The organism is Pseudomonas sp. Z4-7 (assembly GCF_051131965.1).
Taxonomy (GTDB): domain Bacteria; phylum Pseudomonadota; class Gammaproteobacteria; order Pseudomonadales; family Pseudomonadaceae; genus Aquipseudomonas.
On sequence record NZ_CP071642.1, the window covers coordinates 3,054,621 to 3,285,306 of the forward strand.

Annotated in this window: 190 protein-coding genes and 1 pseudogene (2 of these 191 only partly in view); 99 read left to right on the plus strand and 92 right to left on the minus strand. The window is 61.9% G+C overall.

Features of this window, described 5'->3' with window-relative positions; all coding sequences use genetic code 11:
- Both J3P91_RS13865 and J3P91_RS13870 read right to left on the minus strand, forming a co-directional pair.
- Positions 1-432 carry the 5' portion of an SDR family NAD(P)-dependent oxidoreductase gene (locus tag J3P91_RS13865; protein WP_434604928.1) on the minus strand. The gene continues 363 nt to the left of window position 1, outside the view, so only the first 432 of its 795 coding nucleotides appear in the window; its start codon is at positions 430-432; the stop codon falls past the left edge of the window.
- Between the two features lie 62 nt (positions 433-494).
- Positions 495-1,385 carry a LysR family transcriptional regulator gene (locus J3P91_RS13870; protein WP_024777250.1) on the minus strand — a complete coding sequence of 297 codons (891 nt, stop codon included), beginning with the start codon at positions 1,383-1,385 and terminating at the stop codon, positions 495-497.
- Positions 1,386-1,553: 168 nt separating this feature from the next.
- Here J3P91_RS13870 and J3P91_RS13875 point away from each other — a divergent pair, with 168 nt between their 5' ends.
- From J3P91_RS13875 to J3P91_RS13890, 4 genes are all read left to right on the plus strand, one after another.
- A complete protein-coding gene (locus J3P91_RS13875; RefSeq protein ID WP_434604930.1) occupies positions 1,554-2,636 on the plus strand; it encodes a 4-oxalomesaconate tautomerase in 1,083 nt (360 codons plus the stop codon).
- Between the two features lie 55 nt (positions 2,637-2,691).
- Entirely contained in the window at positions 2,692-3,996 is a 1,305-nt protein-coding gene (locus tag J3P91_RS13880; RefSeq protein ID WP_305494673.1) for a CitMHS family transporter, read from the plus strand.
- Positions 3,997-4,086: 90 nt separating this feature from the next.
- Positions 4,087-5,340, plus strand: a complete 1,254-nt coding sequence (locus tag J3P91_RS13885; protein WP_434604932.1) for an OprD family porin — start codon at positions 4,087-4,089, stop codon at positions 5,338-5,340.
- 148 nt (positions 5,341-5,488) lie between these two features.
- Positions 5,489-6,181 (plus strand): type 1 glutamine amidotransferase domain-containing protein, encoded by a 693-nt coding sequence (locus tag J3P91_RS13890; RefSeq protein WP_434604934.1) that lies wholly within the window; start codon positions 5,489-5,491, stop codon positions 6,179-6,181.
- A gap of 223 nt (positions 6,182-6,404) precedes the next feature.
- Here J3P91_RS13890 and J3P91_RS13895 read toward each other — a convergent pair whose 3' ends face one another.
- Entirely contained in the window at positions 6,405-7,865 is a 1,461-nt protein-coding gene (locus J3P91_RS13895; RefSeq protein ID WP_434604936.1) for an aldehyde dehydrogenase family protein, read from the minus strand.
- A 318-nt stretch (positions 7,866-8,183) separates the two neighbouring features.
- Here J3P91_RS13895 and J3P91_RS13900 point away from each other — a divergent pair, with 318 nt between their 5' ends.
- From J3P91_RS13900 to J3P91_RS13945, 10 genes are all read left to right on the plus strand, one after another.
- Complete coding sequence (locus J3P91_RS13900; RefSeq protein WP_434604938.1) at positions 8,184-9,509, plus strand: NAD(P)/FAD-dependent oxidoreductase; 1,326 nt, start codon at positions 8,184-8,186, stop codon at positions 9,507-9,509.
- 356 nt (positions 9,510-9,865) lie between these two features.
- Positions 9,866-10,534, plus strand: a complete 669-nt coding sequence (locus J3P91_RS13905; RefSeq protein WP_305494668.1) for a haloacid dehalogenase type II — start codon at positions 9,866-9,868, stop codon at positions 10,532-10,534.
- Between the two features lie 36 nt (positions 10,535-10,570).
- Positions 10,571-11,845, plus strand: a complete 1,275-nt coding sequence (locus J3P91_RS13910) for an NAD(P)/FAD-dependent oxidoreductase (protein ID WP_434604940.1) — start codon at positions 10,571-10,573, stop codon at positions 11,843-11,845.
- 83 nt (positions 11,846-11,928) lie between these two features.
- Positions 11,929-13,575 (plus strand): ABC transporter substrate-binding protein, encoded by a 1,647-nt coding sequence (locus J3P91_RS13915; protein WP_434604942.1) that lies wholly within the window; start codon positions 11,929-11,931, stop codon positions 13,573-13,575.
- A gap of 39 nt (positions 13,576-13,614) precedes the next feature.
- The gene (locus J3P91_RS13920) at positions 13,615-14,571 is read left to right on the plus strand and encodes an ABC transporter permease (protein WP_434605134.1); all 957 of its coding nucleotides are present in this window, start codon (positions 13,615-13,617) and stop codon (positions 14,569-14,571) included.
- A complete protein-coding gene (locus tag J3P91_RS13925) occupies positions 14,568-15,443 on the plus strand; it encodes an ABC transporter permease (RefSeq protein WP_434568485.1) in 876 nt (291 codons plus the stop codon). Before J3P91_RS13920 ends, J3P91_RS13925 begins: the two co-directional genes overlap by 4 nt.
- 1 nt (position 15,444) lies before the next feature.
- Entirely contained in the window at positions 15,445-17,286 is a 1,842-nt protein-coding gene (locus J3P91_RS13930; RefSeq protein ID WP_434604944.1) for an ABC transporter ATP-binding protein, read from the plus strand.
- Positions 17,283-18,440, plus strand: coding sequence for an acetylornithine deacetylase (gene argE / locus J3P91_RS13935; RefSeq protein WP_434604945.1), 1,158 nt, complete (start codon positions 17,283-17,285; stop codon positions 18,438-18,440). The genes J3P91_RS13930 and argE overlap by 4 nt, the downstream gene beginning before the upstream one ends.
- A gap of 130 nt (positions 18,441-18,570) precedes the next feature.
- Positions 18,571-20,028: an NAD-dependent succinate-semialdehyde dehydrogenase gene (locus tag J3P91_RS13940; RefSeq protein ID WP_434604947.1), complete on the plus strand. Its 1,458-nt coding sequence runs from the start codon at positions 18,571-18,573 to the stop codon at positions 20,026-20,028.
- A gap of 33 nt (positions 20,029-20,061) precedes the next feature.
- Positions 20,062-21,141 carry a tartrate dehydrogenase gene (locus J3P91_RS13945; RefSeq protein ID WP_434604948.1) on the plus strand — a complete coding sequence of 360 codons (1,080 nt, stop codon included), beginning with the start codon at positions 20,062-20,064 and terminating at the stop codon, positions 21,139-21,141.
- Positions 21,142-21,625: 484 nt separating this feature from the next.
- Here J3P91_RS13945 and J3P91_RS13950 read toward each other — a convergent pair whose 3' ends face one another.
- The 3 genes from J3P91_RS13950 to J3P91_RS13960 all read right to left on the minus strand — a co-directional run bounded on the left by J3P91_RS13950 (position 21,626) and on the right by J3P91_RS13960 (position 24,392).
- A complete protein-coding gene (locus J3P91_RS13950) occupies positions 21,626-22,333 on the minus strand; it encodes a cupin domain-containing protein (RefSeq protein ID WP_434604950.1) in 708 nt (235 codons plus the stop codon).
- 49 nt (positions 22,334-22,382) lie between these two features.
- Positions 22,383-23,240 carry a GNAT family N-acetyltransferase gene (locus J3P91_RS13955; RefSeq protein WP_434604951.1) on the minus strand — a complete coding sequence of 286 codons (858 nt, stop codon included), beginning with the start codon at positions 23,238-23,240 and terminating at the stop codon, positions 22,383-22,385.
- 225 nt (positions 23,241-23,465) lie between these two features.
- Entirely contained in the window at positions 23,466-24,392 is a 927-nt protein-coding gene (locus J3P91_RS13960; protein ID WP_434600724.1) for a 2-hydroxyacid dehydrogenase, read from the minus strand.
- Between the two features lie 286 nt (positions 24,393-24,678).
- Here J3P91_RS13960 and gabT point away from each other — a divergent pair, with 286 nt between their 5' ends.
- From gabT to J3P91_RS13975, 3 genes are all read left to right on the plus strand, one after another.
- The gene (gabT, locus tag J3P91_RS13965) at positions 24,679-25,971 is read left to right on the plus strand and encodes a 4-aminobutyrate--2-oxoglutarate transaminase (RefSeq protein ID WP_434600725.1); all 1,293 of its coding nucleotides are present in this window, start codon (positions 24,679-24,681) and stop codon (positions 25,969-25,971) included.
- 87 nt (positions 25,972-26,058) lie between these two features.
- The gene (locus J3P91_RS13970) at positions 26,059-26,715 is read left to right on the plus strand and encodes an HAD family hydrolase (RefSeq protein ID WP_434568476.1); all 657 of its coding nucleotides are present in this window, start codon (positions 26,059-26,061) and stop codon (positions 26,713-26,715) included.
- A 46-nt stretch (positions 26,716-26,761) separates the two neighbouring features.
- Positions 26,762-27,250 (plus strand): Lrp/AsnC family transcriptional regulator, encoded by a 489-nt coding sequence (locus J3P91_RS13975; protein ID WP_008146530.1) that lies wholly within the window; start codon positions 26,762-26,764, stop codon positions 27,248-27,250.
- 122 nt (positions 27,251-27,372) lie between these two features.
- Here the strand turns inward: J3P91_RS13975 and J3P91_RS13980 are convergent, their stop codons facing one another.
- Complete coding sequence (locus J3P91_RS13980) at positions 27,373-28,128, minus strand: SDR family NAD(P)-dependent oxidoreductase (protein ID WP_434600726.1); 756 nt, start codon at positions 28,126-28,128, stop codon at positions 27,373-27,375.
- Positions 28,129-28,330: 202 nt separating this feature from the next.
- Between J3P91_RS13980 and J3P91_RS13985 the strand changes: the two genes are divergently transcribed.
- Positions 28,331-29,245, plus strand: a complete 915-nt coding sequence (locus J3P91_RS13985) for a LysR family transcriptional regulator (RefSeq protein ID WP_434600727.1) — start codon at positions 28,331-28,333, stop codon at positions 29,243-29,245.
- A 48-nt stretch (positions 29,246-29,293) separates the two neighbouring features.
- Entirely contained in the window at positions 29,294-29,725 is a 432-nt protein-coding gene (locus J3P91_RS13990; protein ID WP_434600728.1) for a DUF1810 domain-containing protein, read from the plus strand.
- A gap of 38 nt (positions 29,726-29,763) precedes the next feature.
- On the opposite strand, the gene J3P91_RS13995 is transcribed toward J3P91_RS13990, so the two are convergent.
- The 7 genes from J3P91_RS13995 to J3P91_RS14025 all read right to left on the minus strand — a co-directional run bounded on the left by J3P91_RS13995 (position 29,764) and on the right by J3P91_RS14025 (position 36,806).
- Positions 29,764-30,987 (minus strand): MFS transporter, encoded by a 1,224-nt coding sequence (locus tag J3P91_RS13995; RefSeq protein ID WP_434600729.1) that lies wholly within the window; start codon positions 30,985-30,987, stop codon positions 29,764-29,766.
- A 48-nt stretch (positions 30,988-31,035) separates the two neighbouring features.
- Positions 31,036-31,422 (minus strand): ectoine synthase, encoded by a 387-nt coding sequence (locus J3P91_RS14000; protein WP_305501143.1) that lies wholly within the window; start codon positions 31,420-31,422, stop codon positions 31,036-31,038.
- A gap of 34 nt (positions 31,423-31,456) precedes the next feature.
- Positions 31,457-32,638 (minus strand): hypothetical protein, encoded by a 1,182-nt coding sequence (locus tag J3P91_RS14005; protein WP_434600730.1) that lies wholly within the window; start codon positions 32,636-32,638, stop codon positions 31,457-31,459.
- Positions 32,631-33,659 (minus strand): class I SAM-dependent methyltransferase, encoded by a 1,029-nt coding sequence (locus J3P91_RS14010; RefSeq protein ID WP_434600731.1) that lies wholly within the window; start codon positions 33,657-33,659, stop codon positions 32,631-32,633. The genes J3P91_RS14005 and J3P91_RS14010 overlap by 8 nt, the downstream gene beginning before the upstream one ends.
- Before the next feature lie 16 nt (positions 33,660-33,675).
- The gene (locus tag J3P91_RS14015) at positions 33,676-35,217 is read right to left on the minus strand and encodes a class I adenylate-forming enzyme family protein (protein WP_434600732.1); all 1,542 of its coding nucleotides are present in this window, start codon (positions 35,215-35,217) and stop codon (positions 33,676-33,678) included.
- 35 nt (positions 35,218-35,252) lie between these two features.
- Positions 35,253-35,933 carry a class I SAM-dependent methyltransferase gene (locus tag J3P91_RS14020; RefSeq protein WP_434600733.1) on the minus strand — a complete coding sequence of 227 codons (681 nt, stop codon included), beginning with the start codon at positions 35,931-35,933 and terminating at the stop codon, positions 35,253-35,255.
- Between the two features lie 336 nt (positions 35,934-36,269).
- Positions 36,270-36,806, minus strand: coding sequence for a TetR/AcrR family transcriptional regulator (locus tag J3P91_RS14025; RefSeq protein ID WP_434600734.1), 537 nt, complete (start codon positions 36,804-36,806; stop codon positions 36,270-36,272).
- A gap of 189 nt (positions 36,807-36,995) precedes the next feature.
- On the opposite strand from J3P91_RS14025, the gene J3P91_RS14030 reads away from it, so the two are divergent.
- Positions 36,996-38,000 carry an NAD(P)-dependent oxidoreductase gene (locus tag J3P91_RS14030; protein ID WP_434600735.1) on the plus strand — a complete coding sequence of 335 codons (1,005 nt, stop codon included), beginning with the start codon at positions 36,996-36,998 and terminating at the stop codon, positions 37,998-38,000.
- Positions 38,001-38,034: 34 nt separating this feature from the next.
- Here J3P91_RS14030 and J3P91_RS14035 read toward each other — a convergent pair whose 3' ends face one another.
- The 8 genes from J3P91_RS14035 to J3P91_RS14070 all read right to left on the minus strand — a co-directional run bounded on the left by J3P91_RS14035 (position 38,035) and on the right by J3P91_RS14070 (position 46,980).
- Complete coding sequence (locus tag J3P91_RS14035; protein ID WP_434605137.1) at positions 38,035-39,282, minus strand: TIGR02270 family protein; 1,248 nt, start codon at positions 39,280-39,282, stop codon at positions 38,035-38,037.
- A gap of 33 nt (positions 39,283-39,315) precedes the next feature.
- The gene (locus J3P91_RS14040) at positions 39,316-40,239 is read right to left on the minus strand and encodes a hypothetical protein (protein WP_434600736.1); all 924 of its coding nucleotides are present in this window, start codon (positions 40,237-40,239) and stop codon (positions 39,316-39,318) included.
- Positions 40,240-40,262: 23 nt separating this feature from the next.
- Positions 40,263-41,453 (minus strand): PAAR-like domain-containing protein, encoded by a 1,191-nt coding sequence (locus J3P91_RS14045; protein ID WP_434600737.1) that lies wholly within the window; start codon positions 41,451-41,453, stop codon positions 40,263-40,265.
- A complete protein-coding gene (locus J3P91_RS14050) occupies positions 41,453-42,490 on the minus strand; it encodes a hypothetical protein (RefSeq protein ID WP_434600738.1) in 1,038 nt (345 codons plus the stop codon). Before J3P91_RS14050 ends, J3P91_RS14045 begins: the two co-directional genes overlap by 1 nt.
- On the minus strand, positions 42,490-43,602 hold the full coding sequence (locus J3P91_RS14055) for a DUF2169 family type VI secretion system accessory protein (protein ID WP_434600739.1): 1,113 nt from the start codon (positions 43,600-43,602) through the stop codon (positions 42,490-42,492). The genes J3P91_RS14050 and J3P91_RS14055 overlap by 1 nt, the downstream gene beginning before the upstream one ends.
- Before the next feature lie 15 nt (positions 43,603-43,617).
- On the minus strand, positions 43,618-44,076 hold the full coding sequence (locus J3P91_RS14060; protein WP_305501128.1) for a DUF6484 domain-containing protein: 459 nt from the start codon (positions 44,074-44,076) through the stop codon (positions 43,618-43,620).
- Between the two features lie 17 nt (positions 44,077-44,093).
- Positions 44,094-46,271, minus strand: coding sequence for a type VI secretion system Vgr family protein (locus J3P91_RS14065; protein WP_434600740.1), 2,178 nt, complete (start codon positions 46,269-46,271; stop codon positions 44,094-44,096).
- Between the two features lie 367 nt (positions 46,272-46,638).
- Positions 46,639-46,980: a hypothetical protein gene (locus tag J3P91_RS14070; protein ID WP_434600741.1), complete on the minus strand. Its 342-nt coding sequence runs from the start codon at positions 46,978-46,980 to the stop codon at positions 46,639-46,641.
- A gap of 204 nt (positions 46,981-47,184) precedes the next feature.
- Here J3P91_RS14070 and J3P91_RS14075 point away from each other — a divergent pair, with 204 nt between their 5' ends.
- The 3 genes from J3P91_RS14075 to J3P91_RS14085 are packed head-to-tail and all read left to right on the plus strand — an operon-like array spanning position 47,185 to position 49,338.
- Positions 47,185-47,817, plus strand: coding sequence for a TonB C-terminal domain-containing protein (locus J3P91_RS14075; RefSeq protein ID WP_434600742.1), 633 nt, complete (start codon positions 47,185-47,187; stop codon positions 47,815-47,817).
- The gene (locus J3P91_RS14080; protein ID WP_434600743.1) at positions 47,814-48,359 is read left to right on the plus strand and encodes a sigma-70 family RNA polymerase sigma factor; all 546 of its coding nucleotides are present in this window, start codon (positions 47,814-47,816) and stop codon (positions 48,357-48,359) included. Before J3P91_RS14075 ends, J3P91_RS14080 begins: the two co-directional genes overlap by 4 nt.
- A 37-nt stretch (positions 48,360-48,396) precedes the next feature.
- Positions 48,397-49,338 (plus strand): FecR family protein, encoded by a 942-nt coding sequence (locus tag J3P91_RS14085; RefSeq protein ID WP_434605139.1) that lies wholly within the window; start codon positions 48,397-48,399, stop codon positions 49,336-49,338.
- A 504-nt stretch (positions 49,339-49,842) separates the two neighbouring features.
- Here J3P91_RS14085 and J3P91_RS14090 read toward each other — a convergent pair.
- Both J3P91_RS14090 and gspH read right to left on the minus strand, forming a co-directional pair.
- A complete protein-coding gene (locus J3P91_RS14090; protein WP_305501119.1) occupies positions 49,843-50,454 on the minus strand; it encodes a type II secretion system protein GspJ in 612 nt (203 codons plus the stop codon).
- Positions 50,451-50,900 carry a type II secretion system minor pseudopilin GspH gene (gene gspH / locus J3P91_RS14095; protein ID WP_434600744.1) on the minus strand — a complete coding sequence of 150 codons (450 nt, stop codon included), beginning with the start codon at positions 50,898-50,900 and terminating at the stop codon, positions 50,451-50,453. The genes J3P91_RS14090 and gspH overlap by 4 nt, the downstream gene beginning before the upstream one ends.
- 120 nt (positions 50,901-51,020) lie before the next feature.
- On the opposite strand from gspH, the gene J3P91_RS14100 reads away from it, so the two are divergent.
- Positions 51,021-51,452, plus strand: a complete 432-nt coding sequence (locus J3P91_RS14100; RefSeq protein ID WP_434600745.1) for a type II secretion system protein N — start codon at positions 51,021-51,023, stop codon at positions 51,450-51,452.
- Between the two features lie 151 nt (positions 51,453-51,603).
- Here the strand turns inward: J3P91_RS14100 and gspI are convergent, their stop codons facing one another.
- Complete coding sequence (gspI, locus tag J3P91_RS14105) at positions 51,604-51,978, minus strand: type II secretion system minor pseudopilin GspI (protein ID WP_434600746.1); 375 nt, start codon at positions 51,976-51,978, stop codon at positions 51,604-51,606.
- A 147-nt stretch (positions 51,979-52,125) separates the two neighbouring features.
- On the opposite strand from gspI, the gene gspG reads away from it, so the two are divergent.
- The 21 genes from gspG to J3P91_RS14210 all read left to right on the plus strand — a co-directional run bounded on the left by gspG (position 52,126) and on the right by J3P91_RS14210 (position 88,469).
- The gene (gspG, locus tag J3P91_RS14110) at positions 52,126-52,575 is read left to right on the plus strand and encodes a type II secretion system major pseudopilin GspG (RefSeq protein WP_434600747.1); all 450 of its coding nucleotides are present in this window, start codon (positions 52,126-52,128) and stop codon (positions 52,573-52,575) included.
- Positions 52,576-52,583: 8 nt separating this feature from the next.
- Positions 52,584-53,567 carry a type II secretion system minor pseudopilin GspK gene (gene gspK / locus J3P91_RS14115; protein ID WP_434600748.1) on the plus strand — a complete coding sequence of 328 codons (984 nt, stop codon included), beginning with the start codon at positions 52,584-52,586 and terminating at the stop codon, positions 53,565-53,567.
- Entirely contained in the window at positions 53,564-54,745 is a 1,182-nt protein-coding gene (gene gspL / locus J3P91_RS14120; protein ID WP_434600749.1) for a type II secretion system protein GspL, read from the plus strand. Before gspK ends, gspL begins: the two co-directional genes overlap by 4 nt.
- Positions 54,738-55,283 carry a type II secretion system protein GspM gene (gene gspM, locus J3P91_RS14125; RefSeq protein WP_434600750.1) on the plus strand — a complete coding sequence of 182 codons (546 nt, stop codon included), beginning with the start codon at positions 54,738-54,740 and terminating at the stop codon, positions 55,281-55,283. Before gspL ends, gspM begins: the two co-directional genes overlap by 8 nt.
- Entirely contained in the window at positions 55,280-57,634 is a 2,355-nt protein-coding gene (gene gspD, locus J3P91_RS14130; RefSeq protein ID WP_434600751.1) for a type II secretion system secretin GspD, read from the plus strand. The genes gspM and gspD overlap by 4 nt, the downstream gene beginning before the upstream one ends.
- Positions 57,635-57,905: 271 nt before the next feature.
- Positions 57,906-59,324, plus strand: a complete 1,419-nt coding sequence (gspE, locus tag J3P91_RS14135; RefSeq protein ID WP_434600752.1) for a type II secretion system ATPase GspE — start codon at positions 57,906-57,908, stop codon at positions 59,322-59,324.
- Positions 59,324-60,535, plus strand: coding sequence for a type II secretion system inner membrane protein GspF (gspF, locus tag J3P91_RS14140; protein ID WP_434600753.1), 1,212 nt, complete (start codon positions 59,324-59,326; stop codon positions 60,533-60,535). Before gspE ends, gspF begins: the two co-directional genes overlap by 1 nt.
- Before the next feature lie 373 nt (positions 60,536-60,908).
- Positions 60,909-62,096 (plus strand): substrate-binding domain-containing protein, encoded by a 1,188-nt coding sequence (locus J3P91_RS14145; protein ID WP_434600754.1) that lies wholly within the window; start codon positions 60,909-60,911, stop codon positions 62,094-62,096.
- 153 nt (positions 62,097-62,249) lie between these two features.
- On the plus strand, positions 62,250-63,419 hold the full coding sequence (locus tag J3P91_RS14150; protein ID WP_434600755.1) for a substrate-binding domain-containing protein: 1,170 nt from the start codon (positions 62,250-62,252) through the stop codon (positions 63,417-63,419).
- A gap of 214 nt (positions 63,420-63,633) precedes the next feature.
- A complete protein-coding gene (locus tag J3P91_RS14155; protein ID WP_434600756.1) occupies positions 63,634-76,065 on the plus strand; it encodes a filamentous haemagglutinin family protein in 12,432 nt (4,143 codons plus the stop codon).
- 356 nt (positions 76,066-76,421) lie between these two features.
- Positions 76,422-77,024 carry a transposase gene (locus tag J3P91_RS14160; RefSeq protein ID WP_370871120.1) on the plus strand — a complete coding sequence of 201 codons (603 nt, stop codon included), beginning with the start codon at positions 76,422-76,424 and terminating at the stop codon, positions 77,022-77,024.
- 26 nt (positions 77,025-77,050) lie between these two features.
- Positions 77,051-78,655, plus strand: a complete 1,605-nt coding sequence (locus J3P91_RS14165; protein WP_434600757.1) for a ShlB/FhaC/HecB family hemolysin secretion/activation protein — start codon at positions 77,051-77,053, stop codon at positions 78,653-78,655.
- A gap of 17 nt (positions 78,656-78,672) precedes the next feature.
- On the plus strand, positions 78,673-80,472 hold the full coding sequence (locus J3P91_RS14170; RefSeq protein WP_434600758.1) for a DUF2341 domain-containing protein: 1,800 nt from the start codon (positions 78,673-78,675) through the stop codon (positions 80,470-80,472).
- 11 nt (positions 80,473-80,483) lie between these two features.
- The gene (locus J3P91_RS14175; protein WP_434568441.1) at positions 80,484-80,909 is read left to right on the plus strand and encodes an ExbD/TolR family protein; all 426 of its coding nucleotides are present in this window, start codon (positions 80,484-80,486) and stop codon (positions 80,907-80,909) included.
- A gap of 2 nt (positions 80,910-80,911) precedes the next feature.
- A complete protein-coding gene (locus J3P91_RS14180) occupies positions 80,912-81,616 on the plus strand; it encodes a TonB family protein (RefSeq protein WP_434600759.1) in 705 nt (234 codons plus the stop codon).
- Positions 81,617-81,656: 40 nt separating this feature from the next.
- Entirely contained in the window at positions 81,657-83,348 is a 1,692-nt protein-coding gene (locus J3P91_RS14185; RefSeq protein WP_434600760.1) for a putative porin, read from the plus strand.
- 15 nt (positions 83,349-83,363) lie between these two features.
- A complete protein-coding gene (locus tag J3P91_RS14190) occupies positions 83,364-84,020 on the plus strand; it encodes a DNA repair protein (RefSeq protein WP_434600761.1) in 657 nt (218 codons plus the stop codon).
- A 20-nt stretch (positions 84,021-84,040) separates the two neighbouring features.
- Complete coding sequence (locus tag J3P91_RS14195; protein ID WP_434568437.1) at positions 84,041-84,520, plus strand: YbjN domain-containing protein; 480 nt, start codon at positions 84,041-84,043, stop codon at positions 84,518-84,520.
- Complete coding sequence (locus tag J3P91_RS14200; protein ID WP_434600762.1) at positions 84,517-85,461, plus strand: peptidylprolyl isomerase; 945 nt, start codon at positions 84,517-84,519, stop codon at positions 85,459-85,461. The genes J3P91_RS14195 and J3P91_RS14200 overlap by 4 nt, the downstream gene beginning before the upstream one ends.
- Positions 85,462-85,541: 80 nt before the next feature.
- A complete protein-coding gene (locus tag J3P91_RS14205) occupies positions 85,542-86,522 on the plus strand; it encodes a LysR substrate-binding domain-containing protein (RefSeq protein ID WP_434600763.1) in 981 nt (326 codons plus the stop codon).
- Between the two features lie 246 nt (positions 86,523-86,768).
- Positions 86,769-88,469 carry a diguanylate cyclase gene (locus J3P91_RS14210; RefSeq protein WP_434600764.1) on the plus strand — a complete coding sequence of 567 codons (1,701 nt, stop codon included), beginning with the start codon at positions 86,769-86,771 and terminating at the stop codon, positions 88,467-88,469.
- Between the two features lie 28 nt (positions 88,470-88,497).
- On the opposite strand, the gene J3P91_RS14215 is transcribed toward J3P91_RS14210, so the two are convergent.
- The gene (locus J3P91_RS14215) at positions 88,498-90,057 is read right to left on the minus strand and encodes a GMC family oxidoreductase (RefSeq protein ID WP_434600765.1); all 1,560 of its coding nucleotides are present in this window, start codon (positions 90,055-90,057) and stop codon (positions 88,498-88,500) included.
- A 57-nt stretch (positions 90,058-90,114) separates the two neighbouring features.
- Positions 90,115-90,876: an alpha/beta hydrolase gene (locus J3P91_RS14220; RefSeq protein WP_434600766.1), complete on the minus strand. Its 762-nt coding sequence runs from the start codon at positions 90,874-90,876 to the stop codon at positions 90,115-90,117.
- A 111-nt stretch (positions 90,877-90,987) separates the two neighbouring features.
- On the opposite strand from J3P91_RS14220, the gene J3P91_RS14225 reads away from it, so the two are divergent.
- Positions 90,988-92,421: an HD domain-containing phosphohydrolase gene (locus J3P91_RS14225; RefSeq protein WP_434600767.1), complete on the plus strand. Its 1,434-nt coding sequence runs from the start codon at positions 90,988-90,990 to the stop codon at positions 92,419-92,421.
- Positions 92,422-92,434: 13 nt separating this feature from the next.
- Here the strand turns inward: J3P91_RS14225 and J3P91_RS14230 are convergent, their stop codons facing one another.
- The gene (locus J3P91_RS14230; protein WP_434600768.1) at positions 92,435-93,193 is read right to left on the minus strand and encodes a hypothetical protein; all 759 of its coding nucleotides are present in this window, start codon (positions 93,191-93,193) and stop codon (positions 92,435-92,437) included.
- Positions 93,194-93,502: 309 nt separating this feature from the next.
- Positions 93,503-94,420, minus strand: coding sequence for a polyphosphate kinase 2 (gene ppk2 / locus J3P91_RS14235; RefSeq protein WP_434600769.1), 918 nt, complete (start codon positions 94,418-94,420; stop codon positions 93,503-93,505).
- Positions 94,421-94,608: 188 nt separating this feature from the next.
- On the opposite strand from ppk2, the gene pstS reads away from it, so the two are divergent.
- The 6 genes from pstS (at position 94,609) to J3P91_RS14265 (ending at position 99,842) form a co-directional block, all read left to right on the plus strand.
- Positions 94,609-95,640 carry a phosphate ABC transporter substrate-binding protein PstS gene (gene pstS, locus J3P91_RS14240; protein WP_434600770.1) on the plus strand — a complete coding sequence of 344 codons (1,032 nt, stop codon included), beginning with the start codon at positions 94,609-94,611 and terminating at the stop codon, positions 95,638-95,640.
- A gap of 74 nt (positions 95,641-95,714) precedes the next feature.
- Positions 95,715-96,680 (plus strand): phosphate ABC transporter permease subunit PstC, encoded by a 966-nt coding sequence (gene pstC, locus J3P91_RS14245; RefSeq protein ID WP_305501066.1) that lies wholly within the window; start codon positions 95,715-95,717, stop codon positions 96,678-96,680.
- Positions 96,680-97,591: a phosphate ABC transporter permease PstA gene (gene pstA, locus J3P91_RS14250; protein ID WP_434600771.1), complete on the plus strand. Its 912-nt coding sequence runs from the start codon at positions 96,680-96,682 to the stop codon at positions 97,589-97,591. Before pstC ends, pstA begins: the two co-directional genes overlap by 1 nt.
- A 75-nt stretch (positions 97,592-97,666) precedes the next feature.
- Positions 97,667-98,428, plus strand: a complete 762-nt coding sequence (gene pstB / locus J3P91_RS14255) for a phosphate ABC transporter ATP-binding protein PstB (protein ID WP_025214260.1) — start codon at positions 97,667-97,669, stop codon at positions 98,426-98,428.
- A 95-nt stretch (positions 98,429-98,523) separates the two neighbouring features.
- Positions 98,524-99,222 (plus strand): hypothetical protein, encoded by a 699-nt coding sequence (locus J3P91_RS14260; protein ID WP_305501063.1) that lies wholly within the window; start codon positions 98,524-98,526, stop codon positions 99,220-99,222.
- A complete protein-coding gene (locus J3P91_RS14265) occupies positions 99,222-99,842 on the plus strand; it encodes a hypothetical protein (protein WP_434568427.1) in 621 nt (206 codons plus the stop codon). The genes J3P91_RS14260 and J3P91_RS14265 overlap by 1 nt, the downstream gene beginning before the upstream one ends.
- Before the next feature lie 51 nt (positions 99,843-99,893).
- On the opposite strand, the gene J3P91_RS14270 is transcribed toward J3P91_RS14265, so the two are convergent.
- Positions 99,894-100,904 carry a zinc-dependent alcohol dehydrogenase family protein gene (locus J3P91_RS14270; RefSeq protein WP_434600772.1) on the minus strand — a complete coding sequence of 337 codons (1,011 nt, stop codon included), beginning with the start codon at positions 100,902-100,904 and terminating at the stop codon, positions 99,894-99,896.
- Between the two features lie 150 nt (positions 100,905-101,054).
- Here J3P91_RS14270 and J3P91_RS14275 point away from each other — a divergent pair, with 150 nt between their 5' ends.
- Positions 101,055-101,969, plus strand: a complete 915-nt coding sequence (locus J3P91_RS14275) for a LysR substrate-binding domain-containing protein (protein ID WP_434600773.1) — start codon at positions 101,055-101,057, stop codon at positions 101,967-101,969.
- 42 nt (positions 101,970-102,011) lie between these two features.
- Here the strand turns inward: J3P91_RS14275 and J3P91_RS14280 are convergent, their stop codons facing one another.
- Positions 102,012-102,746, minus strand: coding sequence for an NADPH-dependent F420 reductase (locus J3P91_RS14280; RefSeq protein ID WP_434600774.1), 735 nt, complete (start codon positions 102,744-102,746; stop codon positions 102,012-102,014).
- A gap of 37 nt (positions 102,747-102,783) precedes the next feature.
- Entirely contained in the window at positions 102,784-103,542 is a 759-nt protein-coding gene (locus tag J3P91_RS14285) for an SDR family oxidoreductase (protein ID WP_434600775.1), read from the minus strand.
- Positions 103,543-103,642: 100 nt separating this feature from the next.
- On the opposite strand from J3P91_RS14285, the gene J3P91_RS14290 reads away from it, so the two are divergent.
- Complete coding sequence (locus tag J3P91_RS14290) at positions 103,643-104,233, plus strand: TetR/AcrR family transcriptional regulator (protein ID WP_434568424.1); 591 nt, start codon at positions 103,643-103,645, stop codon at positions 104,231-104,233.
- A gap of 135 nt (positions 104,234-104,368) precedes the next feature.
- Here the strand turns inward: J3P91_RS14290 and J3P91_RS14295 are convergent, their stop codons facing one another.
- From J3P91_RS14295 to J3P91_RS14305, 3 genes are all read right to left on the minus strand, one after another.
- Positions 104,369-105,529 carry an alkene reductase gene (locus J3P91_RS14295; RefSeq protein ID WP_434600776.1) on the minus strand — a complete coding sequence of 387 codons (1,161 nt, stop codon included), beginning with the start codon at positions 105,527-105,529 and terminating at the stop codon, positions 104,369-104,371.
- 73 nt (positions 105,530-105,602) lie between these two features.
- Positions 105,603-106,286 carry a type 1 glutamine amidotransferase domain-containing protein gene (locus J3P91_RS14300; protein WP_434600777.1) on the minus strand — a complete coding sequence of 228 codons (684 nt, stop codon included), beginning with the start codon at positions 106,284-106,286 and terminating at the stop codon, positions 105,603-105,605.
- 269 nt (positions 106,287-106,555) lie between these two features.
- On the minus strand, positions 106,556-107,158 hold the full coding sequence (locus tag J3P91_RS14305) for a TetR/AcrR family transcriptional regulator (protein ID WP_434600778.1): 603 nt from the start codon (positions 107,156-107,158) through the stop codon (positions 106,556-106,558).
- A 46-nt stretch (positions 107,159-107,204) separates the two neighbouring features.
- Between J3P91_RS14305 and J3P91_RS14310 the strand changes: the two are divergent.
- A pseudogene (locus J3P91_RS14310) lies at positions 107,205-107,456 on the plus strand (MFS transporter); the annotation flags it as partial.
- 66 nt (positions 107,457-107,522) lie between these two features.
- Here the strand turns inward: J3P91_RS14310 and J3P91_RS14315 are convergent.
- Both J3P91_RS14315 and feaR read right to left on the minus strand, forming a co-directional pair.
- Positions 107,523-108,335: a molybdenum cofactor biosynthesis F family protein gene (locus J3P91_RS14315; RefSeq protein ID WP_434600779.1), complete on the minus strand. Its 813-nt coding sequence runs from the start codon at positions 108,333-108,335 to the stop codon at positions 107,523-107,525.
- Between the two features lie 123 nt (positions 108,336-108,458).
- Complete coding sequence (gene feaR, locus J3P91_RS14320) at positions 108,459-109,424, minus strand: transcriptional regulator FeaR (RefSeq protein ID WP_434600780.1); 966 nt, start codon at positions 109,422-109,424, stop codon at positions 108,459-108,461.
- Between the two features lie 225 nt (positions 109,425-109,649).
- Between feaR and J3P91_RS14325 the strand changes: the two genes are divergently transcribed.
- From J3P91_RS14325 to J3P91_RS14335, 3 genes are all read left to right on the plus strand, one after another.
- Entirely contained in the window at positions 109,650-111,089 is a 1,440-nt protein-coding gene (locus tag J3P91_RS14325) for an APC family permease (RefSeq protein WP_434600781.1), read from the plus strand.
- Positions 111,090-111,132: 43 nt separating this feature from the next.
- On the plus strand, positions 111,133-112,434 hold the full coding sequence (locus tag J3P91_RS14330) for an NAD(P)/FAD-dependent oxidoreductase (RefSeq protein ID WP_434600782.1): 1,302 nt from the start codon (positions 111,133-111,135) through the stop codon (positions 112,432-112,434).
- Positions 112,435-112,511: 77 nt separating this feature from the next.
- Positions 112,512-113,828 carry a hypothetical protein gene (locus J3P91_RS14335; RefSeq protein WP_434600783.1) on the plus strand — a complete coding sequence of 439 codons (1,317 nt, stop codon included), beginning with the start codon at positions 112,512-112,514 and terminating at the stop codon, positions 113,826-113,828.
- Positions 113,829-113,849: 21 nt separating this feature from the next.
- Here the strand turns inward: J3P91_RS14335 and J3P91_RS14340 are convergent, their stop codons facing one another.
- Positions 113,850-115,022: a zinc-dependent alcohol dehydrogenase gene (locus tag J3P91_RS14340; protein WP_434600784.1), complete on the minus strand. Its 1,173-nt coding sequence runs from the start codon at positions 115,020-115,022 to the stop codon at positions 113,850-113,852.
- Positions 115,023-115,329: 307 nt separating this feature from the next.
- On the opposite strand from J3P91_RS14340, the gene J3P91_RS14345 reads away from it, so the two are divergent.
- Together J3P91_RS14345 and J3P91_RS14350 are read left to right on the plus strand one after the other, a co-directional pair.
- Positions 115,330-117,336 (plus strand): M10 family metallopeptidase C-terminal domain-containing protein, encoded by a 2,007-nt coding sequence (locus tag J3P91_RS14345; RefSeq protein WP_434600785.1) that lies wholly within the window; start codon positions 115,330-115,332, stop codon positions 117,334-117,336.
- A 248-nt stretch (positions 117,337-117,584) separates the two neighbouring features.
- Positions 117,585-119,438, plus strand: coding sequence for an ABC transporter ATP-binding protein (locus tag J3P91_RS14350; RefSeq protein WP_434600786.1), 1,854 nt, complete (start codon positions 117,585-117,587; stop codon positions 119,436-119,438).
- Positions 119,439-119,475: 37 nt separating this feature from the next.
- On the opposite strand, the gene J3P91_RS14355 is transcribed toward J3P91_RS14350, so the two are convergent.
- From J3P91_RS14355 to argH, 7 genes are all read right to left on the minus strand, one after another.
- The gene (locus J3P91_RS14355; protein ID WP_434605141.1) at positions 119,476-120,648 is read right to left on the minus strand and encodes an MFS transporter; all 1,173 of its coding nucleotides are present in this window, start codon (positions 120,646-120,648) and stop codon (positions 119,476-119,478) included.
- Between the two features lie 16 nt (positions 120,649-120,664).
- Entirely contained in the window at positions 120,665-121,558 is an 894-nt protein-coding gene (locus J3P91_RS14360; protein ID WP_434600787.1) for a polysaccharide deacetylase family protein, read from the minus strand.
- A complete protein-coding gene (locus J3P91_RS14365; RefSeq protein WP_434600788.1) occupies positions 121,551-122,399 on the minus strand; it encodes a polysaccharide deacetylase family protein in 849 nt (282 codons plus the stop codon). The genes J3P91_RS14360 and J3P91_RS14365 overlap by 8 nt, the downstream gene beginning before the upstream one ends.
- A gap of 151 nt (positions 122,400-122,550) precedes the next feature.
- Positions 122,551-123,375, minus strand: a complete 825-nt coding sequence (locus J3P91_RS14370; protein ID WP_434600789.1) for an ABC transporter substrate-binding protein — start codon at positions 123,373-123,375, stop codon at positions 122,551-122,553.
- A 39-nt stretch (positions 123,376-123,414) separates the two neighbouring features.
- Complete coding sequence (locus J3P91_RS14375; protein WP_434600790.1) at positions 123,415-124,179, minus strand: amino acid ABC transporter ATP-binding protein; 765 nt, start codon at positions 124,177-124,179, stop codon at positions 123,415-123,417.
- 10 nt (positions 124,180-124,189) lie between these two features.
- Positions 124,190-125,068, minus strand: a complete 879-nt coding sequence (locus J3P91_RS14380) for an amino acid ABC transporter permease (RefSeq protein ID WP_434568408.1) — start codon at positions 125,066-125,068, stop codon at positions 124,190-124,192.
- A 147-nt stretch (positions 125,069-125,215) separates the two neighbouring features.
- Entirely contained in the window at positions 125,216-126,643 is a 1,428-nt protein-coding gene (gene argH / locus J3P91_RS14385) for an argininosuccinate lyase (RefSeq protein ID WP_434600791.1), read from the minus strand.
- Positions 126,644-126,936: 293 nt separating this feature from the next.
- Here argH and J3P91_RS14390 point away from each other — a divergent pair, with 293 nt between their 5' ends.
- Positions 126,937-127,902: a LysR family transcriptional regulator gene (locus tag J3P91_RS14390; protein ID WP_434600792.1), complete on the plus strand. Its 966-nt coding sequence runs from the start codon at positions 126,937-126,939 to the stop codon at positions 127,900-127,902.
- A gap of 5 nt (positions 127,903-127,907) precedes the next feature.
- Here J3P91_RS14390 and J3P91_RS14395 read toward each other — a convergent pair whose 3' ends face one another.
- Complete coding sequence (locus tag J3P91_RS14395; protein ID WP_434600793.1) at positions 127,908-129,158, minus strand: MFS transporter; 1,251 nt, start codon at positions 129,156-129,158, stop codon at positions 127,908-127,910.
- A 486-nt stretch (positions 129,159-129,644) separates the two neighbouring features.
- On the opposite strand from J3P91_RS14395, the gene J3P91_RS14400 reads away from it, so the two are divergent.
- Positions 129,645-130,448 carry a hypothetical protein gene (locus J3P91_RS14400; RefSeq protein WP_434568404.1) on the plus strand — a complete coding sequence of 268 codons (804 nt, stop codon included), beginning with the start codon at positions 129,645-129,647 and terminating at the stop codon, positions 130,446-130,448.
- A 265-nt stretch (positions 130,449-130,713) separates the two neighbouring features.
- Here the strand turns inward: J3P91_RS14400 and J3P91_RS14405 are convergent, their stop codons facing one another.
- From J3P91_RS14405 to J3P91_RS14415, 3 genes are all read right to left on the minus strand, one after another.
- A complete protein-coding gene (locus J3P91_RS14405; RefSeq protein WP_434600794.1) occupies positions 130,714-130,950 on the minus strand; it encodes a hypothetical protein in 237 nt (78 codons plus the stop codon).
- Between the two features lie 388 nt (positions 130,951-131,338).
- Complete coding sequence (locus J3P91_RS14410; protein WP_434600795.1) at positions 131,339-136,795, minus strand: WGR domain-containing protein; 5,457 nt, start codon at positions 136,793-136,795, stop codon at positions 131,339-131,341.
- Positions 136,783-137,985 (minus strand): M48 family metalloprotease, encoded by a 1,203-nt coding sequence (locus tag J3P91_RS14415; protein ID WP_434600796.1) that lies wholly within the window; start codon positions 137,983-137,985, stop codon positions 136,783-136,785. Before J3P91_RS14415 ends, J3P91_RS14410 begins: the two co-directional genes overlap by 13 nt.
- Before the next feature lie 273 nt (positions 137,986-138,258).
- On the opposite strand from J3P91_RS14415, the gene J3P91_RS14420 reads away from it, so the two are divergent.
- Complete coding sequence (locus tag J3P91_RS14420; protein WP_434600797.1) at positions 138,259-139,377, plus strand: serine/threonine protein kinase; 1,119 nt, start codon at positions 138,259-138,261, stop codon at positions 139,375-139,377.
- Positions 139,378-139,979: 602 nt separating this feature from the next.
- Entirely contained in the window at positions 139,980-140,309 is a 330-nt protein-coding gene (locus J3P91_RS14425; RefSeq protein WP_434600798.1) for a hypothetical protein, read from the plus strand.
- Between the two features lie 216 nt (positions 140,310-140,525).
- Here the strand turns inward: J3P91_RS14425 and J3P91_RS14430 are convergent, their stop codons facing one another.
- Positions 140,526-141,122: a TetR/AcrR family transcriptional regulator gene (locus J3P91_RS14430; protein WP_434600799.1), complete on the minus strand. Its 597-nt coding sequence runs from the start codon at positions 141,120-141,122 to the stop codon at positions 140,526-140,528.
- A 444-nt stretch (positions 141,123-141,566) separates the two neighbouring features.
- Here J3P91_RS14430 and J3P91_RS14435 point away from each other — a divergent pair, with 444 nt between their 5' ends.
- The 8 genes from J3P91_RS14435 to J3P91_RS14470 all read left to right on the plus strand — a co-directional run bounded on the left by J3P91_RS14435 (position 141,567) and on the right by J3P91_RS14470 (position 152,271).
- Positions 141,567-142,583 (plus strand): SDR family oxidoreductase, encoded by a 1,017-nt coding sequence (locus tag J3P91_RS14435; RefSeq protein WP_434600800.1) that lies wholly within the window; start codon positions 141,567-141,569, stop codon positions 142,581-142,583.
- A 67-nt stretch (positions 142,584-142,650) separates the two neighbouring features.
- A complete protein-coding gene (locus J3P91_RS14440) occupies positions 142,651-144,156 on the plus strand; it encodes a class I adenylate-forming enzyme family protein (RefSeq protein WP_434600801.1) in 1,506 nt (501 codons plus the stop codon).
- Positions 144,146-144,757 carry an HAD-IB family hydrolase gene (locus tag J3P91_RS14445; RefSeq protein ID WP_434600802.1) on the plus strand — a complete coding sequence of 204 codons (612 nt, stop codon included), beginning with the start codon at positions 144,146-144,148 and terminating at the stop codon, positions 144,755-144,757. The genes J3P91_RS14440 and J3P91_RS14445 overlap by 11 nt, the downstream gene beginning before the upstream one ends.
- A 3-nt stretch (positions 144,758-144,760) precedes the next feature.
- Positions 144,761-146,542 carry an FAD-dependent monooxygenase gene (locus J3P91_RS14450; RefSeq protein WP_434600803.1) on the plus strand — a complete coding sequence of 594 codons (1,782 nt, stop codon included), beginning with the start codon at positions 144,761-144,763 and terminating at the stop codon, positions 146,540-146,542.
- Between the two features lie 86 nt (positions 146,543-146,628).
- Entirely contained in the window at positions 146,629-147,462 is an 834-nt protein-coding gene (locus J3P91_RS14455) for an acyl carrier protein (RefSeq protein WP_434600804.1), read from the plus strand.
- Between the two features lie 87 nt (positions 147,463-147,549).
- Positions 147,550-150,963: a beta-ketoacyl synthase N-terminal-like domain-containing protein gene (locus tag J3P91_RS14460; protein ID WP_434600805.1), complete on the plus strand. Its 3,414-nt coding sequence runs from the start codon at positions 147,550-147,552 to the stop codon at positions 150,961-150,963.
- A gap of 59 nt (positions 150,964-151,022) precedes the next feature.
- Positions 151,023-151,499, plus strand: a complete 477-nt coding sequence (locus J3P91_RS14465) for an SRPBCC family protein (RefSeq protein WP_434600806.1) — start codon at positions 151,023-151,025, stop codon at positions 151,497-151,499.
- A gap of 73 nt (positions 151,500-151,572) precedes the next feature.
- Positions 151,573-152,271 carry an outer membrane protein gene (locus tag J3P91_RS14470; RefSeq protein WP_434600807.1) on the plus strand — a complete coding sequence of 233 codons (699 nt, stop codon included), beginning with the start codon at positions 151,573-151,575 and terminating at the stop codon, positions 152,269-152,271.
- A gap of 52 nt (positions 152,272-152,323) precedes the next feature.
- Here the strand turns inward: J3P91_RS14470 and J3P91_RS14475 are convergent, their stop codons facing one another.
- The 6 genes from J3P91_RS14475 to J3P91_RS14500 form a co-directional block, all read right to left on the minus strand.
- Positions 152,324-153,481, minus strand: coding sequence for a TIGR03364 family FAD-dependent oxidoreductase (locus J3P91_RS14475; protein ID WP_434600808.1), 1,158 nt, complete (start codon positions 153,479-153,481; stop codon positions 152,324-152,326).
- A 76-nt stretch (positions 153,482-153,557) separates the two neighbouring features.
- Complete coding sequence (locus J3P91_RS14480) at positions 153,558-154,577, minus strand: putative 2-aminoethylphosphonate ABC transporter substrate-binding protein (RefSeq protein ID WP_434568383.1); 1,020 nt, start codon at positions 154,575-154,577, stop codon at positions 153,558-153,560.
- Positions 154,578-154,608: 31 nt separating this feature from the next.
- The gene (gene phnX, locus J3P91_RS14485; RefSeq protein ID WP_434600809.1) at positions 154,609-155,436 is read right to left on the minus strand and encodes a phosphonoacetaldehyde hydrolase; all 828 of its coding nucleotides are present in this window, start codon (positions 155,434-155,436) and stop codon (positions 154,609-154,611) included.
- Between the two features lie 19 nt (positions 155,437-155,455).
- On the minus strand, positions 155,456-157,159 hold the full coding sequence (locus J3P91_RS14490) for a putative 2-aminoethylphosphonate ABC transporter permease subunit (RefSeq protein ID WP_434605143.1): 1,704 nt from the start codon (positions 157,157-157,159) through the stop codon (positions 155,456-155,458).
- A 13-nt stretch (positions 157,160-157,172) separates the two neighbouring features.
- Positions 157,173-158,225, minus strand: a complete 1,053-nt coding sequence (locus tag J3P91_RS14495; RefSeq protein ID WP_434600810.1) for a putative 2-aminoethylphosphonate ABC transporter ATP-binding protein — start codon at positions 158,223-158,225, stop codon at positions 157,173-157,175.
- A gap of 119 nt (positions 158,226-158,344) precedes the next feature.
- The gene (locus J3P91_RS14500; RefSeq protein WP_434600811.1) at positions 158,345-159,208 is read right to left on the minus strand and encodes a LysR substrate-binding domain-containing protein; all 864 of its coding nucleotides are present in this window, start codon (positions 159,206-159,208) and stop codon (positions 158,345-158,347) included.
- A gap of 403 nt (positions 159,209-159,611) precedes the next feature.
- Between J3P91_RS14500 and J3P91_RS14505 the strand changes: the two genes are divergently transcribed.
- Genes J3P91_RS14505 through phnE form a run of 4 tightly spaced genes read left to right on the plus strand, consistent with a single transcriptional unit; the run spans position 159,612 to position 162,842 of the window.
- Entirely contained in the window at positions 159,612-160,463 is an 852-nt protein-coding gene (locus J3P91_RS14505) for a putative selenate ABC transporter substrate-binding protein (RefSeq protein WP_434568378.1), read from the plus strand.
- Positions 160,460-161,257 carry a phosphonate ABC transporter ATP-binding protein gene (locus J3P91_RS14510; protein ID WP_434600812.1) on the plus strand — a complete coding sequence of 266 codons (798 nt, stop codon included), beginning with the start codon at positions 160,460-160,462 and terminating at the stop codon, positions 161,255-161,257. Before J3P91_RS14505 ends, J3P91_RS14510 begins: the two co-directional genes overlap by 4 nt.
- The gene (locus J3P91_RS14515; RefSeq protein WP_434568376.1) at positions 161,251-162,078 is read left to right on the plus strand and encodes a PhnE/PtxC family ABC transporter permease; all 828 of its coding nucleotides are present in this window, start codon (positions 161,251-161,253) and stop codon (positions 162,076-162,078) included. Before J3P91_RS14510 ends, J3P91_RS14515 begins: the two co-directional genes overlap by 7 nt.
- Positions 162,075-162,842 carry a phosphonate ABC transporter, permease protein PhnE gene (gene phnE / locus J3P91_RS14520; protein WP_434568375.1) on the plus strand — a complete coding sequence of 256 codons (768 nt, stop codon included), beginning with the start codon at positions 162,075-162,077 and terminating at the stop codon, positions 162,840-162,842. Before J3P91_RS14515 ends, phnE begins: the two co-directional genes overlap by 4 nt.
- Positions 162,843-162,860: 18 nt before the next feature.
- On the opposite strand, the gene J3P91_RS14525 is transcribed toward phnE, so the two are convergent.
- On the minus strand, positions 162,861-164,102 hold the full coding sequence (locus tag J3P91_RS14525) for an OprD family porin (protein WP_434600813.1): 1,242 nt from the start codon (positions 164,100-164,102) through the stop codon (positions 162,861-162,863).
- Between the two features lie 480 nt (positions 164,103-164,582).
- Between J3P91_RS14525 and J3P91_RS14530 the strand changes: the two genes are divergently transcribed.
- From J3P91_RS14530 to J3P91_RS14560, 7 genes are all read left to right on the plus strand, one after another.
- Positions 164,583-165,386, plus strand: coding sequence for a putative hydro-lyase (locus tag J3P91_RS14530; protein WP_434600814.1), 804 nt, complete (start codon positions 164,583-164,585; stop codon positions 165,384-165,386).
- A gap of 24 nt (positions 165,387-165,410) precedes the next feature.
- Complete coding sequence (locus J3P91_RS14535) at positions 165,411-165,959, plus strand: hypothetical protein (RefSeq protein ID WP_434600815.1); 549 nt, start codon at positions 165,411-165,413, stop codon at positions 165,957-165,959.
- 59 nt (positions 165,960-166,018) lie between these two features.
- The gene (locus J3P91_RS14540) at positions 166,019-166,960 is read left to right on the plus strand and encodes a LysR family transcriptional regulator (protein WP_434600816.1); all 942 of its coding nucleotides are present in this window, start codon (positions 166,019-166,021) and stop codon (positions 166,958-166,960) included.
- An 87-nt stretch (positions 166,961-167,047) separates the two neighbouring features.
- Positions 167,048-168,424, plus strand: coding sequence for a UDP-glucose dehydrogenase family protein (locus J3P91_RS14545; protein WP_434600817.1), 1,377 nt, complete (start codon positions 167,048-167,050; stop codon positions 168,422-168,424).
- Between the two features lie 174 nt (positions 168,425-168,598).
- A complete protein-coding gene (locus J3P91_RS14550; RefSeq protein ID WP_434600818.1) occupies positions 168,599-169,306 on the plus strand; it encodes an HPP family protein in 708 nt (235 codons plus the stop codon).
- Positions 169,307-169,440: 134 nt separating this feature from the next.
- Complete coding sequence (locus tag J3P91_RS14555) at positions 169,441-170,547, plus strand: enoyl-CoA hydratase/isomerase family protein (protein WP_434600819.1); 1,107 nt, start codon at positions 169,441-169,443, stop codon at positions 170,545-170,547.
- Positions 170,548-170,549: 2 nt separating this feature from the next.
- Positions 170,550-171,701, plus strand: a complete 1,152-nt coding sequence (locus tag J3P91_RS14560; protein ID WP_434600820.1) for an acyl-CoA dehydrogenase family protein — start codon at positions 170,550-170,552, stop codon at positions 171,699-171,701.
- 499 nt (positions 171,702-172,200) lie between these two features.
- Here the strand turns inward: J3P91_RS14560 and J3P91_RS14565 are convergent, their stop codons facing one another.
- From J3P91_RS14565 to pssA, 7 genes are all read right to left on the minus strand, one after another.
- The gene (locus J3P91_RS14565; protein WP_434600821.1) at positions 172,201-172,974 is read right to left on the minus strand and encodes an enoyl-CoA hydratase; all 774 of its coding nucleotides are present in this window, start codon (positions 172,972-172,974) and stop codon (positions 172,201-172,203) included.
- Positions 172,975-172,987: 13 nt separating this feature from the next.
- A complete protein-coding gene (locus J3P91_RS14570) occupies positions 172,988-174,115 on the minus strand; it encodes an acyl-CoA dehydrogenase (protein WP_434600822.1) in 1,128 nt (375 codons plus the stop codon).
- Between the two features lie 9 nt (positions 174,116-174,124).
- A complete protein-coding gene (locus J3P91_RS14575) occupies positions 174,125-175,312 on the minus strand; it encodes an acetyl-CoA C-acyltransferase (RefSeq protein ID WP_434568364.1) in 1,188 nt (395 codons plus the stop codon).
- 11 nt (positions 175,313-175,323) lie between these two features.
- Positions 175,324-176,085 carry an SDR family NAD(P)-dependent oxidoreductase gene (locus J3P91_RS14580; protein WP_434605145.1) on the minus strand — a complete coding sequence of 254 codons (762 nt, stop codon included), beginning with the start codon at positions 176,083-176,085 and terminating at the stop codon, positions 175,324-175,326.
- 16 nt (positions 176,086-176,101) lie between these two features.
- Positions 176,102-177,766, minus strand: coding sequence for an AMP-binding protein (locus J3P91_RS14585; protein ID WP_434600823.1), 1,665 nt, complete (start codon positions 177,764-177,766; stop codon positions 176,102-176,104).
- A gap of 250 nt (positions 177,767-178,016) precedes the next feature.
- The gene (locus J3P91_RS14590) at positions 178,017-179,033 is read right to left on the minus strand and encodes an AraC family transcriptional regulator (protein WP_434600824.1); all 1,017 of its coding nucleotides are present in this window, start codon (positions 179,031-179,033) and stop codon (positions 178,017-178,019) included.
- Positions 179,034-179,044: 11 nt separating this feature from the next.
- The gene (gene pssA, locus J3P91_RS14595; RefSeq protein ID WP_434568360.1) at positions 179,045-180,388 is read right to left on the minus strand and encodes a CDP-diacylglycerol--serine O-phosphatidyltransferase; all 1,344 of its coding nucleotides are present in this window, start codon (positions 180,386-180,388) and stop codon (positions 179,045-179,047) included.
- Between the two features lie 124 nt (positions 180,389-180,512).
- Between pssA and J3P91_RS14600 the strand changes: the two genes are divergently transcribed.
- Positions 180,513-181,079 (plus strand): TetR/AcrR family transcriptional regulator, encoded by a 567-nt coding sequence (locus J3P91_RS14600; protein ID WP_434568359.1) that lies wholly within the window; start codon positions 180,513-180,515, stop codon positions 181,077-181,079.
- Between the two features lie 92 nt (positions 181,080-181,171).
- Positions 181,172-181,651: a DUF1348 family protein gene (locus tag J3P91_RS14605; RefSeq protein WP_434600825.1), complete on the plus strand. Its 480-nt coding sequence runs from the start codon at positions 181,172-181,174 to the stop codon at positions 181,649-181,651.
- 115 nt (positions 181,652-181,766) lie between these two features.
- Here the strand turns inward: J3P91_RS14605 and J3P91_RS14610 are convergent, their stop codons facing one another.
- A complete protein-coding gene (locus tag J3P91_RS14610; RefSeq protein ID WP_434600826.1) occupies positions 181,767-182,837 on the minus strand; it encodes a M42 family metallopeptidase in 1,071 nt (356 codons plus the stop codon).
- Between the two features lie 248 nt (positions 182,838-183,085).
- Between J3P91_RS14610 and J3P91_RS14615 the strand changes: the two genes are divergently transcribed.
- Positions 183,086-183,487: a hypothetical protein gene (locus J3P91_RS14615; protein ID WP_434600827.1), complete on the plus strand. Its 402-nt coding sequence runs from the start codon at positions 183,086-183,088 to the stop codon at positions 183,485-183,487.
- A 218-nt stretch (positions 183,488-183,705) separates the two neighbouring features.
- Here the strand turns inward: J3P91_RS14615 and J3P91_RS14620 are convergent, their stop codons facing one another.
- The 4 genes from J3P91_RS14620 to J3P91_RS14635 form a co-directional block, all read right to left on the minus strand.
- Positions 183,706-186,129, minus strand: coding sequence for a TonB-dependent siderophore receptor (locus tag J3P91_RS14620; RefSeq protein WP_434600828.1), 2,424 nt, complete (start codon positions 186,127-186,129; stop codon positions 183,706-183,708).
- Positions 186,130-186,196: 67 nt separating this feature from the next.
- Positions 186,197-187,138 carry a FecR domain-containing protein gene (locus J3P91_RS14625; RefSeq protein ID WP_434600829.1) on the minus strand — a complete coding sequence of 314 codons (942 nt, stop codon included), beginning with the start codon at positions 187,136-187,138 and terminating at the stop codon, positions 186,197-186,199.
- Positions 187,138-187,647, minus strand: a complete 510-nt coding sequence (locus J3P91_RS14630; protein WP_305500951.1) for a sigma-70 family RNA polymerase sigma factor — start codon at positions 187,645-187,647, stop codon at positions 187,138-187,140. Before J3P91_RS14630 ends, J3P91_RS14625 begins: the two co-directional genes overlap by 1 nt.
- A 150-nt stretch (positions 187,648-187,797) precedes the next feature.
- Positions 187,798-188,319, minus strand: a complete 522-nt coding sequence (locus J3P91_RS14635; protein WP_434600830.1) for an SgcJ/EcaC family oxidoreductase — start codon at positions 188,317-188,319, stop codon at positions 187,798-187,800.
- 175 nt (positions 188,320-188,494) lie between these two features.
- Here J3P91_RS14635 and J3P91_RS14640 point away from each other — a divergent pair, with 175 nt between their 5' ends.
- Genes J3P91_RS14640 through J3P91_RS14655 form a run of 4 tightly spaced genes read left to right on the plus strand, consistent with a single transcriptional unit; the run spans position 188,495 to position 193,132 of the window.
- Complete coding sequence (locus J3P91_RS14640; protein WP_434600831.1) at positions 188,495-189,679, plus strand: sensor histidine kinase; 1,185 nt, start codon at positions 188,495-188,497, stop codon at positions 189,677-189,679.
- Entirely contained in the window at positions 189,676-190,344 is a 669-nt protein-coding gene (locus J3P91_RS14645) for a response regulator (protein ID WP_434600832.1), read from the plus strand. Before J3P91_RS14640 ends, J3P91_RS14645 begins: the two co-directional genes overlap by 4 nt.
- Entirely contained in the window at positions 190,341-192,653 is a 2,313-nt protein-coding gene (locus J3P91_RS14650) for an ATP-binding protein (RefSeq protein WP_434600833.1), read from the plus strand. The genes J3P91_RS14645 and J3P91_RS14650 overlap by 4 nt, the downstream gene beginning before the upstream one ends.
- A complete protein-coding gene (locus J3P91_RS14655) occupies positions 192,650-193,132 on the plus strand; it encodes a response regulator (protein WP_434600834.1) in 483 nt (160 codons plus the stop codon). Before J3P91_RS14650 ends, J3P91_RS14655 begins: the two co-directional genes overlap by 4 nt.
- Before the next feature lie 150 nt (positions 193,133-193,282).
- Here J3P91_RS14655 and J3P91_RS14660 read toward each other — a convergent pair whose 3' ends face one another.
- From J3P91_RS14660 to nirB, 3 genes are all read right to left on the minus strand, one after another.
- Complete coding sequence (locus J3P91_RS14660) at positions 193,283-193,723, minus strand: CBS domain-containing protein (protein ID WP_434600835.1); 441 nt, start codon at positions 193,721-193,723, stop codon at positions 193,283-193,285.
- Between the two features lie 191 nt (positions 193,724-193,914).
- Positions 193,915-194,286, minus strand: a complete 372-nt coding sequence (nirD, locus tag J3P91_RS14665) for a nitrite reductase small subunit NirD (RefSeq protein WP_434600836.1) — start codon at positions 194,284-194,286, stop codon at positions 193,915-193,917.
- The gene (nirB, locus tag J3P91_RS14670) at positions 194,286-196,847 is read right to left on the minus strand and encodes a nitrite reductase large subunit NirB (protein ID WP_434600837.1); all 2,562 of its coding nucleotides are present in this window, start codon (positions 196,845-196,847) and stop codon (positions 194,286-194,288) included. The genes nirD and nirB overlap by 1 nt, the downstream gene beginning before the upstream one ends.
- Positions 196,848-197,412: 565 nt before the next feature.
- Here nirB and J3P91_RS14675 point away from each other — a divergent pair.
- A complete protein-coding gene (locus J3P91_RS14675; RefSeq protein ID WP_434600838.1) occupies positions 197,413-198,396 on the plus strand; it encodes an SDR family oxidoreductase in 984 nt (327 codons plus the stop codon).
- Here J3P91_RS14675 and J3P91_RS14680 read toward each other — a convergent pair.
- From J3P91_RS14680 to J3P91_RS14690, 3 genes are all read right to left on the minus strand, one after another.
- Positions 198,385-199,992 (minus strand): alpha-amylase family protein, encoded by a 1,608-nt coding sequence (locus J3P91_RS14680; protein ID WP_434600839.1) that lies wholly within the window; start codon positions 199,990-199,992, stop codon positions 198,385-198,387. The genes J3P91_RS14675 and J3P91_RS14680 overlap by 12 nt on opposite strands.
- A 23-nt stretch (positions 199,993-200,015) precedes the next feature.
- Complete coding sequence (locus tag J3P91_RS14685) at positions 200,016-201,542, minus strand: alpha-amylase family glycosyl hydrolase (protein WP_434600840.1); 1,527 nt, start codon at positions 201,540-201,542, stop codon at positions 200,016-200,018.
- A 494-nt stretch (positions 201,543-202,036) separates the two neighbouring features.
- Positions 202,037-202,666, minus strand: coding sequence for a TetR/AcrR family transcriptional regulator (locus J3P91_RS14690; RefSeq protein ID WP_434600841.1), 630 nt, complete (start codon positions 202,664-202,666; stop codon positions 202,037-202,039).
- An 86-nt stretch (positions 202,667-202,752) separates the two neighbouring features.
- On the opposite strand from J3P91_RS14690, the gene J3P91_RS14695 reads away from it, so the two are divergent.
- Complete coding sequence (locus tag J3P91_RS14695; RefSeq protein WP_434600842.1) at positions 202,753-203,385, plus strand: NAD(P)H-dependent oxidoreductase; 633 nt, start codon at positions 202,753-202,755, stop codon at positions 203,383-203,385.
- Here J3P91_RS14695 and J3P91_RS14700 read toward each other — a convergent pair whose 3' ends face one another.
- Positions 203,386-204,948, minus strand: coding sequence for a L,D-transpeptidase family protein (locus J3P91_RS14700; RefSeq protein ID WP_434600843.1), 1,563 nt, complete (start codon positions 204,946-204,948; stop codon positions 203,386-203,388).
- A 162-nt stretch (positions 204,949-205,110) separates the two neighbouring features.
- Here J3P91_RS14700 and J3P91_RS14705 point away from each other — a divergent pair, with 162 nt between their 5' ends.
- Together J3P91_RS14705 and J3P91_RS14710 are read left to right on the plus strand one after the other, a co-directional pair.
- A complete protein-coding gene (locus J3P91_RS14705) occupies positions 205,111-205,791 on the plus strand; it encodes a murein L,D-transpeptidase catalytic domain family protein (protein ID WP_434605147.1) in 681 nt (226 codons plus the stop codon).
- A gap of 135 nt (positions 205,792-205,926) precedes the next feature.
- A complete protein-coding gene (locus J3P91_RS14710) occupies positions 205,927-206,886 on the plus strand; it encodes a class I SAM-dependent methyltransferase (protein WP_434600844.1) in 960 nt (319 codons plus the stop codon).
- A gap of 6 nt (positions 206,887-206,892) precedes the next feature.
- Here the strand turns inward: J3P91_RS14710 and J3P91_RS14715 are convergent, their stop codons facing one another.
- The 8 genes from J3P91_RS14715 to J3P91_RS14750 form a co-directional block, all read right to left on the minus strand.
- Positions 206,893-207,495 (minus strand): LysE family translocator, encoded by a 603-nt coding sequence (locus J3P91_RS14715; RefSeq protein ID WP_181288800.1) that lies wholly within the window; start codon positions 207,493-207,495, stop codon positions 206,893-206,895.
- Positions 207,496-207,548: 53 nt separating this feature from the next.
- Positions 207,549-208,385: an AraC family transcriptional regulator gene (locus J3P91_RS14720; RefSeq protein ID WP_434600845.1), complete on the minus strand. Its 837-nt coding sequence runs from the start codon at positions 208,383-208,385 to the stop codon at positions 207,549-207,551.
- A 320-nt stretch (positions 208,386-208,705) separates the two neighbouring features.
- Positions 208,706-209,131, minus strand: a complete 426-nt coding sequence (locus J3P91_RS14725; RefSeq protein ID WP_434600846.1) for a GlcG/HbpS family heme-binding protein — start codon at positions 209,129-209,131, stop codon at positions 208,706-208,708.
- Between the two features lie 67 nt (positions 209,132-209,198).
- Entirely contained in the window at positions 209,199-209,981 is a 783-nt protein-coding gene (locus J3P91_RS14730) for an ABC transporter substrate-binding protein (RefSeq protein ID WP_434600847.1), read from the minus strand.
- A 141-nt stretch (positions 209,982-210,122) separates the two neighbouring features.
- Positions 210,123-210,473: a RidA family protein gene (locus tag J3P91_RS14735; RefSeq protein WP_434600848.1), complete on the minus strand. Its 351-nt coding sequence runs from the start codon at positions 210,471-210,473 to the stop codon at positions 210,123-210,125.
- Positions 210,470-211,843 carry an FAD-dependent oxidoreductase gene (locus J3P91_RS14740; RefSeq protein WP_434600849.1) on the minus strand — a complete coding sequence of 458 codons (1,374 nt, stop codon included), beginning with the start codon at positions 211,841-211,843 and terminating at the stop codon, positions 210,470-210,472. The genes J3P91_RS14735 and J3P91_RS14740 overlap by 4 nt, the downstream gene beginning before the upstream one ends.
- The gene (locus J3P91_RS14745; protein ID WP_434600850.1) at positions 211,836-212,165 is read right to left on the minus strand and encodes a (2Fe-2S)-binding protein; all 330 of its coding nucleotides are present in this window, start codon (positions 212,163-212,165) and stop codon (positions 211,836-211,838) included. The genes J3P91_RS14740 and J3P91_RS14745 overlap by 8 nt, the downstream gene beginning before the upstream one ends.
- A complete protein-coding gene (locus J3P91_RS14750; RefSeq protein WP_434600851.1) occupies positions 212,155-213,279 on the minus strand; it encodes an NAD(P)/FAD-dependent oxidoreductase in 1,125 nt (374 codons plus the stop codon). Before J3P91_RS14750 ends, J3P91_RS14745 begins: the two co-directional genes overlap by 11 nt.
- A gap of 156 nt (positions 213,280-213,435) precedes the next feature.
- Here J3P91_RS14750 and J3P91_RS14755 point away from each other — a divergent pair, with 156 nt between their 5' ends.
- The 3 genes from J3P91_RS14755 (at position 213,436) to J3P91_RS14765 (ending at position 216,501) form a co-directional block, all read left to right on the plus strand.
- The gene (locus J3P91_RS14755; RefSeq protein WP_434568327.1) at positions 213,436-214,341 is read left to right on the plus strand and encodes a LysR substrate-binding domain-containing protein; all 906 of its coding nucleotides are present in this window, start codon (positions 213,436-213,438) and stop codon (positions 214,339-214,341) included.
- 127 nt (positions 214,342-214,468) lie between these two features.
- Positions 214,469-215,554: a Rieske 2Fe-2S domain-containing protein gene (locus tag J3P91_RS14760; RefSeq protein ID WP_434600852.1), complete on the plus strand. Its 1,086-nt coding sequence runs from the start codon at positions 214,469-214,471 to the stop codon at positions 215,552-215,554.
- Positions 215,551-216,501: a PDR/VanB family oxidoreductase gene (locus J3P91_RS14765; RefSeq protein ID WP_434600853.1), complete on the plus strand. Its 951-nt coding sequence runs from the start codon at positions 215,551-215,553 to the stop codon at positions 216,499-216,501. The genes J3P91_RS14760 and J3P91_RS14765 overlap by 4 nt, the downstream gene beginning before the upstream one ends.
- Before the next feature lie 139 nt (positions 216,502-216,640).
- Here J3P91_RS14765 and J3P91_RS14770 read toward each other — a convergent pair whose 3' ends face one another.
- The 4 genes from J3P91_RS14770 to J3P91_RS14785 form a co-directional block, all read right to left on the minus strand.
- Positions 216,641-217,354, minus strand: a complete 714-nt coding sequence (locus tag J3P91_RS14770) for a GntR family transcriptional regulator (RefSeq protein ID WP_434568324.1) — start codon at positions 217,352-217,354, stop codon at positions 216,641-216,643.
- Between the two features lie 148 nt (positions 217,355-217,502).
- Entirely contained in the window at positions 217,503-219,380 is a 1,878-nt protein-coding gene (locus J3P91_RS14775; RefSeq protein WP_434600854.1) for a feruloyl-CoA synthase, read from the minus strand.
- 144 nt (positions 219,381-219,524) lie between these two features.
- On the minus strand, positions 219,525-220,973 hold the full coding sequence (locus tag J3P91_RS14780; protein ID WP_434600855.1) for an aldehyde dehydrogenase: 1,449 nt from the start codon (positions 220,971-220,973) through the stop codon (positions 219,525-219,527).
- Positions 220,974-221,078: 105 nt separating this feature from the next.
- Positions 221,079-221,909, minus strand: coding sequence for a p-hydroxycinnamoyl CoA hydratase/lyase (locus J3P91_RS14785; protein WP_305500902.1), 831 nt, complete (start codon positions 221,907-221,909; stop codon positions 221,079-221,081).
- 214 nt (positions 221,910-222,123) lie between these two features.
- Between J3P91_RS14785 and J3P91_RS14790 the strand changes: the two genes are divergently transcribed.
- Complete coding sequence (locus J3P91_RS14790) at positions 222,124-222,612, plus strand: MarR family winged helix-turn-helix transcriptional regulator (protein WP_434574059.1); 489 nt, start codon at positions 222,124-222,126, stop codon at positions 222,610-222,612.
- 177 nt (positions 222,613-222,789) lie between these two features.
- On the opposite strand, the gene J3P91_RS14795 is transcribed toward J3P91_RS14790, so the two are convergent.
- Positions 222,790-224,097, minus strand: a complete 1,308-nt coding sequence (locus tag J3P91_RS14795; protein WP_434600856.1) for an OprD family porin — start codon at positions 224,095-224,097, stop codon at positions 222,790-222,792.
- Positions 224,098-224,407: 310 nt separating this feature from the next.
- Between J3P91_RS14795 and mhpT the strand changes: the two genes are divergently transcribed.
- Positions 224,408-225,634: a 3-(3-hydroxy-phenyl)propionate transporter MhpT gene (gene mhpT, locus J3P91_RS14800; RefSeq protein WP_434574056.1), complete on the plus strand. Its 1,227-nt coding sequence runs from the start codon at positions 224,408-224,410 to the stop codon at positions 225,632-225,634.
- A gap of 165 nt (positions 225,635-225,799) precedes the next feature.
- Here the strand turns inward: mhpT and J3P91_RS14805 are convergent, their stop codons facing one another.
- From J3P91_RS14805 to J3P91_RS14815, 3 genes are all read right to left on the minus strand, one after another.
- Positions 225,800-228,220, minus strand: a complete 2,421-nt coding sequence (locus tag J3P91_RS14805; protein WP_434600857.1) for an efflux RND transporter permease subunit — start codon at positions 228,218-228,220, stop codon at positions 225,800-225,802.
- A 51-nt stretch (positions 228,221-228,271) separates the two neighbouring features.
- Positions 228,272-229,375: a WD40/YVTN/BNR-like repeat-containing protein gene (locus J3P91_RS14810; RefSeq protein WP_434600858.1), complete on the minus strand. Its 1,104-nt coding sequence runs from the start codon at positions 229,373-229,375 to the stop codon at positions 228,272-228,274.
- A gap of 66 nt (positions 229,376-229,441) precedes the next feature.
- Positions 229,442-230,686, minus strand: partial view of a DUF1329 domain-containing protein gene (locus tag J3P91_RS14815; RefSeq protein WP_434600859.1) — the 3' portion only. Its footprint extends 117 nt past the window's final position; only the last 1,245 of its 1,362 coding nucleotides appear in the window; its start codon lies beyond the right edge, outside the window — the gene reads right to left on this strand; its stop codon occupies positions 229,442-229,444.

Consider the following 230,686-nt stretch of genomic DNA (forward strand, 5'->3'; position numbering starts at 1 on the left):
CCCGTAATTGCGCGACTGCATGCCGGGCAGGACGGCGCGGGTCAGCAGGAAAGCCGTGGTCACATTTCGCGCCAGCGACAGGTTCCACAGCGCCAGGTCCATGGTTGCCACCTCGGAGAAAGCCTCCGGGCTGCCTTGCATGGCCATGCCGGCGTTGTTCACCAGGATGTCGATCCGGCCCCAGACGGACTCCGCCCACGACCCAAACTCGCGTACCTGTTTTTCATCGGTGAGGTCGAGGGGCCGTCCCGCGACTTCAAACCCTTCGGCGCGCAGTTCCTCGATGCGCGCTTCGATGCGCGCGCTGCTGGCGGTAACGATCAGCCTGGCGCCGACGGCACCGAGCCTGCGGGCGATCGCCATGCCGATGCCCGTCTCGCTGCCAACACCACTGACGAGCGCCACAGGGTTAAGTCCGATTGCGTTTGGCATGGCAGTCTTCCAAGAGTGGTGGTCGGTCAGTATGGCATCGATTTACCGGCGCAAAGAGCGCTCTACTGCGGCCACTGCTCCAGCAGGATCGAGACGAACTTCTCCGCGGCAGGCGATAGCGAAGCGCCTCGTCGATAAACCAGGCCCAGGGATCGGTTCACCACGGGTTCAATCAGCGGCACGCTGACCAGCGTCGGATGGTCCCCGGCAGGCATTGCCAGGCTGGGCATCGCCGACACCCCGAGGCCGGCCTCGACCAGGCCCAGTGACGTGGAGAGATGTTGCACTTCATAGAACCACTGCGGACGCCAGCTCAGGCCAGACAGCGCGTGATCGAGCAGCATGCGGTTGCCACTGAGGCGCCCGACCCCGATCAACCGATAGTCGCTGAGTTCCGACCAGGTCACGGCGCTGCGTCCAGCCAGTTCATGGTCGCGCCGACAGGCCAATACAAAGGGTTCGTTGACCAGCGGCACGAATTCGATGTCCGGGTGCTGGCCGCTCATCATGTTGATGCCGAAATCGGCTTCGCCGCGCAGTACCGCCTCCAGTCCTTCGTTGGCGCTGAGGTCCAGCAGGCGGATGCGAATTTTCGGGTAGCGCTCGTTGTAGAGCCGGATTACCGAGGGCAGGAAGTAGAACGCCGCCGTCGGGATGCAGGCCAGGGTCACCCGGCCGATCTGCCGTTCCGCCAACTCGCGGATGTTGAGGATCGAGTCGTCGAAATCATCCAGCAGGCGTCGCGCCTTGGGCAGGAAATCCCGCCCGACGCTGGTCAGGCTGACCTTGCGCGTGGTGCGATCAAGCAGGGCCGTTCCCAGGCCTTCCTCAAGTTTTTTCATGCGCCGGCTCAGGGCTGGCTGGGACAGGTGCAGCGCATCGGCAGCCTCATGAAAACTCCCCAATTCGGCGATTTTCACGAAAGATCGAATGTCCTGCAGTTCATATTCCATGTTTTATCTCGCTGGGAAGGGGCTGTGGACACGCCCCGGATCGTAGAATAATTCTTTTGTGAAACGCAATAATGGCTCCAATCTTTGCATTGGAATCACTTTTTAAACCCTGCCACTCTTGTGTCCAGAACATCAATTATCCAGATTGATCAACAAGAGTTAGTGGTCATGCAACGAATTCCTTGTGTACTCATGCGTGGCGGCACGTCCAAAGGTCCGGTTTTTCTCGCCTGGGATTTGCCTGCGGTGATCGCCGAACGAGACGAGTTGCTGCTCAACCTGATGGGTTCCGGTCACGAGCTGGAAATCGATGGCATCGGCGGTGGCAGCCCGCAAACCAGCAAAGTGGCGATCGTCAGTCCTTCACTGCATCCGGAGGCCGATGTGGATTACCTGTTTGTGCAGGTCATGGTGTCCCAGCGGCGGGTCGATACCGCACCCAACTGCGGCAACATGCTCTGCGCCGTCGGCCCGTTCGCCATCGAGCAGGGCCTGGTCAAGGCGACAGGCGAGCTGACCCGGGTGCGTATCCGCAACCTCAACACCGGCACCTTCGTCAACGCCGAGGTGCAGACTCCGCAAGGCAAGGTCAGCTATGAGGGCGACACCGCCATCGATGGCGTGCCCGGCACGGCGGCGCCAGTGCAACTGACCTTCCTTGACGCCGCGGGCAGCAAGACCGGCAAACTTTTCCCGACCGGGAAAGCCCTTGACCTGATCGACGGCGTCCCGGTGACTTGTATCGACATGGCCATGCCGATGCTGATCATCGAGGCCAGCCAACTGGGCAAGTGTGGCGACGAGAGCCCGGCCGAACTGGACGCCGACAAGGCCTTCCTGCAACGCCTGGAGTCGTTGCGACTGAAAGCCGGGCTCGCGATGGGCCTGGGCGACGTCAGCGACAAGGTCATTCCCAAGCCGGTGCTGGTTTCCGCGGCCAAGAGCGGCGGGACGATTCAAGTGCGCTATTTCATGCCGCACAACTGCCACCGCGCGCTGGCGATTACCGGCTCGATCGGCCTGGCGACGGCGTGCGTGACCGACGGCAGCGTCGCCGCCAACCTGCTTGGCGGCGCCAGCGAGCCGCGCTTGCAGCGGGTTCGCATCGAGCACCCCAGCGGCGGCATCGACGTGGTGTTGTCCTACACCGGCGAAAAGGGTGAGACCATCCGTGCGTCGGTGGTCCGCACCGCCCGCCGGCTCTTCTCGGGTTTCGTCTACGCCACGGTTTCCCAGCGCCTGGCCGGATAGTCCAGGCCGTTTTGTCATTGCATCAGCGACTCAATAACAACAAGAGATCTGACATATGCTCGCTTTACTTGGCTTGGCCATGGTGGTGGTCTTTACCTTCCTGATAATGACCAAACGGCTGTCGCCGATCGTCGCCCTGACAATCGTGCCGATCGTCTTCGCAATACTGGGCGGGTTTGGCGGAACCACCGGCAAGATGATGCTGGACGGCCTGAAGATGGTCGCGCCGTCGGCGGCGCTGCTGCTGTTCGCGATCCTGTTTTTCGGCCTGATGATCGACGCCGGGCTGTTCGACCCGCTGATCCGCAAGATTCTCAAGCGCGTCAATGGCGACCCGATGAAGATCGCCGTGGGCACCGCACTGTTGTCATTGCTGGTCGCGCTGGACGGTGACGGCACGACGACCTACATGATCACCTGCGCCGCGATGCTGCCGCTGTACAAGCGCATCGGCATGAATCCGATGATCCTGGCGACCGTCTCGATGCTGTCGCTGAGCATTATGAGCGGCATGACGCCCTGGGGTGGGCCGGCGACCCGCGCCATCGCGGCGTTGGGCCTGGATGCCGGCGAGTATTTCGTGCCGCTGCTGCCGACCATGATCGGCGGTGCCGCCTGGGTGGTGTTCACCGCCTACCTGCTGGGCCGCGCCGAGCGCAAGCGCATTGGCAATATCCAGCTGCAAAGCGGTGGCGGCGACTGCTACATCAAGGCGATCCTTGAAGACACGCCGCACAAGCGTCCGAAGCTGGCCTACGTCAACCTGCTGCTGGTGATTGCGGTGATGGTCGCGCTGGTGATGGGGCTGATGCATTCGGCGATCCTGTTCCTGATCGGTTTTGTTCTGGCGCTGGTGATCAACTATCCGCAACTGGATATCCAGAAGGAGCGCATCCTCGCTCATTCGGGCAACGCCATGACCGTGGTCTTGCTGGTGTTCGCGGCGGGCATTTTTGCCGGGATCTTCTCCGGGACCAAAATGGTCGATGCCCTGGCGCAGACCCTGGTCGACTGGATCCCGCCATCCTGGGGCCATCTGTTCCCGCTGGTGGTGGCGATTACCAGCATGCCGCTGACCTTCGTGCTGTCCAACGATGCCTACTACTTCGGTGTGGTGCCGATCCTCGCCAACGCCGCTGCCGCCTACGGCATTCATCCGGTGGAAATCGCCCGGGCGTCGATTCTCGGCCAGCCGGTGCACCTGATGAGTCCGCTAGTGGCCTCGACCCTGTTGCTGGTGGGCATGGTTGACCGCGACCTCGGCGACTTCCAGAAAGCCACCCTCAAATGGGCGGTGCTCACCTCCCTGGTGATTACCGCGTTGGCCCTGCTGACCGGGGCGCTGACGCTGTTCTCCTGAGTCACCCGACAACCTTGTTGCTTGCCTGACGCTCCCCACACGGGGAGTGCGCTGGCCTGCGCGCGAAATAACAACAATGAGAAATCCGACATGAGCAATTACCTGACCCGCGCGGCCTGGTTTCCGATCCTCGGCCTGTTGCCGCTGTCCATGGCCAGCGCCGAAGGGTTCATCGACGACAGCAAGTTGAAGTTGCAACTGCGCAACGTCTACTTCAACGAAAACTTTCGCGACGAATATGGCATGAGCGCGCGGGCCGCCAGGACCGCCAAGAGCGAGCGCACCGAATGGGCCCAGGGTTTCCTGTTGGATTACCAGTCAGGTTATACCCCGGGTACCGTCGGTTTCGGCGTCGATGCCCTGGGCCTGCTGGGGGGCAAGCTTGATTCCGGGCGCGGGCGCAGCGGCACGGGCCTGCTACCGGTGCATGACGACGGGCGCGCCGCCGACGAGTTTGCCAGCGCCGGCATGACCGCCAAGGCCCGGGTGGCCAAGACCACCCTCAAGCACGGCACCCTGTTGCCGAAGAACCCGGTGCTGATCTACAACGACGCGCGCCTGTTACCGCAGACCTACCAGGGGACCCAGATCAACAGCAGCGACATCGACAATCTCAGCCTGACTGGCGGGCATCTGCAGCGTTTCAAACTGCGCGATTCAAGCGACAGCATGCCGATCGTGCCCGACGGTTATGGTGGCGATCAGTCAGGCGACTTCAGCTACGCGGGCGCCGACTACAAGTTGGGCAAGACCCTGCGCCTGAGCTACTTCTATGGCGAGCTGGAGAACTTCTATCGACAGAGCTTCGCTGGCATCCAGCACGACCTGCCGCTTGGCCCCGGGGTTCTCACCAGCGATTTGCGCTATTTCAACAGCGCCGATTCCGGCTCGGCCTATGGCGGGAACATCGATAACGACATGCTCAGCGGGATGCTGTCCTATGCCGTCGTCGGCCACACCTTCAGCGCCGGCTACCAGAAACTCAGCGGGGAAGGGGGTTTGCCTTATATCAGCGGGGCGACGGTCTATTCCTTCAGCAATGCCGGGATCGGCAAATTCATCGAGGAAGACGAGAAGACCTGGATGCTCGGTTACGGCTACGACTTCGCGCGCCTTGGCATTCCCGGCCTGACGTTTTCCAGTCGTTATCTCAGCGGTGACGATGGCAAGTCCAACAGCGCGGTGAAGGAATGGGAGCGTGATGCAGAAGTGGCCTATGTCGTGCAGCAGGGCTCTTTCAAAGGGCTGGGTGTGAAACTGCGCAACTATGTCTATCGCTCGGATTTTGCGAGGGGCCGTGACAGTAATCGTCTTTACCTGACCTACGATGTTGCGCTTTGGTAGTGGCTTGGCCTGCGCCGAGGGCGGAAATGGGGCATGACGAAATCATGGCGTTCCCTACACCCACTTGAACGTCTCCCTCAACGCAGCCTCTGACACTAATACGGGGCGCACGCACGTCGCCCATTCACCGCGCGGAGGATAGGTTCACATGAAGATTCTAATGGTCCTTACATCTCACGATCAGTTGGGCGACACCGGCAAGAAAACCGGCTTCTGGCTGGAAGAATTTGCCGCTCCCTATTATGTGTTCGTCGATGCCAAGGCCACGGTCACGCTTGCGTCGCCGAAGGGCGGGCAACCACCGCTGGACCCCAAGAGCGATGAAGAGGACGCCCAGACTGATGCAACCCGTCGCTTCGGCGCCGACACCCAGGCCCAAGCGGCGTTGGCCAACACCGTGCCGCTGGGCGAGGTCGACCCCTATGACTTCGATGGGGTGTTTTATCCCGGCGGTCATGGCCCCCTTTGGGATCTCGCCGAGGACACCGACTCCAAGACCCTCATCGAAGCGTTTTACGCAGCGAATAAACCCATCGCGGCCGTCTGCCACGCGCCCGGAGTATTCAAGAACGTCAACGCCCCGGACGGCCAGCCCGTGGTCAAGGGGAAAAAAGTCACCGGTTTCACCAATTCCGAGGAAGAGGCGGTGGGGCTGACCCAAGTGGTCCCGTTCCTGGTCGAGGACATGCTCAAGGCCAAGGGCGGCGAGTATTCCAAAGGGGCGGACTGGGGCAGCCATGTGGTCGAGGACGGGCATCTGGTCACCGGGCAGAATCCCGCCTCATCCGAAGCGGCCGCCAAGGCGTTGCTCAAGCGGTTGGAGGCGGAACAGGCGGGTTGACGGCCGCCTGTGAGGCAATCGACAAACCCGTGGCGAGGGAGCTTGCTCCCGCTCGGCTGCGCAGCAGTCGTGAATCGGTGGTCAAGGTGATTCCGATATTCCGCATTCGGCAGGTTTTGGGGCCGCTTCGCGACCCAGCGGGAGCAAGCTCCCTCGCCACGGGGCCTGCTGTTCTTGAATTCAACCGTCGTACTGAATCATTCGGGGCGACGGCATAGGGCAATCAGCCGAACCCGATGATCGCCTTGGTTTCCAGGTATTCCTCAAGCCCGAAGACGCCGTACTCACGCCCATTTCCCGATCGCTTGTAACCACCGAAGGGCGCCATGGGATTCCAGGCGGGGTAATTCAGGAGCACTTGCCCGGCGCGGATTCGAGAAGCCACCGCGCGCGCCAGGTCAAGGTCTTGTGACTGGACGTGGGCGCCCAGCCCGTAGACCGTATCGTTCGCAATGGCCACCGCCTCGTCGATCGTTTCATAGGCAATGATGCACAGCACCGGCCCGAAGATTTCCTCCTGAGCGATGCGCATGGCGTTATTGACTTCGGAGAAAACCGTCGGGCGGGTGTAGTAACCCTTTTCAAAACCGGGCACGCGTCCGGGGCCGCCGCAAAGCAGCTTTGCGCCTTCGTGCAGGCCGTTCTCGATCATCGCCTGCACGCGATTGAACTGGGCTTGATTGGCAATCGGGCCGAGTACCGTTTCCGGCGATTGCGGATCACCAACGATGATCGCGTTGGCGGTTGCGGCCGCCAGCGCTTCGACTTCAGCCAGTCGGTCCTTCGGAACGATCATGCGGGTCGGGGCGCTGCAGGATTGTCCGACGTTGCGCAGCGCCGCCAGCACGCCGGCCGGGACGGCTTTGGCAAAGTCCGCATCGGGAAGCAATATGTTCGGCGATTTGCCGCCCAGTTCCTGGCCGACCCGCTTCGCCGTCGGGGCGGCCGCCTGTGCCACCAGCGTGCCCGCGCGGTTTGAGCCGGTGATCGAAATCATGTCGATATCAACGTGTGCGGCCATCGCCGCGCCGACTACATGGCCGCTGCCGTTCACCAGGTTGAAGACCCCCGGTGGCAGGCCCGCGTCATGCACCACCTGTGCAAACAGCAGGGCGCTCAGCGGTGACAGCTCACTGGGCTTGAGCACCACCGTGCATCCGGCCGCCAGTGCCGGGGCGACTTTTGCTGTGATCTGGTAAAGCGGCCAGTTCCAGGGCGTGATCAAGCCGCAGACGCCTATGGGTTCGCGTCGGATTGCGGTCGTGCCCTCGAGCGTCTGGAAATGATAGGTGGACAGCAGATCGCGCGCGACCCGAACGTGTTCGGCCGCCAGGGGCACCTGCATTGCCCGTGCGGCAGCGATGGCCGAGCCCATTTCCAGGGAGATCGCCTGGGCAAACGCTTCTTTTCGCTCAAGGATAAGCTCATGGATCTTGTCCAGCAGCAGCGCGCGCGACGCCGTGGAGGTGGCAGACCAACCGGCAAACGCGGCGCGCGCCGCCGCTACCGCACGATCGATATCCTCGGCAGAGCCGCTGGCGATCTGGGCGACCACTTCTTCGGTCGCCGGGTTGACCACCGCCAGGCTGGCCGGGCTGGCCGGCGCAGACCAACCGCCATTGATATAAAGCCGCTGAGCCGTTTGCGGATCAACACTGTAGCGATTCGAAGATTGAATAGTCATCCAAGGCGTTCCTTTAGAGCGGCATGTCGAGTCTGCTCAATAAGCTAACAAAGCGGCCCGGGCAAAATATGCCGTTGTTCAAGTGCCCAAAGGAGAATCTGCCGTATCTGCCAGGCTAACTTCCCATTAACCATGGCCTGCCAGGCTCTGACGTTTCGGACCGCAACGACCGGGTTCGGAGCGTCCCGCAAAGTCTGCTGAACAGGTCGCGCAAAACGGTGCTTTGTACCAGGCGGCCTATACTTTTAGCCGTTTATGCACGGTTTCATGGTGTTGTAATAACGCCACCGCTCACCGCCCTTCAATGGACATCCCAAAATGCCTGCACCGTTAACTTCCGTAGAGACGAATTCTGAACTGCCGACGCACGCTGACGTTGTGGTGATCGGCGGCGGCATTATCGGAACCTTCACGGCCTATTACCTGGCCAAGCGCGGCATGAAGGTCGCGCTGGTGGAGAAGGGGCGCGTGGGGGCGGAGCAATCGAGTCGAAACTGGGGTTGGTGCCGTCAGCAGAATCGGGACGCTCGTGAGCTGCCGCTGTCGACCAAGAGCCTGGAGCTGTGGGAACAGTTCGCCGCGGAGACCGGCGAGGATACCGGATTCAGAAGGTGTGGCTTGCTCTATCTGAGCAACAACGAGAAAGAACTGGCGGGTTGGGCAAAGTGGGGTGAGTTTGCCCGTACCGTCAATGTCACAACGCACATGCTGACGGCGGAACAGGCGGCAGAACATGGCCGGGTGACTGGCAAGTCCTGGAAAGGCGGGGTCTTCTCGCCGACCGACGGTACGGCGGACCCGTCCCGTGCCGCCCCGGCGGTTGCGCGGGCAATCATCAAGCTGGGCGGCACGGTGCATCAGGGCTGCGCCGCGCGTGGGATCGAGACCGAAGGCGGCCGGCTATCCGCGGTCGTTACCGAAAAGGGCACCATTCGCACCAGGCTCGCGGTGCTGGCCGGTGGCGCATGGGCGTCCTCGTTCTGCCGTCAGTACGGCATCCGGTTTCCCCAGGCGTCCATTCGCCAGACGATACTGTCGGTCTCCAAGGGCGCCGAAGAGATACCGGACGCACTCCACACGGATGAGGTCTCCATGACCCGTCGCTCTGATGGCGGTTTCACGCTGGCCATCAGTGGCAGAGGGCGCGTTGACCCGACCCCGCAGCTGTTGCGGTTCGCTCCGCAGTTCCTGCCGATGTTCCAGCGGCGCTGGCGCAAGCTGGCGCCCGGTGGTCTGCAAGGCTTCCAGTCGGGGCATGAAGGCCTGGGCCGCTGGCGGTTGGACCAGCCAACCCCGATGGAGCGGATGCGCATCCTCGATCCTGCAGCCGATGCATCGGTTGTCGAGCTGACTTACAAGCGTGCGGTCGACCTGATCCCGATGCTGAAAAACTCGTCAGTCACCGCTGCCTGGGCAGGTTATGTGGACAGCACGCCTGATGGCGTCCCGGGCATCGGCGAGATAGCGAGCCTGCCTGGCCTGGTGCTGGCGGCGGGGTTCAGTGGCCATGGCTTCGGCATTGGCCCTGGCGCGGGCCACTTGATCGCCGACATTGTCAGCGACATGCCTCCCCTGGTTGACCCGCGTCCTTATCACCCGGATCGATTCCAGTCTTCAGCCTGGGGCAAAGTCGCGGAGTTCTGAGGCCAGTACAAATCTCACCGGCAACACAAGCAACGGGCGCATCCTCAGGGAATGCGCCCGTTCTCGTTGGCGGGGTGGATTCTGCCGCTGGCGGCGGTTCGACTGGTTTTTTGCGCACCATAAATGGCCGCGAACACCCTGAAAAAGGTGCAGATGCCCGGGCTTGGCGCATCCCGCACAGTCTGCTGAGCGGGCCCCGAAAAACGGTGGTTTGTGCCAAGCGGCCTATACTTTTAACCGTTTATGCGCGGTCTCATGATGCTGTAATAAAACCGTGATGCAGCGTTGCAGCCAGGCTTCAAGAACGAGCAACCGCTTGCCCCTCATGACCTCAACCATCACTCAGGACCGCACTCATGAGCTTCCTTCGCCCCAAGTTCATTACCTTTGACTGCTATGGCACGTTGACCAACTTTCAGATGGGGACCATGACGCGCGAGCTGTTCGCCGATCGGGTCCCAGCCGAGCAGATGGATCAGTTCGTCAAGGATTTCTCGGCCTACCGGCTGGACCAGGTGATGGGCGACTGGCGGCCCTATGATGAAATTCTCAAGACTGCCCTGGCCCGGGTCTGCAAGCGTTGGGGTGTCGAATACAAAGGCGAAGGCCAGCTCTATTACGATGCCGTACCGACCTGGGGCCCACATGCCGACGTACCGGCAGGCCTGTCGAAAATCGCCGACAAGATTCCCCTGGTGATTTTCTCCAATGCGATGGACGAGCAGATCATGTCCAACGTCGACAAGCTCGGCGCACCTTTTCATAAAGTCTTCACGGCTCAACAGGCCCAAGCCTACAAGCCACGTCTGGCGGCCTTCGAGTACATGCTCGATAACCTCGGCTGCGGGCCGGAGGATGTCCTGCATGTGTCTTCGAGCTTCCGCTACGACCTGATGTCGGCCCACGACATGAAGATCAAGCACAAAGCCTTCGTGGCCCGGGGTCATGAGCAACCGGCGAACGCGGCCTTTGGTTACCACCAGATCCCGGATATCGGCGGGTTGGCCGGTCTGGTCGGTCTCTGAGTCTCATTGCACGCTTCAAGGCATAAGGGGTTAGACATGGGCAGTGAGTCTTATTGGCTCGATACCGCACCGGCATTTACCGGTGCCCAGCTCGGTGCGTTACCCGGGCAGGTCGATGTGGCTATCGTCGGTGGCGGTTTCACTGGCCTGGCCGCCGCCCGGTCCCTGGCCTTGAAGGGCGCCAATGTGGTGGTGCTGGAAGGCGGGCGGGTCATTGGCGAGGCTTCGGGGCGCAATGGCGGCCAGTGCAACACCGGCGTCGCCCAGGACTACGCGTCATTGAGTGCCAGCCTCGGCGCCGACAAGGCGCGCGCCTATTACCAGGCCTATGAGAGCGCGGTGCAGAGTGTCGTCTCGCTGGTGGAGCAAGAGCAGATTGCCTGCGACTTCAAGCGCAATGGCAAGCTCAAACTGGCGGCCAAGCCGCTGCACTACGAAGGGTTGGCACGCACTTGCGAATTGATCCGGCGCGAGGTCGATGCCGAGGTCGAGTTGCTGTCTGCGCAAGAAACCCGGGCTGAAGTGAACTCGGCCCAGTTCCATGGCGGCTTGCTGCAGCGTAACGGCGTGCAGATGCATGTCGGACGCTTCGGAGTAGGGTTGGCCGAAGCCGCCGCCCGTCACGGCGCGCTGATTTTCCAAGGCGTATCCGTAACCGACTGGAAAACCAGCGCCGGTGGCTATCGGGTCAATACCACCAAGGGTTCGCTACAGGCCACGCAGATCCTGCTGGCCACCGGCACCTGCCAGCAGGGTGGGTTGGGTTGGTATCGGCGGCGAATCGTGCCGGTGGGCAGTTTTGTGATCGCCACCGAGGTGTTGCCGCAGGCCTTGATCGACAGTTTGCTGCCGGCACACCGCTCCTATGTCACCAGCCGGATGATCGGCAACTACTTTCGGATCACGCCGGACAACCGCTTGCTGTTTGGCGGGCGGGCGCGGTTCGCCATGTCCGACAGTGTGTCCGATGCCAAGAGCGGCAAAGTCCTGCACGCGGCGATGGTGCAGATGTTTCCGCAGCTGGCCCACGTCAAGGTCGAGTATTGCTGGGGCGGATTGGTGGACATGACCTCCGATCGGCTGCCCCGGGCCGGCCAGCACGGCGGCGTCTATCACTCCATGGGCTACAGCGGCCATGGCGTGCAGATGTCGGTGCACATGGGCCAGGTCATGGCCGACGTCATGGCCGGCAAGGTCGAGGCCAACCCTTGGCGCGAACTCGACTGGCCGGCGATCCCCGGACATTTTGGCAAGCCCTGGTTCCTGCCGCTGGTAGGTGCGTATTACCGCCTTCAAGACTATTTGCACTGAGTGGCGAGGGACGCTTCAGGTTTCATCACATTGCGTATAGCGCGAGCAATCGAGCCTTATCATTTGCGAAAGGTAGAACCGACATGACTGACAAAAAAAACAGTATCGATACCCAGCTGATAACAGGTACGGAAAGTCTGCGCGTTTTCGAAGGGCTCAATCGCGGCCTGTCACGCCGCAATGCATTGCAGATGCTCGGGTTGGCCGGGGTGGCCGTGGCGGGCGCCGGCAGCCTGTTCGGCGCCGCCGGCAAGCTGTTCGCCGATGAGGAGGCCGCCAGCCCAGGCAAAGGCAAGCCTGGCGGGCGGATCCGCGTCGCCGGCTCGACCAGTTCCACCGCCGACACCCTGGACCCGGCCAAAGGTTCGTCGTCCACCGACTACGTACGCCATTACATGTTCTACAACGGGCTGACGCGCTTTGACAGCCACATGGTGCCGCAACTGGAACTGGCCGAGCGTATCGAGACCACGGACGCCACGCTCTGGGTGATCAGCCTGCGCAAGGAAGTGACCTTCCATAACGGCAAGGCATTGACCGCCGCCGACGTGGTGTTTTCGCTGTTGCGGCACAAGGACCCGATCACCGGCTCCAAGGTCCTGCCGCTGGCGTCGCAGTTCGCCGACGTCAAAGCCGTTGGCACCCATGAAGTGCAGATTCAGTTGAGCGGCCCCAACGCTGAACTGCCGTCGGTCCTTGCCGTCTCGCACATGTTGATCGTGCCGGAAGGCACCAGCGATTTCAGCCAGGGCATCGGTACCGGTCCGTTCAAGGTCAAGGAGTTCAAGCCCGGGGTGCGCTCCGTCGGCGTGCGCAACAGCAATTACTGGAAGCCCGGCCTGCCGTACCTGGACGAGATCGAATTCATCGGCATTGCCGACGAATCGTCACGGATCAACGCCCTGCTGTCAGGAGACGTGCACATCGTCAACGAGGTCAACCCGCGTTCGACGGCCCGCATCAAGGACAGCGCCCGGCATCGGGTCATCGACTCGCCGTCGGGCAACTACACTGACCTGATCATCCGTCAGGACCAGATGCCCGGCAAAAGCCCGGAGTTCACCCAGGCGATGAAGTTGCTGCTGGACCGGGAACAGATCAAGTCGGCGATCTTCCGTGGCTATGCGCGGGTCGGCAACGACCATCCGATCGCGCCCGGGGCACGCTTCTTCAACGCCGATTTGCCGCAACGGGCCTACGATCCCGAACAGGCCAAATCCCTGCTGAAGAAGGCCGGCATGGAAAGCATCAGCATGCCGCTGATGTGCTCGCCCGCGGCAACCGGTTCGGTGGACATCGCGGTGCTGCTGCAGCAGTCCGCCAAGGAGGCCGGGCTCAAGCTCAACGTCAACCGCCTGCCGAGCGATGGCTACTGGTCCAACCACTGGGCCAAGCACCCGCTGAGCTTTGGCAACATCAATCCGCGACCGAATGCCGACATGCTGTTCTCGCAGTTCTTCCAGTCGAGTGCGCCCTGGAACGAATCAGGCTGGAAAAACGAGCAGTTCGACCAATTGTTGATACAGGCCCGCGGTGAAACCGACGAGGCCAAGCGCGGCAAGATGTACGCCGACATGCAAGTGCTGGTGCATGAGCACGGAGGCATCGGCGTACCGGTGTTCATCAGCAACATCGACGGTGCCGACCAGCGTGTAAAAGGCTACGGCGCCAATCCCCTGGGCGGTTTCATGGGCTACATGTTCGCCGAGCAGATCTGGCTGGATGCCTGATGAAGGTCGGTTTGGGCCACATTGCACGAGGGTCGGATGATGAATAGCAACACACTGTGGTTGATCGGCCGCCGTCTGGGGGCGGCGATCGTGACCTTGTTGATTGTCTCCATGGTGGTGTTCGCCATCACGGCGGTGCTGCCGGGGGACGCGGCGCAGCAGGCGCTGGGACAGTTCGCCACGCCGGAACAGGTGGCGGCCCTGCGGACCAAAATGGGCCTGGACCAGCCCGGTGTGTTGCGTTACCTGAATTGGCTGACGAGCCTGCTCAGCGGTGACCTGGGGATGTCGATGTCCAACGCCACGCCGGTGATCGAGCTGATGGCCGGCCGGGTTCCCAACACCTTGATGCTCGCCGCTGCCACGGCCCTGGTGTCGGTGCCCGTGGCGTTGACCCTGGGTATCGGCTCGGCCATGGGCCGAGGCGGGCGCCTCGACAGCTTCCTGAGTTTTTTCACCTTGACCATGGTGGCCGTGCCGGAGTTTCTGGTCGCCACCTTGGCGGTGCTGATATTCGCCGTGAACCTGGGTTGGTTATCGGCGCTGTCCTACGCCAGTGACATCACGTCCCCCTGGCAATTCATGCGCACCTACGCATTGCCGGTGATGACGCTGTGCTGCGTGATTGTCGCGCAAATGTCACGCATGACCCGCGCAGCCGTGATCGATCAGCTCGACAGCCCTTACGTGGAAATGGCCCGGCTCAAGGGCGTGAGCAATATCCGTATCGTGCTCCGGCATGCCTTGCCCAATGCCATCGGCCCCATTGCCAATGCCATCGCCCTGAGCTTGTCCTACCTGTTGGGCGGGGTGGTGATCGTCGAAACGATCTTCAACTATCCCGGCATTGCCAGCCTGATGGTCGATGCCGTGACCAACCGCGACATGGCCCTGGTTCAAGCCTGCACCATGTTGTTCTGTACGGCGTACCTGGCGTTGGTGTTGATCGCCGACCTGTGCGCGATTCTTTCCAATCCGAGGCTGAGAAACCAATGAACAACCTCATTGTGAAATCGCCGACGGCGGCCGCTGCGCTGGGGTTGGGCAAAGACGCCCACGCAAAGTCCTGGCTTGGCCTGGCCGGCGCCGCGATGTGTGTGATCTGGTTGCTGGTGGCGATTTTCGGCCCGTGGCTGGCGCCGCATCCGGTGGGCGAAGTGGTCTCCGACAATGTCTTCGACAGCCTCAGCGCGACGTACCCGTTCGGCACCGATTACCTGGGCCGCGACATGCTCAGCCGGGTTCTTGTCGGAGCGCGTTTCACCGTCGGCCTGGCGTTGGTGGCCGCGGTGCTGTCGAGCACCCTGGGAACCAGTCTGGCGCTGTTGTCGGTGGTGTCGCCAAAGTGGCTGGATGAGCTGATCAGCCGCCTGATGGACGCGTTCATTTCGATCCCGAGCAAGATGCTGGCGCTGATCATGGTCTCGGCCTTCGGCTCCTCGGTCACCTTGCTGATCTGCACGGCGGTGTTGAGCTACACCCCCGGTGCCTTCCGCATCGCCCGCAGCATGGCGGTGAATATCGAAGCGCTGGAGTACGTGCAAGTGGCCCGTACCCGGGGTGAACGCCGGCTGTACATCGCCTGTGTGGAAATCCTGCCGAACATCCTCAATCCGGTGCTGGCGGACCTGGGCCTGCGTTTTGGTTTCATCGTGCTGCTGCTCAGTGGCATGAGTTTCCTCGGGCTGGGCGTGCAACCGCCGGATGCCGACCTTGGCTCGCTGGTGCGCGAGAACATCGGCGGCCTCAATCAGGGGGCGCCGGCCATCGTGATTCCTGCCCTGGCCATCGGCACCCTGACCATCGGCGTGAATCTGTTCATCGACCGGTTGTCGTCGCGACGTAGCCGACGTACGGGAGGTCATTGAAATGAGCGAATTGATTCGGGTACAGGACCTGCGCGTGGTCGCCTGCGGCGAGCGCGAGGAGGTGGACATCGTCAAGGGGGTCAGCTTCTCCCTGCAAAAAGGCGAAGTATTGGCGTTGATCGGTGAGTCCGGTTCCGGCAAGACCACCATTGCCCTGGCATTGCTCGGTTATGCCCGACGCGGTTGCCGGCTGGCGGGAGGCGTGGTGCAAATCGGCGAGGACGACATGCTGGCGTTGAGCGAGAGCCAGTTGCAGAAGTTGCGTGGCAACCGCGTGTCCTATATCGCCCAGAGCGCCGCAGCGGCGTTCAACCCGGCGAAAAAACTCATCGACCAGGTAGTGGAAGGCGCGCTGATTCATGGCCTGGGTAGCCGGGCGGTGCTTGAGGCGAAGGCCATCGAGCTGTTTCGTGACCTGGCCCTGCCAGACCCGGAGCGTATCGGCCAACGCTATCCTCATCAGGTGTCCGGCGGGCAGCTGCAACGGGTGATGGCGGCCATGGCGCTGATCAGCGATCCATTGCTGGTGGTGCTCGACGAGCCGACCACGGCCCTCGATGTAACGACCCAGATCGATGTGCTGCGGGCCTTCAAACGGGTTGTCCGCGAGCGTGGGGCCACGGCCGTCTATGTGTCCCACGACCTGGCGGTCGTGGCGCAGATGGCTGATCAGATCGTGGTGCTCAATGGCGGCGAGATCTTCGAACATAGCGCCACGGCACCTTTGCTCAAGGGCCCGGCCCACGAATACACCCGCAGCCTGTTGGCGGCGGCGCGGCCGGACACGACGATCCGTCCGCCCAGCGACATTGCACAGGACACGCCGTTGCTAACCATCCAGGGGCTGACCGCCGGCTACGGCAACAAGAATGCCCAGGGCATGCCAGCGATTCGCGTGCTGGAAGGCATCGATCTGACGGTTCGCCGGGGCCAGGCCATCGGCGTCATTGGTGAGTCGGGCTCGGGCAAATCGACCCTCGCACGGGTGGTCGCCGGATTGTTGCAGCCGGCCCTCGGCGCGTTGACCTTCGATGGCCAACCCTTGGGCGGCAGCCTGTCGTCGCGCACCCACGAGCAATTCCGACGCATACAGATGGTCTTCCAGAATGCCGACACCGCACTCAATCCGATGCACAGCGTCAGCACGATCCTGAGCCGCCCGCTGAAGATGTATTTCGGCCTCAAGGGCGCGGCGCTGCGCGAGCGTATCGGCGAGCTGCTGGACCTGGTGCGTTTGCCCCGGACGATGGCGGACCGGCGCCCGAACGAACTGTCCGGCGGACAGAAGCAACGGATCAACCTGGCCCGGGCCCTGGCGGCCAAGCCAGACCTGATTCTCTGTGACGAGGTGACCTCGGCGCTGGATACCGTGGTCGGTGCGGCAATTCTCGAACTGCTGCGCGATCTGCGCCAGGAGCTGGGAGTGTCCTATCTGTTCATCAGCCACGACATCTCCACCGTGCGCGCCTTGTGTGACGACATCGTGGTGATGTACAGCGGGCACAAGGTCCAGGCCGGTACGCGTCAATCCTATGCCGAGGCTCCGTTCCATCCGTATACCGATCTGTTGATCCACTCCGTACCGGAACTGCGCCAGGGCTGGCTGGAAAGCTGCGGGGCAACGACCTGCCAGACGCTGCCGCCGATTGGCCCGAAAGCCGCTGTGCCAGGGCTGTGCACCTTCCTCAGTCGCTGCCCGGTGCGGGTCGACGGGCTGTGCAACCGCGTCGCGCCGGACCGACGGATGTTAGTCGGTGGCAGCGAAATCCTTTGCCACCACGACAGCGCCGAACTGATGAAAACCCAGCAACCGAACACTCCGACCGTGGCGGCGTACGCATGAAATCCCGTGTATTGGAGATTCTCAAACGGCTGATGGCCTTCGACACCGTCTCTTCGGAATCGAATATGGCCTTGATCGAATACGTGCGCGATCTGCTCATGACCAAGGGCATCGAGTCCTTGATCGTGCGGGACGACAGCGGCAACAAAGCCAACCTGTTTGCCAGTACCGGTCCAAGGGATGTGCCGGGGATCCTGCTGTCGGGTCATACCGACGTGGTGCCGGCGGCGGGGCAGGCCTGGACCTTCCCGGCATTTGCGGCGACGGTGCGGGACGGACGGATTTATGGCCGCGGCAGTTGCGATATGAAGGGCTTTATCGCCCTGGCAATCGACGCCATGCTCGATGCCGCCGAGCAGCCATTGAGCAGGCCGCTGCAGTTGGCGCTGTCCCATGACGAGGAGATCGGCTGCGTGGGGGTACGGCGTTTGCTGGATGTGCTGCACCTGGCACCGGTCCGGCCGTTTCTGTGCGTCATCGGCGAGCCGACCCATATGCAGTTCGTTCTCGGACACAAGGGCAAGGGTTCCTACCGTACGTACTGTCGTGGGCTGGAGGCGCACTCATCATTGGCGCCACGCTCGGTTAATGCGATTCATGTGGCCTGCGATTTCATCGCCGCGCTGCGCCTGAGCCAACAGGAGTTGCAAGAGCAGGGTGCCCGGGATACCGATTACGATGTGCCCTACAGCACGGTGCATGTCGGGCAGATTGTCGGCGGCAAGGCGCTGAACATCGTGCCCAACCTGTGCACCCTTGATTTCGAAGTGCGTAACTTGCCGGCGGACAACCTGGACGGCTTCCTCGAGCAGATGCGCGAACGGGCCGAATTGATCGTGCGCGAGGCGCAAAAGCTCTCCAGCGTGGCTGCGATTGAAATCGAGACCCTGAACGTCTACCCGGGTCTCGACACCCACCCGAGCGTCGAAGCGGTACGGTTCCTGAAAAACTTTGCCGCCCCGGACACTGGCACCGCGAAAGTCTCGTTCGGCACCGAGGGCGGGTTATTCAAGCAACGCCTGGATGTGCCAGTGGTGGTTTGCGGCCCGGGTTCGATCGAACAGGCGCACAAGCCTGACGAGTTCATCGAGATCAGCCAGATGGAGGCGGGCGAGTGCTTTCTGCAAGGGTTGCTGGGCTCGATGCGCATTTGATCGTGCAACAGTAAAGCCTGCCGTCGAAGGCTGATTTTCAGCATTCAAGGCTGTAGGGCCGGCGTTTTCAGCATCCTCGTTCAGGGCGACTCAATAGACTGAAGGCTGTCTCAGAACAGGACCCGACGTCATGCTCAAGAATCGCCTGAAAGACCCCAGCCTGCTGGTAGAACTCGCTTACATCGACGGCCAGTGGGTCGGCGCCGACAACGCCGCCACCCTGGACGTGATCAACCCGGCCACCGGCGAGGTGCTTGCCCGGGTACCGGCGATACACGGCAGCGAAACCCGGCGCGCCATCGAAGCTGCCGACCGTGCCTGGCCGGCCTGGCGTGCACGTCCGGCGGCGGAACGGGCGGCGCTGCTCGATCGCTGGTACCAGGCGATGATCGACAACCTCGACGACCTGGCGTTGATCCTCACCCTTGAGCAGGGCAAGCCGCTGGCGGAAGCCAAGGGCGAGATCCGCTACGGTGCCAGCTTCGTCAAGTGGTTCGCCGAAGAAGCCCGACGGATCTATGGCGAAACCATCCCGGCCCCCAGCGGTGATCGGCGCTTGATGACCCTCAAACAGCCGGTGGGCGTTTGCGCCGCGATCACGCCGTGGAATTTCCCCAATGCGATGATCACCCGCAAGTGCGCACCGGCCCTGGCCGCGGGCTGCACGATCGTGGTCAAGCCGTCGGACCAGACCCCGCTGTCGGCCCTGGCCCTGGCGGTGCTGGCCGAGCGGGTCGGGATTCCGGCCGGGGTGTTCAACGTCGTGACCGGCATGCCCGCCGGCATTGGTGAGGAACTGACCGGCAACCCGACGGTGCGCAAGCTTTCCTTCACCGGCTCCACCGCTGTCGGACGTCTGCTGATGCGTCAGAGCTCGGAACACATCAAGCGCTTGAGCCTGGAGCTGGGCGGTAACGCTCCGTTCATCGTGTTTGACGACGCGGACCTGGAGCAAGCCGTGACCGGCATCATGCTCAGCAAATTCCGCAACGCCGGGCAGACCTGCGTCTGCGCCAACCGCATTCTGGTGCAGGATGGGATTTACGAGCGCTTCGCCCAGCGCCTGGTGGAGGAGGTGGGCAAGCTCAAGGTTGGCGACGGCCTCGAGGCCGAGGTGAACATCGGTCCGCTGATCAACGCGGCGGCGGTCAGCAAGGTCGCTCGACACATCGACGAGGCGTTGAGCCAGGGCGCTCGCCTGCTCTGTGGCGAAATCCCCGCGGGCGACAGCCGGTTCGTCCAGCCGACGGTGCTCGGGGAGACGCATGCCGGGATGCTGCTGGCCAACGAAGAAACCTTCGGTCCGGTTGCTCCGCTGATGCGCTTCAGCACGGAAGAAGAGGCGCTGGCCTTGGCCAACGCTACGCCCTATGGCTTGGCGGCATATTTTTTCACCCAGGATCTGCGCCGCTCATGGCGGTTCGGCGAAGCCCTGGAGTTCGGCATGGTTGGCCTCAATACCGGGCTCATTTCCATGGACGTCGCGCCCTTCGGCGGCATCAAGCAATCGGGCCTTGGGCGTGAAGGCAGCAAGTATGGCCTGGATGAATTTCTTGAAGTCAAAGCCTTCCACGTCGGCGGGTTGTGATGCGGTCAGCGATTTGAAGAGGAGGCACGGTTGATGAGCAAACCATTCAGAATCGCCGCGATTGCTGGCGACGGTATTGGTAAGGAAGTCTTGCCGGAGGGGCTGCGGGTACTGGAGCAGGCGGCGAAGAAATGGCAATTGGATCTGAGCACCGAAGTGCTCGACTGGGCCCACTGCGATTACTACCTGGAACACGGGCAGATGATGCCCGCCGACTGGTTTGAACAGCTCAAGGGCTTCGATGCGATTTACTTTGGCGCCGTGGGCTGGCCGGACAAGGTGCCGGATCACATTTCCCTGTGGGGTTCGCTGCTGAAGTTTCGCCGGGACTTCGATCAGTACGTGAACATCCGTCCGGTGCGGCTGTTTCCCGGCGTGCCGTGTCCGTTGGCCGGACGCGAAGCCGGGGACATCGACTTCGTGGTGATTCGCGAAAACACCGAGGGCGAGTATTCCTCGGTCGGCGGCAAGATGTTCGAAGGCACCGAGCACGAGTTCGTGCTGCAGGAGTCGGTATTCACCCGACGCGGTGTGGACCGGATTCTCAAGTTCGCCTTCGACCTGGCCCAGACCCGGCCGCGCAAACGCCTGACGGCGGCGACCAAGTCCAACGGCATTTCCATCAGCATGCCGTACTGGGACGAACGCACGGCGCTTATGGCGCAGCAGTACCCGGACGTCACCTGGGACAAGCAACACATCGATATCCTCTGTGCGCGCTTTGTGCTTCAGCCAGACCGTTTCGATGTGGTCGTGGCGTCGAATCTGTTCGGTGACATCCTGTCCGACCTTGGACCTGCCTGCGCCGGCACCATCGGCATCGCCCCTTCGGCCAACCTTGATCCACAGCGACGATTTCCCTCGTTGTTCGAACCGGTCCATGGCTCGGCACCAGATATCTATGGACGGAATATCGCCAACCCGATTGCGATGATCTGGTCCGGTGCCTTGATGCTCGACTTCCTGGGTAATGGCGATGAACGCTATCGCGCGGCCCATGACGGAATTCTCAGGGCCATCGAGCGGGTTATTGCAGCGGGGCCGATTACGCCTGATCTTGGGGGGCAGGCGTCGACTCAGGAGGTTGGTCTGGCTATTGCGGAGGCGCTCTGAACTGGAAGTTGTGCTCCGGCCCTGCTCCGACACAACTGTGGGAGCGAGCTTGCTCGCGATGGCGGTGTATCAGCCAATGAAGATATTGGATGTGCTGGCCCTTTCGCGAGCAAGCTCGCTCCCACAGGGTTCCTCGGTATGCCATGAGACCTGCATCTGCCGATGATCCAGTGTGAGAGCGAGCCTGCTCGCGAAGGCGGTGTGTCAGTCAATGAAGATATTGGATGTGCCGGCCCTTTCGCGAGCAGGCTCGCTCCCACAGGGTTCCTCGGTATGCCGTGAAACCTGCGTTTGCCCGCCGATCCAATGTGGGAGCGAGCTTGCTCGCGATGGCGGTGTATCAGCCAATGAAGATATTGATGTGCTGGCCCTTTCGCGAGCAGGCTCGCTCCCACAGGGGGGGCTCGGTATGCCGTGAAACCTGCGTTTGCCGCCGATCCAATGTGGGAGCGAGCTTGCTCGCGAAGGCGGTGTGTCAGTCAATTTACTTACAGACGTAAAACTTGCGCACATAGACGCTGCTCTTCCAGGCGCAAGGAGCCCCCTTGGGCACAAACACCGTATCGCCAGTATTCACCGCCAGCGCCGTCCCATCGCCGAGCTGGAGAATGATGCTGCCCTCGATCAGGTGCATCAGTTCGTGCATCGTGTGTGGCCTTGCCCTGCGGTTATAGGGCGTCGAATCCCAGACGCCGATGCGCAGGTTTGTCGTGTCCTCGACGAACAGATTGTTCGAGCGACATTGCGGGGTGGGGCTCAGCAGGAACTCTTCACTCGGTGGCATCGAGGGCGCTAGGAGGGTGTGCTTGGGGAGAGCGGTCACTCCGACGTTGCCCGCTTCAACAGGCTGGGTATCGGCGCAGAATGCCCAGAGCGAGCCAGGTTGCGCCTCGATCCGAATCGATGTGCCGCGGGCAATTACCGCGCTGTCACCCGGACCAAGTTGCAGCGAGTGTTCCTCGCTTTGCAGAATGACTTGTCCGGCGTGGACCACGATCGTTTCACTGTAGGGATATGCATCGACGCTGAACTGTCCGCTCGCCTGGACGATACCGGCAGCAATGTCTTGGGTCCCGAGATAGGCAATCTGCCTGTCGAACGGATCGTTGGCTCCCAATGAGCCGCCGGTGAATGCGGTTGACGCGGGAGTGCCGTTGGCGTGGGCCAACAGCACGGCAGTGGGCTCTAGCATGAGGGTGTTTCTCCGGGAAAGTAGGGGATGTAGCGGTGATGCAGGGGCGTCAGCCGATGGCCTGGCTCACCAGCGCAAACTGCTTTACGCCGCCCCTGGCCTGGGGCGGGGAACCACGGACCATCTGGGCGACGGTGTCGACCTGCTTCAGCCCGGCTTCTTCCAGCCAGGGACCCAGGCCGCTGTCGGACGGTACATCCATGCGGACGAAAGCATCCGGCACTTGAGCCAACAGCACCGCGATCAAGTGCTTGGCCTGCTGTGGATTTTCTGCAACGACCGGGCCGATGTAACGACCACGACCGAATGGACGCAGGATGGCGAACCCACGCAGTTGCCCATCGCGCTCGATGCCCACGACGTCTTCGACACTGTCGAACAGATCATTGAGCACGGCGTGCCTGTCCAGGCCGCTGCCGGCGTTGGCGAGTTCGATCACGTTGTTTCGATCCGCTTCGGTCAGGCGGCGCAGGCGCTCACCGGATGGCAGGTCCTTGGGGGCCGGAGGCGATACGTTCCCCTGATGTTGTTGGATATGACCAAAGTCAACGAATCCCTGGCTGGCATAAAGAGGCGCGCCGGCCAGCGTCGCGTTGAGCATGGCGGTCTGTGTTCCACACGCTTGGAGTGCCAGTTCCATCAGTTTGCGACCGATGCCCTGGCCCTGGTATTCGTCACTGACAATCACCAGGCCGATCGTGGCGTAATCACCCTGCGGGCAGGTGAACGCGGTGCCGATCAGGCGGCCGTGGTCCTCGGCGACAAAACCCTGCGAGACGCGCTGCAGCATGGCCCAGTCCTCCAGGCGATGGGGCCACTTCAACTGCACGGATAAGGCATGGGCCGCTGCCACATCGGCAGCGGTCATGGGGCGATAGGCATACGTCGGGCGTTGCGAACTGGACATTAACATCTCCGTATTCAAGGGAGCGTGACCGGGCGGATTTCTCCGCCGAAAGGATTGATATCTCACCTGCCGCCAGACCTGACAAGAGGCGCAGATTGATTCGGTAGATTGCATCAGTTGCGGCTTCACGCACCGCAGTTATTGCTCAAATCGACAGCAGGCTCAGCAGCAAATATCAGCGGATTTTTCGCCGGTGCTTTTTGTAGCTGTGTGAGCACGCACCGCTCAATAACATCGCTGGCGGTCAATCTGGCCGAGCATCGGTTCACCGTGCTGATGCCGACGGATGTTGTCCAGCAACACGCCGAAGGCACTTTCGGGTTGAGTCATCGCCGCGATATGCGGCGTCAGCAGTATCTGCGGATGCTGCCAGAACGGGTGATCCGGCGCTGCCGGCTCCTGTTGCAAGACGTCAAGCACCGCCGCGCTGAGTTGGCCGCTGGCCAGGGCCTCGAGCAGATCCTCTTCTATCAGGTGGCCACCACGGCCCATGTTGACCAGGGCAGCACCCTCGGGCAGATGTCTGAATAATTGACGGCTGAGAATCCCTTGGGTCTGCTCGGTCAATGGCAAGACGCAAATCACGATGTCGCATTGGCCGAGGAAGGCCGGGAGCTGTTCGTCACCGGCAAAGCAATTCACCCCGGCGATGTGATGCTCGCTGCGTGCCCAACCTGACAAGGCGAAGCCAAAGGTCTGCAAGGTGGCCAGAATCTGCCGGGCCTGCATGCCGAGCCCCATGACCCCGACCCGACGCTGGGCCGCCGGTTGCAGCAAGTGCGCCTGCCAGCACCGGGCAATCTGTTGCTGGCGATAACGGAGCATATCCCGGTGCAGGCTGAGCACGGCGAAGCTGGCGTATTCGCACATGCCCCGGGTGATGCCGGGATCGAGGAGACGGACCACCGGCAGGGAGGCGGGCAAGCGATCAAGATCAAGCTGATCGACCCCGGCCGACAAAGCGAACAGCACTTGCAGGTTCGGCAAGAGTGTTTCGAGGTCATCCGGCGCCTGCCAGGCGGCGAGGAAATGAATGTCCCTCGGGTCGCCGATGTCCGGCCAGGCGCGCCATTCGATGTCCGGAGCGTGCTCGGCGAATAGACGCTTCCATTGTTCACCGCGCACCGGGTCGGCTTTATACAACAGGGCCATGGGTCACTTCTCGTACAAGATAGGGAACATCCAGCATGCCCGAGTGGCAAAGCAGGATGTATCGAAACAACCTGCATAATCACCGGACACTGCTTTGTACAGGGCCTCTGCCGGCAGATTCCATGGGGCTGGAGTCGGCTGAAGGATTCTGCTGTTTGCCGGGGTGAAAACAGTCGATCCGAATTTCCCAGAGGCCAAGTTCGGCTTAGACAATTGTGTCGAACGCTTAACCTGTGGAACACATCGCAGCCGTTTCCCGGTTGCCTGGTTCACTGTGGGAGATGCCATGAACAGTAAAGTCGAAGAAACCCCGAGCCTGCTCCTCCAACGCGATCAATTCGTGCCACGAGGGTTGGTCACCGCGCATCCGCTGGTCATCGACCGGGCCCAGGGGGCAGAGGTGTGGGACGTGGATGGGGCGCGTTATCTGGACTTCGTCGGCGGCATCGGCGTGTTGAACATCGGTCATAATCACCCGAAGGTGATCGCGGCGGTGCAGGCTCAATTGAAGAAGGTCAGCCACGCGTGTTTCCAAGTGGTGGCCTACAAACCGTATATCGATCTGGTCAAGCGCCTGTGTGCCTTGGTGGGTGGGCAGCAAGCCTGCAAGGCGGCGCTGTTCACTTCCGGCGCGGAAGCAGTGGAGAACGCGGTGAAGATCGCCCGCGCGCATACCAATCGTCCCGCCGTCATTGCCTTCCGGGGCGGTTTCCATGGGCGTACTTTACTGGGTACGACGCTGACGGGCATGAGCCAGCCCTACAAGCAGAACTTCGGACCTCTGGCGCCGGAGGTCTACCATACGCCATACCCGAATGCCTATCGCGGTTTCAGCAGTGATATGGCGTTGCAGGCAGTCAACGAATTGCTGGCGACCCAAGTCGCTCCGGATCGGGTCGCGGCGATTATCATCGAGCCGGTGCAGGGCGATGGAGGCTTCCTCAGCGCGCCACCAGAATTTCTCCAGGCGCTGCGAGCCCTGACCGAGCAGCACGGCATCGTGCTCATCCTCGATGAAATCCAGACCGGCTTCGGTCGTACCGGCAAATGGTTCGGTTTTCAGCACGCCGGCATCCAGCCGGACCTGGTCACCGTCGCCAAGAGCCTGGCCGGTGGCCTGCCCATCTCGGGCGTGGTGGGGCGCGCGGACATCATGGACGCGCCACTGCCCGGTGGCCTTGGCGGCACCTACGGCGGTAACGCCCTGGCGTGTGCCGCGGCATTGGCGGTGATCGAGGCTTATGAGCAGGAGCATCTGCTCGAACGTGGCCAGGTCCTGGGGGAGCGGCTGCGCCAGGGCCTGCTGCGCTTGCAGGCCCGCCACCCGCGCATCGGTGATGTGCGCGGCACCGGCTTCATGCTGGCAATCGAATTGATCAAGGACGATCAGGCCCGCAGCCCGGATGCCGAGCTCACCCAGCGCCTGATCGATCAGACAAGGATTGGCGGGCTGCTGGTGATCAAATGCGGGGTGTACCGAAATGTCCTGCGCTTCCTCGCTCCCCTGGTCACCGAAGAAAGTCAGATCGACGAAGCACTGGCCATTCTTGAAGCCGCATTGCAGCGGGTAATGGATTAATCTCAGGTCTCGGTCGGCAAGTTGGCGATTTTGTCGACCGAGGCAGCCAGGCATAAGGATTGATAAACGCACCATGGGAGGCGACACATGCACCTGACTGATTATCGTGCGCTGCTGATCGATTGCGACGAAGTCCTGGTCGATCGGGATTCCGGTGTCTGGACGGCCCTGCAACCCTTGCTCGAAAACCGTCCGGGCATGCCCGGCAAGGAGCAGGTATTGGCGGAATTCGACGAGGCGGTACGCGGGCTCTATCCACGTTTTTCCGATCTCGGCTTCAGCGGCTTGTTGTGTTTTGCCCATCGCCAGTTGGCGGAGCGCCTGGGGCTCAAGGTCAGTTGGGAAGAGGGCATGAGCTTTGCCCGTTCGGCCTGCAACTGGTCGCTGTTCGAGGACGCACCAGGTGCCATGTTGTATTTGCGCAAATTCTACCGGTTATTGGTTTACTGCGATCGTGATGCCGAGGATCGCGACCAGCTCTGCGAGCGCTTGGGAATTCCACCCGAGGACCTGCATTCGCGAGCCAGCAATCCACTGGAGGATGAGGCATGGTTGCTGCAGAACCAACTCGAGCCTGCAACGATCATGCAAGTGTCCAGACCGCCCGCACAACCGCCAAAATCGGCTGGCCTGTGCCTGATCCGCCGTGGCCATGAGCCTGAAAATCAAGAATATTCCGCCGATTTCTACATCACCAGCATGGCCGACCTCGTCGCTCAGCATCAGCTATCTTTGCGCCGTTGAATTTGCTAAAACCACTGTCAGCCTGAAGACGACCGAGGGGTACCCGATGGAAGGTTTAATAAAACTAGACCGAATTGATATCAGTATCCTTGTTGAACTTCAAAAGGACGGTCGGATGACCAATGTCAGCCTCGCCGATGCCGTGGGACTGTCCTCCAGCCCTTGTCTGCAGCGGGTCAAGCGCCTCGAATCAGCCGGTTATATTTCCGGGTACAGGGCGCATCTGAACCTCGCAAAGATCACCGACTCGGTTACGGTATTTACCGAAATCACCCTCAGCGACCATAAACGGGAAGACTTCGCGAAGTTTGAATCGAATATTCGTCTGGTCGACGAAGTACTTGAGTGCCACTTGATCAGCGGCGGTTACGATTATCTGGTGCGCTTCATGACGTGCAGCATCCAGCATTATCAGGAAGTGATCGAAGGGTTGCTGGACAAGAACATCGGTATCTCCAAATACTTCAGTTACATCGTCATCAAATCGCCGGTGCTCAAGGATGGAGTGCCGTTGCGCCGACTACTGCGCCATTGAGCCCACCGCTGACCCCGTGGGAGCGAGCCTGCTCGCGAAGAGGCCAGTGCATTCAACCTCTCCATCGGCTGCGATAACGCTATCGCGAGCAGGCTCGCTCCCACACTGGATTTTCTACAAAGTCAGATTGTCTGCCCGCCGGAAACTTCGATGCGCTGCCCGGTAACCCACCGGTTGTCCTCCGCCAGCAGGCTCGCAACCATTGGCCCGATGTCGTCCGGGACGCCCACCCGGCCAAGGGCAGTCATGCCAGCAAATTGCGCATTCAGATCCGGCATGTCGCGCACTGCGCCGCCCAGGAAGTCCGTCGCAATCGCGCCAGGGGCCACTGTATTTACCGTGACTCCACGGCCGCCCAGCTCTCTGGCCATATAGACCGTGAGGGTTTCGATCGCGCCTTTAGCGGCGGCATACGCTGAGAAACCGGGAAAGGAAACACGCGTCAGCCCGGATGAATAGTTGACGATGCGACCGCCATCGATGATCAGTGGCAAGAGCGCCTGCGTCAGGAAAAAAACACCTTTGACGTGCACATTGAACAGCTCATCGAACTGCTCTTCGGTGGTCTCGGCAAACGCCGCCATCGCGCCGTGACCCGCGTTGTTGAGGAGGAAGTCGAAGTCGGCTCGACCCCAGCCTCGCTGGAGGGCGCCGGAAAGCGTAGCGACGAATGTGCCGAAGCTGGAGACGTCACTCACATCGAGTTTCAACGCAACGGCTTTGCGCCCGAGCCGTTCGATTTCCCCGACCACATCACGGGCCTGGGCCTCGCCGTTACGATAAGTGAGGATGACGTCGTTGCCCTTTTCGGCGATGGCAATAGCGGCATTGCGGCCCAGGCCACGGTTGGCGCCGGTAATGAGCGCAATCTTGTTCATTGGAAATACCTCTTGGTGAGTTGGAATAACCTGCGATTTCGCTAGCGGCTTTTTGTCGATAGCCGATAAGCATGGCAAAGCACGGCGATGAGCTTGCCCCGCGCTAAGGAATTCTGTTATCAGTCGGGCAGAATGTAGGCAAATCGCAGCTGCTTTAAAAAGACTTTGTATGCACGAACCCATGCCTTAGAGGTATCGCTTGATGGAGCTGCGTCACCTTCGTTACTTCGTTGCCGTTGCCGAAGAGGGCAACCTGACCTCTGCCGCGACCCGACGACTTCATACCGCGCAACCATCCCTCAGCCGCCAGCTGCGCGATCTGGAGTTGGAGGTTGGCGCGCAGCTGTTTGTCCGCAAGGCCAGGGGCATCGAACTGACGCCGGCCGGAATAGCGTTCCTGGATCAGGCCAGGCTTGCGCTCAGTCATGCTGAAGAAGCCGTGGCGGCGGCTCGGCGAGCGGCAAGGCCGGCGAAGAAGGTGTTCTCGGTGGGTTTCCTGACGGGGCAGGAGGTGGACTGGCTGCCCAGCGTGACGCGTTTGCTTCGGCATGAGCTGCCCAACATGGAATTCAAGGTCATCAGCTTGCAATCGCCCTCGCTGGCCGACGCTATTCAACGCGGCGACGTCGACCTGGGCTTTCTGCGCGTGGAGCCGCGGCCGGATGTCAGTTATGAGGTTGTCGCGAAAGAGCCATTGCTGGTCATCATGCCGAACGACCATCGCCTGGCCTCGATGGGTGATATCGATCCTGCCGAGTTGGCCTGCGAGACGTTCATCGGCTGTTCGGAGATTCCCCATGTACTACGCGATGTCATCGCGCAGTATTTCGCCAGTTGCAACGTGCAGGTCAACGCATCCTACTGGCTGGACGACTACGGCACCGGGATCTCCCTGATCAGCTCCACGCGGGGCGTTGCCATCCTGCCAGCCTACGTGGAGCCGCTGCTGCCGTGGACGATCGTCAGCAGGCCGCTCAAGGGAACACGACCTACCATTGATCTGGCGGTGGGTTATCGGACCGACAATCCGTCACCTATTCTTAAAATGTTCCTTGAGAACATCGATCAGATAAAAGACGCAGGGCCGCTGGGCAATCGGCGCAGGACGGACAACTAGCGGCGAAGCCCGGAGTGCCCAGGTGCTTACGGTTGAAGAGAGGGGATCATGCAAGACATCTACCACCTGTCTCGCTTCGTCGAGGCCCAGAACCCGGTGTTCGATCGAGTCATGGACGAGTTACGCGCAGGCCGCAAGACGAGCCACTGGATGTGGTTCATCTTCCCTCAGTTGCAGGGCCTCGGGCGTTCCGAAATGGCCGCGCGCTTCGCCATCTCCGGCATTGCCGAGGCCCGTGCTTACGTTCAGCACGACGTGCTCGGCCCGCGACTGGAGGGTTGTGTGGAAACAGTTCTGCTGCATCACGGGAAGAGTGCCGGGCAGATCTTTGGCTCGCCCGACGACCTCAAGTTTCGTTCCTGTCTGACGTTGTTCAGGAGCGTCCAACCGGGATCTTCCCTATACCAACAGGCGCTTGACCGGTTTTATTCGGGCGAGCCGGATCGCAAGACACTGCTACTGCTTGAGCAACCGAGTTGACGTGGCGAGACGACCCGCCGCCGGCTGGCCAGCCATTTTCACTTGCCGACTTCCTGCTCCGCCAGTATCGAGGCGGTGAGGGGGCTTCGGGCCTTTGCAAACCACCACCACGCCGCGGCTCCCAGGAGCGTGGCCAGCACGGCCAGGATCAGGATCACCGGTTGCGTACCCAAGGGCGCCGCCAGCACTGCTACCAACAAGCCGGCCAACGGCTGCGAGAGGTTGTTGAGCAAAGTGATCACGCCCACCGTCTTACCGAAGTCCTTGGGCGGAATCACCTGTTGCCGGATCGTGCGCATGTAGACGTTGAACATCTTGTCGAAGCCGACGATCAACAGGAAGCCCACGACGTAGCCGACCAGGTTCGGGCTCAGGGCACTGATGAAGCCTCCCGCGGCGATCATCGAATAGCCGACGCCTCCCGAGACGCGCAGAGGCAGGGCGACCCGGGCGAGAAAGAACAGGATCACGATCGTTGTCACCGCGCCAGCCGCCTGCAGGCCCGCGTAGTCGTCCTTGCCGGCGCTGTACTCGCCAAGCACCATGGCCGCCGAGGTGGCCAAGGTGACACCCACGACCAGGTTGACGCCTACCGCCAGGGTGATGATTTTCTTCAGCTCCGCCAGGTCACGGATATGCCCGAAGGCAATCCGCAGCGGCTGCAACCAGATGTCCTGATGCTGCTCGAAAACCTCCAGCGTGATACGGCTGAGGCGTTGCCAGACCAGCATGCTCAGATCGGCCAGCAGGAACAACCCGGCGATCCACAGCACCACCCAATGCCAGGCCCACACTTCCAGCATCAGGGCCGCCACCAATGGCCCGAGCACCAGCCCGGTCTGGTCGGCGATCTGCGAGTAAGACAAGGTCTTGGTGTAGCTGTAGTGCTGGAAGATGTGCGGCATCAGCACTTCACGCGCCATGATGCCTTGCGTTGTCAGCACCCCGCACACCGCTGACAGCACGACGACCCAGGCGATGCCACCAAAGACCCCATGCAGCGCCATCGCCAGGACACACAGCAGGGCCCGGTAGACCTGGCTGATGTGCAGAATCCTGATGGGCGAATACTTGTCGCACAGGGCGCCACACAACGGAAACGCCAGGAATCGCGGCAGCGACTCGACGAAAAACGCCAGCCCGGCCCAGGACGCGCTGTTGGTCGTCTGGAACACTACCAGCGGTACGATGAACAGCAGGATCTGATCCGCCAGCCGCGACAGAAACAACGAAATGAAAAAAGCGAGGTAATCCTTACGCATGGATACCTCCTGCGGATAAGCGACGGGGCGTGGCAGCGCAGAAAATCATCAGTAGGCCGACCCTGAACTGTCGTTGAGGTTGTGTCGTTCGTCACCACGCAGTGGCGGATTGAAGACGCTGACCAGGATCAGGTCCTGGTCCTTGCCACCGCGCAGGAAATGCCGGTCATGCTGATCGAGCACGTAGACATCGCCAGGCCGGATCGCAAAGACATTGCCGTGCATGTCTTCGACTTCACCTTCTCCGGCAATGCAATAACAGGCCTCCAGATGATTGCGGTATTGCAACAGCGACTCTGTACCTGCACGCACGACGGTATGGCATAGCGTAAAGCCCATGGCGTCACGTTCAGTGAGCAAGCGATGACTCGTGCCGGCACCCCACTCGACGAAGTAAGGGGTTTTCTCGACCTCGGATATGTTGCGAATGAACATGGGGACCTCTTTGAAATAGTCGATGGAAAACAAATCAGTTCTTTGCAGTGCCGGCGGCGACGGGCCGCAGCAGCGCATCGCCGCTGGCCAGCATCGCCTCGTTCCAGGCAACGTCTCGATGCGCGGCCATGGCCTGGATATCACGCCAGTGGCGCTGGAGCGGGTTGCCGGCGACCAGGGACGACGCACCGAGCCTTTCCACCAGACGGCGCACGGCCTGCACGCACTGGCCCGCCAGATAGGCGCGGTCGCGCTTGAGCTGAAGCAGTTGTCGCGTATCTGGCGGCCGGTCATTCATACCGGCGTCATGCAGTCGGGTGATCAGCGAGTCATACAACAACCCGGCGCTGTACAGCTGTGCTGCCGAGTGGGCGGCCTGTTCGGCGATCCGCGGATCGCTCACCGCCAACGAACCGTTGAGCCCAGTGACAAACGCGCCAAGAGCACCCTCGGCGCACCCCAGCAGCGGACCGATGATCGACGTGGTGAGGTAAGGCACCAGGGGCATACGGTCGATGTAGTCGGCCGCCGGTGCATGCGTGGTCTGCGCAAACACTTCATGCAGCGCGAATACGCGAGCATGCGGCACCAGCAATTGGCGGGTCAGTACGTCATGGGAGCCGGTCGCCGCCATACCACAGCTGTCCCAGCTGTCGAGTCTTTCGACTTCATCGGCGGCGACCAGCACCAGGAAACGTGGGGTGTGAGCCGCGTCCGGGTGATTGGGGCAGGGGGCGTTGAGCATCAGCCAGGTCGCGTTCTCGATCCCTGAACCGAAGCGCCAGCGCCCATCGATCCGTACCCCGGCGGAGTCAAAGGTCAGCCGGCTATCGGCACTGATGGAGGCTGAGGCGAAGAGCTGTCGTGGGCCATCGGTGTAGAGCTGGTCCGTGCAGGCAGGCGGCAGTCGTCGGGCGATGGCGCCGTGGCCGCCCACCAGCGCGAGCATCCAGCCCGTGGAGGCGCACGCCCGCGCGGCGATCCGCGCGCTTTCCACCAGTGTGGGCCAGTGTCCGCTGCTCGTCACCGGCGCGCGCGGCGTCAACAGATCCAGCCAGCCGCCGGCAAACAATTCGTCGAAGGTGCTGTTGCTCAGCCGTCGATTCGCTTCAGCCATGGCGGCCCGCTCGCGCCAGCCGGGCAAGTGCTCGACGGCTCGCTGACACAGCGAAGGTTGTGCGGCCGGATGGAACGCCTGCTCGGCAAGCTCAAGCATCGTCTGGCCCCCCGGCACTGGGCAGCGTCGCCACCGCGCCCAGGCGCGAGCCCTCGAAACAGAAGTCCGCAGGTTGCACCACCGGGCCCAACAGCCGAACCAATCGCTCGATTTGCTGTGGATCGTCGGAGGCGACGAACTCACAGAAATTGCTGCTGTTCCACAACAGATGGACGCACTTGAACCGGGCGCACAGGGCGCCTGCCAATTCTTCGAAGGTGACTTGGCCATTCTGCATTTGCTCAAGCATCTGCTGGCGTTTCCAGTGGATTTCTTCCTCGCTGAAGTAGCGGGTCTTGAATTGCTCATCCTTGACCCGTTCCCTGCGCAGGTATTCCTCCGGGTCCGGGTGGTTAAGCTTTTCAAGGAAAAACACCAGGCCGCCAGGCTTGAGAAATTGCTGGATATGGGCGATCTGCCGGTCACGGTCGCGGCTGTAGAACTGGAACGCGGCCATCTCGTAGATGAAGTCGAAGCCCTGGCTGAAAAGCCTGTATTCGGGTTGCTGCAGCAGGTCCGGTGTCACCTTGAACACCGACTGCGGATAGAACCGCGACAGCGCCGGGTCGGCATACCGGTCGAAGGCAACCTGGTTGGCCCGATTCGGCGATGAGGTGAAACTGCGGATCAGTCCATTGGAATGGCCAGCAACGGCGCGGCCGTTACTGCCATCAAAGGCGTCCACTTCGAAGAGACTGAAGGTCTGGCCTGTTTCTCGAATATTGGCCTCAGCCAGGCGCGTCAGGGCTGCGCCGATCCTGGACAACTCCTCGAGAATGTACGGCACGCTGGCGAGAAAGTGGGAGAACAACGGTCCTGCCCCTTCGATCAGGCGATCGTGGTAATCGAGAACCAGCGGATCCTGGATCTCGCCGCGCAAGTGGCTGCCAAGAGACTGCATGGGCACCTGGCTGGCGCCTGTCGCCAGACTGTGGAAATGCCCGGCGAGCTTGAGCATGGCGCTTTTTTGCAGGTCCCTGTCGAGGTCGGTGTCATCCATGGATTGCGGGGAAGTTTTCATGACATGGCTCCTGCTGTCAGATCAGTCCTTTGGTGGTGAACTTGCCCGAATCGGTTTTCGGCAAGGCCTTGAGAAATGCCCACTGGGCCGGGACCATGTGCCAGTCCAGATGCGCCTTGCAGTGATCGAGCAATGCCTGTTCGCTGGTCTGGCCATGATCGGCATCAAGCACGATGCAAGCCTTGGGCACGTGCCCGGCCGACTCGTCGGCAACCGGCACCACGAGCACCTCGGCGACCGCTGGATGCGCGGCCAGGCACTGCTCGATTTCTCGCGGATTGACGTTCCAGATATTGCGCGCGAAAACGTCGTCCTTGCGGGCGACGTAATAGAGGTAGCCTTCGGCGTCCTGCTTGAACAGGTCCCCGGTGCGATACAGTCGTGAATGACCGAAGGCATCATGGACGAAGGCGCGGGCATTGGCTTCGGGCATGTTCCAGTACTCGAGCATCAGGTAGTCGCTGGTCACCAGCAACTCGCCTATTTGTCCAGGCTGCTCGATACGCTGGCCCTGTTCGCCTACCAAGTACACGCTGACTCCCGGCAAAGGCTTACCCACCGAGGTCGGTCGTTGGTCGATTTCTTCGGGCGGCAGGTAGCTCACGCGCTTGCACTCGGTGAGCCCGTAGTTGGAAAAAATCCGCACCGCGGGCAGGGCTTCGCGGATCCGCTGGATATGACGACTGTAGAGGGCCTGCCCGCTGCTGGAGATGTAGCGCAAGCCAGGCACGCGCGCCTGCCAGTGCGGGCCCGTATTGGCCAGCAGGAAGAACACCGGGGGGAATACATGCATTGCCGTGGCCCCCTCGCGTTCGACCACCGCGAGCACCTCCTCGGCGCTGCTGGCCGGCCGGCTTTCGATGACACTGGTGGCCCCGGCATACAGCGGCATCATCACGTTGTACACCCCATAGTCGGATGCCAGCGTGGAATAGCTGAGGACACGATCATCGGGGCTGATTTGCAGATACGCTGTAACCCGGCTACAGGCCGCCAACATGATGCGGTGATTGACGAGCACGCCTTTCGGATTGAAGGATGACCCCGAGGTATAAAAGATCGAGGTGGGGCGTTCAGGGTCAGCGGGCAACGGAGAGGAGGGCGCGGACTTCTTTCCTCCGAGCGCAGCGACGGCATCGGCAAGCTGCATGACCTTGGGCACCGCAACCTGGGATGGAACGGTAAGCAGGACCAGTTCCAGGCCGGCCTCGTCAATCAGGCCAGGCAAATCATCCGTGCAGTCGGTGATCAGTACCCGGGCGCCCGAGTGCTTGAGCTGATGGATCAGCTTGGTACGACTCAAGGTGTGGTGCGTCGCTGCGCTGATCACTCCAGCCTGCAGCAGGCCCAGGTAACCTGCGACCAAATCGACGGAAATGGGCGCGTACAGGCCCACCCGGTCACCGGGAGCAATGCCGAGCAGGGGGAGCACCGAGGCAATGTCATCCGCGCGCTGCTGCAGTTGCTGATAGGAAGTTGCTTGCCCGTCGAGGACGATGGCTGGCTTGGACGGGTATTTTCTTGCATTGCTGGCGATAACCTGATGGAAAAGCTGCATGGCTCAATATCCTTTTCAAGCTGGATGTCGCAAAGTCATTTACGTTTTCGCGCACACACCGAGACGTAGGTGCCTTGCCAGGTATAGGGAGCTATTGGCAAGTTTGCCGAATCGCTTAATGGCCAACTTTGCTTATCAAAGAAATGCCGCGACGCATAAATATCGAAATCACCCAGCCAGGCATCAAATAACCCTTCGCTGTCCAGGACAGACAAGCCCGCTTCCTTGTCCCAGATGAAGGGTTCTCCGCTCGCTTGAAAGTAGCGCGACAGGTCCGATAACAGATCAAGGAAAATATAACCACCAGGCTTTACCGCACCGATAATCTTGGCCATTACCGTCTGAAGTTCATCTTTATTGAAGAAATGCAGAACTTCGGAACAGACAAGTACGTCGTAACCTTCACGCAACGGCTCGTACGTCAGAATGTCAGCCTGCTGGAAATTCAGATCCTTTAGCCAGGGATTGAGCTGGCGACTCTGTACCGTGCTGTCGACCATGTCCACGCCGCTCAGACTATAGCCCTTGCGCGCCAGGGCGGTAAGGTTGCGACCGTCTCCGCAGCCGAGCTCAAGGGCATCGCCGGGGCCGTCAGGCAGGGTGGATAAAAACTGTTTGAACTCCTCGCGTAGTTCACCAAATAAAGCACCGTTATTACAGGCGCTGTATTCACTGTCATACCATTCCTTCAGAACCGAACTGTCTACTATTTTCATGGTTATCCTCTGCCGACGACGATGGACATTGCACAACAGTCCCTTCAGCGCCAAGGCGCCAAATAGAGCGATTAGTTGGGAAACGAGGAACCGAAGGAGGGTGACGGGATAACCGATGGAACTGTACTGAGGAAAACCATCATGAACTCCATTTGATTATTGTTATGGCATCCGCGCCAAATGATGATTAAAGCTGAACCGTAGCGGAGGGAAATATTTCATCGGCTCCATTAGCCTGTCAAGGCGATTCCAGGAATTGGATCCAAGAATTTTGTCACCGTCGAGTGACATAGCTGAGTATCTGTAGGCAATTGCTTATTGCTGGAACCTGAATACTTATTCAGGCGCACTCAACACGCCGCGAATCAACGCGGCGAACGCTTCAATCACTTGATCCTGGGCATGTCGCCCCCGCACCAGGGCGCCGGCAAGTGCTTCCCCCGCACCGACCAGACCGGTGCAGCAGCGCTCAAGTTCTGCGCTTGCCAACGTCGCGTGAGGCGCAAGTACGCTCACGAACATCCGTACGCAGTTGTCGAGCAGTTCCTGGAAAACCGCCGCCTTCTCTTCACTGCCCGCCAGGGCCGCGCCGACCGCATGGAACTCATCGGTGTTGTCTGCTGCGCACTGAATATAGGCGCTGGCAAGGACCTGAGCGGTTTCCTCCGGGCTTCGCGCAGTCCTGCTCATGGCCTCGCGAAAAGCGCGGACCCGCTCGGTATCAATCCATTTGTACAGCTCGATCAACAGCGCCGAGCGGGTAGCGAAATGATCGTATACCACCGGTTTGGACACGCCCGCGCGGACGGCCAGGCGGCCGAGGGTCAAGCTGTCGGCGTTTTCCTCGCGCACGATCAATAACGCAGTGTCCAACAGCTGCCGGCGCCGTTCGGCTTTCGGGAGTCGGCGGGAAGGGGAGTTGCCTGTAGCGGTTCTAATGGTTTTCTGCACGGTGGCGCATCCAGATCAATAAAACCTACCAATGGTAGGTGACAAGGCGTGTGAGCGTGATAGTTTACCTACTAACAGTAGGTTTTAGTCCAGAAACGAGGAGAACTCACGATGTCACTTGATCCTATCTTGTTCATGGGCGGTTCCGGCGCCATTGGTCACCAGACTGCCCGAGCGCTGCACGCCGCTCATCCCGACGTACCGCTGTTGATCGGCGGCCGTGACCTTGCCAAGGCTCGGCAGGCCGCTGAGGAAATTGGCGGGGCGCAGGGCGTGGTGATCGATTCCACTGCGGACGACCTGGGACTTGGCGCTCGCCCGGTCAGCGGGGTTGTGGTCTTTTATATGGACCACGCGATGGCCGGATTGCGCTATGCACAAAAGCGTGGGGTGCCGCACCTCAGCATTTCTTCCGGAATTTTCGAGATCGCGCCGGAAATCGCCACGTACATGCACATGCCCGATGCTTCGCCCATAGTCCTGGGCTACGAATGGATGGCAGGCGCGACGACGGTGGCTACATTGAGCTGTGCCCAGGCGTTCAGCCGAGTCCAGGAGATCAGCATCAACGCGCTGGTCGATGAACAGGACACCGGCGGGCCGACCGTCGCCAGCGACTTTGAACACCTGAACAAAATGTTGCCCGCCGCGCTGACACGACGCGACGGGATGTTCGTCTGGCGCGAAGGCGAGGACTCCAAGGTCAGCTTCCACGCTGTGGATGGCACGCAGATCGAGGCCTCAGGCTTTTCGTCGATTGATGTCGCCGGCCTGGCCACCGCTACAGGTGCGCCTGATGTTCAATTCAACATTGGCATCGGGGTCAGCTCAACCCGACGCCAGGGCAGGCCGATGTCCACCGAGATCCTCATCGAACTTGCTGGCGAAGACCTCAACGGCAAACCGCTGCGCACCCGTCATGCCGTCGTCCACCCAGCGGGCACTGCACCGCTGACCGGCCTCAGTGTGGCAATGCTCCTGGAGCGTCTGCTCGGTCTGGACGGCCAACCATCGACGCCGCCAGGGCTTTATTTCCCTTATCAACTGCTGGACGCCAGCGCGTATCTGCGGCGTCTGGAGCAGGAGGGGGGTGAGCTTCGCCAGCTTCAGCTGTGATGTAGCTCGATCAGCAAGCTCCCTCGCCACGGGGTCACCGGGTAATTTTCAAGAGTCTTTGTTGCCGCAACACCGGTGCACTGGTTGGAAAGAGCGCTTCATCCGGTCGAAAGCGGGCGAGGCCGCAGGCAGCGGCTACGCGCTGGCGTTGCTGGCCCCGGACGAGTGCTTGCTCAAAGCTGCGTTCGCTGTGGGCCAGCCCCAGCATGTAACGAGCCCCCACCTGGAATTGTCCGCCATTGGCCTGCCACCAAGCCTCGATTGCCGACGGGTCGGGCCAGGGCAGGTTCTCATCGGGGTCCATGGCGACATTCGAGTCCTCAGGGTCATCGTTCGGCCCTGCGGCGAAGTCCGGTGAGCTGCGCAACTCCAGGTCGAGCAGCGCCAGGTCGGCGCCGGTGATCAGGCTGAAAGCTTCGCCAGCGACCCGGGCGTAAGGCAGGTCGTTCGTCTGCTGGATCAACCACGGGATGCTGACCGGATCGCCCAGCAGTCCCAAGGCCTGGATGCCCAAGCGCCTATCCCTGGGATCCTGCACGCACTGGCGTATCCAGGCGATGCTGGGTTCGCGGTCCTGCCAGGCCAACAATACGCAAAGCGCGCGATACTGAAACTCGCCCGGTTGCTCGGCAAATTGACGCAGAGGCTCAAGGGCCTGCTGGTCGCCCATCTGGGCGGTGGCCCAATTGGCCCAGAAGCGCGTGGCCGCGTCCTCATGCAGACGGTGGGCGCGAATTTCCGGCAGCAGGTCCCGACGTCGCAGCTCGCCAGCCGTGCGCACGGCACGCGCCAGCACGCTTGGCTCAGCCTCGGACAGTCCGGCAAGCAGGGCCGGGCCAGGATCGCGGCGATGCATGCCGCAGGCGGCCAGGCCGAGACGACGGAACAGCGGCTCCGGAGCGGCGAGCATGCGCTCGATCCAGGGCGATAGCTGTTGCCAGTCCAGCCACCCCAGGGCCATCAGATAACCACGCTCGGTTTCCACCGCACTGCGCAGATGCTCGCTGAGCCGCGACAGCACCTTGGCCTCGGCCGCCTCGAAGGCCAGCACCACGCTGGCGAACATCTCGCCGACAGCGTCGGGACCGAGCTGGGCCAGCAGGATTTCCAGGCCGGTTGGTTCGGCGATCCGCAAGCCATCGAGGTGAGCCTCGATGCGCTCCTCCAGTTTGCCCAGGTCGTCGAGGTCATAGTGGGGGGCGCGTAATGCGTAGTCGCGCAGGATCGCGAGGAACGCGGCTTCCTCCACGTGCAGGTCAAGGACGACGGGCAATGTCTTCATCATGCGTCGCCGCCGAGGCTTGGGCGGGTCGGGTCAGTCAATTTGCAGGCACCGTTTCCAGTTTGTACCGTCGAACTCCATCACGTCCTTGGGCCCGATGGACCACATGATCCCGTCGGCTGCACTCAGGTGATAACAAGTGCGCGGTGCGTCATCGCCGAAATCGACGGGAATGAGCTTGTCATCTTCCAGGCGATAGACGAAATGGGTGGAAGACACGTACAGATGGCCATCGAAATACTCCATGCCCCAGAGGTCTTCCCGGGTGCTTTCGTGGTCGATCACTTCCCATTGGTCATTGCGCCCGCGCAGCAAGGTCCCGAGTTGGCCGCAGGCATAGGCAAAACCGTCCGGCGCACAGCGAACCTTGTAGAGCGCCAGGTTGGTCGGGCTGTTCCGTTGGGTGAAAACGGAGCCGTCGTATTTCCAGATTTCGCCTTCCCAACCGACGGTATAGATTTCCTGCTCGCTGAACCCGTCGATGGATTCGAAGCTGGCGTCGGTGATGGGCGTGTCGCCCACCTGGGCGCTCTGGTCGATGCAACGCCACTGGTCTTCGCCGTCGCGAACGTAGGCTTGGCGGCAGGTGCCTACGGCGTAGGCGCGGCCTTTGGCGATGCCACGGATTTCGCGCAGAGGGCCGCGTTTTTTTGGGTCGACGCCGCCGCTCGCGATGCTTTCAGTGTTAACCGTACCGCCGCCACTGGCTTCTACAGTTCCATCGGTGCCGAGCATCAGGTACCGTTCGATCGGTACATGGCAGACCGTCCCGGAACAGGCAAGCCACGGCACTGCAGCTGCGCCCCAGGCTCCACAATCCAAAGTGATTAATATTGAATCCAGGTAGCCTTCGCTGATAGCGACGTCGTGCGTTGCGATCAAATAACCGAGGTCCGAGTAGCGCACAACTCCTGTGCCGATGCTGAGTCCTTGGAAGGGCGAGTCTTGAGTGTCCATGTTGATCCTCTGATGTAAGTAGATTAACGGCGGGATACGACTCCGATCATCTCGGCCGCAGCCTTTGCGCGCTCAAGTGGATCGCTGGTCATTGAAACGCTGGCGTTGATCGGTTTCTCCACACCGTCGTCCTTGGCTTCATCGTGATACCTGTTCAACTGTGCTTCCAAGCACTCCTGAGAACATTCGGAGTCCGGGAAGGTTCTCCTGGCAGCCAGCGCCCCTGTGGTTGTGGCTTTGGCCCTCGACCATTCACCTTTTGCATCAGCCTCGTGCAAAGCCACCACGCCACGGCGGGTGTGCATCTGGCCGTGGGTGGCAGTGGTCTGGTTGGGCCCCTCGACGCACATCACCGGGGCCTTGTCGGTCTTGTATTTGCTCCAGCCACCTTTTGTCGGGTGCTGGTTCCTGGGCTGCCCGACGGACGCCGGCCCGTTGGTAAAAGACGCGGAGTCGATGAGGTGGTCACCTGTCTGTCCCGGGCAGCACCTGTTGGGCTTGTACGGGGCAAGGAAACAGCGCAACGCCTTTTGGCAATCGTTGGCATTGATCGACGTCGCCAAGGACGAATATTCACCTTGGACTCCCGTGTGTGCCGCCAGATAGGCTGGGTCGGTTTTAAAGCTGTCGCCGGCGGTTTTTTTCGCATCGCTGCGGGCCTTGATGGCGTTTTTCAGCTTGTCCGTATCCGGGCAGCTCGTTTCCTTGTTGGTGCCCTTGCAAGCCTCGTTTGCTCGCGCTCTTTCACTTTCGCATTGCCCCAGCTCCTCGGCCAATGCCATTCGGTCAGCATAAGGCCAAGGCACCGTATTCCCGGGCTGAGAAGCATGGTTATGAGTAGTCAGATCCATGTGCCGAACAACATTCTTGCCTTCATATTTCACATCCATCGACCAGGAGGTGAAATAGACCTTGCCCTTGTTCCGGCTGGTGACGATGCCTTTTTTGGGCGCGTTCCCAGCCTCGTCGCCATAACTGGTCTTGAAAAAGCTCTTGTCCTTGAGCATCACTTCCTTGCCGCTGATCCTGACCGTTCGACTGCCCTTGGTTGTGTCCTTGGCCATGCCGGTGTTGGGGTAGGGGATGGGCACGCCGAGCGGGGTGGGCGGGGCCTGCGGAGGGGTGAAGCAGACATCCGGGAAACAGGCGATCGACTTGCCGTCGGCCGCCTTGCAGGAAACTTCCATGTTGTTGGCAAAGACTTCGTTGGCCATCAGGCAGCCCTCACAATCCGGTAGCTGAACAGTGCGGCCGCGCGCTCGCCGGCGTCGTTGCCCAGGTGGCAGAAAATATTCGGCCCTTCGCCGTAGCCCTTGCGACTGGCAGCCAGGGCCACGGCGAGCATTGCCGGACCGATGGCGGCACCGACTTCGCCGATGCAATCCGCCGGATGCCAGAGATGGAAGAACTCCTTGCGTACCCGCAGGCTGCGACTCAAGGCCAGGGAAGCCTCCTTGAAGTAGTACTGTTCGCCGGAAATATCCGTCAGGCGGTAATCCATCTGCTCCAGGCCGCAGCCCGCTTCGTTCAGCGCTGCGCGTACAGCCTGGGTCAGGCCTTCGGCGCGCAGCGGCAGGTCTTCGGATTCCACCGTGGCCTGTTCCAGGCCGAAACCCAGGCCGATGCAGGTTAACTGCGGCGTTTCGCTGGCGACCGGGGCGGCCAGCACCACGGCAGCGGCGCCTTCGCCGGGAATGAAACCGTTGGAGTTCTGTCTGGTGAGCAGGCGCTCGCGCGCTTCGAAGGCGGTCAACGTCGCTCCTGCCAGAAAGGAATCGACGCCGGCAACCAGTACGTGGCGACGACCGCCCTGGTAGATCAGCGTGCGCGCATCGAGCAGGGCCACGGCAGCACTGACCCGTCCCCGGGCAATGACGCTGGAGTCAGGATGAAAGCGCAGCCCCAGCTCCGTTTCGATGGCCTGCAACAGTCCCTTATCCAGGCCGCTCAGGCGTCCGGGACGCTCGGCTTCCGCCACGCACAGCAACAGCGGAGTCTTTTCCGGATCGACCCCTGGGGTGCCCTGCAATGCCTCGGCGATGGCGCGAGCGGCCATCTTGATCAGCTTGGTGTGGCCGCGCCAGTGCTGTTCCAAAGGTACGCTGGCGCCAATGATCCATTCGCCGCCGCGGTCGATGAAGCGGGTTTCCTGGAAGTTGTCGATGGCGCAGCGGATCGCCGCGCAGCTGGCCGGTGCGCTAAGGCCAACAGCGCTGACCATCCCCGAACCGATGACGCACAAAGCACTCATCAATCGGTTTCCTCAGGCGCACGTTTGGCTTTGACCAGGGCACCCAGCGACGGGTAGTACTCCTTGCCCAATTCACGCGCACGCCACCAAGCCGTGGACATCGTCCCGACCAGCACCTGGGCAATCTCGAAAATGTTGCGCCGTAGCGGCCGGGAGATCCGCCAGGTCAATTGCACCTGGCGGGCGTCGGTGTCGATCAGCAAGGTGTCGATCACCGCCGACACCGTTTCATGGCCGCCTTTTTTCAGGAAAAAAGTCACCGGCACAGCCATTTCGGGAATGCGAAAGCCTGCCCGCTCCTGGGACGTTAGGTTCAGCAACAACACCTCTTCGCCGCCGCGCAGGTAATCGGTTTGCTGGTCTTCAGGCGCTGCCTGGTAATAGCGGTTGTCGAAATCCCCAGGCAGGAACGGAAAACAATCGGCCAGCCAGGCATCGTCGTAAGTCCCGGCGAAGCGTGCGCGTTGCGGCCAACTGCGCCCAATTGGCCCGAGGGCCATGGGGCGGAAATCGCTAGAAGGGCTGTCGATCGGCTTGCCCGGTTCCTCGGTGTTCGGCATCGACCGACCGACGATGGCAGCCTCATCGCAACTGTCTGGATACCAGCCGCAACCGCTCGGGTTGTCCTGGTAGCAATGACGCATGTCGGGGATGTTCTCCATGGGATGAGAGCCGCCGAAAGCCTCGGCATAGGAGATAGCCTGCACGGTGAAAGGCTGCGGTGAGCCGGCATGGATACCTGAGATTCCCAGTTGCCACTGCCGGGGACCGAACACTGAAAAAGCCTTGCTCACCCGACCGACACGAATACCGGCGGTCAACTGCGTCACGGGCCGACCACACGGTGCATAAGCTTTGCCCGATACCAGCACGTCGCAGAATGGCTTGATCGGGGCGAAGTCCATTTCCTCTCGTGGCGCGCTGAGGCCCGGCTCGCCGAAGAAGGTGTCGGCCATCAGCAGCGGTTGCTGGATGTCTGCGAGGGTCGCGGCACGCCCGTCCAGCGGCAAATCGAAGGTGCCCTTAGCCACGACGACCAGGGATTCGCGGCCGTCGCTCGCCATGCCCAGGGTATAGGCAGCCTGCAGTTTGCTGGCGTTGAGCAGTTCCATGAGGCGACTTACCTGTCAGTTGATTTGCACCGAGCCGCCCTTGATGCGGTTGACCCCGCTGGAGCGGCTGGAGAGGTAGGTGCCCCGGATGATCACCTTGCCCGCGCGGGTGAGGGTGATGCTGGCCTTGCCGCAACGCAGGACGATCTCCTGTTTCGCGCTGAACTCCAGCCGCTCGCCATCGAGGTGGGCGACCGTTGGCGTTGCGCTTGCCGGCAGGCGCTGGATGCGGCCGATCACCAGCGGCCGGGCCGGGTCACCGGCCTCGAACATCAGCGCGACCTGGGCGCCGATGTCGTCACGACAGAGCGCGGTGGTGGTGCGCGCGGCGAGGCCGGTTTCGCCGGGACAGCCGGGGAAGGCCACGACCGGAGCGTCCGGCGTGGGTACGTCCAGCAGCACCCCGATCACGACGCCATCCACGCGCGTCGGCGTGGCGGTGGAAGATACGGGGAGATGATATTCAACGGTCATGACGCCTGCTCCGTGGCTCAGTTCTGCAGAATTTTCTGGCCTTTGACGACCACATTCTTGTTGGCCTTGATGTTGATGGCGCCAGAGCCATCGACGGTGATGTTCTTGCCCTTGATGACGATGCTGCCGTCCTTCTTCATGGTGATGCTGGCGGCGCCGGTAGTCAGGCTGATCGAGTCGCCGGCGTTGAGCACGAAATGCTTGCCCACATCCAGGCTGTCGTTCTGTTTGATCCCCGTGCTGCGGTTCTGGGCAACGTCGCGGGATTCGTTCTGGCCGATCCGGGTGCTCTGGTTGCCGTTGATCTCGACCCCTTCGTTGCCCTGCACCGTTTCATTACGGTTGCCCGCGATGTCGATGGTCTCGTTGCCACCGACGTCCTCGGTGCGGTTGCTGGCGATGCTGATTTTTTCGTTCGCGCCGACTTTTTCCGTGCGGTCCGCGCCGATGGTGATGGTTTCGTTGCTGCCGACCCGTTCGGTGCGATTCGCGCCGATGCTGATCTTTTCATTGCTGCCGACATCCTCGGTGCGGTCGACGCCGATGGAAATGGTTTCGTTATTGCCTACCGTTTCGGTACGGTCGTGTTTGACCTGCACGGTTTCATCGTTGTCGACGGTCTTGCTGCGATCATGGCCGACCCAATGGGTTTCGTCGTTCTCGACCTCGATGTCCTGGTTCTTCTCGGCGTGAATGAACAGCTGCTCCGCGCCTTTTTTGTCTTCCATGCGGATTTCATTGAAGTTGGCCTGCGTGCCGTCCTTGCTCGATCGGCTTTTCACGCCGCTCTGAGTGGCGTTGGCCGGCAGTTGGTAAGGCACGGTCTGTTCAGCGTTGTAGACGCGGCCAGTGATGATCGGCCGGTCCGGGTCGCCTTCGAGGAAGCTGACGATGACTTCCTGGCCGATTCGAGGAATCTGCACCGAGCCCCAGTTCTTGCCGGCCCAGGCCTGTGAGACGCGAATCCAGCAGGAGCTGTTTTCGTTGGACTGATCATGGCGATCCCAATGGAAATGCACCTTGACCCGACCATACTGGTCGGTCCATATCTCCTCGCCACTGGGACCCACCACCACCGCGGTCTGTGGACCGCGGACAATCGGCATGGCCGTGACGGGGAGGGGGCGAAACGCCTGGCTGGCATCCATGCAGTCCAACTCGCTGACGAACTGTTCAGCCTGTTCCTGCTGCCCGCTTTCGTAGGCTTCCTGGCGGATCTGGTAGCGTGCGACGACTATCAGGTATTCGCGGTTCTGGTCCGCGCGGTCATAACCGGTCAGCGTGAACAAATGGCCGGAACCCAGCCCGCGAGCGCGGCCACGTAGCTGCACGCGCTCGAACTGGCTATGGATGGCTTCGATGCGGGTTCGCGCATAGTGATCGCCATCGTTGCTCTGGACGTATTCACCGGGGTAGTCGAAGAGCGGGTATTCGCCATTGCTGTGGTTGCGCGGCACACTGGAGCGCACCTCAAGGCTGGCGCGCGGCCGCAGGAAGTCATAGTCGTTCAGCGCCAGCGAGCCGGGTTGCACTTCACGGGCCATCTGCCAATCGTAGAAATGGTCGCGCTCGCGCATCTGCCGATCGGGCGGATAGAAGGGCACCGACGCGTAGTCCGCCGCCGTGGAGTGAGCGCCGTAGGCATCGGCCAGCACCAGTACATGGCGGGACTTCTCATGGCGGAAGTAGTAATAGATGCCTTCCTGCTCCATCAGCCGACTGACGAAATCGAAGCTGGTCTCGCGGTACTGCACGCAATAATCCCACTCGCGGTAGCTGCCGCTCAGGCTGTCTTCGAAGTCGGAGAAGCCGAGATCGCGAAATACCTGCTTGATGATGTCCGGCACGGTCTTGTTCTGGAAGATCCGGCAATCCGAGGTGCGGGTGAGCAGCCAGAACCAGGGCCGCAGGCTGACGCGATACCCGGCGAACTGCCCGTGCCCGGTCAGCTGTCGACAGGTGCTGACAATGCCGTGGAAATAACGTTTGCCTCCGTCATAGAGCTCGAGGGTCAGGCCCATCGGCTTGCCCAGCAACTGGTCGAACTTGATCGCCCGGTCTTCGGAGGTGAGGTCCAGCTCGTAATGGAACAACCGCCCCAGCTCTTCGCTGCCGTCCATGCTTTGCAGCAGCAGGACATCGCCGCCGAGGGGACTGTCGACCTGCACCAACCGGTTGTTTTGCGTGATTGCCATTACGGCGTCCCCTGGCTCACGTGCGAGCGGCAGTCAGCCGTTCAGGAGACTGGGCAGCGTCCTCAGCCAGGCAGGCAGAATCAAGGGGTGTGGCGCTTTGCTCAGATAGTTGTACATACACCACAGGGGGATCTCCATATCGGCCTTGAATCTATCCAGCCAAAGCGAACGCGCAATGGATCCTTTTACGCGAATCATCCAAACCTCCACCGTATCGATAAGTGGAGGCTATCCATTTAGTCTTATTGGTTATAGCAGCCATTCTGAATAACGCACATAGGACAGCTGTTCTATGCGTATGGCGACTCGTGGCGTCGCGGCCACTGCGCAAGCGAGCGCAGGCAAACTGTCGCTTCAGAAAAAGCGTCTATCTGGGCAGCGGCGAATCAGGTACGGGAGCAGGCGGTCGCTGGGGCTTGACCGACGTGCCAAAAGTGTTGCCCATGCGTACGCCGGTGGCTGCCGGCGTCGCGAGGCCGACACTGTTCGGTGCGCGTTTGTCGACCGGCACATCCAGCCTGTCCTGCGCGTGTTGCGCAGCGGCGGCGGTCTCGGGGTCGTTGCCCATCTGGCGGCTCAGGCAGTTGTAATCCGGTGTCTTGTAGCCGCCGACAGTCACCTCGATACAGGCCGGGGCTTCTTCGCCCTGGACCCCGGGCAAAGTCATCAGCAAGCCGATTCCGGCTGTCATGCTCATCCACTGTTTCATCGTTGACCTCCTGGCCCGCCACGGTGGTGGCTCATCGTTTCGACACCAGTCTAGTGCCGCGCGCGGGATTTGTGTCGGGTGTCATACGACATTCATAAACACCCATCAGGATGACGTTTTTCAACGGATACGTCAGTCGTGCAGCAGGGCATAACCGGGGGCGGACGCAGGCGTGGATTGGCCAGGGCGCCCTTGGGGTGGCTGATGGTGGCGTGGTGTCTGCTAGCCGGGCCGGCCCAGGCAGTCGGCATGGTGGACCTGGACATTGCGCCTCAGGAACTGGCCCCGGCACTGGAGCAATTCAGTCGGGCCACAGGCATGGCGGTGCTGGTGGATCACGCCTTGTCGAACCGGCGCCAGACGATGGGCGTCCAGGGGCTGTTCACGCCTGCCCAAGGGCTGACTGTTCTGCTCAGTGGTACCGGGCTGGCGGCGCAGTATGCCCGTGCGGATGCATTCACCTTGCAACCGGTACAGGTTCGCGAGGTGCCATTACCGCCGGGCGCCACAGCCGGATTGAGCGACAACAACTATGCGGCAACGATCCAGGCGGTCATCCAGCGCAACCTGTGCCGTTCGCCATTGACCCGACCGGGCAGTTTTCGCGCGTTGTTGCAAGTGTGGATCGGACGCGACGGCGTGGTGCAAAACAGTCGGCTGGTCAGTTCCACGGGTGATGTGTTGCGTGACAAAGCCTTGGTCAACAGTTTGCAGAACCTCAGGATCGACCGTCCGGCGCCCAGTTCGCTGCGCCAGCCGGTGACCCTGCTTTTGTTACCCGATTCATCAGGAAAAAGCATGGAATGCACAGCAGGGGAAGAGGTGTTCGGGCAATGAAAGACGCTGGCCGCAGCCCGATGGTCAAGCTGTTCCTCACCTCCTATGAGGATTTCAAGGTGCGCCTGCGCAGGCGCCTGGGTTCCGAGGAACTGGCCAACGATGTGCTGCATGAAACCTACCTGCGGGTCGACCGCATGGGCGACACGCCGGAGATCGTCCAGCCTAACGCCTACCTCTATCGCATGGCCCTGAACATTGCCGCCGACCGCCGGCAGTCCGATGCTCGTCTGCTCACCGGCAGCGAGATCGAAGAGCTGCTGCAAATCTGCGACGAAGCGCTGGACCCGGCTCGGGTGGTGGGTGGCCAGAAAGAGTTGCAGACCCTGCTTAAGGCCTTGTACGAGTTGCCGGCGCGGCGCCGCAGGATTTTCATTGCCGCGCGCCTGGAAGAGGCCCCGCACCTGGAGATCTCCCAGCGTTTCGGTATTTCCACGCGCATGGTGGAAAAGGAAATCAAGGCTGCGTTGGGGCATTGCGCCCTGCGCCTGGAAAGAAAAGTCATTCAGCGGTTCGGTCCCGGCGCGGGAAAACCGTCTTGAGAGTAGAGACCCGACCCCTTCATGAGTGTGTGTGCGCTTGAACATCTTCAGCATCGCGTCCCCTGACGATACGCCCGAGGCCAGACTGGCCGGCGAGGCCCGTGACTGGTTGATCCTGCTGACCTCGGGACGCGCCACCGTCGCCGATGCCCGCGCCTTGCGCCAATGGTGCGGACAGAGCGCCGAACATGCGCAGGCGTTCGAGCAGGCCAAGGCGCTGTGGCATGGGCTGCGACCGGCCGCCGAAGCGGTGCAGGGGCCTCGGCATTTTGGCCGTCGGGCGTTGCTCGGTGGCGCGCTGGCCGCCTCCGCGGGCTTCTTGCTGATCCGCGCCACGGTGCCGGGTGGCGTTTCCGGGCTCGCTGCGGACTACGTCACCGAAGTGGGCGAACAGCGCCGGGTCGAGCTGGGCGATGGCGTGAGCCTGGAACTCAATACCCAGACTCGCCTCAGCCGCCTGGCGCTGGCCGAGGGCGGGCAGGGCCTGGAATTGCTCGCCGGCGAAGTCGAAGTGTCCGGCGGTAGCACCGCGACGATCAACGTCCAGGCCGGCGCCGGCTGGATCAGCGCCGCGCGGGCCCGGTTCAATCTTCGCTACATCGATCAGAGCGTCTGCGCAACCTGTCTGGAGGGCGTCGTGCAGGTCCAGGTGCAGGGCCGGCTGTTTCGCCTCGAGCCGGGCATGCAATTGACGTACGACACCCGCCAGGTCAGCAGCCCACAGGCCGCCGATGTGTCCGCCGCCGTTGCCTGGCGCGAACAGGTGCTGGTGTTCAACGATGCGACCCTGGCCAGCGTCATCGACGAGATCAACCGTTATCGGCCGGGCATGTTGCTGTTACTCAATCGCGAGCTGGGCTTGCGCAAGGTCCAGGCCCGTTTCCGCCTCGATCAACTGGCTGGGGTGGCGCTGCTGATTCGCGACGCCTATGGCGCCAAGTGCACCGAGTTGCCGGGTGGGGTGGTGGTGTTGAGTTAGTTCTGCGGCGCCTGGGCCGGCCTCTTCGCGAGCAGGCTCGCTCCCACAGTTAGATCGGGGTAAAGCAGAAGAGGCAGGCTGCCTACCAGCCCGCCTCGCTCTTGATCCTGATCTTGATCTTGATCCTGATCTTGATCTGAGACGCCCCGTTAACCACGCTGGCCGAACGCAGGCATTGCGCAGTGGGCAACCCGGCATGGATGCCGGGTTAGCCGCGCTGGGCCATGGATGGCCCTTCGCGGCGGCCCACGGAGCAATGCCGGAGTGAGGGCACACCGAGCCCAGGCGAGGTGCCGAGTGGTGGGGCAAAGCGCTTTTGCTTACTTTTGGCGCTCCTCCAAAAGTGAGCCGCCGTAAGGGCGGAACCCTAAGCCGCCGTTACCGCAGCAACGGATATGTACCCAATCAACAAACCCCTGGCCGACCGTCAGGCCGCCATCGCGAGCAAGCTCGCTCCCACAGGGAAACGCGAGCAACCCCGCTCCCACAATCTTGAAGGACGGGCTACTCCAACGGCCCCAGCACCTGTCGATACTTCTCCGGCCCCTGCGGTGTCTGCCGAGTCAGGCTGATCTCGATGCCCGGCGGATCCTCTTGCCGGTTGCCGCTGAGTTTGCGCCAACCCTTTTCCCTGTCCCAGAACCGCAGACCCGCATCGCTGACCTCACTCAACACAGCCACGCCCGCGCCTGGTGCCGGTAGAGGGTAGTGGCTGCGGGCCTGGCCTTGAGCGCGATAGAGTGTGTCGCCCTTGAGCCACCAGCGTACCCGTTGCAAGCCGCCGCCCTGATCGGCGGCCTCACGGATAACGTCAAGGCGAAAACCCTGGCCTTCGGTGCTGCGCAGGGTGAGGGCGGGCGGGGCGGTCGAGGGCTCGTTGTCGATCCCTGGCTTGAGCGGTTCGCTCAACTCGACGCCGGCCCGCAGGGCCACATCGCGCTCCAGCTGGTTCAGCACCCGCAGCAAGGCTTCGGTCTGCTCGGTGCTGGCCTGCAAGTGGCTGTCGGCTCGGGTCACGCTGTCCAGCCCGCGCCACGCGATCAGGCTGATCACCGCCATCAGCAGGATCGCCACCATGACTTCAAGCAAGGTGAAGCCTGTCTCCCGGCCGCTCATTGAACCCATACCCGACCGGCGGCGCTGCGCTGCACAGTGAAACTGTTCTGGCCGTCGGACAAGCGGATCTGTAGCGGCACGCCGATCCATTCGGCATTGAGCACCACGCGTTGCCGGGGTTCCACACGTACCTCCATGGACGGGCTTTGCCACCGTCGCGGGCGCAGCTGCGGGTCTTCCTTGAAGCGGTCCAGTCCTGCGCCCTGGTCCGGGCGGCGGCTGAAGCCGAAGCCCTTGGCGTCCCCGCGCCAGTTGATCGGTCGCCCGTCGGCGCGGGCTTCCGTCTGGGCGAGCTGCAGCAGCTGGGCCAGCCGTTCGGCATCCTGGCGCAGCAGCTTCGCCGGGTCCGGTTTGATGCTCAGGCTCACGGCCGCGCTGGCGATGCCGACGATCACCAGCACCACCATCAATTCGATCAGGGTAAAACCGCGTTGCTTGCCGTGCATCCGGGCGCGCTCCTTTGCGTGGGTAATCATCGTGCACGCTGAAGATGATAAGGATGTGAAATAAAACGGAGAGAATTGACGCGTACGCTGGGCTCTGGAATCAAACAAGGAGATCAGGTCATGACGTTCACGGAACGAGTCTCCCCGGCGCATATCGTCCAGGCGCTGGGACTGGTGGCAGCGTTGGCCGGAGTGGCGACCTGGTCTTCTCTGCTGCTGACGTCCGCCGAGTCGCGCACCCCGGACGTGGCCCCGCAACGCCTGGCCGAGCGTTCCGACAGTCCTGCATTGCAGTGGTTTTCCAACCAACCGGCGGCGGTGGATATCAAGGTCAGCGGGGTCATGGCCGGTGCCCGCGGCGCGGTGGCGATCCTGAGTCTCAACGACGGGCCGCCGCGCAGTTTCCTGGCCGGCGAGCGGGTAGCCCAAGGGGTAAGGCTGGTAGCGATCGAGGCGCAGGCCGTGGTGATCGAACGCGGCAGCGAACAGACCCGGCTGGAACTGGCGCGGCTGCCGGATTCGGTGAGTTTACCGTCGCTGACGCGCCCCTGACCGCATCTGTTGTGAGGGCTCTTGTGGCGAGGGAGCTTGCTCCCGCTCGGCCGGGCTGGCGCTCCAGTGCGCAGCGACCGCAAGATTCCGGGGCCGCTGCGCGACCCAGCGGGAGCAAGCTCCCTCGCCACGGGGGAACATTTGCATCCGGTTATTTTTCCCGACTGAGCAAGGTCTCCAGCCGAGCCAAGGGCGGCGCCTCGCGGCTGCGGTCGGATACGCTCAGCTCGACCCGCAGCATCCGCCCGTTTTCCGCCGGGCGCAGGTTCTGCTCGCAGCGCAGCAGCAAGCGACCCTGATCGCATTCAAAAACTTTCATCCCCGGCGTCACGTGTCCCTCCAGGCGCAATTGCGCCAATTGGCTGCGAGCCGTCAGCAAGGCGATGGACTTGTCTCGCAGCAAGCCGTTGCTCTGGGTCATCACCGCCGCCACGCGCACTGCGGCCGACATGGCCACGGCAATGATCGCCAGGGCCACCAGCACTTCAATCAGGGTGAAACCGGCTTGTGGGGCTGGGCGTGACATCGGTCGGCTCGAGGGGCGAAAGCAGTACCCAAGCCTGAGCAATGTTCTTTACAGATTGACGACGCAAGCTCCTGAGCAATTTCAATATCGCTGACATATTTTCTTGCAACACTGCGCCTCGAATCGAATCCAGGAAGGACCGTCGAGATGCACATCGCCCCTTGTTACGCCCGTTCCCGAGGCCCACGCGGGCAGCGGGGCTTCACCCTGATCGAGATCATGGTCGTGGTGGTCATCCTCGGCATTCTCGCGGCGATGGTAGTGCCCAAGGTTCTTGATCGACCCGACCAGGCGCGCGCCACGGCGGCGAAGCAGGACATCGGCGGGTTGATGCAGGCCCTGAAGCTTTATCGCCTCGATCGCGGCAGCTATCCCAGCATGAATCAGGGCCTCAAGGTGCTGGTGGAGCGGCCGGCCGATGCCAAGAACAGTACTTGGCGTTCCTACCTGGACCGCTTGCCCAATGATCCGTGGGGCCGCCCCTACAACTACCTCAATCCTGGCGCGAACGGCGAGGTCGATATCTTTTCCCTCGGTGCCGACGGCCAGCCTGACGGCGACGGTGTGAACGCCGACATCGGCTCCTGGCAGTTATAAGGGCCGTGATGCGCACGAATTCGCCGACAGCGGCGAAGCAGCGCGGCATGGCGGTGATCAGTGCCTTGCTCATCGCTGCCGTGGTGGCCGTCATTGCCGGCGGCATGCTCACCCGCCAGACCCTGTTCACCCGCAGCCTGGAAGCCGAGCAACTGCGCATCCAGGGTGCGGCGCGGTTACAGGGCGGCCTGCAGGTGAGTCGCCAGTTGCTCTGGGATGTTCGCCAGCGCGATCCCTTGACGCGCTTCGGCCAGCCTTGGGCGAAACCTATCCTGATGCCGGGCTCCGGCCAGGTCGACACGCCATTCGAAGGGCAACTGGAGGATGAACAAGGCAAGTTCAACCTGCGCAATCTGGTGGTCGATGACCAGCTGGACCAGGAACAGCTGCGCGCCTTCGAGCGGCTGTGCGAGCAGTTGGGTGTCGCCGCCACGGTACGGGCGCGTATCGTCGAGCGGGTGATTGCTGGCTACCCGCGTCTGTTGAATCCGCCGCGGGCGGGCCAGGCGCCAACGAGCAGCACGTTCGACAGCGGCCGCAGCACCTCACCGGACGCCTCCGACACGCTGGCGCCGACCCGGCCGATGCTGCGCACTTTACAGGACCTGCTCAGCGTCAAGGGCGTCACCCCGGCACTGCTGGAAATGCTGGCCCCTTACGTCACGATCCTGCCGGCCAACACCTGGCTCAACGGCAACACCGCCAGCGCCGCGGTGCTCGCCGCCTACGTGCCGGGATTGTCGCTGCAACGCGCCCAGGCGCTGATCAATGAACGCGACGGTGGCCACTGGTTCATCAATCGCGGGGATTTCGTCAACCGCCTGCGCATGCCCGAACTGGATGTCAGCACCGTCAAGGTCGGCATCGCCAGCGACTGGTTCCGCCTGCGGGGCCAGGTGCGCAGCGGCCAACGGCGGGTCGAGCTGGATGCCTTGCTCCAATGCAGCCAGGACCGCTTGCCTCAGGTGATCTGGTCGCGGGTGGGTGTATGAGCCGTTTGCGCATTGCCCTGGCGCCGCTGGATCGCCTTGGCCTCGACAGCCCGGTGGCATTTGCCTGGCTGGATCGCCAAGGGCAGGTGCGTGAGGCCGGTCTCAGCACACTCCGGGCGCTTGGCCAGGGCACGAAGAAGCAGGCGGTCGATTGCTTCCTGCATCCGCGTGACAGCTTGCTGACGCGCCTGGAGCTGCCGCCGTTGTCCGCGGCGAAGGCTACCGCCGCCGTGACCTGCGCGGCCCAGGCGCTGATGCTCGGTGCCACTGAACAGATGCAAGTGGCCCACGGCCCGCGCGACGCGGACGGGCAGGTAGCAGTCGCCTGGTTGGACCGTGCGTCGCTGAATATATTGGGTCAGATCCTGCTGCAGGCGGGCCTCAAATTGCGCGGCCTGTATCCGGCCGCCTACGCCTTGCCGGTGTTGTCGGGGCCAGTGGCGTGTATCGAAGACGGGCACTTGCTGGTGCGCCATGGCTTGCAGCACGCGGTGGTCCAGCCGTTGCTGGAAGATGCGCTGGACGAGTGGCTTGTTGAAATGGGCAGCGGCCTGCATTGGGTGGGTGAGTCGCCGCCGCAAGTGACGACTGACAGTTTGCCCGTCACCCAGCGCTGGACGGGTGTCGCGCCGGGCTGGGGCCTGCATGCCGGGTTGACGCAGGGGCGTGCCGGGCGCGGCGGCTGGGGGCGGGCGGCGGGCATCTGCGCGCTGGCGGTGGCGGTGTGGGTGGTCGGGCTCAATCTGTATGCCAGCCGTGAAGCGGCCCAGGGGCAGCGGCTCAAGGCGCAGATGAGCCAACGGGTGAAGCAGGCGTTCCCTCAACTGCCGGTGATTCTCAATCCTTTGCAGCAGGCCCGTCAGCAAATCGCCGCGCGCCAGAGCGGTTCGCTGACGGAGCCTGGGCAGCGCTTCGCCAGCCTGGTAAGGCAGGCGGGCAGCGCCATGCCGTTCATGAGCGGCAATGTGCAGGAACTGGTGTTCGAAGACGCTGAGTTGCGCCTCAAGCTCGTCGCCGAAGCGCAGAAAGTCGCGGCGGGCGACGACTGGAAAATGCCCCTGGCCCAGGCCGGCATCGAGGCCGCGGCCATTGACCTGGGGTGGACGTTGCGCGTGGCTCCCGCCGGACAGGAAGCGCAAGACAGCCCCGACGAAAACCAGGAAGCGAACGATGAATAAGCTGACCGCGGCACAGCTGAAGGCGCGTTGGCAAAACCTTCGCACGGCCTGGCAGGGCCTGGCCGCCCGCGAGCAACGTGCCGTGGCCCTGGCGGCGTTGGTGCTCGGTAGCGGCCTGGTCTGGCTGGCCTTGATCGACCCGGCGTTGAAAACCATCGCTTATTGGCAAGCCGAGACCCCGAAGCTGCGCTCACAGACCGAAGCCCTCGAAGTGCTGCTGCGCGACGTTGGCGGACCTGCCCGGGGCCAATCCCTTGAAGTCGCCCTGCGCCAAACTCTGGATGCCGGCGGCCTGGGCGAGCGCTACCAGTTACAACCGCCGGGCACCGCGGCGCCGGACGCGTGGCAACTCACTTTCACCGACGCGCCGGCGGACGGGGTGATCGATTGGCTGCTCGGCAGTCCACCACAATTTTCCCTGGAAGTGATCGAGGCCCGCTTGCAGCGCACGGCCCCGGCCAGTTCCGACCCAACCCCCGGCACTCTATCCGGAACCGTTCGCATGAACCACGCGTCAAGCGCTAAGGAAGCTTCATGAAGGGGTCCAGATACCCGCGACATTGGCGCAAGGCTGCGCCGCTGCTGTTGCTTGCTTTGGGCGCGTGCACCAGCACGCCGCCGGCCTCGCAGCCACCGTTGCTGGTGGACAGCGAACTGGGCATGCCGCTGGGCAGCACCCAGCGCAGCGGTGACGCGTTGCTGGACCGGCAACGGGCCCAGGCGTCCCGCGAGCAGAAACCGCCGGTGCGGCATCAGGTCGACCTGACGGCCCGCGCCCGCACCCCGCGTAGCGATGCCCCTGCGAGCAATCCGTTGGGTGATCAACCGGTGACGCTGAATTTTGTCGAGGCCGATATCCAGGCGGTGGTGCGCGCCTTGTCGCGTTCCACCGGTCAACAGTTCCTGGTCGACCCGCGAGTCAAAGGCAACCTGACCCTGGTCTCCGAAGGCCAGGTGCCGGCCCGCCAGGCCTATGAAATGCTGCTCGCGGCCTTGCGCATGCAGGGCTTCAGCGTGGTCGATGTCGGCGGTGTCGCCCAAGTGGTCCCGGAAGCCGATGCCAAGTTGCTGGGTGGGCCGATCTACAATGCTGACAAACCGGCCGGCAACGGCATGCTGACCCGCACCTTTCGCCTGCAATACGAGAACGCGGTGAACCTGATCCCGGTGCTGCGCCCGATCGTCTCACCGAACAATCCGATCAACGCGTACCCCGGCAACAACACCATTGTGGTGACCGATTACGCCGAGAACCTCTCGCGCGTCGCCCAGCTCATCGAGGGCATCGACACCCCGAGTGCCATCGACACCGATGTGGTGCCGGTCCAGAACGGCATCGCCGTGGACATCGCCCAGATGGTTTCCGACCTGCTGGAGACCCAGGGCGGCGACCAGACGCAGAAGATCAATGTGATCGGCGACCCGCGCTCCAACTCCATCATCATCCGCGCCGGCAGCCCGGAGCGGACCGAGCTGGCGCGCAACCTGATCTACAAGCTCGACAACGCGCAGAACAACCCGAGCAACCTGCACGTGGTGTACCTGCGCAACGCCCAGGCCGCCAAACTCGCCCAGGCCCTGCGCGGCTTGCTCACCGGGGAAAGCGAAGGCGAGGGTAACGACAATTCGCGCTCGGTGCTCAGCAGCATGGGCGCCAGCACCAACGGCCAAAGCGGGCAGGGCAACGAAAGCGCAACCAGCCCCGTGAGTAGCACCACCTCGGGCAGCGCCAGCGGCTATGGCCAAGGCAGCAGCGGGCAAACCTCCAGCACGACGCAGAGCGAGCAGAACACTGCCTTCAGCGCCGGTGGCGTGACCATCCAGGCCGATGCCACCACCAACACCTTGCTGATTTCCGCGCCGGACCCGCTATATCGCAACCTGCGCGAGGTCATCGACCTGCTCGACCAGCGCCGCGCCCAGGTGGTGATCGAGAGCCTGATCGTCGAAGTCGGCGAGGACGATGCCAGCGAGTTCGGCGTGCAATGGCAGACCGGCAACCTTGGCGGCAGCGGCGTGATTGGCGGGGTCAACCTCGGTGGCACCGGGCTCAACCTCAACGGCAAGACCAGCATCGACGTGTTGCCCCAGGGCCTGAACCTGGGCCTGGTCAACGGCACCGTGGACATTCCCGGCATCGGCAAGATCCTCGATCTCAAGGTGCTGGCCCGGGCCTTGAAGAGCAAGGGCGGCACCAACGTCTTGTCGACGCCGAACCTGCTGACCCTGGACAACGAAGCGGCGAGCATCTTCGTCGGCCAGACCATCCCGTTCGTCAGCGGCAGCTACGTCACCGGTGGCGGCGGCACCAGCAACAACCCGTTCCAGACCGTGACTCGTGAGGAGGTCGGCCTGAAGCTCAACGTCCGACCGCAGATTTCCGAGGGCGGTACGGTCAAGCTCGACATTTACCAGGAGGTCAGCAGTGTCGACAACCGCGCCTCCAGCACCACCGGGATCGTCACCAACAAACGAGCGATCGACACCAGCATCCTGCTGGACGACGGGCAGATCATGGTCCTCGGCGGCCTGCTGCAGGACGGTTACAGCCAGAGCAATGATGCGGTGCCGTGGCTGTCGACGATCCCCGGCATTGGCGCGCTGTTTCGCAACGAGCGGCGCCAGGTCACCAAGACCAACCTGATGGTCTTCCTGCGGCCCTACATCATCCGCGACACGGCGGCGGGTCGCGGCATCACCCTGAACCGCTACGACTTCATGCGCCGCGCCCAAGGCCTGCTGCAACCGGAGCGCAGCTGGGCGCTGCCGGACGTGCAGGCGCCGCAACTGCCGGCCTCGGCCCGGGCGATTCCAGGCGCCACGCCCGCCGGGTTGCAAACGCCGAGGGCGGTGATCAAGGCGGTGCCGGTCGAAGGAGGCGCTCGCTGATGAGCATCAACCCTGTGGGAGCGAGCCTGCTCGCGATGACGGCGACCCGATCGACATCCATGCAAACTGACCCACTGCTATCGCGAGCAAGCTCGCTCCCACAAGGGAGTTGCGGTGAGAACAATGTTGAGACCACCCCAAGACATTGTGGGAGCGAGCTTGCTCGCGATGACGGCGGTATGGTCGATATCAATGCAGCTGTCCCACCGCCTTCGCGAGCAGGCTCGCTCCCACAGGGTGCCCAGACGACTCATGAACCCGAGGTGTCGGCATGAACACCCTCCCATACGCCTGGGCCAAGGCCCAGCGCCTGGTATTGCGTCAGGCCGGGGAAGAGGCGGTGCTGATGGTGTGCCCGTCGACGCCGGGCTGGTCGATCAGCGAAGTGCGTCGCCAGTTCGGCGAGGTCCGCCTGGAGCGGGTGCGTGACGAGGAGCTCGACGGCCTGCTCAATACCGCCTATGCCGACACCGGCAGTGCTGCCGCCGTGGTCGGCGCGGCGGAAAACGAGGTGGACCTCGACCGGTTGATGCAGGACATTCCCGAAATAACCGACCTGCTGGACACCCAGGACGGCGCGCCGGTGATCCGCATGATCAACGCGCTGCTGACCCAGGCCGCCCGGGACGAGGCCAGCGACATCCACATCGAACCCTACGAGAGCCATTCGGTGGTGCGCTATCGGGTCGACGGCACGCTGCGTGACGTGGTCTCGCCGCGCAAGGCCTTGCACGGCGCGCTGGTGTCGCGGATCAAGATCATGGCCCAGCTCGACATCGCCGAAAAACGCCTGCCCCAGGACGGCCGCATCGCCTTGCGTGTCGCCGGGCGGCCGATCGACATCCGCGTCTCCACCGTGCCCACTGGCCACGGCGAACGGGTGGTGATGCGCCTGCTGGACAAACAGGCCGGACGCTTGCAACTGGAAACTTTGGGGATGGACCCGGACGTGCTCGGCAAGCTCGACCACCTGATCCGCCAGCCCCACGGCATTGTGTTGGTCACCGGCCCTACGGGCAGCGGCAAAACCACCAGCCTCTACGCCGCCCTGGCGCGGCTGGACGCCAGCGTGCACAACATCCTTACCGTCGAAGACCCGGTGGAGTACGACCTGCCGGGCATCAGCCAGATCCAGGTCAATGCGAAAATCGACATGACCTTCGCCCTGGCCCTGCGGGCGATCCTGCGCCAGGACCCGGACATCATCATGATCGGTGAAATCCGCGACCTGGAGACCGCGCAGATTGCCGTGCAGGCCTCGCTCACCGGTCACCTGGTGTTGGCAACGTTGCACACCAACGACGCGGTGTCGGCGATCAACCGTCTGATCGACATGGGCGTCGAACCCTTCCTGCTGGCCTCGTCGATGCTCGGCGTGCTGGCCCAGCGGCTGGTGCGCAGGCTCTGTCCGCACTGCAAGCAACCCGAACCGGCCACCTCCGGCACCTGGCGCCCGGTGGGTTGCCCGAGTTGCAACCAGACCGGCTACAGCGGCCGCACCGGCATTCATGAACTGTTCTGCATCGACGACGACATTCGCACGCTGATCCATCAAGGGGCAGGGGAGCAGGCGCTGCGCGCCGCGGCCCGCCAGGCCGGCATGTTCAGCATGCGCGAAGACGGCGAACGCTGGGTGCGCAGTGGCGCCACCGCGCCTGAAGAAATCCTCCGCGTAACACGGGACGCCTGATGAATCGCTACCGTTTCGAAGCCGCCGACGCCCAGGGCAAGATCGAATCCGGGCACTTGGAAGCCGACAGCCAGGGCGCTGCCTTCAGCCTGCTGCGCAGTCGCGGGCTGACGGCGTTGCAAGTGCAACTCGAGCGCAACACGGCGCAGGCCAACGGCGGCGGTCTGTTCAGTGCCAAACTCTCGGACAACGACCTGGCCTGGGCCACCCGGCAACTGGCGAGCCTGCTGGGCGCCAGCCTGCCGCTGGAGGCCGCGCTGAGTGCGACGGTGGAGCAGGCGGAGCGCAAGCACATCGCCCAGACCCTCAGCGCCGTGCGCGCCGATGTGCGCAGTGGCATGCGCCTGGCCGAAGCCTTGGCGGCGCGGCCACGGGACTTTCCGGAAATCTACCGGGCGCTGATTGCCGCCGGCGAAGAGTCCGGCGACCTGGCCCAGGTGATGGAGCGGTTGGCGGACTACATCGAGGAGCGCAACAACCTGCGGGGCAAGATCCTCACGGCGTTCATCTATCCCGGCGTGGTGGGACTGGTGTCGGTCGCCATCGTGATTTTCCTGCTCAGCTACGTGGTGCCCCAGGTGGTCAGCGCGTTCTCCCAGGCCCGCCAGGACTTGCCCGGGCTGACCTTGGCGATGCTCACCGCCAGCGACTTCATCCGGGCCTGGGGCTGGCTGTGTTTTTGCGTCCTGGCCGGGGGGTTCTGGAGTTGGCGTCTGTACCTGCGCCAGCCGGCGGCGCGGTTGAACTGGCACGCGCGGGTGCTGCGCCTGCCGCTGATCGGGCGATTTGTGCTGGGCCTCAACACCGCGCGTTTCGCCTCGACCCTGGCGATCCTCGGTGGCGCCGGGGTGCCCTTGCTGCGAGCACTGGAGGCCGCGCGCCAGACCCTCTCCAACGACCGCCTGAGCCTGAGCGTCAGCGATGCCACCGCCAAGGTCCGCGAAGGGGTCAACCTGGCGGCGGCGCTACGGGTGGAAAAGGTCTTTCCGCCAGTACTGATCCACCTGATCGCCAGCGGCGAAAAAACCGGCTGCCTGCCACCCATGCTCGAACGTGCCGCGCAAACGCTGTCCCGCGACATCGAACGCCGCGCCATGGGCATGACGGCGCTGCTGGAGCCATTGATGATCGTGGTCATGGGCGGGGTGGTGCTGGTGATCGTCATGGCGGTGCTGCTGCCGATCATCGAGATCAATCAGTTGGTGCAGTAGCAAGACGCGCCACAAAAGCTGCGAATATTTTTGCACTGCCACAACACCTCCCGTGTCATGCCCGCGCCAAACTCGGGTTCCTCGTTCTGTCATGTTTCTCCGCCGCACGACCGCCTGCCGCCGACGTCGCTGGCAACCCTTGCCGTATCCCCGCAAAACCAGCCCGGACCCTCAACCCAGAGCCCTCGTACACCCGAGGAAAAAACCCGAAAAACAGCCCTCAGCTCCCGAGGTTTTTTCCTTTATCTGTCACCGGAAGCTGCGAATTTCTAACCCATGGCCTCACCCCATCGCCACCGGCACAGGACCGAGCGCCATGACGGCAAGCACGCGTCACCAACCTACGTACGAACACGATGAAAGGAGATTCTTCATGTTTAAGCGCAACGTTCTCGCGGTATCCCTGACCCTCGCCGGCCTCTGCGCCGCTCAGGCCGCCATGGCTGATGTCAATGGCGGTGGTGCTACCTTGCCTCAGCCTCTGTACCAGACTTCCGGTGTTCTGACCGCCGGTTTTGCCCCCTACATCGGCGTGGGCAGCGGCAACGGCAAACTGGCTTTCCTGAACAACGACTACACCAAGTTCGTGGCTGGCAACACCAGCAAGAACGTGCACTGGGCTGGCAGCGATTCGAAGCTCAGCACCACTGAGCTGAACAACTACGTCACTGCCCACGGCGCTGCCTGGGGCCCACTGATCCAGGTACCTTCGGTTGCCACCTCGGTAGCCATTCCGTTCAACAAGACCGGCACCGCCAACGTTAACCTCAGCGTCGCTCAGTTGTGCGGCGTGTTCGCCGGCACGCTGACTGACTGGAACCAGATCACCGGTTCCGGCCGTTCCGGCCCGATCACTGTGACTTATCGTGCTGAGAGCAGCGGTACTACCGAACTGTTCACCCGCTTTCTGAACGCCAAGTGCCCTACAGCTGTACCCGCTGTGCCCGGCACTTTCGCCATCACCACCAACTTCGCCTCCAGCTATAGCCTTGGCCTGCCAGCCGGCGCCGTAGCCGCCACTGGTAGCCAAGCTGTGATGGATGCGGTGAATGCTGCCCAAGGTCGCATCACCTACATGAGCCCGGATTACGCCGCCACCACCTTGGCCGGCCTGGACGACGCCACCAAGGTCGCTCGCGTTGCCGGTGTTTCCCCAGCCCCGGCCAACGTGTCGGCCGCAATCGCAGCCGTCACCGTGCCTGCTGCCGCCAACCGCGCTAACCCGAACGCCTGGGTACCGGTATTCGCCGCAACTACCAACCCTAGCGATCCAAGTGTTGTGGCTTACCCAACCACCGGCTACCCGATCCTGGGCTTCACTAACGTGATCTTCAGCCAGTGCTACGCCAACGCTGCACAAACCACTCAGGTGCGTGATTTCTTCACCCGTCATTACAACGCAACTGCGGCTAACAGCAACGATGCCGCAATCACCGCCAACCGTTTTGTGCCTTTGCCAGCTGCCTGGAAGCAAGCTGTTCGTAGCAGCTTCCTCACCAGCACCAACGCTCTCAGCATTGGTAACACCAACGTTTGCAACGGCATTGGTCGTCCGCTGTAACACCACGCCTGAGCAACACGCAACACCGATCAGCAACGGCGAAAGCCGTTGCTGATTTCTTTGTAGTTAACGGTTGTTGTTTCACACCCTTCAGCCGCGCTTACGGTCGATGCACTCGGGTAAGGCGCCGCTTCTCAAGACAGGAGTCTTGTCATGTTCAATCGTTTATCCAAGGCTGTTGCATTGCTGTGCAGCGGTATATGCGCGCCGTTGGCAATGGCGGATGTCAACGGTGGCGGCGCTACCTTGCCCCAGCCGCTTTACCAAACGCCTGGCGTGTTGACGGCCGGTTTCGCTCCCTACATCGGTGTGGGTAGCGGCAATGGCAAACAGGCTTTCCTGAGCAATGACTACACCAGATTCGTGGCAGGCGACACCAGCAAGAACGTTCACTGGGCCGCCAGCGATTCGAAGCTCACGTCGACTGAGTTGAGCTACTACAACTCTACTCACAGTGCCACTTGGGGGCCATTGATCCAGGTGCCCTCGGCAGCGACCTCAGTTGCCATTCCGTTCAATAAGGCCGGCACCGCCAATGTCGATCTGAGCGTTAACCAACTGTGCGGGATCTTCTCCGGTCGCCTGACCGACTGGAGCCAGATCAACGGCTCTGGCCGTACCGGTCCAATCACTGTGGTTTACCGTGCCGAGAGCAGCGGAACCACGGAATTGTTCACCCGCTTCCTGCGCGCAAAGTGCGCGGAAACAGGCAGCTTCTCTGTCACCACCAACTTCGCCTCCACCTATAGTGGCGGCCTACCGGCCGGTGCAGTATCAGCTAACCGCAGTCAAGGTGTCATGGATGCGGTGAACGCAGCTCAAGGTCGTATTACCTACATGAGCCCTGCCTATGCGGCGTCGACGCTAGCGGGTCTTGATGACGCCACAAAAGTGGCGCGGGTTGGTGGTATTTCTCCGGCACCAGCAAACATTTCGGCGGCCATCGCTGCTGTTCCAGTACCAGCCGCCGCCAACCGCGCCAACCCGAACGCCTGGGTGCCAGTGTTCGCCGCAACCACCAACCCTAACGATCCAAGCGTCGTGGCTTACCCTACTACCGGCTACCCGATCTTGGGCTTCACCAACGTGATCTTCAGCCAGTGCTATGCCGACGCCACCCAGAGTACGCAAGTGCGAGGCTTCATCGCCCGTCACTATAACGGCTTAGTAGCCAGCACCAACGACGCAGCGATCACCGCCAACCGTTTTGTGCCGTTGCCAGCTGCCTGGAAGCAAGCTGTTCGTAGCAGCTTCCTGACCGCTACCAACGCCCTTAGCATCGGCCACGCCAACACTTGCAACGGCATCGGTCGTCCGCTGTAAGCCCACGCTTGAACGACCCGCAATACCCGATCAGCAACGGCGCAAGCCGTTGCTGATTTTTTTCGTCACACCCGTACCAACACAGCCATATGAAATTTTCATGACATCCGTTCGGTCCCGAGCGGCTGTAACCGCCTATCCCCTATAACCAACGCTAGCAGCTTGATAGCACTGCGTTGCGCCCCCTTAGAGCGAACCCGAAAGGATGAGTAGGATGCTGCGCTGCAAACCCCAGACGAACCTGAATGCCCCACGTCGCGATGGCGAGTTGTCGATGTTGCGACTCAAGCCGCTGGCCCAGGCCATTGCCCTGCTGATGGTGGCCGGCAATGCCCACGCGGCGACGGCGTTCAGTTCGGCCTGGTTTGCCGCCAAGGGCGCGCCTCAGGCCGGCGGTGCGGGGCGACCTGCAACGGCGCAGCCAGGCATGCCGCCACCCCTGGCGCAGCAGCAGCGGGCCAATGCGCAGTTGCAGCGTTCGCTGACCAACCTCAACAACACCGTGGCCGCGATAGCCGCCCAGCAAGCGGCACAGGCGGCCGGGCGGCAAGCCGCGTTCGGCCAGTTACAGGTGGTGCCTGACGGTTTGGGCGAGGGCGGGCTCAAGGTCGATAACAGCCTGACCCAGGGCTGGCTCAACGCCAAGGGACCGCAGCAGACCCAGGACGGCGGCAAGACCACGGTGAAGATCGAGCAGACCGCCGACAAGGCGATTCTCAACTGGGAAACCTTTAACGTCGGGCGCAACACCACGGTGGATTTCCAGCAGCAATCGGACTGGGCCGTGCTCAACCGGGTCAACGACCCGCAGGCGCGACCGAGCCAGATCCAGGGCCAGATCAAGGGCAACGGCACGGTGATGCTGGTTAACCGCAACGGCATCATTTTCAGCGGCAGCAGCCAGGTCAACGTGCGCAACCTGGCGGCGGTGGCGGCGAACATCAGCGATGAGCAGTTCAGCCAGCGCGGGTTGTACGTCGATGCCACCGGCACCCAGCCAACCTTCACCGATGCCGCCGGCAAGGTCGAAGTGCAACGCGGTGCGCAAATTGAAACCCACCGCGCCGCCACTTCAACCGCAGGCGGTGGCTATGCCTTGCTGCTGGGTTCGGAAGTGGAGAACGCCGGCTCCATCATCACCGCCAAGGGCCAGACCACCCTGGCGGCGGGCGACAGCTTCTACATCCGCCGGGGCCAGGGCACCAGCGGCAACTTGCGCTCCACCACCCGTGGCAACGAGGTCGCGACGTCACTCAAGTCAGGCAGCAGCGCCGGCACCGTGATCAACAGTGGCCTGATCCAGGCCAGCACCGGCGACATCACCCTCACTGGACATCGCGTGCAGCAGAACGGGGTGGCGGTCGCGAGCAGTTCGGTGGATACGCGCGGCACCGTGCACCTACTCAACGCCGCGAGCGACAGCAGCGGCAGTGTGACCCTGGGGCAGGGCAGCGCCACGGCGGTGCTGCTCGACGCCGCGGGCGGCAGCGCCCTGGACAGCCAACGCAATGCCGGACCGGCCGGCCTGGACGGCACGCCGAACAACCTGATCACGGGCCAGTTCAACAACCTCAGCAGCGTGGTCGACCGCACCGACCAGTCGCGGGTCGAGATCGTCAGTGGCGGCAGCGTCGACTTCCAGAACGGCTCCATCACCCTGGCCACCGGCGGCCAGGTTGCGGTCAGCGCGGCCGGTCGCAGCCTGGTGCGCGATGGCGTGGTGATCGACGTGTCCGGCGCCATCGGCGTCAAGGTGGCGATGGAATCGAATTCCATCAAGGTCAACGTCCAGGGCAACGAACAGCGTGACGCCTCGGTCAACCGCGAAGGCGGCAAGTTGACCAACAACGACGTGTGGGTGGACGTGCGGGATCTGGTCTACGTCCCGGCGGGTACCAACGGTTACGCCACCGACCGCTGGTACACGGCGGGTGGGCTGTTGGAAGTCGGCGGCTATTTGGGGACCCGAGGTCACAGCGCCGGTGAGTGGGCAGCGCAAGGCGGCACCCTGACGTTCACCGGTAACGACGTGGTGACCCAACAGGCGGCGCAACTGAACCTGTCTGGCGGTACCCTGGATGTACAGAGCGGCTACTTGCGCCAGTCCTGGCTCAAGGGCCCCAACGGGCGTTTGTATGACTTGTCCAAGGCGCCGGGGGACATCCTCTACACCGGCATCTACAAGGGTTACGAAGACCACAGCCAACGCTGGGGCCAGACTGATTACTACTACAATCCGCTGATTGCCCCGCGCGAGCGTTTTGAAGCCGGCTACACCGTCGGCCGCGATGCCGGCAAGCTGGTGGTGTCGACCCGCAACGCGGTGCTGGAAGGTCAGATCGTCGGCGAGGTCTACCAGGGCGAACGCCAGACCCAAGCGCCGAACCTCAACCTCGACGGCTACCAGCAATCGCAGAACGCCGTGGCCCGTCGCGCGCAATTATGGGTGGGCAGCTACTCGCCGATCTATGACAAGACCAGCGGCGTGATCAACAGTGGCCTGAACCCAACCTTCGACCAGGTCACCGTCGGCAAGGTGGCCGACAAGCTTGCCGCGATGCTGGACCTGACCTCGGTGGTCGGCACTGACCGGCAAGGCAAGCTGGTGCTGGACAATGCGTTGCTCAATGGCTTCCAGCTCGGCGCGGTCAAGGTGGCGGCGGCTGAAGGCATCCAGGTCGACGGTGCACTCAAGGTCGCCGACGGCGGCGATATCACGCTTTATGCCCCGCAGGTCGAGGTGAACGCCGACCTGACTGCCCGCAGCGGTCGCATTGCCTTGGGTAACGTGCTCAAACAGGTCAGGACGGATAATTTCCAGATGGCAGACGTCACACTTTCACCCGCCACGGGACAGCGGGCGACGGTCACCTTGGGCGAAGGCGTCAAGCTGAACACCGCCGGGCGCTGGAGCAATCTGCTGCTCGACGGCAACGACCGCCAAGGCCTGCCGTTCATCAACGGCGGCAGCGTGTCCGTGCGCAGTACTGGCGATATCGATGTGCAGCAGGGCAGCCTGATTGACGTCAGCTCCGGCGCTGCCGTGATGGCCGATGGCAAGACTCGCGGCGGCAAGGGCGGTGACCTGACCTTGACCGCGAGTATTGGTGCATCGTCCGGTAACGGTGACTTGATCCTCAAAGGTGAACTGCGCGGTACCGGCGTGAGTGGCGGCGGGACCTTGAAGCTGGCGGCCAGCAAAGTGCTGATCGGCAACAGCAACATTCCTCTCGAACCTGGCACTTTGCAACTGGGCGGCGATTTCTTCGACAAGGGTTTCTCGGCCTATGACATCACCGGTAATCAAGGCCTGACCGTGGCCGACGGGACCCGGGTCGATGTGACGATGCCGGTGTACCGTTTCGGTGAGCAGGCTTTGACTCCCGGCAGCAACGCAGAACCGGCTGATGCCTTGCAGCGCTGGACGCCGGAGCTGTATCAGGAAGATGCGATCAAAGGTGTTCTCACCCAGCGCCACGGCGCGAGCCTGAGCCTCAGTGCCGGTACCGCGAACTCCAGCGCGGCAGACATGGCCAGCACGGTATTGAACATCGGGCGTGGAAGCGTGATCAGCGTCGATCCGGGACAAGGCATCGACTTGCGCAGCATCGGTCAACTGACCGTCAACGGCACCCTCAACGCCTGGGGAGGACGAGTCAGTCTCACCGAACTGAGCGTCAGCAACCCAGTTCGCAACCCGGTCAATGCCCAAGGCCATGGACGCTCCATCTGGTTAGGCGAGCAAGCGTTGATCGATGTCTCCAGTCGGGCCGTGACTGCCAAGGACATGCGCGGCCAGACCTATGGTCTGGTGCGTGACGGTGGCGAGATTGTCATTGGTGGTCAGATTGATGTCGCGAAAGGATCGGCTTCGGCGCCGGAATTGTTCGTGGTGATGCGCGAGGGGGCACGCCTGCAAGCGGATGGCAGCCAGGCAATGCTGGATGTTCCTGGCCAGGGACGCACATCGGTGACGAGCAACGGTGGCAGTATTTCCCTGGCGTCGGCCAATGGCCTGTACCTGGACGGCGAATTCAGTGCCCGTTCCGGTGGCACGGGGGCCGCAGGGGGAAGTTTGTCGGTGGCGCTGGAGACACCGTATTACCTGAAAAGCGCGGTCAATGACCGGGTCTTGCAGTTGCGTGAACTGGTACTGGGACAAACCGCCCAGGCGAGCCCGCTAAGCGACACCGCCGAGGCCTCGGCGGATGCGTTGATCTATGGTCATGGGCGTTTGGGTGTGGACCAGGTCCAGGCGGGCGGCTTCGACAGCCTGTCTCTGCTGAGTAACGGCATTATTAGTATCGGTGGCGACGTGTCGCTGTCCCTCGGCCAAAGCCTGAGCCTATATGCGCGTAGCTTCGGGTTGAGCTCAGCCGCGCCAGCCGACACCCGTGTTCAACTTAATGCAGCTCATCTGCTGCTGGCGGGGCCGGCGGCCAGTCTACCGAATATGGATTCCTATACCCGACCGCTGATCGAAGGCGACGTATCGCCACTTGCGAACAAGGCGGTGCTTTCCGTCAACGCCGACTTGTTGGATGTACAGGGCAATGTGAGATTCAGCAGCAAAGGCACGCTGAGACAGGCCAATGGCACCACGGTCGAGTTGGAGCGCGCCGGGTTCGACCTGGTCCAGTTAAGCAGCCGTGGTGATTTGCGCTTCCTGGCGGGATTCTCCAGCGAAGGATTGCCTACGGGCTTTACCACGCAATTAATGACTCCTTCGGACATGATCCTGCAAGCGGCGCAACTGTATCCGGCGACTGGGGTCGGGGCTCGGGTATTGGCGGGGTATAGCTTGAGTGGCACCTCTGCCTACGACCCGGCGCGCAGCTTGGTCATCGGGCGGACTACCCAGGTGACGCCTCAGGTACCTTATTCGGCATTCGGTCACTTACAACTGGGCAGTGCGAATATCGAGCAGGGCGGGGTGGTTCGGGCCCCGCTGGGGTTGATTGAGGTCGGCACCAACGACGGCACTAGCATCACTAGCCAAGTGGACTTGCTGCCGAACAGCCTCACTTCAGTCAGTGGCCTCGGTCTGGTTCTGCCTTACGGCGGTACCGTCGATGGTCAGAGTTATGAGTACGCGGGCAAGAAGGTGGTGCTTCTGGGGCAAGGGGCCATCTCCTATGGCAACGGGGATCTGAATATTGGTGTGATTCTGGGCGGAAAATCTGTTGTGGCCCAGGAAGGCTCGGTACTCGATCTTTCGGGCGGCGGTGATCTGCTGGGTGCCGGTTTCATTTCCGGCCGTGGCGGCTCCACCGACGCGCGCTTCAACCCGCTGGTGCAAATCGGTGCCAACGGCGGCTTTACTTTACCGGGCCTGTCCAGCAACCCGGTCTACGCCATTGTGCCGGGCAACCAGAGTGCATACGCGCCAGTGGCGCCCGAGGGCGGCGCAGTGGACCCCAGGATCGGACAACAAATCACCCTTGGCGCCGGTGTACCGGGGCTGGCCGCCGGTACCTATACGCTGATGCCGTCCACCTATGCCTTGCTGCCGGGGGCGTTCCGGGTCGAGGTCAACGGTCTGGCGGGTCAGGGTTCCACGGCGGGTGCGTTGCAGATGCGCAACGGCTCCTGGACCACCGCCGGGGTGCTGTCGGTGGTCAATACCGAGCAGCGCAACAGTCTGTCCAGCCAGGTCATCCTGACTTCGGGCGATGTGCTGCGTCGCTATTCGCAGTACAACGAAACCAGCTACGCCCAGTTCGCTGTAGCCGATGCCGCACGCCTGGGCGTGCCACGAGCCCTGTTGCCGGTGGACGCCAAGACTTTGAAGTTGAAGCTCGCGCAAGGAGCGGGAGATCAGGCGTTCTCCTTTAAAGGCATCGGCAAGTTCGCGCCTCAAAAAGGTGGCTACGGCGGTACCGTCACGGTGGTTGGAGGTAATGGGGCGTTGGAGGTCGTTGCCGATGGGCGCGGGGCCACGGCCGGCTTCGAGGGCGTGACCCTCAATGCCGAAAGCCTGAATGCCTTGAATGCATCACGTCAGGTTATTGGCGGCCAGTTCTTGACGCTCTATGGGCAGAGCGGAAACTACATCACACCCTCGAGCAGTGGAGGTAGAACCTCGTCCAGAGTGATCTTGCGTGAAGGTGTTACGTTGGCGGCACCGGAGGTTTTCCTGCTGGCCAGCGGCGAGGTGTCGATGGAACAAGGCGCCGCCATCAATACCATTGGTCGTGGCGCGGCTGCCTACGATGCCCATGACGGTTTTATCTATGACCTCAATGTGAGTGGTCAGAACTTGCTGGCCGCCTCCAACGGCTTGCTCAACGTGTTGGCACCCTCATCGGGCAGCAGCGGCACCATCAACATCGGCGGCTGCAGCCTGACGCCATGCAGCGGCGTCACCCGAATTCATTCCGAGGGCAGCATCGTCGCCGCCACCGGAGGGAGCCTGGAATTGGACGACAAGGTGCGCTACGGCACCCGTCACCTGACCCTGGCCCTGAGCAATATCAACGTCGGCACCGCCCCGGCATTGAGCGACGCAGCGGCGCGTCAGGTCTTGCCGGCCGGCCTGACCCTGAGCCAGACCGTGCTCGATCGCCTGCTGCGCGGAGACACCGAATACGGCGCCCCGGCCCTGGAAACCCTGGAACTGTCGGCGCGTGAGGCGTTGAATTTCTACGGCACTGTCAGTCTCGACACCTATGACCCGGTGACGGGCAAGTCGCGGTTGGCCAACCTGATGCTCAGCACGCCGGCCATTCATGGCGCAGGCAGCGTCAACGACGTGGCGACCATTCGCACCGCCAACCTGATCTGGAACGGTGCCGTCGGCGCGCCGGGTTCGGTCATCGCCGGCGGGGCCGGCACCGGTGCCGGTCGCCTGGACATCCAGGCCCAGCGCATCGAGTTCGGTTATGGCGAGTTCGCCCAACCGAGCTCGATCACCACCCTGGACCGCCTGGCCCTGGGCTTCGCCAACGTCAACCTCAGTGCCAGCGAACGCTTGACCGCCAATCACAAGGGCAGCCTGGCGGTGTATCAGAGCCAGGGCGCCTATGACGCTAAAACGGGCTACGCCTACAGCGGTGGCAACCTGAATATCCTCACCCCGTTGCTGACTGGCGAAGCCGGTTCGGTCAACCGCATCACCGCGGGCGGTGCGGTCAATGTGACGGGCGCGACCGCTAAGCCGGGCACTGTCTCCGGGCTCGGGGGCGAGTTGTCCCTCAAGGGAGCGAGCCTCAACCTGGCCAGTGCGGTGGTGTTGCCCAGCGGCAAACTGACCCTGAGCGCGACGGATGACCTGACCCTGGCCGATGAGGCGCTGATCGACGTGGCGGGTCGCACGGTCACCTTCAACGATGTCACGCGCTACAGCGCTGGTGGCGAGGTGATCCTGCAAAGCCAGAACGGCAACATCCGCCAGGCGGTTGGCTCCAGCATTGATCTGTCGGCGCGCCACAACCAGGCCGGACGGCTCAGCGCCGTGGCCTTGGGCAGCACGGCCGGGGTTGTCGACCTGCAAGGACGAATCCTCGCCAGCAGCACTGGCGAATACGATGCCGGTGGCACGCTCATGCCATACCTGGCCGGTGGCGTGCAAATCCAGGCCCAGCGCCTGGGCGACAATGGCAGTCTCAGCGAACAGTTCGCCGCGTTGAACCAACGCTTGAGCGACGGCCAAGTGTTCGGCTCCCGCAGCTTCCAGCTCAAGCAGGGCGACCTGGTGATCGGCAACGAACTCAAGGCTTCGTCCATTGACGTGTCCCTGGACAACGGCAGCCTGTTGATCAACGGCACGGTGTACGCCAGTGGTGAGCGGGTCGGCAGCATTTACCTGGCTGCCAAGAATGCCCTGACCCTGGGCAGCGGTGCCGTGCTTGACGCCCATGGTCGACGCCTGCGGGTGGACAGCTACGGCAAGATCATCGACTCGCCGAACCGTGCCATCGTTGACTTGACCGCCAGGGAAGGTCTCCTGACCCTGGGTAACGGCGTGCGTATCGATTTGCGCCACGGTACCGAAGTCGCGCTGGGCAGTGCGTCCGGTATGAACAACGGTCGGCCTCGCGGGACGTTGCAACTCAGCGCGCCACGACTGAGTGGCGTGTCGGGGGGCGACGTGGCGATCGATGCCAGTGGTGCCCTGGACGTACAAGGCGCCCGTTCGATTGCGTTGGTTGCTACGTGGCAATACAGCGACGCGCCGCTGGTGAACGTGCCGGCGGCCAGCGGCAAGCCTTATCAGGTCATCAATCAGGCATGGCTGAAGGATGTGGTGGACCCCGACAACACCGCCTTTATCACCAACGCTCACGACAACAACGATCTGTTGCAGCGCAAACTCGCCGGGCTGAACAACAGCCGCTATCGCGACGTGTTCCACCTGCGCCCCGGTGTAGAGGTGGTGAGTGCGACGGCCGATGGCGACCTGGTGGTCCAGGGGGATCTGGACCTGTCGCAATATCGCTATGCGAGCCTCAATCCGCATAACGTTTTGGATGAAAACGTCTACGGCTCCGGCGAATCCGCCAGCCTGACGCTGCGCGCCGGCGGTGACCTGAACATCTATGGCAGCATCACCGACGGTTTTGCCCAGCCGCCCGCCAGCAACGATGACAAGGGCTGGGTGCTGTTGCCAGGCATTGATTTTGCGGCGGGCGATATCGTCGTGCCCGGCACTGGCGTGACCCTGGAGGTCGACACCGCGTTCCCGGCCGGCTCGGTGCTCAACTTCGACGTGCCGCTCAAGGGCGCGACCCTGGCTGCGGGAACGCGGTTGCCGGTCGCCGCCACGCTGGATCAGCCAATGGTACTGCCGGCCGGCACGGTGCTGGCCGCGGCGGTGCATGACGCACAGGGCAATCTGTTGTTCGCGGCCGGCACGTTGTTGGCTTCGACCCAAACCCTGCAGGCGGGCACGGTGCTCGGGGCGGGCAGCCTGCTGGGCAGCAGCGCAACGATAGGCAACCTGATCTGGCCCAAAGGCGTTGCGTTGCCAGACATTGAAGGCGCGAGTAACGGCTTGACCAACGTGCTGCGTCTCAGCAGCGCCCTGGCACTGAGTGTGGGTTCGAAAATTCCGTCAGGTACCGACATCAAGTTGCCGGCCGGTGTCGAGTCGGTGCAGTTGCGTCCGGAAGTGGCGGGGAGCAACTGGGCCATCGCGCCGATGCTGGCCGAGGGCTCGCAGTCCTGGTCATTGCGACTGGTGGCCGGTGCCGATACGCAGGCGGCGGACAGTCGGGTCGTACGGCCGGTGCTGGCGGGTGGTGATCTGCATTTGGCTGATAGTCACTACGGCACGTTCGGCGTGGCGTCGATGGTCTGGACCGAAGCAGGATCGCTGGATTGGTTCGGCGACACCAGCATGGTGGGGCTGCCGGTTGACTTTGAAGTTTTTGATTACCCCAACTTATGTGTCGACAATCCACTTCATTGTGAAGCTGGCGGAGCACCTGAATACGAGCCCGGCAGCCAACGTTGGAGTGTCATTCGCACCGGCGCAGCGGACTTGGAGCTGCTGTCGGCAGGTGATCTGAAAATGGACTCGCTGTACGGCGTCTATACCGCCGGCAGTTCAGCCAGCGAAACGTACGCCAACGACCCGTACAACCAACCCAAGGCGCGTGCGGCGGCGGGCAAGGTGCTCAATGATGCACTAGGTGAAAACGAGCAATTCGTGGATGGCGGTTCCAATAGTCTTTACCGCGCCTGGTACCCGGACTTTGGCGGCAACCTGAGTTTGAAGGTCGGCGGCAATCTGACCGGTAATAGCCTGGATGTATCGAGTGCGAGTATAGGGCGGCCCAATGGAGGAGACATTGGTTACGATACGGTCAACGTCGGTAATTGGCTGTGGCGTCAGGGCAATGGCTCAGTCGCAACCGGTACGCAGGCACAACCCACCGCTTGGTGGATCAATTTTGGTAGTTACACCGCCGCGAAGGACGGCAAGGCTGACCTGATGGTTGGGTTTACCGGTTTCGGTACTCTGGGCGGCGGTAACCTGAATGTTCAGGTCGCCGGCGATGCGGGGGAGCTCGAACAGATGGCAGGGAGTCGTCTTGTGCCAGGCAGCAACAGCCGCAGCCAAGGACTGGTTCTTGCCGTGGGCAGCACCGGGCGTGTGGGCGCTGATGGCAGCCTGCAATTGACCGGTGGTGGTGATCTCAACCTGCGTGTAGGCGGCGCCTTGAATCCCGATAGCGCGTTCGTCGACGGGCATCTGAACGGTGCGGTCATCAACCTGCGGGGCCACGCGCAGATCGACAGCGGTGCCATCGGTCGAATTGACCTGCGCTATGGCAACGTTGCTTCGGCACAGTCTCCGGGGGAAACGCGTGCGTACGACTCCTTCAGAGCCACACGTAGCCTGCCAACAGGCGGGCTGACCCTGATGCCGGGCGATGCCACGTTCGATCTGACAACTTCGGGCGACCTGGTAGTGATGGACGTAGCGGACCCTGGCCGGGCGCCGATGATGAGCGTATCGCCCTTCAAAGATGGCGCCACTAACGGATCCGGCGTGAGCTGGTTTTCGTTATGGACCGCCAACACGGCAGTTGATCTGTGGTCATCGGGGGGGAATCTGACGCCTGTGGTGCCAGAGGTCGAGACGGATCTGGCGGTGGTCTACCCATCGATCGTGAGGGCTGTGGCGGCCAATGGCAGCCTTTACTATGGCAAGTCCTCGGTATGGGATGGAACAGGTTATGACGGCAACAATCGTCCAGCCCTGTTGCTCGCTCCCGGCATCAACAGTGAGTTGCAATTCATGGCCGGCGATTCCATCTACGGCGGCGACATGTCGGTCAGTCGTTCCGGTGCATCCTCCGCAGCCCTGGCAACGCCGTTCAGGCCAGCCTTTGTGGGTATCGTCGAGACTGTCGAATCCGGTCCCGTCATAAAAGCCAGCAATCTCTCAGCCGATGGCAACCTCGCTCGCCCTAGTGCGAACATATTGCCGCTGTTTGCCTTCGACACCAGCAGTACCTCAGGCGAATGGGCCCTCAATGACGACCCTGCGCGCTTCTATGCGCTGGAAGGTGATTTGCTGGCTGTCACCAGCGGACGGTCGATGACATCGGCATCCGTTGGCAGGTGGCCAGGGCGAATCGCCTACGAAGGCGCCGGAGCTGTACGAATGATGGCAGGACGAGACATCGTCAGTAGCGGGATTCCACTGGGCGGCTCTTTGAGCAACAACTCCCAGGCAGGGGACTACACCAGCGCCGGCAACCTCTTCATCCACAACAACCCCACCGACATCTCCATCGTGTCAGCCGGGCGCGACATCCTCTACAGCACCTTCAACGTCGCCGGCCCCGGCTTGCTGGAGATCACTGCCGGGCGCAACATCCTGATGGACGACAAGGTCAGCATCACCAGCATTGGCGCGGTGGTGCCGGGTGATTCGCGCCCTGGCGCAAGCCTGGTGCTGCAAGCCGGCGCCGGCCTCGACGGTGCGGATTACCAGCGCTTCGTCAAGGCCTACCTGGACCCGGCGAACCAGGCCCTGGCCGGTGTGCCCCTGGCGGACCAGGATGGCAAGGTCGCCAAGACCTACGAAACGGAGCTGGTGAAGTGGCTCAAGGAACGCTTCGGCTTCAGCGGCGATACCGAGCAGGCCCGCAGTTTCTTCGCGGCGTTGCCGGCGGAGCAGCAACGGGTGTTTGCCCGCGACGTTTACTTTGCCGAGCTCAAGGCCGGTGGCCGTGAGTACAACGAAGTCGGCGGCGTGCGCCAAGGCAGCTATCTGCGTGGACGAGAGGCTATCGAGTTGTTGTTCCCGAGCAAGGATGTGGCGGGCAATGCGATCACCTACAAGGGCGACATCACCATGTTCGGCGGGGCAGGGGTGCACACCGATTTTGGTGGCGGCATTCAGATGCTCACTCCCGGTGGCGGGCAGACGTTCGGCATCGAAGGCAACGCGCCGCCGTCCACCGCCGGGGTCATCACCCAGGGTGAGGGCGATATCCAGTTGTATGCGAAGAACAGCATCCTGCTAGGGCAGAGCCGGATCATGACCACTTTTGGTGGTTCGATCCTCAGTTGGTCGGCTCAGGGTGATATCAACGCCGGTCGTGGTTCGAAGACCACCGTGGTGTACACGCCGCCCAAGCGCCTGTACGACACCTGGGGCAACGTGACCCTGTCGCCGTCGGTGCCGAGCACGGGGGCTGGTATTGCCACTCTCAACCCGATTCCAGAGGTAGCGCCGGGGGATATCGACCTGATCGCGCCGCTGGGCACCATCGATGCGGGCGAGGCGGGGATCCGCGTGTCAGGTAACGTCAACATTGCGGCGTTGACCGTGGTCAACGCGGCCAACATCCAGACCCAGGGCAAGTCCAGCGGCGTGCCGCTGGCGGCTTCGGTGAACACCGGGGCGATCACCTCGGCCAGTTCGGCGGCGTCCTCGGCCACGCAAGCGGCGGAAGACGTAGCGCGCCAGCAGCAGAATGCGGCGCGGCAGAACCAGGCGTCGGTGTTTACCGTGCAGGTGGTGAGTTTCGGCTCCGAGCAACTGGCGCCTTCGCGTGATGGCGCCAGCCGTGAAGCACCACGCACCTATGATCCGGCCAGTCCGGTGCAGGTGCTGGGTGCCGGGCCGTTGGACGAGCAGGCGCGGCAGCGGTTGACCGAGGAGGAGCGGGGGCGGTTGAGCTTGTAAACCGAGTTGCCGCCTTCGCGAGCAGGCTCGCTCCCACAGGGGTTGTTGTGCCTGGGCATCCTCGGGCACCCATTACCCCGTGGCGAGGGAGCTTGCTCCCGCTGGGCTGCGAAGCGGCCCCAAGTCATTCGCCGCGGTGTGTCAGGTAGATATCCATCAGCCTTTTTGGGGCTGCTGCGCACCCCAGCGGGAGCAAGCTCCCTCGCCACAGCTGCGGCGCTCTCTCAAATGAAGCTTTCATGACAAAAGTTCGGTAGCACATCGCCATTCCCGTCATGCCTGTGTGACGTGTTCGAGGGGACCTCTCAGGTCGTTTGGAGCCGGGGCGCGAAGCCGGGAGTGAGGCGATGGGGACTATGGAACGTTATTCGAAAGTGGGCATGCAGGAGCTGGACCAGCGGCTGTCGAAGATCGTCGAGGCGGCGCGCAAGCAGCCGGTCTCGGTGTATCGCTACGGTGCGCCGTGGGTCTGGATCGTTTCCCAGGATGACTGGCAGGGCGCGCTCAAGGAAGTGTCCAGCTACATCCCCCAGGGCCACTCCCTGGTGCTGTTACGGCCACAGATCGACGACCTGCTGGCCGAACACCGCGACGTGCTGCAGGGCCTCAACGCCGATGCCGGCATGCTCATCGCGCCGCAGACGGCCATGCACATCCTGCTGCTGCAATTGCTCTATTCGGTGCCCAGCGAGCAGCAACTCTACGAACAACTCAATTACAACCTGCTGTTCCGCTGGTTCGTCGGCCTGGACCTGAACCAGAAGGTCTGGAGCTTCAACGTGCTGAGCAAGGACCTCGCCACGCTGCTGGGCGATGCGCGGGCCGTGCGGCTTATCCAGAAAATCATCGGTGAAGTGTTCTGTGGCGCCTTGCTGCAAATGCCCGAGTTCTCCTTGAACTTCGCGCTGCTGCATACCTGGCTGGCCCGACATGCCACGACATCGACCGCAAGCAATTGAGCCGTACTTTGAATTCAGGGGGTGGTGTGGAGCATTTTTTCAAATCGCGGCCGGCGCTGTGGGGCTGGCTGCTGTTGGCGGTCGGGGGGCCGTCGGCATTCGCAGCAGAAGGAGCGCCGGAAGCCGAAGCGGCGCCGGCTCGCCTGGTGGACGTCAACGAGTACTTCGTGCGGGGCAACACTGTGCTGGATGCCCGCGCGATCGAGGAAGCGGTGTATCCGTTCCTTGGCCCGCAAAAGACTTTGAACGACATTGAAGGCGCTCGCGAGGCGCTGCAAAAGGTCTATCAGGCTCGCGGTTACCAATCGGTGTTCGTTGAGTTGCCGGAGCAGAAAGTCGAAGACGGCATTGTCTACCTGCAGGTCAGCGAGACCAAGATCGGCCGCGTGCGGGTGGTCGGTGCCAAGCACTATTCGCCGGTGGAAATCCGCGAAGATGTGCCGGCGCTCAAGGAAGGCGAAGTGCCGGACTTCGCCCAGGTCCAGACCGAGCTGGCGCAGTTGAACAAGACCCCGGGACGCCAGGTCATGCCGCTGGTGCGCGAAGGCCAGCGGCCGGGCACCATGGATGTAGACTTGCAGGTAGAAGACCAGGATCCCTGGCAGGCCAGCCTCGGTCTGAACAACGACTACAGCGCCGATACCGAGAAGCTGCGCACGGTCGCCAGCCTCGGCTACAACAACCTCTGGCAACTGGGTCACAGTATTTCGCTGACCTTCTTCACCGCGCCCCAGGACACCGAAAACGCCAAGGTCTGGTCGGGTTCCTACACCGCGCCACTGAGCGAGCGCTGGAGCGTGCAGTTCTCCGGTTACCAGTCCGACAGCAACGTGGCGACCGTCGGCGGCAGCAACGTGTTGGGCAAGGGCCATTCCTACGGTGTGTCGGCGATCTACAGCCTGCCGTCCAGTAGCGCATGGGCCAACAGCTTTTCGGTCGGGGTGGATTTCAAGGATTTCGACGAAGAACTCAACCTGGGCGGCGCCAGCGACAAGGCACCGCTCAAGTACGCGCCGTTCACCTTCGCCTACAACGGTTTCCGCTACACCGAAACCAGTCAGTTGGGCCTCGGCCTGAGCCTGGTGGCAGGCACCCGTAGCCTGCTGGGTTATGGCAGCGACGACGAGGAATTCGACTACAAGCGCTACCGCGCCAGCCCAAGCTTTGCGGTGCTCAAGGGCGACGGCAATTACACCTTCACCTTCGGCAACGACTGGCAGACCGCCTCTAAAGCCGCCTTCCAGCTGGCCTCCGGGCCGCTGGTCTCCAATGAACAGTTCTCCGCCGGCGGTGCCACGTCGGTACGCGGCTACCTGGCCGCCGAGCGCACCGCTGACGACGGCTACCTGTTGTCCCAGGAGCTGCGCACGCCGTCGCTGGCCAGGTTTCTCGGCAGCTATGTCCAGGAGTGGCGCTTCTATGCCTTCGCCGAGGGTGCGCAGCTGTACCTGCGCGACGAACTGCCCGACCAGGATCCCGATTACAGCCTCGCCAGCGTCGGCCTCGGCACCCGCGCGAGCCTGAGCAAATGGCTGTCGGGGAGCCTCGACTGGGGCTTTCCGCTGCTCGACGGGCCGAACACCACGAAACAGGAATCGCGCCTGCACTTCAACCTGCAAGCGACGTTTTGAACCCAGGAGTCATGTCCATGCAACGCTTATTCATACCGCTGTTGATCTGCCTGGGGCTGCTGCTTCCGGCGACCGCCAACGCCTGGTGGCAGGACGATTGGCATTACCGCAAACAGATTTCGGTGGACACCACGCCGCAAGGCGCGGCCATCGCCCAGGCCTTGGGCCGCACGGCGTTGCTGGTGCGCCTGCACACCGGTAACTTCACCTTCGACGGCGTCAAGGAGGATGGTTCGGACCTGCGCTTCGTCAGTGCCGACGACAAGACCGTGCTCAATCACCAGATCGAAAGCTTCGACCCGTTGATGGGCATGGCCCTGATCTGGGTCGATGTGCCGAACGTCGAGGGTGGCCAGCGCCAGGATCTGTGGATGTACTACGGCAACCAGAAAGCCCCGGCCACCGCCAGCGGCCAACTGGCCTTCGATCCGGACTACACCGCGCTGTACCACTTCGATGGCGCCACCGGCATACCACCACGGGACACCACGGCTTACGGCAACAACGCCCAGGGCGCGGCTGGCGTGAGCATCGACGGCGTGATCGGGCGGGCCCTGCAGTTCAACGGCCAGCCACTGTTGCTGCCGGCCAGCCCGTCGCTGCAACACACCGCCGGCGTCGCGTTCACCTTCAGCACCTGGCTGCGCCAGGACCAGGCCAGCGGCGAGCAAATCGTCCTGGCCCGTCGCGAAGCCGTCGCCAGTCTGTTGGTTGGGGTCAACCAAGGGGTGCCGTTCGTAGCGATCAATGATCAGCGTGCGGTCTCGACCCAGCCGCTGAACCCCGGCCAATGGCAGCACCTGGCATTGACCGCCTCGGGTGATCGGGTCGTGCTGTACGTCAACGGCCGCGAAGCCGCGAGCCTGGCGCTGGCAATGCCGGCGTTCAATTCGCCGATCGCCTTGGGGGCAGACGTTACCGCCGGTGCCTTCGCGCCGTTCAGCGGGGCCATGGACGAGGCGCGCCTGTCCAAGGTCGCCCGGCCCGCGCCGCTGCTCCTGGCCGATGCCAACGCCCAGGGCGCCGAATCGAAACTGGTGGCCTACGGTGTTGATGAAGAACAGTCCGGCTTCGGTTTCGGCAGCCTCGGTTTCCTGCTCAATGCCGTGCCGCTGGACGCCTGGGTGATCATCGCCGTGCTGGTGCTGATGATGTTCCAGTCGTGGGTCATCATGATCCGCAAGAACCGCATGGTCAGTCGTCTCAGCGCTGCCAACGAAGCGTTCCGCGAGCAGTTCGCCCGGATCGGCACGCGCCTGGAAATGTTCGCCGACGACCAGGAACTTGCCCAGCGCCTGCAACACTCGTCGCTGTGGCGCTTGTACCTGGTGGCGGTCAAGGAGATCCGCACCCGCCGCGATCAGGGCGCCGACACCTCGACCGTTTCGGCCGCCACCATCGAGGCGATCCGCTGCTCCATGGATGGCGTACGCACCCGCGAAAACCAGGCGCTGAGCTCGAAACTCTCGACCCTGTCCAACGCCATCGCCGGCGGCCCGTACATCGGCCTGCTCGGCACCGTGCTGGGGATCATGGTGGTGTTCCTTGGCACGGCCATGGCCGGTGACGTCAACATCAACGCCATCGCCCCGGGCATGGCCGCCGCGTTGCTGGCCACCGCCATGGGCCTGTTCGTCGCGATCCCGGCGCTGTTTGGCTACAACCGCCTGATCACCCGCAACAAGGAAGTCAGCGCCGACATGCGGGTGTTCGTCGACGAGTTCATCACGCGCCTGGCGGAAATGCACGGCGAAGGCCAGTCCGGCGAAGCGGCTCATCGCCGTGACCATCACGTCCAATCGTCCGTACCGGCCTGAGGAGCATCGCCATGGCTAGCGTAAATACGTCACACGATGACGACGATGATGCAGCGGTCGACAGCATCAACGTCACGCCGCTGGTGGATGTGCTCATGGTGGTGCTGGTGATGTTCATCCTCACCGCCACGGCGCAGGTCTCGGGCATTCAGATCAACCTGCCCAAGGCCAGCGCCTCGGTGTCGTTGTCGGAGGCCAAGACCAAGGCGATTTCGGTAAATGACGGTGGTCAGGTATTCCTCGATGCCTACCCGGTGACCCTGGCCGAGCTTGAGGAGCGCCTGCGCATCGAGAAAGCGCAGAGCCCGGACTTTCCGGTGATCGTGCGCGGCGACGCCACCGTGCAGTACCAGAAAGTCATCGAAGTGCTGGACCTGTTGCGGCGCCTGGAACTGTCCCAAGTCGGTCTGGTGACCGGCAAACCGAGCCAGGGCTGATCATGACCGCCAGACTTCCCGTCAATCCGCCCCCCGTGAAGCGCTCGCCGCTGCGCCTGCTCAAGTGGGCCGCCGGCCTGGCGCTGGCTGGCCTGGCGGCGTGGCTGCTGTGGCAATGGGCCAACGACATGAGCGGCGTGCGCCGTGAAGCGCCGAAGGTGCCGACGATTATCCCGCTGCCGCCACCGCCACCGCCGCCCCCGGAAAAACCCAAGGAGCCGGAACCCAAGGTCGAGGAAAAAGTGCCCGAGCCCGAACCGACCCCGGAACCCGAAGAGGTCAAGCCCGAGGAAGAAGCGCCGCCGTCGCCGGTGGATGACCTGGCCAACCCGATGCAGATGGACGGTGACGCCCAGGCCGGCAACGACGCCTTCAACATTGGCGCGGGCAAGGGCGGCGGCATGGCCGGAGCAGGGGGCGGACGCCTCGGTAACGGCACCTACAGCCAGTTTCTGGCGTTCACCTTCCAGCGCTTGCTGCGGGAGAACCCTGACTTGCGCAGCCTGGCGTTTTCGCTGCAGGCCGACGTCTGGCTCAGCTCGGTCGGGGAGATCACCCGTGTCGAGCTGGTCAAGTCCAGCGGCAACCCGCAGGTGGATGAGCAAGTGATCGCCGCCCTGCGTGCCGCGCCGCATCTGAGTGAACGGCCTCCGGCTTCCCTGACCTTGCCCGTGCGCCTGTCCTTGCAGGGACGGCGTCCGGGTTAACCCGAATTCTTCAAAGTTTGCCAACAGGAGTTGTGTGCAGATGATTGCCAATGTGAATCGATTGTCGTGGGCGGTCGGCCTGGTTGTCTTGAGCCTGGCCGGGCACGCGTCGGCAGCCCCGGCGCCTTCGGAAAACGCCACGATCAATCTGATCCGCCTGCTGGTGCAGCAGGGCGTACTGAAGCAGGACCAGGCCGATGGCCTGATCGCCCAGGCCGAGCGCGAAGCCGTGCAGGCCCGTCAGGCTGCCACTGCCGTTGCCGCCGCACCCGCCGGTGCGCCCGGGGATGTGCGGGTGCAGTACGTGCCGAACATCGTGCGTGAGCAGATCCGCGACCAGGTCAAGGCCGAAGTCATGGCCACGGCCAAACAGGAAAACTGGGCGCAACCCAACACCTTTCCGGATTGGGTCTCGCGCATCAGTTTTGATGGCGATATCCGTCTGCGGGACGAATCGCGCTACTACTCGGGCACCAACAGCAACCAGATCGTCGACTTCGCTCGCCTCAACGACCGCGGCCCCTACGACGTCAACCCCAACAGCAGCTCGAACCTGCCACCCTTGCTCAACACCCGCGAGGACCGCGAAAACCTCTTCCGCCTGCGGGCGCGCCTGGGCATGAAGGCGGTGATCGCGCCCGAGTGGACCGCGGGCATCCGTATCGGCACCGGCTCGGACAACAATCCGGTTTCCACCACTCAGACCCTGGGTGGCGGCTTCGGCAAGAAAGACATCTGGCTCGACCAGGGTTACCTGACCTGGAAGCCCTCGGATGAGTTGACCCTGACCGGCGGGCGTATCGCCAACCCGTTCTACTCCACTGACCTGCTGTATTCCGGCGACCTGAACTTCGATGGCGTGGCGGCGATTTTCAACCGCAAGCTCAGCCAGGACTTCGGCCTGTTCGGCACCGTCGGCGCGTTCCCGGTGGAGTACACCAACGACACCAGCACCAGCAACGGCACGGACAAGGAAGAGAGCGACAACAAGTGGCTGTACGGCGCGCAACTGGGCGCCAACTGGGCAATCAACGACGGCAACCGCGTCAAGGGTGCGCTGGCCTATTACCGCTTCGACGACATCGAAGGCCAGCGCTCGTCGCCGTGCGAGCCCTGGGCCGGTGACCCGGGCTGCGACACCGACGGCTCGCGCGTGGCGTTCATGCAGAAGGGCAACACCGTGTTCCTGCTGCGCGACATCACGCCTAACCCGCTCAATCCGTCTGCCACGCCCCAGCCGCAATACGTCGGCCTGGCCTCGGAATTCAACCTGCTGGACCTGAACCTGGCGTGGGACACCGATCTGCCGGAAGACCTGAAGCTGCGTAGCCAGGCGCATTACGTGCACAACCTCGGTTATGACGAAGGTGACATGCGCAAACGTTCGGAAGGGCAGTTCGCCAACAACCTCGATGAGAACGGCGAGGTGCAGAGCGGAGCCAACGCCTGGATGCTCCAGTTCACCCTGGGTAACTCCCTGGAGCTCAAGCGCCAGGGCGACTGGAACATGTTCGCTGGCTACAAGTACATCCAGCCGGACGCCTTGCCGGACGGCTTCAACGATTCCTCGTTCCACTTGGGCGGCACCAACGCCACGGGCTATTTCCTGGGCGGCAACTACGGCCTGGCGAGCAACGTCTTCGCCACCGGGCGCTGGCTGAGTTCCGAAGCGGTGTACGGCGCGCCGTACGACATCGATGTCTTGCAGCTTGAAATCAACACGCGCTTCTAAGCGCCGGGAGACCTCATGAAAAGGCGAGCCATCAACCCTTGTCCTGCCGCGTTGCTGCTGGGCCTGTTGCTCAGTCCGTTATTGATCGGCAGCGCCTACGGCGAAGGCCTGGAAGAACGCCTGCGCACGCAACTGCGCAGCACCACCGCCCAGTTGCAGACGTTGCAGAGCGAACAGGCCCAGGCCAGTGTCGCCCGCCAGGCGGCGGAAAACCGCGCCAAGGAAGCCGAGGCGCAGGTCAAGCGGCTGACCGCCGAGCTGGCCAAGGCGCAAGGCCTGGCCGAACAACTGGCCGGGCGCCAGGAAAGCCTGCAAAGCCAGGCCCAGGCCCAGGCCGCGGCCAGCCATGAGCAGATCGGCAAGTTCAAGAAGGCCTATGACGAGCTACTGGTAATGGCCCGGGGCAAGGAAACCGAACGGGCCCGTCTCGAAGCCCGGTTGCATGAACGTGACACACAAGTGCAGCAATGTTCGGTCAAGAATCAGCAGATGTACGACGTCGCCAAGGAACTGCTGCACGCCTACGAAACCATCGACGTGACCGAGGTCATGAAGATCCGCCAGCCGTTCGCCGGCAAGGCCCGGGTACGTTTCGAAGAGTTGGCCCAGGGTTTTGGCGATGATCTCTACAAGAACCGTTTCGATGCGCCCCAGGCCTCGATCACCCATTGATAGCGCAAGGAAGAACCAACATGACTTCATTGATTGAACACGTCACGCCCGCGTCCCTCACCGAGGTGTTGCAAGCCGCCGGTTATCGGGTCAACGAAACCGAGCAGAACGGTATCGTGCAATTGCTCAGCGCCAGCCAAGGCATCGGTTATGCCGTGCGCTTCGGCAATCCGACACCGACGCCGGGCCAATACCTGGACTTCACCTTCAGCTGTGCCTTGCGCGTACAGGGTGAATTGCCGGCCGGGCTGGCGGAGCTGTGGAACGCCTCGCGACGCTTTGCCCGGTTGTCGGTGCAGGGCGAATTCCTGGTGATGGAAATGGACGTGGTGGTGGCGGCCGGCGTCAGCGCCGAGCACCTGCGCAGCAACCTGGAACTGTGGGACCGGTTGCTTCAGGAATTCATCGTCTACCTGCGCGAGTTCAGCCAGAACGCCGCCCGCCTGCACACCGGCGCCGAGCCTGCTGAGGCCGCGCCGGAGGAGGCCGCCGCACTGTGAAAAAGCCAACGTTTGTCATCAGCGCTGCGGCGCTGGGCCTGGTTGCCGTGGCTGTTGTCCTCGGCTTGCGTCCCGGCAACGATCCGGTGGCAGCGGTGCAATCGGTCAGCGTGGCGACAAGCGAGTCGCCAAGCCTGGCGCGGTTGGGTAGCCAGCAGGTCAGTCCGGAAGAACTCAAGGCGCTGCTAGCGGCGCTTGCCCCCGAGGTTCGCCAGCAGATGCGCGGCAACCGCGCCGCACTGGAGGGCTGGATCCGCGCAAGACTGGCAGAAAAAGCCGTGCTCGAGCAGGCCGATGCCCAAGGCTGGCGTCAGCGCCCGGAGGTGGAGCGCCAGATGCGCGCTGCGACCGAGCAGATTGTCTTTCGGGATTATCTGCAGTCGGTCAGCCAGGTGCCGGCCGGGTATCCCAGCGAGGATGAGCTGAAACAGGCCTACGAAGCGGGAAAAGCCAACTGGACCGCACCTGCGCTGTACCGGGTGAGCCAGATTTTCCTCGCCGCGACCGAGCCACAGACCGTCGAGGCGGTGCGCCGCCAAGCCGCGGAATTGAGCAAGAAGGCCCAGGCCGCGCCGGCTGAATTCGCCGCGCTGGCCAGCCGTTATTCCCAGGACCGCGCCAGTGCCGAGCGCGGTGGCGACAGTGGCTTCCAACCGTTGCAGCAACTGGTGCCGACGGTGCGCGAGGCAGTGGTGCGGTTGAAGGTGGGCGCGGTATCGGACCCGGTGCAGAGCGCTGCGGGCTTTCACGTGATCAAGCTCACCGAGCAGCAACCGGCGCGGGAAGCGACCCTGGATGAAGTCCGCGAGCGCCTGATCCAGGCGTTGCGTGCCCAGCGCCAGGAGCAGATCGCCAAGGCCTACCTGGACGGCATGCTCGACACCGCGACGTTAAGCATTGATGGCGCGCAGTTGAGCAAGGTGCTGGAGGAGGTTAGGTAGCCACGCCGCCATGTTTTTTGTGGCGAAGGAGCAAGCTCCCTCGCCACGCTTAATCGTTTTCTAATGACAGGGAGTCACTCATGTCTTTCATAGAGCCCGCAGGACGCCAGGCTGTCACCGCATACCGCGCGCCCTTGCGCGCACCTGAGCCCTGGTTGGCCTTGGCCGCCAGCATCGAGCCCCAGGTGGCGCAGTGTTTTCTGGTCAGCGCCCGTTGCGGCTGTTTCATGCAGGCGTCCCGCAGCCTGAACGTCAAGGCCACCTGGCTGCGCAAGCAGTTGGCCCAACTGGAAGCTCGCTTGCAGCGATCACTGTTCAGCTTCCAGGGCAGCACCCTGGCGCTTACCCGCGAAGGACGGCAATTGCAGGCGCGCTTGCTCGCTCTGGGCGAGGACGATCCGCCAGCGCTGGCCGACCAACCGTTGATTCGCCTTGCAGTGGCCGAGTCGGTCCTGCACGACCTTCTGGGTCGTGACCTGATTTCATTGCTGCGCCGCAACGCCAGCGTGCGCTTGCAAATCATCACGCTGGACAGCGAACTGGCGCTGCAGGCGGTCAGTGCCGACCTGGTGCTGTGGCTGAGTGACGGGCAGGAATCAACGCCGGCGCCGAGCGTTGCGACACAGCCGCCGGAGCAGCTGGCGCGGCTGGACTATCTGCCGCACATCGCCAAGCGTTATTCCCGCCCGGCCAGCCGTCCGCGCCGGTTGGAAGAGCTGGACGACTACATGTTGGTGCAATGGCAGGCCGACAGCCAGGTGGGCAGTTTCACGCGGTGGAATACCCTCGTCGAGCAACGCCGCGCCGGCGTGGTGCAGGTGCAATCCTATGAGCTGATGCTGGAAATGATCCGCTGCTGCGCCTGCATTGGCCTGTTGCCGCAGTACATGAGCCATTTCGATCGCGGCCTGGTCGCCTTGCCGGGGTTGTTTGAGCAGCCGATGCAGCGCCACCTGTGGATGGCGGCGAGCACCGAGGCCCGGCCAGTGCCGCAGGTGCAGATGCTCATCGAACTGATCCGCCACACGCTGGATGAGCGCAGGGAATGGTTCCGGGCTTGATCCACTTGGATTCGCGCCAAAGCAGCTTCAAGCCGTGATCGGCAAATCGGTGAGATTGGGACGGCCCGAGCGAATACCATCCTCGACCGCCCCGGCGCTTTCGCTGATATCGGTATGTCAGCTAAAACTGGCGATACGACTTGCCTGCCCTATTGCGTAATGCGATAAACCGTTTTTCGGTTCTGTTTCGTTACATATTTTCTTCATCAGGCCGACATCGTTTGATAGCCAAGAGCGCAATCGTCAATGCCTGATCGTAAAGCCAGCCTTCTTTTTGCCGCCGCCACCGCGACTGCCGTCATGGCCGTCACCGCGGCGGTGGGGCCGATCACGTTGTTCTGGACCAATGAGACGCGCCTGGAGCGTAACGTGGTCGAGTCGCAGATCGACCGAATCCGTAACGTCCAGGGGTTGCTGGTCGACGCGGAGACCGGCGAGCGTGGCTACGCCTTGACGGCAAAGGACGACTTTCTACAGCCGTACTATGTCGCCGTGTCTCACTTGCCTCCTGCCATCAAGAGCCTGCGAATTGCCTATCAAGGGGATCCGGCCGAAGAGATTGCGCGTGTCGAAGCATTCATCCGGCACGCCGAGCTGAAGATGGTCCACCTGGACAGGGTCGTGAAGCTGGTCAGCCATAGCGGCAATGATGCGGCAGAGGCCGAGATCGCCGCTGGTGGCGGCAAGGAACTGATGGACACCGTGCGCGCCTTGACTGCGGAGCTCATTGCTGACGAAACAGAGGAGCTTGTGGCGCTCGAACGCCAGCTTTTGAGCAACATTCGTTGGGCGGTCGCGATTTCAATCCTCAGTTTCACCGTTACCCTGGGTTTGGGGCGTTTCATCTACCTGTCCATGCGCAGCAGCGTCCGCCGTCAATCGGAGTCTGCCGTGGCGGCCAACCTGGCCAGCGATCAACTAAGCCTGAGCCTGGCGCGTTTGAAACGCCGAAATGGCGAGATTGGGCTTCTCGCGGAAATGGCCAGGCTGATGCAGACGGAGTTGTCCCAGAAGGAAACGCTTCAGTTGGCCAGTACTTACTGCCAAAAGTTGATACCTGCAAGCGAGGGGGAGTTCTTCCTCTATCGCAACTCGGCTGATGTCCTGCAACACGCCGCAGCGTGGGGACAGGCCGACGAAAAGGGCATCGATGCGGTACTCAGCCCCAAGGATTGCTGGGCAATCAGGCGGGGACGCTGGCATTTGTCGGTGCACAACCACGATCTTCGCTGCCCTCATTACCCAGCAGCGTCTGGCACTGACCCAGTGACTGATTGCTGTCTTCCGTTGATGGCTTACGGTGAAATCCTCGGCCTGTTGCATATCCGTCAAGTCGGCTTGCGCGACCTGTCCGAGGAGGGTCTGCAGATCGCTGAAGCCGTAGCGGAACAAACGGCGCTGGCGTTGGCGAATGGCCGCATGCGCCAGGTGTTGGAAACCCAGTCCATAAAGGACCCGCTGACCGGGCTGTACAACCGCCGCTTCATGGACGAGACGCTCAACCGCGAGCTGGTGCGCGCCGAGCGCAACGGGGCGTGCCTGAGTGTCGTGATGATCGACCTCGATAACTTCAAGCAGTTGAATGACTCTTACGGCCATTCGGCAGGCGACGCCGTGCTGCGTGCGGCTTCCGCCTTGATCGTGCAATCGCTGAGATCCTCCGACATTGCCTGCCGATTTGGCGGGGAGGAGCTGATTATCATCCTTCCGGACTGTCCGCCCGAAGGTGCTGTGGCCCGAGCCGAATCCATACGGGTCTCTCTGGAAGAGATGAGTCTGGTTGATCACGGCCAGACGCTCACTGCGACTGCTTCTTTCGGAGTGTCCTCCACACAAACCTGCGGGGCCAATCAGAATGCACTGTTGAAAGCCGCTGACTCGGCGCTTTACGCGGCCAAGCGTTCTGGAAAGAACCGGGTTGAATCCTGGCCCTTGTCAAAAAGGTGAGCCGCAAAGCTAGCGCCAGCGTCGATGCTTATAGCTCGTAGGTGGCGCGGATAGCTTCCACGGCCCGCTCACCGATCACGACGCAGGGCGCCATCGTGTTGCCGCTCGTGACATGGGGCAGGATGGACGCATCGGCAATGCGCAGGCCCTGGACTCCGTAGACGCGTAATTGACCGTCCACCACGGACATCGCGTCCCGGCCCATCTTTGCCGTACCGCACTGGTGCCAATAGGTCACTGCAGCGTTGCGAGCATAGTGTTCCAACGCTTGGGTGTGCAGTTTTCCAGGCAGGCTTTCGCCCTTTACCAAGCCCTTGAACGGCGTCTGGGTGCCCAGCTCCTGGACGAAACGAATGTTTTCCAGGGCGTTGCGCCGATCGGTCGGGTGCGACAGGGTGTTGGGTTGAATGATCGGGGCATCGCTCACGTCCGGGCCGCTGAGCGTGATCCGCCCGCGACTTTGCGGGTGGGCAAGGCCAGCGAACATCGTCCAGCCATGGGCGGGAACACCGAGTGCGGCGGTCTCTGCGCTGGGCACTGGAAATTCAACCTGGCAGTGGAACATGTCCGGAAGATGCAAGGCGCTTTCGCTGCTCCAGTAGAGCGTCGCCTCCGAGCCGCCGTAACCCACCGGTTGTGGCCTCGCGTATTCGAAGATAACCGCAAAGGACACGTGATCCTGATGGTTGGCGCCGACGCCGGGCAGGTGCTGGACGAGCGCAATGCCATGGCGCTGCAATTCATCCTCCGGCCCCACGCCAGATTGCATCAGGACCTTGGGCGTATTGACCGCGCCCAGCGAAAGAATGACTTCGTGCTCGGCGTAGAAGCACTCGGCCTGGCCATTGCTGATGGTCTGCACGCCGATGGCGCGTTGCTCGCTGAAGAGCACCCGGCTGACAAGCGTATCGGTCAAGACGGTGAGGTTGGGCTGGCCACAGCGTGGAGCGACGTAGGCGCGGTAGATCGAATGACGCCGGCCATCCTTGACGATGAGATCGTTCAAGGCCGCACCTCCGCGGCCCTCCATCATGGCGCCGTTGGGGTTTTCAAAGGTGGGGATACCCATTGCGGCAGCTGCACTGAGCATGGCGTTGGCAATCGGTTGCGCGTCCTGGACAGGCGCAACATGAACCGGCCCGCCGCTGCCGCGACGCAGCGGATCGGCGATGCCCCGATAGTCTTCCACGCGTTGATAGATCTTCAGGACCGAGGCGTAGCCCCAAGCAGGATCGCCGCTGTCGACGGCGAAGTCTTCCCAGTCGTTCTTGTGGCCTCGGGCCCACAGCATGACATTGACGCTGGACCCGCCGCCCAACCCGCGTCCCATGTTCAAGGGCATCTTCCTGTCGTTGAGGTGAGGGTTGGCTGCACCGACGAAGTTCCAATCGCGCTCGCTGCCCAGGTTCAACGGCCAATGCTGCGGTTCCAGCACATGTGGATGCTCATCGCCACCGCCGGCCTCGATGAGCAATACCTGGACCTCGGGATTCTCGGCCAGCCGTCCTGCAACGACGGAACCGGCAGTCCCCGCCCCGCAGACAATAAAGTCGTAATGGTGCTTCTTCAGGGCGGGATTCACGGGCATGAGCGGGCTTCCTTTGCAGGCTAATTGTTGTCGAGTTCAGCGCAGCAGCGGCCTGAGTTACTGGCTCTTCTGTACGGCCTGGATGATGACTTTTGCGACGTCTGCCGGGCGTGATTGCTGTGGCACGTGGCTGGCTTCGATTTCGCTGACCTTGGCACCGATCTTCTTGGCGAAAGCCCTTTGCAGATCCGGCTGGATCATCCGGTCTTCCTTGGCCACGATGTACCAGCTTGGCTTGCCTTTCCAGGCAGCGGCGCTGGTCTTGTCATCGAAAGCCGAAGCGCGAATCGGCCCTTGCGTCGCGGCCATTACCGCGGTTTGTGCTGGGGGAAGGTCCTGGGCAAAACCGCGAGCCATGCCCTCGGTGGTCATGTAGAGGAAGCCGTTCTTGTCGGCGGCGATGTCTTTCACGCCGGATGGAGCCGGGTATTCCTTGCCCAGGTCCTTGACGGCTTGACCGGCATCCGGAGCAAACGCGGCGACGTACACCAGGCTGCGGACTTTCTTGTCGGTGCCGGCCTCGCTGATGACGGTGCCGCCCCAGGAATGGCCGACCAACACGACGTCGCTCTCCTGGTTGTTCAGTACACGCTGCGTGGCGGCGACATCGTCAGCCAGCGAAGTCAGCGGGTTTTGTACGACAGTGACCTTGATGCCTTCCGCCTGCAGCAGTGGGACGACCTTGCCCCAGTCGGAGCCGTCGGCGAAAGCGCCATGGACGATCACGACTGAAGGCTGTTGCGGCGCGGCATGGACGGCGCCGCCGAACAATGAACCGGTCATGGCGATTGTGAGGGCAAGGGCCTTGGGTTTGAACATGATGCGATCTCCTGTTTGGGGTGAGCGCAGTTTCGGCGATACTCGGCGGCCCGGGTATCGGTCGTTTATCCGAGGCCATCAACATTCAATCGGATACGCGGAGGAAACGAGATGACGACAGCTGACTGTATCGCAGTGGAAGACGCCATCCTGGCGTTGTCCATGGTCGGCGACCTGAGCATGGGCCAGCCGTTCGATCAGTCGCGTCGCACCGCCCGCTTGGTGCAGATGCTCGCGCAGACTTGCAACGGTGCTGGCGAGCACACCGAGACCGGACGCCAGGTGGCCTTGCTGCGCTGGTCAGGCTGCACCGCCAATGCCGAGGGCTTCACCCGGCTGCTGGGCGATGACGTCGAGGGCCGCAACGCAATGCTGACGCATACCCTCAGCGAGGCGGGGCAGCGGGCGATGCGCCGGTCGACGCCGCTGGCCCAGATTCATTGCGAAGTGTCCGGTGATATCGCTCACACATTGGGTTTGAAGACCGAAGTCGAACAGGGTCTGCGTCATGTGTTCGAGCAATACGACGGTGAGGGAAGGCCATCCGGCCTGCGACATCCGCAGGTGCCAGAGGTGGTTTATCAAGTGTTGCTGGCGGGGGACCTGGAGATTCTGTCCCGTACGCATGGGCTGGAGAGCGCATTGCAATGGATTGCCAGCAAGCGCGATCGCCGTTATCCGGCAGCGCTTGCCGCTGAAATGCTGCAAAACGCCGAAGATTGGCTGGATCAACTGCGCACGCCGCAGTCAGTTGATCCGCAGGTAGCCACGGCACAGGTGCCGTTGAGCCTGGTTGCTGATGTGATCGATCTAAAGCTGCCGTGGCTGGCGGGGTACTCGCGACGTGCCTCGGAGCTGGTTCGGGAGGCCGCCAGGCTTTCCGGGCTGTCGGCGCCGGCCATTGACCATCTCGGCCAGGCGGCGCTGATCCATGGCATCGGCCGCGCGGCGGTGCCCAATCGCCTCTGGAATACACCGGGAGCCTTGCTCGACGGGGACCTTGAGCAAGTGCGGTTGGTGCCCTACTGGACATCGCGAGCCTGTGGCCAGATACCCGCCCTGGCGGTGCCGGGCCAGCTGGCAGCGCATGCCTATGAGCGCCTGGATGGCAGCGGTTATTTCCGCAGCCTGGGCGGCGACACATTGCAAACCGAACATCGTTTGCTCGCCGCGGCCCTGGCTTGGCAGGCGATGCTCAGCGAGCGGCCGTGGCGGCCGGCCTTGAGTCACGACGAAGCGAGTTGCCTGTTGTTGGCCGAGGCGGATCAGGGACGGTTCGATCATCGGGCCTGCCAGGCGGTAATGGCGGCGTCACGCGGGGAGACCACGATGACAGCCTGCAAGCCGGGCGGTGGACTGCTCTCCGAGCGTGAAACCGAGATTCTTCGGCGCATCAGTACCGGGGGAAGCAACAAGGAGGTGGCGCGCCAGCTGGGTATCAGCCCGAGCACGGTGCGCACCCATGTCGAAAGCGTGTTCCGCAAGCTTCAATGCACCACCCGGGCGGCGGCGACGCTGAAGGCCCTGACACTGGGTTTGATTTGAAGCCGGCAGTGACTTAACGTCCGCCCGTTCTTTCGAGCAACCGGCTTCCGAGCGGCAAATCGCTGGTGCGGTTGGCCGAGGCTTTGCCGATGGCATTGCACAAGGCCCGGACGACGGGTACGTAGCTCACCTGGCTGGGCTGGCGGGCCTGGAGCACACCCGTGGGGTTGATCAAGTGTACCGCGATGTGCCCTGGCAGCCATGAGACGAGTGGCCAGCGGGGCCGCTGGGCGAGGGTGGGGCACAGATCAGCGGCCGTCGCGCCAAATTCAGCAGAGGCCACGAACGCGACGCCCATCAGGCACGCGCCTTCCAACTGAGCGCGCAGGCGGCCGGGATTTTCTACAGCGCCCAGGTCCGCGACAAACACCGTGTCATGCACAATCAGGCGACCCTCGTCGCTCAGCTCGACATCGAGCACCGCGGCCATGTAGCTCTGCTCATCGTAGTGGGCGGCGATGCCCTGCGTTCGGCGACCTCCCGAAGGCTTGCCCCAATGGCTTTTCGTGGCGGCTTCGGTGATGACATTACGCATTCGCTGGGCGTCGAAGCCTGAACGTTGCTCAGCGCCGTGGTTCAGTGTCGAGGCCGAATCGATCAGCGAAAGCAAGTAGTCACGTTGATCGCGCCTGCACGTAGGGTCCTGTGCGACCATGAGCCGGCGTTCAGCGCCCAGGCGAAGCAACAGGTCTCTGCGGCTCAGAATGCCGTCTGGCGTCATCGGCCAGATGAAGTGGTCAAGTGCGCTGTCGTGCCCGTCAGGGTGGTTCATTACGTGTCTCCTTCCGGCTGATGACAAGAGCTCCAGCAAAAAAACAACGGCGGATTCAAATCCTTGCTCAAGCCAGGACCCCGTGGGAGCGAGCCCGCTCGCGAAAGCGCCGGTCCAGCTTGCATCGATATGGGATGTGCTGACGTCTTCGCGAGCAGGCTCGCTCCCACAGGTTGGCGCTGGCGCCGCAGGAACAATCCTGGCGTTACTTTAGGCGGGACGATCTGACGTCAGGGTGACGGGAGGCTGACAGGAACATGTCAGGCGATAGAAGGGGGCGCCCTGCGCCGGGCGACCCATCCGGTTATCTCAATAAACCTGAGGAACGACGATTTCTGGCGGCGTCGGACTGCGGAAGTAGTCTTCCTGCCTGACGCGTTCCGGTAGTTCGATCACCGGGAGCTCGACTTCTTCATAGGGCATCTGGCCGAGCAGGTGGTGGATACAGTTGAGTCGCGCTTTTTTCTTGTCGTCGGCTTGCACCACCCACCACGGCGCCTCGGCGATATGGGTGCGTTCAAGCATGATCTCCTTGGCCTTTGTATACGCCTCCCAGCGCCGCCGGGATTCCAGGTCCATGGGGCTGAGTTTCCATTGCTTGAGCGGGTCGTGGATACGGCTGAGGAAGCGCAGGTGCTGTTCCTGGTCGGAAATGGAGAACCAGTACTTGATCAGCTGGATGCCTGAGCGGGCCAGCATGCGCTCGAACTCGGGCACGGTCCGGAAGAACTCTTCGTACTGATCGTCGTTGCAAAAACCCATGACCTGTTCGACGCCTGCGCGGTTGTACCAGCTGCGATCGAACAGGACGATTTCACCGGCCGCCGGCAAGTGTGAAACGTAGCGCTGGAAATACCATTGGGTGCGTTCGCGGTCGTTCGGGGCGGGCAGGGCGGCCACCCGGCAGACTCGAGGGTTGAGCCGCTGAGTGATACGTTTGATGACTCCGCCTTTGCCGGCCGCGTCGCGCCCTTCGAAGAGGATCACCACCTTGTGGCCCGTCTTGACCACCCAGCTTTGCAGCTTCACCAGTTCGCCTTGCAGGCGGAACAGTTCGCTGAAATAGATTCTCCGGGCTTCCTTTTCTGATCCTTCTGGAGCCTGTCCATCGAACAGGGCATCCAGGTCGTGTCCGTCTTCGGCCAGCTCCAACTCCAGTTCTTCATCGCTGTGATCGAGCAGTTCCCGGTGGATGCGCTGTATCAAGGTGTCGTCTGTCGAGGACATGGTTGTGGGCTCGCGTCGTAGGAGATGGCGAAGTGTTAGTCGCAATTTGTTACGGGGCGATTACAACAGCCAACGTGCTGTAGGCGCTATCTGAAGGACATAAGTGCACTTTGCCACTGCGCATTCATAAAACCGTAACAAGAATGTTGCAGAGTTCCCCGGCCCGTCATCACAAGGAATTTCTTTTAATGAAAAGTTTGATGAAGTCTGCTGCGCTCGCCGTTACGGTTTCTCTTTGTGCCACCTCGGCGTCCTTCGCTGCAGAGAACGTCCGTCTGACGGGCTCTGGGGCGAGTTTTCCAGCTCCGATCTACCTGACCTGGTTCAAGGATTTCAGCAAGAAATCCGACGGTGTCACCGTGGATTACCAATCCAAGGGCAGCGGTGCGGGCGTACAGGACTTCCTGAACAAGACCGTTGATTTCGCCGCCAGTGACTCGGCGATGAAAGAAGAAGACATCGCCAAGGTTGCCGAAGGCGTGCAGTTGTTGCCGATGACCGCCGGTGAAATCGTGCTGGCCTACAACCTGCCGGGCAATCCCAAGGGCCTCAAGCTGCCACGCGATGTGTACTCGAACATCTTCCTGGGCAAGATCACCAAATGGAACGATCCGCAGATCGCCGCCGCCAACCCGGACCTGAAACTCACCGATACGCCGATCACCGTCGTTGTACGTGCGGACTCCAGCGGTACCACCGCAGTGTTCACCAAGCACCTGGCAACCATCAACCCGGAGTTCAAGACGGCGCTGGGCGAGGGCAACACCGTCAACTGGCCGGCCAGTGACAAGTTCATCAAGTCGCCGAAAAACGATGGTGTGACCGCTACCGTGCGTCAGACCCCGGGCGCGATTGGCTATATCGAATACGGCTTCGCCAAGCTCGCCAAGGTCGACTTCGCCCAACTGCAGAACAAGGCCGGCAACTACGTCGTGCCGAACGCCGAGAGCGGCGCAGAGGCGCTGGCGGCGGTGAAGATGCCGGAAAACCTGGTGGCCTGGCTGCCGGATCCGGACGGCGCCAAGTCCTACCCGATCACGTCCTACACCTGGATGATCTTCCGCAAGGACAACGGCAACCCGGCCAAGGCCAAGGCCATGCGTGAAATGGTCGAATACAGCCTGACCGAGGGGCAGAAGATTGCCGATTCGATGGGTTACATCCCATTGCCGGCATCGGTCGTCGAGCAGGTTCGCAAGGCATCCGCCAACATTCAGTAACACCGTGAGGTCTCTCTCGGTGTGTGCGTCTGCGCCACGCCGGGGGAGTTTTCCCCCTGTTCCGGACTTAGCCCATGAACAAACCTTTTGTCGTACCGGTTAATCCGGACTCTGCCTGCCAGCCACCCTCGACGAAGGATTTCCTGGTTGATCGCACTTTCCGTGCGCTAGCGCGCATCGGCGTGGTGCTGATTCTGGCGCTGGTATTTGCGCTGGTGTTCGAGGTGGGACGCAAGGCAATTCCCGGCATGGAAAAACACGGTTTCGACGTGCTCCTGGGCAGCGTCTGGGACGTCAACCAAGGCAAATACGGCATCCTGCCGGCTATCTGGGGCACGCTTTACAGCGCCTTGATCGCGTTGCTGATCGCTGGGTTTTTCGGCGTCAGCATGGCGATTTTCCTGACCCAGGATTTCCTGCCGCCCAAGCTCGCGGCGATTTTCCGCACCATCGTTGAACTGCTCGCGGCCATCCCCAGCGTGGTCTATGGCCTGTGGGGGATCTACGTGGTGATCCCGGCTATCCGACCGCTGACAACCTGGCTGAACAGCGAACTCGGCTGGATACCCTTTTTCGGCACGTCCCTCAGCGGGCCCGGGCTACTACCGGCGGCGCTGGTGCTTGCGATCATGATTCTGCCAACCATCGCCGCCGTTTCGCAGGATGCGCTCACCGGCGTACCGATGAAAACCAAGCAGGCCGCCTACGGCATGGGGACGACTCACTGGGAAGCGATTCTCAAGGTGATGGTGCCTTCTGCCGCCACCGGCATCTTCGGCTCCCTGGTGCTGGGCCTCGGGCGCGCCCTGGGCGAGACGATGGCGCTGGCCATGCTGGTCGGCAACGCCAACAACATTTCCCTCTCGCTGTTTGCTCCGGCCAACACGCTTGCTGCCCTGCTGGCGTTGAACTTCCCCGAGGCCGGGCCGAACGAGATCGAGGTGTTGATGTATGCCGCCCTGGTATTGATGTTGATTACGCTGATCGTGAACATTTTTGGTTCGATGATCATGATGTATGCCCAACGGGGTAATAAGTGATGACAGACCTCACTGCCGCAACAGACTTGACCGCGCCAGCGGGCGCGATGCCCAGCCTGCAGCGCAAGTTCGAAGGCCGCGCGTTGCGCAGCCTGATCCTGACCACCCTGGTCTGGACCGGCGCGCTGCTCGCCAGCGTGCCGCTGATTTCCGTGCTTTACATGCTGATCACCCGTGGTGGCGCGCGCCTGAATCTGGAAGTCTTTACCGAACTGCCGCCGACCGGCTTCGAGATGGGTGGCGGCTTCGGCAACGCCATGGCCGGTACCTTCGTGATGGTCGGTATCGCGGCAGCCATCGCGGTGCCGATCGGCATCATGGCCGCCGTCTTCCTGGCTGAGCTGGGGCCGGACAGCAAGTTGGGGAACGCCGCGCGGTTTGCCGCGAAGATGCTCACCGGCCTGCCGTCGATCCTGGCCGGGGTATTTGCCTACGCCCTGGTGGTGATGACCACCGGTACTTATTCGGCGCCGGCGGGCGGCGTGGCACTGGCCGTGCTGATGCTGCCGATCGTCGTGCTGACGGCGGAAGAGTCGATGCGCATGGTGCCCAAGATCATGAAGGATGCCGCCTATGGCATGGGCTGCACCCGCTCCCAGGTGATCTGGAAAATCGTCTTGCCAACCGGCATGCCGGCCATCCTCACCGGCGTCATGCTGGCCGTGGCACGTGCCGCGGGCGAGACCGCGCCGCTGCTGTTTACCGCGCTGTTCAGCAACTACTGGATTTACCACCAGGGCAATCTCGAGGTCATGAACCCGACGGCCTCGCTGGCGGTGCTGATCTACAACTTCTCCGGGATGCCTTTCGACAACCAGCTCGAGCTCGCATGGGCGGCCTCACTGGTGCTGGTGATGATCGTGCTGTTCGTGAACATCATCAGCCGTATTTTCGGCAAGCCCAAGTATTAAGAACGGGAGCATCTGATCTTGAACGTATCCACTGCGCAAATAGCCGCTCCGTTTGTCACCCAGGCACCTGTAGTCATGGACTGCAAACTGGACAAGATTTTTTATGGCAACTTCATGGCGGTCCGTGACAGCCATGTGCCGATCGAGAAAAACAAGATCACCGGGTTCATCGGTCCTTCCGGCTGTGGCAAGAGCACCGTGTTGCGCAGCCTCAACCGGATGAACGACCTGGTGAAAGGCTTCCGTTTCGAAGGCCACGTGCATTTCCTCGGACAGGACGTTTACGGCAAGGGCGTTGATCCGGTGGTCGTGCGCCGTTACATCGGCATGGTATTCCAGCAGCCGAACCCGTTTTCGATGAGCATTTTCGACAACGTCGCGTTTGGCCTGCGCCTCAACCGCTACAAGGGCGACATCGGTGACCGGGTCAAACATGCGCTGCAAGGCGCCGCGCTGTGGGACGAAGTCAAGGACAAGCTCAAGGTCAGCGGCCTGTCGCTCTCCGGCGGCCAGCAACAGCGCCTGTGCATTGCCCGCGCCATCGCCACCGAGCCGGAAGTGCTGCTGTTGGATGAACCGTGTTCGGCACTCGACCCGATCGCTACCCGGCGGGTCGAGGAGCTGATGGTCGAGTTGAAGAAGGACTACACCATCGCCCTGGTGACCCACAACATGCAGCAGGCCATCCGCGTGGCTGACACCACGGCGTTTTTCTCGGTGGATATTTCCCAGGGCACGCGCACCGGTTACCTGGTCGAGATGGGCCCGACGACGCAGATTTTCGACAACCCGCGTGAACAGATGACCGGCGATTACATCAGCGGCAAGTTCAGCTAAGCCACCCATCAGGTCAAGGCCGCATCCCTGCAGAAGCCAAATGGATTTGGCGGGCATCCGGTAGACATTTACCAAGCGTTTTCCAAGGAGCACCAATGCCTGCTACGCATCGCCTTGATTTGCCAGCGATTGAACGCGCACTACGGGAAGTGCAGGACCGCTTCGCCCAGCTCAGCCGGCACTTCACCGAGCCGCGTGACCCGTTGACCGATGAAGTGCTGCAGAATGTGCTTGAAGGTTATGCGTTGGTTGACGAATATGTTGCCCGCGGCGTCGACCTGTTCGATCTGCAGCAACTGAACCTGATGCTGGAGATCAACGCCACGGTGCTCTGTGGCCGGGATCCGGCGCGCCGGTTGGAATACGCCCATCACCTGGCAGCGACCGAGGCGCATTTCTTCAACAATGTTGAAGGAGGCATCAAGGATTTGTACAACTGGTATTGTGCCTATCGCAGCGAGTCGGTGTGGAAGCGCGCGGCGGGCGTCTATGTACGGATTCTCAGCAAGCCACAGTTGTTCATCGAAGGTAACAACCGCAGTGGGTCGCTTATTGTCAGCTATCTGCTGATGCGCGCGGGCTTGCCGCCGTTTGTGCTGACACTGGAAAATGCCGAAGGCTATTTCAACCCATCCTCGGTGATACGAAACTCTGCCAAGCATGGCGTCAAGGCGTTGTACGAATTGCCCAAGATCAAGAAAAAATACGCAGCGTTTTTAGAAGAACAGGCACCCGATCCAATGAAGTTTTTTCTCAAAGGCGAGTCTTTGCCGCTTTCCCAAGGTGGTCATTGATGGACGTCAAATGCAGAACATTCAGCGGCCGGGTAGGGCAGGCCATCCGCGGCGCATTGCCGACGCAGCTGTTCAAGCGCCAGCGCATACGGATTTCGTTTGATATCGATGACACGCTCGCCTGCCAACTCCACCACTGCGAAGTCGAGCAAAGCCGGCTGCCGGCCTGCATTCACCGTTGGCTGGGTGAGCCGCTGCGCCGGGGCACCCGCTCGCTGATCCGGGAATTGCGTCGCCAGGATTGCAGCATCTGGGTCTACACCTCGTCCGGCCGCACGCCGTCCTATATCCGCCGTTGGCTGCTGCTGTACGGCATCCGCGTCGACGGTGTGGTCAACAGCGTCCTGCACAACCGCGCCCTGACGGTGCATGGGCTGGAGAACTCACCCTCCAAGTACCCGCCGGCGTTCGATATCGACTTGCATGTCGATGACTCCGAAGGCGTGCAGCTCGAAGGCGATGACCATGGCTTTCGCGTCGTCGTGGTGCATCCGGAGGATGAGGGCTGGGCGCAGAAGGTGCTGGAGGCGGTCGCTGTTGTCCAGGCGCAGCTTGAGTGGCAGCAGATGTTCAGGCCCAAAGGAGCCGCGCAACAACGCGCGGAAGCTTCTTTGTCTTGATGCGATGCGGCATTACCGCAAAAAAAGGCGCCATGGTGGCGCCTCAGCGGTTCAGGCGATCTTGATTACAACTTTTCCAAATGCTCCTTTTGCCAGGTGCTCGTAAGCTTCCCGGGCTTTCTCGAACGGATACACCTGATCGATCACAGGACGAATCCTGCGTTGGTTGAGGAATGCATTCATCCGCTCGAACGATGAGCGCGGCGCCACCGCAATACCGCGAATGGTTGTCTGGCGAAAGATAAGAGGCATCAGTTCGAGTTCCGCAGTCTGGCCGGTCAAAAAGCCGATCTGCGCAATACGCCCGGATGCCTTGGTCGCTGCGATCGATTGATTGATGCCGCTGCCTCCGGCTACATCCAGCAGCAGATCCACGCCTTTACCCTCGGTCAGCTTCAGCACTTCGTCTGCCCAGTCTGGCGTACTCCTGTAGTTGACGCCTGCTATGGCCCCCAATCCCTTCACAGCTTGCAGATTTTCGTCGCTGCTCGACGTTGCGATCACCTTGGCGCCAAGCGCAGTTGCGATCTGCACGGCAAATATGGACACACCGCCAGTGCCTTGGACCAATACGGTTTGTCCAGCCTCAATCTGCCCGAAGTCCACCAGTGAATACCATGCCGTGAGCGCGGCAATCGGCAGCGTAGCGGCCTCTTCATCGCTCATGTTGTCAGGCGCACCCACGGCGCTTTCCTGATGGATGATCATGTACTCGGCCAAGCCACCGGGCAATGGTGATCCAAAACAGTAATCCGGCTCATTGGGTCCGGGCTCGCCATCCAGCCAACGGGAGTACAGGTGCGAGTTGACCCGATCACCGATCTTGAAGCGCGTCACACCATCACCAAGCGCGACCACTGTTCCGGCCGCATCACTTACGGGAATGAGGGGCTTGGGCACCTTATGCGGCTCATAAATGCCGTCAACGATGGCCTTGTCGCGAAAATTGAGCGAGACAGCGCCAACCTTGACCAGCAATTCGCCGGGCCCCGGGCGTGGGGTAGCCGTCTCTTCCAGTTGCAGATTGTCGAGTCCGAAGTCTTTTAATAGCCAGGCTTTCATTGTGAATCTCCAAACGAGTCAGTGACGGCAAACCGCAAAGGGTTCGCCTTGTGCACATGGTTCGCTTTTGGAGAGGCGCAATAAATGCGTGAACAAAGACATGATTGTTATATTCTGCGGCAACAATAGCGTTCCCCAGGGCCTGACATCATGGAATTGCTGCAATCGATGCGCCTATTCGCCAGGCTTGCCGAACTCGGCAGCTTCACAAAAACTGCCGAGTCGCTGGATATAGGGCGGCCGCAGGTCACCCGTTCCATTCAGGAGCTGGAAACATCATTGGGTGTGCGCCTTTTCCAGCGCACGACCAGAAAGGTGGCGCTCACCGCCGAGGGCGAACGATTCTATGGGCGGGTACAGGAGATTCTTGCGGACATTTCTGCCGCAACTTCGATGTTCGACCGCACCGGGGCAACGCTTACGGGCCGACTTCGCGTCGATATCCCGACCGCTTTCGCGCAAATGGATTTCATCAGAAGCCTGAAAGCGTTCACCAGCACCTTCCCAGGCATCAACGTGATACTGGGCGTGACCGACCGAGCCGTTGACTTGATAGGAGAGGGCATAGACTGTGCTTTGCGCATAGGTGATCTACCGGACTCGACATTAGTCGCTCGCCCCGTTGCATGGGCGACAATGGTGACGTGCGCGGCGCCCGAATATCTCGCCAGGCACGGCGAACCCGAGACACTTGGCGACCTGGCCGCCCATCGAGGCGTGAACTTCTTGTCCGGTCAGAGCAGCAGGCCATTGCCCTGGCATTTCATGGTGGAAGGCAAGGATCGAGCGTTTGTAAGCAACCCCGCCATCACCGTCACTGAATCGAATGCGTACGTGCAGTGCGGTGTGTCGGGCTTCGGAATAATCCAGGCGCCAGGCATCGCTGTGGCCGGGTATTTGGAAAGCGGCGCTTTGGTGGAGATTCTAAGACCCTGTCGACCAGCTCCTCGCCCAGTGTCGTTGCTATACCCAAGCCGGACGCACCTGGCGCCGCAAGTGCAGGTTCTTCTCGAATGGCTGCAAGCGCACTTTGTTCAGCTTCATCCCGAGTGGCTGGAACGATAGAGGTTCAGGAACATCTTGAGCCCGTCAGGACAGGCGAGACAGTCAGGCTGTCATGGCGCGATTCAAGGCAACGATTTGCTCATGTGAAAACTGACTGCCGGGCGCCATGAACCGGGCGATCAACGCGTCGCGGTTTTGCGCCGCCCGAGTTTTGTCAGCCGCGTCCAGCGCCAATTTCAACGCCGGCAATGTCAACTCGGTGCAGTAAGCCGGTGTGCCTGGCTGCTGACGCCAAGAGTCTTCAAGGCTGCCAGCGACAAAGGCGCTAAAGCCGGTGTCTTCGACAAGATCCTGCGCAACCGCCAAAGCGGCGGGATCGCTCCCTGCCACAGGTAACGCTATGCGTGTTGAGGACCCGGCTGGCTGGCCTTTGTCGGCGAGCGTGGCGGCGAGCAGGGCGTTCCAGGTCTTGATGACCGGGCGGCCAAGCTGTTCGCTGACCCAGATGCTCTCGGGCTTGCCGTCGTCGACGTCCTTGATCGCCCCGTCACGGCCTGGATAGTAATTGGAGGTGTCGATGACGACGGTCTTTTCATGGACGTTACTGAATGCCTGCCTGAGTTCGGGGTATTTTGCGAATGGGATCGAGAGGATAACCGCGTCCACCCCAGACACAGCCTCTTCCCTGGTCACTGCCTTTACACCGATTTCGCTGGCGAGTTTCTGTAGGCTTTCAGGGCCCTTCGAGTTCGCCAGCTTGATTTCATGGCCGCACGCAGCGAGCTTGCGGGCAAGGGTGGCTCCAATGTTGCCCGCGCCGATAATTCCGATCTTCATTTCGATGGCCTCGCGTAAAGAGCTTTCAAATTTTTCATCATTCAGCTGGCGCTTTGTATCCCGCCAGCATTTTCAGAACCTCGTCATGCGTGCCGTTCGCTTCAGCAAACCGTAATGGCTTGGCACGTTCGACGACAAGTTCCTGTGGCGTTGGAGTGATGGCGAGGAGTTCGAAGATTTCATCCAGGAACTGTTCCAGAGGCATGGCGTGTTCGTCGTTTTCCTGCCCAAGCAAAGTGGTCCGCACACCCGGCGGCGCAAGCTCGATGACTTCGACCGAGGACGCCTCCAGCTGTACTCGAAGACTTTGAGTGAAGGAGTGCACGGCCGCTTTGGTTGCGCTGTAGGTCGGCGTCGCCGGCAGCGGGACGAATGCCAGGGCGGAGCTGACATTCACAATCGTTGCGCTGGGCTGTTTGACCAGATGCGGCGTAAACGCGTACACCATGCGAATCGTGCCGAGCAGGTTGGTGGTCACGATATCTTCGGCGGTGCTCAGATTGTCCGGCGCAGTCAGGTCCTCCCATTGCATGATGCCTGCGTTGTTGATCAGGACGTTCAGGTTCGGATGGCTGATCGCAAGGGTCTCGCTGGCATGCAGGATGGATTGTGGATCGCAGACATCCAGCAATATCGATTCGATACCCGGATGTTCCGACACGACCTTGTCGAGCAGCGCCTTGCGACGTCCCGCGATAATCACCTTGTTTCCCGCCTCGTGAAGCCTGAGCGTAAGGCCAAGGCCTATGCCTGAAGTGCCACCAGTGACCAGGATCGTGTTGCCAGTGCGGTTCATAGTAAACTCCGGTGATGAAATTCAAGCGGACAGCTGTCCACTTACGCAACGTACCGGACAGATGTCCGCTTAGCAATGCATTCAAGGAAAATTTTTGCTCATGCCTGACGAACTGGTGATGCGTGCTGACGCCAAGAAAAACCGTGAACGGATACTGGAGGTCGCCGTGACAGAGCTGACCCTCGATCCCGCGGTCCCGCTGAGCACGATCGCGAAGAAGGCCGGGGTAGGACAGGGCACGTTCTATCGCCACTTCGCCACCCGCGAAAAATTGGTATTCGAGGTCTATCAATTCGAAATGCTGCAGGTGGCTTCGTTGGCGGAACAACTGCTCGCCACGAAACCACCGAAGGAAGCCCTCCGGGAATGGATGGACCGCCTCGCCGAATATGCGATGACCAAGGCTGGACTTGCGAGCGCAATACGCCAGGCCGCTTCTGCCTATGAGTTTCCCGGGAAGTCGGGATACGCGCCGATGCTGGCAGCGGCAGAATTGCTTTTGAGAGCGAATGAAAAGGCTGGCACGATTCGTAGCGGAGTGACCAGCGACGACTTTTTCCTGGCCACTGCCGGAATCTGGCAAATGGATTGCCAGAGCGAATGGCATCCACGTTTCTCCAGGTTGATGGACCTGGTCATGGATGGCCTTTGTGCGGGCAGCCCTGAAAGCCTGAAGAGGGACAAGGACTAGTTTTCAAATCTCAAGGCGTCGGCAAATCCGTGGGGAGGGAGGGGCTGGCGTTCCAATGCGCGGCGCTCACGAAAGGGGCCGCTACGCAGCCCAGCGGGAGCAAGCTCCCTCGCCACGGTTCTTGAATCAGTAGAGTCAGAACGCCGGGACCGCTTCCTCACGTTCAACTGTGGATGGGGAATACCGCGGGTAATCGGTGAATCCTTGTTCATTACCGCCGTACAGTCCGGTGGCATCAAGAGCGTTGAGCGGCCAACCATTGGCGATACGCTGGGGCAGGTCGGGGTTGGCGATGAACGGCCGGCCGAATGCGACCAGATCGGCCAGGCCCGACTCGATCAGGCGCGCCCCGCGGTCAGCGGTGTACAGCCCGGCATAGATGATGCGGCCGGTGAAAGTGCTTCGCACCTCGCGCCGAAACGCCTCGGGCAGGTCCGGCGCATTCGGCCAGTCCGCTTCGGCGATCGACAGATAGGCGATGCCTGCCTGCTCAAGCACCTTGATGGCTTCGATGTAGGTCTGGTGCGGGTCGTCCTCGACGAAGCCGATGTACACGCGGTCTTCTTCGGTGCTGGTGAACAGCGGCGTGAAGCGCACGCCCACGCGGTCGGGCCCGACCACGGCGCTGACGGCCCGGACCACTTCGCGCAGGAAACGCAGGCGATTGTGCAGCGAGCCGCCGTAGTCATCGGTGCGCTGGTTGGCATGGGCGGAAATGAACTGGTTGACCAGATAACCGTTGGCCGCGTGGATCTCGATGCCATCGAAACCGGCCGCCAGGGCGTTGCGTGCGGCCTGGGCGTAGAGTTCGACCAGCGCCTTGATCTCTGCCACGCTCAGCTCGCGCGGAGTGGAGGGTTCGACCAGCGTGCCGGTGCCGGGACCGGTTTCGATAAAGGCTTTGACCTTTTTCGCCTGGACCGCCGACGGTGCGACAGGGGCGGCGTTGTCCGGTTGCAGTGCGCTGTGTGATACGCGACCGACATGCCAGAGCTGGGCAAAAATCACCCCGCCCTCAGCGTGAACCGCCTCGGTGACGGTGCGCCAGCCATCGATCTGCGCCTGGCTGTAGATGCCCGGCGTCCAGGCATAACCCTTGCCACGGGGTTCGATTTGGGTGCCTTCGCTGATGATCAGGCCGGCACTCGCGCGCTGTTGGTAATAGCGGGCCAGGAGGGCTGTGGGCACGTCACCGGGCTGGCCGCTGCGTTGACGGGTCAGGGGCGGCATGACGATGCGATTTTTCAGCGTCAGTGGGCCTAGCGAGGTGTGTTCGAACAGCGAGCTGTATTTCATAACAGTATCCCTTGGTGGCGAGCTATCGGCGCGATAAGGGCGGGAGACCTGCGACGTCTCCCGCGGAACAGGCTCAAGCCTCGTTCAGCAGATCGATGAGGACCTGCGCGGCTTCGCTTGACGAACCCGGGTTCTGACCGGTGATCAGCAGACCGTCACGCACCACGTAGGAGGACCAGTCGGCGCCTTTCGAATACACGCCGCCGTTGGCCTTGAGCATGTCCTCGACCAGGAATGGCACGACGTCGGTCAGGCCTACCGCCGCTTCTTCGGTATTGGTGAAGCCGGCAACTTTTTTGCCCTGGACCAGCGGAGTACCGTCAGGCTTTTTCACGTGGCGCAGCACGCCAGGCGCGTGGCACACCAAGGCGACAGGCTTGCCGGCGGCCTGGAAAGACTCGATCAAGCGGATCGAGACCGGGTCTTCGGCCAGGTCCCACAGTGGGCCGTGGCCGCCTGGGTAGAAAACTGCATCGAAATCGTCTGGCGAGACGCTGTCCAGGCGCACGGTGTTGGCAAGCAAGGCGGTCGCTTCAGGGTCGGCTTCGAAACGCCGGGTCAGGTCAGTCTGAAAGGACGGCTCGTTACTCTTCGGATCAAGCGGTGGCTGCCCACCCTCAGGCGAAGCCAGAACGATCTCGGCCTTGGCGTCGAGGAAGGCGTAGTAGGGCGCCGCCAGCTCTTCGAGCCAGAAGCCGGTCTTGCGGCCAGTGGTGCCGAGGGTGTCGTGCGAGGTCAGTACCATGAGAACTTTCATTTCGGTTGTCCTGTTTGAGAGTGTGCTGCATTAGTTTGAATAGACCAGTCGTCTAGCGCCTGAGCAAAAAAATCAAGCTGCAAAAGGCATCACCCAAACCTCTGGGCGGGTGGCTTTCTCGAGCTGCTGCCTGGCGATGCGTAGAACGTGTGGCTACCTTAATTTCAAATTAGACCAGTCGTCTAGTAATATTTTTGTTTTTTCGCATCACGGTTTTTTTGGAGGGGGGCAGGATAGGCAGATTTTGATGAAGGAGGCGGCGGTACCGATCAGGTAAGGCTGAGAATCTGGCGAGTCGTCGCCATTGCCGTCTCGAAAGGCTGGACACTCTTGGTGATCTTGACCATCACACTGGCGCCGACCCACAGCTGATAGAGACTTTGCGCGACCGCATGAGGCTCGGCAACGGACTCCAGGGAGCCTTCGGCGATTCCGCTCTCGATCGCCACGGCCAGGCGGTCGGTGATACCCGCTGTGCCGCGCTTGAGCACCGCGCGCATCGCCTCTGAAAGGTCGGCGACTTCCACGCCCAGCTTCACCGCCAGGCATTTGCCCTGGCAATCCTGGAACGATTGAGTCTGTTGCCAGATGTCCCAATACTTCATCAGACGCTGAGCCATCGTCAGGCCAGGCAGGGCGAGAACCTCGTCCAGCTCCGCGAGATAGCTCGCGAAGTAGCTTTCAAGCAATGCCTCGCCGAAGGCGTCTTTTGAGCCGAAGTAGTGGTAGAAGGATCCTTTTGGCACACCCGCAGTGGCCAGGATTTCATTCAGGCCCACGGCGGAATAGCCTTTGGCGGCCATGATTCGTTGGCCAACATCAAGGATTTCCTGGCGGACGTCGGAGGTTTCGCGGGTCTTTGGGCTGCTCATGGGGGCGATCTTATTCTCTACTAGACGATCAGTCTACTATCCTCAGCGAGCGGCCTTGGCCGACGCAGCAGGCGAGGGCGCCGACGTTGCGCTGTCGATGAACGTGGTGGTGTGGAACAGCGCAATCGCCGGCGGCGGGTTATTGGGCGGGGTGTTGCTTGGCCAATGGGGCGTCAGCACTTTTCCCTGGGTGCTGTTGGTGTTGCTGCTCGCCAGCCTGGCGCTCGCGCTCCGAGCGCGGGTGCATGGCTTTCCGCAGGGCGAAAGATATGCCGGTCATGGCGCAGCCGCGCATTGATTGGAATGAACTCGATAGAGTCGAATAAAAAACCACTCGATGAGTGGTTTTTTTACATCCCTACGTTCAAAAGGCGACGGGATAAGACGTTTCGTTCAGCACAGTCGCTTTTGATCCAAAGGTGAGGTGAATCAGTTTCCTTGGCTTCGGGTCCCAACAGAAGAACCGACCCACGGAGCGCATCTGCGCAAGGTCCACGACGATAACCGATTCCACAGGCATGACCGTTTCGGTCCAGAACAACACGTAGAGGTCATCGGCGACATCGAAATAAGCGCACCGCTCGACGTCGGCCAGACCTTTCTCAGCCCCGTTCACGCAGTGCCAGGCCATGGTTTGCGCGCCGAAGTAGACGTGCTCATACCAATCGTCCGCGCTGTAGCGGTACAGCACGCGCTTACCGACCAGGCCGGCCCCTTGAACGATGGGCGCGCCCCCAGGCTCGCCATCGACCACGGCAGTCACGAAATCTGTACGCGTACGTTTTTCGCCTCCTCTGTCATAAAAAAGGGAGACAGCCGCCAGTACATCACCGGTTTCGTATTTCCAGACCAGGGTCGCCGACTCCTGGTGTTCGGGCTTGAGGAAGTCGATGAAAAAGATACCGGGGCGAACCTCCACCGCTTCGTAGGTTTCTGTTTCGGATTCACCGGTGCCTTCGCCCTCCAGGATGGTCCAGGTCAACGTATTCTCATCAACAAAATGGTGCTCGATCAGCCAACCGTTGGCAAAGCGAAGGTTGGCTTTTTTTCCTGCCAGAAATAGGGACGGAGCGTATTTGTACTCATTAAATCCGTCGGCCATTTCCTCAAGCGTCGGCCATTGCTCTTCAGGCACGAATGGTTGGTTCTTCAGTTCTTGTTCGATCTGATAGCTCACGATGTCTCCTCGTTTACGGCCGGTTCCGATTGAGGTTTCATCCTAGGAGTGGGCGCAATCAATGTCTTGGCGCCGAGTGCCATCGCTTGTGCTGGAGTGACACATTTCCAACAAGCCGGAGGGTCAATTGCATTCGGTTGAAAACTGATGGCGATAGTCGCGGGGAGAAATGCCGAATCGCAGCTTGAACGCCTTGGAAAAATGGCTCACATCATTGAAGCCCCAGGCGTAGGCGATGGCGGTGATTTTTTCATGGGCGGCTGCCTGGCTGATGGTCTCGGCACAGCGTTGCAGTCGCTGTTCCAATATGTGCCGGCCGATGGTGGTGCCTTGCTGGGCGAAGAGCCGATGCAGGTTTCTGACCGATGTACCGATGGCTTCTGCCAGACGCTCGGCACACAACTCGCTATCGCAAAGATGCCGTTCGATCAGGATTTTTGCCTTGATCAGTTTCTGCGCCTGGCCGCTGGAGTCTCCGCCCTCGATTGCACTGCTCACCCCAGGGCGCAACAGCATCAGCAATGCGTCGAACAATGCCGCACTCTCTTGCGGTAGCAGGTTCGAAGAATCGAATAGCCGTTGGGTCATCAGGCCGGCCATGCCCCCCAAAGCGCTGCTGGCAACCAAGGGACGGTTGAATATCAATTGCCTCTGCCCCAAGCGTTGGTGCAGCGCTTGGCGGGGAATGATCAGCGACATCTGGTCGCTCAGGGCATCGAAGTAAAAATCGCAAGGCTGCGTGATGTCCAGCAACACTAGGTCGCCCTTGTCCAGGCGGGCGCGATTGTCAGCCTGGCACATCAATGCGCTACCACCGACTTGCAGCACCAGGTAGAAAAAATCTTTGTCATCGGCCCGAATATCGCTGCGGGCGCGGTGCAAGTGCTGGCAATTGCTGATGATGCGCGAGCCATCCAACGCGGAATCTGTGCCCGTCAGATTTTTCATCGCGCCGGTAAAGCTCGCGAGGCCGGGCCCGGAAGGCGGCTCGGCGTGAAAGGTTCCGCATTTCTGACCGAGGTCGTGTTGCCAGGCCTCGAAGCCCTGGGCGCCCGTATAGAGCGGTTCTGTTTGCCAAGTGTTGTACATCGTTACCTCGGCTGCCGGCTGCACGCCGGTTTTGTTTTTATATTGGATCGGCCGTCGACACGCTTCCGACACCGGCAGTATTTAGTAGCACGCATGTTGAAAAGACAAGTATCTCCCTATCGATGGCAGTGACAGACATGTGCACGACATTCTCAACCATGTTCCTGGCCAGCCAGGGAGGCGTCTAATGGGATTGTGCTTCTTACCCGGCTGGAGTCTGTTCCCGTGGATACAACCAATAACAATACCTGTGCCTCGGCTTCGCACCTGCAGAAAACCTTGCGCTGGAGCGATGCATTCGCACTGTCAATGGCGGTGTCAGGCTCGATCTTCGCTTCTTTCGGCTTCGCCCTCGGTGCACTCGGTCCGGTAGCCGCGCTTATGCTCTGGGTGGGCTCGGCAGCCATCGGGGCTTGTCAGAACTGGATTTTCCTGGAAGTCAGCGCAATGTTTCCGGATAAACCTGGCGGCATCGCAATGATCGCGGCCGAAGGTTGGCGCAAACGCTGTGCCTGGGTCGGTCCCTTGGCCGCCTTTGGTTACTGGCTTGGCTGGTCGGCGGTGTTGTCGATCATTGGCGTGAGCGCCGGAGCGTTGATTCAGGCGCAGTGGTTTCCCTCGCAAACCTGGAGCTTCGATACAGGTCTGGCCAGCATTGGCCTGGCCCAGATGATCGGAGCGGGTTTGATCGTGCTTTTCTGGCAATTCAATCGTCGCGGCATCCATCTGGCCGCATCGGTCTCAAAATATATGGGGGCGCTGCTGCTGGTGCCGATCCTGGTGTTGGCAGTGGCGCCTTTGCTGGCTCATGGCTGGAGCATGGAGCGCTTCGCATCGGCCTGGCAGGCGCGAGAGGCGTTCGGTTGGGAGTCGTTGCGCACCGCGTTGGTCTGGATGTTCCTGGTCAGCTGGAGCGCCTATGGCACCGAAATGTGCGCAGCCTTCGGGCCCGAATATCGCAGCGAGCGGGACATGCGCCTGGCTTTGATGAGTTCAGGTGGCTACACCGTGCTGGTGTTTGCCGCAGTAGCTTTCGGCCTGGGCGGCTTGGTGGATCCGCAAGCGGCCCTGGAGAACCCCAGCGGTTTCTACATTGCGGCCTTCAACGCGGTGCTGGGCACGGGCTGGAGCAGCTTTTTCGTGATTGCGTTGTTGGTGGGGCTGTTCATGGGGTTGAACGCGGCATTGGCCGATGGCTCGCGGGCGTTGTACGGCACGGCGCTGGAAGGACTGACCATCAAACAATTGGGTGTGCTCAACAAACACCAGGTACCCGGACGTTGCATGAGCGTGGCGGTGGCGGTGAACCTGGCGATGATCTTTTTCCTGTCATCGCCCCTGGCAATTCTGGTGACGGCCAATATTGGTTATCTGACCGCCATCTTCTTCGCGCTTTCGGGCTTCATCTTGCTGCGCAAGGACGCACCGTTGCACCCGCGCCCGGTGCGTCTGGGACGCGGCTGGCTGCCGGTGGCCTGGCTGCTGAGCGTGTTCACTGGCGTAGTGGTCGTGGTCGGGGCCGCATCTGCCGAGCTGGCCGGTTATGGCGGAGCGAAGGAGGTGCTGATCGCCTTGGGCATCCTGATGTTTTCACTGCTGCTGTATGCCTATCGACGACTCGTGCAAGACCGCGCCCCGGCCTTGCCATCGGTCTCCCCACACTGAGCTGCATTTACAACAACAAGAAAACTGACCAAGAGGTGCAGGCATGCTGTCCGTTGAAACACCAACGACCTATTACACCGCCACTCGCAAATATGACTTGAAGTTCAATGACCTGGAGCACGATGTCGAGGCCGAAGTCGTCGTTATCGGAGGTGGATTTTCCGGTATCAATACTGCGTTGGAACTCGCCGAGCGCGGATTCACCGACGTGGTCGTGCTGGAAGCCCGTTACCTGGGTTTCGGCGGCTCGGGGCGCAATGGCGGTCATGTGATGGCCGGGATCGGACACGATCTGGAGAAGATTCGCAAAAGCGTCGGCGAGGAGGGGCTCAAAGCGATTTTCGAGATCAGCGACCTGGGCGCCTCGATTATCCAGAACCGCATCCAGCGTTATCAAATTGATGCGGATTTCTGCCACGGCTATGGCTATCTCGGTTTCAACAAGCGCCAGGGTCGGCTGCTACAAGCATGGGAAAAAGAATACAAACAGCTCAATCCGGATCACGAAATTGTCTACCTGGAGGGCGCCGAGGTCCAAAGCATCGTCGGCTCGGACGTATACAGCTGCGCCTTGAAGCACATGGGCAACGGTCATATCCATTCGTTGAACATGCTCCTGGGGTCGGCCAAGGCGTTGGTGGGCCTGGGTGGACGCATTTATGAAAATACCCCCGTGCTGGAGGTGACCTATGGCGACACCATTACCTTGCGTACGGCGAAAGGTTCGGTTCGGGCGAAGAAGATCCTCTGGTCCTGCGGCGCGTTTCTGGACCGGCTTGAGCCTGAATTGCACAAGACGATGGTGAGCACTTACGCCTTCCAATTGGTGACGGAGCCGCTTCCCCCTGCGCTGATCGAACAGATCAGTCCGATACGAGGTGCCTTCAGCGATATTCGTCCGGTGATCGAGTACTACCGGGTGACCAATGAAAACCGTCTGCTCTTCGGTTCGGCGACGCGCCTGCTCGAGTACATTCCCAACGATCTGAAGGCGTGGAACCGAAATCTGATGCTCCAGGTTTTCCCCTACCTCGATCACGTGAAAATCGACTTGGCTTGGGGCGGGCCGATGGAGTGCAGCGCTAATCTGTTCCCACAGATCGGTACCTTGCCCGGGCGCGACAACGCCTATTTCGTCCAGGGTTACTCGGGCTTCGGCGTGACGCCGAGTCATGTGGTGAGCCGTGTCATTGCCGATGGGATGACCGGCGGTTCACGGCATTGGGATGTGATGAGTGCGATCCCGCGTACGCGGATTCCCGGCAAGGATCATTGGCGCAACCTGATCTGCACCCTTGGAAAGGCCAGCCACCAGCTGGCGGGCTACCGCAACGGTCGCCGCTGATATCGCCTTACCCTTGATCTGACTGGCGCTGACTGACGGCGCCACTGCTTCTCCTTTCGCATATCGGAGTACGGCCCATGCTCGCCTGTAAAAAAACAATAATCGCGCTTTCGTTCGCCTGCGTCTGTGTTCCAGCAGCAGCGCAGCCGCTTTACAAGGATGAAGCCACGGAAGTCGATGCGCGCTTGCTCGCGTTGGCTGGCGCCTTCCATAGCCGGGAAAACTACTCGCAATCGGGAACACGTAGAGAGGGGGCCAGCCGGTGGCAAGAGGCGGTCCTGCAATACGGTTTCGACCTGCGCCATAGTCTCGACGCCGGGTCGCAACTGTACGGTTCGTTGAATTGGGTAAGCTCCGCCACCTTTGGCGATGGCGACCCGGCCGGCTGGTCTTCAGGTGATGAGCGCACCACCAAAATCGAGGACGCTTTCGTGGGTTGGCGCTCCGGCACACGGTTCGATGTCATGGGCGAGAACGGCGTGGACATATCGTTCGGGCGGCAAAACATCGTGATCGGCGACGGCTTTCTGGTCAGTGGCGATGCCTTGAATCTCGGCAAGGAGTTTGTCGACGGCAAAGCCAATCGGGGCGGGGGATACTACCTGACCGGTCGCAAGGCTTTTGATCGCACGGCCGTACTGCGCCTGGGTGGCCAGCAAGGCTGGCGGGGTGATCTTATGTGGCTCAAGTCCGACAACCCGGCCCAGGCCAGGCCGGAATTGGCACTGGGTACGCTGGAGCATGTCAGCGAGCAGGGCACCCTGGGCCTGACTTATCTGAAAGTCACCGATACCGACAAGGCAATGGCGGACCTGTTGTTTCCCGAGCGCAAGGGTATGCAGCTCTACAGCGTTCGCGGACAGGGTAATGCAGGGGTTTCCGGGCTGTTCCTGGCCGGTGAGTACGCTTGGGAGCAGAAAGATAACGCCAGGGAAAACGCCTGGTATCTTGAAGCCGGTTGGACGTTTGACGATGTTCCCGGCACGCCTTCGATCAACTACCGATACAGTCGTTTCTCCGAAGGCTACGACCCGCTTTTCTATGGCAATGGCCGCGCGCTCGGTACCTGGTTCCAAGGTGAAGTCGCTGCCAACTATGCGGGCCCGTTCAACAGCAACGCCACTGTGCAGCATGTAGGATTGAAACTCGCTCCCGCCGAGGATCTCAAGCTAGGCATCTTGCTTTACACCTTCCGCACCCTCGACGCGAGCCGTAACCATCTGGATGCCGACGAGGCGGACCTCTACGCCGAATGGTCGATTGACCCGCATTGGACCCTCATGCCCTTGGTGGGCCTCTACAAGCCGAAGCAAAGTGCCGCAAATGGCGGGACGCAAGTCGGCAACAGCGCCACTAATCTCTACGGGCAGGTTTTGTTGGCGTGGTCATTCTAGGTTGGAGGCGGTTCCCGAAGGTCAAGGCTTCAGCACCACCTTCACGCAGCCGTCTTTTTTGTCCCGGAAGGTCTTGTACATGTCCGGGCCGTCTTGAAGGCTCACGGTGTGAGTGATGACGAAGCTCGGGTCGATCTGCCCCTCCTGGATGCGCTGGAGCAGATCATCGGTCCAGCGGTTCACATGGGTCTGGCCCATCTTGAAGGTCAGGCCCTTGTTCATGGCGGCGCCGAACGGAATCTTGTCGATCAAGCCGCCATAGACGCCGGGGATCGACAACGTGCCGGCGGGGCGGCAGACGTACATCATTTCCCGCAGCACATGGGGGCGGTCCGACTCGAGCATCACCGCTTGCTTGACTCGATCATAGATGGAGTCGAATGAACGGGTTGCGTGGGACTCCATCCCTACCGCGTCGATGCATTTCTCCGGCCCCTTGCCTCCCGTCAGCTCGGCCAGGCGGTCCAGCACGCTTTCTTCATCAAAATTGATGGTGATGGCGCCGCCGGCCTTGGCCATGGCCAGGCGCTCGGGCACGTTGTCGATGCATACCACCTGCCTGGCTCCGAGGATCACCGCGCTGCGCACCGTGAACTGGCCTACCGGGCCGGCGCCCCAGATAGCCACGGTGTCGGTTGGCTGGATATCGCATTGCACGGCGGCCTGCCAACCGGTGGGAAAGATGTCGCCAAGAAACAGCACTTGCTCGTCGGTAAGGCCATCCGGGATGACCACCGGGGTGAAGTCCGCGTAAGGCACACGCACGTATTCGGCCTGGCCACCGGGGTAGCCGCCGGTCAGGTGGGTATAGCCAAACAGGCCCGCCGTGGTGTGACCGAAGGCCTTGTCGGCCAGGTCCTTGTTGCGGTTGCTGCGCTCGCACACTGAAAAATTACCCCGCCGGCATTGATCGCACTCACCGCAGCAAATGGTGAAGGGGACCACCACGCGATCGCCGATCTTCAACTTCTTGTTGGCCGAACCGACTTCCACCACTTCGCCCATGAACTCGTGGCCCATGATGTCGCCATGCTTCATACCGGGCATGAAACCGTCATACAAGTGCAGGTCCGAGCCGCAAATGGCGCACGAAGTGACTTTGATAATCGCGTCTCGCGGGTGTTCTATCGTCGGGTCGGGGAGATGGTCATCACAGCGAATATCCTTTTTTCCATGCCAGCGTAACGCTTTCATTTGAGCTACCTCCGGGGTGGGATCGGTACGCTAGCGACCAAGTCATCTCGTTGCGCACCTGTTGATGTTTTCGGTTGAAAGAAAACCCCACAAGTTCAAATCTTGTTTGCACGGATCAATAACAACGCGATAAACGGCGAGGCACGCTACGTGAACGCGGGACGCGAGAACCACACCCGAGCAAAGGCGTCAGATACGCAGCGACGGCTGTCCAGGTATCGCATCCAGGCTGGCGGATTTGAAGTAAACGGCTACGTTGTAGAAGGCAAAATTCTCGGGGAATCCCATCGACACTGTGAGGCTCAGCATGACCAGCTCAAACATCAGCGTTGGCGCGGCGCTACGTGCCGGTACCGGCAAAACCTTCGTCGACCTGGACGGTTATAACGACACCGCCAAGATAGCCGTGGGGCCGGACGGCAAGATCTGGCTTGCCGGGATGACCTGGGTGGAAACCGGCCAGTGGGAGTACGAAGGCTACAGGACTTCTTTGGTTCGTCTTAACGCCGACGGCACCCTCGACAGCACTTTCAGCGACGATGGTAAAACCCTGCTGCCTCGCGACATCTATCCCGGCGAAGGCTATAGCGCAGCCGTACAGGCCGACGGCAAGTACCTGATCGTCTATCCGCATTTTTCTGCACCGAGCATCGTCATGGTCCGCTTGAACACCGACGGTTCGGTGGATCAGAGCTTCGGCGTCAATGGAACGGCCACCGCTCCGGCAGCATGGGGTGATTCCGCCAGCGCGACGGTACAGCCTGACGGCAAGATCCTCGTGGCGAATCATGACTCTTATGACCAGATTTTTTCCGTCAATCGTTTCAACCCCGACGGTACGGTCGATTCCAGTTTCAACGACGGCAGTGCCGTGGAGTTCACTGTTCCGGGCCTCAGCACACTGGAGGGCTTTGGCCTGACGCTGCAGGCCGATGGAAAAATCCTCGTGCCCGGCTACAACGGCGCGTTTGTGGTCGCGCGGTTGAATCCTGACGGGTCCCTCGACACAAGTTTTGGCACCGACGGCACCGCCGACATTGAAGTAGCTGGCATGGCGAAATCGATTACCGGGCAGGCCGACGGCAAGATACTGGTAGCGGGTTACAACGAGGAGGAGGGAACTGGATTCGACTTCAAGATCATCAGGCTGAACCAGGACGGAACCTTCGATGCAGGCTTTGGCAACAATGGCATCGCTGTACTCGACCTGGCCGGCGGCAGGGATACGGCCCGGGACATCACCGTGCTTGCGGACGGTAAGATCCTGGTAGCCGGGCAGAGCAATTATTTTGGTAACGATGACTTCAGCATCATCAGGCTGAATCCTGATGGAACCTTGGACACCACCTTCGGCGCGCTGGCCGGTGTGTTGCCGCAAATTGATGGAAGCGCGGGCGCCGATGTTCTTTATGGCTCCTACGTCCCGGAATTGCTCACCGGACATGACGGCAACGACCTGCTCGACGGAGGAGGGCAGCGCGATGTTCTCCATGGTGGCGCCGGCGGCGATGTGTTCCGAATCAACTCCATCGGTGACAGCTATCGCACCGACTCTCAGGCCGTCAGTGATCGCATCGTTGATTTCGACCCCGGCCAGGACTTTATCGACCTGTCCTCTTTGGGCTTCAGCGGACTGGGCAACGGGCTCGACGGTACCCTGGCGGTCTCTGTCAATGACAGCGGAACCCGCACCTATCTGAAAAGCTTTGAAGCGGACGGACAAGGCCATCGTTTCGAACTGGCACTCAACGGCGATCTCTCTCAGGTTCTCAACGAAACCAACGTGGTGTTGTCCCGCAGCCTGATCCAGGGAACAGAGTCGGCCGATCAGCTGAAGGGCTCGGCGGCGGGCGACGTGCTCATCGCCGGCGGCGGCGACGATGTCGTCTCGGGCGGCTTTGGGCACGATGTCCTTGATGGAGGATCGGGGCGAGACGTGCTGACAGGGGGTGAGGGGGCCGATGTGTTCCGCTATGGATCCCTGGAGGACAGCTTCCGTACCGCGAATGAAAATTTCCAGGACCGGATTGTCGACTTCGACCCGGATACCGACAAGATAGACGTCTCTGCGTTAGGCTTCACCGAGCTAGGGAACGGCTACAACGCGACGCTGACGGCCGTGCTGAGTGAGGATGGCCAGCGAACCTTTCTGAAAAGCTACAGCGCCGACGAACAGGGCCGTCGGTTCGAAATCACGTTGCAAGGCGATGTGGTGGCGCAGCTTGGAGACGATGATTTTATCTTCGCTTCGGGTGATGAGCCTTTTACCGAGCTGCAGCTTCTTGGGGTCGCTGCGCCTGAGCAGCTTGGGTGATCCTCCCCTCGACAGTCTGAACCAACTCCGTTGAACTTTCCTGAAAACAAACCGGCCCCTGCCACGGGGCCGGAACCGCTCTCGCCGATATCCAGATGAACCAACGCAAGGAACAGCGCTCAATGGATTGCATCATCCGAAAGGCAACGAGTGCCGACGCCACGGCAGATAATCCTGCCCTCATCAAAAAAACCTCAAAGCAATCTTAAATGCCAGAATCTCCTGGTTAGATCGTTCTGGAGATCGCCATGCTTCACGCATTCGAACAACGGCTCGACCCTTTTCCGCCTGACGAAGTCCCACCGCCACCAGACGGCCTGGCGCGGTTTTTGTGGGCCTGCACGCGGGGCGCCCGCGGTTATATCCTTGCCTTCGCGCTGCTCAGTGCCGGTGTGTCGATCTACGAAGCCTGGCTTTTTTCGTTTCTCGGACAGGTCGTCGACCTGCTCTCGACCTGGCAGGCCGGCGGCGATGCGGCGGGGCAGGAGAGTCGGGTGCTGTGGGGCATCGGCATCATGTTGGTGACCAGCATCGGCCTGGTCGCGTTGCGCACGATGGTGCAGCACCAGGTATTGGCGATCAACCTGCCGTTGCGGCTGCGCTGGGATTTTCATCGGCTGATGCTGCGGCAGAGTCTTTCGTTCTTCTCGGATGAATTCTCCGGCCGGGTCACCACCAAGGTGATGCAAACGGCGCTGTCGGTGCGCGAGGTGCTGTTCACCCTCATCGAGATCGTCCCCGGGATCGGCGTGTATTTCATCGCGATCATCGCCCTGGCCGGCGGCTTTGACCTGAAGCTAATGCTGCCTTTCATTGCCTGGGTGGCGTTGTTTGGCCTGGCCATGCGCTACTTCGTGCCGCGCCTGGAGAAAGTGGGGCAGGAGCAAGCCAACGCGCGGTCATCAATGACCGGGCGGGTCTCGGACGCCTACACCAACATCACCACCGTGAAGCTGTTCTCCCACTCCAAACGCGAAGCACACTTCGCCCGCGCGGCCATGGAAGATTTCAAGCAAACCGGCTTTCGCCAGATGCGCCTGGTCAGCCAGTTCGAAATCGTCAATCAGGCACTGGTGGTTGCCTTGATCCTCGGGGCCGGCGGTTACGCCCTGTGGTTATGGCACCAAGGCGAAGTAGGCACCGGCGCCGTGGCGGCGATCACCGCCATGGCGTTGCGTATCAACGGGATGTCGCACTGGATCATGTGGCAAATGACCTCGCTGTTCGAAAACATCGGCACGCTGCAGGACGGCATGGAAACCTTGACGCGCGGGCCCAAGGTTCAGGATGCGCCGGACGCCGGCGTGCTGGTTACTACCGGTGGTGCGGTGACCTTCGACAATGTCAGCTTCAATTACAACGGCGAACGCCAGGTGCTCGATGGCCTGAGCCTGAACATCCGGCCGGGAGAAAAAATCGGCCTGGTAGGTCGCTCCGGTGCCGGCAAATCCACGCTGATCAACCTGCTGCTGCGCTTCTATGACGTGGACAGCGGTGAGATTCGAATCGACGGGCAGAACATCGCGCATGTCACGCAAGACAGCCTGCGCAGCGCCATCGGCATGGTTACCCAGGACACGTCCCTGTTGCACCGGTCGATCCGCGACAACATTGCCTACGGTCGCCCCGACGCCACCGATGAGGAAATACGCAGTGCCGCAGCCAGCGCCCAGGCCGATGGCTTCATCAATCAGCTGAGCGACAAGCAAGGCCATAGCGGTTACGACACCCTAGTGGGTGAGCGCGGCATCAAGCTTTCGGGCGGCCAGCGTCAACGCATCGCCATTGCCCGGGTCATGCTCAAGAACGCCCCGATCCTATTACTGGACGAGGCCACCAGCGCACTCGATTCGGAAGTCGAAGTGGCCATCCAGGAAAGCCTCGATGAAATGATGCAGGGCAAGACCGTGATCGCCATCGCCCATCGGCTGTCCACGATCGCGGCGATGGACAGGCTCATCGTCATGGATGAAGGGCGGATCATCGAGCAAGGCACCCACGCCGAATTGCTCGGGAAGAACGGCACCTATGCTCGGCTGTGGCATCACCAGAGCGGCGGGTTTCTGGGGGAGGATCAGGGAGTGGTCGAGGCCGTGGAGTAGGCGAGGGCGATGGCTGTTCACTGGAGCAGCCGACACATCACTTCTGCACGCCAGCCACCCGACGACCGCTCATGAAACACAAGAATCCACCCATGGCGGTCAGTGCGCTCAAGGCATAGAACATCGTCGGCGCCGGAGTTTGCAGCAGCAGGTACCCGCAGATCACCGGGCTCAGAGCACCACCAAGGGCTGCCAGGTTTTGCGCGCCGTAATAGCTACCGCGCAGCTCTTCCGGCGCCAGGGTATCGACGAAAAGGAATTCGGCCGGGTAGATGATCATTTCCCCAAGGGTGAATATAAACATCGCCACGCACCAACTGAGCATGTCGTCCGCCAGGCTGAAGCCGATCAGGCCGACAATGAACAGGCTGGTGCCTGCGGCAATCCAGTAGCGCAGCTTTTCGCGATCCAGGAACCGGCCGATCTGGTACTGCAGCAGGATCACGGTGATCGCGTTGCAGGCGAGCAGGGCGGCCATGATTTCCAGCGCGCGTCTGGAATCATGGGTCACCAGCAGGTATTGCGACAGGTAAAGAGTGAAGCGCCCGTGCACCACCGTGCTCAAGAGGCAGCCGCACGTGAACATGATCAGGGTGCGGTCGTTTTTCAGGGTGATCAGGGTCTTGAGAAAGCTTGGCGCTGGGCCAATGGCCGGTGTCGCTGCCCTGGGGATGCCGGTCATCAGGAAGATGCTGAAAAACGCGATGCCGCCAGCAATGAGGAATGGGGCGATCGGGTAGACACCGGCAATCACCACGCCGAGCATCGGGCCGGTGGCGTAGCCGATATTGGTCAGGGTGTAGCGCAGGGAAAAAGCCTTGGCGCGCTGGCCGATAGGCAGGTTCTCGCTGAGGATCGCCTTGGAACCGATCAGGAACAGCGCTGACGCGGTCTCGGTGATCACCACGGTCAGCGTGGTCAGGTAGAGGTTTTCGGCAAAGGTCAGCAGTACGAAACCGACGGCGCTGGAAAGCATCGCCAGGATCAGCAATCGGCGCTTCTCCAGGCGGTCGATGACATAGCCGCCATAGAGGGCCAGCAACGTGGCGATGAACACCGCGATGCCGAGCAGCAAACCGACGTCCTGTTGGTTGAGGCCCAGCTTGTTGCTCAAGAATAGCGTGAGCAACGGGCTGGTAATGGCGCGACTGACCACGATGGTCAGGGAAACCATCATCAGGCGCCGAATAACGAGTGAGTAAGTGGCCACGGTGGTGCAAATATCCTTATTCAGATCGAACGTGATCCCGATAATGCCGTTCATGAACCGCCGCGGGATGATCCTCGGCGACTGGCCCCGCGGTGTCTGACCACCATTGCGCGACCTCGGCGCCGGTGGCGATCCATACGTCATTGTGCCGTTGGATGCCCTCGATCAGTTCCCGCAACAGGCTTATCCGTCCCGGCGTGGCGATGATTTCCGGGTGCAGGCGCAGCACGTAGCAGAGGCCGAACCGATGAAAGCCGGCGAAGTCCATCTGCAGGTTACCCAAGGTGTGGCTATAGGATGCGATCCGCGATTGTGCGGGTGGCACTGCCGGGCTCAAGTTGAAGGCGAAGTAAGGCTCGTCCTCCAGCTCATAGTGCAGCGGTACTTCAATGACACTGGGTGCGGTCGGGTGAGCGAATGGCAGGTCATCGCCGCGCCACGACGACGACCAGCGAATGCCCTGATCCCTCAAGGCTTCGATGAAACCCGGAGCACCGTTGCCCGCCGGGATTCGAAAGCCGGTCGGGCGCTGGCCGGTCAGCCGGGCCAGGGTCTCGCAGCCTTTGGCGATGTCGCCGCTTTGGGCGGCCAGGTCCAGTCTGTCGTAGTCCTGATGGCGATAGCCAGCGCAGGCGATTTCATGGCCGCCGGCCTGGATCGCCTGGATGTGTGCGGGGTTTTCCTCGGCAACGATACCGGGGACAAACCAGCTGGCCGACACCCCGAGCTGCTTGAACAGGCCGAGCAATCGCTCGACGCCACGTTGGGTGCCGTAGCGCCATACCGACAGGGTCTTGTCGCGCCCGGCGACCTCCGGGGCCTGGGTGAGGATGCCGTGGATGTCGTTGTAGTCGACAGTCAGTACCACCGCGCAGCGATAGCCTTTCGGCCAGAGAGGGGAGTCAGCCATGGTGATGCTCCTTCAGCCACCACTGGGCAACGTCGCGGCAGGTGGCGAACCACACGTCGTCGCGCGTGCGCATGTGCTCGAAGAGTTTTTCCAGTAGCAGGATGCGTCCCGGCTTACCGGTAATCTTGGGGTGGAAGAGGGTGGTCAAGCATAATCCTTCGTCCATTGCGCCGTCATATTCGCGGCACCAGTTGTCCAGGGTCAGCGCGTAGCTGGCCGTGCGGTCCAGCCCGGAAGGGAAGTTCGGCGCGCGGGTGTAGGCGAGGGAGGCGTAGTCGTCCATTTCCCAGCGGCCGGGAATTTCCACCAGTGGCGTGTCGAACCCCGGCACGTTCACCAGGTATGGCCGGTCATCGCCGCGCATGCTGCTGGAATAGCGCACGCCGGCTTCCACCAGCATCGCAGGGGTTTCGGCGCGCCAGTCGCCGGACGGCGTACGAAAGCCTTCGGCGCGGATGTTCAGATGCTTCCAGAACACCTCGCGACAGATATTCATCACGTTCTTTTGCTGATCCAGCGTCAGGGCATAAAAGGACTCGTGCCTGTAGCCGTGATAAGCCACCTCATGCCCACGCTCGACGATCGCCTGGCACTGTCTTGGCCAGTTCTCCACGACCCAGGCCGGGACGAAGAATGTCGTCGGAATCCGGAACTCGTCGAGCAGGTCGAGCAGCCGCGGCAGCGCCCGATAAGGGCCATAGCCGCCGAAACCGAAGTACTCGGGCTTGCGCCAGATCGAGCCGTTGAGCATGGCATCACCGGTCGGACCATCGAGGTCGAAGGCCAGGGCCAGACAAGCCTTGTGCGGGCCGGGCCAGGTGGGTTGGGGCGAGGAGGACATCTGTAGTGCTCCGATAATTTCAAATACACACCCGATCCCCTGTGGGAGCGAGCTTGCTCGCGATGAGGCCGGCACATTCAGCATGTTCGGTGAATGAAACACCGCTATCGCGAGCAAGCTCGCTCCCACATTGGATTGTGGATCAGCTCCGTTACTTCCCGGCGTTGATAGTCACAGTCTTGATCGCGCCCAGTTCCAGGTCCCACTTCTTGAGGATCGCCTGGTAACTGCCGTCATCGATCATGCTTTGCAACGCAACCTTCACCGCTTCACTGAGCTCAGGTTTTTTCTTGCTCACGCCCATACCGGTGAACTGCTCGGAGATCGGCAGGCCCACGGTCTTGTACATGTCCTTTTCCTGGGTCTTGAGGTAGGGCAGGGTTTCGCTGCCCTGCATGGCCGCATCGATGCGGCTCTGGCGCAGTTGCGCCCGGGCATCGGCCGAACCCTCGGTGCCGACCACGTTGATTGCAGGCTTGCCGGCGGCTTCACAGTTGGCTTTGCTCCACTCGGCGATCTCCGCCGGGAAAGTGGTGCGGCGGCTGGTGCCGACCCTCTTGCGACACAGGTCGATGATCGCGTTGGTGTCCTTGTTTTTCTGCAGGGTGTAGAACTGCGGTCCGCTGGTAAAATAGTCGACGAAGGTCACGCTGGCCTGACGTTCGGCGGTGTCGGTCATGCCCGACAGCACCATGTCCACACGGTCGGTGGTCAAGGCATTGATCATTTGCTCGAAGCCGGTCTCCTGCCATTTGATCTTCACGCCCAGGCGTTCGGCCAGGGCATTGCCCAGGTCGTAGTCAAAGCCGGTGAGGGTGTTGGTGGCCGGGTCCTTGAAATCCATCGGCGGGTAGTTCGGCATGATCGCTACGACGATTTCGCCCTTGGCCTTGATGCTGGCCGGCAATTCGGCGGCGAAGGAAAAACCGGATGCCATAACGCCTGCGAGTACTGCTGGAATAACGAAGTTCTTCATGGTCGTTCTCTTATGAGTGTTGTGAGCGCCAACGGGCGCCTAGGTTCGAACGGCAGAAATGAAGCTCTGGGTGCGAGGGTTTTGCGGACTTATTAGTATTTCTTCGGGGCTTCCAGCCTCCACGATCTGCCCGCCGTCCATGAACACCATGCGGTTGGAAACCTCGCGGGCGAAGCCCAGTTCATGGGTGACGACGATCATGGTCATGCCGGTCTGCGCGAGATCGCGCATCACCGACAGCACCTCACCGACCAGTTCCGGGTCGAGTGCCGAAGTGGGTTCATCGAACAGCATCAGCTTGGGGCGCATGGCCAACGCACGCGCAATGGCGACACGTTGCTGCTGACCACCGGAAAGCTCGATCGGGTAGCTGTGGTGCTTGTCGGCCAGGCCGACGCGGGCCAGCAACTCCAGGGCCTCGTCGTGCGCCTCTTTAGGTGAACGCTTGAGCACCTGGCACGGGCCTTCGATGATGTTTTGCAACACGGTCATGTGCGGGAACAGGTTGAACCGTTGGAACACCATGCCGGTGGCCAGGCGCTGGCGGGCGATCTGCGTTTCGTTGAGTTCGTGCAGCTTGTTGCCGACGATTCGGTAACCCACCAGCTCGCCATCGACCCACAGGCCGCCCTTGTCGATTTTTTCCAGCTGGTTGACGCAGCGCAGCAAGGTGCTCTTGCCCGAGCCGGACGGGCCGATAATGCACAGCACTTCGCCTTGCTCGACCTCGATGTTGATGTCCTTCAGGGCGTGGAACTGGTCGTAGTATTTGTTCAGGCTCACGGCCTTGACGATGCTTCTCATGTGCGGTTCCTCAAGAACGCTTGCCGGCGCCGCGAGCGAAACGACGCTCCAGCCGGCTTTGGCCAAAGGACAGAACGGTGACCGTGGCCAGGTACCAGATCCCGGCGACGATCAGCAGCTCCATCACGCGGGCGTTGGCGTAGTAGATGTTCTGGGCGTTATAGAGCAGTTCCGAGTACTGGATCACGCTCGCCAGCGAGGTCATCTTCACCATGCCGATGAACTCGTTGCCCACCGGTGGGATGATGATCCGCATGGCCTGGGGCAGGATGATCCGGCGCAGCGCTTGCAGGCGTGGCATGCCGATCGACTTGGCGGCTTCATACTGCCCGGTGTCCACCGAGAGCAGGCCGGCGCGGACCACTTCGGCGGTGTAGGCGCCCTGGTTGATGCTCAGGCCAAACAACGCCGCCACGAACGGAGTCATCAGGCTCACGGTGTCCATTTCGAACACGCCGGGAATGCCGATGGTGGGGAAGATCAGCGCCAGGTTGAACCACAACAGCAGCTGCAGAATCAGCGGCGTACCGCGAAACAGCCAGGTGTAGGTCAGCGCCACGTAGCGCAGGATCGGGTTGGCCGACATGCGCATGATCGCGGTGATCACGCCGAACACGATACCCAGCGCCATCGCCAGCACCGCCATGACGATGGTGTTGAGCAGCCCCCACATGATCGCCTCGGAGGTGAGGAACTGGCCGATGTACGACCATTCGATCTTGCCTTCGGCGAAGGCGCGCACCAGGCCGATGAGTGCGATAACGATCACCGTGGCGAAGAAGATCCGCCCGTAATAACGCCGGGGCACATGGTCGTACTGGGTAATGTCGAACTGGTTTTCCGCCAGCTTGCGCTCCGCCTGGAGTCGTTCTGCCTGTGTCTGGCTCATGTTGGTTCTCCGTACGCATTTTCCAGATCCACCACATTCCCCTGTGGGAGCGAGCCTGCTCGCGAATGCGGTGGGTCAGTCAACATTGATTTGATCGGGATACCGCGTTCGCGAGCAGGCTCGCTCCCACAGGTTTTGCGTCATGAGCTAAAGGCGGAACCCTTGATACTCCTCGGTCCACCTTTGCTGGGCGGCGAGGGCGCTTTTCAGCCGGCCGAGCTGTTCACGCACCTGTTCTGGCGCGGTGCCGCCCCAGCCATTGCGGGCGGCGATGGCAGCTTCCAGGGTCAGGCTTTCGCGTACTTCGGGGGTAAGGCGCGGGTCGATTTCGGCCAGCAGTGCCGGGGAGGCTTCCCACAGTTCGATAGCGTGTTTCTCGCAAGCCTGGACCAACGCACCGGTAATCTCGTGAGCCTCCTTGAACGGCACGCCGCGCACCGCCAGCCAGTCGGCGACTTCGGTGGCGAGGGTAAAGCCCAGCGGTGCCTGGCGACGGAGCTCTTCGACGTCGACCTTCATCGTCGCCACCATTCCGGCCATGGCCGGCAGCACCAGCAGCAAGGTGTCGACGCTGTCGAGCACGCCGTGCTTGTCTTCGCTCAGGTCGCGGTTGTAGGACAGTGGCAAGGACTTGAGCGTGGACAGCAGCCCGGTCAGGTTGCCGATCAGGCGACCCGCCTTGCCCCGTGCCAGTTCGGCGATGTCAGGATTCTTTTTCTGCGGCATGATCGAGCTGCCGGTGGCGTAGGCATCGTCCAGCGCGATCCAGCGAAATTGCCGCGACGACCACAGGCAGAATTCTTCGGCTAGGCGGGAAATGTTGATGCCGAGCATGCTGGCGATGAACAGGAACTCGGCGACGTGATCGCGGCTGGCCACGGCGTCGATGGAGTTCTCGCAAACACCGCTGTAGCCCATCTCCTTTGCCGATTGCTGAGGTAAACGAGCGATCGCCGAACCGGCCATGGCCGCCGCACCGAGCGGTGACAGCGAGGTACGCGCGTCCCAGTCCACCAGGCGCTGCACGTCGCGCAGCATCGATTGGGCGTGGGCCAGCAGGTGATGGGCAAACACGATCGGCTGTGCCTGCTGCAGGTGAGTAAATCCGGGGCAGATGCTCTCGATGTGCTGCTCGGCCTGGTTCACCAGCGCTTGCTGTAAGCCCAGCACTTCAACGGCCAGGGTACGTACGTGGTCACGCAGGAACAGCCGCAGGTCGTTGGCCGTCTGGTCGTTGCGCGATCGCCCGGCCCGCAGCTTGCCACCGAGTGCACCGAGGCGCTCGGTCAGCAGCCGCTCGATGAGCGTGTGGACGTCTTCATCGTCCAGGGTCGGGGCGATGATGCCGGCGCGGTAGTCCGTGCCGATGCGCTCCAACGCGTCGAGCATGGTCAGGGTTTCTTGCTCGTTCAGCAGTCCGGCACGCTGTAATTCCCGAGCATGGGCCTTGGAACCGGCGAGGTCATACGGGGTGAGCCGAAAGTAGCGTTCAGGGCAACGGGAGAGGGCCGCCAAGGCTTCGGAAGGGCCGCTTTTAAAACGCGCCCCCCAGAGACGGTCGGTGGGTTGGGACATTGTTGTTTTCCTCGTCGGTAACGCGAACTGAAACGGATACTCCAGGCCGCAACATCGCCACAAAACAAGCGAACGAAGTCAGGCCAGAGCAGTTTTCAAGAGGGCAGTTGCATCGGTGCGAGTGCTGATCGAAGTGTCAGCTTTTAATGTTTTGCGATCAGCGCCTTGGCACTGATGTTCTGAATTTATTGGCGGTTGCCAAGCCTGGTTTTCTGTGTTCATTATTATTAGGCCAGCGTGTTTTTGTTGTGGGCACAGGTTGTTGAATTGGGCGTCAGAGGTAAATAAGCATTATGGAAACCCCACTTTCCAATTCCGGAAACCCGCCGCCGAAAATGCCGCAACGGGCACCGCTAGCCCTCAGCGGGCTGGACTTCAAACTGCTCAAAGTGTTCAAGGCGGTGGTCGAGGCAGGGGGCTTCAGTGCGGCGCAAAATGAGCTGAATGTGGGATTGGCTGCCATCAGCAAGCAGATTTCCGACCTGGAAATCCGCATCGGCATGCGCCTCTGCACACGCGGGCGCGAGGGCTTTCACCTGACGGAAGAGGGGCGCCTGGTGTATCAGGCGTCAATCGATTTATTTGCCTCGGTCGACAACTTTCGCGATCGCCTTAGTTCAGCGCAAAACGAACTTGTCGGTGACCTGGGCGTGGGCGTTATTGATAATACGATCTCTGACGAAAACTCCCCGTTAGTTGCCGCGCTCAGGCGCATGAACGAACAATCGCCGAAGGTCAGGTTTCAACTTCAGGCCAGCCAACTCGACGAGGTTGAAAGAGGCGTCGTCGAGGGGCGGCTGGTGGCGGGAATCGTGCCGATCTATCAAAAACGCGAGGAGTTCGACTACTTCGAGCTGTACGAAGAACGCTCGGAAGTCTATTGCGCCCTCGGCCACCCGTTATTCAGCATGGCGGAGGCGGACATGGGCGAGGATGTGCTCAAGGCCCACGAGTGCATCAACCATCGTTACGCGATTCATCGCGACAAACTGAAATTTGCTCACTACGACAGTTTTTCTGCCTCGGCCACCCAGGTGGAGGCCGTTGCGCTGCTGATCAAAACGGGGCGTTTTTTGGGATTCCTGCCCCAGCATTACGCCGCGCCGATGGTGGCGCGGGGCGAGTTTCGCGCGGTACGGCCGGATCTGATCAACATCGTCACCCCGTTCAGTCTGATCCTGCGTCACAACACGGTGCGCAGTCCGCTGGTCAAGGCGTTTGCACAGGCGCTGGGCGTGGATTTGAAGGCTCCGGTCTGACTGCTCTAGGCGCCTGGGCTGATCTCGACTCTATCAACTTTGATGCCTTCAGAACGCTGCATGGTTTCCGGAACCCCAACCCATAACAGCAAAAACGCCGCTCCGGCGACCCCGGCAAGTGTCAGGAATGCCGCATCGTATCCCGCCGCTTCAACCACAAATCCCGCCAGACCGTTGCTCAACGCCGCACCGAGGCCAAACACCGTTGTGAGTGCGCCGAGGCTGATATTGAAATGGCCGGAACCGAGGGTGAGGTCCTTGACCATAACCGGGAACAACGCGCCGAAAAGACCGGCGCCGACACCGTCGAGCAGCTGTACCGCCACCAGCCAGTACGGATCATCCGCCAAGGTATAGAGCAGACCACGCAACGGTAGGATCAGAAAACCCGCCAACAGCAGCGGCTTGCGCCCCCACTGATCGGCTTTGGCGCCAACCAACAGCGCCATCGGCACCATGACCAGCTGCGCCGCGACGATGCAGGCGGAAGTGAGCGGGGTGGCCATATGCAGATTGGCTTGCGCAAGTTTCTGGCTCACCAGCGGCAGCATGGCGGCATTCGCGAGGTGGAACAGCGCGCAGCAAACCGCAAACATCAACAACGGCCGGTGGCTGAGCAACACGGTAAACCCGGAGGGCTGAGGGTGATCGGTGCCACGAGGTTCGAGACCGCGAGCCAGATCATGGTCGATGGCTTCAGCCGAGACGAACGCCACGGCACACACGCTTGCCAGCGCCATGACCGCCATCAGGTAAAACACCGCCACCGGACCGAACAGGTAAGCAGACAAACCGGCCAGCAACGCCGCGCAAGCGTTGCCGGCATGGTTGAAGGTCTCGTTGCGCCCGGTTCGCCGAGTGAAAGCGCGAGGACCGGTGATGCCCAGGGTAATCGCCGAAATGGCCGGGGCAAAAATCGATGCTGCTACCGCACTCAAGGCCTGCGTAAGCGCCACCAGGCTGAATGACGAGACGAAGGGCAACACCAGGCAACTGGCGGTCACGACCAGCGCGGCCATCACAATCAGCGCGCGCTTGGCACGGCTGCTGTCGACCAGCGCTCCAGCGGGCGTCTGCGTGATCAGGGCCGCGACGCCAGCAATCGTCATCACCACGCCGATGCTCGCCGGGTCCCATTGATGCACCGCCAGCAGGTAGATCGCCAGATACGGCCCGAGACCGTCGCGCACGTCGGCGAGAAAGAAGTTGAGGCTGTCGAGCGATAGGTTGTTGCGGCGATCCAGGTGGGCTGTCACGGGGGAGTCTTGTCGATGTGAGGTTCGGCGAAATTGACTCAACCTCGGCGAGGTTAGAGACCGGTGCGGTGGGGATTAGTTGCAGGGGGGGGCGGAACCGGATCCTGAACGTATGCTGCAAACAAGTGGGCGATGTCAAATATTCATAAGCCGCTCTTAATCCCGCCGTACTTGGCTCAGTACGCTCAGAACGAATGCGTTTATTCATCGATTTATGTTCCTCAACAGGGTTTCCCGCTCGTCTGGCCGAATCCGACCTTTGGCGACTAGAGCACGGAGTGGCATCGGGGGATTGATGCGGGACGACGGTGACATCCGACATACTGAGATAGATTTTTTGAAAAAAAATTTATATAGAAATGAGAAAGCGACCTGGAGGAGGATATGCTGTACTAAGTCCTGCAATGCATTTGATAACGTCGCTTGACTATCGCTTTTTTATAGCGCACCCGCGCAGTAAAAAACTTATAAAATGAGGTTTTTGTCATGGTCTCTCAAGTGAGAATTTTTTTGATAAAAATATTAATAGCCGCCAGTTTATTTTTTGTGAACAATGTTCATGCGGCCGACGTTAAAAAAGAAAGCAATTGTTACGAGGAACTGGCAGGACTTGACGAATGGCCGCTCAAATCCGGACTAAGCATTAGAAAGGATGCCCTTGGAAATTTGCATGCTGCTTTCGGTCGAGATAAAGGTAAGTGTTACTTGCAATATTTAGAAGGAGCGATCGTGTGGGATGGAGAGAAAGCATATCCAAATGGCCTCAAGGTGAGTATAAGGCCAGAAGAACCTAGTTATTTTACAGTGCAACTTGCGTTTGGAGATGATAAGGGGTGCAGCGACTTGACGACTTGCTTGAAGAAGTCAGCCCGAAGCGAGCCGCAAGCGTATAGAAACAGTGTAATTGTAAATCTTAACAATTATCCAGGATTTAGTTTTCATTTAAATCAGCCCCCTCCTAGCGCATCGAATCGCGACGCTTTGCATATCCTTGAGTATGAGGAAAAGACAACGAATGGCACGGCGCAAAGAATATTTGAATGCCACGGTTTAAGGTCAAAAAGCGTCAGTCGACCCAGTGAGACAAAAATTGATCAGATGAGCGAAATGAATTTTTCCGAACTAAGCAACATTGATTTTTCAAATAATAGAAGTTATTGCGTGCTAGAATTTCCCTCTTTCCGTTTCCGTGCTGGGGGAGGGCGGCTGACATTGAATATTTATAAGTTAAACGAAGCTGCACAAGCAATGCCACACATAGAAAACTATCTTTCTAACGCAATAAAATAGGGGTGCATGAGTTACGTATTTTCTGAGTTTGAGAAGAATAGAATTTTAGAGGCTGTGTCAGTGAGTTCAGGGCTGCTTTTTCAAGCAGAGGGATCTGTACCCTATTCAGCTGTTCAGGAAATTCTGACAGGCGCGCGGGATGTAACGGGTGACACACCAGGACAGGTACAGCTTCAGCAACCGCAGGTAATGTCCCGGGTACGCGGATCGATCTGCGAAAAGGTGCCGTTGCAGCTGTGCCTATTCGGCCGATCAAATTCTCGGCTTAACGGCCACTTTGGAGCAGATGGCGTAACCGTCCAGCGTGGCAGCCCAAGATGGCGTCATCAATATTGAGGTCACGGCTTTTGGCATAGGTATAGAAAGCCTGGATCCCGCGCAGATGTGCCGCAGCAGTGTTGTAAGCGCGGTACCTGAGCTTGAGTTGAACGTAGATGAACGGAACGAGTATGGGCAGCGGCACGCATTGACCGGAAGAGAAACGGCACTGAATCAGCTTCATCGGGCACCCACCTCCATGACACATAATTTAACAAGTGGGCGATGTCAGATGTTCATGTATCGGTCAAAGCGCCGTTCTAGCTGGTTAGCTTTCTATGGATGGGAGTGGGTGTTCATCTATATATGTTCATGAACCTTGTTCGTCAAGTACAACGGCAGCAGCGTCTGCTTGGAGATGAGCAACCTCAAATAGGAGGGAAAGACATCGCCGTGGTTCACGAAGAGTCCCGAAATCGCTATGTCCAGCGCCTTGCTCAAATTGTGGAGCCGAATGTTCATAAATTGATGCTCATGAGAGATAGCTCTCTAGGGAGCCGCCCCCTTTTGCGGACCGCTGCAGCGCGCTCAGATTGAACGAGCTTGTCTGATTCATGCTGGACCGACTCAGCTCACCCCGAGGTGATTGAACCCGCCTGCTCTTGATACCCTTTGCGCAGTTTCTCCGCGATCAGCTTTTCCGCTTCACGAAAAGCACGTTCAGGGCTGTCGAGGGATTTGATCAGGGTCTGACCCTTGGTGCCGATACGGCCAAAATGCACCGTCACCTCGGCCTCTGCGACACCAATACGCCAGAACTTATTGGAGTTGCCTTCACCAAAGGTGAACTCGCGCATCAAGAGTGACGCCTCAGTGGTTGCAGGCCGTTCGGCCTCGGTCTCGACGCTGTCCGCTACCGGTTCCGCTTCTGGCAGCGCAGGAGCTTCCTCACCCCGCAGGAGCCTTTCGATGCGATTGAGTACGTCCTCCGGATCGCGCAGCCAGTCATGGCTAAGCACGTCGATGATCTTCCAGCCAAAACTGCGCAGCACCGTCGGGCGGAAGATGTAACGCTCACGCACGTCGGCCGCCGCCGCCGTATCGCCATCCAGCAGCACGCCGAGGCTGAAGTGTTCGCCACTGGCGTCACTGATCGCCAGTTCACAACGGAACTGCGAACGCCCGACATATTCCTGGACCGAATGCCCGCGTTTGCGCAACGCGGTGGCGAGGGCACTGCGCAGGTGGTCCTTGGGCAGGCTGACGGCAAAGGATTGCTTGGCGCCTGGATTGAGGTTGGCGAGGATGCCTTGGGAGCGCGGCGTATCCCCAGTGGCACTGGCCTGGGCAAACTGCAGGAACGCACGCAGTGCAGCGGCACCATCGTTGTGGGTGTTGGTGATGGCCTCGGACTCAATGCTGGAGACGATCGCCATGCGCTTGCGGGCGCGACTGAAGATCACATTCAGGCGTTTTTCCCCACCACGCTGGTTGATCGGGCCGAAGTTCATCAGCATTTTGCCGTTCGGCCCTGGCGCGTAGCAGATGCTCAGAATGATCACATCACGCTCGTCCCCTTGGACGTTTTCCAGGTTCTTGACGAAAAGGCCATTGAATTGCCCGGCATCTTCGCGCACATACTCGCGCTCAAGCCGTGTGGCAAAGGCCGAGTCGCTGCTGGCCAAGTCTTCCAACGCCTGCTCGATGGCGCCTTGCTGGGCCTCGGAAAACGCCACGATGCCCAGGCTCAAGCCGGTCTCGCGTTGCAGCAGTTCACGCACCAGGTTGGCGATATAGCGTGCTTCGGCCAGGTTGCTGCGGCTGAGATAGACACCGTCGCTCATCTTCAAGAAGCTGATCGGGGTTTCCAACAGCGTGTCGGCACCTTGGATCACGGCCTCGGTATCCGTGGAGTCCAGTGCGGCGTGGGCCGGGGCAGGGCGCTCGATACGACGGTCGGGAATGGTGATCAACCGCCCTTCATAGAACGCCGCGTTGGAGAAACTGATCAAGGCTTCGTGGCGGCTGCGGTAGTGCCAGGCCAGCAGGGTCGCCGGCAGGTTACGCGCAGCTTGGCTGAGCAGGCTGTCGGCATCAAGGTTGATAGCGATCTGTTCGCCGTCCTCCATGGCAATCAGTTCGTTATCGTCCTGGTCGCCGGCACTGGAGAAGAAGTTGGTCGGTGGCAACTGCATCTCGTCACCCACCACAATCACCTGCTGCGCACGGCTCAGGGCCGGCACGGCTTCTTCGCTGGGGATCTGGCTGGCTTCATCGAAAATCACCACGTCAAACAGGTCCGGCGTCAATGGCAGGGTGTCGGACACTGACAGTGGGCTCATCAACCAGATGGGCTTGAGGTCGTTGATCACCCGGCCACTGTCACCACTGGCCATTTCACGAATGGAGCGATAGCGCATGGTCTTGCCCAGCTCATGCTCCAGTTCACGGCGCCCCTTGGCGTAGACCTTCTTGAACTCACGCGCCTGGGCGTCCAGTTGCGTCACCGACATCGCCGATTGCTTCACATGCTCCAGAAACCGCTGGTGCAGCGTGGCGCTGAGCACGTGAGCGTTGCTTTTGAGCAGGTTGCTTTCTGCCTGGCTGACCTGGCGCGCGGCCAAACTCAAGACCGGGCCATCGAAGCGGGCCAGCTGTGGGTTGGCGCGGTACAGGCGGGTCAGGTTTTCCTGGGCAATCAAGCCGTCCAGTGCACGTTGCGCCAAGGCGTACTGTTGCACGACCGCCAGGCAGACAGGATTGGCCTGGTGCAGCTCATTGAGCAGGGGCAGGGTATCGGGCAGTTCGTCGAGTTCTTCACGCAGATCGCGCAGGTATTCCGCCAACTCGCCCAGGCTTGGCGCGGGGTCGAACACACAATGTTGCGCGACCAGCTCGGCCAGGCGCGCCAACGGCTGACGCAGGCTGGCTTCCTGGCGCACGCCGGGGAGGGCGTCCGGGTTACCCCGCAGGCTCTCGACCCACTGGCGCAACAGCGGTGATGCGCTGAGCTGCTGGAGCAGGGCTTGCAGATTGTACACGAACAGGTCGATGTCCGGGATGCCATAACGGCTTTGCAAGCGTTGCTGCTCGGCGTGCAACTCGGCCGTGGCGCGGTGCTCACCCGCCAGATTGTCGAGCACACTGCGCAAACTCGGGCGAATCGCGTGCTGGCTGAAGTCGTAGCGTCGTTGCAATTCACCGCGCAGTCGCCACCAGGCGGGTTGCAACCAACGCAGCGGCGAGCTTTCCAAACGCTGTACCAGCTCGAGGGCCGCCTGGGTGTCTTGCGGCGCAAGTTTTTCACGCCAGTAGTGGGTGGATTCGCGGGCGTTGTGTTGCTGCACGGCCAGTGCCTGCAACGCTGCTTGTTCGGCATGCAGCGCTTGAGAGCCTGATGAGCCTGGCTCCAGCAGATCGAGGTGCGCGGCCAGGTTGGCGCTGGTCAGTTGTTCGGCGGCCTGGGTCAGTACGCACGCATCTGCCAAGCGAGTATTCCCGGACAGCAGGCTCGACGATGACTCCAGAAACAGTTCGACACTGTCCATCAACCCACTGGTTTCATCCAGGAATGCCTTGAGTTGACCATAGGCATGTTCATGGGTAATCAGGCTTGAGGCCAAGCGGCTGAAAGGATGCCGTGCAAAGCTGTCGAGGCCGAAACGTTCTTTGATCGCCTGATACACGCGGCCAGTCAGCTCGCTTTGGGCCTGCCAATGACGCCACTCGGGCAGACGCTCCAAGGCTTCGGGTGGTAGCTTGGCAACCACCGGCGGCAGCTCGATCAGATGACGCACCAGCTCGCGTACGGAGCATGCCAAGGACTCCGGTACGCCCGTCATGGCGTGTTCAAAACGCTCGATCAAGCCCAGCTGTTGGCTCAGGCCGGCCAGTAAGGTGTCGCGCCGCGCTTGCAACTGCGGCGACTGGGCATCGCCGGCGATCCAACGTTCGTAGCACTCGCGCAGGTTACCCACGAAGGCTTTCTTATCGGTCTGGGAGTCATGGATCAGGCAGCACAAGTCGCCTAGTTCACTTTGTTGCAGGCGATGGAATACCACGTCCAGCGCCGCACGTTTCTCACAGACAAACAGCACTCGCAGGCCGCGACCGGCATAGTCCGCGATCAGGTTGGTGATGGTCTGGGATTTGCCCGTGCCAGGCGGCCCTTGAATAATGAAGTTGCGCCCGGTGCGGGCCAGGCTGACGGCAGCATTTTGTGTCGCGTCGCCGGCCACCACGTTCCACTGTTCGGGTAGTGGGATAGGGTCGGGGGCCTGGACCTCAACGTCCCGCGGCTCGATGGAGAACATCCGGTCAAACGCTTCGTTCTGCGCCGGTTCGTCGATCAACTGGGCATAGTCACGCACCAGCGACATCTTGCGATAGTTGAAGTTGGCCAGGGTCACCTGGGTCAGGTCGATGTCCCAGGCGTAGCGATGCCCCTGGTTCTCGGGCAGAGCGAAGGTGCTGTTTTCGGCGCTGCTCGCAACCATCTGAGGATGTTGATTGCGCAGCACAGGTTTGGCGCCTACGGCCAGGCGCAGCGGCAATTCGCTGGGCAGGACCTTCTGTTGGAACCATTGCAGGCCCAGCGGACGGAAATCTTCGCGGTCGTAGCTGAAATCCGGTTTCACCAAAGGCATCGCCGAGCGCTGGCGGGCACGACGGCGCTGGAAGTGGTGCAGATGCTGCACGGCCTTTTGGTGGATCAATTCGATTTGCGGTTTGCTTTGCAGGCGTAACTCGACGCCGGGCTCGGTCAGTTTGATCTGGCGCGCAATATCGGCGTGGATGTCTTCCAGCGAAGTCTTTTGCAGGTCGACGGTTTCCGGCAACTGGATATCGTAGAGCTGACGCAGTTGATGGCGCAGGACCGGGTTGAATTCGGCCTCGGTTTCGTCGCACTGCAACACGAACTGGTCACGCACGCCTTTTTTGCGACTCAACTCCACTGGAAGCCACAGCAGCGGGGTGACGATGCGTTCTTCCGGCGTGTCCTTGAGGTTGTGCCAGCGCATGAAGGCCACCACCAGGCGCAGGTTGCTGAAGCCAAACTCGGCACGGTCGCGCCGGGTTTCCTGGATGATGCGCTCCAGCGACGCCTGCAACCAAGTCTGGTCTTCAAAGCGCAGCCACTGTTGCAGGCCAACGGGCTTGCCGCTCAGCACTTGTTCGGAGAACCCGCCGAAGGTCGGCTGCCAGGTGCACAGCGCTTCAGGCCGGATGCTTTCAATGCGCATCACCAACGGCACGCTGGCCACGGTCAGATTGACATTGGCCTGGGTCGTCCGGAAATACAGCAAGCGATTGCGCCGCGATAGGTCAAACAAGCGGTTGCGCAGATGTTCCAGCACCACCGTACGCCGCGACGCCGGGCCTTCGGCCTGGGCCAGCACACGCTCGACATCCAGGCTGGCCGGCTGTTCGCGCCAGGACTCCAGGCGCCGCGCCAGCGAGCCCACATCCGTGGCACGTTCGTGGCGGTTGAGCTCCGTCATCTCGACGATCAGGTTGGCCAGCACCGGGTTGAGCCGGCCATTGAGCTGGAACAGATTGCGTCGGTGCCGGGCAAACGTCTTGAGGTCATTGATATCGGCAAAATCCAACCCGCACGCCAGGCACGCCAGCAACTGGCCGAGCTGGAATATGTCGGTGATCTCATCGTGGTGCCCGAGGCGATGCTCCCAACTGTGCAGGTCCGGAAGGAACACCGGGTGGTCGATGGCCTGATGCAGGTCCTCCTGGACCTGCAGGTCGGTAATGGCCACGCCGCTTTCCGAATCCAGGGTCAGGCGGACTTTGCCGACGACGTTCAGCGCCGATTCCGGATTGGGCTGCACCTGCTTGATCGCTTCCAGCGCCAGCCGTGGCGGCACGCCTTCAGGGTTACGCAGTTGCAGCGTGCGTTCCGGCCCTAGCAGCACATCGAGATAACCGAGCTGGGCGACACGTCCCAGCTCGTGCAGCTGTGCCACCTGACGCAGCAGTGGCAGCGCCAGGAACAACACATCGTCGATGGGCACGGCCGCGCCATCGTGGCTCTGCAGTAATTGAGTGAACGTGACGGGTTGGATTACTGGGTCCATGTGTCGACCTCCGCTTTGAGCGCGCGAACGAGCGGGTCGAGCTCACGTTTGGGTAGTTTGATATCGCGCTTGAGCACGCTGATAAAGTCATCGGCGCTGCCGAGTTTCTTCGCGGTGCGCGCGGCGTGCAGCAGAGCCTCATCCCGCAAGTCGCGGTCCACCAGACTCAGGTCGAGCATGATGAAGTGCAGGTATTCATGGATGCTGGTGTCGATGCGCTCGGCATTCAACGTCGTCAGGTCGAGCGGCGTTTCGTTGGCTTTCCAGTCCGGGAAAAATCCACGTACCTGATTGAGCACAACCTCGGATTGCAACACCGGTGAGCCGATGAAATGGGCTATAAAGCCGCGGGTGAGGGTGGTCAATTCGACCTGGTCGGTCACATCCAGGCGATTGAGCGACAAGGGCCCGCGCAACCGGCGATCCAGCCAGTTATCCGTCTGCGGAAGTTGCTGCCACCAGCTGTCCACCGCCTGGGAGCGCAAAAACGTCTCCGGATGGGAAACGCCCTGAGACAGCTGCGCGTCCTTGCCATCCAGCTCGCGGGCCTGCTTCAAGTAACTGGCCGCATCGACGCTGACAATGCCGGTGTGAATCTTGACCAGCGAGGTAATCGACGCCTCCGACCCATTGGCCACCAGTGCCGCGCCGCGGTCGGCATAGATTTCAGTGTGCAGGCTATAGAGACGTGCAGTCTGTTCCAGGCTGGGCGGCGTATTCATGTCGGCCATGGCGTGATTGAGAATCCGCTCGGCGGTGAGAAAGTCGCCACCGTGCTCCGACCATAACCGGTAATGAGCCAGTTCATGCCCGAGCAATGCGAGCAATTCCTGGGCGTCCAGACGCTCAAGAATCGGCCCGTAAAACACCACATGCACTTCGCCGGCCAGGTAATACAGGCACGCGTTCATCGCGCCGTCGCCGGCCTGGTAAAGGGTGGCGGGTGCCTTGATCTGCAAACACTGCAATGCGGTTTCACAGGCCTGATAGGCCTGCGGATGGGTCTCGGGGCTCAAGCGATAGGTGTCACGCAGCAATTGCGCACGTACATCCTGGGCGTGTTCCTGTTGAACGCCCAAGGACGAGGCCCATTCCCACACGACTGGTTCATGGGCTTTCAGGTAGTCGACCACATGCTGGTGGTAAGGCAATGGCGTCAGGCTGCTGATATCCAGCGCAGGGGTACTCATCGTGTTCAAACGTCCTTGAGAGGATACGGCTCCATACACTGCGTGGGCAGCAGAGACTGGGCTGGCATCCCGGTATCAGTGATCGGCAATAAACGCGGAGCATACCTAGGGGGTGGGGAAAATACTTGTGAAAGTACATGTTTCCGCTCAGTGAAAAACCGATCAGCCTCGCAAAGCCACGGGGCACGGGGCACGGGGCAGGGCGACAGGGATACCCAAGAGCGATAGCACTAGGCTATTATTCAGTTTTCGCATTATCAGGAAGGGAATCGCATGAACGCGGCAGCACAGTTTCGCAAGGAAGATATATTGGCGCAGTTCCCTGGTATTGAGGCCAGATACACGCTTGAAGGCGACAAGGCAATCGGCGAAGTTAGCGGCTTTGGTGCTGTTTGGCGTGCGCACGATAACTGGATCGGTTCGGCGGTCGCCATTAAATTCAGTGAACATAATCTGTCGGATGAAGTTCGACTCTGCCGTGAAATTGATGGGGAGACCGCTCGGGTATTTGATTTCTATAAGGGTGTAAATGGCTGGGAGGCTTACACCATGGAACACCTTGAGGCGCCTTGGTCAACGCTCTCAAGTTTAATTAGTAAGCGTCGATATAAAAAATCAGACATACAGTTTTATTTTGAGTGTTTCGAAGTGCTCCGCGCGATTTTACATGGCCTGAGCTCCATGCATGGCAAACCCTACCAACGGGGCACTCGTGTAATTCATGCGGATATCAAACCAGCTAATCTGTTTCTTTTTAATAAGAAAAAACAGCGACCTCACTCTGTTTTTACGATGCCGGCCTATGTCGACATGATAAAACTTATAGATTTGGGGGTGAGTACTTATAAAGGCGGCGTGCCGCGTGGGTATACGCCGGCCTATCGCCCCCCTCAAATGCAGTCCGTTGGACCAGGCTTTGATCTTTATGCAGTGGCAATCACATTTGCGGAACTGCTGACGAAACAGTTGCCGGCACATGAAGACTTGCTGAATCCCGCGGCCATTCGCAAAGTAATCGCCATTCGGTCGTCCGGCTCGTTCTGCATTGATGAACTGGCGGTAGAGATGATAAAGCGCTGCAAGAATGCAGCGACTCAATCCACTCATACGGCCAACAAGTTGATCGAATATTTAGACTCAAAACTGTTTGATCGCGAACACCTTAGCCTAATGTGCTTGCGAAAACTCGTGAAGTCTGGAATAGCATCGGGCACCAAGGCCGAGCTGGGCGCTGCAATCTATCCCGAGATAGCCAAGTATTGGGGATGGAAAAACACCTCTCCAAAACGGAGGACGCTGTCTGAGGAGTTTGTTACTACGATGGTTGATGAAGGGCTCATCAAAAAAAGTCCCGCGGCCAAGCGGTTTGTTGTAGCAACAGGAGCGACATAGACTCACCGACGAACCTGCAGTTTGCAAACATAGCCGCCTTTAGGGCGGCCTTTTACATTGCCGCATTCCAGCATTCACCAGCGGGAGGGTGAGTCATGGAGGTCAAGCCTAGCGGAGCTGCTAAGAAGTCCGGATACTTAAATATTTGATTTAACTTAGAGGCGATGTCAAATGTTCATGTGTCGATCCAAAACGCCGTTATAGCTTGTTTAGCCTTCGATGAGTGGAAGTAGATGTTCATCGATACGTGCTCATGAGTCTTTCGACCACCACGACGGCAACATGCGCCTGCCCGGAGAGGGGGTGACCTCAAAAGGAGGGAAAGACATCGCTGCTGTTCATTGCCCAGCGAGGTGATCGACGCTGCGGCCCTCTGACCACGCCGGACGAGCGCAATATCTTTCTGCATGGACGTACGTTTGTGACTGAGGAGATCTTTGGCTGCAAACATTTTGCTGGAAAAGTGGCTATCCCGATTTTCAGTGCTTAACTTGCTATTGAAAGCGCCGAAATCTTGACGATTAGTTGTCAGGCTATCGATGTCGTACGTTAAGTGGCTAAAAACTATTAGTATTTCATCCAGAAGTAATGGAGTGCATACCATGAAACTGACGACTATCGTCGCCTTCGCCATATTGTTGGGCGCTGGAACTCTCGCATTGGCAAACACGCAACAAACGGAAGACAAGGTCAGGAAAGTCATAGAAGCCTCCCTGAAGGGCGAGTGCTCCGACATCTTGAATACGATGATCAAGTCGGCGTGTGAGTCCCAGCTCGCCAGTTCAACCCCCGGTCTATCAGCAACTTGGACCGCTCAAGGATTTGGCGTTCAAGGGATACGAAAATACGCCCAACGGACAGGCCATGGTTTTTCAGGCGTCAAAAACGAATTTCTCGAATCAATGACTTACGTGGCTTATGTACATCTATGACATGACCTGTCGTTTAACATAATATACATTATGCGTAACAACATGTTTCGCCTTGACGGCCATGCCGGGCTCCTTTTCAGTACTCACGGCAGCTCTGGCTTTTCCCGCAACCTGAACCCGGACCATCTGGCTCAAGACGCTACGCAAAAGACGGCCTGCCAACTCTTCGTGCAGTAGCTTCACGCTGATCGCCGACTGCCCGACCAGCTTGCATTCCTACAATGGCTCCGCCGTTTCGATGAGCGAATTGAGCACCAGCTTGATTTCCGCCGCCGGATCTTTATGTCCTTGCAATATCAAACCCTCCGACAGCGCCGTGAAAGTCTTCGCGAGTGCTGCGTACGCCAACGGAGGTTTCTTGCCGGCATGGTTGAAAATGATAGTGATCAGCTTGCCCAGCGCCTCGCTGTTTTCTTCATGCAGATCGTAGTAATGCTTTGCGAACTCTTCATCGCGTAACGCGATCAGTTGCATTTCGGCATCGAGGATGGCGCAGTTCGTATTGTTTTTAAGTGTATCGATGTAGGCGTTCAATCCGTGCGCGAGTTGCTCTGCGGTATAACCCGCAGCCAACGTATCGCCCAAGCGGTCTATTTCAACCCGCTTGAAACGCTGGGTCAGTTGCAGAAGCAGTTCCGACTTGCTTGAGAAGTTGGAAAAGAACGCACCTTTCGAATAACCTGCCTCTTCAGAGATAATATTGACACTGGCGGCGTGGAAGCCTTTTTTGATCATGAGGTCAGTGGCGGTATCAAATAACTTGTCTCGTGTTATTTGCTGGCTTTCCTCGCGACCTAATCTTTTTCTAATCACGCCCTCGGCTCCTTTGGCCCAATATGTTTGTTTGTAACTAGATGAAACAGTTGAGTGAATCAGCTGTTTGCACCTTACCATCCGTACCCGTCCTTTGCATTTAAAGTTTTAAATCTGGCATGTAATCGCCACCTATTTTTGGCAGGACCGGACGACAGCAAGGTGACGGTTTTCATCAAAATGCAACGGATTCAGAGCGACCACTGCCCTGCCCCCTTTGGGGAAAAAACCGCTTACATGCCGGAAAAATGGCGTCATCAGCCTGGCGAATTCGTTGAGACATTGCGTCTCAGGCCCGTACCAGACACCTCGGCTTTCACTCGATAGTGAAATACCGCTTGATTTCCAGATACCGAATGGTTTTTACTGGCGCCGTTGGGTCATCCAACGCCTGTTCAGCGACGAAGCTGCACGAGCAGGCTACCTCACAGGAGCTGGATTTTAATGGAATATGCCTTTGTTACAGGTGCTACAGGCCTGCTTGGGAACAATGTCGTCCATGCACTTTTAAAACGAAACATCAAAGTAAGGGCGCTGGTACGTTCCATTGAAAAAGCCAAGAAGCAATTCGACGGTTTGCCCGTCGAACTTGTCCAGGGCGATATGCTTGATGTTGATGCATTCAGCCATGTCCTTGAAGGCTGTGATGCCTTGTTTCATACAGCGGCCTATTTTCGCGACAGCTATAAAGGCGGAAAGCATTGGCAAAAGCTCTACGATACCAATGTAACCGGCACCGAGCGGTTGTTGCAGGCCGCCTATGCCGCGGGCATTCGCCGTGCGGTCCACACTTCCTCCATCGCGGTCCTGAAGGGAAACCGCGATCAGGTAATCGACGAGACCATGTCGCGCGACGAGTCCGAGGCAGACGATTACTACCTGAGCAAGATCCTGTCTGAACAGAAGGTTCAGGAGTTCTTGTCGCTGCATCCGGACATGTTCGTCGCGATGGTTTTACCCGGTTGGATGTTTGGCCCAGGCGACATCGGTCCTACGTCGTCAGGTCAGTTCCTGCTGGATTTCGTAGGACAAAAATTGCCGGGGGTTCTTCCCGGGAGTTTTTCAGTCGTGGACGCCCGTGACGTGGCGGAACATCAAATCGCGGCGATAACACGTGGCCGATCGGGAGAGCGTTATCTGGCTGCCGGCAATCATATGGACATGAAGACTATCTTTCGGGCACTGGCCAACGTCAGCGGGATAAAGGCACCGGAACGGCCTGTTCCGTTGTTCATGCTGCGTCTTATCGCTTGCGCCTATGAAATTTATTACCGGGTTACTAAAAAGCCGGTGCTTATCAGTACTTCCACGGTCAAGCTCATTGAGCAGGAACAAGGGAGGACTCATTTCAGCCACAGCAAAAGTTCAAGTGAGCTGAAATGCGCGTTCCGCCCGGTTACTGAAACCCTGACCGATACGCTGGACTGGTATCGGAACAATAACTACATAAAGCTCAACTGAAAAATTAGCCTGCCTCTGCAGTACTTATTTATCTGGCCATGACTTCAAGGATTGAGAGGTTGGTGGAATGAAAAGCCTTACCTGTAAAGAAGGTTTCCTGCATCGCTTTGTCGGTTTTTCGGATTTGCACCCCGACGCCATAGCTATCAGGAATCTAGATGCGGAAGAAACCTTCACGTACCGCGACTTGCTGAACAAGGCCGAAGCGTGCAACGGTTTGCTCCATGCCCTTGGGGTGTCGTCCGCAGAGAAAGTTGCGCTTGTCTTGCCCAATGGGGTGGATTTCATCGCGTATTATTTGGCGATCATTGGCCATGGTGCTATCCCCGTCATCCTTAACCACAAGCTGACGACGTACGAACTGAGCAACGTGCTGGGCCTCGCCGGGCCCGCATTGACCGTCACGACCGATTCGTTGTTCGAGCAACACCGCGAAGTCTTTCAGTCGGTCCGTTGCCTCGTCGTCCGCACCGCCGATGAGCAACCGTTGTCGTTGCCCGAAAACGCAACGGCCGCCTCAGATCTTCCGCATCAGCTCTGGCCCTTGTCGCTGCCTGAAGGCAACCCGGTCGTTTCGGTACAGTTCACGTATCGGGGCGTTGGCATGCCGCTGGCTGTTTCTCATCGTTATCTGGACCTGACGCAGTCAAGCGATGGCTTGCACGAGCAGTTTCACCCTCAAGGCCTTGGGTCGGTCCACTTGGTGACCCTGCCGCTGTACGCGATCTTCGGCCTGTCCGTGATGATGGTTTTCCCGCTCAGCATCGGCGCTACGCTGCTGATGACCAACAGCCTGCTCAACAGGGACCTGACGCAAGTCTTGTCCGAGCACCAGGTGTCCTTTGCCTGCCTGGTGCCGGATGTCATCCGCTACTTCAATACCCGACTGGCCAAACGCAAGGGCCCACGGCTGCCGCTGCATCCGCAACTGATGATTTATTCCGGCGGCAGCCATCTGCCGGCGGATGAAGCGCAAAAACTTGGCGATTTGCTGGGGTGTGGCCCTGTATTGCAAGGCTACGGACTGACGGAAAGCATGCCGGTGATTGTCCAGAGTTCGGTCGGCGAGGTGCATCGCGGTGCGATGGGCCAACCGATCAGTGGTGTCGAGTTGCGAATTGTCGATGGTCAGGGCCGCGACGTGGCCGTGGGGCGTATCGGCGAGCTGCTGGTACGCGGCCCGATGGTTATCCCGGGCTATGACGATGCGCCGCAGATAAATGCCCGGTTTTTCCGTGACGGCTGGTTCCACACCGGCGACCTGGTCTGGCAAGACGACGATGGGCACGTATTTTTCTGCTGCCAGCGCCTGCGCATCTCGAAAATCAAAGCGCAGATGATCGACCTCGAAGAAATCGAGTCCATTGCCCTCAAGCATCCCGGTGCAATGCGGGCAAAGGCCTACATCGTCCCGGACCATAAAGCCATCAACGTACTGCACTTGTCTGTGGAAGGTAGCGCAGACCTTAGCCAGAACAGCGTATCCACCCTGCTCGCCCGTTACCTTTCCGCCTTCAAACTACCCAGGAACATCGAGATTGTCCCTCTCAAGGAAAAGATTCATGCACGCTGATCACACGCGACCGGTGCTGGCCGTTTTCGATTTCGACGGCACATTGACCGACAGGCATACCTTCTGGCGCTACATGCGTTTTATCGTCGGAACCCGGCCCTTCTGGCTCAGGATCATCCCCCTGCTGCCAAAAATGCTCAACGTGATCCTGGGAATCACACCGCTGATGCAGGCGCGACTGGCGTTTATCGCCTGCTATCTGGGAGGCCTGAGCGTCGAGCAGGAGCGCGAACATGCCAGGTACTTCATCAGCGAACAGTTGCCGCTCTGGCTCAGGCCCGAAGCGCTGCGTCGGTTGAAATGGCATCAATCCATGGGACACGTCACGGCACTGGTCAGCAATTCGCCGGAGAACTACCTGATCCCGTGGGGGCAGGCAGTTGGTTTCGACTACGTGTGCGGCACGCGCCTGGCGACGGCCCGGAACAAGCTGACCGGGGGCATATCGGGGGCCAACTGTGTCGATGGGGAGAAAGTCAGGCGCCTCAAAGGCTGCGTCGGCAACCTTGAAGATTTCTACATCTACGCCTATGGCGACTCGTCAGGCGACGAGGCCCTGCTCAGCGTTGCCAACTCTCCCTTCTATAGAAACTGGTACTGACAGATGAATACTTTGAGCACTTTCGTCCCCGTGCATAAAAAACAACCGGGCAAGGCGCCGGCGGTAATGATCGTAGGCGCCGGCCCTATCGGCTTGTCGCTGGCGATCATGTTGCAGGAATGGGGCGTCGCTTTTCGTATCATCGAGAAAAACGCCGGTCCCTCCACCGCGACCAAGGCGATGGCGATCCATTCCAGGACCCTGGAAATTTTCCGCGACCTCGGCGTCGCCGACCAGGTCATCAACGATGGTTTTACCATCAATCAGTTTTCGGTGCAGTCCAACGCCCGACGGGTACTGAATTACAACTTTTCCTGCCTGGATGCTACCTATCCCCTGCTCCTCAGCCTGCCGCAGCCGCAAACGGAAAAGATCCTGCTGGAACGATTGACTGAGCTGGGCGTGGAAGTCGAATGGAACACCGAGCTGGTGGACATCGAGAACCAGCCCGAGTCCGTACGGGTCACGCTGCGTCATGGCGACGGTCGCGAGGAATCCTGCGCCAGCCGCTGGGCAGTGGCCTGTGACGGTGCTCGCAGCAACATCCGAAAACGACTGGAGATGACTTTCGAGGGATCGTCCTACGATCGCTTTTTCATGCTCGCCGACGCTGACATCGAGTGGTCCGGCAGCAAGGACGAAGGCGCTTTTTTTCTTGGCGCGCAGGATGGGTACGTGGCGGTTGCGCCGATCAGCGCACAATCGCGTTATCGGCTGTTCATCGAGATGCCCTACGACTTGCCACCGGAAGGCGAGCGCCCCTCCTTGAGCCTGGAGAACTTCCAGCGGTTGTGCGAGGGACGTGGGCAGAACATGACCCTGTCGAACATCTCCTCCACCACCATTGCCTCTTTCCAGCATCGCCGGGTGCAGTCATTGCAGCAGGGCTCGGTGTTCCTGGTCGGCGATTCTGCGCATATCGGCAGCCCGATCGGCGGCCAATGGATGAACCTGGGAATTTCCGAGGCCTACAACCTGGCGTGGAAGATCGCCTATGTCGATCAAGGCCTGGCGGATCCGTCATTGCTCGACAGCTACAACGAGGAACGTTATCCGGTGGCCCTGGAAGTCGAGAAGACCGCGCATCGGTTGACCGGGCTGATCACCGTAAGGCAACGGGCCCTGGTGTGGCTGCGAGATAACGTCCTGCCACTGCTGAGCAGCAGGCCCAAGGTCCAGCGCAAACTGCCCTCGATGATCTCCGGCCATCAGTACCACTACGCCAAAAGTGACTGCATCCAGGAGGCGCTGACGAAAAAGCAGCGCCGCAACTGGGCCAGGAAAGGAGCCCGGACGGCGTTCCAGCCGCCGGTGCCTCGCGCGGGGCAACTGGCACCCGATGTCGAGCTTTGGCAACAGCAAGAGGCGCTGCCGGCGCGCTTGATCGACCTGTTCCACGGGACGTACACGTTGTTGATCTTCACCGCGGCGGATCAATTTTCTCCCGTCTTGCCAAGCCACTATGCACTGGCCGAGTCAGTAGAAAAAGATTATCCAGGCATCAAGGCCTACTGCGTGGTCGACGCCCTCAGCAGCGCGGAACTGCCGGCATGGCACTCGACATTGCTGGACCCCGACTGGAGGCTGCACAAGCGTTATCACGCCGGCGAAGGCACGCTGATGCTGATTCGTCCTGACGGGTACATCGCGTTCCAGGGCGCCGACGCGATGACACTCGTGACGTACCTGAGCGTGAGGTCCGGATTGCTCAAGGCCCCGAGGGAAACCGCCTCCCCGACAAGCGAGGCAGTGCAAATCCAGCGGCCAGTCGCAACCGCTCACTGACTGATTGCTTGACGGCGCCCTGCCCGGGCCCACGACTTTCGATGCTCGTCTAAAACACCTACCGATTTACGGTTAAGGAGAACCTCATGCGCTTGCAACTCAATGAAGTTGTGCAGGAATTCATCGTGTCCAACGGGAAAATAGCCCATAGCTATTTCTCCCTCTCGGAAAAAATCATCGATTCACTCTGCGAATCCAACATGGCGAAGGAATCGATCCTGATGCGCCTGCTGGAACAGGCTGAATCGGTCACCGCCCATTATTTCAATGCCCACCAGCAGGTGCTGGAAGGCGTCTATGCCCATGGCATCGAGGCGGCTGCTGGTAGAAGCGTCGCAACGCTGGAGCCCGTGCCTGCACACTCGACCGTGTTGGCCGCGGCACCGTCGTCGGAGCAACCTGTCGCCCTCAGCTATGAGCAATGGTTGCGCGCCGAGATCAGTTCGGTCACCGGCTTCAAGAACGAGCAAATCGACTTCGAACGAAGTTTCGAAAGCCTGGGCATCGACTCGCTAGGGCTGGTCGATATTTTCGAGTCGTTGGCCCAGCACTTCCCCGACAAGAAAGAACAGACCTCGGAACTCTTCGATGCCCTGACCCCTACGGCCCTGCTGGCCAGGCTTGAAACCGATCCGAAGCCGCCTGCCGCACCTTCCGAGGCGCCGTTGCCTGGCTCCGCCGATGCGCAGACGCAGCTCGGCGCGGTGCTGTTCAACGCTCTCTCACCGCTGGTTTCGGACGCACCTCAGTCACTGGACGTGAACACGCCTTTTACCGATTTGGGACTCAACGGTTTCGACCGGCAAGCCCTTTGCCAATCAATGGCGCAAGAGTGCCCCGTCAGTGAGTTTGCTGGTGAGGCATTGATGTCGCGTCGTACCCCGGAAGACGCATTGGCGCTTCTGGCAAGAATGGGCTGAGGCCCGACGGCACACGCTTCCCGCAGATGGAATGGACACCGGGTGATCGCCAGGTCACCCCGCTTTTTGGCAATCAGGAGACAGGGTATGAGTGGCGCGGTAACGACAGCGGGCGAGTTGTGCTTCAGCGCAATGGCCGGCGAATTTCCAGGGGCGTCGTCCACCGACGCACTTTGGCACTTGCTCTCGCAGGGCGGCATAGCGCCCATCCAGGCAATGCCGGCGCGCTGGCAGTTGCAGAAGGCGTCGATATTTTCGAGCAAGGCCGGCGAAAAGGATCGTGTCTACCTGGACAGCGCATTCTGCCTTTCAGATGACCCATCGACGCCTTCTCGTCATGAAGGCCGGCAGGTCGCGATCGGCAAGAACGTGCTCCGGACGCTTTTTGCCGAACTCGCGGCGCAAGGCACGGTATTGAATACCGAGCGAACCGCGTTGGTGGTCGCGACGTCCTGGAGCGATGAAAGTTATTTCGCCACGGCAGTGCCCGGCAGTACCGACACGCCATCCGGTGTCACGCCCGGTGAACAGGTGGCCGGGCTGGCGCGCGCTTTTGCCTTGGGAGGCCCGGCCTTATCGGTGGACACCGCTTGCAGTTCGTTCCCCTATGCCATCGACATGGCCAAGGCTCTGCTCAACAGTGGCCAGGCGGACAAGGCGATCATCATGGCGCTCAACACCGTTCTGCCCCCGGCATTGTTCCTTGGTTTCTCCCAACTGACGGCTTTTTCCGCCCGGGCCAGCATGCAGGCGTTCGGCGAGGATGCCGACGGAATTGTGCCGGGCGAATGCGCCACGGCTTTTCTGGTCGAGCCCGTGGCCGATGCCCTGAACGCCCGACGCCGGCCGCTGGGCGTGCTGAGAGGGTTGGGGCTTTCTGCTGATGGTGCCGAAGGGTCGGTGTTTGCACCGGGCAGGCAGGCCCAGTATCGCGCCTATCAACGGGCTTACATGGACCTTGATCCAGGCCGCGTGGATTACATCGAAACCCACGGCACCGGCACCCCGTTAGGGGATGCGACCGAACTGGCCTCGCTGAACAGCTTCTTCGCTGCCCATCGCAGCGCCGAGGAGAAAATCGCCATCGGTTCGATCAAGTCCGTTATCGGCCATCCCTTGGCTGCGGCGGGAGGCGCTTCGCTGGCCAAGGCGTTGATGATCCTGCGCCACAAGGGCATCCCACCCCAGCCGGACTACCGTCCCAGTCTGAAAGTCGACGACACCTGCCTGCGCCTGGCGACACAGCGAGTCCAGCCACTGGAGGATCGTCAATCGCCGATCCGCATAGGCATTTCCAGCTTCGGCTTCGGTGGCGCCAACGCCCATCTGGTGGTGGATGAATATGTGCCCGATGGCCTCCCTGCCCCCACGCCGGTGGCTTCAGGCGTGCAGATCCTGGACCTCGCGATAGTCGAGGCGGAAGCCGCACTGGGCGGTTGCGATTCACTGCACTCGTTCAAACGGCGGCTTGAGCAACCGGCTAGCCCACCGGTCGCTTTCCCTTACGGGCGTTTTGTCGATGGCAAGGGGGCCTCGGCCGGGCCGTTGTCGGGGAGATTCCTGAACCAGGACCGCGTCATCGATATCGACGGTTTTGGCATGGGGCCAAAGCCCCTGGCCCACGTCGATCCCTTCAAATTGTTGATCACCGACCGCGTCAATCACCTGTTGCGGCGCCTGCCAGGCGTTGCCGGATCCGCCGGTACGGCAATGGTCATGTGCTGCAACATGGGCGGGGAGCGGTTCAGCAATGCCTACAGCAGTGCCGAGCAATTCTATTCACGGGCCCAAGGCAGCCCGCCGGGCGTGGAAGTGACCGACGTGGCAACCATGTTGCCGAACATGTTGTCCGGCTACCCGGCGCAGATTTTCGATTTCAAGGGTTTCCATCAGACCCTGGCCGGCTCACCAGGGCTGTTCTGGCAAACCCTGCTGGCGTCCCGGCAATGGTTCGACGACGGCATCACGACGCTGCTGCTCGGAGCCGGCCGCTTCATCAGCGGCGAAATCGAGGTCGACCGTGCTCGCCGCAGCGCTACGCCGCAAGGTGAAGGGCTCGGGCTGCTTGCGCTGCGTCCTTATCGAGCGGGTTCAACGGACACGCCCCTGCTGGTGATTCGCGCAGCGGTCCTCGCCCATGCCGCGGCTTCGCTGGACGAAGCGTACCGATTGGCCGGCAAGGAGCGCGCCCAGTACGCGGTGGTCGAGGTTTGTGAGTTGCAGCCCGATAACACCCCTGTGGACGGGGCGTTGCAGGAGATGACCGGTTTTCTGGCTGAAGCCTGCGGCATCGAAACGCTCTTGTCGGTGACGATGAGCTCAGCGGCTCACACGGTGATCGAGGTGCGTGAGGCCGGCAAGGTTGTGATGTGGCTGTTCACTGAAAAACTGCGGGAATGGAACCCCGCGACGGCGAGCCCCGCCCCTGCGATCAAACACCCGTTCACGTTGCGCTTTGCCCACGAGCCCCATGAGCTGCAGCAGGTGATCACGCCGGTGCATGCCGGCGAAATCGTCCGCGAACCACAACACGACGGTGTCGATGTGTTGCAACTCAGTGACATGCTGACCAGCACGGTTCTGGCCGGGTTGCGGGTGCGAGTCCGGGCCATGGAGGGGCTGTTCGCCCTGCACCGGGGGGCTCGTACCCAGCGCCCGGCGCCCTGGCAGCGTCGAGCGGAACACGTGGTGATTTCCCACATCCAGCGCGAGCCGCGTGCGCTGCGGGCACGGCTGGTGGTAGACGAAGGTCACCCGTATTTCTTCGACCATCCGCTGGATCACATCCCCGGCATCCTGTTGCTCGAAGGGGTAATGCAACTGATCGAACTGGCCATGCCCCCGCTGAATGGTCGCGTCGCCTACGTGAAGACGCTCAGCATCAAGTTCCAGCAATACGTCCAGAAGGAGGACGTGATCGACCTGCGCCTGGAGCAAGGCCACGATGGCCAGGAGTTTCAGGCAACCGTCACGCAGGCTGGAAAAGTCACGTGCACCTGCGTTCTGGGCATGGGCTACAGCTCGGCCTTCGAGACCTCGCCGGCGGCTGAGTTCACGGCCGCGCGCTGTGTCGACAAGGCCCTGCTGCACAAGGCCCGGGAGGAAAATGTCATCGTCAGCGCCATGAGCAGCCTCGCCCAGGGGCTGAGCGTGGATACGGTCAGCCTGCCGGATGGGCATTTTTTCCACGAGGGCGATCCCGAGCATTTCTCGATGGTGTATTTCCTCGAGGTTGCCCGCCAGTGCTACATGCAGATTGCCCACGGTCATCTGCGTATTCCGCTCAACACCCCGATGAACCTGCTGGCCCTGAGTTTCACCCTGGACCGGCCAATTCCGAGGAACAGCCCGTTGTCACTCGCTCCGCAAGCGAGCCTCGGGACGCAGCTTCAATCATTCAAGACCAACCGTATCCATATCGACCTGTTCAACCGGGGCGAAAAGATCGGCCAAGCCAATATCACCGCTCAAGTATTGAGCCAGGCCGCGCCTGCTGCCTGAGGCCGGGCGTTGATCAAACTCAGGGGCACAAGTGTGCCCGCAACAGACAGGGTGTCGCCGTGAACGATGTCAAGGTTCAACTCATAGTCAAATCACCACCGTCGGAAATCTGGAAGATCTGGAGCAATTTCCAGGAAGCCCCGCTCTGGGATACCGACGTCAGCCATTGCCAACTCGAGGGCCCGTTCCAGGCGGGAACCGCGGGTCAGTGTGTGCTCAGGAATGGCTTGAAAATGCCATTGAGGCTGCTGGCCGTGGAACCGCAGGAAAGCTATCGCAACAGCGCGAGACTGCTTTGGATACGGCTCGAATTCGACCACCGGATGCGCAGGCTGTCTCCGGACGAAACCCAGGTCATCCATAGCGCCATGATCTCCGGCCCGTTGAGCTTCGTGTACCGCGGGCTGCTGCGCAAAATGCTGACGACTGCAATGACCACGGCGCTGGGCAATCTCAGAGCCCTTGCCGAACAACGCGCCAACGCTGTCGACGCCCCGGAGCGCGACAAAGCGCAAGCACATCTGCACCTCGTATGACCTGTTCGCGACGTCAGCGCCGCGCGCGCCGGCTCTCGCAATCTTTTGAATAACGGCACACTTCGGACCGAGCATGAACTTACTGAAAAACACTCAATACCTGGTGATGGGCATCATCGGCATGGGCGCTGTTGCCCCGGCGTCCACCTTCGCCGACACGCTGGGCCCCTACGCCAGCCTCATGGGCGGCCTGAACTGGGTATCGGCGCAGGACCTCAACCAGAACAACCTGGATTTCGTCGAGATGGAATTCAACCAGCCGCTCCATTCCGGCTACGCCACCGGCCTGGCGTTAGGCTGGCGCTTCCCGGTCGGGCTGCGCCCGGAGGTGGAACTCGGATATCGCGAAAATACCCTGACCCAGTTCAACAACCGGGTCTATGAGGGCGGCGGGAGCATCGATGGCGAAGGCGAAGAGAAAGCGGCCAGCCTGATGGTCAACCTCTGGTACGACGTCTTGAACCTGCCCGCGCCTTTCAACCGGTTTACCCCTTACCTGGGCGGCGGCCTGGGTTACGCCACCCTCACGGTCAGCGGTCTGGAAGCCGGTGGCGTGGAGTTCGGCGGTACTCACCGCGACACCGTCTCGGCCTACCAACTGGGTGCCGGGGTGGGTTATGAGCTGAACGAAAACTGGTCGATGTCCCTGGATTACCGCTGCCTGAGAACGCGCGAGGCGCACTTCGGCGACATCGAACGGCTGCCTCAAGGCGATGTCAGCACCGAATATGAAGCCCAATCGGTGATGCTGGGCCTGCGTTACTGGCTCTGAATCGGCAGCCAGACCGGCGCCTTGCCTCGACGAGGCGCCCTCCTCGGCGACGTCAAGCCGCCGAGCTTTGCCACGGCCCCTCCCCCAGCGCTGCGGCGATCGTCCGTTCGCCCAGCGCCAGTCCCACGCTCATGCCCAAGCCGGTATGCATCAGCACTGCCGTGACGCCCTGCGCAGCCGAAATCACGCTGAACGGTCCCGGCCCCCGCGCGCCATATACACCCTGCCAGCGTTCCAGTACATCGATCTCGCCGCCCAGGGTGTGCTGCGCCAGGTCAATCAGGATGCGGTCCACCTGCTCGGCGTTGAACGGTGAAATGTCGCTGCCGTAGACATGGGAATCGCCGATGATCAGGTCACCGTAGGGGGTTGGACTGATGAGCAGATGGATGCCATGGGCTTCGAGCTCTGGCTGGTGCGTGCGGATCTGCGTGCGGATGGCCTGCGCTTCAGGCAGGTCGGCAAAGGCGCCGTAGTGCACGCAGCTCAGGCCCGTGAGTAACGCGTGGCGTAACGCCAGGGGCTGGCGCGGCCGTACGCGGAGCATTTGCAAGCCGCACACTTGCGGGTTGAGCCCGGCGATTTGCTCGGCCAGCAGCGTCTGATAGTCATGGCCCGAGCACACCACAATGTGCCGCGCGGTAAAGCGTCCGGCGCTGGTGAGCGCACGGTGGGGTTCGACATCGCGGACCAGCGTCGAAAAATGGAATTCGACGCCCAACGCCCGGGCCAGGTAATCGACGATCTGCGGCAGTGCCTCGCGGGAATACAACTGTTGGTCGTCGAGGCCAAGCAATGCCGCGCGGTGATGGGCAAAACGGCCATCGTAAAGCACCGCCAACGCCTCGCCACGCAACAGCTCGGTGCGGTAACCCAATGCTGCGCCCCGCCCGCTCACGAACGCTTCGAGCAGCGCTTCTTCGGCTTCCGTTCGGGCGAACAGCAGCGAGCCTTGCTGATGCATATGCAGCCCGGCAGCCTGGCCCAGCGTTTTCCACAAACCGTTCGCCTGGCGTGCCAGGTCCAGCATGACACCCGGCGCCTGGCCGCCGACCAGGGCCTGGCCGAAGTTGCGTACCGAGGCGCCCAGGGGCGTATGGCTACGCTCGAACACCTTGACCTTGAGGCCGCGCCTGGCGCCAGCCCAGGCGTGGGCCAGGCCGAGAATGCCGGCGCCGACAATCAGCAGGTCACAGTCGTGCTCAGACATGAAAACTCCTTGAAAACAATCAACGGATAAGGCCCGGCTCGACACAGCCGGGCCTGTGAACAGTACAGAACAGAGCTTATTTGGCGACCGGCTCGGACTTGCCGTCGTAACGCTTGCGCCACTCGGCCAGCACCTTGTCGCGGTTCTCCGATGCCCAGGCGAAATCATTGCGGATCAAGCGTTGTTCATAGTCCGTCGGCAGCTCGGGCAGGCGTTCGGCGATGCCCGGTTGCGCCAGGACCGCGAAGTTCGCTTTGTATAACTGCATCGCCTCGGAGCTGGCGGAGAAGTCAGCGAGTTTTCTGGCAGCCGCCAGCTTCGGCGTGCCTTTGATGATGGCGGTGGCTTCGATTTCCCAGCCCAGGCCTTCGGCAGGCAGGACGATGTCCAGCGGCGCGCCTTTGCGCTTGAGCTGGATGGCTGGGTATTCGAACGAAATGCCGATGGGGAACTCGCCGGCGGCGGCCAGCTTGCAGGGCTTGGAGCCGGAGTGTGTGTACTGGCCGATATTGGCGTGCAACTTGTCCATGTAGGCCCAGCCCTTGGTCTCGCCGAAGGTCTGCAGCCAGGCACTGACGTCCAGGTAACCGGTGCCGGACGACGCCGGATTGGGCATGACGATCTTGCCTTGGTACACGGGGTTGGCAAGGTCTTCCCAGCGGGTGGGCTTGGGCAGGCCGAGCTTTTGCGCTTCCACCGTATTGAAGCAGATGGCGGCGGCCCAGACGTCCATGCCGACCCAGGTGGGCGGCGTGTCGGCGTCGCGGTATTGGGCGGAAATCTGGCCGAGGTTCGCCGGGCTGTAGGCGTCCAGCAGGCCCTGCTGCTTGAGAATCGCCAGGCTCGAGCCTGCCAGACCCCAGACCGCATCGGCTTGCGGGCGATCCTTTTCCGCCAGCAGCTTGGCGGTGACGATGCCGGTGGAATCGCGCACCCACTTGATCTCGATGTCCGGGTTTTGCTGCTCGAAGGCCTGTTTGTAGGCCTTGAGCTGCTCGACTTCGAGGGCCGTGTAGACGGTCAGTTCGGTATTGGCATGGGCCTGCAGAACACAGGCGGCAAGCAGGCCGGCGGCCCAGGCAGTGCGTTTGGACATGGTACGGCTCCGTGTCAGTCAGTGAAGTTTTTCAGGCATGGGACGGCAATACGCCGCGGGCCAGTTGTCTGTTGATGTGGTCAATCACGGCGGGCAGTTCGGCGATCGTGTCGATCAGGTAATGCGGACGGCTTGCGGCAAACAAGCCGTCGATGCGCTCGCGTTCGGCCGCCAGCTGCTGCGCCGACAGAGCCTGGAACTGCTCCCAGTCGAGGCCGAGAAAATTGCCGGAAAACCTCAAGGCCACGGTCCACATCCCTGCCCTGCGGCCTTCGAGGATGCCGGGCTCGGTGTCATCGACTTTCACGCAGGCGGCGACATCGTCCAGGCCCAGGGCAATCACATTGGCCAATGCCTGCGCCGGGCTTGGCCGGCCTTTGGGCACGTCGTCGGTGGCGACCACATGATCGGGGTTGTAACCCTTGGCGGCGGCCAGTTCGACAACCTTGTCCATCACCTGCCGCGGATAGCCTGAGCAACTGCCGATCCTGAGGCCGCGCTGGCGCAGGGCGGCGATGCTCTCCAGTGCGCCGGGAATCAGGTCCGAGTGGTCGGCGACCCTGGCGATCTGCAGCGGCATGAAGCGCTCATAAATAGCAGTCACGTCGTCATCGCTCGGTGCGCGCCCGAACCGGCGTGCAAACCGTTCCGCCACGGCCGGTTGGTTGCACAAGCTGCGGATGTGGTCCCATTTGCCCATGCCCATCGGGCCACGGGCTTCCTCCAGGCTGATCTCGATGTCGAAGCTGGCAAAGGCTTCGACGAAGATCCGTGTCGGCGCGAACGAACCGAAGTCCACCACGGTCCCGGCCCAATCGAGAATCGCTGCCTGCAGGCGAGTTGGTGTTTGGTAGTGCATCAGAGTCTCCAGGAGTTGTTCAAAGGCCCGGTGCCGGCTGGCGCCAGGCCTGGGAGCGGCGCAGCAGGCGGCGCGACAGCATTGCCAGCAGCAGCGATACGCTGGCCGAAGTCAGCAGGATCAGCGTCGCCATCGCGGCGGCCCCGCCGACGTTGCCGGCGTCGTCCATGTTCAGCACGGCCACCGCAGCCAGAACGCTGTCAGGGCTGTAGAGAAAAATCGCCGCTGAGACCGTGGTCATCGCCGACACGAACAGGTAACGAACGATGTCGAGCAATGCCGGCAGGCAAATGGGCAGCGTCACCCGCAGGAAGTGGCGAACCAGCGGGACTTTCAGCGCCAGGGAGGCGGCCTCGAACTCATCGTCGAGTTGGCGCAAGGCGGTGCTGGCCGTCATATGCGCCGTTGTCAGGAAGTGCGCGACCGTACAGACAACCAGCAAGGCCAGGCTGCCGTAGAGGCTACCGAGCGGATTGCCCGGCAGATTGAAAAAGAACACGTAGCCCAGGCCCAGCACCAGCCCGGGCACGGCCATCGGGACGAAGCTGAGCAGCCGCAGGGTGCGCGTCAATGCGCTCTGCCGAGTCTTCTCGATCAGGTAGGCACCGGTGAAGATCGCCAGGCTGCCGAACGCCGCGCTGCACACCGCCAGCAGCAGGCTGTTGCGATAGGCCAGCCAACCGCCGGGCAGTTCGGAGAAGGCATAGTTGTCAAGGGACAAGGACAGGTCGTACGGCCAGAACTGCACGAGCGATGCGTAGACTGCCATGCCGAACACGCCGAGCAGAACGCCGCCGATCAGTGCCGTGACGCTCAGGAAGGCTGCATCCCGCCCCCGCGAAGGTTGCGGGTGATACACCTGTGCGCGACCGCCCATGGCTTCGCGTTGAGTACGGCGCAGCCACATGTCCACGGCGAAACTGAGCAATGCGGGCAGCAGCAGAATCATGCCGATCAGCGCGCCGCGACCAAACTGCTGCTGGCCAACGACGGACTTGTAGGCTTCCAGCGCCAGCACCTGATAGTCGCCTCCGACCGTGACCGGCACGCCGAAATCGGTGATGCACAAGGTGAACACCAGGCAGAAAGCCGCGAACACCCCTTGCCGGCTGCCGGGCCAGGTGATGGTGCAAAACGTCCGCCATGGCGAGGCGCCCATGCTTGAGGCCGCGTCGAACAGCCGTGCGTCCGCCAGCGCCAGCGCCGACATCAGCACCATCATGGCATGGGGAAAGGTGTAGATCGCCTGCCCCAGGACAATGCCCCAGAAACCATAGATGTTGCCGGCGCTGAAATCGCGCAGCAGCCCCTGGTTGCCGAACAGATAGATCAGCGCAATGCCGGGCAGCATCGAGGGAGCCAGCAGCGGCAGCAGCGAGATGCCCCGCCACACCGGCTTTGCCACGATGCAGGTGCGCTGCAATGCGTAGGCGAACGCATAGGCCAGCGGCACGACGATAAGCGCGACGGTCATTGAAACCGTCAGGCTGTTGCCCAGCAGCCAGCGGAAATTGGCACTGGCCAGCAGCGTCAACGCCGCTTGCAGGCCACCACCCTGGCTGGCATCGCCGCTGAAGGCGCGCCACAGCATGGCGAGCAAGGGCAGCAATACCGCCAGCACCAGCAACACCAGCAGCAGCCACTGACCGCCGCGTATGAACAATCGGTCTGCGAGGTCACCGGGCACCTGAGGTGCCTGCACTGCGGTCGGCTTGAGGATCATCGTGTTTTGCATATCAATTGAACACCTGCAGGCTGTGGGCCGGCAGCGCGATTTTCAGCCGCGCCTGGGGCAACCCGGGCATGGCCTGCGGCTCCAGCTCGGCGAGCAGGGTGTGGCCCGGCAACGCGTCCAGCTCGAAGCTCAGCCGGCAGCGGTTGCCGAGGAACGTCAGCTCGCGCAGTTGCGCATCGAACAGGTTGGCTTCGGGCGTCAACGGGTTGATCCGGATGGCTTCCGGACGGCAGAAAAGTCGACCGCTGCGCCCCACGTCAGCGGCCTCCACGCTGAGGCTGAGCCCGCCGACGCGAACCTGTCCGTCGTGCCCGCGCTCGAAAGGCAGCCAGTTGCCCTGGCCGACGAAATCAGCCACAAAGGCGCTCGCCGGCGCGCGGTAGATCTGTTGCGCACTGGCGAACTGTTCGACGCGGCCCTGATTGATCACCGCGATGCGATCGGCCATCAGCATCGCCTCGTCCTGGTTGTGGGTGACCATCAACGTGGTAATGCCCAGGCGTTTCTGCAGCTGACGCAACTCGCCGCACAGGTGCTCGCGCACCCTGGCATCGAGTGCCGACATCGGTTCATCGAGCAGTAACAGCGAGGGCGCCGGAGCCAGGGCGCGGGCCAACGCCACCCGCTGCTGCTGGCCGCCGGAGAGCTGGCCGGGATATTTTTTCTCGCTGCCACACAGCCCGACCAGTTCCAGCATCTCACCGACCCGGCTGCGGATCGTCTCGCGGTGGTTGCCCGCCAACCCGTAGCCGATGTTCTGCTCCACGGTCAGGTTGGGAAACAGCGCATAGGACTGGAACAGAATGCCGTAGTCGCGAGCCTGCGGTGCCAGGGCGGAGACATCCCGCGCGCCGATCATGATCGTGCCGCGGTGTTGCCGTTCCAGGCCCGCTATGCAGCGCAACAAGGTGGTCTTGCCGCAGCCGGAAGGCCCAAGCAGGCACACCAGCTCACCGGCGGCGATTTCCAGCGATACCCCGTCCAACGCCTTGAAGGCGCCGAAGCCTTTATGGATGTCGCGTATCTGCAGGTCTACGGAAGGTGTTCTTGTCATGACATAACCTCGATGAGCTGTCAGCTCGACGAGGGTCATGGTAGGCAGGCAGTACGAAGGCTTGATTGCAGTTGGCTAAAAGCTGCCGATAGTGACATCGGCGGATTTGTGTAGCGAATTCAGGATGCGCTGGTCTCTCGTGCCAGGCCGAGGAATGCCGACGGCAGTCGGGCCTGGCGGCGCTCCTTGAGGCAGTACAGATATTCGGCGATCAGCGGCGCGCCTTCCAGCTCAACCACCTTGAGCTGTGGATTCTCCGGCACCTCGTGACGGGCAATGATGCTGATGCCGATGTTGCGCAGGACCGCTTCGCGAATCGACTCGCGACTGCCGATCTCCAGCAGCGGCCCGGTCGCCACCCCAGCCTCGCGCAGCAGCGTTGTGGTGAGCGCGCGGGTGGTGGAACCGGTTTCGCGCATCAGCAGGCAATGCCCGGCCAGGGCGCTCGGGGCGACACGGTCGTGGCTGGCCAATGGGTGCTCGCGATGTACCGCCAGCACCAGTGGATCGTGCCCCAGCACCAGCCGGGTCAGGCGCGCATCCTCGACCAGTTGCGAGGACGCGGCCAGGTCCACGCGATACTCCTCCAGCGCCTCGATGACCTGCAGTGAGTTGCCGATTTCCAGGGTCACTTCGCACAGCGCAAACTGCTCGCGAAAAGCCTTGATGATATCCAGCACGTAATACGGCGCGGTGGCACCGATGCGCAACGTGCCTTGCACCTGGCCGCTGTTGCGCAGGAAAAACTCGATGTCGGCCTCCTGCTGCAACAGTTTCTGCACCATCGGCAACAGCTGCGCGCCCTGGTCACTGAGTGTCAGGCGGCGCCCGCCGCGATAGAACAGTTCGACGCCGTACTGGGCTTCCAGGCTGCGGATCTGCGTGGTCACCGTCGGCTGGCTGAGCCCGAGTTTCTTGGCCGCCTGGGTGGCGCTGGCCAGGCGAGCGACCATGTGGAAAGACTTCAGCTCGGCGCTGAGCATGTCGTGACGCTCCAGAAAAGTGACGGGACAATCTACTTGAGAAAAATGGTCTATTTGTGGCGACGGAGCTTGCTCCCGCTCGGCTGCGAAGCAGTCGTAAAGCGCCGGGTGCGGTGTGTCTGATACTCCGATCTGGCAGGTTTTGGGGCCGAATCTCGGCCCAACGGGAGCAAGCTCCCTCGCCACGGGTTTGTCGATTGTCTTGGTTGAACAGCATTACGCTTGCATCGTGGCTTTGACCTTGTAGCATCCCCGCATCGAAACGGGCCAGGATTTACCTGGTCGGCAGAAACGATCAAGATTGCACCTGTTCGTCTACCCTCACAATGCGCCAGGCCAACGCGGCTCCTCAAAGCGTGCCTGGCGCTTGAACACTCACGCCCCACATGCACCGGAGATTTACATGCTCAAGCGTACCCTGGCACTGGCCGTCGGTTTGACCCTGTCCCTGAGCTCCCTTCTGACGCAGGCGGCCGATACCTTGAAGGTCAGCGCGATTCCCGATGAAGCGCCGACCGAACTGCTGCGCAAGTTCAAGCCGCTGGGGGCGTACCTGGAGCAAAAAATCGGCATGAAAGTCGAGTTCGTACCGGTGAGCGATTACCCCGCCGTGGTCGAGGCGCTGGCAACCGACCGGATCGACCTGGCCTGGCTGGGCGGTTTCACCTTCGTGCAGGCTCGCCTGAAGACTGGTAACGCCATTCCGCTGGTGCAGCGCGAACAGGATGCCCAGTTCACCAGTAAATTCATCAGCGCCGACCCTGCGGTCAAATCCCTGGCCGACCTCAAGGGCAAAAGCTTTGCCTTCGGTTCGATCTCTTCCACCTCGGGCAGCCTGATGCCGCGTTATTTCATGCTCAAGGACGGCATCAAGCCGGAAACCTATTTCAGCCGCGTCGGCTACTCGGGCGCCCATGATGCGACGGCGGCCTGGGTCCAGGCGGGCAAGGTCGATGCCGGTGTGCTCAACGCCAGCGTCTGGGACAAACTGGTGGCGGCCGGCAAGGTCGACACCAGCAAGGTCAAGGTGTTCGCGACTACCCCGGCCTACTTCGATTACAACTGGACCGTGCGCGGCACGCTCGACCCGGCACTGGCGGCGAAGATCAAGGCGGCGTTCCTGGACCTCGATCCGGCGAACCCGAAGGACAAGGAAATCCTTGATCTGCAGGCCGCCAGCCGCTTCATCGAGACCAAGCCCGAGAACTACAAAGGCATCGAAGAAGCCGCACGCGCCGCCGAACTGCTGAAATGACATTACGTCTGACCCGAGCCAGCGTCATCCACGCCAACGGTGCGCAGGCGCTGCGTGGCGTGGATCTGCACATTGGCGCGGGGGAACAGGTCGCCATCATCGGCCCGTCCGGCGCGGGCAAGTCGAGCCTGCTCAATGTGCTCGCAACCGCCCTGCGGCCGGGCGCTGGCGAGGTGCAGGTACTGGGCGAGCCAGTCTGGCAATTGTCCGCGCGCCGGCGGCAGCGTCTGCGCGCACGCATCGGCCTGGTCCACCAGGCGCCTCCCCTGCCGCCGCGCCAACGGGTGGTCACCGCGGTGCTGGCCGGCAAGCTCGGCCAGTGGGGCCTGGGCAAGAGCCTGCTGAACCTGCTGCACCCGCTGGACATTCCCGGCGCTCGGGCGGCGTTGGCCCGGCTGGATCTGGGCGACAAGCTGTTCGCGCAATGCCAGCAGTTGTCCGGTGGGCAGCTGCAACGCGTCGGCATTGCCCGCGTGTTGTACCAGGCGCCCGAGGTATTGCTTGCGGACGAGCCGGTATCGGCGATGGACCCGGTGTTGGCCGAGCACACACTTGCGGTGCTCTGCCAGCATGCCCGGGAGCACCGCGTGACCCTGGTCACCAGCCTGCACGCGGTAGAGCTGGCGCTGGCGCATTTTTCCCGGATCATCGGTCTGCGTGACGGGCAGATTCTGTTCGACTTGCCGACCGAAGCGGTCGACCGCCAACTGCTCGACACGCTTTATGCCAACGAGCAATTGGAGTCCATGTCGAGCCCTCCACTCCCTACGAGCGTGCAGATTCCGCGATGCTGAAGCGTGACGCCCGGGACCCCGCCACCCGCCCTCGCCTGCTCCTGACCCTGTTGGCCCTGGCCTTGCTGTGGCCGGGCATTCGGTTCAGCGAGGTCGACCTCGGCGTGCTGCTGGCCAGCGACAGCCAGAGTGAAATGGGCCGGTTCGTCGCGGCGTTCTGGCCACCGGCCCATGACGAGACGTTTGTCGACCTGCTGCTGCAAGCCACCCTGCAGACACTGGCGATTGCCACCGCCGGCATGGCCCTGGCGCTGCTGGTGGCGGTCCCCGCGAGCCTGCTGGCCAGCCGCGCATTGTCCTTGTCGGCCGCCTACCGCTCCGGCAGGCCTGGCAATCTCGGCCAATGGTTGCGTTGGCCGATACGCAGCCTGTTGATCTTCCTGCGCAGCGTGCCGGAAATCGTCTGGGCCTTGCTCTTCGTGCGCGCTGTCGGCCTGGGTCCGACGGCCGGGGTGCTGGCGATCGCCATCACGTACAGCGGCATGCTGGGCAAGGTCTATGCGGAAATCTTCGAATCGGTCGACCAGCGCCCGGCACACGCATTGATGCAGGCCGGCAGCGGCCGGCTCGCGGCGTTCTGCTACGGGATCCTGCCCAACGTCGCCGCCGAGCTGCTGTCGTACACCGTGTATCGCTGGGAATGCGCCATCCGCGCGTCAGTGGTGATGGGTTTTGTCGGCGCGGGTGGCCTGGGCCAGCAGATGGACCTGTCGTTGCGCATGTTCGCCGGCGGTGAAGTGGCCAGCCTGCTGCTGACCTTCCTGGTGCTGGTGATGTTCGCCGATCAGCTCAGCCGCCTGCTGCGCTGGAGACTGGCATGAATCGGCTGTTCAACGTGCTATTGCTGCTGGGCATTTGTGCGGCGGTCGTCGCTTCGTTCGGCTATCTGGGCATCGACCTGGGCGCGTTGGGTGACAGCGCGAGCCTCAAGCAGATGGCCGCTTATGCGCAACGCTTCCTCAGTCCGGACCTGAGCCCGGCGTACCTCAAGGCGATCGGCCACGGCGCGCTGGAAACCATCGCCATGTCCGCCATCGGCACATTGCTCGCGGCGGTGCTGGGGCTGGCACTGGCACTGCCGGCCGCCGGGCGCCTTGGCTGGCCGTTGCAAAGCGTCTCGCGCCTGGTGTTGAACGCGTTGCGCGCGGTTCCGGAACTGGTGTGGGCGGCGCTGATGGTGTTTGCCGCCGGGCTCGGCCCCAATGCCGGCACGCTGGCGCTGACCCTGCACACCATCGGCGTGCTCGGCCGGCTGTTCGCCGAGGCGCTGGAAAACACCCCGTCGCAGCCCGCCGATGCGATCCGTTTGCAAGGTGGCAGCGCGCTCGCGGCTTTCTGCTACGGCACCCTGCCCAACCTGATGCCGCAGCTGCTCGCCTACACCCTCTACCGCTGGGAGAACAACATTCGTATGGCCAGTGTGCTGGGCTTCGTCGGCGCCGGCGGCCTGGGCCAGATGCTCTATGTCAGCCTCAGCCTGTTCCAGGAAGCCCAAGGCAGCACGGTGATCCTGGCCATGCTGTTGCTGGTCTTCATAGTCGATACCCTGAGCAGTTGGAGCCGCCAGCGCTGGGTCAAGGCCTGACGGCCGCCCGGCGCGCCGTCACCACAGCGCCATCGAGTAACTGACGATCAGGCGATTTTCGTCCAGGTCATTGCCGAAGTTCGAGCGCACCGAGGCATTGCGCCATTTGAGCCCCAGCCCCTTCAACGTGCCGTCCTGGATCACATAGGCGATATCGCTGTTGCGCTCCCATTCCTTGCCTTCACCCGGCGCGCTGCGTTGCACGTTGTCGCCACTGATGTAGCGGGTCATGAACGTCAGCCCCGGCACGCCGAGGCCGGCAAAGTTGTAGTCGTAACGGGCCTGCCAGGAGCGCTCGTCGACATTGGCGAAATCACCGATCTGGACGAAGTTGACCAGATACGGATCGCTGCGCGAGATGTAGGGAAATGGGTCGTCGCCGCTCATGCGTTGGTAACCCAGGCCCAGGGCGTGCCCATCGAGGCTATAGGTGAACATCGCCCCGAACGCCTGGTTGTCGATAGCGCGGAAGCTGCCGTCCTCGGTGCTGCGGGAATAACGCACGTCGCTTTTCAATGATTGGCCCGCGCCCAGGTCCAGGCTATGGACCAAGCCCAGGTAGTTCTGCTGATAGATGTCCTCCAGTTTGCCGTAGCGGTATTGCGCCGTTAGATTCGGCAGGAACTGGTAGTCCGCTCCGGCGAACTGGAAGCGGTCGCTGATGCCTCCAATGCGGTTGGCCGTCATGTCCTGATAGTGGGTGGAGTCGACGAAGTTGATCTGTGTAAGCTGCCCGGCAGTCAGCTTCAGACGGTCGATTTCCTGCACGCTCAACAGCCCGCCCTTGAAGGTCCCGGGGAGCAGGCGCGTATCGTTGGAATTGACCACCGGGTCCTTGATTTGCAGGGTGCCCACTTTCAGGGTGCTGTTGGACAAGCGTGCCTTCGCGGTGAGGCCAAGTTCGCCGTAGCGGTCCTGGGAACCCCCGGACGAGTCTGCCTGCAACAGATTGGTGCCTGCCGTACCGCCGCCCGAATCCAGTTTGAAACCGGCCATGGCCAACGCGTCCAGCCCGAACCCCAAGGTCCCGGCGGTGTAGCCCGACTCGATGCGCAACAGGAAGCCTTGCGCCCACTCCTCGGCCTTGTCCCGCGCGCCCTCCTGCCGAAAATCGCGGTTGAAGTAGAAGTTGCGGGCTTCCAGGCTGGCCTTGCTGTCGCTGATGACATCGGCGTGAGCACTCGACGCGCTCATCAGACCGAGGCCGAGCAACGTGCCCACGGGTTTACGGTTGAAATGATTAGCGATGAAGCGGTGCATGGCGTGCTCCTTTTTTATGGGCGCGAGTGTTCCCGTCGGGGACGGCTGGCGCGCCTCGCTTATTGTTTGGGGCAGTGTCTTGAACGTCGCCCATGGAGGCGACGTGACGTTCTCGCAAGAGAGACGATGAACCCGTGGCGAGGGAGCTTGCTCCCGCTGGGCTGCGCAGCAGACCCATTTTATGAACGCTTCGCGCTCAAGCGGGAGCAAGCTCCCTCGCCACGGGATATCAATCGTTCAAGCGAACAACATTGACGTCGGGGCAGATTCTTCCCACCGGCGCCGGACAGCGTCAAACGGGAAAAAAGCCGGCTCGGGCATAAGAAAATCTGATGCATGGCGGGTCGCAGCTGATCTGACTTCGCTGCCTTGAGCGTCGGATAACTTTTTGTTGTCAGGGGGTACCAGTTTTCCTTGTTGGACGCCGTTGTCCGGGGCTTCTACAAAGGAGCTCTAACAAAAAACCAATGGAGATCCCAGATGCCGCCGTCCGCCCTGACATTCGAACAACTGCAGCAGTGTTCACCCCAGGCCCTGCGCCAGAACATCGCGGCCGGCCGCTACCATGGCCACACCAGCGGCCTGGGCCAGGGCCGGGTGCAAGCCAACATCGTGATCCTGCCGGGTGACTGGGCCGACGAATTCCTGCGCTACTGCACGCTCAACCGCCAGGCGTGTCCGGTCCTGGACGTGAGCGAACCGGGGGATCCGTTCCTGCGCAACCTCGGCGCGCCCATCGATATCCGCCACGAAGTACCGCGCTATCGGGTCTTTCGTCACGGCGAGTTGAGCGAAGAGCCGATGGACATCGAACACCTGTGGCAGGACGACATGGTGACCTTCGCTCTCGGCTGCTCGTTCTCGTTCGAGCAACCCCTGCTGGAGGCCGGTATACGCCTGCGGCACATTGACCTGGGGCGCAACGTCGCCATGTTTCGCACCAACATCGACACGCGCGCCACCGCGCGCCTGTCTGGCAAAATGGTCGTGAGCATGCGCCCGATGAAGGCCGCCGCGGCGATCCAGGCGATCCAGATCACCGGACGCATGCCCAGCGTCCATGGCGCCCCGGTCCACATGGGTGATCCGTCGTTGATCGGCATTCATTCTTTGGACACGCCGGACTATGGCGACGCGGTGCCGGTGCAAGCCGACGAGATCCCGGTGTTCTGGGCCTGTGGCGTGACGCCGCAATCGGTGGTGCAGGCTTCGCGACCGCCGCTGTGCATCACTCACGCGCCGGGTTGTATGCTGGTGACCGACGTCTTGAACAGCGCGTTGTGATACCCGACCTGAAATGGAGATCTGATGAACAGCCCGCAGCGATCAATCGAAAATTACATCCGCGCCAAGGACGGCAACCGCCCTCACCTGCTGGATCAGGCCTTCATCCAGGACGCAGTCCTGGACATGGTGGTCCGCACCGGCTCCATCGCCTTCCCGGAGCATGTCGAAGGTCGTGGCGCGATCGGTGACGTGCTGGTAAGCCGGTTCAACCAGGCGTTCGAAAACGTCTACACGTTCTGCCTGGGCAACCCTCCTCATGCCAACGTCCGCACCTACGAGTGTAAATGGTTGGTCGCGATGTCGGATAAACACAGCGGTGAGGTCAGGGTCGGTTGTGGCCGCTACGACTGGCGATTCAGCTCCGAGTCCGGGCTGTCCGAGGGGCTCACGATAACCATCGAACACATGAAGACCCTGCCGGCAGCCGAGCTTACGGAAGTCATGGCCTGGGTGTCGGGTCTGGAATATCCGTGGTGCGACGCCGCTGCGGTCCTCGGCGAGGTGCCGGATTCAAGGGCGCTTGAAGACGTGGTCCAATACCTCTCGTCCAGGGATTGCAGGACCGGTTGATCACCGGCGCTCCCGGACAATCCAATACCTAGCCCCGCCCGTTTCAGGAGCCGCCGCCCATGAATATCAAGTTTCTGGAAACCTTCGTCTGGGTCGCCCGCCTGAAGAGTTTTCGCCTCACGGCGGAAAAGCTGTTCACCACCCAGGCGTCGATTTCCAGCCGGATTGCAGCCCTGGAAGACGAGTTGGGCGTGCGTCTGTTCGTGCGTGATTCCAAGGGCGTGTCATTGACTTCCGAAGGCCAGCGGGTGCTGGAGTACGCCGAGCGCATCATGGACACCATGCACAGCATGAAAGCCGTGATCAAGGACCCGCGCCAGGTACGCGGACGGATTCGCATCGGCGCGATGGACACGGTGATCCATACCTGGCTCAGCCCGTTGGTCACGCGCCTGATGGAATGCTACCCGGCGCTGGAAATCGAACTGTCGGCCGACACCGCGAGCAACCTGTGCACGCAACTGGAGAAAGGCTACCAGGACATCATTTTCCAGACCGACATCCTGCGCCTCGACAGCGTACGCAATGCGCTCCTGACGCGTTACCCGATGCACTGGGTGGTACGCACCGGCTCATCCTATGACCGCCACTATGCATCGCTGGACGAACTGTCCCAGGAGCGCATCGTGACCTTCTCGCGCAACTCCCGGCCCCACCAGGATCTCCTGAACATGCTGCACTCGGCCAACATCGTCTCGCCGCGGATCAATTGCGTGAACTCCGCCTCGGCGATCACCCGCCTGGTTCGTGACGGCTTTGGTATCGGCGCCATGCCGGCGGCGCTGGTGGTAGGCGAATTGAACCAGGGCAGCTTGACGCTGGTGGACGGCGTGCCGCTGCCGTCGGTGATGGACATCGTCGCCAGTTGGCGGACCGGCGCGGGCATGGAGCGGGTCGAAGACATCGTCAGCCTGACGCGGGAGGTGGTGGACGACTACGTGGGGCAACTGCCGGCGCCGTACCGGTTGGTGGTAAGCGAGGCCCCGTCTAACTGTCAGTGAACTGCAACATCTCGGACTTATTCTCGGATGAGCACGCCGCGGCGAACCGCTGCCGGCGCCCGCTCGGGATGGTCCAGGGAGTCCGCCATGAAAATCAGTGTGTTCGGCAGTGGTTACGTTGGATTGGTGCAAGCCGTCGTGTTGGCCGAGGTCGGTCATGACGTGGTGTGCATGGACATCGATGAGCAGAAGATCGAGCTCTTGCGTCAGGGCCAGGTGAGCATTTTCGAACCGGGCCTGGCGACGTTGGTGCGCGAGGGGCTGGAAGCCGGGCGTTTGCGCTTTACCTGTGATGAACAGGTTGCGGTGCAGCATGGGCAGGTCCTGTTTATTGCCGTGGGAACACCCTCCAGGGAGGACGGCTCGGCGGATCTGCGCCAAGTCCTCGCCGTTGGTGAGGCGGTCGCCCGCCATCGCGAACAGCCAATTGTTGTCGTGGAGAAGTCCACCGTGCCGGTGGGCACCGGCGACATCCTGCGGGCGCACATCGACCGATGCCTGCTCAAGGCCGGTCGCCTGCTGCAGTTCGATATCGTCTCCAACCCCGAATTTCTCAAGGAAGGCTCGGCGGTCGCTGATTGCCGCCGCCCGGATCGCATCGTGATCGGCTGCGAGCGTGAGGAGGTGCGCGAAACCATGCGCGACCTGTATGCTCCGTTCAACCGCAACCATGACCGGATCCTGTTCATGGACGTGCGCAGCGCGGAGCTGACCAAATACGCCGCCAACGGCATGCTGGCGACCAAGATCAGCTTCATCAACCAGATCGCCGAACTGGCCGAACACCTCGGCGCCGACATCGAGTCGGTGCGCCAGGGTATCGGCGCCGACTCGCGCATCGGCTATCACTTCATCTACCCAGGCTGCGGCTACGGCGGTTCATGTTTCCCCAAGGACATGCGCGCCTTGATCCACACGGCCGAGCAGGCGCGTTGCTCCAGCGATCTGCTGCAAGCGGTGGAAACCATCAACCAGCGGCAGAAACACAAGTTGTTCGAACGCATCCTGGCCTTCTACCAGGGTGACCTGCGGGGCAAGACCTTTGCACTGTGGGGCCTGGCCTTCAAGCCCAACACCGACGACATGCGCGACGCGCCCAGTCGCACCCTGTTGGAAGCGCTATGGTCCGCCGGGGCCAGCGTCCGGGCGTTTGATCCGGAGGCCATGCAACAGACCCAGCTGCTCTATCCCAATGAAGCGAAACTGATGCTCATGGGCACACCGGAATCGGTGCTGGCCGGGGCCGACGCGTTAATTATCTGCACCGAATGGCAGTCGTTCAAGGCGCCGGACTTCCAGTTGATCCAGCAACGCCTCAAGGCGCCAGTGATTTTTGACGGGCGCAACCTCTACGACCCGGATCGCATGGCCGACAGGGGCTTCAGCTATTTCCCGATGGGCCGGGGGCAATCCTGCGAATTACCCATCGCGCAGCAGTCGTGGCCGCGAGCCAGAAGTGCCTGACGTTCATTGCTTCAAAATAAATGCACTCAACCAGCATTAATATGAATTTGTAAGCAGGGTTGGCGAGCGGCACACTGTGCATCGTTCCTCCCCCAATTGTTGGAACACTTAAAGGGCTTTCAGGGATTCTCCCGTAAGCCCCTTTTTTTTGTTCGTTTTTTGGATGTTCGCTTGATGCTTGCTCGCTGGTTCCCCGCTGCTATCAATACCCGCCCCACCGAATGGAGTCGCGCCGCCATCGGCATGGCCCTTGGAACAATGTTCAGTGTCTGGCTCTGTGGCCAGGTATTCGGTCTTGAAGTGGCGCAACACCTGATCGGCCCGCTCGGCGCCTCGGCCGTGCTGTTGTTTGCGGTGTCATCGGGTGCCCTGGCCCAACCCTGGTCGATCTTCGGTGGTTATCTGTGCGCATCGGTCGTGGCGTTGCTCGTCGCCCATGTGCTCGGCCGCACGCTGGGTAGCGCATGCCTGGCGGCCGGCATGGCACTGGTGCTGATGTGCTGGCTGCGTTGCCTGCATCCACCGGCCGGCGCCCTGGCGGCAACGCTGGTGCTGGCGGACGCAACCATCGTCGCCCTCGACTGGCAGGCGCTTGGCGCCGCCATGCTGGCCGGCTCCGGCCTGCTCGTCTTCGCGCTGGCCTACAACAACTTCACGCGGGTGCGCTATCCCAAGCCAGCCAGCGAGCCGGTAGCGGTGATTCCCGCCGACCATCCCCCCGTCGATCGCCAGGCGATCACCGCCGAAGACTTGAAACTTGCGCTTGAGGAAATGGAAGCATTCTTCGACGTAACCCCCGAGGATCTCGAACAATTGATCCACGCCAGCGAGCGGCATGCCAAGCGTCGCAGCATCACCGAGGTGCTGTCGGGTCGCGGCTGAGCCTGTGGCTGCTATAAATATGCAGACAGGACCTGCACGTATCCCGGTTGTGCAATGCAAATTTGCGCTGTTACGATCCCGACCGGGTACGCGCTTAAAAATTTATAAAGAACAATAAAAGCAGGGAGTTAGCGATGACAGTTCAGGTTTCATCCCAAGCTGCGGGCAGCATCGAAACCGCGCCTTACGAGGTGTTGGTCGACGTTCGCAACCACATCGGCCACCTGACCCTGAACCGCCCCGCCGGCCTGAATGCCCTGACCCTGGGCATGGTGCGCAGCTTGCAGCAGCAACTCGATAGCTGGGCCACCGATTCGCAGATCCGCGCCGTTGTCTTGCGCGGTGCCGGCGACAAGGCGTTTTGTGCGGGCGGCGATATCCGCTCGCTGTACGACAGCCACAAGCAGGGCGACACCCTGCACGAAGATTTCTTCGTCGAGGAATACGCCCTCGACCTGACTATCCACCATTACCGCAAACCGATCCTCGCCTTGATGGACGGCTTCGTGCTGGGCGGCGGCATGGGTCTGGTGCAAGGCGCCGACCTGCGGGTGGTGACCGAGCACAGCCGACTGGGCATGCCGGAAGTCGGCATTGGTTATTTCCCGGATGTCGGTGGCAGCTATTTCCTGCCGCGCATTCCCGGTGAACTGGGTATCTACCTGGGCGTCAGCGGGGTGCAGATCCGCGCCGCCGACGCGTTGTATTGCGGGCTGGCCGACTGGTATCTCGACAGCCAGAAAATCACCCAGCTCGATGAACGTCTCGACCGCCTGGACTGGCGCGATTCACCGCTCAAGGACCTGCAAAGCCTGCTGGCGAAAATGGCGGTCCAACAGTTGCCTGCCCCGCCCCTGGCCGAATTGCGGCCGGCCATCGATCATTTCTTCGCCCTGCCGGATGTACCGAGCATGGTCGAGCAGTTGCGCCAGGTCACGGTCGCCAACAGCCACGAGTGGGCGCTGAAGACCGCCGAGCTGCTGGAAACCCGCTCGCCCCTGGCGATGGCGGTGACCCTCGAAATGCTGCGACGCGGCCGGCACCTGAGCCTGGAAGACTGTTTTGCCCTGGAGCTGCACCTGGACCGGCAATGGTTCGCGCGCGGCGACCTGATCGAAGGCGTACGTGCCCTGCTGATCGATAAAGACAAGAACCCGCGCTGGAACCCACCGACCCTGGAAGCGCTGGACGCCGACCATGTGGCGAGTTTCTTCGACGGCTTCGACTACCACGGGAATTGAACATGCACGACCTTGAGCTGACCGAAGAACAAGTGATGATCCGCGACATGGCCCGTGATTTCGCCCGCGGTGAAATCGCGCCCCACGCCCAGGCCTGGGAAAAAGCCGGCTGGATCGACGATGGGCTGGTGGCAAAAATGGGCGAACTGGGCCTGCTGGGCATGGTGGTGCCCGAGGAATGGGGCGGTACCTATGTCGACTACGTGGCCTACGCCCTGGCGGTGGAGGAAATCTCGGCAGGTGACGGTGCTACTGGAGCACTGATGAGCATCCACAACTCCGTAGGTTGCGGGCCGGTACTCAATTTCGGCAGCGATGAGCAGAAACAGACCTGGCTGGCGGATCTCGCCAGCGGCCAGGCCATCGGCTGCTTCTGCCTGACCGAACCACAGGCCGGCTCCGAGGCGCACAACCTGCGTACGCGGGCGGAACTGAAAGAGGGTCAATGGGTAATCAACGGCGCGAAGCAGTTCGTCAGCAATGGCAAGCGCGCCAAGCTGGCGATCGTGTTTGCCGTGACGGATGCGGACCTTGGCAAAAAAGGCATTTCGGCGTTCCTGGTGCCCACCGACACGCCCGGTTTCATCGTTGACCGCACCGAACACAAGATGGGTATTCGAGCCTCGGATACCTGTGCCGTCACGCTGAGCAACTGCACCATTCCCGAAGCCAACCTGCTGGGCGCACGGGGCAAAGGCCTGGCCATCGCCCTGTCCAACCTCGAAGGCGGGCGCATCGGCATTGCCGCCCAGGCCCTGGGCATCGCCCGTGCGGCATTCGAAGCGGCCCTGGCCTATTCCCGGGATCGGGTGCAGTTCGACAAACCGATCATCGAACACCAGAGCATCGCCAATCTGCTGGCCGACATGCACACCCGCCTGAACGCCGCTCGCCTGCTGATCCTGCATGCCGCGCGACTGCGCAGCGCCGGCAAGCCATGCCTGTCGGAGGCGTCGCAAGCCAAGCTGTTCGCCTCGGAAATGGCCGAGAAAGTCTGCTCCTCGGCGATTCAGATCCATGGCGGCTATGGCTATCTTGAGGATTACCCGGTGGAGCGCTATTACCGCGACGCGCGGATCACCCAGATCTACGAAGGGTCGAGCGAGATTCAGCGGATGGTGATTGCTCGGGAGCTCAGGCACCACCTGGTGTGATGCCAGAAGCTTCGCGAGCAGGCTCGCTCCCACAGGGTTCATGTGGGAGCATCAGCCTGGAGACCATCCCCTGTGGCGAGGGAGCTTGCTCCCGCTGGCCTGCGAAGCGGGCCGCTGCTTTCTCCAGGTGAATCGCATTGACCGGTTTTGCGACTGCTGCGCAGCCGAGCGGGAGCAAGCTCCCTCGCCACGGAAGATCAGTTCAGTATCGCAATGCTGTGAGGGCGGGCTTGTGTGGGAGCGGGCTTGCTCGCGAACTCGGTATGTCTGTCCCGGCGATGCTGAATGTTCTGGCCCCATCGCGAGCAGGCTCGCTCCCACAGGCTCAGGGGAAGCGTCAGCCTGGAGACCATCCCCTGTGGCGAGGGAGCTTGCTCCCGCTGGCCTGCGAAGCGGGCCCCTGCTTTCTCCAGATAAATCGCATTGACCGGTTTTGCGACTGCTGCGCAGCCGAGCGGGAGCAAGCTCCCTCGCCACGGAGGATCGGTTCAACGCCGTATTACTTGTCCTGGAACTGCGCCGCGCGTTTGGCCACGAACGCCGCCATGCCTTCTTTCTGATCCAGCGTGGCGAACGCCGCGTGGAATACCCGGCGCTCAAAACGCACGCCCTCGGACAGGCTGACTTCGAAGGCGCGGTTGACGCTCTCTTTGACCATCATGCTGATGGGCACCGATTTGGAGGCGATCAAGGCCGCGGTTTTCAGGGCTTCGTCCAGCAACTCGTCAGCCGGAACGATGCGCGCCACGATGCCGCAACGCTCGGCTTCCACCGCGTCGATGAAGCGCCCGGTCAGGCACATTTCCATGGCCTTGGCCTTGCCCACCGCACGGGTCAGGCGTTGGGTGCCACCCATGCCCGGCAGCACGCCGAGATTGATTTCCGGCTGGCCGAACCTGGCGTTGTCACCGGCCAGGATGAAGTCACACATCAGGGCCAGTTCGCAGCCGCCGCCCAAGGCAAAACCGTTCACCGCCGCGATGATCGGCTTGCGGCGATTGGCAACCCGGTCGCTGTCGCTGAACAGATCGTCCAGGTAGATCTGCGGATAGGTCAGTTCGGCCATCTCCTTGATATCGGCGCCAGCGGCAAAGGCTTTTTTCGAGCCGGTCAGGACGATGCAGCCGATCTTCGGATCCGCCTCCAGGCGGTCCAGTGCCTGGTTCAGCTCGCTGACGATCTGCGCATTCAGGGCGTTCAGCGCCTGGGGACGGTTGAGAGTGATCAGGCCAACACGGTCCTTGATCTCCAATAAAATCGTTTCGTAGCTCATGCGGGACTCCTGTTCAAAGGTTGCGCGAAATGACCATGCGCTGAATGTCGCTGGTGCCTTCGTAGATCTGACAGACCCGCACGTCGCGGTAGATGCGCTCCAGCGGGAAATCGTTGAGGTAACCGTAGCCACCGAGGGTTTGCAAGGCCATGGAGCAGACCTTCTCGGCCATTTCCGAGGCGAACAGCTTGGCCATGGACGCTTCGACCAGCGCCGGCTGGCCGGCATCGCGCAGCGCGGCGGCGTAGTGCACCATCTGCCGCGCCACGGCGATCTGGGTCGCCATGTCGGCCAGGCGGAACGCCACGGCCTGATGCTCGATGATCGGCTTGCCGAAGCTCTGGCGTTCACGGGCATAGTCGCGAGCGGCTTCGAACGCCGCGCGGGCCATGCCCACCGACTGCGCCGCGATGCCGACTCGCCCGCCTTCGAGGTTCGCCAGGGCGATCCTGTAGCCGTCACCCTCCTCCCCGAGACGATTGGCCACCGGCACCTTCACATCCTCGAAAAGGATCTGGCAGGTATCGGAAGCATGCTGGCCGAGTTTGTCCTCGACCCGCGCGACGCTGTAGCCCGGCGAATCGGTGGGCACAATGAACGCACTGATGCCACGCTTGCCGGCGCTCGGGTCGGTGACGGCAAACACGATGACCATGCCAGCGTTCTGCCCGGACGTGATGAACTGTTTGCAACCGTTGAGCACGTAATGGTCGCCCTCCAGCCGCGCCCGCGTCTTCAGGCTGCTGGCGTCGGAGCCAGCCTGGGGCTCGGTCAGGGCGAAGGCGCCGAGCATCGCGCCACTGGCCAGCGGCGTGAGGAAACGGGTCTTTTGTTCGTCGGTGCCGAACTTGAGGATCGGCACGCAGCCCACCGAATTGTGCACGCTCATGATCGTCGAGCAGGCACCGTCGCCGGCGGCGATTTCCTCCAGGGTCATCGCATAGGCCAGGTAGCCCGTGTCACAGCCGCCCCATTGCTCCGGCACCAGCATGCCGAAAAAGCCCAGTTCGGCCATTTCAGCGATGGCCTCCTTGGGGAAGCGGTGCTCACGGTCCCATTCGGCGGCGAACGGCTTCAAGCGCTCCTGGGCGAATTGCCGGGCCATGTCGCGGATCTGGGTCTGTTCTTCAGTCGCAAGCATTGTGATTCCTCAGTACAGGCATTCAACGGCCATGGCCGTGGCTTCGCCGCCGCCGATGCAGATCGCCGCGACACCGCGCTTGAGGCCTTTCTGGCGCAGGGCTGAGAGCAGCGTCACGAGGATCCGCGCGCCGGATGCGCCGATCGGGTGGCCCAGGGCACAGGCGCCGCCGTGGACGTTGACCTTGTCATGGGGGATTTCCAGCTTGTCCATCGTCACCAGGCCGACCACGGCGAAAGCTTCGTTGACTTCGAACAGATCGACGTCGCCCAGCGACCAGCCGGTCTTGCCCATCAGTTTTTTCACCGCACCAATCGGTGCCGTGGGAAACAGGCCCGGGGCGTCGGCGAACGCGGCGTGGCCGTGAATCACCGCCAGCGGTTTCAGACCGCGCTGCTGCGCCTGGCTCTGGCGCATCAGCACCAGGGCGGCGGCGCCATCGGAAATCGAGCTGGCGTTGGCCGCCGTCACCGTACCACCGTCGCGGAACGCCGGCTTGAGCGTGGCGATCTTGTCGATCCGCGCCTTGGGCGGCTGCTCGTCGTGACGGATGGTGACCTGTTCCTTGCCGACCATGACCTGCACCGGCACGATCTCGGCGTCGAAGCTGCCGTCCTTGATCGCCTGCTGGGCACGGGTGGTGGACGCGATGGCGAAGGCATCCTGGGCCTCACGGCTGTAGCCGTTGGTCTCGGCGCAATCTTCGGCGAAAGTGCCCATCAGGCGGCCCTTGTCGTAGGCGTCTTCGAGGCCGTCGAGGAACATATGGTCAAGCACCTTGCCATGGCCCATGCGCAAGCCGCTGCGGGCACGATCAAGCAGGTACGGCGCGTTGGACATGCTTTCCATACCGCCAGCCACCACCACTTCAGCGCTGCCGGCGACGAGCATATCGTGGGCGAGGATCGCCGCTTCCATGCCCGAACCGCACATCTTGTTGAGCGTGGTGCAGCGGGTCGATTTATCGAGCCCGGCGCCCAGCGCCGCCTGGCGTGCCGGCGCCTGGCCCTGCCCTGCGGCGAGCACACAACCGAACAGCACTTCTTCAACCGCCTGTGGCGAAATGCCGGCCCGCTCCACGGCGGCCTTGATGGCGGCAGCACCCAGCTGCGGCGCGCTGAGGCTTTTCAGTTCGCCCTGGAAGCCGCCCATCGGGGTGCGGACGGCGCTGACAATGACAATCGGATCGTTGGACATGACAAATCCTCCTATTTGGCGGCCATGCGCAAGGCGCCGTCGAGACGGATCACCTCGCCGTTGAGCATGCTGTTTTCAATGGTATGCCGGACCAGCGCGGCGTACTCGGCGGGTTTGCCCAGGCGCGGCGGGAACGGCACGCCGGAGGCCAGGGAGTCACGTACTTCCGGCGTCATGCCGGCCATCATCGGGGTTTCGAAGATCCCTGGCGCGATGGTCATCACGCGGATACCGAAGCGTGCCAGTTCACGGGCGGCTGGCAGCGTCAGGCTGGCAATCGCGCCCTTGGACGCCGCGTAGGCAGCCTGGCCGATCTGACCGTCGAAGGCTGCTACCGAGGCGGTATTGATGATCACGCCGCGTTCGCCGTCGGCGTTGGCCTCGGTTTCGGCAATGGCCGCTGCAGCCAGGCGCAGCAGGTTGAAGCTGCCGATCAGGTTGACGTTGATCACCTGACTGAAACTGGCGAGCGCATGAGGGCCGTTCTTGCCGAGGATCTTCTCGCCGCGCACGATGCCTGCGCAATTGACCAGGCCATTCAAGCCACCGAACGCATCCACCGTGGACTTGACTGCTGCTTCGGCTGCCGCTTCGTCGCTGATGTCGGCGACCACGCTCCGGCAACCGAGCTTTTGCGCCTGGGCGGCCACCGCATCGGCGTTAAGGTCGACCAGCATCACCTTGGCGCCGGCCTTGACGAGCATTTCGCCGGTGGCCGCGCCGAGGCCGGAAGCACCGCCGCTGACGAGGAAAATCTTGTTGTCGATCTGCATCATGGTTTCCTTGGATTCAAGCTGAAACGTTCTGCGCCAAGGCCTCTTGAGCCTTGGCGATCTCCTGGTTGCGCAAGATAAAGCGCTGCAACTTACCGCTGGGGGTCTTCGGCAAGTCGCTGACAAATTCAATTTCACGGGGGTACGCATGGGCCGCCAGGCGCTTGCGCACATGCTGGCGCAATTCTTCGGCCAGCTCCGGCGCTGCGCGGTACTGAGCGCTGAGCACCACAAAAGCTTTCACCAGCTCGGTGCGCTCAGGGTCGGGTTTGCCGATGACCGCGGCTTCCACCACGGCCGGGTGCTCGATCAGCGCGCTTTCCACGTCGAACGGGCCAACGCGATAGCCGGACGTGGTGATCACATCATCGCTGCGGCCGACGAAGCTGATGCTGCCGTCGGGGTTGGATTCGACGGTATCGCCACTCAAGTAATAATCGCCGACAAACGCCTTGGTCGGCCCGCCTTCGTAACCGGCGAACCAGCACATCGGCGACTGGCTGCGATCGACGGCAAGAATGCCTGGCTGCCCTACCCCCAACTCCCGTTGATTTTCATCCAGCACCACGATGCGGTGGCCCGGCGAGGCAAAGCCGGCCGCGCCCAAATGCACCGGGTGGTCGAGGCCGTGGTGGTTGCACAGCACCATGCCCAGCTCGGTCTGGCCGTAATGGTCATGGATCACCACGTTCAGGTTCTCGGCAAACCAGCGGATCACTTCCGGGTTCAGCGGCTCGCCGGCACTGCTGACGATGCGCAGCTTGCCCTGGATCGAGCGGGCGAACTGCTCGCCGCCAGCGATTAGCAAACGGTAGGCCGTTGGTGAGCCCGCCAGGTTGCTGATGCCATATTTGTTAATCACCCGGCAGGTGCTTTCCAACGTGAAGGGACCATCGTAGAAGGTGATCGGATGCCCCAGCGCCAGAGGCCCGGTCACGCCGAAATAGATGCCGTAGGCCCAGCCCGGGTCAGCGACGTTCCAGAACGCGTCTTCGGGACGCAAATCCACGGCGTCACGCATGTAGCTCTGGAACGCGACGATGGCCTTGAGCGGAACCGACAGCGCCTTGGCCGGCCCGGTGGTGCCGGAGGTGAACATCAGCAGGAACGGATCTTCGCCGGTCAGCATCAGCGGTTCGCACTGGTCGGAATGGTTGGCCAGTTCGGCCCAGAAACTGTAGTCGCCGCGGACGATGCCCTGGCCCTTCGCCCCGCCGACCGTAACGATGGTGGGGCACCCGAGCACTTCGTTGAGCTTGGGCCGGTTGCTGGCGTCGGTGACCACCACACGCGCGCCGGAGCTGCCGAGGCGGTGCTCGATGGCCTTGGGTCCGAATGCGGTGAACAGGGGCTGGTAAACCGCGCCGATACGCCAGGTGGCGAGCACCACGATCAGCAGTTCGGCATTGCGCGGCAGCAGGCCGGCGACCTTGTCGCCCTTGCCAACACCTTGGGCGCGCAGGAAATTGGCGAAACGCGCGGCGTTGTCCTGCAGGTCACGGTAAGTCCACGTCGCATCGCTGCCGTCACGCCCCTCCCAGAACAAGGCAATGCGCCCCGGCAAGGCATGCCGGTCGCAACATTCCACGCAGGCATTAAGCGCCTCGAGCGAACCGTGCAAAGCGGCATTGGCGGTGTGCAGGTAATCGAACTGCGACGTGGCGGACGAATAATCGCGCATGACCAGAATCCCTCTGTACTTTTTATTGGTGGGGAACCGTGAATAGCAGGGAAATACTCGCGCCGAAGGGGCTGCGGGGCAATGGTCAAAGCTTTCAAGTTGCTTGACTGGTTTGGCCATGGTTCGGGGGGTGTGTTGTCAGTGAGGTCCCTCTTCGCGAGCAGGCTCGCTCCCACATTGAAAATTGACCGTCCCATGTGGGAGCGAGCCTGCTCGCGAAGAGGGCAGCCCAGTCAACCAGGAATCCGGATCAGTCAGCCTCGTTGAGAATCAGGCTGCGATAGTGCCCGGGATTGGACCCGGACCACTTGCGAAACGCCTTGTAGAACGAGCTGGCATCGGCAAAACCCAGCCGCGCGGCGATTTCGACGAAGCTGATGGAGGGCTCGGCCAGCCAGGCGATCGCCAGTTCCTTGCGCACACTGTCTTTCAGGCCTTGGTAAGTCTGGCCCTCATCCGCCAGGCGGCGGCGCAGGGTCGATGCGGAAACGCAGAGTTGTTGAGCCAGGGTCTCGGTTTCCGGCCACTGCTCGGCGGGCAGCTGGCGCAGATCATGGCGGATACGGCTGGCGAGGCTTTGCGGGTCGCGGTATTTGACCAGGATGTTCGCCGGGGCCTGGGCCAGGAAGCGCTTGAGCTCCTCCGGACTGCGGCGGATGGGCAGGTCCAGGCAGTCGGCGGAGAAGATCATCCGCGTACGGGGCCGGTCGAAGCGCAGGTTCTGCGAGAACATCACGCGATAGTCATCGCAGAAATCCGGCGCCGGGCAACGCAACTCGACGGACAGGATTGGAATGCGCCGCCCGGCGAGCCAGCAGGCCACGCCATGGACGATCATCCAATAGGTGAAATAGGTAAAGGCCCGGCGCGGGTCCTGGTCGTCTTCGAGCAGGACGATTTCCGCCAGGCTTTGCTGGCGAACCCACTGCGCCGGCAGGTGTTCAAGCATCAAGGAGAGGAAACCCAGCCCCGCCGTCAACCCGGTCGCCAACGTCGGCTGGGCCATGGCGCACTGGCACAGGAAGGCCAGGCTGCCGGACTTGAGCTTGCGCGGGTCCATGCCGAAGAACTCGTCATCCAGCCGCCTTGCCAGCAGGCGCCAGAGTCGCGCATAGGCATGGGCCGGCACGCGCGCCTGGGGCTCGTCGAGCCATGCGGGGTCGATACCGACCTTGCTCAGGACTTCTTCGGTAGCGGCTCCAGGGGCGCAGCTTTGCAGCAGCGCCTCGCGCACCAGCTGGATGGAGATGGTGTCTTTTTCCGACATGGCGCGGCGGTTCACAGGATCCGGTAAAGCAGTCGCTCTATTCGCACCCGGCTGACCCGTTTCAAAAACTTGCTCACCGCGGCGGGATAGTCCGGCAGGGTCTCCAGGTCCAGGTAGCGTTCGATCCGCCGGGTGTGTTGATAGATCCGCTCCAGTTCAGCCTGCCGCGGCCCCAACAGCTCCCCTTTGGGATCGTCGAGCAACAGGGCATTTTCCAGATCCAGGCGAAACGCCCGCGGGTTGAGGTTGTTGCCTGTGAGCAAGGTGTAGCGCTCGTCGACCCACATGCCTTTGAGGTGGTAGGTGTTATCGCCGTCGCGCCACAAACGCAGGTTCAACTGGCCGCTGTCGATGTAGCGCTGATGCCGCTTGGCAAAGCGGCGCAGGCTGATCTCGTACAGATAGGGCAACGCCGCAATGATCTTGAACGGCTCGCTGGGCGGGATATAAAAATCGTTGGCGGTCTTGTCGCCGACGATGATGTCGATCCGTACCCCGCGCGCCAGGGCACGGTTGATGTCCCGGGTCACGGCCAGCGGCAGGTTGAAATAGGGCGTGCAGATGGTCAGTTGCTGACGGCTGCTGGCGATCAGCTCGCTGATCACCTTGCTCAGCGGATTATTCTTGCCGACGCCCAGCAGCGGGCTCACCGACAGCCCGTCCTTGTCGAGGCTGCCAGCCGTGGTGTCATAGGTTGCATATTTGAGGCGGCTGCGCAGGTCCCCAATGTCCTTGCGCAAGCTGCGGGTGCTGGGCAGGTTCGGCAGGTCAAGGCGATGCACCGCCCTGGATGCGATCAGGCCATGTTGCACCAGATGATGCATCGAATCGGCCAGCGCGCTGTTCTGCAGCAGGTGGTATCGGTCGTAGCGGTATTTTTCGAACTTGTGCAGGTAGACGTTGTTCAGGCTCGCGCCGCTGTAGAGCACACAATCATCGATCACAAAGCCTTTCAAGTGCAGCACGCCGAACAGCTCGCGAGTCTGCACCGGCACGCCGTAGATCGGCACTTCGCTGTCATGGACGCGGGTCTGCTGCTGGTACCACGCCGAGTTGCCCGGCTGCTTCTTGGCGCCGATCAGGCCGCGCTGGGCCCGTAGCCAGTCCACCACCACGGCGATGTCCAGCTCGGGGCGCGCGGCTTTGGCGGCATGCAAGGCGTCAAGAATTTCCTGGCCGGCCTCGTCCTCTTGCAAGTAGAGCGCGACGATGTAGATGCGCTGGGTCGCCTGGGCAATTTTCTCCAGCAGGCAACGGCGAAACTCGGCGGCGCCGTCGAGGATGGTCACAGCCTCGGCGGTGAGTGGAAAGCTGCGCAGCTTGGGCAGCAGGGAGCGTTTGAAAAGCGACGGCATAGGGCTCGCAAAAGGTCGAATCCGAAGAACGGATGAGCTTACACCATGACGCGCGGGTTTGGGCCTCCCCTTCGCGACGAAAAAACATTTGACCAAGGAGAACGATCGTTCTACTGTTCGATCCATGAACGAAATCACTAGCAATGAAACACGCGACATCATCCTCGATGTCGCCGAAAAGTTGATCTACAAAAGTGGCATCGCCGCCACCGGCATGGATCTCCTGGTGAAAACCGCCGGCGTCTCGAGGAAAAGCATCTACCGCTACTTCGCCAACAAGGAGGACCTGGTTGTCGCCGCCCTCAAGCGCCGCGATGAACGCTGGATGCACTGGTTCAGCAGCGAAGTGGACAAGGCGCCGACGCCGCTCGCGCGGTTGCTGAGCCTGTTTCCGGTGCTCAAGGGCTGGTTCGACAGCGAAGGTTTTCGCGGTTGCGCCTTCATCAATACCAGCGGCGAAACCGGCGACCCGCAGGACCCGGTCCGCCAGGTGGCGAAGATGCACAAGCAGAAGCTGCTCGACTATGTAACCCGTCTGTGCAGCGATCAAGGCATCGAGCAACCGCAAGTGCTGGCGGGGAAGCTGCTTATCCTGATCGATGGGGCCATCACCGTTGCACTGGTCATGGGCGATCACAATGCAGCCGATCAGGCACAGCACGTTCTGAAAACCCTGCTGGCTATCGAATAAGCAACACGCGTATCGCAAGACCGTCGTTGAGACAGACTGCCGTTGAGACAGGCAATAGTGCAATTCATCATTCATTTATCGGGAGATTAACCATGTCGTCCTCTGCTGAAGTTCGCCCGCCGCTGCCGCCGTTCAGCCGTGAAACAGCGATCGAGAAAGTTCGCCTGGCCGAAGACGGCTGGAACTCTCGCGATCCGCAGAAGGTATCGCTGGCCTACACCCTCGACACCCAGTGGCGTAACCGCGCCGAGTTCGTCCATAGCCGGGAAGAAGCCAAGGCCTTCCTGGCCCGTAAATGGGCCAAGGAGCTGTATTACCGGCTGATCAAGGAACTCTGGGCGTTCACCGACAACCGCATCGCCGTGCGTTACGCCTATGAATGGCACGACGACTCAGGCAACTGGTTCCGCTCCTACGGCAACGAAAACTGGGAGTTCGACGAGAATGGCTTGATGTTCAATCGCTACGCCTGCATCAACGACCTGCCGATCAAGGAAAGCGAGCGAAAATTCCATTGGCCGCTGGGTCGTCGTCCGGATGATCATCCGGGACTGTCCGAATTGGGCCTGTAATTGTCCCTCTTGTGGGAGCGAGCCTGCTCGCGAAGGGGCCATCACAGTCGATATTTTCATCGGCTGTGAAACCGCTTTCGCGAGCAGGCTCGCTCCCACAGGGATTTTTGGCGTGTCAGTCGTGGCCGCGATCCAGCAGGAATTCCAGCAACGTTACCGCGCAGGCCTCGATACTTCCTTCCAGGATCAGCTCGTAACCGTGGGTGTTTTCAGTTGGGATGGCAATGCAGCCACCCCGGGCCGACACGCCGCTGCTCATGATCGCGCTGGCGTCACTGGCAAAATCCACCAGCAGCGCGAACTGAGGCGTCAACCCGCGACGTTTGCCGGCCTGGTACAGCTGGTCGACGATCTCGCGGTTGTAGCAACCGTTTTTATCGCCAGTGTTGATGATCGGATCGACGCTCAGTCGGGTAGCGTATTCGGAAATGATCGGGCCCACTTCAACCGCTACCGTGGCATCCCCCGGCAGATGGCTGGCGGCATAAAGCGCACCGGCATTGGATTCTTCCTCTTGTGTGGTGAAGACGAAATAAACGTCGTTTGCCAGTTCTTCGCGGCGCTCAGCCAATAACCTTGCGGCTTGCAGTGTCGCGACCATCGGCGCGCGGTCGTCGAGGAAATGCGCCGCGATGGCATCGCCGACCCGGAACGGACGTCGCCAATGCTGGCTCAGCACTACCCGGGTACCGGGCCGCACGCCGTGCGCTTGCAGCTGCTCACCGGAGCACCGGGTGATCACATGGACATCGCCCCAATTGACGTTCCCCGACAGCACATCGGCGCCCTGATGGGTTTCACCGGTGCTGTGCATCGACCCGAACGAAAGTACGCCGGGAATGAAATCCTGGTCGCCGAGAATGTCCACCGGGCACACCCCGAAATTGATCGGATTGGCGCCGCCCAATGCCACCACGCGCAACGTGCCGTCCGGCTCGATGCGTTTGACCAGCATGGCGATTTCGTCCAGGTGCGCCATGATCCGGATGGGCTGGTTCGCCTTGCCGCTCGGGCGTGTGCCCTTGATCAGGCCAATGACATTACCGGCCGGGTCGACCCGGGTCTCGTCGCAATGCGGCCGCAGTTCCCGCAGGCAGATGTCGCGCACTTCATGCTCCTGCCCGCCGGGCCCACGGGCCATCAGCAATTCTTCCAGCAGCGGTAAGGTGGACGGATCGGGTTGCATACGATGGGTTCTCCTTTTTCCGGGAGCGGCCCAGTTGTCGGAGCGAGCCGCGACGTGTTTGTCTTCTTGAGCCCTTCCGGCGCTGAAAAATTTGATCGGATCGCGGCAAAACAGACGAGCGGCCCCTGTCCGGTCGCGGACCAGTGGCCTCTAGGGAGGGTTGACCAGCGCGCCGCGAGGCATCACATTGCCGGGGTCGCCCCTACGCCCAAAGGCGGTTTTGTTGTGTCGCAGACCTTGTGGAGCCCATGACCGCGTCGATGCCGATCCGTCCCCCCTGCCCGCCCGGCGTCTGTGATTGCGGGCGTGATGCGTTGCTGCAAACGCCAGGCAGCGATTTGCGCATCCTTTGCCTGAATCGTCAGGAAGAAAAACGCCTGCTTGAGCGACTGGAAAACATCCAGAGCCTGGACGAGCTTGAACGCTTGCAGCAGCGGTTGTATGAAAACCTCGGCGTACGGGTAACCATCGAGCCGGGTTACAACGAAGTGCGGACCATGCGCGGCATCGCTATCGAATTCCAGGACCAGCCAGGCCTGTGCCGCAAGATCCGCCAGTCGATTCCGGCGGCGATCCGTCGGGGGTTGGACAAACGGCCTGAAATCGCCTGGCGGCTGCTGGATGCCCACGACCTGTTTCGCGACGCCTGACATTGTCTTTTTAAAAGGCCAATGCATCTCCCTGGCGACCCGAATTTTATGGCTGCCGAAGTTCCCCTGTGGGAGCGAGCCTGCTCGCGAAAGCGGTATCACATTCAATGAAGATGTTGAACGTGCCGGCCTCTTCGCGAGCAGGCTCGCTCCCACAGTTGGATTGGGCGACCAGAATTTCATGGCTGATCGCTCCCACAGGATAAACAGCAACCCGGTCAGAAATCGACAGTCGCCGACACCAGGTAAGTGCGCGGCGTCGCCAGGGTCAGCCCCGGCTCGCTGTCGTCCGAAGCCCCGGCCGAGCTCCAATAGCGCTTGTCCGCCACGTTCTCGATATTGGCGCGCAAGGTGATGTGCTTGTCATCGACCTTGAAGGCATACCGCGCACCGACGTCGAACCGCTCCCAGGAATCAATTTCCTTGGTATTGGACGGGTCCAGGTACTGCGAGCTGGAATAGATGCCGCGGCTGGTCAGGGTCAACCCCTGCACAGTCGGCACGTCCCATTCGGCGCCCAGGTTGACGTTGTACTCCGGTGTCGCCGGCGCGCGGTTGCCGTCAAACGCTGGGTTGGTGGTGTCGGTCAGTTCGCTGTCGATGTACATCACGCCACCGAGCAGGCGCAATCCCTTGACCGGTTCACCGAATACGCTGACTTCCGCGCCGGTGTTCTCGCGCTTGCCGTTCGGGCCGAAGACGTTGGTCGTGGCGTCGGTGGCATAGGCCGGTTGCTTGATCCGGAACACGGCGGCGGTAACGGCCAGCGCGCCGGCATCGTACTTGGCGCCAACCTCGACCTGGCGGCTGATGAACGGCGGGAAGATTTCATCGCTGTTGTCCGAGGACGTCGGCGCGATCTTGCCCTGGCTCAGGCCTTCCATGTAGTTGGCGTAGAGGGACAGCTTGTCGGTGGCCTTGAACAGGATGCCGCCCGACGGCGAGACTTTTTCCTCGTCATAGGCGGTGGGACCTTTGATCCCATCGGACCAGTCGTCAACTTCCACCCGCTGCCAGCGGGCGCCAAGGGTCAGCAGCAGGCGGTCATCGAAGAAACCCAGGGTGTCGGACAGCGCCACGCCGCTGAAGTGGTTCTCGGTGTAGACCTTCGGGTCCGGCCGTGTGGGGGTGTTCGGCGTCGGTGTCGGCACCGGGTCATAGAGGTTGCTGCGCCCGTTGGCATAACGGGCGCCGCCGTTCTCGAAATCCATGTAGAAATAACTGGCCGCCAGGTTCAGCTCATGGCTCACCGGGCCGGTTTGGAACCAGTTGCGCACCCCGGCATTGGCCGTCCGCACATTCTCGTCCCGGGTAAAGTCGCGGGGCGACACGGTGAAATCGCCGGCCGCATTAGTGACCGACACGTTGTGCCGCAGAAAGTCGTGGTTGCTTTTACGCGCCCCGACACCGCCGTAGAGCATGACCGAATCGCTGACGTCGAATTCGCCGTTCACAGCGCCGAAAGTGTCCTCGGTACGCGCCTTGCTCCAATGCTGCGCGTAATTGCGTCGCACATCGCTGGCATGCGGTACCGGCGCGGCGGCGCCGACCTGGACGCGCTCCTGCGGTGCGTCGGTGTCACGCTCGGTGTGGCCTATATCGGTAGAAAGACGCAGGCGCTCGCCACGAAAGTCCAGGCCCAGCACGGCCATCTGGCGATCCACGCGCTGATGATCCCAGTCGGTGTCGCCGGCCTGCTTGACGCCGTTGAAACGCACGCCAAACTGGTTGTCCTCGCCAAAACGGCGGCCGACATCCACGGCAGCGCCGGGCTGGCTCTCGGAGGCATAGCTGCCGGTCAGCGATGTGATCGGCTTGTCAGTGGCCCGCTTGGGCACTATGTTGATCCCGCCGCCGACGCTGCCTCGCGGCGAGATCCCGTTGATCAGTTGGGTCGGGCCCTTGAGGATGTCGACGCGATCGGCCATCTCCATGTCGATTGTATAAGTCGGCAGCACGCCATAAAGGCCGTTGTAGGCCACGTCACTGTTGAACAGGCTCAAGCCACGAATGGTGAATTGCTCATAACGCCCGCCCGCCGGGTTGGTGGCGCGCACCGAGGGGTCGCTGGCGACCAGGTCACCGAGGGTCCGTGCTTGCAGATTCTTGACCGTCTCCCCCGTGTAGGTGGTCATGCTGAACGGCGTTTCCATGAAGTCACGGGAGCCGAGCAAGCCCTGGGATCCACGCCGTGCCACCTGCGCCCCTGCGTAGGGATCGCCTTGCGTCGCGCCGGTGGCGCCGAAAATCGAGGTCGGCGCCAGCTGCAGGCTGCTGCCTTGCGCCGCCGGAGTGAGCATGTAGGCCTGCTCTCCCACCGGTTGCAACTGCAGGCCGGAACCCTGGAGCAGCCGGGCAAAGCCCTCCTCCACGCCAAACTCGCCGGCGAGCCCGGCGCTGTTGCGACCGCTCACCAGGGCCGGGTCCACCGAGAGGTTGACGCCAGCCTGCCCGGCGAACCGGGTCAGCGCGGCGCCGAGGCTGCCGGCGGGAACCTGATAGCTGCGCCGGGCGCTTTCCTCGGCCTGGCTGGGCGAGATGAAAAACGCACCGGAGCTCAGGCTCAGCATGAGGCTCAGGTTCAGCAACGGGCGCCAGCCAGCAAGGGCCGGACGAAAACGTAAAGATACTGCTGCGGGCATTGGAGCAACTCTCGTTTTTTGTTCAGTTGCCTTGAATGACAAGCGAGACAAAAAAAGGGGACAGGCTTCAGGCGATATTTTTTCGCGGCGTCAAGGTGACCCAATAGCGGGTACGCATGTGCACCTCAAGCGGCAGGCTGGCCGAGAGCAGCGCGAGGATCCGGTCGGTGTTTTCCAGGCGGAAGCTGCCGGTGACGCGGAGCGCTTCCAGCCCTTCGTCCCAGCGCAACACGCCGGGGCGATAGCGGTCCAGCTCCCGAAGGAAATCCCCCAGCGGCTGGTTCTGCGCCACGAGCACGCCTTCACGCCAGCCCATCTGCCCGGCGTCGAACGTGCTGGTCGCAGCCGCGCCAGTGGCACTTAGGTCGACCTGTTGGCCTTCTTCGAGTCTCCGCGCGGGCCCTTGCGCAGGTTGCAGTTGCACCGCGCCGCTGACTACCGAAACCCGGCAGTTGCGTTGATCCAGGCGAATACAGACTTCGCCTCGGCCGACGCTCACCTCACCGTAGGGGAGCTGGACCGCCAAGGGGCCGTCGACGACTTTCAGGGCGATCTCGCCGCGCAGCAGCATCAGGCGGCGCGCCTCAAGGTCAAGGTCCACAGCGCTATCGGTGTTCAACTGCAAAACGTTGCCACCGGCCAGCGTCCACCGACGGCGTTCCCCGGTGGCGGTGTGCAAGTCGGCGCGCCAGGCCTCCAGCGGCAGTTCACGTCCCAGCAACCACGCGGTCGGTACCAGCGCGGCGACACCCAACGCGCGCTTGAGTACGCTGCGACGGGCCAGTGCGGGACGATCCAGGGTGGCCAGGCCCAACGATGACGGCACCTCGGCAAACCGCTGGCGCAGGCGCTGGGCTTTCTGCCAGGCCGCTTCGTGCTCGACCTTGCTTTCGCGCCAGCGCTGCAACGCGCCATGATCTAATTCATCGGCGCCTGACTCGATCAGCGCCAGCCAGCGGGCCGCCGCCCGGGCGACTTCACGGGCTTCGGCCGACGGAGCCTGGCGCATCAGAAGTCCACCAACAGGCAATGTTCGTAGGCCTGGGCCATATAACGCTTCACCGTGCGTTCGGAGACTTGCAGGCGCTCGGCGATCTCGCGGTAACCGAGGCCTTCGAGCTGGCTCCACAGGAACGCCCGACGCACCATCGGCGGCAGGCCATCGAGCAACTCGTCCAGGGCCTGCAGGGTTTCCAGCAGCAGCCACCGCTGCTCTGGAGACGGCACGCATTCGGCGGGCAGGCTGGCCAACGCGTCGAGATAAGCCTGTTCCAGATGGCGGCGCGTGTAGAAATTGCTCAACAAGCGCTTGCCCACCGTCAACAGGTAGGCGCGCGGTTCATGCAGGTCAGCCAGCGACTGGGCGCTGGACAGTACGCGCAGGAACGTATCCTGGCGCAGGTCGGCGGCATCCCAGGCATTGCCCATGCGCCGTCGCAGCCAGCCTTCCAGCCAACCGCCATGATCACGGTATAACGCGTCGAGGGCGTGCTCCGCCGGCTTAGCTGCATCAAGCATGTGAAGTGGCCCTGGGCAAGAATGTCTTAAATGAGACTGATTCTAATTAATGTTCCCAGGTGAATCCAAGGCTTTAATTCATCGACGGTCAAAACGTCTGGCGAAGCAGGCGCCCTTGGACACCCAGGGCGCGCCGTATATTGCCTGCCGTCAGTGGCTGGCCTGCAGGGTCTTCGGTACTTCCGGCATGGCCGACGAGTGATGGTTGATGATTTTCCACTGGCCGTCGAGTCGCTCGTAAAGGAAGGTATAGCGCGCCTGCACTTCCCGCTTGGAACCGTCGGTCTGGGTCAGCGTAAAGGTATAGACTCCGCTGTCCATCGCCGCGTCAGGCCCCAGGTGACGGATTTCCCGGTAGTTGATCACCCCGACCGGCTTGGCCGCCAGGAAGTGCACGAAATAGTCCTGGATCTGCGCCGGGGTACTGCGCACCTTGTTGGAGACGGTCGGTTGCAGAATCGCATCCGCGGCGTACAGGCTGGTGACCGCGACGGCGCTGCCGGTCTTCAATGCAGCGTTCCAGCGGTCGAACAGCCCGGCGATTTCACGGTCGTTGGCGTTCTGCGGCTGCTCGGCCACGGTGCTGTAGACAAACGGCGTGGTCTCAAGCGCTTGGGCAAGGGGGGCGCCCAGCAGGAGAAAAGCGGCAATGGCACAGGTTTTCATTTTCATCGTAGCGTTCCTTTGGGTTTCAATGAGCCCACTGTGCCGGCCTTCGCAAGCGTCGCCATCGGCCAACCGGTGCCGATCGCCTATGCCATTCGGCAGATAGGCCGGGTGTCGATCACAGGGTTTAATGAAACCATCACCAACCGCGCCGGTTTCCCCTTCCACGCTGGAGTTCCCCATGCAAAGCCCACCCCATGACCCTGGCAGCGCCTTGGCGATCCGCACCCAGTACCGCCAGTCGCAAAGCCGGGCGGCGCGCCTGGGCCTGTTGTTGGGCACCGGGCACGAACTGACCCGCTTGCCGTTGGCGCAGATGCGCCAACGCGCGGTGGAACGTGCGTGCGCGTTCGTCGCCATGGATCACGGTCTGTTGCTGGAATGGAACGCTGACAGCCTGTTGCAGACCGTCGCCAGCCACGGCAGCGGCGAGCGCCTCGAGCTGCTCGCCGAGCTGGCCCAACCGCCCTCGCCCGCTTCGCAGTGGATGGATCGCCCCGGCACGCCGTTGCCGCAGATCCTGCGGATCCCTCTGCGCGGGTCCGACGGCGTTGCGTTCGGCGCGCTGCTATTAGGCAACAGCGTGCCCTTGGGCGCCCCTGACAATGAAGACATCGAATCGCTGCAATTGCTGGCCACGCTGTTGGCGGCGCACCTGGAGAACAGCCGCCTGCTGCAAACGCTCCAGGCCCGCGAGCGGACCATGTCCGAGCTAGTCCATCGGTTGTTCAGCGCCCAGGAGGACGAGCGCAAGCGCGTCGCCTATGACCTGCACGATGGCCTCGCGCAGAACCTCGCTGGATTGCATCAGCGCCTCCAGGGGTTCGCCGGTCGCTGCCCGCCTTTGCCGGCGGCGCTGGCCGAGGAACTGCGGGGCATTCTCGAACTGGCCCAGGGCTGCGTCGGCGAAGGTCGGCAACTGATCGGCGGCCTGCGTCCGCATGTGCTCGACGATTTCGGCTTGTACAAAGCCGTCGACAAGGAGGCCGATCGTCTGCGTGACGCCGGGCTCCGGGTCGATTGGGTCGAGCACAGCATCGCTCGCCTGCCGGGTAATACCGAGATTGCGCTGTTTCGCATCGCCCAGGAAGGCATCAACAACATTCTCAAGCACGCCCAGGCCAATCAGGTTTCCCTCGGGCTGGCGGTACGAGACGGCCAGGCTTGGCTGCGGGTCGAGGACGATGGCTGCGGCTTCGCCCTGAAACAACCCATCGAGACCAATGGCACCCGCCACCTCGGCCTGGCCGCCATGCAGGAGCGCGCGAGCCTGCTGGGCGGCCAACTGGACTGTCGTAGCGCACCCGCCCGCGGCACTCGACTGCTGGCCAGCGTGCCGTTGCCAGCCCACGGAGCACAGCCATGAATCGTCCCTTGCGCCTGCTGTTGGCCGATGATCACGAAGTGACCCGCACCGGGTTTATTTCCATGCTCGCCGGTACCGAAGGGTTCGAAGTCGTCGGCCAGGCCTGCGACGGCCAGGAAGCGCTCGACCTGTGCGAACGGCTACAGCCGGACATCGCCATCCTCGATATCCGCATGCCCGTGCTCAACGGCCTCGGCGCGGCGCGCATCCTGCAACAACGCCAGCCGCAGATCAAAGTGATGATCTTCACCATGGACGACAGCCCCGACCACCTCGAAGCGGCCATCGGTGCGGGCGCCGTCGGCTATCTGCTCAAGGATGCCAGCCGCGAGGAAATGCTCCAGGCCCTCAGGCGGGTCGCCCAGGGAGAAGAGGCACTGAACAGTTCAGTCAGCGCCCGCCTGTTGCGCCGCATGGCCGAACGCAGCGCCAACGGTGCAACGCCCGTCCAGGCTCTGACCGCGCGCGAACGCCAGGTACTCGGGCTGGTGGCCGGTGGGTTCAGTAATCGCGAGATCGGCGAAAAGCTCGGCATCGCCCCCGGCACGGCCAAAGCGCATGTGGAGCGGGTCATCGGCAAGCTCGGCGCCGCCGACCGGACCCAGGCGGCGGTGCGCGGCGTTGCCCTGGGCCTGGTGGCGCAACCCAGCGGACAATGGCCATGAGGTTTCTGACAGCCCGGAGATGGGCCGACTTGCCGTTGCGGGGCAAGGCGCTGGTGGTGATCTCGCTGCCGTTGGTGGTCCTGCTGCTGTCGCTGGTGCTGATCTACATCACCGAACGCCAGACGGCCCGTGCCGAAGAGGATGTGCGCCGGGTGCTGCTGGTCCAGGGCGACATCCAGGCCGTGCACACCTTGCTGGCCGAGGCCGCGGCCAGCGTGCGCGGTTACCTGCTGACCCGGCGTGAAGATTTCCTGCCCGGCTACGAACAGGCCACCCCGAGGATCCAGGCTGCATTGCAACGCCTGGATCACAATATCCGTGACGCGAGGATGCGCGAGCACCTCAAGACCATTACCCCGCTGATTACCGAAAAGCTTGCCGGGTTGCAGGCGTTGCGCACCGGCAAGGCCGACGACACCGCGGCCATCACCGCGATCCTGATCGAAAACAAACAGGTGCTCGACGTACTGCGCGAGCAGATCAGCGCCATGCGCATCCGCGAGGATGCCCTGCTCGCCGACCGCAGCGCCGCCGCGTCGGCCACGCGCATGCGGCTGCTGTTCGCGACGTTGCTGGCGGCGGTGTGCGGGCTGTTCGGGGCGATCGTCGCGGTGCTGTTCCTGTCCAAGGGCATTGTCGCCCGGGTCCAGCAGGTGCAAGGCAACGCCCAGCGCCTGGCGCTGGGCCAGCCATTGTTGCCGCAACCGCCGGAGAAAGACGAAATCGGCCAGTTGGGCACCCGTCTGGTGGAGGCCGGGCAGTTGCTCGCCGAACGCGAGCGCGCCCTGCGCGATAACGAGGAACGCCTGCGGCTGATCATCGATGGCGTCAAGGACTACGGCATTTTTGCCCTCGACGCCAAGGGCCATGTGATCACTTGGAATGCCGGGGCCGAACGGATCAAGGGCTATACCGAACAGGAGGTACTCGGCCGGCATTTCTCGCTGTTCTACCTGGCCGAAGAGTGCCCGGCCCACCCCGAAATGGCCCTGCGCGAGGCCACCCGCGACGGCCATTACATGGAAGAAGGCTGGCGTTGCCGCAAGGACGGCAGTCGCTTCTGGGCCAGCGTGGTCATCACCACTCAATACGACAGCACCGGCGCGCTGCGTGGTTTTTCCAAGATCACCCGCGACATCACCGACCGGCGCACCGCTGAAATCGCCCTGCGTACCGCCCGTGAGGAAGCGGAAAGTGCGAGCCGGGCCAAGAGCGAGTTTCTTTCGCGCATGAGTCATGAGTTGCGCACGCCGCTGAACGCCATCCTCGGCTTCGCGCAATTGCTGGACATGGACTCGGTCGCCGGCCAGCGCCCGCAGGTCAGCCACATCCTGCGCGCCGGCCAGCATTTGCTCGCCCTGATCAACGAAGTGCTCGACATCGCCCGGATCGAAGCCGGCCGGCTGCCCCTGAACATCGAGCCAATTGCCCTGCCGACCGTGCTGCACGAAGCCTTGACGCTGGTGTCGCCGATGGCCGCGGATTCAGGAATTCATCTGGCCGCCCTGCCCGCGCTGCCCGAAGGCAGTGGCGTGCTTGCCGATCGCCAGCGCCTGGTGCAGGTGTTGCTCAACCTCCTCTCCAACGCCATCAAGTACAACCGGCCCGGCGGCGAGGTGCGCATCGAAGTGAGTGTCGAGGACCAACAGGTGGGCATTGCCGTCAGCGACACCGGGCACGGCATCGCCCCCGAACAGTTGGACCAGTTGTTCAAGCCGTTCGAACGCCTGGGCGCCGACCCGCAGGTCGAAGGCACAGGCCTGGGACTGTCCCTGAGCAAAAGCCTGCTGGAGATGATGCAGGGTAGCCTTCAGGTACTTAGTGAACCGGGACAAGGCTGCTGCTTCACCTTGCGCTTGCCCGCTGCCCAGGTATCAGGCGCCCAGTTGCCGCCATTGGCGGCGTTGGAAATCACCCGCCCGCGCACCGAGTTCGACGGCAAGGTCCTGTGCATCGAAGACAACCTGTCGAGCCTCGCCTTGATCGAAACCCTGATGCAGCGTCGCCCGGGCATCCAGCTGCTATCGAGCATGCAAGGCCAGTTGGGCCTGGACCTGGCGCGCCAGCACGCGCCGCAGCTGATCCTGCTCGACGTGACATTGCCGGACCTGGAGGGGCTGGAAGTCCTGCGTCGGTTGCGCCAGTCGGCGGCAACCGCGTCCACGCCGGTGCTGATGATCACCGCGGATGCCAGCGACCTCACTCACCGCGCCCTGCGCGAGGCCGGCGCCACGGCGATCTTGACCAAGCCCATTCATATCCAGGCCTTCCTCGGCCACCTTGAACATTATTTACCGGAGTCCGCATGAATCGCGATCTGCGCATCATGATTATCGACGATCAGCGCCCCAACCTTGAGCTGATGGAACAACTGTTGGCCCGTGAAGGGCTGCACAACGTGCTGAGCAGCACCGAGCCGTTGCGCACTCTCGACCTGTTCAACAGTTTCGAGCCCGACCTGGTCATCCTCGACCTGCACATGCCGGCCTTCGACGGGTTTGCCGTGCTGGAGCAGCTCAACCGGCGCATCCCGGCCAATGACTACCTACCGATCCTGGTACTGACCGCCGACGCCACCCGCGACACCCGCCTGCGGGCCCTGGCATTAGGCGCCCGGGACTTCATCAGCAAGCCCCTCGACGCCCTGGAAACCATGCTGCGGGTCTGGAATCTGCTGGAAACCCGAGCCCTGTATAAATCGCTGCGTACATTGATTCCCGCCGAGCAGATCGAATTGTTGCGCCAGCATCGAGGGACGGCTGACCAGCGCATCGAGCCGTCAGCGTAGCGTGGCGTGGCGTGGCGAGGGAGCTTGCTCCCGCTGGGCCGGGCTGGCGCTCCAGTGCGCAGCGACCGTAAGATTTTTGGGGCCGCTACGCAGCCCAGCGGGAGCAAGCTCCCTCGCCACAAGAGCTGTGCCTCCCTGCAACGGGTGGGTTCAGTGGCCGCGGATGTAATGCTCCAGCTGGCGGATCAGGTCCGCCTGTTCGACCAGCGCTTCCTTCACCAGGTCGCCGATGGACAGCAGGCCGATCAACTGGCCGTCATCCAGCACCGGCAGATGGCGCAGGTGGCTCTCGGTCATGACTTCCATGCAGCGTTCGATGCTCTGCTGGCTGCTGGCGGTGATGACCGGCGCGCTCATGATGGTGCGTACCGTGGTGCCCACTGACGAACGCCCCTTGAGTACCATCTTGCGCGCGTAGTCCCGCTCGCTGAACACGCCGATGACCTGGCCGTTCTCGATCACCGGCAACGCGCCGACGTTTCTATCGGCCATGATCTGCAGCGCTTCGAGCACGGTCTGGTCCGGCGCGATGCTGTGGACCTGCCGGTTCTGCACACTCTTGAGCTTTACCAGTTGGGCGGCGGTTTTCATTTTCCATCCCCACATTCAGCGAAAGGCATGTTTGAACCCAGGCCTGACAGTCAACGAATTACTGTGTGGGAGCGAGCTTGCTCGCGATAGCGTCGGGTCAGCCACATCCATAGTGATTGACGTACCGCTATCGCGAGCAAGCTCGCTCCCACAGGTATTCATGCATCCTTCAACTCATCCACTGGAGTGAGTCAGTCCGCGCCAATCTCCACCACATCCCCGTTCAACCGCACCGGCCAGACCCGAAGGCGCTGTTCGGGGTATTCCAGGCAATGGCCGTCTTCCAGGCGGAAATGCTGTTTGTACATCGGCGAGGCGATCACCAGTTCGCCCTTGATGCTGCCCAGCAGACCACGACCGATGACGTTCGCGCCGGACTTGGGGTCGCGGTTGTCGACGGCGTACAGCGGCTTGTCTGTATGCTCCGGCAGGTAGAGCAGCGCCACTTGGCGGCCGTCATGCCAGGCAACCACGCCGGAATTGGGCACCAGGTCCTCGCGGCTGCACAGGGTGCGCCATTGGACGGGTTCTTGAGCGATACGAACGACGTTTGACTGGCTCATCAGAGCACCTCCTCGGTGACGGGAATCAGGTGAAGTTCGCCGGCATGCACCGGCCGGCGCTGGCCGCGTTCGCGGACGAAGTGGACGTCCGGATCGCCGCGCTTGTCGTTGACGAAGGTCCGGAAGCGCTTGAGTTTTTCCGGATCCTTCAGAGCGTTGGCCCATTCGCACTCGTAGCGGTCGACCACCAGTTGCATCTGCGCTTCGAGCTCGGCGCCCAGGCCCAGGCTGTCGTGGATGATCACGTCCTTGAGGTAGTCCAGACCGCCTTCCAGGCTCTCGCGCCAGACCGAGGTGCGTTGCAACTTGTCCGCGGTGCGGATGTAGAACATCAGGAACCGGTCGATGTAGCGGATCAGCGTGGCGTCATCCAAGTCGGTGGCGAACAGCTCCGCGTGGCGTGGACGCATGCCGCCGTTGCCGGCCACGTAGAGGTTCCAGCCCTTCTCCGTGGCGATCACACCCACGTCCTTGCTCTGCGCCTCGGCGCATTCACGGGTGCAACCGGACACCGCGAACTTGAGCTTGTGCGGCGAGCGCAGGCCCTTGTAGCGGTCCTCGATGGTCAGGGCCATCTGCACGCTGTCCTGCACGCCGTAGCGGCACCAGGTGCTGCCGACGCAGGACTTCACCGTACGCGTCGATTTGCCGTAGGCGTGGCCGGTCTCGAAACCGGCTTCGATCAGCTCGGCCCAGATGTCCGGCAACTGGTGCAACTGCGCGCCGAACAGGTCGATGCGCTGGCCACCAGTGATCTTGGTGTAGAGGTCATATTTCTTCGCGACCACGCCAATGGCGATCAATTTGTCCGCGGTGATCTCACCACCGGCGATGCGCGGCACCACCGAGTAGGTGCCGTTTTTCTGCATATTCGCCATGAAGGTATCGTTGGTGTCCTGCAGCGGCACCAGGTGCGCGTCCATGATCGGCTGGTTCCAGCACGACGCCAGGATCGAACCCACCGCCGGCTTGCACAGGTCGCAACCGGTATGGCCGCGACCGTGTTTGGCCAGCAGCTCTTCGAAACTGATGATCCCTTCCACCCGCACCAGTGCGTAGAGCTCCTGGCGGGTATAGGCGAAGTGTTCGCACAGGCTCTTGTCGACGCTGACGCCACGAGCGATCAGCTCGTGCTCGAATACCTGCTTGACCAGGGCCGCGCAGCCGCCGCACCCGGTACCGGCCTTGGTGTCGCACTTGAGCTGGCCGAGATCGCTGCAGCCGCCATCGATGGCCGCGCAGATCGAGCCCTTGGTGACGTTGTGGCACGAGCAGATGGTCGCCGCTTCGGGCAGCGCCGCCGGGCCCAGTGTCGGAGCGCCCTCGGACGATGGCAGGATCAGGCTGGCGGCGTCCTTGGGCAAGGCGATGCCGTTCTGCATGTATTGCAGCAGGGTGTCGTAATAGCTGTTGTCGCCCACCAGCACCGCGCCGATCACGCGCTTGCCGTCGGCGTCCACTACCAGGCGCCGATAGCTGGCGCTGGTTTCGTCGATAAATTGGAAGCTGCGCGCACCCGGCGTGTTGCCATGGGCGTCGCCGATGGAACCGACATCCACGCCCAACAGTTTGAGCTTGGTGGACATGTCTGCGCCGGTGAACGCCTCGCCAGCCTCGCCGCACAGGCGCGCCGCGACATTGCGGGCCATCTGGTAGCCCGGCGCGACCAGGCCGAAGATGCTGCCGTTCCAGGCGGCGCATTCGCCAATGGCGTAGATGTCCGGGTCGCTGCTCTGACAATGGTCGTCAATCATCACGCCACCGCGCGGGCCGATCTGCAGGTCGCACTGGCGAGCCAGGGCATCCTGGGCGCGGATACCGGCGGAAAACACGATCAGGTCGGTTTCCAGGAAGTCATCGGTGGCGAAGTTCATCCGGTAACGGTATTGCTCACCGGCGCTGATGGATTGGGTGCCCTTGGACAGGTGCACGCCGACACCGAGTTTTTCGATGCGCGCCTTGAGGGCCAGGCCGCCCTGCTCGTCCAGTTGCACCGGCATCAGCCGTGGGGCGAATTCCACCACGTGAGCTTCCAGGCCAAGGGTCTTGAGGGCATTGGCCGCTTCCAGGCCCAGCAGGCCACCACCGACGACCACGCCACGCCGGGCATTGTTCGCGGCGGCGCGGATGGCGTCGAGGTCTTCAAGGGTGCGGTAGACCAGGCACGAATCACCTTCGGCGCCTTGGATCGGCGGCACGAAGGGGTACGAACCGGTGGCGAGCACCAGCTTGTCGTAGCCGAGGCGCTCGGTGGCGGTGACAACCTGGCGCGCCTGGCGATCGATTTCCAGCACCGGCACGCCCAAGTGCAGCGTGACGCCGGGCGTCTGGTACAACGAGGCTTCGCCCAGGGCCAGCGACTCCGCATCGCGGCCCGAGAAATACTCGGACAAATGCACACGGTCGTAGGCACGCATCGGCTCTTCGCTGAACACATGCACGCGGTAATGATTGAGGGCACCGCGCTCGATCAGTTGCTCGACGCAGTGATGGCCGACCATGCCATTGCCGATCACGATCAGCGTTTGCAGCTTGTTCAGGGAAGCAACGTTGGAATTCATAAAAGCACCCGACAAAAGCCCATCACGGTTTTTTGAAAGCAAAAAAAAGACGCCTGAAACCTTGCGGTTCCAGGCGTCTTTGCCTGTTCTGTGCGGTATCGATCCGGCGACTGCGCCCTGACCTACCGTAATATCCCCCGGCCTGCTGGCACTCGATCTTCGTTGACCGACGGGGCTGCCCACTCGATTGTGTTCGCGGTGGGCCTGCCAAGCCTCTTGCAGCGAGCGTGCCAGACTTCATTTTTGCCCGCCCTCCACCCCTTCGCATGCGCCCAAAGTCCCCTGTGGGAGCGGGCCTGCCCGCGAAGAGGCCAGATCAATCCCTTAAAGCCAACCGGCCCCCGTCCCGCCTCAACAGCACCACTCATTGCCTTGCGATGGTGCGATCCCCCGCCACGGGCTTCATAAAAGTGCAGGTCTTGATGCCCGCCGGCAAAAATCCTGAACCATCGCCGACGCGGATTTTCACAATTAATGGAAACCGGGCCAGGCGCCAGACCCTGCCTTTGGCCCTCCCAGCGAAACCATAAGCGCCCCAGGCGCAGCAATTGATCGGATGAACGCAATGGATGAGCGAAACCCACCTGTCGTTGTGATCTGCGGCGCCACTGCCGGCGTCGGCCGCGCGACCGCCCAGCGGTTTGCCGCGTCCGGCTACCACGTCGGGCTATTGGCCCGGGGCGAACAAGCGTTGGCGGCGACGCAAGAAGAACTCAAGCAACTGGGCGCGACGAGCCTGGCGATCAGCGTCGATGTCGCGGACGCCGATGCGGTATTCGAGGCGGCGCAACGGATGGAGCGCGAGCTGGGGCCGGTCGGCGTCTGGATCAATTGCGCAATGGTCACGGTGTTGTCGCCAATCCGCCAGTTGACCGCTGAAGAAATCCACCGGGTCACCAAGGTCACGTACCTGGGCACGGTGCACGGCACGCTCGCGGCGCTGGACCTGATGGGGCGGCGCAATCGCGGGGTGATCATCCAGGTCGGCTCGGCGCTGGCCTACCGGGCCATTCCGCTGCAGGCGGCCTATTGCGCGGCCAAGTTCGCGGTGCGTGGTTTCACCGATTCCTTGCGCTGCGAACTGCTCCACGAACACAGCGACATCAAGGTCTGCATGGTGCAATTGCCGGCGATCAACACGCCACAGTTCGATTGGGCCCGCAACAAGCTCGGCAAGCGCCCGCAACCGGTGCCGCCGATCCACGACCCGGACGTTGCCGCCCGGGCGATTTTCAGCGTGGTGAAGCGTACTCCCCGGGAGTTGTGGTTGGGCGTGGCCTCGCTCAAGGCGATCGTCGGCACTTGCCTGATGCCGGGCCTGCTCGATCGTCTGTTGGCCCGCAGCGCTTACGCCGGGCAAATGACCGACGAAGACGACGACAGCCAGCGCCCGGACAATCTGTTCGAACCGCAGGAGCCCTTGCATCGTACCCGCGGGCGGTTCAATGGCCGCTCGAAGGATTCAGCGCTGGCTTTCAGCTCGACCCAGGTGTCCGCGTTGCTGCTGGCCACCGGTGGGTTGCTGGCTGTGGTGCTGCTACTGTTTTGAGCCGGTGCGCCGGAACCAGCGGTAACCGTATCCATGCAATTTCAGGCTGGCTGCGGTCGAGGCCGGATACGGGCGGTCCGAAAGGACTTCCTCGAACCCCTGCAAATCCACTTCCCGCAACTGCACAGTGACTGTCTTGGGGCTGAGGTTCGCCAGCATCACCGAGGTCGCTTCGCACTCATGGGCGATGGCGAAGACTGCACGATGGTCGACCGTCAGCAGTTGCGCCTTGCCGTCGCCAACCTCGCGCAAGCGCCTGCGGGCCAGCAGCAGCCGGCGAGTCCGAGCCAGCAGCGAATCGGGATCGTCCTGTTGGCCCTCGACGTTCAACTGCGTGTAGGCAAACGGTCCTTCATCGATCACCGGCGCGGCGAGGCGCTGGGCGGTTGAAAAGCCGGCGTTGGCTTCATCGCTCCATTGCATGGGCGTGCGCACCGACAGGCGTTCGGGACGGGACAGGTCATCGCCCATGCCGATTTCTTCGCCGTAGCGCACGATGGGTGTCCCGGGCAGTGACAGCAGCAGCGCCTGGGCCAGCGCCTGGCGATGCACATCACCGTCGAGCATCGGCGCCAGGCGCCGGCGGATGCCGCGGCCATACAGGCGCATGTTCTGGTCCGGGGCGAAGGCCTGCATCACCTCCTCACGCTCCTGCTCGGTCAAGCGTTCGAGGTCGAGCTCGTCATGGTTGCGCAGCCACACCGCATAATTGGCGCCGTCAGGCGGTGCCGGGCGGCGGGCAATGGCCCGTTGCAGAGGCTCGGCTTCGCCTCGGGCCAAGGCCAGGAACAGATGATTATTGACCCAGAAATCCAGCACCAGGCCCAGGCGTTCGCCGGTGCCGAAGTAATGGCTGTAGCGCTCGGGCTCGACATCCACTTCGCCCATCAGCACGCCTTCCGGGTTGATGCGGGTCATGTGCTTGAACAGCCGTTCCAATAACCACACGCCCTGCTCTTCATCGCCGCCACCGGCCTGCTCCACCAGGTGCGAAGCGGCATCGAGACGAAAACCGGCGATCCCCAGTTCGAGCCAGTGATCCATGATCCGCTCGATCTCTTCGACCACCCGCGGGTTCGCCAGATTGAGGTCCGGCTCATGGCGATAGAACAGATGCCGAAAGTACTGCCCGGCCTGTTCGTCCCACTGCCAGATGCTGTCTTCCACCGACGGGAAGATAGGCTGATTGCCGTCGTCCACCGGCGTGTCGGACCACAGGTAATAGTCCCGGTAGACACTGTCCTTGTCGCGCCGCGCCCGCAGGAACCAGGGATGCTGATCGCTGGTGTGCTGCACCACCAGTTCGAGGATGACCCGGATGCCACGCTCCCCGGCCTGGACGATCAACTGGCGCAAGTCCTCTTCGCTGCCAAAGCGCGGGTCCAGCGCCATGAAATCGCTGACGTCGTAACCGGCATCCTTGAACGGAGACCGGTACAAAGGCATCAGCCAGAGTGCGCCGACGCCCAGCGCTTGCAGATAATCGAGCTGACGAATGATGCCCTTCAGGTCGCCACGGCCATCGCCGTTGCTGTCGTAGAACAGCGAGGGGTCGATCTGGTAGATCAAGGTATTTCGGTGCCAGTTGGCTTTCATCGGTCACTCCTTATCGACAGAGGTTATCGACACAGGATCAGGGCCTGTTCGGCAGCCAGACGCCCGCTGAACGGCTGGCCTTCATCCGCGCCATCGCTGGCGATTTCAACTCGCCAGGGGTCGGCCAGCGGAAAGGTGTGCTCGCTGTCGGCAAAATTGATGCAGACCAGGCGTTCGTCGCCCTCGCAAGAGCGACGATAAGCCAGCACCTGCGGGTGCGAGGGCAGTTCCTCCCAGCCGCCCAGGCGCAGCGCCAGGCTATTGTGCCGACACGTCAGCAGCCGCCGGTAAAGCGCCAGCACGGAATCGGCGTCGCGCTCTTGGGTCTCCACGGACAACCGGCCGGCATCCGCAGCGAAAGGCAGCCATGGCGCCCGACCCGACCAACCGTGAGGCGCCTGTTCCGTCCAGGGGATCGGCGCCCGGCTGCCGTCCCGTCCGCCGGGGTCGACGCGGGTCTGGGCGGTCACTTGCGTATCCTCCAGGCCCAGCTCCTCGCCCTGATAGATGAACGGCGTGCCGCGCAGCGTCAGCAGCATCACCGCCGCGGCCCGCGCCCGGCGCAATGAGCCGCCGTAGCGACTGCGGTGGCGGCTGTTGTCATGGTTGGACAGCACCCAGGTCGGCCAGGCCTGCAACGGGCCGAGGTCGTTTTCCACCTCGCGTACGCACATACGGAACACCACCGGGTCCCACGGTGCATCCAGCGGCGGGAAGTTGAACGACATGTGCAGTTCGTCACTGGCGCCGTAATAGGCCGCCACCTGGGCCGTGGAACGGATGTTGACCTCGCCGATCAGCACCCGCTCACCGGGGTAGCTGTCGACCAGGCGCCGCAGCCCGCGGAGCACTTCATGGCTGTAGGGCTGATCGTTGATCTTGACCATGGCTTCACCGGCCATGCAGCGCGGGTCATCGGCAAAGCTCTGGTCCTTGCCGACGCAATGCACCACGTCGACGCGAAACCCATCGACGCCACGCTCGAGCCAGAAGTGCAGCACTTGATGCATGGCTGCCACGACGTGCGGGTTGTGCCAGTTCAGGTCCGGCTGTTCGGGCAGGAAGAAATGCAGGTAGTACTGCTGGCTGGTTTCGTCCCAGGTCCAGGCGCTGCCGCCGTCAATCGAGGCTCGCCAGTTGTTCGGCTGGTCACGCCAGATGTACCAGTCGCGCTTGGGGTTGTCGCGGCTGGAGCGCGATTCGACGAACCAGGGGTGCTGGTCGGAGGTGTGGTTGGGCACGAAGTCGAGCAGCACTTTCAAGCCCCGTTCGTGGGCCTTGGCGATCAACGCATCGAGGTCGGCCAGGTTGCCGAACAGCGGATCGACGTCGGTGTAGTCGCAGATGTCGTAGCCTGCGTCGCACATGGGCGAGCGAAACACTGGCGAGAGCCACAACGCATCGATGCCAAGGCGTTGTAGATGGTCCAGGCGCGCTGTCAAACCGGGAAGATCGCCGATGCCATCGCCGTTGGCATCGGCAAAGGAGCGAGGGTAAACCTGGTAGATCACGGCGTTCTTCCACCAGGGCGAAGGGAAGGAGTTGGGCATGTCGCCTCCTCTGATCGCAGTGTGTGGTGGGCAAGACCGCAGCCCCGCCTGATGCCCCTGTCGACAGGGGACATCAGTTAAGAACCGGAAAAGGCGCTTGGGGTTCGTTTTTTCTTGATGGGGAGTGAATCAGCGGAAGAGATGTTTGATGTGCCGCCGTCATCGTCGGATCGCCGCCCGGAGCAAGCTCGCTCCCACAGGGGACAGGGTTCACAAAGGTCCATTGTGGGAGCGAGCCTGCTCGCGAAAGCGTCAGCCTGACCAACTCAGAACCCGTGGCGAGGGAGCTTGCTCCCGCTCGGCTGCGCAGCAGTCGCAAACCGGCGGATACAGTCTGCCTGAAAGGTTGCTGGGGCCCGCTTCGCAGGCCAGCGGGAGCAAGCTCCCTCGCCACGCTAACCTGCTCCGGCGCGACAAATATCAAGTCAGACCGATGTCCCTGCCTCAGGATCGGCCCGCCCATGTGGGAGCGAGCCTGCTCGCGAATCGCCCGATCAGTTGGAGGCGATGCCAGCGGCCCGGTTGACCATCGCCACGATGCTGATGAACAGCTCTCCCTTGGCCTCCTCTGCACTGATTTCCCCGTTGGCCGCCGCATCGGACAACGCCTCCGCCGCACCCAGCATCGCGCGCAGGCTCGCTTGGGACAGGCCCCGGTTATCGGCGAACGGCTCCAGCACCGCCCGGCATTTATCCAGGAACAGCCTTTCATACTCCCTTTTGATGCTCTCCAGTTCAGGTGAACTGGAGAGCGCCGCACTGACGCCCGGAATCTCCCGGCCCTGAAGCAGGACACATTCGACGAACGCTTCGGCAATCACCCGTGAACGACTCTGCAACGTGGGCTCGCTGGCGTCGAGTGCAGCATCCATGAGCGCCGTCTGGCGAGCATCGAAATCCTGGTAGAGCGCCGCCAGCAGCCCGGATCGGGTAATGAAATGGTCGTAGACGATGGGCTTGGTGACGCCTGCCTGGTCGGCCAGCCGGGCCAGGGTCAACGCTTCGCTGCCCTCCTCCCGAACCAGGCGCCAGGCGACATCCAGCAATTGCCGTTGCCGATCGGCGCGGGAAAGTCGGCGACGAGGCGCGGCAATGGGCGGTGCATTTTCATCTGTGCTTGACATGTTAACTTTACCAACCGTAACTTACTAACCGTAACTTAACCCAGCATACTCGCTTGACCTCGGGTAATGCCAGAAGGAGATTCGCCATGCACGCCCTTATCGTCGTTGCTCACCATGACCCCCGCTCCCTGACCCATGCGCTTGCCCAGGCCATTGGCAATGGAATTCTCCAGGCCAATCCCAGCGATACCTTCGAAATCGCCGACCTGGCCGCCGAAGGCTTCGACCCGCGCTTCGGCTTCGCCGACCATGCCGTCCACCACCGTGAGGCCTTGCCGCCTGCCGACGTGCTGGCCGAGCAGGCCAGGATCGAACGGGCCGACGCCCTGGTGCTGGTCTACCCGATCTACTGGTGGTCGATGCCGGCGCTGCTCAAGGGCTGGATTGACCGGGTGTTCTCCAATGGCTGGGCGTTCGACTTCAAGCTCGACGAGTTCTTTGTGCAAAAACTGCAGCAACTGCGGGTCCATCTGGTCGCCCTCGGTGGAGCCGACGCCGACAGTTTTCAACGCCACGGCTACGACCAGGCTATGGTCACGCAGATCGACCACGGCATCTTCGGCTACTGCGGTGCCCGCGTGGTGAGCTCCGAACGCTTGCTGGATTCGGAAACCCTTGATCCGAACGTGCATCTGCAGAAGGCCCGAGCCCTTGGCCAGCGGGTGTTCTCGGCCATCGAGCAGACCACACCCGTAGAAGCCAACGCCGCGTGTGCATGATCAGAGTGCTCGACGGTCGGCGGCAGACAGGGGCACATCGCGCTGATAGATATCCGGGATATACACCGCCCGCCCCTGGCTGTCCGCTTGCACTGTCCAGTATCCAAGCAGGATCGGCATCGGCTTGGCCAGCCTGAATTCATGGGTCAACTCGCTTGCCAGCAAGGTGTCGGTGCGCGTGCGTTCGGCCGGGGTCACCAGCAGATCGCGCAGGTGCATGACTTGCTCGATGCGCACGCAGCCCGAACTGAACGCCCGTGGGCCCTTGCTGAACAGCGCCTGGCTGGGGGTGTCATGCAGGTACACCGAGAACGGATTGGGAAAGCGGACTACCAGTTTGCCCAAGGGATTTTTCGCACCGGCATCCTGGCGCAGCATTAGATTGCCAGGGTGATCCCAGTCGATATTTTCCACCGCCAGGGGCAATCCATCCCGATCGATCACCTTGAGGTTGTGCCGGGTGAGAAACTCCGGGTCGCGGCGGATCTCGGGCAGTTTGTCCTCGCGCATGATCGTCGGCGGAATAGTCCACGTCGGGTTCAGCGTCAGTCGGGTGATACGCGACTTGATCAGCGGTGTCTGGCGTTCGGCGCGGCCAACCTGGGTCCGGGTCTGCCATACCGGGGCGCCAGCCTGGTAGACCGTCAGCTGCGCCGCCGCCACGTTGACCAGCACGCTGTCGGGCTCCAGATCCTGAGCCAGCCAGCGCATGCGCTCCAGGTTGATCCGCAATTGCTCGCGGCGCATGGCCGGGCTGATGTTCAGCTCGGTAACCGTCCACGGCCCCACTACCCCATCGGCTTGCAGTGAATGGTGGAGCTGGAAGCTTTTCATCGCCTCCACCAGGCTCGGGCTGTAGTGCTCATCGGCTTCCAGCGGAGGCACGCTCAGGTAGCCTTCGTTGAACAGGCGCCGGGCCAGTGCGGGCACGCGGGCGTCACGTTTGTCGGGTTGCAGCAATGGGCCAGCCGGCACTGACTGCCAGTCAGCCAGTGGTAGCTGGCGTTGCCGGGCGTAGAGTTCGCGCAGGTTGCGATACAGGTCCAAGGGCGGCCGCGCCTGTTCGAACGCCTCGGCGGGGTCGTGCAAGCCGGCGACGGCGAAGTGCAGCACCATGGCCTGACGGTCCGGCAACTGGGGATTGGCCTTCCAGATCGGCTCCAGGCGGTTCTGCGGCAGGTAGCCGAAACGCAGCTCATGCAGCGCTTGCAGGTAGCGCTGGCTGATGGCGATGTCGGTACAGGCCACGTTGACGTAACGGCCATCGCCCGGCAGGTCGTAGCGGGCCGGATCGAGTCCGTCATCGGCCAGTTGCTGTAGCTGGGCTTGCAACGCCTGTAACCGCCCGTCGTCCGCCCAGATCGCCTGGCCTGCGTTTTGCTGGTACAAGGCCTGCAGGCTCATGACCGTCGGAAAGTCGACGCCACCGGCCAATTCGGGGCAATTGACCGACAGTTGCGCCAGTGTGGTTTGCGCCTGAGCCGGATCGCCGTCCTCGGCCGTGGCGACCAATGGCGCAACGAGCAATAAAAGGCTCAGGTAACATGCGGACTTTTTGAACAACTGCTTTACTCCAATCCATGGCCGTCTCGTTGACGGTGAATTTTGCGACAGGTACGACCCGCCATCATGCAGACAAACGAAACCGGACGGGATGCCGCAAACGAACGCCACCGCAAGCTGCCTTCACCTGTATCGGCCTTCTTGCGCCGATTCTGCCTGGTCGTGACCGGTCTTGGCATCCTGTGCAGCCCGGCGCTGGCCGAAAAACTCAACACCCAGCCTCTTTACAACAGCCTCGCCCACGCCGCGCCGGAACTCAATCCCCAAGCGCTGAAAAGTGCCCTGAGTGCGATGCAGTGCGCAGTTGCCAACGGCGCTCGACAGGCTCGCCACCTGGCGGTGATCGATTATTCGCAACCTTCGACGGCCCGGCGCTTGTGGATCTTCGACCTGCGCCAGAAAAAGCTGGTCCTGCGTGATCTCGTGGCCCACGGGCAGAAATCCGGGGAAAACTTCGCCACCCAGTTTTCCAACCGACTGGGCAGCTATCAATCCAGCCTGGGGCTGTTCCGCACCCAGGAAAGCTACCAGGGCACCCACGGCTACTCGCTGCGCATGGACGGCCTGGAACCCGGATTCAATGACCAGGCGCGCGACCGGGCGATCGTCATCCACGCCGCTGATTACGTGAACCCGCTCTGGAGCGTGCGCCAGGGCCGCATCGGCCGCAGCCAGGGCTGCCCGGCCGTGCGCCCGCAAGTAGCGCGCCAGGTGATCGACAAGCTCAAGGGCGGGCAATTCATGTTTTCCTGGTACCCGGATCCGGCGTGGCTCAAGCGTTCGGCCTATCTCAATTGCCAGCCGCAGCAGGTGGCGAGCATTCTGTCGACCCGCGGCGGCTAGTAAAGCGGCCGCTGCGCGCCCGAGCGGGAGCAAGCTCCCTCGCCACGGGTATCGTGCAAATCTCCTGGCCAGCGATTGCGTCGGCTGGGTTGGTGGTTAAAATGCCGGCCTTTCGAATTGCTGGCGTTTTTTCTGATGAACCCTGAAGCCCTCCAAACCTTGCAGAGCCATTTATCGACGGCGCTGGAGTCGGTGCCTGACGAAACCCGTCGGCTGTTCCACGGGCGCGGACGCTGCTGGGCGGGGTTGGAACAGATTACCGTAGATTGGCTGCAAGGCGTGGTCCTGGTCTCGCTGTTCAAGGAACCCGAGCCGGCGCAACTGGACGATCTGCTCGCGATGTTACGCGACCTTGTCGCCTCGCCGGCCTGGCTGCGCAGCGCCGCCCATACGCTGGCCTTGCAGCATCGATACCTGTCCGATAGCTTTACCCAGTGGCTGGAGGGCGAGCCGATCGATGAGTGGACCCTGACCGAAGGCGGCCTGCGCTACCGGATAGACCTCGGCAAGAAGCAGAACAACGGCCTGTTCCTCGACATGCGCTACGGGCGCGAGTGGGTGCGCGCCCATGCCCGTGGCAAGCGCGTGCTGAACCTGTTCGCCTACACCTGCGGTTTTTCGGTGGCGGCGATCGCCGGCGGCGCGCAACACGTGGTCAACCTGGACATGTCCCGTGCGGCTTTAAGCCGTGGTCGCGACAACCACCGGTTGAACGGCCACAACCTGGGCCAGGTGAGTTTCCTTGGCCACGACCTGTTCAAGTCGTGGGGCAAGGTGATCAACAGCGGCCCCTACGACCTGGTCATCATCGACCCGCCGACGTTCCAGAAAGGCAGCTTCCTTTTGACCAAGGATTACCAGCGTGTCCTGCGTCGCCTGCCGGAGCTGCTGACTGCCCCTGGCGTGGTACTGGCCTGTAGCAACGACCCGGCGACGGGTCCGGATTTCCTCATTGATGGCGTCATGCGTGAAGCACCGGGCCTGCGATTCGAACAGCGATTGGCAAATCCGCCGGAGTTTCCCGACGCTGACCCGGCCTGCGGCCTCAAGGCCTTGGTGTTCACACGCGACGATCCGGCCAGCTCACAGGTATAGCCGCAACTACACCACCAACGTCAGCCACGCCGACACCAGTAGCAACACCGCCATGACGCGGTTGAAGCGCCCCATCGCCACGGCGGAACGGCAGAACCTTGCGGCCCCGCGCCCCAGGTAGGCCCAGGCCGTCATGCAAGGAATGGATATCGCAAAAAACGCCAGGGACAGCCAGAGCACGCGCACGGTACGGTCTGCCTCGGCGCCGGCGAATACACTGACCACCGCCAACGCCATCATCCAGGTCTTCGGGTTCACCAGTTGCAACCCGGCGGCGCCCGCCAGGCCCAGCCGGGGGCCTTCCACGGGTTTGTCGGGGTCAATGGCCTCGGCGGGGGCGCTGAAAATCTGCCAGGCCATCCAGCTCAGCCAGGCGATGCCGGCCCAGGACAACACGGTCTGGATTGTCGCGTGTCGGGCCAGCACGTCGCCCAAGCCGGTGCCGACCACCAATACCAGCAACGCGGCGGCAGCACAGGCGCCGAGGATGATCGGCCAGGTGGTCGTCAGGCCAAAGCGAGAACTGTGGCTCAACACCAGGATATTGGTCGGGCCAGGGGTGATGGAGGCGACAAAGGCAAACAAGGCAAACGGCAGCAACTGGTCCATGAGCAACTTCTCGGTGAATGATCGTAGGGTTGATCATCCCGATGCCGGCGTGGTCAGTCTGGAACAATTGAGCAGCGCTTGCGGTAGTCCGCCGGGCTCATGCGATAGGCGCGCTGGAACCAGCGGCCCAAGTGACTCTGGTCGGCGAAGCCAAGCATGGCGGCCACCACCACGGCGCTTTCGCCACGGGCCAGCAACCGCCGCGCGCGGGCCAGGCGCAGCTGGATCAGGTAGGCATGGGGCGCCAGGCCGAAAGCGGCCTTGAATGCACGGCTCAGGCGAAAACGGTCGACACCGGTGGCCCGCGCCAAGTCGTCGAGGCCGACGTCTTCGCTCAAGTGGCTGTGCAAGTAGTCGCGGGCCTGTTGCGCAACCAGCGGCAGGCGCGGGTCGGGATTGATCCGCGCGCGCCAGTGCAAGTGCTGGGTGAGGTTCGCCAGCAGCGCGTCGAGGGCGGTCTGGCGGACGATCAGAATGTCTTGCTCATGCAGGCTATGGAAAGCCGTGGCGGTGGCGCTCGCCAGACGCGCGTCATCATTCAGGGTGGTGGCAAAGCCCAGTTGCGCGTTGTCTGGCGCATCCTCGAACAACGAGCGCAGTTCGCGCTCCAGCCATTGCGGTTCCAGGTACAGGGTGCGATAGGTAAAACCGTTTTCGTGCGGCGCGTTACCGTCATGCAGTTCGCCGGGTTCGAGCAGGAACACTTTGCCCGGCGTGCTGTTGTGTTGCTGCCGACGGCAATGGAACTGTTGCACGCCCTGCTCCGTCACGCCCACCAGGTACGCATCATGCCAATGCGGATCGTAGGCATGCCCTTCGAAATGCGCGCGCACGGTCTCGATGCCGGACGTGGCGTCCTGCTTGAGATCGATCCAGTTGCGCGCTGTCATGGGCTGTCTCGTTTATGTATCGGCTGGCTAAGATTAAACAACTTGGATGGGGTGGTCTGGAAGATTTGTGCAGTTTCACTCCGGCATTGTGTTCCTCCTGTGGGAGCGAGCCTGCTCGCGAAGGCGGTGTATCAGTCGATGAAGATGCCGGATGTACTGGCCTCTTCGCGAGCAGGCTCGCTCCCACAATAGCTAGCGGGCTAACGGAGATCCAATGTGGGAGCGAGCTTGCTCGCGATGCGGTGGATCAGCTTGCATTGATGTCGAGAGTGCCGACGCCATCGCGAGCAAGCTCGCTCCCACAGGGTTCGCGCTGGCCCTCAGGCATCCGGCGTGATCACCGGCAACACCGTCTCCACCGCCAATCGCGCCAGCTCCGCATCTTCCTCGGCCTTGACCCCGGACACGCCGATGGCACCGATGCACTGACCGTCGTGACGGATCGCCACGCCACCCTCGAGCATGCCTTGCAAGTGCGGCGCGCTGAGGAAGGCGATGCGGCCACCATTGATCATGTCTTCAAAAACCTTGCTGTCCCGCCGGCCCATGGCGGCGGTGCGGGCTTTTTCGGTGGCGATGTAGGCTGACAAGGGCGAGGCCCCGTCCAGGCGCAGCAGCCCCAAGGGGTGCCCGCCATCGTCTACCACGCAGACCGATACGGCCCATTGACGCTGGTGGGCCAGCTCTTTGGCTGCTACCAGCAACTGGGCAACGTCCTGTTCGGTGAGTACCGCTTTGGTTTTCATGAATCACTCCATGCTGTGCAGCGTGAGGCCCGTCAGCCGAAGCTGCGGGCGATGGACACGGCGACGGTCATTCGCCATAGATATCAAAATCGAAGTACTTCTGGCGAATCCGCTCGTAGGTGCCGTTGGCGCGAAGGGTCGCCAGCGCCTGGTTGAAACGGCCCGCCAGCGGATCATTCTTGCGCACGGCGATTCCAATGCCCGTGCCGAAGTATTGTTCTTCGACGAAGTTTGGGCCAACAAATTCGAAATCCTTGCCTTCAGGGCGCTTGAGCAGGCTTTCGTCGATGGCCACCGAACTGGCCATCGTGGCGTCCAGGCGTCCGCCCAGCAGGTCGAGGAAGACTTCGTTTTGCGAGCCATAACGGATCACTTCGGCCCCGGCCGGGGCAAATTTGTCGGTAACGTAACGATCGAAGTTGGTTGCCCGTTGCACGCCGATCCGCTTGCCTTTGAGCTGCGCGGGAATATCCTGGATGCCACTGCCCTTGCGAAACACCAGCCGCGCCGGAATCCGATAATAACGGTCGGTGAAATCCACCGACTTCATCCGCTCCGGGGTGATCGACATGGAAGAAATCACCGCGTCGACTTTTTTCACCTTGAGTGCCGGGATCAAGCCGTCGAATTCCTGTTCTATCCAGTCGCAGCGAACCTTCATTTCGGCGCACAGGGCCTGGCCGATGTCATAGTCGAAGCCGACGATGGCGTTGTCCGGGGTTTTCGAGGCGAAGGGTGGGTATGCCGCCTCGATGCCGATGCGCAGCGAGGTTTCGGCGGCGTGCAGATTGGCGCCAAATGCCAGCAGCGAGACGAAGCCCAGCTTGAGTGCAATGCGTTTAACGTTCATTCATTAGCTCCGGATGCGATGTTATTGATTTCGGACGCTCCACGGGAAGTCGTCCGTTATGGCAGCAGCAATCTGAACAAGCGCGGGCGACCACTCTGGCGGTGGTCTTGCCCGATAGCGGCACAGCAGTGTCCGGCGGTCCTACACTGCCGCGGTGACGATCAGTTCCAGCAGGATCTGCGGGTCATCAAACGCCACCTGTGCGGTGGCTCGCGCCGGGGTATGCGCGGCGTCGACCCAGTCGCTCCAGATCGCGTTCATCGCAGCGAAATCGCGGCCCATGTCTTTCATCCAGATCTGCACGCTGAGCAGCCGGCGCTTGTCGCTGCCCGACGCGGCGAGCAATTCGTCGATCCGCTGCAGCACCTGGCGGGTCTGGCCCTGGATGTCCTGGTTGCAATCGGCGGCGACAATGCCGCTGAGCCAGGCCACGCCGTTGTGCACGACGCTGCGGCTCAGGCGCGGGTTGCTTTCGATACGTTGAATGGTCATGACGGTTCCTCGACGCAGTGACGTTCGCCGGCCAGTTGGGCCAGCGTGATGGGTTTGAGGGGGGGACGGATGCGGTAGTAACCGACTTCAGCGGGCGACACGCGGCGCTGGGCGGCGATGATCTGGGTGACGCTCAAGCCGCATTGGCGCCCTTGGCACGGGCCCATGCCGCAACGGCTGAAGGCTTTGGTCTGGTTGGGACCCAGGCAGCCGAGGTCGACGTAGCGGCGGATAGCGCCAGCCGTGACTTCTTCGCAGCGACACACGATGACATCGTCGGGTGGGACGCAACTTTCTGCCGGGGGGCGATACAACGCATCGATCAAGGGCCGCGCAGCACGAGCACGACGCAGGCCTTTCTCAAGGCTGCGTGCTCCCCGAGACACACCGGCAATCGCCATCGCAGCGAGTCGCCCTTCCAGCCGCGCCACCTGCGCGCCGCCAATGGCAGCGCCGTCACCGGCGATGAAAATGCCCGGCGCACTGGTTTGGCCAAAGCCATCGCGCCGTGGAATCCAGCACAGTTGCGCCTCGCTCCAGTCATGCTCCAGGCGCAACGACCAACTGATCTGCGTGTGCGGCACCACGCCCTGGTGCAATAAAATCAATCCGGCGGGCACGCGCACGTGCTGGCCTCCACTGTCGAAGCCCAGTGCATTGGCGCAATCCTCACCCTCGACACGCAGGTTGCCGGCACCGCGATAATGGCGGATGCCGCCACGCTTCAACTCGGCCAGCAACCCCACGCCCTTGAACAAGTCGCGCCAGCCGCGCAACGCACCGGGAATCAGTCGCCAGGCCCGCAGCAGCTCGCGACGATGGCTGGTATCGACCAGCGCCTCGACGGCAATGCCGGCGCGCAGGTACTGTGCCGCCAGCAGGTACAACAGCGGACCGCAACCCGCCAGGACCACCGGCCCCGCCGGTACCAGCGCCGCGCTCTTGAGCAGGATCTGCCCCGCACCGGCCGTCATGACCCCAGGCAAGGTCCAGCCGGGAATTGGCATCGGCCGTTCGAAGGCGCCCGTGGCGATCAGCAGATGGCGCCCGCGCAAAACCTCTGCGCAGCCGTCGATCAGGTAGTGCACCTCACGCTGGGGGGTGACTTGCCAGATCGCCGCGTTGGGCAGGTAACGAGCCCCGCATCGGAGAAAATCCGCCGCCAGCTGCGCACCGGCGCTGTAGTCTTCGCCCAGCACCGCGCGGCTGCGGGCATCGGCTTGAAGCACTTGGCGATAAATCTGCCCGCCAGGACTGGCCTGCTCATCCAGCACCACGACCGACAATCCATGGTCCCTGGCCTCGATGGCGGCGCTCATGCCGGCCGGTCCGGCACCGATGATGATCAAGTCGATCACGGCGTTACTCATCGGTCCCCTCCTCGTTCGGCGCCAGGCTGACGGCGCCGCGTTGGCGTTGCACACGCATGCCCGGGCGCACCGCCACCAGGCACGACTGGACGTTGGCCTGGCCGTCCACTTGCACCAGGCATTCGAAGCACACGCCCATCAGGCAGTACGGCGCAGCGGGCCTGCCGCTGACAGCGCTTTCACGGCTATGCCGGACTCCGCTGGCGAGCAGCGCCGCCGCAAGGCAGACATCACCCGGCACGCTCAAGGGCTTGCCGTCGAACTCGATCAGTACCTGGTTCTGCGAGACGGCCAAAGGCCGGAACAGGCTTTCAGCCGACATGACGCACCTCGGTTGGCGAATTGAAGCGCTGCAGGCCGAATGGCTTGACGGCTGGGTCATCGAACTCGCCGGCAATCCACGGGGCCAGGCGCAGGGCGTGAACAGCGGCCAAGGTCACGCCGCTGTGGCAACTGACGACCGTCAGGCCCGGGCAGCCCTGGGGCATTTCGTAAATCGGAAACCCGTCGGCGCTCATCACCCGCAACGCGCCCCAGGCCCGCACCAGGCGTACGTCACCCAGCAGTGGGAAACACTGCACGGCGCGTCGGGCGATCGCGGCCATGACCTGGCTGCCGGTGCTGTCGTCGAAGCCGGCCGACTCATGGGAATCGCCCAGTTGCACGGTGCCCTCGTCGGTCTGGCGCACATACGTCGTGGGGTAATGGAGGAACGGCTTGAGTCTTTCGGTCACCAGGATCTGCCCGCGATTGGGCTGCACGGGCACGTCCAATCCGACCCTTTCGCCCAATGCCCGATTGCCCAGGCCCGCGGCCAGGACAACCTGCGCGGCAGACCAGCGCTGATCGGCGGCGCGCAGTTGCAAACCCGTGGCGTGCGGTTCGATGGCCTCGACGCGGCGACCATTGATCAACGTCACGCCACGCGCTTTGCAGGCCGCATGCAGCGAACGCAACAGCTTGAGTGGGTTGACGTGACCATCCATGGGCGAGAAACAGCCGCCCACCACGTCGGGGCCGATACCCGGCAGACGGCCGCGCAGTTGTGCTCTGTCCAGCAGCTCATAGGGATAATCACCGTCGAGGACCTCGCGCAGCCAGGCCAGGCGCGCGGCCTCCTCGGTCATTTCCGCATCGCTCAGGCACAACTGGAAACCGCCCTGCTGGCGCAGATGGATATCGATACCCGTGTCGGCTTGCAGCGCTTCGGCGAAGCGCGGCCATAGCGCCACCGAATCACGGGTCCATTGTGCATACGGGCTCATTCCGTAGCCCTTGCCCTGGACCCAGAGCAAACCGAAGTTGCCACGGGCGGCGCGAATCGCGTCGTCGCCCTCGTCGAGCACGCTCACCTGGCGGCCGAGCAGGGCCAGGCCATAGGCAATGGACATACCCACCAGGCCGCCACCTACGATGATCACATCAGTTTTTTGCATGATGGCTATATCGCTGTTCCAAAGGCCTTGAAGTACGGCGAAGCGCCGATTCATGGCCGGGCGAGTTCATGCGATCGATCCTAGGACGCTGCCACGCTCATTAAAAATGCTTTATTTTTGATAGCTCATGTCTTTTTGTTATGGGTGAGCATCCTTATGAACCTCCGCCAGCTGGAAGCGTTTCGCGCGGTGATCCTCGGCCAGACGGTGACCCGCGCCGCCGAAATGCTGCACATCTCGCAACCCGCCGCGACCCGGCTGATTGCCAGCCTGGAAGAAGACATCGGCTTCAGCCTGTTCGACCGTATCAAGGGCCGGCTGCAACCGACCGCCGAGGCCATGACGCTGTATCAGGAGGTGCAGCGCTCGCTGCTGGGGGTGGAGCGGATCGCGCGCACGGCCCAGGACATCCGCAATCTCAAGCGCGGTTCGCTGCACATTGCCTGCGCGCCGGCCATGGGCTTGTCGTTCCTGCCGCGGGCGATTGCCGCGTTCATGGCCGAGCATGAGCAGGTGCAGATCTCGCTGGTGGTGCATTCCTCGCGGGAAGTCGTTGACCTGGTGGTAGGCCAGCGCTGTGACCTGGGCCTGATCGTCCTGCCCAATACCTACCCGAGTCCCCGTGCCGAAAAGTTGCTGGCTACGCGCATGCTCTGCGCCCTGCCCGCCGGCCATCGGCTCCAGGACCGCACGTCCATCAAGCCGGAAGACCTGCAGGGCGAACGGTTCATTTCCTATCCGCAATCCATCGGCTCCCGACAACACATCGACGCGATTTTCGCCGCTCACGGCGTCGAGCGTGAGCTGCGCCTGGAAACCCAATTGTCCCAGCCGATGTGCACTTTTGTTGAGCAAGGCCTGGGCGTCGCCCTGGTGGACGCCATCAGTGCCGTTGAATACCGCGGCAACGGCATCGTCTTCCGGGCCTTCGAACCGGCGATCGAAATGGACTTCAGCATGCTGCTGCCAATCCATGGACCGCTGTCGAAACTGCAGGCGCGCTTCCTCGAACACATGCAGCGATTCATCGAGGCGCAAGTGCCGGCGGCCTATCGGTTTTAAAGCGAGCAATGGATCCATTGAGAAACACCGATCATCTGCACAGCCACCAAAATCGTTGACAAGCAAATTAGTTAAGAGAGTTAATGGATCCACTGATAATAACAAAACCAGCCTGGAGATCCCTCTCATGTACCCCAAGAACGCCTGGTACGTTGCCTGCACCCCGGACGAGATTGCCGACAAGCCGCTGGGTCGGCAGATCTGTGGCGAGAAAATGGTTTTCTACCGCGGGCAAGCCGGCAAAGTCGCCGCCGTCGAGGACTTCTGTCCCCATCGAGGCGCACCGCTCTCGCTCGGTTATGTCGAGAATGGCAACCTGGTGTGTGGCTACCATGGGCTGGTCATGGGGGACGACGGCAAGACTGTCGAGATGCCCGGGCAACGGGTTCGGGGATTTCCTTGCAACAAGACCTTTGCCGTGCAGGAGCGCTACGGGTTTATCTGGGTCTGGCCGGGTGAACAGGCATTGGCCGATCCCTCGCTGATCCATCCTCTGGAATGGGCGGAGAACCAGGAATGGGCGTATGGCGGCGGGCTCTTCCATATCCACTGCGACTATCGCCTGATGATCGACAACCTGATGGATTTGACCCACGAAACCTACGTGCATGCCTCGAGCATCGGCCAGAAGGAAATCGACGAGGCACCGCCAGTGACCACGGTCGAAGGCGACGAGGTAGTCACTGCCCGCCACATGGAAAACATCATGGCTCCGCCCTTCTGGCGCATGGCGTTGCGCGGCAACAACCTGGCCGACGACGTGCCGGTGGATCGCTGGCAGATCTGCCGATTCACCCCGCCCAGCCACGTAATGATCGAAGTCGGCGTGGCCCATGCCGGCCACGGTGGCTATCACGCCGCGCCGCAACACAAGGCGTCGAGCATCGTCGTTGATTTCATCACGCCGGAAACCGAGACCTCCATCTGGTACTTCTGGGGCATGGCCCGCCACTTCCAGCCTCAGGACGAAGCGCTGACCGCGAGTATTCGCGAGGGCCAGGGCAAGATCTTCAGCGAAGACCTGGAGATGCTCGAACGCCAGCAGCGCAACCTGCTGGACCATCCGCAACGCAATCTGCTCAAGCTCAACATTGATGCCGGCGGCGTGCAGTCGCGTCGGGTACTGGAACGCTGGATCGCCCGCGAGCGTGAGCAACAGGCCGCCCTGATCGCCAGTACCCAGCAGCCGCAACACGCGGAGCAACGGCCATGATCGAAGTCCAGGTCGCGGCACGCACTATTGAAACCCCGGACATCTGCAGCTACGAGCTGACCAGCATCGACGGTCAGCCACTGCCGGCGTTTACCGCCGGCGCCCATATCGACGTGCATTTGCCCGATGGGCTGGTTCGCCAGTACTCGCTGTGCAATCACCCGGAAGAACGGCATCGCTACCTCATCGGCGTGCTGAGGGACCCCTCGTCACGAGGTGGCTCACGCAGCCTGCATGAACAGATCCAGCCGGGCGCGCGGCTGCTGATCAGCGAACCGCGCAACCTGTTTGCCCTGGCCCCTGCGGCCCAGGGCAGCCTGCTGTTTGCCGGCGGCATCGGCATCACGCCGATCCTGTGCATGGCCGAGCACCTGGCCCAGAGCGGCGCTGCGTTCGCATTGCACTACTGTGCCCGGTCCCGGGACCGCGCCGCTTTTATCGAACGCCTGGAGCAGTCGCCTTACGCCGACCGGGTATTCCTGCATTTCGATGAAGAACCCGCCACGGCACTGGATGCCGTTCGGGTACTGGCTTCGCCCAGCGCCGACCTGCACCTGTATGTCTGTGGTCCCGGCGGGTTCATGCAGCACATCCTCGACACCGCCGAGGCCCAGGGCTGGCAGGAACCCAATCTGCACCGGGAATACTTCGCCGCGGCGCCGATCGACACCACGGCCGATGGCCGCTTCTCGGTGAAGCTTGCCAGCAGCGGTCAGGTTTTCGAGGTGCCGGCGGACCGCAGCGTGGTCCAGGTGTTGGAAAGCCATGGCATCGAGGTTCCGATTTCCTGCGAGCAAGGCGTCTGCGGCACCTGCCTGACCCGCGTGCTGGAAGGCGTGCCGGACCATCGGGACATGTTCCTGACCGAAGCCGAGCAAGCCTGCAACGACCAGTTCACGCCGTGCTGTTCGAGGTCGAGGACGCCGTTGTTGGTGCTGGATCTCTGAGTACCAATCCTATGCGGGGGTCTCTAAAACACCCTAATACCCTGTGGGAGCGAGCTTGCTCGCGATAGCGGTGTGTCAGGCAATATTAATGATGCTGAACGACCGCTATCGCGAGCAAGCTCGCTCCCACAGTAGAGGTTCATTCAGTTTTAAGGATCACCTTCATCCGCTCATCCGCCAGCGTCGAGCCAAACACCTCGGCGTAGCGCAGGGTCGCGTTGGCGTGCTCGCGCATGATCGCCTCGGCCCGGGCGCCCTGGCGATTGACCAGCGCATCGAACACCGAATGATGCTGCATGTGGGCATAGTTGAAGCGCCGGTATTCGCCGGCCATGTTCTGGCGATCGACCGCCAGGGCCGTGACCGAGGCGAACGGCAGGTGATCGTTGCGCGCCAGGGCGTCGGCGATGGCCGGGTTGTGGCTGCCCTCGACGATTACCTGGTGAAAACGCATGTTGAGGTCGTGATAGACCTCCAGGTCCTCTTCGGTCACATAACCTTTGGCGAACAGTTCATCGCCGTCGACCAGGCACTGCTCAAGCGCCCGGCGAGCCTCCTCGGACAAGCCGCGTTCGGCGGTTTGCCGGGCGGCCAGGCCCTCCAGCACCCCACGCACTTCCACCGCCCCGGCAATCTCCTCGGCGCTGACCGAGCGCACCTGGAAACCCCGCCCGCCAAAACGCACCAGCAGCCCTTCCTGCTCCAGGGTGCGAAACGCCATGCGCACCGGCATCCGCGAGACGCCGAACAGTTGCGCCGTTGGAATTTCCATCAGCCGCTCGCCGGCCGCCAGCTCGCCGGAGGCGATCATCCGACGCAACGCAACCAGCACCGTTTGGCCGGGCTTACTCATTCAGGTGATATCCAGAGAAGAGAGAGCCGCCATAGTAATTGCAATCAAATGTGGGAGCGAGCCTGCTCGCGAAAGCGGTGGTTCAGCAATATCCAATTCTCGCTGATACACCGCATTCGCGAGCAGGCTCGCTCCCACAGAGGCTGTGTCAGCCGGCAGGTCCGGCGCGCAGGACCGTTGGGTCTTCTCCCCGATACAGTGCCTCGACCTTCGCCGCGCGCCACTGCAACACGGCGCGCTGGTTGATCGAGCCCTTGTCGGTGATTTCGCCACGGTCGATGGAAGCGGGTTCGTCGAGCAGTGCGATCCACTCCACACGACTGGCATTGCCGTTGGCTTCGCGGTTCAGGCGTTGCAACCAGTCGGCAAACCACTGGCGCACCGGCGGGCTGGCCAGGACCTCGGCGTCGCTGGCGTCCTGCGACAGGCCCGAGAGGCGCCGGCAGTCATGCAGGCGCGGGAATACCAGCGCGCCCAGGTGCGGGCGGTCCGGCGCCGTCACCACGAGGTCCTGGACGTACGGCGTGCCCTCCAGCACCGCGCGGTTGCGCAACGGCCCGACGCTGACGAACACGCCGGAGGACAATTTGAAGTCTTCGGCGATACGCCCGTCGAACATCAGCCCCAACTGCGGGTTGGCGGGATCGGCGAGCTTGATGGCGTCGCCCGAACAATAGAAACCGGCCTCGTCGAACACCTCGGCGGTCTGCTGCGGCGAGCGCCAGTAGCCGGGCATGATGTGCGGTCCGCGAAAGCGCCCTTCGAACTTGCCGTCCACCGGCACCATCCGCACTTCGCAACCTGGCGCCGGCAAGCCGATGTAGCCGGCCATGGACAGCGGCCCGGTGGTGAAGGTGCAGGACGGCGACGCTTCGGTCATGCCCAGGCCGGCCATCATGCGGATGCGCTCGCCGCAATGCTGCTCGGCCACCTTGTCGAGGCGATCCCAGGTGCTTTGCGAAAGCCCCGCCGCGGCGAAGAAGAACAGGCTGATGCGTTTGAAGAAGCGCTCGCGCAACTCGGCGTCCTGTTCCAGCGCGCTGACCAATTCTTCCCAGCCCTTGGGCACGGTCAGGTAGGCGGTTGGGGAAATTTCCTTGAGATTGCGCAAGGTTTCGGCGAAGCCCTGGACGGTGGGCTTGCCATCGTCCAGATAGAAGGTGCCGCCGTTGTACAGCACGATGCCGACGTTATGGCTGCCACCAAACGTATGGTTCCAGGGCAGCCAATCCACCAGCACCGGTGGTTCCTCGCCAAACACCGGGAAGGTCTGCAAGAGCATCTGCTGGTTGGCGCAAAGCATGCGTTGGGTGGTGATCACCGCCTTCGGCAGCTTGGTGGAGCCGGAGGTGAACAGGAACTTGGCGATGCTGTCCGGACCGGTGGCGGTGAAGGCCCGCTCGGCCTCGCTGCCGCCCGGCTGCGCCAGCAGGCTGGCGAAGCTTGTCCTGGCGCGGCCGGGTATTTCTCCGCGCACGCTGACCAGGGGGACATCCATAGGCAATACCGCATTGATCGCGCGCTCGAACGGCGCGGCCTCGCTGACAAATACCAGCCCCGGCTGCAACAGGTCGCAGACGTGCCGCAGCTTGGCGAAATCCTGGGACAGCAACGAATAGGCCGGCGACACCGGGCAATAGGGAATCCCGGCGTACATCGCGCCCAGGGCCATTTGCAAATGCTCGATGTCGTTACCCGAGAGCAGCGCCAGGGGTTTTTCGGCCGACAGGCCATAACGAAGCAGGCCTTGGGCAATGGCCCGCACGCTGTCGAGCATTTCGGCATAGCTGACGTGACGCCAATCGCCCTGGTTTTCGCGAGCGGCAATGAACGTCTGGTCCGGTCGCACCCGGGCCCAGTGCACCAGGCGATCAAGCAGGCGCGACGGCAACGCCGCCAAGGGCTCAAGGGAGCGCATGTGCAGGATGCCCTGCTCTTCCTTCACTTCAACGGCTGGATGCCCGATCGACACCTGGCGATAGCGCGCAGGTTCGGGCCGGGAGGATGATCTGAACTCGGAACTCACGGTGCATCTCCTCCATCAAGGCACACTCGGGTCGCTTGACGCGAGCGGAGCGTGGCAGCGTCTGGCTGCGGCCTTGTGATTGTCATGTCTGGCGTGCATCGGACGATGGCTCGGGCGGCCCATCGCCGGCGATGCGACGGATTTTCAGATCGGGTAATGCCGTGGGCCGTTCTGCATCGTCACCCAGCGCAACTGGGTGAAGTGCTCGATGGCGGCCTTGCCGCCAAAGCTGCCGTAGCCGCTGGACTTGACCCCGCCGAAGGGCATTTGCGCCTCGTCGTGCACGGTCGGGCCATTGATGTGGCAGATGCCGGATTCGATTCGTTGGGCCAGCGCAAGGGCGCGACTGGTATCGCGGCTGAAGATCGCCGCCGACAGGCCGAACTCGGAATCGTTGGCCAGGCGCAGCAACGCTTCGTCACCGTCGCCGCGCAGCAACACCGCTACCGGTCCGAAGGACTCTTCGCGGTACAGGCGCATGTCCGGGGTGACGCCGTCGAGCAAGGTAGGCTGAAGGATGCTGCCGTCCAGTTGGCCGCCGGCGACTAATCTGGCGCCTTTGGCCAGGGCATCGTCGATCAGGCCTTTGATGCGCAGTCCGGCACTGGCATCCACCAGCGAGCCCAGCACCGAATCACCCGCGGCAGGATCGCCGGCGCGCAGGGTCGCGATCTTCGCGGTCAGTCGGGCGACAAAGGCATCGGCCACGCTCGCGTCTACGATCAGGCGCTCGGTGGACATGCAGATCTGGCCCTGGTTGAAGTAGGCCCCAAACGCCGCCGCCTGCACCGCTGCGTCAAGATCGGCGTCATCGAGCACCAGCAACGGTGCCTTGCCGCCCAGCTCCAGCAATGCCGGCTTGAGATGACGCGCCGACAGTTCGCCGACGATGCGGCCGACGTGGGTCGAGCCCGTGAAGTTGACCCGCCGTACCGCCGGGTTGGCGATCAGGCGCTCGACAATGGCCGGCGCATCCGTGGGTGCATTGCAGATGACATTGACCACACCATCGCCCAGACCGGCGTCCTGCAGCACCTGGCCGATCAGGCGGTGCACGGCCGGGCTGACTTCCGAGGCCTTGAGTACCACAGTGTTGCCGCACGCCAGGGGCATGGCGATTGCGCGGGTGGCGAGAATGACCGGGGCGTTCCACGGGGCGATGCCCAACACCACGCCACAGGGCTGACGCAAGGCCATGGCGAAACTGCCGGGCACGTCCGAAGGGATGACTTCGCCATTGATTTGCGTGGTCATGGAGGCGGCTTCGCGCAGCATGTTTGCCGCCAGATGCACATTGAAGCCGTACCAGTTGGCCATGGCGCCGGTTTCGCCAGCGGCGGCAATGAATTCGCCGCTGCGCGCCTGCAACTGCTCGGCCGCGCGCAACAGGCGGGTGCGACGTTCATTGGGCGCCAGCGCGGCCCAGGCCGGGAAGGCAGCGTGTGCGGCGGCCACGGCGGCGTCTGCATCTTCCAGCGTGGCGGCGGCCACACGGGACACCACTTCACCGGTCACCGGGTTGCAGCGCTCGAAGGTCCGGCCATCGCGGGCCGGGCACGACTGGCCGCCAATCAACAGGGGCACGTCCAGCATGGTGATTCCTCTTTATTGTCTTTATCGGGAACACGTTCACAGTAGCGCCGAGGGCCTTGGACGAACAACCTGCGGGCCCACGATGGCGCCCGCCGCGCTGTCGTCTCAGCGTTTGTAGGTTTGCAGGCCCGGCTTGATGCTCTTGTCGTCCAGGAACTGCTTCATGCCCTGCTCGCGGCCGCCCTCGGTGTCGAGCAGGCGTGACTGGTCCAGCTTGGCGTAGAGGTAGTCCTCGTTCTGCTCCCAGGTCAGCTCGCGGCAACGCTTGAAACCATGCTTGGCCGCGCGCAGCACCACCGGGTTTTTCTCCAGCAGGTTGCGCGCCAGCTCCACGGTGACTTCACGCAGTTGCGCGAGAGGTACGCTTTCATTGACCAGGCCCATCTCGGCCGCTTTTTTCCCGCCGAAGGTCTTGCCGGTCATGATGTAGTACAGGGATTGACGATGGCCCACGGTATCGGCCATGGCTTTGCTCACGAGGTTGCCGGGCGGGATGCCCCAGTTGATTTCCGAAAGGCCGAAGGTGGCTTCGTCGGCGCAGATCGCCAGGTCGCACGCCACCAGCGGGCTGAAGCCGCCGCCGAAGCACCAGCCGTTGACCATGGCAATGGTCGGTTTGGCGTACATGCGCAGCAGTTTCCATTGCCATTGCGAGGCTTCGCGACGGATTTTTTCCTGGAGGATTTCCGGCCCGGCATCCACTTCGCGGAAATATTCCTTGAGGTCCATGCCGGCGGTCCAGGCCTCCCCCGCACCGGTCAGCACCAGCACGCCAGCGGCGGGATCCTGTTCCAGGGTCTCCAGCACATCGATCATCTCGCGGTTGAGGGTCGGGCTCATGGCGTTGCGTTTTTCCGGGCGATTGAGGGTTACCCAGGCGATGCCTTCCTCGATGTCGACCTTGACCGTTGTCCAGCGACCTTCGTAGTTGCTCATGGCGCGTGCTCTCTTGTTCTTGGCTGAAGATGGAGAAAAACTAACCTTGAATATTAGTTATGTCAATTAACTATTAATCGATTTATCTGTATTTTTCTGGCGGCCTGGATGCAACGCCGGAGAACAAAAAATACCAGCGACCGTAGCCACCGAGCGGCAACCCCGGCAAACTGGATAGCCTTGTTAATCACTGACCTTGAGGATGCACCTTTCGATGGCCAAGTCTTCCAAGCTTGCCGAAGCCGCCGCCGCGCCCCTGGCCGACGGTACCGACACGCAGGCGCCGCTGGATTCCGCGCTGGATGACCTGATCGGTTACGCCTTGCGTCGCGCGCAGTTGAAACTGTTCCAGAACCTGATCAGCCGTCTTGCTGTCCACGACCTGCGACCGGCCCAGTTCTCGGCCCTGGCGATCATCGACCAGAACCCCGGCCTGATGCAGGCAGACCTCGCCAAGGCGCTGGCCATCGAGCCGCCGCAAGTGGTGCCCTTGTTGAACAAACTGGAAAGCCGCGCCCTGGCCGTACGGGTGCGCTGCAAGCCGGACAAGCGCTCCTACGGGATTTTCCTGAGCAAGACCGGCGAAACCCTGCTCAAGGAGCTCAAGCAGATCGCCGCCCAGAGCGACCTGGACTCCACCGCCGCTCTCAATGGTGCGGAGCGCGAGGAGCTGCTGCGGTTGCTGAAGAAGGTTTACCAGTAAGGAACCTCACTCCTCCCTGTGGCGAGGGAGCTTGCTCCCGCTGGGTTGCGCAGCGACCCCAACACAGTGGACGCGGTTTGCCTGAAGCGCCGCGGCTAATAGCTTGGGGCTGCTGCGCAGCCCAGCGGGAGCAAGCTCCCTCGCCACGAAAGCTCGTCAATGACGGCTTCACTGGCTTCACCAGATCGGCACGCTGTACGTCACCAGGAACCGGGTCTGGTTTTCATCGCGAAACGCCGCCGTTCCCGGAAAGTCGTTTCGGTAGATCGACTTGCGCGCCAGCAGGCCGACGTTTTTCAGCGGGCCGCTCTGGATCACATAACCCAACTCCATCTGGAACTCACGCTCCTTGCGATCCTCGGCATTGAGGGCCGCCAGCTCGATATGGTCGCCACGCACGTAACGCAACCGGGTCCGCAAGCCAGGCACGCCAACGGCGGCGAAGTCATAATCGTGGATCGCTTGCCAGGTGCGCTCCTTGGCATTGAGAAAGTCCGAACTCATGGTCATTTCACTCAAACCCATCAGCTCGGTGCCGGACACGTAGGGCGTGGCCGTATCGCCGCTCGAATGCATGTAGCCCAGGCTGACGCGATGCCCGCCCAGGCGATAACCGACCAGCGCCGAGACGTTGCGGTTATCCACCTTGCCAGCCTTGGCGGCGCCCTCCTCGCTGCTGAAAAAACTCCGTAGATCGGTGGTCAGCACGCCATCGCCCAATGGCAGGTTGTGCAGCAAGGCGAAGGTATTCTGCTGGTACAGATCGGCAATTTCGGCGTGGTAGATGCGCAGGCCCAGATCCTTGTTGACCTGATAATCGCCCCCCACGTACGCCATGTGAGACGAGGTCGCCGCGCCGTTGAAACGACGATTGGGCGAGGCGATGCTCATGGGCTGGTAATCGGTGGAATCGCGCCGGGCGATGCGATCGATGTAACCGGTGTTCAGCGTCAATCCGTCGATGTCCTTGGAGCTCAGGGTTGTCCCGCGAAAGGTCTGCGGCAATAGCCGCGACGGACTGGCGAAGGCAAACGGCAGGAAAATCGAGACATCGCCGGTCTTTACCGTGGTTTGGCCGAAACGCAACTTGCCGGTCACGCCCAGCCGCGAGTATTCATCCGCCGCGCGCTTGTCGCTGCTCGACACCGGCAACAGTTCGGTGCCGCTGCGGTCCGGCGAGGAGTCGAGCTTGATGCCCAGCAGCCCCCGTACATCCAGGCCAAATCCGAGCGTACCGGGGGTAAAGCCCGACTCGACGTTCATGAACACGCCTTGGGCCCACTCCCGGGCCGCAGTCTTTGCGCCGTCGTCCTTGTAATCGCGATCCATGTAGTAATTTCGCAGGGTCAACGTGCCGTGGCTGTCGTCGATGAAGCCTTCGGCCAGCGCCACGCTGCAAAGAAGACTCAGCCCGGTTCCGGCCAACCAGTGAACGAGCGGTGAAACAGGGATCGCCGCCTGGGCGTCCTGGATGATATCTGGCATGTTCGATGTCCGCTTTTTGTTGTTGTTTTCTATCGAGGCAGCCCCAGTGGAGGGCTGTGCGGACAGAGAATGGAAACGGCCCGGTACTTCGTCAATCGGCAATGTCCGATAATCGAACGTTAATATGATTAACCAATATGGCAACTGTTTGTCCTATAGATACCAAACTACTGAATTTCCAAGAGAAACCGAAGATTTCGCGGGGTTGCTCCTCGCGATTCATTTTTTAGTTAGCTTTGTTAATCTTAATCCCGCGCTGCGGGGTTCCCTTCGAGCCGCAGTCCCGACAAAAACAATAAGAGGATTCGCCATGAACCATCCGCCGCGTCGTGCGACGCTGACCATTGCCCTGTGTTTCATCGTCGCGCTGATCGAAGGCTTTGATCTTCAATCGGCCGGCACCGCCGCTGCCGGCTTGCGACAGACCTTCGCCCTGGACCCGAAGATGATGGGCTGGGTCTTCAGCGCGGGGATCATCGGCCTGTTGCCAGGTGCGTTTTTCGGCGGCTGGATTGCCGATCGCATCGGCCGCAAGAAAATCCTGATTGCCGCTGTCCTGCTGTTCGGCGTGTTTTCCCTCGGCACCGCGTTTGTCGAGCAATTCTCCAGCCTGCTGCTGGTGCGCTTCATGACCGGCCTGGGACTGGGCGCCGCCCTCCCCAACCTCATCGCCCTGTGCGCTGAAGCCGTGGGCGAACAACGCCGTGGTACCGCCATCAGTGTCATGTACGCCGGGGTTCCGCTGGGTGGCGCGCTGGCGGCAGTGGTCGCCATGACCTTTGGCGAGCACTGGCAAATGACCTTTTTCATCGGCGGCCTGGCGCCCTTGCTCGTGGTGCCGTTGATGCTGCTGTGGCTGCCGGAGTCCAGTGCTTTCAAGCAGATACGACACGTCGCGGGCGAGGTCCGTGGTTCGACCGGCCAGGCGCTGTTCGGCGAAGGCCGGGGGCTGACAACGTTGGGTCTCTGGTTGAGTTATTTCTTCACCCTGACGGTGATGTACATGCTGCTCAACTGGCTGCCTTCTTTGCTGGTGGAGCAAGGTTTCAGCAAACCCCAGGCCGGCCTGGTGCAGATGCTGTTCAACATCGGCGGGGCCCTGGGATCGTTGATCGGTGGTTTGTTGCTGGACCGTTTCAACGCCGTCAAGGTAGTGCTGTTTGTCTATGCCGGCCTGCTGAGCGCCCTGGCCGGGGTCGGTTTGTCGGTGGGCATCATGCCGATGGGCATCGCCGGGTTTGCCGCCGGGCTGTTTGTCATGGCAGCGCAACTGGTGCTTTATGCCTCGGCGCCGCCCTCCTACCCTACGGCGGTGCGCGCAACCGGCGTCGGTGCAGCCGTTGCCATCGGGCGCCTGGGCTCGGTGGCCGGGCCTTTGGCCGCCGGCCAGATCCTCGCGGCCGGCGGCGGGACCACTGCGGTATTGCTGGCGACCTCCCCTGGATTGGTGGTGGCGACGTTGGCCATCCTCAGCGTGATCCGCCGTTCGGCCGGGCCACGGTTGGGCACGGCAGAGCCGGTGGCGCAGAAATCCTGACAGGGGCTATCGCTTCCACATCGCACTTTCGGCGGTCATGACGAAGGTCTACGCCAGGTTCCTTTGTGGGAGCGAGCCTGCTCGCGAAGGGGCCTGCACACTCAGCCTCTTTATCGACTGACGCTCCGCTTTCGCGAGCAGGCTCGCTCCCACAGGATGACCGCTTCAGCCCCTCACCCAGCGCTCCCGCCGGCTCAGTTCAGGCTTCTTTTCGAACACCTTCCGCGGCAATAGCCACCATGCCAGGGCCGGCAGCAGGATCAGGGCGCCAAGCATGTTCACCAGGAACATGAAGGCCAGCAAAATCCCCATGTCGGCCTGGAACTTGATCGGCGAAAAAGCCCAGGTCGACACCGCCACCGCCAATGTCATGCCCGTCAGCAACACCACTTTGCCGGTGAATAACAGCGCCTGGTAGTACGCCTGGGCCAGGGTGTCGCCGGCACGCATGCGCGCCAGGATCACGCTGAGCACATAGAGCGCGTAATCGACGCCGATGCCCACGCCCAGGGCGATGACCGGCAGCGTCGCGACTTTCACGCCCATGCCCAGCCCCACCATCAGCGCCTCGCACAGAATCGAGGTGAGCATCAGCGGCAGCATCGCGCAGAGGGTGGCGCGCCAGCTGCGGAACGTCAGCAGGCATAACAGGCTGACCGCGCCGTAGACCCAGAAGAGCATCTCGCGCATGGATTTCTTCACGACGATATTGGTCGCCGCTTCGATCCCCGCACTGCCGGCCGCCAGCATGAACTTGACCTCTGGCAGCTGATGTCCGGCGATGAACTGCTCGCTGGCCTCCACCACGCGGTTCAAGGTGTCAGCCTTGTGATCGGCCAGGTAGACGTACAACGACAACATCGAGCAGCCCTGGTTGAACAGCTCTCGCGGCGCGCGGGTTTGCACGGCGCCCAGCGCGCCGTCGTTGGGGATCAGTTCATACCATTTGAAATTGCCCTCGTTATATCCGGCCGTGGCGATCTTGCTCAGCGCCGCCATCGAGGTGGTCGATTCCACGCCGGGCAATTGCTCCAGTTGCCAGGCCAGCGCGTCGACCGCGGACAGGCTGGCGTAACGGGTGCACTGATCCTCCGGGGTCTTGATCATGACCACGAAGATGTCCGAGCTGGCCGCATAGTTTTGCGTCATGAACAGCGCATCGCGGTTGTAGCGCGAGTCGGCACGCAGCTCCGGAGCGCCGGGGTCCAGGTCGCCGATTTTCAGGTGCAGGCTCACGGCAAAACCAGACGCCGCCAACAGCAAGCCAGCCAGCATGGCGCCAATGGCCCAGCGCCGCTGGGTGAACAGATCGAGCACGCGCCACAGCGGATGTTTGATCTGCGCTTGCTGTTCGGTGGTTTCCGCACTCAGGCTGCGTTGCGCCGCTGCCGGGCTGACGCCGATGTAGCTGAGCAGGATCGGCAAGAGGATCAGGTTGGTGAAGATCAGCACCGCCACCCCGAGGCTGGCGGTGACCGCCAGGTCCTGGATCACCCGGATGTTGATCAGCAGCAACACCGCAAAGCCCACCGCATCACAGAGCAGAGCGGTGATGCCGGCGGCGAACAGCCGGCGGAAGGTATAACGCGCGGCAACCACCCGGTGGGTGCCCCGGCCGATGTCCTGCATGATGCCGTTCATCTTCTGCGCGCCGTGGCTCATGCCGATGGCGAACACCAGGAACGGCACCAGTGCCGAGTATGGGTCCAGCTCGTAACCGAGCAGTGCCAGCAGCCCCAGTTGCCAAAGCACGGCGGCCAGCGAACAGGTCACCACCACCAGGGTGCTGCGCGCACAACGGGTGTAGCCAAACAGCACCATCACCGTCACCAGTACCGCCACCACGAAAAACAGCAGGACCTGGGTCATTCCCTCGATCAGGTCGCCGACGATCTTGGTAAAGCCGGTGATATGGATCCGCAGGTCGTCGGTCTGGTATTTGTCTCGCAACGCCTCCAGTTGCCGGGAAAACTCACCATAGTCCAGCGCCTTGCCCGTCTGCGGGTTGATCTCCAGCAGCGGCACGAAGATCACACTGGACTTGTAGTTGCCGGCGATCAACTGGCCGACTTCACCGGAACGGCCCACGTTGGTGCGCACCTGTTCGATGCTGCTGGCCGAGCCGTCGTAATCGTCAGGGATCACCGTGCCGCCATCGAGCCCCTCCTCCGTCACGGCGGTCCAGCGGGTGGTCGGGGTCCATAACGATTTCATATAGGGGCGGTCGACGCCCGGTAGCAGATAGAGCTCATCATTGAGCCTGGCCAGAGTATCGAGATAGTCCTTGGTGAAAATGCTGCCCTGCCTGACCTCCACGGCGATACGCAGCGAATTGCCCAGGCCACTCAACTCACTGCGATTCTCCAGGAAGTTGGCGACGTAGGGATGCCCGGTGGGAATGGTCTTCTCGTAACTGGCATTGATACCGATGCGCGTGGCTTGCCAGCCCAGCACCAGGGTCACCAGCAGGCACAGCAGGATTACCAGCGGCCGATGGTTAAAAATCGCCCGCTCGGCGAAATTGCCCGACGCCCGGTCGAAGTCTTCCTGGCGGCCGATCACGGTTTGGATTCTGTCGTCTTTCAAGTTTGACTCCTGTTGCACGAGCCGTGGCCCATAGCGCTACACCGTGAAGTTTCAAGGTTTACTGGAGCCTCGCGGATCCTGGTCGGCGGCCACGCCGCTCAAACCGACGCTGGCGAGGCTGCCATCGACCGCCTGTTGCACGGCGGCAACCGTGCCACCGCTGCGGCTCTGACGCTTGTCAAAGCTGCGGCCCTGGTCATGGCTGAATAAAAACTCACCGCCCTGGCTGGCCAACAACAGGCTGCCGTCGCGCAACTCAAGCGCTGCCGCCAGCGTCGACTCGATAGCGGTCTCAAGGCGTCGCCAACTGTTGCCTCGATCGTCCGACCACCAGGCATTGCCACGCAGACCGTAGGCAATCAAGGCCCCATCGCGGGTGCCGAGCAGGCCAAAAAAACTGCCTTCATAAGGTGACTTCAAGGCGTGGAACGACTGTCCGCCATCGCTCGAACGCAACAGCAGGCCGCGCTCTCCCGCCAGCAGCAGGTCCTTGCCCACGCCGCGGACGCCATACAGATTCAAGCCCTGCGGGTTGTCGACATGACGCATCCACGGCTGCCAGCTACGCCCACCGTCGTCGGTACGGTAGATCTGGTTGTAGGCCCCCACGACGTAGCCGTGCAGGCGATCGATGAAGTACAGGTCAAGGAACGGTTTATCCGGCCCGTCGGCGAGCATATGCCGAGCCTGCGTCAACTGGCTGGCACCGCCGGGTTCATTGGCATCGCGCTCTGCAACCTGCATCGCGAGGGCGATCGCACGCTCACCGTCGAGTTGCTTTTCCCAGGTTTCGCCGCCGTCCCGGGTGTGCAGCACCACGCCCAGATGACCGACCGCCCAGCCCTGTTCGGCATCGACAAATTGCACCGCCGTCAGGCTGACGCTGACCGGCACCTTGGCCTGGCGCCAATTCATTCCGGCATCGTCGGAAAGCAGCACGATCCCGCGCTCACCGACCGCCACCAGGCGCTCACCGGCCCGGGCCAGCCCGAGCAATACCGCGCGCGGCGCCTTGGCCGTTGGCAGCGCCGGTTGCTGCAGTACGGCCAAGGTCGTGGCCTGCGCGACCCAAGGCACGCCCGCCCACAGGCAACTCACCAGGGCACAAACTGCCCATAGCGGACCGCGGTTCGCGAAGATTTTTTCAACGTTCATATCGTCATCCCGCCTGGAAAATCGTCAGTGGCCGCGCCGAACTCCCTCGTCACGGCCACCGCTGGTTCAACGCATGTTTTCGTTGGCCATGGCATCCGGCGTGAAATAGGACGCTGAAGGCTTCGCGACCTTCTGGTATTGGACTGTCAGGTCGTTGCTCGACGAATTGAGGAAGTAGGCCCCGGTATCGAGGTTGTAGCTGCCCCACATGACCTGTGCGGTAAGGGCCGGCAGGTCCGGTGCCAGCAGCGTCAGCGAATACATTTGCCGACCGAGCTTGCCCTGGGCGTCATAACCGTCGGCCATCAGGATCTGCCAGGAGTCTTCGTCGACGTAGTAAGTGCGACGCGGCACGACATGGCGCTTGCCAGACTTGAGCGTGGCCTCGACGACCCAGACCCGATGTTTTTCCCAGCGCACCAGGTCAGGATTGAGGAAGCCGACCTTGACCAACTCGTCGCTCTTGGCCAGCGCGGCGCGGTTATTGTTGTAGGGGACGATCAGTTCTTTTTTGCCCACCAGCTTGAGGTCATAACGATCGGTCGGCCCGAACAGCATGAACGCCTCGTCGAACAGGCCGACGCCGGAGGTGACGAAGTCCGGTGTGTCATAGGCAATGTTCGGCGCACGACGAACCCGGCGTTGACCGACCAGGTACTGCCAGGCCGCACGATTGGCCGGGTCCAGGTCCCAATGGGTCATCAGGCCCTCGCCGGCCTTGGACGAGGGCAATTCGGTGAACAGCTTGCCCAGCAGGTACTTGCCCGAATAGTTTTCCGGGCTGCCGCCTTCGACGTAGTAGGGAAACTGGTAGGTGTACTGGGCCCGGGTCGCCTGGACTTTCTTGCCACCGGCGGTCATCAGCCAGGTATCGAACGGCGAGCTGATGGTGTCGCCGCCCTGCCAGGACAACCGATAGTTCCACAGCACCTGCGCACCGTTCTCAGGGATCGGGAACGGGATGCCGCCATAGGCGTTGGAGACTTTTTCGCTGTCCACGTCCAGTGCGGCGCGCGTGGCATTCTTGCTGGTGTTGTCGTACACCCATTGCGGCGCGGCGGCCGAGCGATGGGTCGGGTAAACATCCAGGCGATAGTCCGGATATTTCTTCAGCAGCAGCTGGGTGCCCTCGGCCAGTTGGCCGGCGTACTGCGTCATGTTCGACGCCTTGATCGAGTACAGCGGTTTGTCGCTGGCAAATGGATCAGGGCGCTTGTCACCCGCTTTGTAGCCGGGCGCGACCTGGGTATAACCGCCCTGCCAGGCCGGGATGCTGCCATCGGCGTTGCCGGCGCGCTCACCACCGAAGGG

Bases quoted from the DNA above. Each gene is read 5' to 3' on its own strand.
- J3P91_RS13870 (WP_024777250.1), bottom strand. From the start codon at position 1,385: ATGGAATATGAACTGCAGGACATTCGATCTTTCGTGAAAATCGCCGAA.
- J3P91_RS13875 (WP_434604930.1), top strand. From the start codon at position 1,554: ATGCAACGAATTCCTTGTGTACTCATGCGTGGCGGCACGTCCAAAGGT.
- J3P91_RS13880 (WP_305494673.1), top strand. From the start codon at position 2,692: ATGCTCGCTTTACTTGGCTTGGCCATGGTGGTGGTCTTTACCTTCCTG.
- J3P91_RS13885 (WP_434604932.1), top strand. From the start codon at position 4,087: ATGAGCAATTACCTGACCCGCGCGGCCTGGTTTCCGATCCTCGGCCTG.
- J3P91_RS13890 (WP_434604934.1), top strand. From the start codon at position 5,489: ATGAAGATTCTAATGGTCCTTACATCTCACGATCAGTTGGGCGACACC.
- J3P91_RS13895 (WP_434604936.1), bottom strand. From the start codon at position 7,865: ATGACTATTCAATCTTCGAATCGCTACAGTGTTGATCCGCAAACGGCT.
- J3P91_RS13900 (WP_434604938.1), top strand. From the start codon at position 8,184: ATGCCTGCACCGTTAACTTCCGTAGAGACGAATTCTGAACTGCCGACG.
- J3P91_RS13905 (WP_305494668.1), top strand. From the start codon at position 9,866: ATGAGCTTCCTTCGCCCCAAGTTCATTACCTTTGACTGCTATGGCACG.
- J3P91_RS13910 (WP_434604940.1), top strand. From the start codon at position 10,571: ATGGGCAGTGAGTCTTATTGGCTCGATACCGCACCGGCATTTACCGGT.
- J3P91_RS13915 (WP_434604942.1), top strand. From the start codon at position 11,929: ATGACTGACAAAAAAAACAGTATCGATACCCAGCTGATAACAGGTACG.
- J3P91_RS13920 (WP_434605134.1), top strand. From the start codon at position 13,615: ATGAATAGCAACACACTGTGGTTGATCGGCCGCCGTCTGGGGGCGGCG.
- J3P91_RS13925 (WP_434568485.1), top strand. From the start codon at position 14,568: ATGAACAACCTCATTGTGAAATCGCCGACGGCGGCCGCTGCGCTGGGG.
- J3P91_RS13930 (WP_434604944.1), top strand. From the start codon at position 15,445: ATGAGCGAATTGATTCGGGTACAGGACCTGCGCGTGGTCGCCTGCGGC.
- argE (WP_434604945.1), top strand. From the start codon at position 17,283: ATGAAATCCCGTGTATTGGAGATTCTCAAACGGCTGATGGCCTTCGAC.
- J3P91_RS13940 (WP_434604947.1), top strand. From the start codon at position 18,571: ATGCTCAAGAATCGCCTGAAAGACCCCAGCCTGCTGGTAGAACTCGCT.
- J3P91_RS13945 (WP_434604948.1), top strand. From the start codon at position 20,062: ATGAGCAAACCATTCAGAATCGCCGCGATTGCTGGCGACGGTATTGGT.
- J3P91_RS13950 (WP_434604950.1), bottom strand. From the start codon at position 22,333: ATGCTAGAGCCCACTGCCGTGCTGTTGGCCCACGCCAACGGCACTCCC.
- J3P91_RS13955 (WP_434604951.1), bottom strand. From the start codon at position 23,240: ATGTCCAGTTCGCAACGCCCGACGTATGCCTATCGCCCCATGACCGCT.
- J3P91_RS13960 (WP_434600724.1), bottom strand. From the start codon at position 24,392: ATGGCCCTGTTGTATAAAGCCGACCCGGTGCGCGGTGAACAATGGAAG.
- gabT (WP_434600725.1), top strand. From the start codon at position 24,679: ATGAACAGTAAAGTCGAAGAAACCCCGAGCCTGCTCCTCCAACGCGAT.
- J3P91_RS13970 (WP_434568476.1), top strand. From the start codon at position 26,059: ATGCACCTGACTGATTATCGTGCGCTGCTGATCGATTGCGACGAAGTC.
- J3P91_RS13975 (WP_008146530.1), top strand. From the start codon at position 26,762: ATGGAAGGTTTAATAAAACTAGACCGAATTGATATCAGTATCCTTGTT.
- J3P91_RS13980 (WP_434600726.1), bottom strand. From the start codon at position 28,128: ATGAACAAGATTGCGCTCATTACCGGCGCCAACCGTGGCCTGGGCCGC.
- J3P91_RS13985 (WP_434600727.1), top strand. From the start codon at position 28,331: ATGGAGCTGCGTCACCTTCGTTACTTCGTTGCCGTTGCCGAAGAGGGC.
- J3P91_RS13990 (WP_434600728.1), top strand. From the start codon at position 29,294: ATGCAAGACATCTACCACCTGTCTCGCTTCGTCGAGGCCCAGAACCCG.
- J3P91_RS13995 (WP_434600729.1), bottom strand. From the start codon at position 30,987: ATGCGTAAGGATTACCTCGCTTTTTTCATTTCGTTGTTTCTGTCGCGG.
- J3P91_RS14000 (WP_305501143.1), bottom strand. From the start codon at position 31,422: ATGTTCATTCGCAACATATCCGAGGTCGAGAAAACCCCTTACTTCGTC.
- J3P91_RS14005 (WP_434600730.1), bottom strand. From the start codon at position 32,638: ATGCTTGAGCTTGCCGAGCAGGCGTTCCATCCGGCCGCACAACCTTCG.
- J3P91_RS14010 (WP_434600731.1), bottom strand. From the start codon at position 33,659: ATGAAAACTTCCCCGCAATCCATGGATGACACCGACCTCGACAGGGAC.
- J3P91_RS14015 (WP_434600732.1), bottom strand. From the start codon at position 35,217: ATGCAGCTTTTCCATCAGGTTATCGCCAGCAATGCAAGAAAATACCCG.
- J3P91_RS14020 (WP_434600733.1), bottom strand. From the start codon at position 35,933: ATGAAAATAGTAGACAGTTCGGTTCTGAAGGAATGGTATGACAGTGAA.
- J3P91_RS14030 (WP_434600735.1), top strand. From the start codon at position 36,996: ATGTCACTTGATCCTATCTTGTTCATGGGCGGTTCCGGCGCCATTGGT.
- J3P91_RS14035 (WP_434605137.1), bottom strand. From the start codon at position 39,282: ATGAAGACATTGCCCGTCGTCCTTGACCTGCACGTGGAGGAAGCCGCG.
- J3P91_RS14040 (WP_434600736.1), bottom strand. From the start codon at position 40,239: ATGGACACTCAAGACTCGCCCTTCCAAGGACTCAGCATCGGCACAGGA.
- J3P91_RS14045 (WP_434600737.1), bottom strand. From the start codon at position 41,453: ATGGCCAACGAAGTCTTTGCCAACAACATGGAAGTTTCCTGCAAGGCG.
- J3P91_RS14050 (WP_434600738.1), bottom strand. From the start codon at position 42,490: ATGAGTGCTTTGTGCGTCATCGGTTCGGGGATGGTCAGCGCTGTTGGC.
- J3P91_RS14055 (WP_434600739.1), bottom strand. From the start codon at position 43,602: ATGGAACTGCTCAACGCCAGCAAACTGCAGGCTGCCTATACCCTGGGC.
- J3P91_RS14060 (WP_305501128.1), bottom strand. From the start codon at position 44,076: ATGACCGTTGAATATCATCTCCCCGTATCTTCCACCGCCACGCCGACG.
- J3P91_RS14065 (WP_434600740.1), bottom strand. From the start codon at position 46,271: ATGGCAATCACGCAAAACAACCGGTTGGTGCAGGTCGACAGTCCCCTC.
- J3P91_RS14070 (WP_434600741.1), bottom strand. From the start codon at position 46,980: ATGAAACAGTGGATGAGCATGACAGCCGGAATCGGCTTGCTGATGACT.
- J3P91_RS14075 (WP_434600742.1), top strand. From the start codon at position 47,185: ATGGTGGCGTGGTGTCTGCTAGCCGGGCCGGCCCAGGCAGTCGGCATG.
- J3P91_RS14080 (WP_434600743.1), top strand. From the start codon at position 47,814: ATGAAAGACGCTGGCCGCAGCCCGATGGTCAAGCTGTTCCTCACCTCC.
- J3P91_RS14090 (WP_305501119.1), bottom strand. From the start codon at position 50,454: ATGAGCGGCCGGGAGACAGGCTTCACCTTGCTTGAAGTCATGGTGGCG.
- gspH (WP_434600744.1), bottom strand. From the start codon at position 50,900: ATGCACGGCAAGCAACGCGGTTTTACCCTGATCGAATTGATGGTGGTG.
- J3P91_RS14100 (WP_434600745.1), top strand. From the start codon at position 51,021: ATGACGTTCACGGAACGAGTCTCCCCGGCGCATATCGTCCAGGCGCTG.
- gspI (WP_434600746.1), bottom strand. From the start codon at position 51,978: ATGTCACGCCCAGCCCCACAAGCCGGTTTCACCCTGATTGAAGTGCTG.
- gspG (WP_434600747.1), top strand. From the start codon at position 52,126: ATGCACATCGCCCCTTGTTACGCCCGTTCCCGAGGCCCACGCGGGCAG.
- gspK (WP_434600748.1), top strand. From the start codon at position 52,584: ATGCGCACGAATTCGCCGACAGCGGCGAAGCAGCGCGGCATGGCGGTG.
- gspL (WP_434600749.1), top strand. From the start codon at position 53,564: ATGAGCCGTTTGCGCATTGCCCTGGCGCCGCTGGATCGCCTTGGCCTC.
- gspM (WP_434600750.1), top strand. From the start codon at position 54,738: ATGAATAAGCTGACCGCGGCACAGCTGAAGGCGCGTTGGCAAAACCTT.
- gspD (WP_434600751.1), top strand. From the start codon at position 55,280: ATGAAGGGGTCCAGATACCCGCGACATTGGCGCAAGGCTGCGCCGCTG.
- gspE (WP_434600752.1), top strand. From the start codon at position 57,906: ATGAACACCCTCCCATACGCCTGGGCCAAGGCCCAGCGCCTGGTATTG.
- gspF (WP_434600753.1), top strand. From the start codon at position 59,324: ATGAATCGCTACCGTTTCGAAGCCGCCGACGCCCAGGGCAAGATCGAA.
- J3P91_RS14145 (WP_434600754.1), top strand. From the start codon at position 60,909: ATGTTTAAGCGCAACGTTCTCGCGGTATCCCTGACCCTCGCCGGCCTC.
- J3P91_RS14150 (WP_434600755.1), top strand. From the start codon at position 62,250: ATGTTCAATCGTTTATCCAAGGCTGTTGCATTGCTGTGCAGCGGTATA.
- J3P91_RS14155 (WP_434600756.1), top strand. From the start codon at position 63,634: ATGCTGCGCTGCAAACCCCAGACGAACCTGAATGCCCCACGTCGCGAT.
- J3P91_RS14160 (WP_370871120.1), top strand. From the start codon at position 76,422: ATGGAACGTTATTCGAAAGTGGGCATGCAGGAGCTGGACCAGCGGCTG.
- J3P91_RS14170 (WP_434600758.1), top strand. From the start codon at position 78,673: ATGCAACGCTTATTCATACCGCTGTTGATCTGCCTGGGGCTGCTGCTT.
- J3P91_RS14175 (WP_434568441.1), top strand. From the start codon at position 80,484: ATGGCTAGCGTAAATACGTCACACGATGACGACGATGATGCAGCGGTC.
- J3P91_RS14180 (WP_434600759.1), top strand. From the start codon at position 80,912: ATGACCGCCAGACTTCCCGTCAATCCGCCCCCCGTGAAGCGCTCGCCG.
- J3P91_RS14185 (WP_434600760.1), top strand. From the start codon at position 81,657: ATGATTGCCAATGTGAATCGATTGTCGTGGGCGGTCGGCCTGGTTGTC.
- J3P91_RS14190 (WP_434600761.1), top strand. From the start codon at position 83,364: ATGAAAAGGCGAGCCATCAACCCTTGTCCTGCCGCGTTGCTGCTGGGC.
- J3P91_RS14195 (WP_434568437.1), top strand. From the start codon at position 84,041: ATGACTTCATTGATTGAACACGTCACGCCCGCGTCCCTCACCGAGGTG.
- J3P91_RS14205 (WP_434600763.1), top strand. From the start codon at position 85,542: ATGTCTTTCATAGAGCCCGCAGGACGCCAGGCTGTCACCGCATACCGC.
- J3P91_RS14210 (WP_434600764.1), top strand. From the start codon at position 86,769: ATGCCTGATCGTAAAGCCAGCCTTCTTTTTGCCGCCGCCACCGCGACT.
- J3P91_RS14215 (WP_434600765.1), bottom strand. From the start codon at position 90,057: ATGCCCGTGAATCCCGCCCTGAAGAAGCACCATTACGACTTTATTGTC.
- J3P91_RS14220 (WP_434600766.1), bottom strand. From the start codon at position 90,876: ATGTTCAAACCCAAGGCCCTTGCCCTCACAATCGCCATGACCGGTTCA.
- J3P91_RS14225 (WP_434600767.1), top strand. From the start codon at position 90,988: ATGACGACAGCTGACTGTATCGCAGTGGAAGACGCCATCCTGGCGTTG.
- J3P91_RS14230 (WP_434600768.1), bottom strand. From the start codon at position 93,193: ATGAACCACCCTGACGGGCACGACAGCGCACTTGACCACTTCATCTGG.
- ppk2 (WP_434600769.1), bottom strand. From the start codon at position 94,420: ATGTCCTCGACAGACGACACCTTGATACAGCGCATCCACCGGGAACTG.
- pstS (WP_434600770.1), top strand. From the start codon at position 94,609: ATGAAAAGTTTGATGAAGTCTGCTGCGCTCGCCGTTACGGTTTCTCTT.
- pstC (WP_305501066.1), top strand. From the start codon at position 95,715: ATGAACAAACCTTTTGTCGTACCGGTTAATCCGGACTCTGCCTGCCAG.
- pstA (WP_434600771.1), top strand. From the start codon at position 96,680: ATGACAGACCTCACTGCCGCAACAGACTTGACCGCGCCAGCGGGCGCG.
- pstB (WP_025214260.1), top strand. From the start codon at position 97,667: ATGGACTGCAAACTGGACAAGATTTTTTATGGCAACTTCATGGCGGTC.
- J3P91_RS14260 (WP_305501063.1), top strand. From the start codon at position 98,524: ATGCCTGCTACGCATCGCCTTGATTTGCCAGCGATTGAACGCGCACTA.
- J3P91_RS14265 (WP_434568427.1), top strand. From the start codon at position 99,222: ATGGACGTCAAATGCAGAACATTCAGCGGCCGGGTAGGGCAGGCCATC.
- J3P91_RS14270 (WP_434600772.1), bottom strand. From the start codon at position 100,904: ATGAAAGCCTGGCTATTAAAAGACTTCGGACTCGACAATCTGCAACTG.
- J3P91_RS14275 (WP_434600773.1), top strand. From the start codon at position 101,055: ATGGAATTGCTGCAATCGATGCGCCTATTCGCCAGGCTTGCCGAACTC.
- J3P91_RS14280 (WP_434600774.1), bottom strand. From the start codon at position 102,746: ATGAAGATCGGAATTATCGGCGCGGGCAACATTGGAGCCACCCTTGCC.
- J3P91_RS14285 (WP_434600775.1), bottom strand. From the start codon at position 103,542: ATGAACCGCACTGGCAACACGATCCTGGTCACTGGTGGCACTTCAGGC.
- J3P91_RS14290 (WP_434568424.1), top strand. From the start codon at position 103,643: ATGCCTGACGAACTGGTGATGCGTGCTGACGCCAAGAAAAACCGTGAA.
- J3P91_RS14295 (WP_434600776.1), bottom strand. From the start codon at position 105,529: ATGAAATACAGCTCGCTGTTCGAACACACCTCGCTAGGCCCACTGACG.
- J3P91_RS14300 (WP_434600777.1), bottom strand. From the start codon at position 106,286: ATGAAAGTTCTCATGGTACTGACCTCGCACGACACCCTCGGCACCACT.
- J3P91_RS14305 (WP_434600778.1), bottom strand. From the start codon at position 107,158: ATGAGCAGCCCAAAGACCCGCGAAACCTCCGACGTCCGCCAGGAAATC.
- feaR (WP_434600780.1), bottom strand. From the start codon at position 109,424: ATGTACAACACTTGGCAAACAGAACCGCTCTATACGGGCGCCCAGGGC.
- J3P91_RS14330 (WP_434600782.1), top strand. From the start codon at position 111,133: ATGCTGTCCGTTGAAACACCAACGACCTATTACACCGCCACTCGCAAA.
- J3P91_RS14335 (WP_434600783.1), top strand. From the start codon at position 112,512: ATGCTCGCCTGTAAAAAAACAATAATCGCGCTTTCGTTCGCCTGCGTC.
- J3P91_RS14340 (WP_434600784.1), bottom strand. From the start codon at position 115,022: ATGAAAGCGTTACGCTGGCATGGAAAAAAGGATATTCGCTGTGATGAC.
- J3P91_RS14345 (WP_434600785.1), top strand. From the start codon at position 115,330: ATGACCAGCTCAAACATCAGCGTTGGCGCGGCGCTACGTGCCGGTACC.
- J3P91_RS14350 (WP_434600786.1), top strand. From the start codon at position 117,585: ATGCTTCACGCATTCGAACAACGGCTCGACCCTTTTCCGCCTGACGAA.
- J3P91_RS14360 (WP_434600787.1), bottom strand. From the start codon at position 121,558: ATGGCTGACTCCCCTCTCTGGCCGAAAGGCTATCGCTGCGCGGTGGTA.
- J3P91_RS14365 (WP_434600788.1), bottom strand. From the start codon at position 122,399: ATGTCCTCCTCGCCCCAACCCACCTGGCCCGGCCCGCACAAGGCTTGT.
- J3P91_RS14370 (WP_434600789.1), bottom strand. From the start codon at position 123,375: ATGAAGAACTTCGTTATTCCAGCAGTACTCGCAGGCGTTATGGCATCC.
- J3P91_RS14375 (WP_434600790.1), bottom strand. From the start codon at position 124,179: ATGAGAAGCATCGTCAAGGCCGTGAGCCTGAACAAATACTACGACCAG.
- J3P91_RS14380 (WP_434568408.1), bottom strand. From the start codon at position 125,068: ATGAGCCAGACACAGGCAGAACGACTCCAGGCGGAGCGCAAGCTGGCG.
- argH (WP_434600791.1), bottom strand. From the start codon at position 126,643: ATGTCCCAACCCACCGACCGTCTCTGGGGGGCGCGTTTTAAAAGCGGC.
- J3P91_RS14390 (WP_434600792.1), top strand. From the start codon at position 126,937: ATGGAAACCCCACTTTCCAATTCCGGAAACCCGCCGCCGAAAATGCCG.
- J3P91_RS14400 (WP_434568404.1), top strand. From the start codon at position 129,645: ATGGTCTCTCAAGTGAGAATTTTTTTGATAAAAATATTAATAGCCGCC.
- J3P91_RS14405 (WP_434600794.1), bottom strand. From the start codon at position 130,950: ATGAAGCTGATTCAGTGCCGTTTCTCTTCCGGTCAATGCGTGCCGCTG.
- J3P91_RS14410 (WP_434600795.1), bottom strand. From the start codon at position 136,795: ATGGACCCAGTAATCCAACCCGTCACGTTCACTCAATTACTGCAGAGC.
- J3P91_RS14415 (WP_434600796.1), bottom strand. From the start codon at position 137,985: ATGAGTACCCCTGCGCTGGATATCAGCAGCCTGACGCCATTGCCTTAC.
- J3P91_RS14420 (WP_434600797.1), top strand. From the start codon at position 138,259: ATGAACGCGGCAGCACAGTTTCGCAAGGAAGATATATTGGCGCAGTTC.
- J3P91_RS14425 (WP_434600798.1), top strand. From the start codon at position 139,980: ATGAAACTGACGACTATCGTCGCCTTCGCCATATTGTTGGGCGCTGGA.
- J3P91_RS14435 (WP_434600800.1), top strand. From the start codon at position 141,567: ATGGAATATGCCTTTGTTACAGGTGCTACAGGCCTGCTTGGGAACAAT.
- J3P91_RS14440 (WP_434600801.1), top strand. From the start codon at position 142,651: ATGAAAAGCCTTACCTGTAAAGAAGGTTTCCTGCATCGCTTTGTCGGT.
- J3P91_RS14445 (WP_434600802.1), top strand. From the start codon at position 144,146: ATGCACGCTGATCACACGCGACCGGTGCTGGCCGTTTTCGATTTCGAC.
- J3P91_RS14450 (WP_434600803.1), top strand. From the start codon at position 144,761: ATGAATACTTTGAGCACTTTCGTCCCCGTGCATAAAAAACAACCGGGC.
- J3P91_RS14455 (WP_434600804.1), top strand. From the start codon at position 146,629: ATGCGCTTGCAACTCAATGAAGTTGTGCAGGAATTCATCGTGTCCAAC.
- J3P91_RS14460 (WP_434600805.1), top strand. From the start codon at position 147,550: ATGAGTGGCGCGGTAACGACAGCGGGCGAGTTGTGCTTCAGCGCAATG.
- J3P91_RS14470 (WP_434600807.1), top strand. From the start codon at position 151,573: ATGAACTTACTGAAAAACACTCAATACCTGGTGATGGGCATCATCGGC.
- J3P91_RS14475 (WP_434600808.1), bottom strand. From the start codon at position 153,481: ATGTCTGAGCACGACTGTGACCTGCTGATTGTCGGCGCCGGCATTCTC.
- J3P91_RS14480 (WP_434568383.1), bottom strand. From the start codon at position 154,577: ATGTCCAAACGCACTGCCTGGGCCGCCGGCCTGCTTGCCGCCTGTGTT.
- phnX (WP_434600809.1), bottom strand. From the start codon at position 155,436: ATGCACTACCAAACACCAACTCGCCTGCAGGCAGCGATTCTCGATTGG.
- J3P91_RS14490 (WP_434605143.1), bottom strand. From the start codon at position 157,159: ATGATCCTCAAGCCGACCGCAGTGCAGGCACCTCAGGTGCCCGGTGAC.
- J3P91_RS14495 (WP_434600810.1), bottom strand. From the start codon at position 158,225: ATGACAAGAACACCTTCCGTAGACCTGCAGATACGCGACATCCATAAA.
- J3P91_RS14500 (WP_434600811.1), bottom strand. From the start codon at position 159,208: ATGCTCAGCGCCGAGCTGAAGTCTTTCCACATGGTCGCTCGCCTGGCC.
- J3P91_RS14505 (WP_434568378.1), top strand. From the start codon at position 159,612: ATGCTCAAGCGTACCCTGGCACTGGCCGTCGGTTTGACCCTGTCCCTG.
- J3P91_RS14510 (WP_434600812.1), top strand. From the start codon at position 160,460: ATGACATTACGTCTGACCCGAGCCAGCGTCATCCACGCCAACGGTGCG.
- J3P91_RS14515 (WP_434568376.1), top strand. From the start codon at position 161,251: ATGCTGAAGCGTGACGCCCGGGACCCCGCCACCCGCCCTCGCCTGCTC.
- phnE (WP_434568375.1), top strand. From the start codon at position 162,075: ATGAATCGGCTGTTCAACGTGCTATTGCTGCTGGGCATTTGTGCGGCG.
- J3P91_RS14525 (WP_434600813.1), bottom strand. From the start codon at position 164,102: ATGCACCGCTTCATCGCTAATCATTTCAACCGTAAACCCGTGGGCACG.
- J3P91_RS14530 (WP_434600814.1), top strand. From the start codon at position 164,583: ATGCCGCCGTCCGCCCTGACATTCGAACAACTGCAGCAGTGTTCACCC.
- J3P91_RS14535 (WP_434600815.1), top strand. From the start codon at position 165,411: ATGAACAGCCCGCAGCGATCAATCGAAAATTACATCCGCGCCAAGGAC.
- J3P91_RS14540 (WP_434600816.1), top strand. From the start codon at position 166,019: ATGAATATCAAGTTTCTGGAAACCTTCGTCTGGGTCGCCCGCCTGAAG.
- J3P91_RS14545 (WP_434600817.1), top strand. From the start codon at position 167,048: ATGAAAATCAGTGTGTTCGGCAGTGGTTACGTTGGATTGGTGCAAGCC.
- J3P91_RS14550 (WP_434600818.1), top strand. From the start codon at position 168,599: ATGCTTGCTCGCTGGTTCCCCGCTGCTATCAATACCCGCCCCACCGAA.
- J3P91_RS14555 (WP_434600819.1), top strand. From the start codon at position 169,441: ATGACAGTTCAGGTTTCATCCCAAGCTGCGGGCAGCATCGAAACCGCG.
- J3P91_RS14560 (WP_434600820.1), top strand. From the start codon at position 170,550: ATGCACGACCTTGAGCTGACCGAAGAACAAGTGATGATCCGCGACATG.
- J3P91_RS14565 (WP_434600821.1), bottom strand. From the start codon at position 172,974: ATGAGCTACGAAACGATTTTATTGGAGATCAAGGACCGTGTTGGCCTG.
- J3P91_RS14570 (WP_434600822.1), bottom strand. From the start codon at position 174,115: ATGCTTGCGACTGAAGAACAGACCCAGATCCGCGACATGGCCCGGCAA.
- J3P91_RS14575 (WP_434568364.1), bottom strand. From the start codon at position 175,312: ATGTCCAACGATCCGATTGTCATTGTCAGCGCCGTCCGCACCCCGATG.
- J3P91_RS14580 (WP_434605145.1), bottom strand. From the start codon at position 176,085: ATGCAGATCGACAACAAGATTTTCCTCGTCAGCGGCGGTGCTTCCGGC.
- J3P91_RS14585 (WP_434600823.1), bottom strand. From the start codon at position 177,766: ATGCGCGATTATTCGTCCGCCACGTCGCAGTTCGATTACCTGCACACC.
- J3P91_RS14590 (WP_434600824.1), bottom strand. From the start codon at position 179,033: ATGTCGGAAAAAGACACCATCTCCATCCAGCTGGTGCGCGAGGCGCTG.
- pssA (WP_434568360.1), bottom strand. From the start codon at position 180,388: ATGCCGTCGCTTTTCAAACGCTCCCTGCTGCCCAAGCTGCGCAGCTTT.
- J3P91_RS14600 (WP_434568359.1), top strand. From the start codon at position 180,513: ATGAACGAAATCACTAGCAATGAAACACGCGACATCATCCTCGATGTC.
- J3P91_RS14605 (WP_434600825.1), top strand. From the start codon at position 181,172: ATGTCGTCCTCTGCTGAAGTTCGCCCGCCGCTGCCGCCGTTCAGCCGT.
- J3P91_RS14610 (WP_434600826.1), bottom strand. From the start codon at position 182,837: ATGCAACCCGATCCGTCCACCTTACCGCTGCTGGAAGAATTGCTGATG.
- J3P91_RS14615 (WP_434600827.1), top strand. From the start codon at position 183,086: ATGACCGCGTCGATGCCGATCCGTCCCCCCTGCCCGCCCGGCGTCTGT.
- J3P91_RS14620 (WP_434600828.1), bottom strand. From the start codon at position 186,129: ATGCCCGCAGCAGTATCTTTACGTTTTCGTCCGGCCCTTGCTGGCTGG.
- J3P91_RS14625 (WP_434600829.1), bottom strand. From the start codon at position 187,138: ATGCGCCAGGCTCCGTCGGCCGAAGCCCGTGAAGTCGCCCGGGCGGCG.
- J3P91_RS14630 (WP_305500951.1), bottom strand. From the start codon at position 187,647: ATGCTTGATGCAGCTAAGCCGGCGGAGCACGCCCTCGACGCGTTATAC.
- J3P91_RS14635 (WP_434600830.1), bottom strand. From the start codon at position 188,319: ATGAAAATGAAAACCTGTGCCATTGCCGCTTTTCTCCTGCTGGGCGCC.
- J3P91_RS14640 (WP_434600831.1), top strand. From the start codon at position 188,495: ATGCAAAGCCCACCCCATGACCCTGGCAGCGCCTTGGCGATCCGCACC.
- J3P91_RS14645 (WP_434600832.1), top strand. From the start codon at position 189,676: ATGAATCGTCCCTTGCGCCTGCTGTTGGCCGATGATCACGAAGTGACC.
- J3P91_RS14650 (WP_434600833.1), top strand. From the start codon at position 190,341: ATGAGGTTTCTGACAGCCCGGAGATGGGCCGACTTGCCGTTGCGGGGC.
- J3P91_RS14655 (WP_434600834.1), top strand. From the start codon at position 192,650: ATGAATCGCGATCTGCGCATCATGATTATCGACGATCAGCGCCCCAAC.
- J3P91_RS14660 (WP_434600835.1), bottom strand. From the start codon at position 193,723: ATGAAAACCGCCGCCCAACTGGTAAAGCTCAAGAGTGTGCAGAACCGG.
- nirD (WP_434600836.1), bottom strand. From the start codon at position 194,286: ATGAGCCAGTCAAACGTCGTTCGTATCGCTCAAGAACCCGTCCAATGG.
- nirB (WP_434600837.1), bottom strand. From the start codon at position 196,847: ATGAATTCCAACGTTGCTTCCCTGAACAAGCTGCAAACGCTGATCGTG.
- J3P91_RS14675 (WP_434600838.1), top strand. From the start codon at position 197,413: ATGGATGAGCGAAACCCACCTGTCGTTGTGATCTGCGGCGCCACTGCC.
- J3P91_RS14680 (WP_434600839.1), bottom strand. From the start codon at position 199,992: ATGAAAGCCAACTGGCACCGAAATACCTTGATCTACCAGATCGACCCC.
- J3P91_RS14685 (WP_434600840.1), bottom strand. From the start codon at position 201,542: ATGCCCAACTCCTTCCCTTCGCCCTGGTGGAAGAACGCCGTGATCTAC.
- J3P91_RS14690 (WP_434600841.1), bottom strand. From the start codon at position 202,666: ATGTCAAGCACAGATGAAAATGCACCGCCCATTGCCGCGCCTCGTCGC.
- J3P91_RS14695 (WP_434600842.1), top strand. From the start codon at position 202,753: ATGCACGCCCTTATCGTCGTTGCTCACCATGACCCCCGCTCCCTGACC.
- J3P91_RS14710 (WP_434600844.1), top strand. From the start codon at position 205,927: ATGAACCCTGAAGCCCTCCAAACCTTGCAGAGCCATTTATCGACGGCG.
- J3P91_RS14715 (WP_181288800.1), bottom strand. From the start codon at position 207,495: ATGGACCAGTTGCTGCCGTTTGCCTTGTTTGCCTTTGTCGCCTCCATC.
- J3P91_RS14720 (WP_434600845.1), bottom strand. From the start codon at position 208,385: ATGACAGCGCGCAACTGGATCGATCTCAAGCAGGACGCCACGTCCGGC.
- J3P91_RS14725 (WP_434600846.1), bottom strand. From the start codon at position 209,131: ATGAAAACCAAAGCGGTACTCACCGAACAGGACGTTGCCCAGTTGCTG.
- J3P91_RS14730 (WP_434600847.1), bottom strand. From the start codon at position 209,981: ATGAACGTTAAACGCATTGCACTCAAGCTGGGCTTCGTCTCGCTGCTG.
- J3P91_RS14735 (WP_434600848.1), bottom strand. From the start codon at position 210,473: ATGACCATTCAACGTATCGAAAGCAACCCGCGCCTGAGCCGCAGCGTC.
- J3P91_RS14740 (WP_434600849.1), bottom strand. From the start codon at position 211,843: ATGAGTAACGCCGTGATCGACTTGATCATCATCGGTGCCGGACCGGCC.
- J3P91_RS14745 (WP_434600850.1), bottom strand. From the start codon at position 212,165: ATGTCGGCTGAAAGCCTGTTCCGGCCTTTGGCCGTCTCGCAGAACCAG.
- J3P91_RS14750 (WP_434600851.1), bottom strand. From the start codon at position 213,279: ATGCAAAAAACTGATGTGATCATCGTAGGTGGCGGCCTGGTGGGTATG.
- J3P91_RS14755 (WP_434568327.1), top strand. From the start codon at position 213,436: ATGAACCTCCGCCAGCTGGAAGCGTTTCGCGCGGTGATCCTCGGCCAG.
- J3P91_RS14760 (WP_434600852.1), top strand. From the start codon at position 214,469: ATGTACCCCAAGAACGCCTGGTACGTTGCCTGCACCCCGGACGAGATT.
- J3P91_RS14765 (WP_434600853.1), top strand. From the start codon at position 215,551: ATGATCGAAGTCCAGGTCGCGGCACGCACTATTGAAACCCCGGACATC.
- J3P91_RS14770 (WP_434568324.1), bottom strand. From the start codon at position 217,354: ATGAGTAAGCCCGGCCAAACGGTGCTGGTTGCGTTGCGTCGGATGATC.
- J3P91_RS14780 (WP_434600855.1), bottom strand. From the start codon at position 220,973: ATGCTGGACGTGCCCCTGTTGATTGGCGGCCAGTCGTGCCCGGCCCGC.
- J3P91_RS14785 (WP_305500902.1), bottom strand. From the start codon at position 221,909: ATGAGCAACTACGAAGGTCGCTGGACAACGGTCAAGGTCGACATCGAG.
- J3P91_RS14790 (WP_434574059.1), top strand. From the start codon at position 222,124: ATGGCCAAGTCTTCCAAGCTTGCCGAAGCCGCCGCCGCGCCCCTGGCC.
- J3P91_RS14795 (WP_434600856.1), bottom strand. From the start codon at position 224,097: ATGCCAGATATCATCCAGGACGCCCAGGCGGCGATCCCTGTTTCACCG.
- mhpT (WP_434574056.1), top strand. From the start codon at position 224,408: ATGAACCATCCGCCGCGTCGTGCGACGCTGACCATTGCCCTGTGTTTC.
- J3P91_RS14810 (WP_434600858.1), bottom strand. From the start codon at position 229,375: ATGAACGTTGAAAAAATCTTCGCGAACCGCGGTCCGCTATGGGCAGTT.